Annotated in this window: 208 protein-coding genes, 3 tRNA genes and 2 pseudogenes (2 of these 213 cut by a window edge); 129 read left to right on the top strand and 84 right to left on the bottom strand. The window is 65.5% G+C overall.

What is annotated here, in order from left to right:
* The 4 genes from ACTIEY_RS11945 to ACTIEY_RS11930 form a co-directional block, all read left to right on the top strand.
* A protein-coding gene (locus tag ACTIEY_RS11945; RefSeq protein ID WP_439519318.1) for an MlaE family ABC transporter permease crosses the window boundary here: on the top strand, window positions 1-188 show its final stretch. It extends 874 nt beyond the left edge of the window; 188 of the gene's 1,062 nt are visible here — the last part of the coding sequence; its start codon lies beyond the left edge, outside the window; the stop codon is at window positions 186-188.
* A complete protein-coding gene (locus ACTIEY_RS11940; protein ID WP_439519317.1) occupies window positions 189-1,004 on the top strand; it encodes an ABC transporter ATP-binding protein in 816 nt (271 codons plus the stop codon). It begins immediately after the preceding gene.
* Window positions 1,001-2,026: an MlaD family protein gene (locus tag ACTIEY_RS11935; RefSeq protein WP_439519316.1), complete on the top strand. Its 1,026-nt coding sequence runs from the start codon at window positions 1,001-1,003 to the stop codon at window positions 2,024-2,026. Before ACTIEY_RS11940 ends, ACTIEY_RS11935 begins: the two co-directional genes overlap by 4 nt.
* A gap of 62 nt (window positions 2,027-2,088) precedes the next feature.
* A complete protein-coding gene (locus ACTIEY_RS11930; protein WP_439519315.1) occupies window positions 2,089-2,691 on the top strand; it encodes a PqiC family protein in 603 nt (200 codons plus the stop codon).
* Here ACTIEY_RS11930 and ACTIEY_RS11925 read toward each other — a convergent pair.
* The 8 genes from ACTIEY_RS11925 to ACTIEY_RS11890 form a co-directional block, all read right to left on the bottom strand.
* A complete protein-coding gene (locus ACTIEY_RS11925) occupies window positions 2,688-3,644 on the bottom strand; it encodes a substrate-binding domain-containing protein (RefSeq protein ID WP_439519314.1) in 957 nt (318 codons plus the stop codon). The genes ACTIEY_RS11930 and ACTIEY_RS11925 overlap by 4 nt on opposite strands.
* A gap of 68 nt (window positions 3,645-3,712) precedes the next feature.
* Window positions 3,713-4,750 (bottom strand): ABC transporter permease, encoded by a 1,038-nt coding sequence (locus ACTIEY_RS11920; protein WP_439519313.1) that lies wholly within the window; start codon window positions 4,748-4,750, stop codon window positions 3,713-3,715.
* Window position 4,751: 1 nt separating this feature from the next.
* Window positions 4,752-6,236: a sugar ABC transporter ATP-binding protein gene (locus tag ACTIEY_RS11915; RefSeq protein WP_439519312.1), complete on the bottom strand. Its 1,485-nt coding sequence runs from the start codon at window positions 6,234-6,236 to the stop codon at window positions 4,752-4,754.
* Window positions 6,233-7,411 carry a Gfo/Idh/MocA family protein gene (locus tag ACTIEY_RS11910; protein ID WP_439519311.1) on the bottom strand — a complete coding sequence of 393 codons (1,179 nt, stop codon included), beginning with the start codon at window positions 7,409-7,411 and terminating at the stop codon, window positions 6,233-6,235. Before ACTIEY_RS11910 ends, ACTIEY_RS11915 begins: the two co-directional genes overlap by 4 nt.
* The gene (locus ACTIEY_RS11905; protein WP_439519310.1) at window positions 7,408-8,478 is read right to left on the bottom strand and encodes a sugar phosphate isomerase/epimerase family protein; all 1,071 of its coding nucleotides are present in this window, start codon (window positions 8,476-8,478) and stop codon (window positions 7,408-7,410) included. Before ACTIEY_RS11905 ends, ACTIEY_RS11910 begins: the two co-directional genes overlap by 4 nt.
* 45 nt (window positions 8,479-8,523) lie before the next feature.
* Window positions 8,524-9,891 carry a xylose isomerase gene (gene xylA / locus ACTIEY_RS11900; RefSeq protein WP_439519309.1) on the bottom strand — a complete coding sequence of 456 codons (1,368 nt, stop codon included), beginning with the start codon at window positions 9,889-9,891 and terminating at the stop codon, window positions 8,524-8,526.
* 43 nt (window positions 9,892-9,934) lie between these two features.
* Window positions 9,935-11,416 carry a xylulokinase gene (gene xylB, locus ACTIEY_RS11895; RefSeq protein ID WP_439519308.1) on the bottom strand — a complete coding sequence of 494 codons (1,482 nt, stop codon included), beginning with the start codon at window positions 11,414-11,416 and terminating at the stop codon, window positions 9,935-9,937.
* Window positions 11,413-12,459 carry a LacI family DNA-binding transcriptional regulator gene (locus ACTIEY_RS11890; protein ID WP_439519307.1) on the bottom strand — a complete coding sequence of 349 codons (1,047 nt, stop codon included), beginning with the start codon at window positions 12,457-12,459 and terminating at the stop codon, window positions 11,413-11,415. Before ACTIEY_RS11890 ends, xylB begins: the two co-directional genes overlap by 4 nt.
* A gap of 275 nt (window positions 12,460-12,734) precedes the next feature.
* Between ACTIEY_RS11890 and ACTIEY_RS11885 the strand changes: the two genes are divergently transcribed.
* The gene (locus ACTIEY_RS11885) at window positions 12,735-13,190 is read left to right on the top strand and encodes a fasciclin domain-containing protein (protein ID WP_439519306.1); all 456 of its coding nucleotides are present in this window, start codon (window positions 12,735-12,737) and stop codon (window positions 13,188-13,190) included.
* A gap of 130 nt (window positions 13,191-13,320) precedes the next feature.
* On the opposite strand, the gene ACTIEY_RS11880 is transcribed toward ACTIEY_RS11885, so the two are convergent.
* Window positions 13,321-13,959, bottom strand: coding sequence for a TetR/AcrR family transcriptional regulator (locus ACTIEY_RS11880; RefSeq protein WP_439519305.1), 639 nt, complete (start codon window positions 13,957-13,959; stop codon window positions 13,321-13,323).
* A gap of 205 nt (window positions 13,960-14,164) precedes the next feature.
* Here ACTIEY_RS11880 and ACTIEY_RS11875 point away from each other — a divergent pair, with 205 nt between their 5' ends.
* The 4 genes from ACTIEY_RS11875 to ACTIEY_RS11860 all read left to right on the top strand — a co-directional run bounded on the left by ACTIEY_RS11875 (window position 14,165) and on the right by ACTIEY_RS11860 (window position 16,635).
* On the top strand, window positions 14,165-14,791 hold the full coding sequence (locus ACTIEY_RS11875; protein ID WP_439519304.1) for a DUF5701 family protein: 627 nt from the start codon (window positions 14,165-14,167) through the stop codon (window positions 14,789-14,791).
* 220 nt (window positions 14,792-15,011) lie between these two features.
* Window positions 15,012-15,683 (top strand): alpha/beta fold hydrolase, encoded by a 672-nt coding sequence (locus ACTIEY_RS11870; protein ID WP_439519447.1) that lies wholly within the window; start codon window positions 15,012-15,014, stop codon window positions 15,681-15,683.
* 53 nt (window positions 15,684-15,736) lie between these two features.
* Entirely contained in the window at window positions 15,737-16,168 is a 432-nt protein-coding gene (locus tag ACTIEY_RS11865; protein WP_439519303.1) for a VOC family protein, read from the top strand.
* A gap of 194 nt (window positions 16,169-16,362) precedes the next feature.
* Window positions 16,363-16,635, top strand: coding sequence for a 2Fe-2S iron-sulfur cluster-binding protein (locus ACTIEY_RS11860; protein ID WP_439519302.1), 273 nt, complete (start codon window positions 16,363-16,365; stop codon window positions 16,633-16,635).
* Between the two features lie 549 nt (window positions 16,636-17,184).
* Here ACTIEY_RS11860 and ACTIEY_RS11855 read toward each other — a convergent pair.
* Complete coding sequence (locus ACTIEY_RS11855; protein WP_086123204.1) at window positions 17,185-17,487, bottom strand: putative quinol monooxygenase; 303 nt, start codon at window positions 17,485-17,487, stop codon at window positions 17,185-17,187.
* Window positions 17,488-17,596: 109 nt separating this feature from the next.
* Between ACTIEY_RS11855 and ACTIEY_RS11850 the strand changes: the two genes are divergently transcribed.
* The gene (locus ACTIEY_RS11850) at window positions 17,597-18,559 is read left to right on the top strand and encodes a helix-turn-helix domain-containing protein (RefSeq protein WP_086123203.1); all 963 of its coding nucleotides are present in this window, start codon (window positions 17,597-17,599) and stop codon (window positions 18,557-18,559) included.
* A 163-nt stretch (window positions 18,560-18,722) separates the two neighbouring features.
* Here the strand turns inward: ACTIEY_RS11850 and ACTIEY_RS11845 are convergent, their stop codons facing one another.
* Together ACTIEY_RS11845 and ACTIEY_RS11840 are read right to left on the bottom strand one after the other, a co-directional pair.
* The gene (locus ACTIEY_RS11845) at window positions 18,723-19,334 is read right to left on the bottom strand and encodes a tyrosine-type recombinase/integrase (RefSeq protein WP_439519301.1); all 612 of its coding nucleotides are present in this window, start codon (window positions 19,332-19,334) and stop codon (window positions 18,723-18,725) included.
* Window positions 19,335-19,563: 229 nt separating this feature from the next.
* Window positions 19,564-20,547 (bottom strand): hypothetical protein, encoded by a 984-nt coding sequence (locus ACTIEY_RS11840; RefSeq protein WP_086123201.1) that lies wholly within the window; start codon window positions 20,545-20,547, stop codon window positions 19,564-19,566.
* Between the two features lie 182 nt (window positions 20,548-20,729).
* On the opposite strand from ACTIEY_RS11840, the gene ACTIEY_RS11835 reads away from it, so the two are divergent.
* The 3 genes from ACTIEY_RS11835 to ACTIEY_RS11825 all read left to right on the top strand — a co-directional run bounded on the left by ACTIEY_RS11835 (window position 20,730) and on the right by ACTIEY_RS11825 (window position 22,943).
* Window positions 20,730-21,713, top strand: a complete 984-nt coding sequence (locus ACTIEY_RS11835) for a DUF3644 domain-containing protein (RefSeq protein ID WP_439519300.1) — start codon at window positions 20,730-20,732, stop codon at window positions 21,711-21,713.
* A 561-nt stretch (window positions 21,714-22,274) separates the two neighbouring features.
* The gene (locus ACTIEY_RS11830; protein ID WP_439519299.1) at window positions 22,275-22,592 is read left to right on the top strand and encodes a hypothetical protein; all 318 of its coding nucleotides are present in this window, start codon (window positions 22,275-22,277) and stop codon (window positions 22,590-22,592) included.
* A 69-nt stretch (window positions 22,593-22,661) separates the two neighbouring features.
* Window positions 22,662-22,943, top strand: coding sequence for a hypothetical protein (locus tag ACTIEY_RS11825; RefSeq protein ID WP_439519298.1), 282 nt, complete (start codon window positions 22,662-22,664; stop codon window positions 22,941-22,943).
* A 12-nt stretch (window positions 22,944-22,955) separates the two neighbouring features.
* Here ACTIEY_RS11825 and ACTIEY_RS11820 read toward each other — a convergent pair whose 3' ends face one another.
* Window positions 22,956-23,840, bottom strand: coding sequence for a LysR substrate-binding domain-containing protein (locus tag ACTIEY_RS11820; RefSeq protein ID WP_439519297.1), 885 nt, complete (start codon window positions 23,838-23,840; stop codon window positions 22,956-22,958).
* Window positions 23,841-23,986: 146 nt separating this feature from the next.
* Between ACTIEY_RS11820 and ACTIEY_RS11815 the strand changes: the two genes are divergently transcribed.
* The 8 genes and pseudogenes from ACTIEY_RS11815 (at window position 23,987) to ACTIEY_RS11780 (ending at window position 31,387) form a co-directional block, all read left to right on the top strand.
* The gene (locus ACTIEY_RS11815; RefSeq protein WP_439519296.1) at window positions 23,987-25,162 is read left to right on the top strand and encodes a M24 family metallopeptidase; all 1,176 of its coding nucleotides are present in this window, start codon (window positions 23,987-23,989) and stop codon (window positions 25,160-25,162) included.
* Between the two features lie 16 nt (window positions 25,163-25,178).
* Window positions 25,179-26,138, top strand: coding sequence for a 3-hydroxyacyl-CoA dehydrogenase family protein (locus ACTIEY_RS11810; RefSeq protein ID WP_439519295.1), 960 nt, complete (start codon window positions 25,179-25,181; stop codon window positions 26,136-26,138).
* Window positions 26,128-27,111, top strand: a complete 984-nt coding sequence (locus tag ACTIEY_RS11805; RefSeq protein WP_439519294.1) for a threonine ammonia-lyase — start codon at window positions 26,128-26,130, stop codon at window positions 27,109-27,111. The genes ACTIEY_RS11810 and ACTIEY_RS11805 overlap by 11 nt, the downstream gene beginning before the upstream one ends.
* Window positions 27,104-28,600 (top strand): N-acyl-D-amino-acid deacylase family protein, encoded by a 1,497-nt coding sequence (locus ACTIEY_RS11800; RefSeq protein ID WP_439519293.1) that lies wholly within the window; start codon window positions 27,104-27,106, stop codon window positions 28,598-28,600. Before ACTIEY_RS11805 ends, ACTIEY_RS11800 begins: the two co-directional genes overlap by 8 nt.
* Window positions 28,590-29,078, top strand: coding sequence for a RidA family protein (locus ACTIEY_RS11795; protein WP_439519292.1), 489 nt, complete (start codon window positions 28,590-28,592; stop codon window positions 29,076-29,078). The genes ACTIEY_RS11800 and ACTIEY_RS11795 overlap by 11 nt, the downstream gene beginning before the upstream one ends.
* Window positions 29,079-29,108: 30 nt before the next feature.
* On the top strand, window positions 29,109-30,083 hold the full coding sequence (locus tag ACTIEY_RS11790) for a tripartite tricarboxylate transporter substrate-binding protein (RefSeq protein WP_439519291.1): 975 nt from the start codon (window positions 29,109-29,111) through the stop codon (window positions 30,081-30,083).
* Window positions 30,084-30,174: 91 nt separating this feature from the next.
* Window positions 30,175-30,846 (top strand): annotated as a pseudogene (locus tag ACTIEY_RS11785) (porin); the annotation flags it as partial.
* Window positions 30,746-31,387 (top strand): porin, encoded by a 642-nt coding sequence (locus ACTIEY_RS11780; protein ID WP_439519290.1) that lies wholly within the window; start codon window positions 30,746-30,748, stop codon window positions 31,385-31,387. The pseudogene ACTIEY_RS11785 and the gene ACTIEY_RS11780, both read left to right, overlap by 101 nt.
* A 6-nt stretch (window positions 31,388-31,393) precedes the next feature.
* On the opposite strand, the gene ACTIEY_RS11775 is transcribed toward ACTIEY_RS11780, so the two are convergent.
* Window positions 31,394-31,948, bottom strand: a complete 555-nt coding sequence (locus tag ACTIEY_RS11775) for a putative glycolipid-binding domain-containing protein (protein ID WP_439519289.1) — start codon at window positions 31,946-31,948, stop codon at window positions 31,394-31,396.
* 20 nt (window positions 31,949-31,968) lie between these two features.
* Window positions 31,969-33,132 carry a zinc-dependent alcohol dehydrogenase gene (locus ACTIEY_RS11770; RefSeq protein ID WP_439519288.1) on the bottom strand — a complete coding sequence of 388 codons (1,164 nt, stop codon included), beginning with the start codon at window positions 33,130-33,132 and terminating at the stop codon, window positions 31,969-31,971.
* Between the two features lie 306 nt (window positions 33,133-33,438).
* On the opposite strand from ACTIEY_RS11770, the gene ACTIEY_RS11765 reads away from it, so the two are divergent.
* The 5 genes from ACTIEY_RS11765 to ACTIEY_RS11745 all read left to right on the top strand — a co-directional run bounded on the left by ACTIEY_RS11765 (window position 33,439) and on the right by ACTIEY_RS11745 (window position 38,415).
* Window positions 33,439-33,870, top strand: a complete 432-nt coding sequence (locus tag ACTIEY_RS11765; protein WP_439519287.1) for a DUF4383 domain-containing protein — start codon at window positions 33,439-33,441, stop codon at window positions 33,868-33,870.
* A 724-nt stretch (window positions 33,871-34,594) separates the two neighbouring features.
* The gene (locus ACTIEY_RS11760; protein ID WP_439519286.1) at window positions 34,595-35,962 is read left to right on the top strand and encodes an NfeD family protein; all 1,368 of its coding nucleotides are present in this window, start codon (window positions 34,595-34,597) and stop codon (window positions 35,960-35,962) included.
* 12 nt (window positions 35,963-35,974) lie between these two features.
* Complete coding sequence (locus tag ACTIEY_RS11755) at window positions 35,975-36,742, top strand: slipin family protein (RefSeq protein WP_439519285.1); 768 nt, start codon at window positions 35,975-35,977, stop codon at window positions 36,740-36,742.
* A gap of 76 nt (window positions 36,743-36,818) precedes the next feature.
* Complete coding sequence (locus ACTIEY_RS11750; protein WP_439519284.1) at window positions 36,819-37,595, top strand: SDR family oxidoreductase; 777 nt, start codon at window positions 36,819-36,821, stop codon at window positions 37,593-37,595.
* A 181-nt stretch (window positions 37,596-37,776) separates the two neighbouring features.
* The gene (locus ACTIEY_RS11745) at window positions 37,777-38,415 is read left to right on the top strand and encodes a DUF2243 domain-containing protein (protein WP_439519283.1); all 639 of its coding nucleotides are present in this window, start codon (window positions 37,777-37,779) and stop codon (window positions 38,413-38,415) included.
* Between the two features lie 189 nt (window positions 38,416-38,604).
* On the opposite strand, the gene ACTIEY_RS11740 is transcribed toward ACTIEY_RS11745, so the two are convergent.
* Window positions 38,605-40,773, bottom strand: coding sequence for an ATP-binding protein (locus tag ACTIEY_RS11740; RefSeq protein ID WP_439519282.1), 2,169 nt, complete (start codon window positions 40,771-40,773; stop codon window positions 38,605-38,607).
* A gap of 163 nt (window positions 40,774-40,936) precedes the next feature.
* Here ACTIEY_RS11740 and ACTIEY_RS11735 point away from each other — a divergent pair, with 163 nt between their 5' ends.
* Window positions 40,937-41,584, top strand: coding sequence for a flavodoxin family protein (locus tag ACTIEY_RS11735; protein WP_439519281.1), 648 nt, complete (start codon window positions 40,937-40,939; stop codon window positions 41,582-41,584).
* Window positions 41,585-41,612: 28 nt separating this feature from the next.
* Window positions 41,613-42,146, top strand: a complete 534-nt coding sequence (locus tag ACTIEY_RS11730) for a response regulator (protein WP_439519280.1) — start codon at window positions 41,613-41,615, stop codon at window positions 42,144-42,146.
* Here the strand turns inward: ACTIEY_RS11730 and ACTIEY_RS11725 are convergent.
* The 3 genes from ACTIEY_RS11725 to ACTIEY_RS11715 form a co-directional block, all read right to left on the bottom strand.
* Window positions 42,143-42,661 carry a VOC family protein gene (locus ACTIEY_RS11725; RefSeq protein ID WP_439519279.1) on the bottom strand — a complete coding sequence of 173 codons (519 nt, stop codon included), beginning with the start codon at window positions 42,659-42,661 and terminating at the stop codon, window positions 42,143-42,145. The genes ACTIEY_RS11730 and ACTIEY_RS11725 overlap by 4 nt on opposite strands.
* Window positions 42,662-42,798: 137 nt before the next feature.
* Window positions 42,799-47,433, bottom strand: a complete 4,635-nt coding sequence (locus ACTIEY_RS11720) for a CheR family methyltransferase (protein ID WP_439519278.1) — start codon at window positions 47,431-47,433, stop codon at window positions 42,799-42,801.
* A complete protein-coding gene (locus ACTIEY_RS11715; protein WP_439519277.1) occupies window positions 47,430-48,479 on the bottom strand; it encodes a chemotaxis protein CheB in 1,050 nt (349 codons plus the stop codon). Before ACTIEY_RS11715 ends, ACTIEY_RS11720 begins: the two co-directional genes overlap by 4 nt.
* Window positions 48,480-48,645: 166 nt before the next feature.
* Here ACTIEY_RS11715 and ACTIEY_RS11710 point away from each other — a divergent pair, with 166 nt between their 5' ends.
* Complete coding sequence (locus ACTIEY_RS11710; RefSeq protein WP_439519276.1) at window positions 48,646-49,440, top strand: SDR family NAD(P)-dependent oxidoreductase; 795 nt, start codon at window positions 48,646-48,648, stop codon at window positions 49,438-49,440.
* 105 nt (window positions 49,441-49,545) lie between these two features.
* Here ACTIEY_RS11710 and ACTIEY_RS11705 read toward each other — a convergent pair whose 3' ends face one another.
* On the bottom strand, window positions 49,546-50,880 hold the full coding sequence (locus tag ACTIEY_RS11705) for a glucose-1-phosphate adenylyltransferase (protein WP_439519275.1): 1,335 nt from the start codon (window positions 50,878-50,880) through the stop codon (window positions 49,546-49,548).
* Between the two features lie 235 nt (window positions 50,881-51,115).
* On the opposite strand from ACTIEY_RS11705, the gene ACTIEY_RS11700 reads away from it, so the two are divergent.
* The gene (locus ACTIEY_RS11700) at window positions 51,116-52,093 is read left to right on the top strand and encodes a glycosyltransferase family 4 protein (protein ID WP_439519274.1); all 978 of its coding nucleotides are present in this window, start codon (window positions 51,116-51,118) and stop codon (window positions 52,091-52,093) included.
* Here ACTIEY_RS11700 and ACTIEY_RS11695 read toward each other — a convergent pair.
* On the bottom strand, window positions 52,080-52,334 hold the full coding sequence (locus ACTIEY_RS11695) for a DUF4142 domain-containing protein (protein WP_439519273.1): 255 nt from the start codon (window positions 52,332-52,334) through the stop codon (window positions 52,080-52,082). The two genes, ACTIEY_RS11700 and ACTIEY_RS11695, sit on opposite strands and share 14 nt — an antisense overlap.
* Here ACTIEY_RS11695 and ACTIEY_RS11690 point away from each other — a divergent pair.
* The 5 genes from ACTIEY_RS11690 to ACTIEY_RS11670 all read left to right on the top strand — a co-directional run bounded on the left by ACTIEY_RS11690 (window position 52,317) and on the right by ACTIEY_RS11670 (window position 56,268).
* The gene (locus tag ACTIEY_RS11690) at window positions 52,317-52,655 is read left to right on the top strand and encodes a four-helix bundle copper-binding protein (protein ID WP_439519272.1); all 339 of its coding nucleotides are present in this window, start codon (window positions 52,317-52,319) and stop codon (window positions 52,653-52,655) included. The two genes, ACTIEY_RS11695 and ACTIEY_RS11690, sit on opposite strands and share 18 nt — an antisense overlap.
* Before the next feature lie 73 nt (window positions 52,656-52,728).
* Window positions 52,729-54,012 carry a PQQ-dependent sugar dehydrogenase gene (locus tag ACTIEY_RS11685; protein WP_439519271.1) on the top strand — a complete coding sequence of 428 codons (1,284 nt, stop codon included), beginning with the start codon at window positions 52,729-52,731 and terminating at the stop codon, window positions 54,010-54,012.
* Between the two features lie 162 nt (window positions 54,013-54,174).
* Window positions 54,175-55,524, top strand: a complete 1,350-nt coding sequence (locus ACTIEY_RS11680) for a superoxide dismutase family protein (protein WP_439519270.1) — start codon at window positions 54,175-54,177, stop codon at window positions 55,522-55,524.
* A gap of 99 nt (window positions 55,525-55,623) precedes the next feature.
* Complete coding sequence (locus tag ACTIEY_RS11675; protein ID WP_439519269.1) at window positions 55,624-56,031, top strand: CBS domain-containing protein; 408 nt, start codon at window positions 55,624-55,626, stop codon at window positions 56,029-56,031.
* Window positions 56,032-56,079: 48 nt separating this feature from the next.
* Window positions 56,080-56,268, top strand: coding sequence for a DUF6496 domain-containing protein (locus tag ACTIEY_RS11670; protein ID WP_439519268.1), 189 nt, complete (start codon window positions 56,080-56,082; stop codon window positions 56,266-56,268).
* Window positions 56,269-56,300: 32 nt separating this feature from the next.
* On the opposite strand, the gene ACTIEY_RS11665 is transcribed toward ACTIEY_RS11670, so the two are convergent.
* The 20 genes from ACTIEY_RS11665 to ACTIEY_RS11570 form a co-directional block, all read right to left on the bottom strand.
* A complete protein-coding gene (locus tag ACTIEY_RS11665; protein WP_439519267.1) occupies window positions 56,301-56,876 on the bottom strand; it encodes a cysteine hydrolase family protein in 576 nt (191 codons plus the stop codon).
* A 10-nt stretch (window positions 56,877-56,886) separates the two neighbouring features.
* Complete coding sequence (locus ACTIEY_RS11660) at window positions 56,887-57,363, bottom strand: DUF421 domain-containing protein (protein ID WP_439519266.1); 477 nt, start codon at window positions 57,361-57,363, stop codon at window positions 56,887-56,889.
* A gap of 117 nt (window positions 57,364-57,480) precedes the next feature.
* Entirely contained in the window at window positions 57,481-58,059 is a 579-nt protein-coding gene (locus ACTIEY_RS11655) for an exopolysaccharide biosynthesis protein (protein WP_439519265.1), read from the bottom strand.
* Window positions 58,060-58,150: 91 nt separating this feature from the next.
* Window positions 58,151-59,056 (bottom strand): carotenoid 1,2-hydratase, encoded by a 906-nt coding sequence (locus ACTIEY_RS11650; RefSeq protein WP_439519264.1) that lies wholly within the window; start codon window positions 59,054-59,056, stop codon window positions 58,151-58,153.
* On the bottom strand, window positions 59,014-60,564 hold the full coding sequence (crtD, locus tag ACTIEY_RS11645) for a 1-hydroxycarotenoid 3,4-desaturase CrtD (RefSeq protein ID WP_439519263.1): 1,551 nt from the start codon (window positions 60,562-60,564) through the stop codon (window positions 59,014-59,016). Before crtD ends, ACTIEY_RS11650 begins: the two co-directional genes overlap by 43 nt.
* Window positions 60,557-61,360 carry a hypothetical protein gene (locus tag ACTIEY_RS11640; RefSeq protein WP_439519262.1) on the bottom strand — a complete coding sequence of 268 codons (804 nt, stop codon included), beginning with the start codon at window positions 61,358-61,360 and terminating at the stop codon, window positions 60,557-60,559. The genes crtD and ACTIEY_RS11640 overlap by 8 nt, the downstream gene beginning before the upstream one ends.
* On the bottom strand, window positions 61,357-62,292 hold the full coding sequence (gene ispH, locus ACTIEY_RS11635) for a 4-hydroxy-3-methylbut-2-enyl diphosphate reductase (RefSeq protein ID WP_439519261.1): 936 nt from the start codon (window positions 62,290-62,292) through the stop codon (window positions 61,357-61,359). Before ispH ends, ACTIEY_RS11640 begins: the two co-directional genes overlap by 4 nt.
* A 35-nt stretch (window positions 62,293-62,327) precedes the next feature.
* Entirely contained in the window at window positions 62,328-63,413 is a 1,086-nt protein-coding gene (gene pufC, locus ACTIEY_RS11630; protein ID WP_439519260.1) for a photosynthetic reaction center cytochrome PufC, read from the bottom strand.
* A complete protein-coding gene (pufM, locus tag ACTIEY_RS11625) occupies window positions 63,413-64,390 on the bottom strand; it encodes a photosynthetic reaction center subunit M (protein ID WP_439519259.1) in 978 nt (325 codons plus the stop codon). The genes pufC and pufM overlap by 1 nt, the downstream gene beginning before the upstream one ends.
* Before the next feature lie 10 nt (window positions 64,391-64,400).
* On the bottom strand, window positions 64,401-65,225 hold the full coding sequence (pufL, locus tag ACTIEY_RS11620) for a photosynthetic reaction center subunit L (RefSeq protein ID WP_439519258.1): 825 nt from the start codon (window positions 65,223-65,225) through the stop codon (window positions 64,401-64,403).
* 116 nt (window positions 65,226-65,341) lie between these two features.
* Entirely contained in the window at window positions 65,342-65,548 is a 207-nt protein-coding gene (gene pufA, locus ACTIEY_RS11615) for a light-harvesting antenna LH1, alpha subunit (protein WP_439519257.1), read from the bottom strand.
* A 13-nt stretch (window positions 65,549-65,561) separates the two neighbouring features.
* On the bottom strand, window positions 65,562-65,786 hold the full coding sequence (locus ACTIEY_RS11610; RefSeq protein WP_439519256.1) for a hypothetical protein: 225 nt from the start codon (window positions 65,784-65,786) through the stop codon (window positions 65,562-65,564).
* A gap of 32 nt (window positions 65,787-65,818) precedes the next feature.
* Window positions 65,819-65,962, bottom strand: a complete 144-nt coding sequence (gene pufB, locus ACTIEY_RS11605; RefSeq protein WP_439519255.1) for a light-harvesting antenna LH1, beta subunit — start codon at window positions 65,960-65,962, stop codon at window positions 65,819-65,821.
* 142 nt (window positions 65,963-66,104) lie between these two features.
* Complete coding sequence (bchZ, locus tag ACTIEY_RS11600; protein WP_439519254.1) at window positions 66,105-67,586, bottom strand: chlorophyllide a reductase subunit Z; 1,482 nt, start codon at window positions 67,584-67,586, stop codon at window positions 66,105-66,107.
* A 97-nt stretch (window positions 67,587-67,683) separates the two neighbouring features.
* Window positions 67,684-69,228 carry a chlorophyllide a reductase subunit Y gene (gene bchY, locus ACTIEY_RS11595; RefSeq protein ID WP_439519253.1) on the bottom strand — a complete coding sequence of 515 codons (1,545 nt, stop codon included), beginning with the start codon at window positions 69,226-69,228 and terminating at the stop codon, window positions 67,684-67,686.
* 5 nt (window positions 69,229-69,233) lie between these two features.
* Window positions 69,234-70,241, bottom strand: coding sequence for a chlorophyllide a reductase iron protein subunit X (locus ACTIEY_RS11590; protein WP_439519252.1), 1,008 nt, complete (start codon window positions 70,239-70,241; stop codon window positions 69,234-69,236).
* Window positions 70,241-71,188 (bottom strand): chlorophyll synthesis pathway protein BchC, encoded by a 948-nt coding sequence (gene bchC / locus ACTIEY_RS11585; protein ID WP_439519251.1) that lies wholly within the window; start codon window positions 71,186-71,188, stop codon window positions 70,241-70,243. The genes ACTIEY_RS11590 and bchC overlap by 1 nt, the downstream gene beginning before the upstream one ends.
* A gap of 32 nt (window positions 71,189-71,220) precedes the next feature.
* Window positions 71,221-72,417, bottom strand: coding sequence for a methyltransferase (locus ACTIEY_RS11580; protein WP_439519250.1), 1,197 nt, complete (start codon window positions 72,415-72,417; stop codon window positions 71,221-71,223).
* Window positions 72,418-72,420: 3 nt separating this feature from the next.
* Window positions 72,421-73,365, bottom strand: a complete 945-nt coding sequence (locus tag ACTIEY_RS11575; RefSeq protein WP_439519249.1) for a polyprenyl synthetase family protein — start codon at window positions 73,363-73,365, stop codon at window positions 72,421-72,423.
* Between the two features lie 93 nt (window positions 73,366-73,458).
* Window positions 73,459-74,724, bottom strand: a complete 1,266-nt coding sequence (locus tag ACTIEY_RS11570; RefSeq protein ID WP_439519248.1) for a Coenzyme F420 hydrogenase/dehydrogenase, beta subunit C-terminal domain — start codon at window positions 74,722-74,724, stop codon at window positions 73,459-73,461.
* A gap of 110 nt (window positions 74,725-74,834) precedes the next feature.
* Between ACTIEY_RS11570 and ccmA the strand changes: the two genes are divergently transcribed.
* The 8 genes from ccmA to ACTIEY_RS11530 are packed head-to-tail and all read left to right on the top strand — an operon-like array spanning window position 74,835 to window position 81,412.
* Entirely contained in the window at window positions 74,835-75,458 is a 624-nt protein-coding gene (ccmA, locus tag ACTIEY_RS11565; protein ID WP_439519247.1) for a cytochrome c biogenesis heme-transporting ATPase CcmA, read from the top strand.
* Window positions 75,455-76,174, top strand: a complete 720-nt coding sequence (gene ccmB / locus ACTIEY_RS11560) for a heme exporter protein CcmB (RefSeq protein WP_439519246.1) — start codon at window positions 75,455-75,457, stop codon at window positions 76,172-76,174. The genes ccmA and ccmB overlap by 4 nt, the downstream gene beginning before the upstream one ends.
* Window positions 76,175-76,181: 7 nt before the next feature.
* A complete protein-coding gene (locus tag ACTIEY_RS11555; protein WP_439519245.1) occupies window positions 76,182-76,934 on the top strand; it encodes a heme ABC transporter permease in 753 nt (250 codons plus the stop codon).
* Window positions 76,931-77,119, top strand: coding sequence for a heme exporter protein CcmD (gene ccmD, locus ACTIEY_RS11550; RefSeq protein WP_439519244.1), 189 nt, complete (start codon window positions 76,931-76,933; stop codon window positions 77,117-77,119). Before ACTIEY_RS11555 ends, ccmD begins: the two co-directional genes overlap by 4 nt.
* Window positions 77,116-77,574 (top strand): cytochrome c maturation protein CcmE, encoded by a 459-nt coding sequence (gene ccmE / locus ACTIEY_RS11545; protein ID WP_439519243.1) that lies wholly within the window; start codon window positions 77,116-77,118, stop codon window positions 77,572-77,574. Before ccmD ends, ccmE begins: the two co-directional genes overlap by 4 nt.
* Window positions 77,571-79,577, top strand: a complete 2,007-nt coding sequence (locus tag ACTIEY_RS11540; protein WP_439519242.1) for a heme lyase CcmF/NrfE family subunit — start codon at window positions 77,571-77,573, stop codon at window positions 79,575-79,577. The genes ccmE and ACTIEY_RS11540 overlap by 4 nt, the downstream gene beginning before the upstream one ends.
* Window positions 79,574-80,143 (top strand): DsbE family thiol:disulfide interchange protein, encoded by a 570-nt coding sequence (locus tag ACTIEY_RS11535; RefSeq protein ID WP_439519241.1) that lies wholly within the window; start codon window positions 79,574-79,576, stop codon window positions 80,141-80,143. The genes ACTIEY_RS11540 and ACTIEY_RS11535 overlap by 4 nt, the downstream gene beginning before the upstream one ends.
* A gap of 30 nt (window positions 80,144-80,173) precedes the next feature.
* Window positions 80,174-81,412: a cytochrome c-type biogenesis protein CcmH gene (locus tag ACTIEY_RS11530; protein ID WP_439519240.1), complete on the top strand. Its 1,239-nt coding sequence runs from the start codon at window positions 80,174-80,176 to the stop codon at window positions 81,410-81,412.
* Here the strand turns inward: ACTIEY_RS11530 and ACTIEY_RS11525 are convergent.
* The 6 genes from ACTIEY_RS11525 to hpnC form a co-directional block, all read right to left on the bottom strand.
* Window positions 81,409-82,530, bottom strand: coding sequence for a DUF2855 family protein (locus tag ACTIEY_RS11525; RefSeq protein WP_439519239.1), 1,122 nt, complete (start codon window positions 82,528-82,530; stop codon window positions 81,409-81,411). The two genes, ACTIEY_RS11530 and ACTIEY_RS11525, sit on opposite strands and share 4 nt — an antisense overlap.
* 73 nt (window positions 82,531-82,603) lie before the next feature.
* Window positions 82,604-83,686 (bottom strand): TRAP transporter substrate-binding protein, encoded by a 1,083-nt coding sequence (locus tag ACTIEY_RS11520; RefSeq protein WP_439519238.1) that lies wholly within the window; start codon window positions 83,684-83,686, stop codon window positions 82,604-82,606.
* Between the two features lie 110 nt (window positions 83,687-83,796).
* Window positions 83,797-84,678 carry an alpha/beta fold hydrolase BchO gene (gene bchO, locus ACTIEY_RS11515; RefSeq protein ID WP_439519237.1) on the bottom strand — a complete coding sequence of 294 codons (882 nt, stop codon included), beginning with the start codon at window positions 84,676-84,678 and terminating at the stop codon, window positions 83,797-83,799.
* 8 nt (window positions 84,679-84,686) lie between these two features.
* A complete protein-coding gene (locus tag ACTIEY_RS11510) occupies window positions 84,687-86,474 on the bottom strand; it encodes a magnesium chelatase subunit D (RefSeq protein ID WP_439519236.1) in 1,788 nt (595 codons plus the stop codon).
* Between the two features lie 67 nt (window positions 86,475-86,541).
* Window positions 86,542-87,558, bottom strand: a complete 1,017-nt coding sequence (gene bchI / locus ACTIEY_RS11505) for a magnesium chelatase ATPase subunit I (RefSeq protein ID WP_439519235.1) — start codon at window positions 87,556-87,558, stop codon at window positions 86,542-86,544.
* Window positions 87,559-87,653: 95 nt separating this feature from the next.
* Window positions 87,654-88,523 carry a squalene synthase HpnC gene (gene hpnC / locus ACTIEY_RS11500; protein WP_439519446.1) on the bottom strand — a complete coding sequence of 290 codons (870 nt, stop codon included), beginning with the start codon at window positions 88,521-88,523 and terminating at the stop codon, window positions 87,654-87,656.
* Between the two features lie 182 nt (window positions 88,524-88,705).
* Between hpnC and ACTIEY_RS11495 the strand changes: the two genes are divergently transcribed.
* From ACTIEY_RS11495 to ACTIEY_RS11485, 3 genes are all read left to right on the top strand, one after another.
* Complete coding sequence (locus ACTIEY_RS11495) at window positions 88,706-89,827, top strand: efflux RND transporter periplasmic adaptor subunit (protein WP_439519234.1); 1,122 nt, start codon at window positions 88,706-88,708, stop codon at window positions 89,825-89,827.
* A 7-nt stretch (window positions 89,828-89,834) separates the two neighbouring features.
* Window positions 89,835-92,996, top strand: a complete 3,162-nt coding sequence (locus ACTIEY_RS11490) for an efflux RND transporter permease subunit (protein WP_439519233.1) — start codon at window positions 89,835-89,837, stop codon at window positions 92,994-92,996.
* 303 nt (window positions 92,997-93,299) lie between these two features.
* Window positions 93,300-94,199, top strand: a complete 900-nt coding sequence (locus ACTIEY_RS11485; RefSeq protein WP_439519232.1) for a LysR family transcriptional regulator — start codon at window positions 93,300-93,302, stop codon at window positions 94,197-94,199.
* Here ACTIEY_RS11485 and ACTIEY_RS11480 read toward each other — a convergent pair.
* Complete coding sequence (locus ACTIEY_RS11480) at window positions 94,159-95,436, bottom strand: D-amino acid dehydrogenase (protein WP_439519231.1); 1,278 nt, start codon at window positions 95,434-95,436, stop codon at window positions 94,159-94,161. The genes ACTIEY_RS11485 and ACTIEY_RS11480 overlap by 41 nt on opposite strands.
* A gap of 192 nt (window positions 95,437-95,628) precedes the next feature.
* On the opposite strand from ACTIEY_RS11480, the gene ACTIEY_RS11475 reads away from it, so the two are divergent.
* From ACTIEY_RS11475 to ACTIEY_RS11425, 11 genes are all read left to right on the top strand, one after another.
* On the top strand, window positions 95,629-96,981 hold the full coding sequence (locus tag ACTIEY_RS11475; RefSeq protein ID WP_439519230.1) for an aspartate aminotransferase family protein: 1,353 nt from the start codon (window positions 95,629-95,631) through the stop codon (window positions 96,979-96,981).
* Window positions 96,982-97,128: 147 nt separating this feature from the next.
* Entirely contained in the window at window positions 97,129-98,106 is a 978-nt protein-coding gene (locus ACTIEY_RS11470; protein WP_439519229.1) for a TAXI family TRAP transporter solute-binding subunit, read from the top strand.
* A gap of 92 nt (window positions 98,107-98,198) precedes the next feature.
* A complete protein-coding gene (locus ACTIEY_RS11465; protein ID WP_439519228.1) occupies window positions 98,199-100,781 on the top strand; it encodes a TRAP transporter permease in 2,583 nt (860 codons plus the stop codon).
* Window position 100,782: 1 nt separating this feature from the next.
* Window positions 100,783-101,424, top strand: coding sequence for an aspartate/glutamate racemase family protein (locus ACTIEY_RS11460; RefSeq protein WP_439519227.1), 642 nt, complete (start codon window positions 100,783-100,785; stop codon window positions 101,422-101,424).
* 109 nt (window positions 101,425-101,533) lie between these two features.
* A tRNA-Leu gene (locus ACTIEY_RS11455) sits at window positions 101,534-101,620 on the top strand.
* A gap of 71 nt (window positions 101,621-101,691) precedes the next feature.
* Complete coding sequence (gene tig / locus ACTIEY_RS11450; RefSeq protein WP_439519226.1) at window positions 101,692-103,002, top strand: trigger factor; 1,311 nt, start codon at window positions 101,692-101,694, stop codon at window positions 103,000-103,002.
* A 179-nt stretch (window positions 103,003-103,181) separates the two neighbouring features.
* Window positions 103,182-103,799: an ATP-dependent Clp endopeptidase proteolytic subunit ClpP gene (gene clpP / locus ACTIEY_RS11445; RefSeq protein ID WP_439519225.1), complete on the top strand. Its 618-nt coding sequence runs from the start codon at window positions 103,182-103,184 to the stop codon at window positions 103,797-103,799.
* Between the two features lie 136 nt (window positions 103,800-103,935).
* Window positions 103,936-105,201: an ATP-dependent Clp protease ATP-binding subunit ClpX gene (gene clpX / locus ACTIEY_RS11440; protein ID WP_439519224.1), complete on the top strand. Its 1,266-nt coding sequence runs from the start codon at window positions 103,936-103,938 to the stop codon at window positions 105,199-105,201.
* 104 nt (window positions 105,202-105,305) lie between these two features.
* Window positions 105,306-107,738, top strand: coding sequence for an endopeptidase La (lon, locus tag ACTIEY_RS11435; RefSeq protein WP_439519223.1), 2,433 nt, complete (start codon window positions 105,306-105,308; stop codon window positions 107,736-107,738).
* A 98-nt stretch (window positions 107,739-107,836) separates the two neighbouring features.
* Window positions 107,837-107,912 (top strand) — tRNA-Gly (locus tag ACTIEY_RS11430).
* A 73-nt stretch (window positions 107,913-107,985) separates the two neighbouring features.
* Window positions 107,986-108,059: transfer RNA gene (locus ACTIEY_RS11425), tRNA-Cys, on the top strand.
* Window positions 108,060-108,066: 7 nt separating this feature from the next.
* On the opposite strand, the gene folD is transcribed toward ACTIEY_RS11425, so the two are convergent.
* From folD to ACTIEY_RS11410, 3 genes are all read right to left on the bottom strand, one after another.
* Window positions 108,067-108,918: a bifunctional methylenetetrahydrofolate dehydrogenase/methenyltetrahydrofolate cyclohydrolase FolD gene (gene folD, locus ACTIEY_RS11420; RefSeq protein WP_439519222.1), complete on the bottom strand. Its 852-nt coding sequence runs from the start codon at window positions 108,916-108,918 to the stop codon at window positions 108,067-108,069.
* An 82-nt stretch (window positions 108,919-109,000) separates the two neighbouring features.
* Complete coding sequence (locus ACTIEY_RS11415) at window positions 109,001-109,627, bottom strand: response regulator transcription factor (protein ID WP_086123488.1); 627 nt, start codon at window positions 109,625-109,627, stop codon at window positions 109,001-109,003.
* Window positions 109,624-112,179 (bottom strand): PAS domain-containing sensor histidine kinase, encoded by a 2,556-nt coding sequence (locus ACTIEY_RS11410; RefSeq protein WP_439519221.1) that lies wholly within the window; start codon window positions 112,177-112,179, stop codon window positions 109,624-109,626. The genes ACTIEY_RS11415 and ACTIEY_RS11410 overlap by 4 nt, the downstream gene beginning before the upstream one ends.
* Before the next feature lie 171 nt (window positions 112,180-112,350).
* On the opposite strand from ACTIEY_RS11410, the gene aceE reads away from it, so the two are divergent.
* The 3 genes from aceE to lpdA (ACTIEY_RS11395) are packed head-to-tail and all read left to right on the top strand — an operon-like array spanning window position 112,351 to window position 118,614.
* Entirely contained in the window at window positions 112,351-115,065 is a 2,715-nt protein-coding gene (gene aceE / locus ACTIEY_RS11405; protein WP_439519220.1) for a pyruvate dehydrogenase (acetyl-transferring), homodimeric type, read from the top strand.
* A 15-nt stretch (window positions 115,066-115,080) separates the two neighbouring features.
* Window positions 115,081-116,751 (top strand): dihydrolipoyllysine-residue acetyltransferase, encoded by a 1,671-nt coding sequence (aceF, locus tag ACTIEY_RS11400; RefSeq protein ID WP_439519219.1) that lies wholly within the window; start codon window positions 115,081-115,083, stop codon window positions 116,749-116,751.
* 9 nt (window positions 116,752-116,760) lie between these two features.
* Window positions 116,761-118,614 (top strand): dihydrolipoyl dehydrogenase, encoded by a 1,854-nt coding sequence (gene lpdA, locus ACTIEY_RS11395; protein ID WP_439519218.1) that lies wholly within the window; start codon window positions 116,761-116,763, stop codon window positions 118,612-118,614.
* A gap of 64 nt (window positions 118,615-118,678) precedes the next feature.
* Here the strand turns inward: lpdA (ACTIEY_RS11395) and ACTIEY_RS11390 are convergent, their stop codons facing one another.
* Entirely contained in the window at window positions 118,679-119,233 is a 555-nt protein-coding gene (locus tag ACTIEY_RS11390; protein WP_439519217.1) for a C40 family peptidase, read from the bottom strand.
* A gap of 183 nt (window positions 119,234-119,416) precedes the next feature.
* On the opposite strand from ACTIEY_RS11390, the gene ACTIEY_RS11385 reads away from it, so the two are divergent.
* The 7 genes from ACTIEY_RS11385 to zapE all read left to right on the top strand — a co-directional run bounded on the left by ACTIEY_RS11385 (window position 119,417) and on the right by zapE (window position 129,504).
* Entirely contained in the window at window positions 119,417-120,025 is a 609-nt protein-coding gene (locus tag ACTIEY_RS11385; protein ID WP_439519216.1) for an isochorismatase family protein, read from the top strand.
* Between the two features lie 109 nt (window positions 120,026-120,134).
* Entirely contained in the window at window positions 120,135-122,036 is a 1,902-nt protein-coding gene (locus ACTIEY_RS11380) for a propionate--CoA ligase (RefSeq protein ID WP_439519215.1), read from the top strand.
* A 93-nt stretch (window positions 122,037-122,129) separates the two neighbouring features.
* On the top strand, window positions 122,130-122,504 hold the full coding sequence (locus ACTIEY_RS11375) for an ArsR/SmtB family transcription factor (protein WP_439519214.1): 375 nt from the start codon (window positions 122,130-122,132) through the stop codon (window positions 122,502-122,504).
* A gap of 185 nt (window positions 122,505-122,689) precedes the next feature.
* Window positions 122,690-125,581, top strand: a complete 2,892-nt coding sequence (locus ACTIEY_RS11370; protein ID WP_439519213.1) for a 2-oxoglutarate dehydrogenase E1 component — start codon at window positions 122,690-122,692, stop codon at window positions 125,579-125,581.
* Between the two features lie 34 nt (window positions 125,582-125,615).
* Window positions 125,616-126,905, top strand: coding sequence for a 2-oxoglutarate dehydrogenase complex dihydrolipoyllysine-residue succinyltransferase (gene odhB / locus ACTIEY_RS11365; protein WP_439519212.1), 1,290 nt, complete (start codon window positions 125,616-125,618; stop codon window positions 126,903-126,905).
* A gap of 63 nt (window positions 126,906-126,968) precedes the next feature.
* Window positions 126,969-128,396 carry a dihydrolipoyl dehydrogenase gene (gene lpdA / locus ACTIEY_RS11360; protein ID WP_439519211.1) on the top strand — a complete coding sequence of 476 codons (1,428 nt, stop codon included), beginning with the start codon at window positions 126,969-126,971 and terminating at the stop codon, window positions 128,394-128,396.
* Window positions 128,397-128,406: 10 nt separating this feature from the next.
* Window positions 128,407-129,504 (top strand): cell division protein ZapE, encoded by a 1,098-nt coding sequence (gene zapE, locus ACTIEY_RS11355; RefSeq protein ID WP_439519210.1) that lies wholly within the window; start codon window positions 128,407-128,409, stop codon window positions 129,502-129,504.
* Window positions 129,505-129,515: 11 nt separating this feature from the next.
* Here the strand turns inward: zapE and ACTIEY_RS11350 are convergent, their stop codons facing one another.
* The gene (locus ACTIEY_RS11350) at window positions 129,516-130,274 is read right to left on the bottom strand and encodes a PP2C family protein-serine/threonine phosphatase (RefSeq protein ID WP_439519209.1); all 759 of its coding nucleotides are present in this window, start codon (window positions 130,272-130,274) and stop codon (window positions 129,516-129,518) included.
* A 152-nt stretch (window positions 130,275-130,426) separates the two neighbouring features.
* On the opposite strand from ACTIEY_RS11350, the gene ACTIEY_RS11345 reads away from it, so the two are divergent.
* Complete coding sequence (locus tag ACTIEY_RS11345) at window positions 130,427-132,478, top strand: ATP-dependent DNA helicase (protein ID WP_439519208.1); 2,052 nt, start codon at window positions 130,427-130,429, stop codon at window positions 132,476-132,478.
* On the opposite strand, the gene ACTIEY_RS11340 is transcribed toward ACTIEY_RS11345, so the two are convergent.
* The gene (locus tag ACTIEY_RS11340; protein ID WP_439519207.1) at window positions 132,441-133,244 is read right to left on the bottom strand and encodes an outer membrane protein assembly factor BamD; all 804 of its coding nucleotides are present in this window, start codon (window positions 133,242-133,244) and stop codon (window positions 132,441-132,443) included. The two genes, ACTIEY_RS11345 and ACTIEY_RS11340, sit on opposite strands and share 38 nt — an antisense overlap.
* Before the next feature lie 26 nt (window positions 133,245-133,270).
* Between ACTIEY_RS11340 and ACTIEY_RS11335 the strand changes: the two genes are divergently transcribed.
* The 22 genes from ACTIEY_RS11335 (at window position 133,271) to ACTIEY_RS11230 (ending at window position 154,554) form a co-directional block, all read left to right on the top strand.
* Window positions 133,271-134,323, top strand: a complete 1,053-nt coding sequence (locus tag ACTIEY_RS11335) for an RluA family pseudouridine synthase (RefSeq protein ID WP_439519206.1) — start codon at window positions 133,271-133,273, stop codon at window positions 134,321-134,323.
* Between the two features lie 133 nt (window positions 134,324-134,456).
* Entirely contained in the window at window positions 134,457-135,170 is a 714-nt protein-coding gene (gene scpB, locus ACTIEY_RS11330; RefSeq protein WP_439519205.1) for an SMC-Scp complex subunit ScpB, read from the top strand.
* Window positions 135,136-136,410, top strand: a complete 1,275-nt coding sequence (locus ACTIEY_RS11325) for a pseudouridine synthase (protein ID WP_439519204.1) — start codon at window positions 135,136-135,138, stop codon at window positions 136,408-136,410. Before scpB ends, ACTIEY_RS11325 begins: the two co-directional genes overlap by 35 nt.
* A 103-nt stretch (window positions 136,411-136,513) precedes the next feature.
* Window positions 136,514-136,939, top strand: coding sequence for a nucleoside-diphosphate kinase (gene ndk / locus ACTIEY_RS11320; protein ID WP_086123506.1), 426 nt, complete (start codon window positions 136,514-136,516; stop codon window positions 136,937-136,939).
* Between the two features lie 7 nt (window positions 136,940-136,946).
* On the top strand, window positions 136,947-138,092 hold the full coding sequence (gene rlmN / locus ACTIEY_RS11315) for a 23S rRNA (adenine(2503)-C(2))-methyltransferase RlmN (protein WP_439519203.1): 1,146 nt from the start codon (window positions 136,947-136,949) through the stop codon (window positions 138,090-138,092).
* Window positions 138,089-138,940, top strand: a complete 852-nt coding sequence (pilW, locus tag ACTIEY_RS11310; RefSeq protein WP_439519202.1) for a type IV pilus biogenesis/stability protein PilW — start codon at window positions 138,089-138,091, stop codon at window positions 138,938-138,940. Before rlmN ends, pilW begins: the two co-directional genes overlap by 4 nt.
* Window positions 138,933-139,811 (top strand): helix-turn-helix domain-containing protein, encoded by an 879-nt coding sequence (locus ACTIEY_RS11305; protein WP_439519201.1) that lies wholly within the window; start codon window positions 138,933-138,935, stop codon window positions 139,809-139,811. The genes pilW and ACTIEY_RS11305 overlap by 8 nt, the downstream gene beginning before the upstream one ends.
* Before the next feature lie 2 nt (window positions 139,812-139,813).
* Entirely contained in the window at window positions 139,814-141,094 is a 1,281-nt protein-coding gene (ispG, locus tag ACTIEY_RS11300; RefSeq protein ID WP_439519200.1) for a flavodoxin-dependent (E)-4-hydroxy-3-methylbut-2-enyl-diphosphate synthase, read from the top strand.
* A gap of 15 nt (window positions 141,095-141,109) precedes the next feature.
* A complete protein-coding gene (hisS, locus tag ACTIEY_RS11295; protein WP_439519199.1) occupies window positions 141,110-142,423 on the top strand; it encodes a histidine--tRNA ligase in 1,314 nt (437 codons plus the stop codon).
* 78 nt (window positions 142,424-142,501) lie between these two features.
* Complete coding sequence (locus ACTIEY_RS11290) at window positions 142,502-143,167, top strand: YfgM family protein (protein WP_439519198.1); 666 nt, start codon at window positions 142,502-142,504, stop codon at window positions 143,165-143,167.
* A 5-nt stretch (window positions 143,168-143,172) separates the two neighbouring features.
* Window positions 143,173-144,327 carry an outer membrane protein assembly factor BamB gene (gene bamB / locus ACTIEY_RS11285; RefSeq protein ID WP_439519197.1) on the top strand — a complete coding sequence of 385 codons (1,155 nt, stop codon included), beginning with the start codon at window positions 143,173-143,175 and terminating at the stop codon, window positions 144,325-144,327.
* Window positions 144,324-145,658, top strand: coding sequence for a ribosome biogenesis GTPase Der (gene der / locus ACTIEY_RS11280; protein WP_439519196.1), 1,335 nt, complete (start codon window positions 144,324-144,326; stop codon window positions 145,656-145,658). Before bamB ends, der begins: the two co-directional genes overlap by 4 nt.
* A gap of 65 nt (window positions 145,659-145,723) precedes the next feature.
* Window positions 145,724-145,990: an RNA chaperone Hfq gene (gene hfq, locus ACTIEY_RS11275; RefSeq protein ID WP_439519195.1), complete on the top strand. Its 267-nt coding sequence runs from the start codon at window positions 145,724-145,726 to the stop codon at window positions 145,988-145,990.
* A 79-nt stretch (window positions 145,991-146,069) separates the two neighbouring features.
* Complete coding sequence (gene hflX / locus ACTIEY_RS11270; protein WP_439519194.1) at window positions 146,070-147,254, top strand: GTPase HflX; 1,185 nt, start codon at window positions 146,070-146,072, stop codon at window positions 147,252-147,254.
* 139 nt (window positions 147,255-147,393) lie between these two features.
* Entirely contained in the window at window positions 147,394-148,713 is a 1,320-nt protein-coding gene (gene hflK, locus ACTIEY_RS11265) for an FtsH protease activity modulator HflK (RefSeq protein ID WP_439519445.1), read from the top strand.
* A gap of 29 nt (window positions 148,714-148,742) precedes the next feature.
* The gene (hflC, locus tag ACTIEY_RS11260) at window positions 148,743-149,639 is read left to right on the top strand and encodes a protease modulator HflC (protein WP_439519193.1); all 897 of its coding nucleotides are present in this window, start codon (window positions 148,743-148,745) and stop codon (window positions 149,637-149,639) included.
* A 60-nt stretch (window positions 149,640-149,699) separates the two neighbouring features.
* Complete coding sequence (locus ACTIEY_RS11255) at window positions 149,700-149,885, top strand: DUF2065 domain-containing protein (protein WP_439519192.1); 186 nt, start codon at window positions 149,700-149,702, stop codon at window positions 149,883-149,885.
* Between the two features lie 65 nt (window positions 149,886-149,950).
* Window positions 149,951-151,144 (top strand): ATP phosphoribosyltransferase regulatory subunit, encoded by a 1,194-nt coding sequence (locus ACTIEY_RS11250; RefSeq protein WP_439519191.1) that lies wholly within the window; start codon window positions 149,951-149,953, stop codon window positions 151,142-151,144.
* Window positions 151,141-152,529, top strand: coding sequence for an adenylosuccinate synthase (locus ACTIEY_RS11245; protein WP_439519190.1), 1,389 nt, complete (start codon window positions 151,141-151,143; stop codon window positions 152,527-152,529). The genes ACTIEY_RS11250 and ACTIEY_RS11245 overlap by 4 nt, the downstream gene beginning before the upstream one ends.
* A 70-nt stretch (window positions 152,530-152,599) precedes the next feature.
* Entirely contained in the window at window positions 152,600-153,124 is a 525-nt protein-coding gene (locus ACTIEY_RS11240; protein ID WP_439519189.1) for a phosphoribosyltransferase, read from the top strand.
* A gap of 5 nt (window positions 153,125-153,129) precedes the next feature.
* Window positions 153,130-154,323: a PLP-dependent transferase gene (locus ACTIEY_RS11235; protein WP_439519188.1), complete on the top strand. Its 1,194-nt coding sequence runs from the start codon at window positions 153,130-153,132 to the stop codon at window positions 154,321-154,323.
* Between the two features lie 33 nt (window positions 154,324-154,356).
* Window positions 154,357-154,554 (top strand): hypothetical protein, encoded by a 198-nt coding sequence (locus tag ACTIEY_RS11230; protein WP_439519187.1) that lies wholly within the window; start codon window positions 154,357-154,359, stop codon window positions 154,552-154,554.
* Window positions 154,555-154,563: 9 nt separating this feature from the next.
* Here ACTIEY_RS11230 and mnmH read toward each other — a convergent pair whose 3' ends face one another.
* Window positions 154,564-155,643, bottom strand: coding sequence for a tRNA 2-selenouridine(34) synthase MnmH (mnmH, locus tag ACTIEY_RS11225; protein WP_439519186.1), 1,080 nt, complete (start codon window positions 155,641-155,643; stop codon window positions 154,564-154,566).
* A gap of 10 nt (window positions 155,644-155,653) precedes the next feature.
* Entirely contained in the window at window positions 155,654-156,304 is a 651-nt protein-coding gene (locus tag ACTIEY_RS11220; protein ID WP_439519185.1) for an arylesterase, read from the bottom strand.
* On the opposite strand from ACTIEY_RS11220, the gene ACTIEY_RS11215 reads away from it, so the two are divergent.
* Entirely contained in the window at window positions 156,303-156,986 is a 684-nt protein-coding gene (locus ACTIEY_RS11215; protein ID WP_439519184.1) for an ABC transporter ATP-binding protein, read from the top strand. The genes ACTIEY_RS11220 and ACTIEY_RS11215 overlap by 2 nt on opposite strands.
* Before the next feature lie 7 nt (window positions 156,987-156,993).
* Here the strand turns inward: ACTIEY_RS11215 and ACTIEY_RS11210 are convergent, their stop codons facing one another.
* Window positions 156,994-158,268, bottom strand: coding sequence for a c-type cytochrome (locus ACTIEY_RS11210; RefSeq protein WP_439519183.1), 1,275 nt, complete (start codon window positions 158,266-158,268; stop codon window positions 156,994-156,996).
* On the bottom strand, window positions 158,265-158,990 hold the full coding sequence (locus ACTIEY_RS11205) for a c-type cytochrome (protein ID WP_439519182.1): 726 nt from the start codon (window positions 158,988-158,990) through the stop codon (window positions 158,265-158,267). Before ACTIEY_RS11205 ends, ACTIEY_RS11210 begins: the two co-directional genes overlap by 4 nt.
* Before the next feature lie 75 nt (window positions 158,991-159,065).
* Between ACTIEY_RS11205 and ACTIEY_RS11200 the strand changes: the two genes are divergently transcribed.
* The 3 genes from ACTIEY_RS11200 to ACTIEY_RS11190 are packed head-to-tail and all read left to right on the top strand — an operon-like array spanning window position 159,066 to window position 161,661.
* Window positions 159,066-160,490 (top strand): PLP-dependent aminotransferase family protein, encoded by a 1,425-nt coding sequence (locus ACTIEY_RS11200; protein WP_439519181.1) that lies wholly within the window; start codon window positions 159,066-159,068, stop codon window positions 160,488-160,490.
* A 17-nt stretch (window positions 160,491-160,507) separates the two neighbouring features.
* Window positions 160,508-161,251: a 23S rRNA (guanosine(2251)-2'-O)-methyltransferase RlmB gene (gene rlmB, locus ACTIEY_RS11195; protein WP_439519180.1), complete on the top strand. Its 744-nt coding sequence runs from the start codon at window positions 160,508-160,510 to the stop codon at window positions 161,249-161,251.
* Window positions 161,252-161,271: 20 nt separating this feature from the next.
* Complete coding sequence (locus ACTIEY_RS11190; protein ID WP_439519179.1) at window positions 161,272-161,661, top strand: nuclear transport factor 2 family protein; 390 nt, start codon at window positions 161,272-161,274, stop codon at window positions 161,659-161,661.
* A 3-nt stretch (window positions 161,662-161,664) separates the two neighbouring features.
* Here ACTIEY_RS11190 and ACTIEY_RS11185 read toward each other — a convergent pair whose 3' ends face one another.
* The 6 genes and pseudogenes from ACTIEY_RS11185 to ACTIEY_RS11160 form a co-directional block, all read right to left on the bottom strand.
* The gene (locus ACTIEY_RS11185; protein ID WP_439519178.1) at window positions 161,665-162,258 is read right to left on the bottom strand and encodes a chromate transporter; all 594 of its coding nucleotides are present in this window, start codon (window positions 162,256-162,258) and stop codon (window positions 161,665-161,667) included.
* Window positions 162,259-162,260: 2 nt separating this feature from the next.
* Window positions 162,261-162,869, bottom strand: a complete 609-nt coding sequence (locus tag ACTIEY_RS11180) for a chromate transporter (protein ID WP_439519177.1) — start codon at window positions 162,867-162,869, stop codon at window positions 162,261-162,263.
* A 41-nt stretch (window positions 162,870-162,910) separates the two neighbouring features.
* A pseudogene (locus tag ACTIEY_RS11175) lies at window positions 162,911-163,854 on the bottom strand (bifunctional helix-turn-helix transcriptional regulator/GNAT family N-acetyltransferase).
* A gap of 64 nt (window positions 163,855-163,918) precedes the next feature.
* The gene (fabG, locus tag ACTIEY_RS11170) at window positions 163,919-164,662 is read right to left on the bottom strand and encodes a 3-oxoacyl-ACP reductase FabG (RefSeq protein WP_439519176.1); all 744 of its coding nucleotides are present in this window, start codon (window positions 164,660-164,662) and stop codon (window positions 163,919-163,921) included.
* Between the two features lie 13 nt (window positions 164,663-164,675).
* Window positions 164,676-166,829, bottom strand: coding sequence for a 3-hydroxyacyl-CoA dehydrogenase NAD-binding domain-containing protein (locus ACTIEY_RS11165; RefSeq protein WP_439519175.1), 2,154 nt, complete (start codon window positions 166,827-166,829; stop codon window positions 164,676-164,678).
* 116 nt (window positions 166,830-166,945) lie between these two features.
* Window positions 166,946-168,151 (bottom strand): acetyl-CoA C-acetyltransferase, encoded by a 1,206-nt coding sequence (locus ACTIEY_RS11160; RefSeq protein WP_439519174.1) that lies wholly within the window; start codon window positions 168,149-168,151, stop codon window positions 166,946-166,948.
* A 102-nt stretch (window positions 168,152-168,253) separates the two neighbouring features.
* Between ACTIEY_RS11160 and ACTIEY_RS11155 the strand changes: the two genes are divergently transcribed.
* A complete protein-coding gene (locus tag ACTIEY_RS11155) occupies window positions 168,254-169,417 on the top strand; it encodes an acyl-CoA dehydrogenase family protein (protein ID WP_439519173.1) in 1,164 nt (387 codons plus the stop codon).
* Between the two features lie 5 nt (window positions 169,418-169,422).
* Window positions 169,423-169,782: a glyoxalase superfamily protein gene (locus ACTIEY_RS11150; RefSeq protein ID WP_439519172.1), complete on the top strand. Its 360-nt coding sequence runs from the start codon at window positions 169,423-169,425 to the stop codon at window positions 169,780-169,782.
* A 27-nt stretch (window positions 169,783-169,809) separates the two neighbouring features.
* On the opposite strand, the gene ACTIEY_RS11145 is transcribed toward ACTIEY_RS11150, so the two are convergent.
* From ACTIEY_RS11145 to ACTIEY_RS11120, 6 genes are all read right to left on the bottom strand, one after another.
* Window positions 169,810-170,817, bottom strand: a complete 1,008-nt coding sequence (locus tag ACTIEY_RS11145; protein ID WP_439519171.1) for a catalase family peroxidase — start codon at window positions 170,815-170,817, stop codon at window positions 169,810-169,812.
* A 96-nt stretch (window positions 170,818-170,913) separates the two neighbouring features.
* Entirely contained in the window at window positions 170,914-171,543 is a 630-nt protein-coding gene (locus ACTIEY_RS11140; protein WP_439519170.1) for an ABC transporter ATP-binding protein, read from the bottom strand.
* Between the two features lies 1 nt (window position 171,544).
* Window positions 171,545-172,207 (bottom strand): general secretion pathway protein GspB, encoded by a 663-nt coding sequence (locus ACTIEY_RS11135; protein WP_439519169.1) that lies wholly within the window; start codon window positions 172,205-172,207, stop codon window positions 171,545-171,547.
* 15 nt (window positions 172,208-172,222) lie between these two features.
* A complete protein-coding gene (locus tag ACTIEY_RS11130) occupies window positions 172,223-173,920 on the bottom strand; it encodes an ExeA family protein (protein WP_439519168.1) in 1,698 nt (565 codons plus the stop codon).
* Window positions 173,921-174,000: 80 nt separating this feature from the next.
* Window positions 174,001-174,567, bottom strand: a complete 567-nt coding sequence (locus ACTIEY_RS11125; RefSeq protein WP_439519167.1) for a bactofilin family protein — start codon at window positions 174,565-174,567, stop codon at window positions 174,001-174,003.
* 103 nt (window positions 174,568-174,670) lie between these two features.
* The gene (locus ACTIEY_RS11120; protein WP_439519166.1) at window positions 174,671-175,585 is read right to left on the bottom strand and encodes a crotonase/enoyl-CoA hydratase family protein; all 915 of its coding nucleotides are present in this window, start codon (window positions 175,583-175,585) and stop codon (window positions 174,671-174,673) included.
* A 73-nt stretch (window positions 175,586-175,658) separates the two neighbouring features.
* Between ACTIEY_RS11120 and ACTIEY_RS11115 the strand changes: the two genes are divergently transcribed.
* The 5 genes from ACTIEY_RS11115 to ACTIEY_RS11095 all read left to right on the top strand — a co-directional run bounded on the left by ACTIEY_RS11115 (window position 175,659) and on the right by ACTIEY_RS11095 (window position 180,898).
* The gene (locus tag ACTIEY_RS11115; protein WP_439519165.1) at window positions 175,659-177,224 is read left to right on the top strand and encodes an FAD-dependent monooxygenase; all 1,566 of its coding nucleotides are present in this window, start codon (window positions 175,659-175,661) and stop codon (window positions 177,222-177,224) included.
* Complete coding sequence (locus ACTIEY_RS11110) at window positions 177,221-177,409, top strand: hypothetical protein (RefSeq protein ID WP_439519164.1); 189 nt, start codon at window positions 177,221-177,223, stop codon at window positions 177,407-177,409. The genes ACTIEY_RS11115 and ACTIEY_RS11110 overlap by 4 nt, the downstream gene beginning before the upstream one ends.
* Window positions 177,406-177,858 carry a MarR family winged helix-turn-helix transcriptional regulator gene (locus ACTIEY_RS11105; RefSeq protein ID WP_439519163.1) on the top strand — a complete coding sequence of 151 codons (453 nt, stop codon included), beginning with the start codon at window positions 177,406-177,408 and terminating at the stop codon, window positions 177,856-177,858. The genes ACTIEY_RS11110 and ACTIEY_RS11105 overlap by 4 nt, the downstream gene beginning before the upstream one ends.
* 24 nt (window positions 177,859-177,882) lie before the next feature.
* Window positions 177,883-178,458, top strand: coding sequence for a GAF domain-containing protein (locus ACTIEY_RS11100; protein ID WP_439519162.1), 576 nt, complete (start codon window positions 177,883-177,885; stop codon window positions 178,456-178,458).
* Between the two features lie 103 nt (window positions 178,459-178,561).
* Entirely contained in the window at window positions 178,562-180,898 is a 2,337-nt protein-coding gene (locus ACTIEY_RS11095) for a YgiQ family radical SAM protein (protein ID WP_439519161.1), read from the top strand.
* Between the two features lie 10 nt (window positions 180,899-180,908).
* Here ACTIEY_RS11095 and ACTIEY_RS11090 read toward each other — a convergent pair whose 3' ends face one another.
* Complete coding sequence (locus ACTIEY_RS11090; RefSeq protein ID WP_439519160.1) at window positions 180,909-181,601, bottom strand: DUF1294 domain-containing protein; 693 nt, start codon at window positions 181,599-181,601, stop codon at window positions 180,909-180,911.
* Between the two features lie 86 nt (window positions 181,602-181,687).
* Complete coding sequence (locus ACTIEY_RS11085; protein WP_439519159.1) at window positions 181,688-181,831, bottom strand: hypothetical protein; 144 nt, start codon at window positions 181,829-181,831, stop codon at window positions 181,688-181,690.
* A 73-nt stretch (window positions 181,832-181,904) separates the two neighbouring features.
* On the opposite strand from ACTIEY_RS11085, the gene ACTIEY_RS11080 reads away from it, so the two are divergent.
* Window positions 181,905-182,225 (top strand): ATPase with chaperone activity, encoded by a 321-nt coding sequence (locus ACTIEY_RS11080; RefSeq protein WP_439519158.1) that lies wholly within the window; start codon window positions 181,905-181,907, stop codon window positions 182,223-182,225.
* Here ACTIEY_RS11080 and ACTIEY_RS11075 read toward each other — a convergent pair whose 3' ends face one another.
* The 7 genes from ACTIEY_RS11075 to ACTIEY_RS11045 all read right to left on the bottom strand — a co-directional run bounded on the left by ACTIEY_RS11075 (window position 182,226) and on the right by ACTIEY_RS11045 (window position 189,121).
* Window positions 182,226-183,404 carry an MFS transporter gene (locus ACTIEY_RS11075; RefSeq protein ID WP_439519157.1) on the bottom strand — a complete coding sequence of 393 codons (1,179 nt, stop codon included), beginning with the start codon at window positions 183,402-183,404 and terminating at the stop codon, window positions 182,226-182,228. It lies immediately after the preceding gene.
* Window positions 183,405-183,424: 20 nt separating this feature from the next.
* The gene (locus ACTIEY_RS11070; RefSeq protein ID WP_439519156.1) at window positions 183,425-183,979 is read right to left on the bottom strand and encodes an NUDIX hydrolase; all 555 of its coding nucleotides are present in this window, start codon (window positions 183,977-183,979) and stop codon (window positions 183,425-183,427) included.
* Between the two features lie 64 nt (window positions 183,980-184,043).
* Entirely contained in the window at window positions 184,044-185,090 is a 1,047-nt protein-coding gene (locus tag ACTIEY_RS11065) for a TRAP transporter substrate-binding protein (RefSeq protein ID WP_439519155.1), read from the bottom strand.
* A 101-nt stretch (window positions 185,091-185,191) separates the two neighbouring features.
* Entirely contained in the window at window positions 185,192-185,896 is a 705-nt protein-coding gene (locus ACTIEY_RS11060) for a fumarylacetoacetate hydrolase family protein (protein ID WP_439519154.1), read from the bottom strand.
* A 44-nt stretch (window positions 185,897-185,940) separates the two neighbouring features.
* A complete protein-coding gene (locus tag ACTIEY_RS11055; RefSeq protein ID WP_439519153.1) occupies window positions 185,941-186,264 on the bottom strand; it encodes a 2Fe-2S iron-sulfur cluster-binding protein in 324 nt (107 codons plus the stop codon).
* Window positions 186,265-186,275: 11 nt separating this feature from the next.
* The gene (locus tag ACTIEY_RS11050) at window positions 186,276-187,754 is read right to left on the bottom strand and encodes a glutamine synthetase family protein (RefSeq protein ID WP_439519152.1); all 1,479 of its coding nucleotides are present in this window, start codon (window positions 187,752-187,754) and stop codon (window positions 186,276-186,278) included.
* Window positions 187,751-189,121, bottom strand: coding sequence for a Rieske 2Fe-2S domain-containing protein (locus tag ACTIEY_RS11045; RefSeq protein WP_439519151.1), 1,371 nt, complete (start codon window positions 189,119-189,121; stop codon window positions 187,751-187,753). The genes ACTIEY_RS11050 and ACTIEY_RS11045 overlap by 4 nt, the downstream gene beginning before the upstream one ends.
* 66 nt (window positions 189,122-189,187) lie before the next feature.
* Here ACTIEY_RS11045 and ACTIEY_RS11040 point away from each other — a divergent pair, with 66 nt between their 5' ends.
* From ACTIEY_RS11040 to pgeF, 5 genes are read left to right on the top strand one after another with little or no spacing between them, the layout of a single operon-like run.
* Complete coding sequence (locus ACTIEY_RS11040; protein WP_439519150.1) at window positions 189,188-189,907, top strand: GntR family transcriptional regulator; 720 nt, start codon at window positions 189,188-189,190, stop codon at window positions 189,905-189,907.
* A gap of 27 nt (window positions 189,908-189,934) precedes the next feature.
* Complete coding sequence (locus ACTIEY_RS11035; protein ID WP_439519149.1) at window positions 189,935-190,843, top strand: ribose-phosphate diphosphokinase; 909 nt, start codon at window positions 189,935-189,937, stop codon at window positions 190,841-190,843.
* An 18-nt stretch (window positions 190,844-190,861) separates the two neighbouring features.
* On the top strand, window positions 190,862-191,968 hold the full coding sequence (locus ACTIEY_RS11030; RefSeq protein WP_439519148.1) for an alkene reductase: 1,107 nt from the start codon (window positions 190,862-190,864) through the stop codon (window positions 191,966-191,968).
* 34 nt (window positions 191,969-192,002) lie between these two features.
* A complete protein-coding gene (gene maiA, locus ACTIEY_RS11025) occupies window positions 192,003-192,644 on the top strand; it encodes a maleylacetoacetate isomerase (RefSeq protein ID WP_439519147.1) in 642 nt (213 codons plus the stop codon).
* Window positions 192,644-193,414, top strand: a complete 771-nt coding sequence (gene pgeF, locus ACTIEY_RS11020; RefSeq protein WP_439519146.1) for a peptidoglycan editing factor PgeF — start codon at window positions 192,644-192,646, stop codon at window positions 193,412-193,414. Before maiA ends, pgeF begins: the two co-directional genes overlap by 1 nt.
* Here pgeF and ACTIEY_RS11015 read toward each other — a convergent pair.
* Window positions 193,334-193,639 carry a hypothetical protein gene (locus ACTIEY_RS11015; protein ID WP_439519145.1) on the bottom strand — a complete coding sequence of 102 codons (306 nt, stop codon included), beginning with the start codon at window positions 193,637-193,639 and terminating at the stop codon, window positions 193,334-193,336. The two genes, pgeF and ACTIEY_RS11015, sit on opposite strands and share 81 nt — an antisense overlap.
* A gap of 123 nt (window positions 193,640-193,762) precedes the next feature.
* Between ACTIEY_RS11015 and ACTIEY_RS11010 the strand changes: the two genes are divergently transcribed.
* The 7 genes from ACTIEY_RS11010 (at window position 193,763) to ACTIEY_RS10980 (ending at window position 203,173) form a co-directional block, all read left to right on the top strand.
* Window positions 193,763-195,547: a PHA/PHB synthase family protein gene (locus ACTIEY_RS11010; protein ID WP_439519144.1), complete on the top strand. Its 1,785-nt coding sequence runs from the start codon at window positions 193,763-193,765 to the stop codon at window positions 195,545-195,547.
* 35 nt (window positions 195,548-195,582) lie between these two features.
* Window positions 195,583-196,761, top strand: a complete 1,179-nt coding sequence (locus ACTIEY_RS11005; RefSeq protein WP_439519143.1) for an acetyl-CoA C-acetyltransferase — start codon at window positions 195,583-195,585, stop codon at window positions 196,759-196,761.
* Window positions 196,762-196,822: 61 nt separating this feature from the next.
* Window positions 196,823-197,560, top strand: coding sequence for an acetoacetyl-CoA reductase (phbB, locus tag ACTIEY_RS11000; RefSeq protein WP_439519142.1), 738 nt, complete (start codon window positions 196,823-196,825; stop codon window positions 197,558-197,560).
* Window positions 197,561-197,747: 187 nt separating this feature from the next.
* A complete protein-coding gene (ybaL, locus tag ACTIEY_RS10995; RefSeq protein ID WP_439519141.1) occupies window positions 197,748-199,460 on the top strand; it encodes a YbaL family putative K(+) efflux transporter in 1,713 nt (570 codons plus the stop codon).
* A gap of 12 nt (window positions 199,461-199,472) precedes the next feature.
* On the top strand, window positions 199,473-200,477 hold the full coding sequence (gene dusA, locus ACTIEY_RS10990) for a tRNA dihydrouridine(20/20a) synthase DusA (RefSeq protein WP_439519140.1): 1,005 nt from the start codon (window positions 199,473-199,475) through the stop codon (window positions 200,475-200,477).
* Window positions 200,474-201,373 (top strand): alpha/beta fold hydrolase, encoded by a 900-nt coding sequence (locus tag ACTIEY_RS10985; RefSeq protein WP_439519139.1) that lies wholly within the window; start codon window positions 200,474-200,476, stop codon window positions 201,371-201,373. Before dusA ends, ACTIEY_RS10985 begins: the two co-directional genes overlap by 4 nt.
* Before the next feature lie 93 nt (window positions 201,374-201,466).
* Window positions 201,467-203,173, top strand: coding sequence for an alkaline phosphatase D family protein (locus tag ACTIEY_RS10980; protein ID WP_439519138.1), 1,707 nt, complete (start codon window positions 201,467-201,469; stop codon window positions 203,171-203,173).
* Window positions 203,174-203,188: 15 nt separating this feature from the next.
* On the opposite strand, the gene ACTIEY_RS10975 is transcribed toward ACTIEY_RS10980, so the two are convergent.
* Window positions 203,189-203,824, bottom strand: coding sequence for a GntR family transcriptional regulator (locus ACTIEY_RS10975; protein WP_439519137.1), 636 nt, complete (start codon window positions 203,822-203,824; stop codon window positions 203,189-203,191).
* A gap of 94 nt (window positions 203,825-203,918) precedes the next feature.
* Here ACTIEY_RS10975 and scpA point away from each other — a divergent pair, with 94 nt between their 5' ends.
* From scpA to ACTIEY_RS10935, 8 genes are all read left to right on the top strand, one after another.
* Window positions 203,919-206,087: a methylmalonyl-CoA mutase gene (gene scpA / locus ACTIEY_RS10970; protein ID WP_439519136.1), complete on the top strand. Its 2,169-nt coding sequence runs from the start codon at window positions 203,919-203,921 to the stop codon at window positions 206,085-206,087.
* Complete coding sequence (gene meaB / locus ACTIEY_RS10965) at window positions 206,084-207,088, top strand: methylmalonyl Co-A mutase-associated GTPase MeaB (protein WP_439519135.1); 1,005 nt, start codon at window positions 206,084-206,086, stop codon at window positions 207,086-207,088. The genes scpA and meaB overlap by 4 nt, the downstream gene beginning before the upstream one ends.
* 27 nt (window positions 207,089-207,115) lie before the next feature.
* Window positions 207,116-208,648 (top strand): acyl-CoA carboxylase subunit beta, encoded by a 1,533-nt coding sequence (locus tag ACTIEY_RS10960; protein ID WP_439519134.1) that lies wholly within the window; start codon window positions 207,116-207,118, stop codon window positions 208,646-208,648.
* Window positions 208,649-208,667: 19 nt separating this feature from the next.
* Window positions 208,668-210,716 carry an acetyl-CoA carboxylase biotin carboxylase subunit gene (locus ACTIEY_RS10955; RefSeq protein ID WP_439519133.1) on the top strand — a complete coding sequence of 683 codons (2,049 nt, stop codon included), beginning with the start codon at window positions 208,668-208,670 and terminating at the stop codon, window positions 210,714-210,716.
* Window positions 210,717-210,799: 83 nt separating this feature from the next.
* Window positions 210,800-211,387 (top strand): class I SAM-dependent methyltransferase, encoded by a 588-nt coding sequence (locus tag ACTIEY_RS10950; RefSeq protein WP_439519132.1) that lies wholly within the window; start codon window positions 210,800-210,802, stop codon window positions 211,385-211,387.
* Window positions 211,388-211,390: 3 nt separating this feature from the next.
* Complete coding sequence (locus ACTIEY_RS10945; RefSeq protein ID WP_439519131.1) at window positions 211,391-211,891, top strand: VOC family protein; 501 nt, start codon at window positions 211,391-211,393, stop codon at window positions 211,889-211,891.
* A 133-nt stretch (window positions 211,892-212,024) separates the two neighbouring features.
* Window positions 212,025-212,312, top strand: a complete 288-nt coding sequence (locus ACTIEY_RS10940; protein ID WP_439519130.1) for a hypothetical protein — start codon at window positions 212,025-212,027, stop codon at window positions 212,310-212,312.
* 28 nt (window positions 212,313-212,340) lie between these two features.
* Complete coding sequence (locus ACTIEY_RS10935) at window positions 212,341-213,855, top strand: methyl-accepting chemotaxis protein (protein WP_439519129.1); 1,515 nt, start codon at window positions 212,341-212,343, stop codon at window positions 213,853-213,855.
* Here ACTIEY_RS10935 and rsxB read toward each other — a convergent pair.
* A complete protein-coding gene (gene rsxB / locus ACTIEY_RS10930; RefSeq protein WP_439519128.1) occupies window positions 213,852-214,508 on the bottom strand; it encodes an electron transport complex subunit RsxB in 657 nt (218 codons plus the stop codon). The genes ACTIEY_RS10935 and rsxB overlap by 4 nt on opposite strands.
* A gap of 45 nt (window positions 214,509-214,553) precedes the next feature.
* Complete coding sequence (locus ACTIEY_RS10925; protein ID WP_439519127.1) at window positions 214,554-215,993, bottom strand: polyhydroxyalkanoate depolymerase; 1,440 nt, start codon at window positions 215,991-215,993, stop codon at window positions 214,554-214,556.
* A gap of 123 nt (window positions 215,994-216,116) precedes the next feature.
* Between ACTIEY_RS10925 and ygiD the strand changes: the two genes are divergently transcribed.
* The gene (ygiD, locus tag ACTIEY_RS10920; RefSeq protein ID WP_439519126.1) at window positions 216,117-216,947 is read left to right on the top strand and encodes a 4,5-DOPA dioxygenase extradiol; all 831 of its coding nucleotides are present in this window, start codon (window positions 216,117-216,119) and stop codon (window positions 216,945-216,947) included.
* A 3-nt stretch (window positions 216,948-216,950) separates the two neighbouring features.
* Here ygiD and ACTIEY_RS10915 read toward each other — a convergent pair whose 3' ends face one another.
* The gene (locus ACTIEY_RS10915) at window positions 216,951-218,147 is read right to left on the bottom strand and encodes an amino acid aminotransferase (protein WP_439519125.1); all 1,197 of its coding nucleotides are present in this window, start codon (window positions 218,145-218,147) and stop codon (window positions 216,951-216,953) included.
* 172 nt (window positions 218,148-218,319) lie between these two features.
* Here ACTIEY_RS10915 and wecB point away from each other — a divergent pair, with 172 nt between their 5' ends.
* The 6 genes from wecB to ACTIEY_RS10885 all read left to right on the top strand — a co-directional run.
* On the top strand, window positions 218,320-219,456 hold the full coding sequence (gene wecB, locus ACTIEY_RS10910) for a non-hydrolyzing UDP-N-acetylglucosamine 2-epimerase (protein ID WP_439519124.1): 1,137 nt from the start codon (window positions 218,320-218,322) through the stop codon (window positions 219,454-219,456).
* Between the two features lie 2 nt (window positions 219,457-219,458).
* The gene (gene wecC, locus ACTIEY_RS10905; RefSeq protein WP_439519123.1) at window positions 219,459-220,679 is read left to right on the top strand and encodes a UDP-N-acetyl-D-mannosamine dehydrogenase; all 1,221 of its coding nucleotides are present in this window, start codon (window positions 219,459-219,461) and stop codon (window positions 220,677-220,679) included.
* A gap of 313 nt (window positions 220,680-220,992) precedes the next feature.
* Entirely contained in the window at window positions 220,993-222,117 is a 1,125-nt protein-coding gene (locus ACTIEY_RS10900) for a Gfo/Idh/MocA family protein (RefSeq protein ID WP_439519122.1), read from the top strand.
* Window positions 222,105-223,073, top strand: coding sequence for an NAD-dependent epimerase/dehydratase family protein (locus tag ACTIEY_RS10895; protein ID WP_439519121.1), 969 nt, complete (start codon window positions 222,105-222,107; stop codon window positions 223,071-223,073). The genes ACTIEY_RS10900 and ACTIEY_RS10895 overlap by 13 nt, the downstream gene beginning before the upstream one ends.
* Window positions 223,066-224,304 carry a glycosyltransferase gene (locus ACTIEY_RS10890; RefSeq protein WP_439519120.1) on the top strand — a complete coding sequence of 413 codons (1,239 nt, stop codon included), beginning with the start codon at window positions 223,066-223,068 and terminating at the stop codon, window positions 224,302-224,304. Before ACTIEY_RS10895 ends, ACTIEY_RS10890 begins: the two co-directional genes overlap by 8 nt.
* Window positions 224,301-224,458, top strand: the 5' end (the start) of a protein-coding gene (locus ACTIEY_RS10885; RefSeq protein WP_439519119.1) for a glycosyltransferase. It continues 841 nt past the right edge of the window; 158 of the gene's 999 nt are visible here — the first part of the coding sequence; it begins with the start codon at window positions 224,301-224,303; its stop codon lies off the right edge, out of view. Before ACTIEY_RS10890 ends, ACTIEY_RS10885 begins: the two co-directional genes overlap by 4 nt.

Below are 224,458 nucleotides of genomic sequence, written 5' to 3'. Positions count from 1 at the left end.
TGGGGTTGATCAAGGGCACGGTGTATTCGGTGCTGGTGGCGCTCGCGGGCTGCCTGCAGGGCCTGTCTGCGGGGCGCAGCGCCCAGGCCGTGGGCGACGCGACCACCGCGTCGGTGGTACAAGCCATCGTCTGGATCGTGGTGGCCGCATCGGCGCTCACGGTCGTTTTTCAAAGGCTCGACTTCTAGATGGACACGCAGCAGGACGCATCGCTTGACGCGGCAGCACCACCCACGGCGGTGCAGCCGCTGGTGAGCGTGCGCAAGCTCACGATGGCGTTCGGCCCCAAGGTCATCCAGCGCGACCTGGACTTCGACATCCTGCCTGGCGAGGTGCTGGCCATCGCGGGCGGTAGCGGCTGTGGCAAGAGCACGCTGTTGCGTCACCTGATCGGTCTGCAGGCGCCTGCCGCAGGACAGGTGCTGTATGGCGATCGCGACCTGTACGCCGCCGAGGCGATGGAGCAGCGCAAGCTGCTGCAGACCTTCGGTGTCACCTTTCAGGCGGGGGCCTTGTGGAGCAGCATGACGGTGGGCGAAAACGTCATGCTGCCCATGCAGCTTTTCACCGACATGGACGCGGCGCAGTGCGAACACGAGGCGCGTTTCAAGCTCGCGCTGGTGGGCCTGGGCGGCAGCTTCGACGCCGAACCCGCCACGCTCAGCGGCGGCATGAAGAAGCGTGCGGCCATCGCCCGCGCGCTGGCACTGAATCCGCCGCTGGTGTTCCTGGACGAGCCTTCTGCGGGCCTCGATCCGCTGGCCTCGGCCAACCTCGACGAACTCATCCTGCACCTGCGCAACGACCTTCACACCACGGTGGTGATGGTGAGCCACGAACTCGAGAGCATCTTCACCGTGGCGGACCGCCTGCTGTTCCTCGACGCAGAGACCAAGACCATGACCGCACTCGGCCCCCCCAAAGAACTGCGGCGCAGCGGACCGGAAGGCGTTCAGACCTTCCTTCGCCGCGGCGCGCCTTCTCCCCAGGAGACCTCGACATGAAACGCAAGGCCAGCGCCACGCTGATCGGCACCTTCGTGGTGGCGGGCATCGCTTTGATCGCCATCGCCATCATCGCCCTCGCGGGCAACAACCTGTTCACCCGCAAGGAGCGCACCGTCATGTATTTCAGCGGGTCGGTGTACGGCCTTCAGGTGGGTGCCCCGGTGGTGTTCCGCGGCGTGCGCGTGGGCAGCGTGGAATCGATCGACATCTTCTACGACCGCAAGAACGACAACTACGCCATTCCGGTGGTGGCTGTGCTCGACAGCAACGCCGTGAGCGGGCTCGATGGCAAGCGCGGCTCGGAGCCGGCGCTGCCTGCGCTGGTGGAACGCGGCCTGAGCGCCCAGTTGTCCATGCAGAGCCTGCTCACCGGGCTTCTGTATGTGGACCTGGACCTGCGCCCTAAGCTCGATGGCCAGTTGCGTGGCAGCACCCGCCGCGCGGAGATCGAGATCCCCACGACGGCCACCGCCATCCAGAACCTGCGCGAGCAGTTCGACGGCATGGACTTCCGCCGCATCGCCGAAGACATCTCGGCCATCGCGTCGTCGGCGCGCGCGGTGGTGGGTGGCCCGCAGCTCAAGCAGGCCATGGACGACCTGGCGGCGATCACGGCCACCTTCAAGCGCATCTCCGAGCGGCTCGACAAACGCATCGATCCGCTGGCCAACGAGTTACAGCGGTCGCTGGAGTCCACGCGGAAGGCCATGGACGGCATGGGGCAGGCCGCCGCATCGGTGAACACCACCGCCGAGGGCCTGGGCAAGACGTCCAACCAGGTGTCGGAACTGCTGGCGCCCAACGCGCCGCTGGTGACCAACCTTCAGCGCGCGGCCGACGAGGTGGCACGCACCGCCACATCGCTGCGCGAAGCCACCTCGGGCGACTCGCGCCTGATGACCGGCGCCGACCAGGCGCTCACCGATCTCTCGCGCGCCGCGCGCGCCCTGCGCGACCTGGCCGAAGCGCTCGAACAACAACCTGATTCACTGCTGCGTGGCCGGAGGGTCCCCGAATGAGCGCCGCGCCGGGCCGCCCCAGGCAAGCTCGCACCGCAGTGCGCCGCACGGAGGTTCCTGACATGAAAAGAAGACTGATCCTGGGAGGCGCGTGCGCCTCGACCTTCCTGCTGGCGGCCTGCGCGGGCGACCCGGCTCCCGCCACGCGCTGGTACGAACTGCGCAGCGAACCACCCGGCCCACGGCCTGCGGCGCGTCCAGGCGACGGGGCGGTGTGGGAGGTGGCCAGTGTGGTGGACATGCCGGGCGCACTGGACCGCGACACGCTCATGGTGGCCAGCGGCGCGGCGGGCCTGCAGCCGCTCACCGGCCACCGCTGGGCCGAGCCCCTGCGCGACAGCATTCCCCGCCTGCTGGTGTCCGATCTGGCGCTGCTGCGCGGCGACGGACTGGTATGGCGCGCACCCGCGCCGTCGGGTGTGACGTTGGGCCGCCGGTTGCGCTTGGAGATCGTGACCTTGATGGCCGACGCCGCGCAGCGCACGCTGCGTCTGCAGGCGCGGTGGTGGCTGACGGGAATGGGGGCCGGCGCTGCCGCGCCCGTGCTGGGCGCTGCCGACTTTCAGGTGACGTTGAGCGATGCATCGCCCGATGCCCTGGCCGCCGCGCACCGGGTTGCGCTGTGGCAACTCGCGATGCGGGTGGCAGGGTCAGGGCCGACTTAGAAAGGCGAGTCCGGGAAGTAGTACTTCGACGCGTTTTCCTTGGTGATCAGCACCGAGGGGATCGTGGTGGTGGCGGGCATGGCAGTGCCCTTCACGCGCGACTCGGCCGTGAGCTTCATGGCGTCCGCGATCATGCTGGGCGAATACGTCACATCGGCGGTGACGACCTTGTCGCCGTCCATCACCTTCTTGATGTAGTCCTTGGAACCCGCGCCGCCCAGCACCAGCTTCACGTCGGTGCGCTTGGCCTGCTCAATCGCCTTCTGCACGCCCACGGCCATGTCGTCATCCGATGCCCACACGGCGTCGATCTGCTTGAAGCGCGTCAGGTAGTCCTGCATCACCTTGAAGGCGTCGTCGCGGTTCCAGTTGCCGTGCTTGGCGTCCAGCACCTTGATGTTCGGGTGGTTCTTCATCACCGCGTTGAAGGCGTCGACACGCTGGTTGTCGATCACGGTCGGGATGCCGCGCAGCACCACCACGTTGCCCTTGCCACCCATGGCCTTGGCCATGTACTCGCCGGCCACCTTGCCGAAGCCGGGGTTGTCACCGGCCACATACGCGTTCTGCGCGGTGGGATCGGTGAGGCCACGGTCCACCACCGTCACGAACACGCCCTTGCTCTTGACCTGGCCCACGGGCTTGGTCAGCGGTGCGGATTCGAACGGCAGGATCACCAGCGTGTCGATCTTGTTGACGGTCTGCAGATCCTGCACCTGGTTGGCCTGCTCGGCAGCGGAGCCGGCGGTCTTCACGATGACGGAAGAGCCGGGGTACTGCTTCTCGAGTTCGGCCTTGGTGCGGTTGGCCCAATAGACCACGCCGCCGGTCCAGCCGTGGGTGGCGGCGGGAATCGACACACCCATCACCATCTTGTTCTGGGCGAAGGTGGTCGGTGCCGTGACGAGGGTGGCGATGGCCAGTGAAATGGCAGAAAAAAGGCGTCTGTTCATGATGTCTCCTGGGTAGGTTCTCGAGGCTGAAATGGCTCGCCGGCCAAAGGGCTGCGCCGCCGGGGAATTCATCGTCGCCCTCTTTGGAGGAAGGCCACGACGATGATCACGAAACCCTGCACCGCCGCGTTGAGGTACACGCTGATGATGCTGGTGAGGTTGAGGATGTTGCCGATGACGGAGAGCAGCACGGCACCGACGACAGTGCCGACGATGCGACCCTGGCCGCCCTTGAGCGCCGTGCCACCGACGATGACGGCCGCAATGGCTTCGAGCTCCCAGAGCAGGCCGGTGGATGGCGAGGCCGAGCCCAGGCGCGGCACGTAGAGCAGGGTGGCAATGCCCACGCAAACGCCGAGCAGCACATAGGTGAGGATCTTGATGCGGTCCACCGCCACGGCGGCGTAGCGCGCCACCTGTTCGTTGGAGCCAATGGCCTGCACATAGCGGCCGTAGCGCGTGCGGTTCAGCAGCAGCGCACCGGCCAGCGCCACACCCAGGAACACCCAGATGGGAATGGGAATGCCCAGCCAGGCGCCGTAGTACACCGGGCCGTAGGCGTCGCCGAGATCGTTGTCGAGCGTGAGCGCGCCGCCGTTGGAGAAGTAGGTGAGGTAGGCGCGGAAGATGCCCAGCGTGCCCAGCGTGACGATGAAGGGTTCGATGCGGCCCTTGGTGATGAGCACGCCGTGCGCAAGACCAAAGGCAGCCCCAAGGATGATGGCAATCGCCATGCCGACCAGGACGGCGGCCACCGGGCTGCCCACGAGCGGCGCCACCCAGTTCATCACCATGATCATGCAGCCCGCAATCAGCGCGGCCATGGACCCGACCGAGAGGTCGATGCCGCCGGAGATGATCACGAAGCACATGCCCACGGCGATGATGCCGATGAAGGCCGTGCGCGTGAGCACGTTCATGGCGTTGTCCCAGGTGGCGAAGTCCGGGTTGAGCAGCGTGCCGACGATGCAGAGCAGCACCAGCCCGACGATGGGACCGGCGTTACGCAGGAACTGCCGCAAGGGTTGACGGCCCTGGGTGGGCGGGGCTTCGACAGGCTCAGCCCGAACGGGGGAGGGCTCAGCGTGAGCGGTGTTCTGGTTCATTTCAATGTGTTCCAGTGGCGTGAGCAATGAGCGCCTCTTCGGTCAGGTGGTCGGCGTCCAGCGTGGACTGCACGGCGCCCGCGCGCATCACCACCACGCGGTGGCACAGGCCGATCAGCTCCATCAGCTCGGAGGAGATCACCACCACGCCGCGGCCTTCCGCCGCGAGGCGCTGGACCAGGAAATAGATGTCGCGCTTGGCACCCACGTCCACGCCGCGCGTGGGTTCGTCGAGCACCACCACGCGGGGGTTGGGCTGCAGCACCTTGGCCATGGCCAGCTTCTGCTGGTTGCCGCCCGAGAGTGAGCCCGCGGGCGCATCCAGCGAGCCGGTGCGGATGCCGAAATCGGCCACCGCCTTCTCGAGGGCGCGGCGCTCGGAACTCGGGTCGAGCATCGGTCGGGCGTGCCGGTCCAGGTCCATGAGCGTCAGGTTCTCCTGCAGGGACATGCGGATGTGCAGGCCGCAGCCCTTGCGGTCTTCGCTCAGGTAGGTCAGGCCCTCGTGCGCGGCCTCGCGCGGGTTCTTGAAACGCACCACGCGGCCGGCCAGTTGCATCTCGCCGGCGCTCACGGGTCGCAGGCCCAGCAGGCCTTCAAAGAGCTCGGTGCGACCCGCGCCCACCAGCCCGGCAAAGCCCAGGATCTCACCGGGGCGAACGTCGAAGCTCACGTTCTTCGCCCAGCCGGGCACGGTCACGTTCTTCACCGACAGCAGCGGCTCGCCGGCAGGTGGTGCCACGCGCGGCGGGAACATGTCGGAGAGCTCGCGCCCCACCATCAGGTTGGCCATCTGGTGGCGGGTGTGTTCGGCCGTAGGCCCGCGCGCCACGAAGCGGCCGTCGCGCATCACCACGATCTCGTCCGTCACACGCTCCACTTCGTCGAGCTTGTGCGAGATGTAGATCACCGTCACCCCCTGGGCGCGCAACTGCGCAATGAGCGCGAAGAGGCGCTGCGTCTCCGACGGTGTGAGCGTGGCCGTGGGCTCGTCCATCACCAGCAGGCGCGCGTTGCGCGAGAGCGCCTTGGCAATCTCCACCAACTGCTTCTCGGCCACGATCAGATCGCGCGCCCGTGTATCGGGGTCGATGTCCAGCCCCACCTGCTGCAGCACATCGCGCGCGGCGCTGCGCATGCCCGACTCGTCCAGCAGCCAGCCCTTGCGCCGCTCGCGCCCCAGAAAGATGTTCTGCGCCACGGTCAGGTCGTCGGCCAGGTTGAACTCCTGGTGGATCAGCACGATGCCGGCTTCTTCCGCGTCGCGCGAGCTGGTGAAATGCCGCACCTGGCCGTCCACCTCCAGGCTGCCGCCGCTCAAGGTTTCGTAGCCCGAAAGGATCTTCATCAACGTGGACTTGCCCGCCCCGTTCTCGCCCAGCAGGCCGACCATGCGCCCGGGCGCGAGCTCGAAGCTCACGCCGTGCAGCACGCGCACCGGCCCGAAGTCCTTCACGACCTCGTTAAAGCGCACGCTGAGGCTCACGCAGGTACCTCCACCCATTGCCCACCCTGCTGCGACGAGCGCACGGCAGCTTCGATGAACGCCATGCCGTGCACGCCGTCCTCGATGGTGGGGAACACCACGTCGGGCGAGAGGGCAGACCCATCGCGCGCGGCGCGCAGGGCCTGCGCGATTTCGGCGTAGACCGTGGCAAAACCTTCCAGGTAGCCTTCCGGATGCCCCGAGGGCAGGCGTGAGACGCGTGCGGCGTCGGCATTGGCCGCGCCCGTGCCGCGCGAGACGATCTGCGTGGCCTGGCCGAACGGCGACCAGTGCAACTGGTTGGGGTGCTCCTGACGCCATTCGAGCCCGGCCTTGTCGCCGTAGATGCGCAGGCGCAGGCCGTTCTCATTGCCCGGTGCCACCTGGCTGGCCCAGAGCGCACCGCGTGCGCCACCGGCAAAGCGCAGCATGACCTGCACGTTGTCGTCCAGCGCGCGGCCGGGTACAAAGGCGCTGAGCTCCGCGCAGAGCGACTGCGTCTGCAGCCCGCTCACGAACGCAGCAAGCTGGTAGGCGTGCGTGCCGATGTCGCCAATGCAGCCACCCGCGCCAGCGCGCGCCGGGTCGGTGCGCCACGCGGCCTGCTTCTGCCCGCTGGATTCCAGCGGTTCGGTCAGCCAGTCTTGCGCGTACTCCACCTGCACCAGGCGGATCTTGCCCAGCGCGCCATCGCGCACCAGGCGGCGCGCGTGCCGCACCATGGGGTAACCGCTGTAGTTGTAGGTCACGGCCAGCAGCCGGCCTTTGGCCCTGGCCAGCTCGCGCAGGCGCTTCGCTTCGGCCAGGGTGGTGGTCACCGGCTTGTCGCAGATGACGTGGATGCCGGCTTCGAGAAACGCTTCGGCGGCCGGCGCGTGCTGGTCGTTGGGCGTGACGATGGACACCACCTCGATGCCATCCGCACCGCGCGCCGCTTCCCCGCGCGCCATGGTGCGGAAATCGGGGTACGCGCGCGCCAAGCCCAGCGCCTGCGCCGAACGCAGGGCCTTTTCAGGTGTGGACGAGAGTGCGCCGGCCACCAGCTCGTAATGGTCGTCCAGGCGCGCAGCGATGCGGTGCACCGCGCCGATGAAAGCGCCTTCACCGCCACCCACCATGCCCAGGCGGATGCGGCGGCCCGCACCTTCCGCTGTGGAACCGGCTTCGATCGTCATTTCGAGGCCTCCTGCAGGCCGAGCATGCGGCGCAGTTGCGCGGGGTCGGTGTCGCCACCGGCGAAATCATCAAACGCCTTTTCCGTGACGCGGATGATGTGCTTGCGGATGAACTCCGCGCCTTCGGCCGCACCGGCCTCGGGGTGCTTCAGGCAGCACTCCCACTCCAGCACGGCCCAGCTGTCGTAGTTGTACTGCGCCATCTTGGAGAAGATGGCGCCAAAGTCCACCTGCCCGTCGCCGAGGGACCGGAAGCGCCCGGCGCGTTCCACCCACGGCTGGTAGCCGGAATACACGCCCTGGCGGCCGGTGGGGCGGAACTCGGCGTCCTTGATGTGCAATGCCTTGATGCGGGAGTGGTAGATGTCGATGAACTCGAGGTAGTCCAGCTGCTGCAGCAGGAAGTGCGACGGGTCGTAGTTGATGCAGCAGCGCGGGTGGTTGTTCACGCGCTCCAGGAACATCTCGAACGTGGTGCCGTCGAACAGGTCTTCGCCGGGGTGCAATTCAAAGCACACATTGCAGTCGGCGTCTTCGAACGCGTCGAAGATCGGCTTCCAGCGCTTGGCCAGTTCGTCGAAAGCGGCGTCGATCAGACCCGCCGGGCGCTGCGGCCACGGATACAGGAACGGCCACGCCAGCGCACCGGGAAAACTCACGTTGCTCTTCAGGCCCAGGCGCTGCGAGGCCTTGGCCGAGAGCTTCATCTGTTCCACCGCCCACGCCTGGCGCGCCTTGGGATTCTTGCGAAACGCCTCCGGTGCAAAACCGTCGAAGGCTTCGTCGTAGGCTGGGTGCACGGCCACGAGCTGGCCCTGCAGATGCGTGCCGAGTTCCGTGATGGCCACGCCGTTCTCGCGCGCCACACCGGCAATCTCGTCGCAGTAGGTCTGCGATTCAGCGGCCTTGTCCATGTCGAAGATTCGCTTGTCCCACGACGGGATCTGCACGCCCTTGAAGCCCAGGCCGCCGGCCCATTTCGTGATCGATGCCCACGAGTCGAACGGTGCGGTGTCGCTGGCGAACTGCGCGAGGTAGATGCCGGGGCCCTTGATGTTGGTGGCCATGTGTGTCGTCTCCTTGTTCTGCGATGTCTTGGTGTGTGACGGTGTTCAGAGGTAGCTGTTGACCAGGTGCTCCAGCCGCTCCTGCTGGGCCGAGCGCGGCTGCGGCTCCAGGCCGTCGGCCTCCACCTCTCGCGCCAGCGCGTCCAGCGAGCGTTCGCCGTTCAGGATGGCGCGGCCACGGGGCGAATCCCAGCCCTGGTAACGGCTCTCCACGTGGCGCTGCAACGCGCCATCCTGGATCATCTTTTCGGCCACCAGCAGGGCGCGTGCGCACAGGTCCATGGCGGTGGCGTGGGCCCACACCAGGTCGTCGGCGTCGATGGACTGGCGGCGCAGCTTGGCGTCGAAGTTCAGGCCACCCTGTCCGATGCCGCCGGCCCGCAGCACTTCGTACAGGGTGCTGGCTACCTGGGGCAGGTTGTTGGGGAACTGGTCGGTGTCCCAGCCCAGCATTTCGTCGCCCCGGTTCATGTCGAGCGAACCAAAGATGCCGAGCGCGCCCGCCAAGGCAATTTCGTGTTCGAACGTGTGGCCGGCCAGCAGCGCGTGGTTCTGCTCCAGGTTCACCTTCACTTCGTTTTCCAGCCCGTGCGCCTTCAGGAAACCGTACACGGTGCCCACGTCGTAGTCGTACTGGTGCTTGGTGGGCTCGGCTGGCTTGGGTTCGATGAGGATCTGGCCGGTGAAGCCGATCTTGTGCTTGTGCTCCACCACCAGGTTCAGGAAGCGGCCGAGCTGCGCCAGCTCGCGCTTGAGGTCGGTGTTGAGGAGCGTCTCGTAGCCTTCGCGCCCGCCCCACAACACGTAGTTCTGGCCCTTGAGTCGGTGGGTCATTTCCATCACGTTCTTCACCTGCGCGGCGGCGTAGGCGAACACGTCCGGGTCGGGGTTGGTGGCGGCGCCGGCGAGGTAGCGCCGGTTGGAGAACAGGTTGGCGGTGCCCCAGAGCAGCTTCACGCCGGTCTCGTCCATCTTCTGTTCGAACACGCCTTCGATGCGCTTCAAGTGTTCGTTCGATTCACGCAGCGTGGCGCCTTCGGGGGCCACGTCGCGGTCGTGGAAGGTGAAGAAGGGCGAGTCGATCAGGCGGAACAGGTCGAAGGCGACATCGGCCTTGTGGATGGCCTGCGCCATGGGGTCGCCGGCGCCGTGCCAGGGGCGCTGGAACGTGGGCTCGCCAAAGGGGTCGGTGCCACCCCAGCCGAAGCTGTGCCAGTAGCAGGTGGCAAAGCGCAGCTGGTCTTCCATGCGTTTGCCCAGCACCAGGCGGTTCTTGTCGTAGTACTGGTAGGCCAGCGGTTCGGATGCCGTGGGCTTGAAGCCTTCGCCCCGGAATGCAATGGGCTGGCGGAAGCTGAAGTAGCCATGGCGCTGGGCGCTGGCCACGGGTTCGGGTGCGAGGGTCTGTGTCATGGTGAGGGCGCTGTGAGCGTGTTGGGCGGTGGAAAGGGAAGGCTCATGCGGGCATGGCCGAGGGAATGGTCTGCAGGGGCGTGGCCACCTGCCGTGCCAGGCCGTACAGCGCCTGCCAGCGGAGATGGGCCTCGTCGTAGAGGGCCGCACGTTCGCGGCCGGGTTCGAAGCTGCGCAGCCGGCGCGGCTTGTCAAAGGTGCTGCCGCCGCCGGCCGCCGCGCGCGCCAGCCGCGCTGCGCCCAGCGCACAGCCGTGTTCGCCGCCTTCGATCTGGTGCAGCGGCATGCCCAGCACGTCGGCCAGCACCTGGCTCCAGCGCGCCGATCGCGCGCCGCCGCCCAGCAGGTCGGCCTCAGCGAGCCGGGTGCCGGCGGTGGCCAGCGCATCGCGCGCATCGCGAAACGCGAACGCCACGCCTTCCAGCACGGCCTGTGTCATGTCATGGCGCTCGGTGTCGGCCGAGAGGTGCAGGAAACCGCCGCGCACCGCGCTGTCGTTGTGCGGGGTGCGGTCGCCGTTCAGGTAGGGCAGGAACCAGCAGGGCGCGGGCCCGGGGTCGGCGTGGTCCAGTTCATCCAGCAGTCGCGCTTCGTTCGCCCCGGCGGTGCGCGCCCACCACGCCAGCGACGCCGCGGCCGAAAGCTGCACGCCCATCTGGTGCCACAAGCCGGGCAGGGCGTGGCAGAACGCGTGCACCCCCTGGCTGGCGGCGGGCGCGAAGCCCGCGGTGGTGGCCCACAACACGCCCGATGTGCCGAGCGACACGAACGCATCGCCCGCATTCACCGCGCCCACGCCCACGGCACCGGCCGCGTTGTCGCCAGCGCCACCCGCAATCACCGGGGCCACATTAAAGCCCCAGCGCGCCACCCATTCCGGGCGCAACTGGCCGGCCGGTTCGGTGCCTTCCACCAAACGCGGCATCTGCGCTTCGGACAGGCCGCACGCCGCCAGCAGCAGCGGCGACCAGCGGCGCTGCGCCACGTCCAGCCACAGCGTTCCCGAAGCATCCGACATGTCTTCCACGAACTCACCGCTCAATTTCCAGCGCAGCCAGGCCTTGGGCAGCAGCACGCGCGCCACCCGCGAAAAAATCTCTGGCTCGTGCTCGCGCACCCACATCAGCTTGGGCGCGGTGAAGCCCGCCATGGCCGGGTTGCCGGTGAGGCGGCGCAGGTTGAGCGCAGGCGCTTCCAGCTCGGCGCACTGCGCGCCGCTGCGCGCATCGTTCCAGAGGATGCAGGGGCGCAGCACGGCATGACCCGCGTCGAGCAGCGTGGCGCCGTGCATCTGGCCCGACAGGCCAATGCCTTTCACCGCCGCCAGCGCGCGCGGGTGCGCGGCGGCGAGTTCGTCCAGACACCGCTCGGTGGCACGCCACCAGTCTTCCGGGTCTTGCTCGGACCAACCCGGCTGCGGCCGCTGCACCGTGAGCGGCGCCGTGGCCGTGGCCAGCGTCGTGTCGCCGTCCAGCAGCAAGGCTTTCACGCCGGAGGTGCCCAGGTCCAGGCCGAGGGTGATCACGGCAGGTTGTCCTTCAGGTAAATGTCGATGCGGATGCGTTCCTGGTCCGCCAGCACCGGCTCTTGCGACCATTGCGCCAGCGCCACGCGCAGGGCCGAGCGGATCTCGTGGCCCGCGTCCTGGTTGATCACCGCGTCCATCGTGCCGCTGAGCAGCTCCGCGCGCGACACGGCTGTGAGTTCATGGCCGACGAACACCGTGTTCTGGTCGCGCCCCGCGCCGCGCAGCGCCTGGCAGATGCCGGCATTGCCCGCGCCCACGCTGTAGATGGCGGCCAGCTCCGGGTGATCGGCGAGCAACTGCACAGCCAGCGACTGGTTGCGCCCCGCGTCGTCCTGCCCCTCGAGCGGCGGCAGCACCGTGAGGTGCGGGTGCTCCTGCGCCATCACCTGGTTGAAACCGAAGTAACGCTCGGCGTGGTCGCGCAGCGAAAGGCTGCCCAGGATGATGGCCACCTGCGCCTTGCGCGAGCCCACGAAACGCCCAATGAGCGTGGCCGCCGTGCGGCCCGCCGCTGTGTTGTCGATGCCCACATAGTGCTGGCGCGTGGAAGAGGGCACGTCCGACACCAGCGTGATCACCACCGTGCCCGCCTGCGTGAGCTGGTCGATGGCCGAGCGCACCACCGGGTGATCGAGCGCCATGACCACCACCGCATCGCGCTGGCCCACCTGTGCCAGCAGCGCCTTGGCCAGCTCGCCGGGGTTGAACACGTTGACCGACAGCACCTCGGAGTCGATGCGCTGGTCGCGCATCCATTCGGCATTGGCCTCGATCTGCTCACCCAGCTGATCCACGAACCGGTTGTTGCCCGCCGGCAGCAGAAACGCCACCCGGCGCAGGCGCGAGCGCGCCAGCTTGGCCGCAGAAGGATCGGGCCGGTAACCCAGCCGCCGCACCGCCGCATTCACCCGAGCCACGGTCGCTTCACGCACCCCGGGCCGCTTGTTCACCACCCGGTCCGCCGTGGCCAGGCTGACCTGCGCATCCAGCGCCACGTCTTCCAGCGTGGCTCGCGCTTTGAGGGGGTTCCGGGCTTCCATGCCGGCATTCTGAGGTACGTACCTCAGAAATTTGCTAGGTGTTTTTACCGAGCTGGTCATTGGTCTGAGGTCCGTTACTCGGGTTGTGGTGGTGGAGGGTGAAGGGCGCTCCTCGACCGAAAAACCGTACAGAAAAGTATCCTTACAGACTAATCAGTCTATTTGGAGAATTTGGCGTTTAGTATTCGACCGCGATGACTCGCTGAAGGCGAATTCGCCAGCAACGCAGACAGTGCAATCGACCTCTACCTCAACCCTCTTGCAAGGACTTACCCATGAAAAAGCTGATCATTTCTTCCCTCGTGGCGTTTGCCTCGCTGGGCTCCGCCCAGGCTGCAGACATCGTGGACACCGCCGTTGCAGCCGGCTCGTTCAAGACGCTCGTCACCGCCGTACAAGCTGCCGGCCTGGTTGACACGCTCAAGGGTCCTGGCCCGTTCACGGTGTTCGCCCCAACCGACGAGGCATTTGCCAAGATCCCCAAGGCCACGCTGGACGCGCTGCTGAAAGACAAGGCGGCTCTCACCAAAGTGCTCACCTACCACGTCGTGCCCGGCAAAGTGATGGCCAAGGACGTGAAGGCGGGCCCCGTGAAAACCGTTCAGGGCAGCTCCATGACCGTGTCGACCACCGGTGGCGTCAAGGTGGACGCTGCCAATGTGGTGAAGACCGACATCGCGGCAGACAACGGCGTCATCCACGTGATCGACACGGTGATCATGCCCAAGTAAGAAGGCAGAGCCTGAAGAGCGCCCCGCCCATGCGGGGCGTTTTTTTTTTCTCTGGTTCAGCTCTGCTGCTGTGATTGCATGGGCGCTTTCCTGGATGAGCTCATTCGGGCCCATCCTGGAGTTCTTTTGCTCAATGACTGGATCGAGACTCCAGCAAGGCCTGAAGTCCCTGGATCAGACGTTCCAGGCCGAAATCGAACGAAATCGCAGGATCGGTCGTCCCGCCGTACTCAGCTCCGGCCTTCGCGCCAATCCTCACCGCCAGCGGGAAAACTTTCGGATCGACGAGTTCTTCGACGAAGCTGGAATGAAGCTTCCACCATTCCTCATCAGAGTGGCCCGTCGCCTGGCGAGCGACCCGACCCTCGACCGCTCTGCTCGCGGCGCCCCGCACATAGTCGGACACGGCGGAGACCGTCAGATCCATCTCCAGGTCGGTGAGGCCTATGCCTGCTACCGCGTTCAACTCACGCTCGTACTTGGCGATCGAATAGGGTCCGAGTGACGCTCGATACATGGAGATCTCCAGCATCCACGGATGCCTCAGATACAGGTCCCATGTGTCGCGCGCCAACCGGCGAAGCCGGGTAGGCCAATCCCCTTCCGTCAGTTCCTGTGCGAGCTCTCCGTAGGCCAGTTCCAGTATCAGGTCGAGCAGCTCCGGCTTGCCAGGGACGTATCGATAAAGGGACATGGTCGACACGCCGAGCTCTTCTCCCAACGCGCGCATGGACAACGCTTCCAGTCCAGAGGCGTCTGCCAGGGACATCGCCGCAGCACCAATCATCTCGGGCGAAAGACTGGGCTTGCGACCTGGCTTCGGCGTCCTTGGCAAGCCCCAAAGCAGGGAGAGCGTCGCACGGGGGTCGCCCCTTCCGGAAAAGTGTGAAGACACGCGGACTCCTATCGGCCAGTTGACGAGCAGAAGCGAAAATGAGACCATCGCGTACATCGTACGCATACAAGGGAAGGCAATGAAATCATTCGATGAACAGGTCGATCAACTCGTGAAGTTGGGTTACCCGGAGATGCTGGATTGCACGGCCGAGGTGTTTCGCCAGCGCCTGTCCAGGTTGCGCGCACATCTGCCCGAAGGCGCTCCCGGCTTGAAAGTGCAGGAAGGGACGATCGGCTATGTCCTGATTATCAACAGTGCGGCTGCCCCCGTGGAGAAGACGCTCCCGCTCGTGGAGCGTGACGGGCGAACGGCCGTCGAGGGGCTGCGTCCTTGCACGCCAGCAGACTTCAGACCGATCGCCGATCTTCCGATTCCGGATGGGCAGGCGTATCTCCTGATGGACATTGATCGGGGCAACGAATCACTCAATGAAGTTCCCAACGCGGCCCACATGCAGATCAGGAGCGAAGGCCGATTTCCTCTGACCATTGAGGAAGGTGTCTCGGTGGTTACCCAGTACCCTGAGTTTCTTCAACCCAACCGCTGTTTCATGATGCTGGGCTCGCGAGGCTCTGACAAGCGTGTGCCCGCACTTTGGCTCAGTGCCAAGCGCCCGAAGCTGGGATGGTGTTGGGAAGGGAACCCGCATACCTGGCTGGGCTTCGCCTCGTGTCGGACTCGATCTCCCGCAGTGGAACTCTAGAAGTGCGCTTGCCGCAGCTTTCCGCCAGTACGTTGGAATCGAAATTCATGAATGTCCTCAACAGAAATGTGCACGCAGGTGGTGTAACCCTCGCCACACAGAGCTTCGGAACTGCTTCAAGCCCTGCAGTGGTGCTCGTCATGGGAGCGACGGCTTCCATGCTGGGTTGGCCAGACGAATTGTGTGTTGGCTTGGCTGAACATGACCATTTTGTCGTTCGATACGACCATCGCGATACCGGTCGTTCCACCACCTACCCACCCGGCGCCCCCCGTACGCTGTCGAGGACATGGTGGCGGATCTACTGACAGTGATGGATGCCTATGGCATCGAACACGCACACCTCGTCGGCATGTCGCTTGGCGGCCTCATTGCGCAGATCGCCGCCCGCACCACCCCCGATCGAGTGACCGGTTTGACGTTGATCGGCTCGGAGCCGCTGGGTTGGGACGGCGAAGCGCTGCCTCACATCGCACCGGTGTTTCTTGAACACTTTGCGACGCTTGCGAACCTGGACTGGTCCAAACCGCAGTTGGTCCGCGACTTCCTGATGAATGCGGAACGGTTGTGCGCGGGCTCGGGTCAGCCCTTCGATTTTGAGCGGGCGAACGCCCGGGTCGAGGCCGTCATGAGCCACTCCCCACAACTTGCCAGCGCCTACAACCATGGATGGGTGCAACTCCGCGACGACTGGACCGGGCAGTATCGCCAGATCACGAAGCCCACTCTCGTCATCCACGGCGAAGACGATCCCATCCTTCCAATAGAGAACGGCGAGGCTCTCGCTTCAGGCATTCCAGGCGCACGACTTCTGGTTCTGCCTGGCGTCGGGCACGAACTGCCGGTCAGGGTCATGCACACCCTCGTTGAGGAAATCTCGGCCCACGTCTAAGGGCCTGCTCAAGAGAACCTCAAGAGCTCCATTGCAACCCCGCGGACATACCCATGAACTTCAAGCCCCAGACTGCAAGCGTTGTCTACTACGTCAGCGACATCGAACGGACCGAGTCCTTCTACACCGACACCTTGGGCCTGAAACTTGAACGCATGGAAGGTGCCGAGCCTTTCTGGCTGCAAGGCAGGCTCGAAAACGGGCTGGAGATCGTCTTTTTCCAGCAAGAGGCCGTGCGCGGGAATACGCCAGCCCTCGTGTTCACGGTACCGGACGGCGGCATCGATGACGTGGTGGCAAACCTCGCGTCCAAGGGTGTCACGATCGTCACGCCAGTCACCGAGGCTCCAGGCGGCTGGAGCGCTGACTTTCTCGATCCGGACGGATTTGCGCTGGGCTTGTGGCAGTCACTAGAGTACCTACGGACGATTCAGCGCGCTTCTGCTGGGAGAAGCACAGGAGCTTCAGACACGTCGCCCTTCTGAGTGTCGTGTTGTCTTCGGTCAATTCAAGCCAGTTCGCCGGGGCATCTGGCAGTGTGACTCCAGGTCAAAGGTGCGCGCGGCTCAGTGCAGCGAGAGCACCAGGGCGCCGACGAAATCGTTGCCCGCGTCATACTTCCAATGCTCCAGCGTCATGCGCAAAAGCCCAAGCCCACTTCATTCCCTTATCCACGCGCATGACAAGCTTCCGCATCCGCATTGACGGCCAGACGGCAGACATCGAGGCCGACAGCGAGAGCAGCCTGTTTTCTGCGATGACGCGCGCAGGCATGGCATGGCCCGTGTCGTGTCGCAACGGCACTTGCCGCACGTGCCTGGCTCGGCTGCTGCAGGGCCAGGTGCGCTACGAGATGGCCTGGCCCGGCCTGAGCGCCGAGGAAAAAGCAGAGGGCTATTGCCTGCCTTGCGTTGCCCGGCCTGTGACGGATGTGGTGATCACCAAGGCTTGACTGGCGAGCCGAGCACGATTTCTCGACGTCGGCTTAAGACTGGACCCAGTCACTCGCGTTCGCGGCCCGAACGGCGGCTGCCGACACAACCGGTCGCTCGACCACTCCGGCCTTGATCGACTGCTCGAGGTTGACAGCCGTCATTCAAGGGTAGCCGAGTCAATCAAGCCCGCCGGTCGACGGGAGCCTTGATCGCGAGCGGCAGCTTTGACCAAGCGGGGAGGGCGGCCGACGACCCTGAACCGACATCCACGGCCCTGAATCCGGCGTCACGAAGCGGTCGGACCGGTACGCCGGCCGCCCCGTGGAGGGCACACACGGGTAGACGGTAGTCAGGGCGATAAAGGCGCAGCGCGCGGGTTGAGACCGTGCGGGCTAGCCGCCCGCTCCCACGGGCGGTTTGTGGCCGGGACTACTTCGACGCGGCCACCGCCGGCAAGAGCGGTTCAATTGGGATCGGTTTGAAGGAGCGGCCCACGAGGACAGGACCTCTTCATCCCGATCACTCAAGCCATACGGAGCTTCACATTTGCCGCCGTGGTCAGCTCGTCAGCCAGGCAATTTCGCCGCCAGCAGATCGATCCTCTCGATGTTCGGCGGTGTACTGAGCAAGGCGCCTGCGTTCGCCATCAACGCGGCGGCAATCGGGCCGTGCAGGTGAGCCTCGCGGCCGGCCTCGTCCGCAAAAGCGTCAAAGACGCCGAACGTCGATGGGCCGAACTTCAATGCGAACCAGGCGGTGGTGCCCGACTCGGCGTTGGCGAGCGGCAACGCGCCTCGCAGAAAGTCGGCAACGGCGGCTTCCTGGCCAGGCTTGGCTTCGAGGCGGACGAACAGGGCGAACTTGGTCATGGAGTGATCCTCTGGTTGAACGGGTGACAGCGTTGGCGCGTCCTAAGTCTCGGGCGCGGCGGCAGTTTCCGCGAGTGGCAGGAATGCCAACATTGATATCATTTCTGCCATGAATCTACACCTTCTTGTTCTCGATGGCGTGTTCGACCTGGGTCTTGCTGCACTCATGGACACACTGAGCACGGCCAATGAACTGGCGGGCTCGCTCGCACAGGCGCCGCCGCCCGTCGACGTCACGGTAGTCGGCGTTCGGCGTCGCGTGCGCACCGCGCACGGTCTGACGGTACCGGTCGTGCCAGTGCACCGCGTGCAGAACCCTGACGTTGTTCTGGTGCCCGCGCTCGGCGCCAAGATGCCAGACGCGCTCGCCGCGCGTCTCGCGCATGCGGACGTGGCCGACGCAGTCGTCGCGTTGCAGCAATGGTCAAGCGCCGGCGCGGCCACTGGCGCCGCCTGCACCGGCACCTTCTTGCTGGCGGAGAGCGCGCTGCTAGATGGCCAGCGCGCCACAACTTCGTGGTGGCTGGCGCCAATGTTTCGGCAGCGCTATCCGCACGTGGCGCTCGACGAGTCCCGCATGCTTGTGAGTTCGGCCGGCTTCACCACGGCCGGCGCCGCCTTGGCTCATCTCGACCTGGCATTGAGCGTCGTGCGCAGCCGTAGCCCGGCGCTGGCGGCTCTGGCGGCGCGATACCTGCTGGTAGAGGCCCGCGGCTCGCAAGCTGAGTTCGTGATCCCCGATCACCTAGCCCATGCCGACCCGGTGGTCGAGCGCTTTGAAGGCTGGGCCAGGCAGCAACTCGCGCACGGGTTCTCTCTCGCCGATGCGGCCGTCGCAGCGGGCGCCAGTGAACGCACCTTGGCGCGGCGCGTGCAAAGCGTGTTGGGCAAGACACCCCTCTCGTACTTCCAGGATCTGCGCGTCGAGCGTGCGGTGCATCTGCTGCGAACCGGCAGCCAGAGCGTCGACCAAATCGCCGCACAGATTGGCTACTCCGACGGTGTGACCCTTCGGGCCTTGTTGCGTCGCAAGCTGGGCCGCGGCGTGAGGGAGTTGCGCGCACGTGCATGATCGGCGCCGCGTGGTGCAGGTCGATGAAGTGCCGGAATGCTGCCGGTACTGAACGTCTGCAGATGGCCAAGACCTCTCGATCGGCCGCCCGCCACAAAGCTGGCATTCAGGGCGGACGCCCCGTCACGGCGACAGGTGCGGCCGCTCCGGTTCAAGGGCTGACTCAGATTTCCGTCTGCTCAGAAATTTCGAGCGCGTCATCGACCTCGATGCCGAGGTACTTGACGGTCGACTCGAGCTTGGAGTGCCCGAGCAGCAGCTGCACCGCTCGAAGGTTCTTGGTGCGCCGATAGATCAGCGTCGCCTTCGTCCGCCGCATCGAGTGGGTGCCGTACTCGGCTGGGTCCAGCCCGAGCTCCTCCACCCAACGCCCAAGAATGCGAGCGTACTGACGGGTGCCCAGGTGCGGCGAGCCGTGGATGCGGCTGGGGAACAGGTAGTCTTCCGGCTTCAGCCCTGCACGCTTGATCCAGGCCTGCACCGCCTCTCTGGTAGCCGGCGTGATCTCGAACTGAGCAGGACGCTCGGTCTTGTGCTGCATGACCAGTGCACGCGCCGCCACTTGATCGCCGTGGCAGACGTCGCGGACCCTCAGGCCGATAAGGTCGCAGCCCCGAAGCTTGCTGTCGATGCCAAGGTTGAAGAGCGCCAGCTCCCGCGCACGACCCTGCATCTGCAGCCTGACGCGAAGCGCCCATATGTCCTTGACCTTGAAGGGCGCCTTCTGTCCGACGATCTTGCCCTTGTTCCACGGCTCCCGATGAGTGGTTCCCATGACGGTCTCCACAAAGTTGAGGGCCGCTTAGGTTGCGCTCTCGGGCGTGCCGGGCCGCGGGGCGCAGGGTGAGGAACCTCTCGGATCGCTGCGGCGAAGGTCAGCTTTCGGATGCTGGGGCGGCCGAGCACTGTCGGCCAAGAAGAGTCATTCGCGAAGGACAGCTCTAGGGCACCCAGCTTAGCCCGAGCGCGCTGGATGGAGACGCCAGGGGGTAGTGATGCTCACGTCAGCGAGACGCAGCAGACAATGCAGGCTGAAGTCGAGACGCTGATGCGGCTGGTGCGGGGATCGTCGCGAACGAAGATGCCGAGGAGGTGGTACTGGGCGGCACCACCGCAGGGCGTGCCACGGACGGTTGAGGCGCAGCGGTGCTCGCCGCACTCGCCGCCTTACCACCGTTCGCCTTCTCCTTCTGCAGGTCGAGCACAGTGGGCAGCTTCAGAAAGTTCGCCTGCGCTGCGGCGAACACCAAAGCGGCTGCGGCGACGACCCACCCCGCGAATTGCATCCACCAGTTAGCGCCGTGCTTCCGAGAGGCGTCTCGCCGCTCATCTAGGGTCCGTACGCCCTGACCAGTCAGGCGAAAGCTGTAGTTGTCCGATGTCGACAGGTCGCCAGCCTCGGCGAGCAGCTGCAGTTGCCTGTCCAGGCGTTCCTGGAACGCCTGCCAGTTGGGGTGGCCTGCCCAACGGTCGCCATATCGATGGCTCATCACCTCGAGGGCGCCAATTCTGTCAACGCCCCGCGAGGTGAGCTCAGCAACGTCCTTCAGTATGGTCAGGCGGTCGCCGAGCATCATCTGACGGGCATTGAACAACTTCTGTAGAACCCAACGCTGCACGCGCAGCGCGTGGAGCCAAAGATACGGCCACTTGGTTCCTTGCCCGAGTACGAGATGGACAACGCCTTCGTATCGAACTTCATCGAGCCCGTAGTAGTGCGTCACCTGGAGCGCGGCGGCGTCAATCGCGTCCAGTTGGACGGTGACAGGGCGCCTATGACTATGGCCGTCGAACTCGAGCCCTTGGACGGTGGGGGCCGTGATGCCTACCAGCACCGTACGTGGACGCGCGCCCGTTTCGGGCATCACGACGTTGAAGCAGTTGATCTTCATGCCCTCGTCGCTGGAGCGGTGAACTGTGGCCGGGCAAGCTCGTGCCAGAAGCCGGGGGAGGAAGAAACGCAGCAGGACTTGGTGGATTCGTTGCATCGGCGCTCATTATCGGAGCGTCGAGGCCGGTCCTCCGCAACGTGCGCTGTCGCCTACCTCGCACTGCGCCAAACCCTCACGCCGAAGGACGATGCCCAAGATGCCCCAGACCGCGATCCCGAGATGTTGGGCGCGTTACGGCGCAGAATCGACGCAAAGTAGGCAGGGAAAGAGAGAGCCAAGTGCGCCCCCCACTGCATCAGAGGCTTGTCGACAAGGCGGTCGCTGCCATCACGGCGGCGGTGGAGGTCTACAACAAGCCGGCGTTCGCGTACCGAGCGGAGACCTTCGCCACCTTGGCGCTGAACGGCTGGGAACTCCTGCTCAAGGCCAAAGTGGTCAAGGATGAGGGGAATGACCTGAAGGCCATACGTGTCTATCAAGCGCGGCCGACGAAGTCGGGCAGGCCGAGCAAGAAGCTGTTCCTGAAGCTCAACCGTGCCGGAAACGCGCAGACGATCTCTCTCGGTGCCTGCATTGTCGAACTCGAAAAGTCACCGGCGAAGCTTCATGTCGAGGTGAAGAACAACCTCGAGGCCCTCACCGAGATTCGAGACAACTCAGTCCACTTCGTTACTGCGAACGCGCTGCTTGCGCGGCAGGCGCAGGAGCTGTCAGCCGCCGCGGTTCAGAACTTCGTCGTTCTGACGAAGCAGTGGTTCGCTCGAGACCTGTCTCGGTCACTGCATGTGATCCTTCCGTTGTCCTTCATCGCTCCAGCTTCGACTGCTGAAAGCGTCGTCGTTTCGGCAGACGAGAGCCGGCTGATCCGGCACCTTGAAAGTCTGGCGAAGGTGCCCGGCAATGCCGAGTCGCCGTTCGCGGTCGCTGTGCGCTTGCAGTTGAAGTTGGAGAAGTCGACGCTTTCCGCCGCCCCCAAGGTGCAAGTCACCAAGGACCCCGACGCGGTGAAGGTCACCTTGACTGAGGAGGACGTGAGAGCGCAGTACCCATGGGACTACCGGGAGCTGTGCAAGCGGATGGCTGCTCGGTATAGCGACTTCAAACAGGACGGCCGATTCCACGCTCTGCGTAAGCCACTGTTGACGGATGAGCGATACGCCAAAGCACGGTACCTCGATCCGGGGAACCCGAAGAGCCCCAAGAAGGACTTCTACAACCCAAACGTGTTGAGCGTCTTTGATGCCTCGTACAGACGGGTCTAGCGTGAGCGTGAACGACCGCTTGAACGAGCATGAATGTGAGGAGCAGATAGCCGGTTCGGGTCGGCACCGCCAGGTCAAACTGTAGGAAAGCGGTCACTGGCACGGCGCGACCCGACGTGCGGAAGTCGTCCGGCCGCTGTACCTCGGACAGCAGACGGTCGCACCCCGGGTCGGGCCTCTACCGAGCGACTGTTTGGTGCCCTTGAGCGTGAGTAGGAACGCGGCTCATGACGGGCAGCTCTCGCTGCATAGCGGACCCCAAAGCCCAAATTCTCCAACCGCCCCTCGCTATACTGCCGCGATCAAGTTCCAAAAAGGACTTGATCGGGATTAGCCTCCTGCCGAAGAACCTCCTGTGGCGAAAGCCGCAGGATCTCCTAACCGCAGACCCTGCGGCTTTTCGCTTGCGCCTCCATTTTTTGGCGGCTCGGGCGGAGAGCTCTCGGGCTCGCCGGTTCTCGCAGGAGGTTCCCGGTAAGGCTAATCCGTTCGGGCCGCCGCCACCGATGATCTTGGTGGCGGCGGTTGGTGATGAAAGCCGAAGCTTCAGGGAGACCCACCATGGTCATTTCTCCGACCCGCACCCCAGCGCAGAAACTCGCCATGCAGGCAGCGGACCAGGCCTATTGCCTTTCGCTCACGCTCAAGACGCACAACAAGCTGGAGCACATGATCCTGCCGCAGCGGGAGCCGCATCCGGATCACCCTTGTTGGATCCCGGTGCGGCCGCACTTTGCGGAACTGGTGCACACGTTCAATGAAGAGCTGGCGCGGCAGTTGGGTGCCTTGATGCAGACGCTGGACGCGATGCAGGCGTTGATGGCCGATGAGCCACAAGGCCCTGTTGGGACTACATTCCCGGAACGCGTTGCGGATTGACGCCGCACCCCGCACGGAATGGGTTGAAAACAGCGTCACTCGTCGCTGCACTTCTCGGCTGGAGGATCCATGGATCAGGACCTGGAAGGTTTGAGTCGCGAGGAACTCGTGACGGAACTGGTCAAGCTGCGCAACGCGGTGCGGGCGCATCGCGACACATCGATGCACGACCTTTGCTGGCATCACCCCGGCATGTGGGATCTCTTGCCCGAGAAGTCGGCCATCAATCCGGTGGTGCCAGAGTGGCCCGTTTTCCTGCGCGGTTGTCTCAGGTATCGGCAGTCGCTGGACGAGCAACTGCCGGATGCACCGCGATCGAAGGATGAGTATTCGGGTGGAGATGGTGGCTGACGCGCCTGAAGTTCACCCCTGCCGGATCTCCTTCAGCAGCCAGTCCCTGAACGCCACCGCCTTGGCTGGCATGCGCCTGCGTGGGGCCACAAAATAGTAGTTGTCGCCGCTCGGTATCTTGACTCCACTCAGGGCGACAAGGCTTCCCTTGGCCAGATCGTCTGCCACCAGGACATGCTGGGCCATGGCCACGCCAGCGCCGTCGATGGCGGCTTGATAGGCGAGGCTTCCGTTGTCGAACGTGATGCCGGTGCGGGCTCTGTCGGTCGGGGCGGACACGGCCTCGAGCCATTTTCGCCAGTCGTGGGGACGGGCTTTGGAGTGCAGCAGTGTCACGCGGGCCAGATCGCCCGGGAAGCGGTTCGACTTCAACGCGGCGCGCCGTCCTGGACTGCAGACCGGGACCAGCTCGATCGGCGCCAGCAGCACACAGTCCCAGGCGGGCCACTGTCCGTCTCCGCCCCGAATGGCCACATCGATGTCGGAACGCTCGAAGTCCACCACGTCCATGGATGAGTGAAGCTGGATATCGATGTGCGGATGCAGGTTGTGAAAGCGGTGCAACCGAGGAATGAGCCAACGCATGGTGAAGGTGGCGTACCCGCAGATCTTCAGCACAATGGCCGACCCTTCGCTCATGGATTCGGTCGCGCTTTGCAATTCATGAAACGAGCGGGTGACGGCGACGAAGAGCGTCTCACCCGCCTTGGTGAGGCGGATGCTGCGATGTTCCCGCACGAACAGGCTGACACGCATCGACGCTTCCAGCGCGGCGATCTGCCGGGTGATGGCCACCTGGGTGACGTTCAATTCGTCGCCGGCAGCGGTCATGGTGCCCAGGCGCGCGGCCGATTCGAACGCCTTCAGCGCGTTCAGGGGCGGGAGTTTCCAGCTCATCTTTGGATAACCATGGGTTATGGCAATCGCGAATGATCTCATTGGACGCACGGCGGGTCAATTCATAACATGGGCGCTCATTCATTCCATGAAGCGAGCAGATGACAACGAACGTGCGACCGGCCTGGGGGAGAGTCCCCTACGACATGCCGTCCAGAACCCCGTGGCTTCGGGTGCCCTTCACCCGGGAGGAGTACGCCGAACGCTGGCGGCGCGTGGGCGCGGCCATGGGCAAGGGCGGCCTGGGTGCTGTGGTGGTGCTGGGGGGTCCCGGCGACAGCGGGCTGCTTCGCTACCTCACCAATTACGACAGCAACGCAGGCTACACGGCTGCCGTGGTGACGCCGGACGGCCGCTGCGCGATGGCCACCAACTCTTTGCTGCGCGGCGAGCCCATGCACTCCGGCGTGTGGATGTCGTATGTGGAAGACGTGAGGCCCACCATGTCACGTCGCTACAACCCATCGGCGCCGACGCTGGAAGAAAAGGTGGCGGAAGTGCTGTCGGACTACGGCGCAGAGGGCAGTTCCATCGGCATCGCGGGCATGGCCAGCCACGACATGTGGACGGCCTTGAACCGCGTGTCGATGGGCTCGGTGGTGGACTTCTCTGCGCAGCTGAATGAAGCGATGACCATCAAATCGCCAGCGGAAATCGATCTTCTTCGCCGGGCCAACACGGTCTCCGAACAGGCCTATGCCGCCATTCGCGCCGAGATGAAGGCGGGCGTGACCGAGATGCACCTGGCGGGCGTGGCCTTCGAGGTGGCGATGGGGTCGGGTGCCGAAAACCTGTCGTTTCCCATGGCGCTGGTCGGTGGCCCTCGCGCCGGCCTCAAGCACGTGTTGCCGACCGACTATGTCCTGCGGGAGGGCGACATGGTGTTCATGGACTTTGGCCTTGTCTTCGACGGCTATGTGACCGACAACGCGAAGACGGCGGTGGTGGGGCGCGGCCCTGAGGAGGTTGTTCACTACGTCCGCACCGCGGACGAAATGACGAAGGCGTCTGTGGCTGCCATCAAGCCCGGTGTCGCGCAAAGTGTGATTGACGATGTGGCGTTCGAGGTGGCGTGCGAAGCGGGACTGTCAGATGACTACTACTTCAGGGCGCATGGCGTGGGCACCACGCTCTTCCAGTTCCCGCGCTTCTTCCCGGGCGACGGCACGCCGTTGCGCGAGGGGCAAGTGTTTTCCCTGGAGCCAATGGCGACCCGATTGGGATTTGGCGGTGCTTGCGTGGAAAGAACCATCCTGGTCACCAGCGATGGATGTGAGCTGTTGGGCGGAGAGACGGATGGAGTCTGGATTGAACATGAATGAGCGAGAAAACGAACCGATGAACCAGCGTCAAGCGGTGGCCGTGCCGCGCCATGTCACGGTGGTGGGGGCCGGCATCATGGGTTGCGACATTGCAGCCATCTTTGTGGCAGCGGGTGCGGATGTCACGGCCGTTGCCACCAGCTCCGCGCGGCAAGAGGAGCGTGTCGACCATGTGCGGCGCTCGGTGGGGCAGCTCGCCACGGGGAAGGCCGAGGGCAGGTTCTCGCTGGTCGAAGGCCTGGAGGCGGCGCCGCTTCGCGAGACGGACCTGATCATCGAGACGGTGCCGGAAGACCTGGCGCTGAAGAAGCGGGTCTTTGAGCACCTGGAAAGACTCGCGTCGGCGGACGTTCCCATCGCCTCCAATGCGTCCGGGTTCCCCATCTCGGCCATTGCGGGTCACCTGGACTCGGCATCGCGCACGGCAGGGCTTCATTTCTTTCTGCCGGCACACGTCGTTCCGGTGGTCGAGGTGGTCAAGGGGGAGCGCACGTCGGATGAAAAGATGGACTTTCTGGTCGACACGATGCGGGCAGTGGGTCGAGTGCCTGTTCGGGTCAAGCGGGATACGCCGGGTTTTCTGGCCAATCGAATCCAGCACGCCTTGATGCGGGAGGTCTTCTCCATCCTCGACGAGGACCTGGCGTCTCCCGAGGACGTCGACGCGGCGGTTCGATTCGGCTTTGGCTTCCGGTACGTGGCGGCCGGGCCGCTAATGCAGAAGGAGTTTGCTGGCCTGGACACGCAGCTGGCCGCCGCCACCAGCATCTATCCCGGTCTCTCGAAGTCGAGTGAGCCCAGTCGGACGCTCAAGGACCTGGTGGCCAGTGGGCGAACCGGCGCCAAATCGCTCCATGGCTTCTGGGACTGGGATCCCGCGTCGCTGCAAGCGGCCAGGGCGGCGTACGAGAAGACCTTGCTTCAGGCCTTGCACGTCCTGAAGAACTCATCCACCGGGAGCCCGAGTGGAACCTGACTTTCGAGCCATCAAGGCCGCGCACACGCGCCTGCAAGGCCTGGTGCTGCGCACCCCGCTGCTGGAATCGGAGCGGCTCAATCGAAGGGTGGGCGGTCGCTTGCTGCTCAAGGCGGAATGCCTTCAGACCACCGGCTCGTTCAAGTTCAGGGGCGCTACCCACGCGCTCCTTGAATTGAGCGAGGCGCAGCGCGTGTGCGGCATCGTGGCCTACTCGTCCGGCAATCACGCGCTTGCGGTGGCAACGGCTGCTAAGCGGCTGGGTGTTCACGCGGTGGTGGTGATGCCATCGGACGCGCCATCTCCCAAGATTCAAGGGGCGCGGCTGGCGGGCGCGGAAGTCGTGGTCTACGACCGCGACAAGGACGACCGTCTTGCCATCTGTGCGGAGCTGGTTGAAACGCGCGGGTTGACGCTGATTCCGCCGTTCGACAGCACCGCCGTCATCGCAGGGCAGGGGACCCTGGCCATCGAGGCCTTCGAGCAGGCTGAAAAGCTGGGGTACGAGATCAGCAACGTCTTTGCACCTTGCAGTGGCGGTGGCCTGGTGGCGGGCTGTGCGGTGGTCGCGCGGGTGCTCGCCGCCAACGCGCGCATCTTTGCGGTGGAGCCTGAAGGGTTCGACGACACAGCGAGATCTCTGGCATCTGGCGAGGTGCACCAGAACGCGTCGACGTCCGGCTCCATTTGCGATGCCCTGCTTGCGATCAGGCCGGGCAAGCTCACGCTGCCCATCCTGCGGCAGATGGCAGTGGAAGGCGCTCAGGTGTCGGACATCCAGGTGATGCAGGCCATGAAGTGCGCACTCGACGAGCTGGGACTGGTGGTGGAGCCCGGCGGCGCTGCGGCGATGGCCGCTGCGATGAACAGCCCACATTCGAAACAGCGCACCTCCCTGGTGGTGGTGTCGGGCTCGAACATCGACCCCGCGCTGGCTCGCCGGGTGGCCGGGCTGGAGATGCACGATGCATGACGGCCCGCTGGATCTGATCCTGTCGCGTGCGACCGTGGTCGACGGCACAGGCGCTGGGGCCTACGGCGCCGACATTGGCGTGGTCGACGACAGGATCGTGGCGATCGGGGAACTGGCGGGACGACGTGCAGGTCAGCGGGTGGACGTTGCCGGCCGAGTGGTGGCGCCTGGCTTCATTGACACGCACACCCACGACGACGGCGCCTTGCTCTCCTGGCCGGCGATGCCCATGAAGGCCAGCCAGGGTGTCACCACGGTGGTCGTTGGCAACTGTGGCGTGAGCCTGGCGCCTCTGAAGCTGGCGTCGGCTCCGCCCGCACCGCTCGATCAGGTGGGCGGCCAGGAGCACTACGCCTTCGGGAGTTTCCGGGAGTATTTCCTGCGGCTGGAGAGTGAACCGCCGACGGTGAATGTGGCGGCACTGGTGGGGCACATGACCCTGCGGGTGGCCACCATGGACCGCCTCGACAGAGCGGCCAATGCAGGGGAGGAGGCTGCCATGGCCGCTCTGCTCGAAGAGGGCTTGGAAGCGGGCGCTCTCGGATTCAGCACCGGACTGGCCTATGGGCCGTCGTCGGCCGCGCCGACGGCCGAGGTGTTCAACCTCGTGCAAAGGGTCGCCACGCACGGCGGCATCTACTGCACTCACCTGCGAGACGAAGGCAACCACGTCATGGATGGGCTGTGCGAAGCGTGCGAGGTGGCCGCACGCGCACGGCTTCCCCTGGTGGTGTCTCATCACAAGGTGCTGGGGCGAGAGAACTTCGGCAGGAGTGTTGACACGCTGGCCTATCTGGACAAGGTGGCCGCTGCGCAACCCATCGCCATCGATGCCTACCCTTATGCGGCGTCGTCGACGATGCTGAGGATGGACCGGGTCCGGCAATCCGAGCGTGTCCTCATCACGTGGTCCCGGGCGATACCGTCGGCGGCGGGGTCCACCCTGGCATTCGTCCAGGAGCTGCTGGGTGTGAGCACAGAGGAGGCCGTGGCGAGGCTCTCACCAGCGGGGGCCGTGTACTTCTCGATGTCGGAAGATGATGTGCGGCGAATTCTTTCGTGGCCACGCACCATGATCGGCTCCGATGGCATCGCACTGGATGCCTCTCCACATCCGCGCCTCTGGGGCACTTTTCCGCGAGTGCTGGGCCACTATGCGCGTGACCTCGGCTTGATGCCGTTCGAACAGGCGATCCACCGGATGACGGGCCTGGCCGCGGAGACTTTCGGGCTCAGGAACCGTGGGCAGATCCAGGAGGGCTACTTTGCCGACCTCGTGGTTCTGGACCGGGCCACGGTGGCGGATGTCGCCACCTTCGAATCACCGACGGTGCCGTCGGCCGGGATCGAACACGTCTACGTCAACGGGCGTCTGACCTGGTCGAAAGGGGCCACATGTGCCAACCGGCCCGGAAGAGTCCTGAAGCGGCAGCAGCAGCACCCGCCCATGAGGAATTTTCAGAGAAAGGAGGCCGCGCGTGGCCCTTGAGTTGCATGAGCGTCTGGTCGCTCTGGGTTTCAGCCTCCCCGCGTACGCACCACCCACGGCCAGCTACGAACCCTGGGTTGAAGTGTCAGGGCAGTTGCTGCTGTCGGGTCATGTGTCCATCCTGCCCGGAAGCGAATACCGCGGCCGGCTGGGAGAGAGCCTGTCCGTTGACGATGGGCAACGCGCCGCAGAAGTCTGCGCCCTGGGCCTTCTCTCGCGCATGAATGCCGCGCTTGGCGATTCGTGGGATGGCTTCGACCGGCTGGTGCGTTTGAACGTCTTTGTGGCAGGCACGAGCGACTTTTCTCAGCAAGCGGATGTGGCCAACGCTGCGTCGGACCTCTTCCTGAAGGTGTTGGGGGAATCGGGCCGGCATGTTCGAACGGCTGTGGGTGTTTCCGCCTTGCCCAGAGGTGCGGCCGTGGAGATCGACCTTCTCGCTCAACTTCGTCCGGTCGCGTCGAACCTTCGCGACTGATTCCATTCTTTCCTGAACCAAGGTGTTGCCATGCGCAGAATTTCCTTCGTAATCCCACTGCTTGCCGGGCTCGTGCTGACGGCGGCTGGACCTGCCAGTGCGCAGAGTGGCTGGCCAGACCGACCGGTGCGCATCGTGGTCGGGTTGGCGCCCGGCGGTGGGACGGACATGTTCACGCGCGTCGTGGCCAACGAACTGGCCAAACGGCTGGGTCAGCCGGTGGTGGTGGAGAACCGGCCTGGCGCAGGGGGCTCCATTGCAGCAGGCGCTGTCGCCAAGGCGGAGGCGGACGGCTACACGTTCTTCATGGCGTCCAGCAGCTATGCAACGACGTACGCCACTTATCCCAAGCTCAGCTTCGATCCTTTCAAGGATCTGAAGGCCGTCGCACAGATCCTTTCTGGCACCTTCAGCATCGTGGCGCATCCTCGCGTGGCCGCCAGCGATGTGCCGACGCTCGTGCAGCTTGCCAGGAGCAAACCGGGTGCGTTGACGTACGCCACGTCTGGCAACGGAGGAGCGGGACACCTCGGCGGCGAGCTGTTCCAGTCGCAAACGGGCGTGAAGCTCACCCACATTCCGTATCGGGGAAGTGCCCCCGCCATCACCGACGTTCTTGCCGGGCGCGTCGACCTCATGTTCGTGGAGCTTGCGTCGGTGGCGACGCGAATCGAGGCGGGTGAGCTCAAACTGATTGCGGTGACGGGCTCGAAGCGGGCTGCCTCGGCACCCCAGGTTCTCACCGTGACCGAAGCCGGCATTCCAGGCTACAGCTTTTCCGGCTGGGCGGGTCTGCTTGCACCCTCTGGCGTGTCGCCGGAGATCGTGGCCCGCATGAACCGCGAAGTCGCCCACGTGTTGAACATGCCGGAGATACGGCAGCGGTTCAGTGCCCAGGGTGTGGATCCCACCACCGGCCCTGCAGCCGAGTTCCAGAGTCTCGTCCACAGCGAACTCACGCTGTGGAAAGCCGTCGCGACGAAGTCGAACATCGTCGCCGAGTAAGCACCACGTCGCCTGAATGCGCGGGGTCCGTCGAGCGGACCTCGGGTAGCGGCGTGGAAATTTGTTGGTTCATCAATCTTGGGGGTAGTCCATGAAGCGGGTCCTTGTGGGTGTGGTTGTCACGTCGGTCTTTGGTGCAACGGCTGCGAGAGCGCAAATGCAGGTGCCGCAGCGAGCGCAGGCCGAACTCTCTGGAACGATCGACAACGCGTTGGCATGGGGCAGCGCCGGTGGTGTTGGCTCCAGAGACCAGAGGGCTTTGATCAACAGCGGTCTGGGAAGCAGTCACATCAAGTTCCGGGGGCGTGAAGACCTGGGCGGCGGGCTCTCCGCGTCGTACTGGCTGGAGATGGGCGTCAACACAGACACTGGCACGGGCACTGCGTCGAACGCCAACAATCAGGTCTCTGGCGGGAGTCCCCCCGGGGCGCTGACGTTCGGCAGAAGCTCCTGGGTGGATGTGGGGGGAAACTGGGGACGTGTTCGCCTCGGACGCGACTACACCACCACATTCTGGGGAATGGGCACCTACGTTCCCCTGGGCCCCAATGGCATCGGGTCTCCCCTGGTGCTGAGCGGGATTGGTGTGCAACGCACTGCAGCGTTCGGCCCTTTCCCCGCCGGGAACTCGGTGACCTTCCCGGGCGCCTACGTGATGACCCGTGTGCGTGCGTCGAACGCATTGGCCTACATCTCGCCTGAAATCGGTGGCTTCACAGGGTGGCTGCAGCACTACCTGGGTGAGAACGCCGGGAGTGCCGCTGCAGGTGCCAACGCACCAGGTACAGGCAGGGACGACGGGAACGGAACGGCGGCTCGCATCGGCCTACAAGAGTGGCCCCCTGGACGTGGACGTCGCCTACCAGAAGACGACCTACGCTCTGCTGGGGGACTACACGACCTGGAACGCTGGAGGGCAGTACGACTTCGGTGCATGGCGCGCCTACGCGCTGGTGAACCAGGACCGCAGTTCCGCCACTGCGTTGGTGGGCGGAGCACCGAACGCGACTCGGGCCAATTCGTGGTCCTTCGGCGTGACCATCCCGGTCTTTCAGACCGACCTGGTCCGCCTGGGTGTGTCTCGTTATTCGCTGGACCTTGGCCCTGGTGCGAATCCCACTTCTCAGAAGTACGCAGTCAGCTACGTGAAGAACCTGTCCAAACGCACGGCCATCTACACGACCTTTGCGCAGGTGGACAACTCACATGGTGCGAACACGGTGCTCAATGGCGCGCAGTTGGGTCCCGGAGTTTCAAACCAGACCTCTCGTGGTTTCGAAGTGGGCGTGCGGCACAACTTCTGATCGGGTTCAATTCGGAACCCGCTCGAAGAGTCCTGCGTACGTCGTTGGCAGTCCCTCGTCGTCCACCTCCAGGTCGGCAGTGAAGCCCTCGAAGAGTCCAAGGTCGACAAAGCGCAGGCGGCCGGCGCCCTGGCGTTCGTAGCGTTGCCGTGATCGTGTGACGGTGAGCGTTTCGCCGTCGATGAAAGCTGTGTCCAGGGTGAGGGATGAGCCAACGGCCTGCGGTACGCGGCGGATGGGAAACGTGTTGCAGAACGGCGTGACGGAAAGGTCAGGCTCTTCTGCGCCGTCCAGGTCGGGCCGAGCCGTGCCATTCACTGCCCACTCGGCAGGGCCCACGCGAGCCAGATGAAGCTGTTCGTGGCCTTGTGCATCCCACCGCTCGATCTCCACCGATTGGGCACGCCAGTCGGGCGTGAGCACCCATCGGTGGTCCAGGCGAAGGCCGCCGGCTTCCGTGCTGATCACGGTGGACACAGCAGTGACTCGATCCGACTTGATTTGAAGCGACAGACGCTCCAGCCCATCAAGATCGGTTCGACGCCAGAAGAGGATGGACATTCAGCGAGGCAGATGCCGTCTCATGGCGTCAGAACCACCTTTCGGCAGTTCTCTTCCTTCTTCTCGAAGATCTCGTAAGCACGGGCGGCGTCGGCCAGCTTCATGCGGTGGCTGATGATCACGTCGGGCTGGAGGCGTCCATTGCCGATTTCTTCCAGAAGTTGCGGCATGAATTCCTGCGCATGGGTCTGTCCCATCCGGAAAGTGAGGCCTTTCTCGAACGCATCGCCGAACAGGAAGGCATGGATGAAGCCGGCGTACACGCCCGGCACGCTCACCACGCCACCGCGTCGCGTGGCAGCCATGCACTGGCGCAGGGCCTTGCCGCTGGAGCCTTCCAGCTTGATGGCGGTGAGGGCGGTCTCGATGGCACTGCCCTTGGCCTCAAAGCCGACGGCATCGATGGTGGCGTCCACGCCGCGTCCGTTGGTGGCGTTCAATATCACGTCCGCCGGATCGTCGGTCTTGTCGAAGTCGATGGTGGTGACGCCATAGGTGTCCTTCGCGAAGTTGAGCCGATAGGCATGGTGGTCTACCATGAAAATCTGCTCGGCTCCCAGGAATCGCGCGCACGCTGCGCTCATCAACCCGACCGGTCCGGCACCGAAGATGGCCACGCTGGACCCGGGACCGATGCCGGCGTTTCGTGCCGCCTGGTAACCCGTTGGGAGAATGTCGGACAGGAACAGCACCTCTTCGTCGGTCAGCGCGTCGGGAATCTTCAACGGCCCGACGTTGGCCTTGGGCACCGTGACGAACTCCGCCTGCCCGCCGGGAATGCCGCCGTAGAGGTGGCTGTAGCCGAACAGTGCCGCGCCTGAGGTTGCGCTCTTCTTGTTCATGATGGCGCCGCGCCCGGGGTTGGTGGACTCGCAGGCGGCGAACAGCGAACGGTTGCAATAGAAGCACTGGCCGCAGGCGATGACGAAGGGAATCACCACGCGGTCGCCGGGCTGAACGTTCGTCACGGCGGGGCCCACCTCTTCAACGATGCCCATGAACTCGTGACCCAGGATGTCGCCATCTTTCATCATCGGGATCTTGCCCCGGTAGATGTGAAGGTCGGATCCGCAGATGGCCGTGGCGGTGACACGCAGGACGATGTCGTCCGCCTCTTCGAGGACCGGATCAGGCACGGTCTCGACTCGAACGTCATGGCTACCCTGGTAGGTGAGTGCTTTCATGGTGGTCCCTGAAAAGAACGGGTTGGGAAATGGCAGGACCTCCGCTGGGCAAGCGGCATGCCTCGGACGGACTCCTAGCGCTCCTGCTTCCAATGAAAAGAGGGCGCTCAGGCGGAAGCCCGAGCGCCCAACCACCCCGCTGGGAAACCGGGGTGCGTCCATGGACGGGACGCACGCGGGTGGGGGCAAGCTGTGTTCCCGTGGTCGGGCGCGATCGACAGGCTGCACAGGCACCCGGATTGCCAGTGTCGGGCGCGTCTGGCTGCGTCTGTGGCCAGGTTCATTCACCTCTTTTGGAGACACACCATGACCACGAAACGGTTTGCACTCATCTATGGCATCGTTTTTGTCATCATTGGCCTGGCCGGCTTTGTTCCCGGGCTTGCTATCGGGCACAGTCATCCAGACATGGAGATGACGACAGGACTCGGCCTCTTGTTCGGGTTGTTTCCAGTCAACATCCTTCACAACCTCGTGCACCTGGTGTTCGGTGTCTGGGGACTCGCTGCTGCGAAGTCTGTCGTCGGCGCCGTGACCTACGCGAAAGCCGTCGCAGTGATCTACGCGATCCTCGCCATCTTGGGCCTGATGCCAGTCCCCGGTCTGCAAACTACGTTCGGCCTCATCCCGCTGTATGGGCACGACATCTGGCTTCACATACTGTTGGCTGCAGGCGCCGCGTATTTCGGCTTTGTGCGCAGCCCCGCCGATAGCTCACGCGCAGTTCCCAGTCGATGAGCGACTCAGCCGAGCGGCTGTGAGTCGACAGGCGCTCGGTCTGCAATCCAGTTCAGTGGAGGCAAGAGCGGTGCGGTACCGATGCAGGTACCGCGCGTCTACCGGCCGTAGCCGTCACGGACGTTGTCCAGAGCGTCCTTGCTTTGCTCGGTCAGCCTCTTTGCCGATTCTTTTTCGGTTAGAGCGGGGTTGCGTTCGGCTTTCAGTCGTACGTCACCCTGGCCCGGGCGATCGGGCTGAAGCGGTTCCGCACGCCGCGGCCGCGGCTTGGTACCGGACGGCGGAGCCTTTGCGGCGGTCTCAGGAGCAGGGCGCCCGGGTGTTCTCGGCCTGGGACTCGTAGCCGGATCTTGCGCAGGCTCTGCGTCGCGGTAGGCGCCGCGCTCGTTCAGCTCACGGTTCACGTCGTCACTGCTGCCGAGCTGGGCGTGGTCGCTGCCTCGCCCGAAGTCACCTTGCGGTTGGCGAGGGCTCGCGTACACCCCTCTGCGGTACTTGATGTGGTCATGCGTCATGAGAGGCTCCTTTATCTGATCGGCGTTGGCGGCAAACCACGTGCCTGAGTTGCCCTTGGAACACTCCTTGCACCCCTTTCACGTGAGGCTGATCGGAGGCGGGCGCGCCGATTGCTGGCGCTTCCCTCCATGGACAACGCGCAACGGCACGATTCCACAATCTGCAAGAACGAGTCGGCATTCAGAAGGCGCCCGATCTTCTTTTTGCTGTGCGTGCTCATGAGCCTGTGGATGGCAGTTGCAGAGGGCCAGCCCCGGCGTCGGCCGCCCCTCATGCCTTGGTGGTTTCGATTGACACTGCGATCGGCCCTGCGACGTCGCGGCAGGTTGAGCTCGGCTTGCAGCAAGCCGGGCGTGAGGGGGCCCGTCTGATGGTTCTGCAACTGGACACGCCCGGCGGGCTCGATTCGTCCATGCGCGACATCGTGCGTGCCGTGCTCGCCTCACCCGTGCCGGTCGTGGGATTCGTGGGGCCGCCCGGTGCGAGGGCTGCCAGTGCAGGTACTTTCATTCTGTATGCCTCTCACCTGGCGGCGATGGCGCCCGGCACGAACCTGGGCGCGGCCACCCCCGTCCCACTTGGCGGCAGGGGCGGGATATCGCCTGCGCGCCCCGGTGCCAGCGCGCCCGCCACCGCCGCCGATGATGCTGGAGGCAGCAAGGCGGTGAATGACGCGGTGGCCTACATCCGCTCTCTGGCCGACCTGCGCCGCCGCAATGCCGACTGGGCCGAGGAGGCCGTGCGTTCGGCCGCGTCGCTGCCGGCTGACGCGGCCCTGTCGCAAGGGGTGGTCGACCTGGTCGCTGCCGATGTCCCCGCACTGGTGCGAGAAGTTCACGGCCGAGAGGTCCTGGTGGGCGGGCGGCTGCTGCGGTTGGACACGGCCGGCATTGAAGTGCGGGCCATGCAGGTGGACTGGCGCACCCGCCTGCTTTCGGTGATTGCGAATCCCAACCTGGCGTTGCTGCTGCTGATGATCGGGGTGTACGGCCTGCTGTTCGAGTTCCTCTCGCCGGGCGCTTTGGTCCCAGGGGTGGTGGGGGCCATTGCGCTGGTTCTCGGGCTCTATGCGCTCTCGGTGCTCGAGATCAGCCATGCGGGCTCCGCCTTGCTGCTGCTGGGCCTGTGCCTGCTGGTGGCGGAGGCCTTTGTGCCCTCGTTCGGTGTGCTGGGCCTGGGCGGTGTGCTGTCCCTCGTACTGGGCGCTGCCCTGCTGATGGACGAGCCCGATGGCGCCTGGCTGGCACCGTCTCTTCCCCTGGTGGCGGGCATGGGCCTGGCGGCGCTTGCAGCCAGCATCCTTGTACTTCGACTGGCGGTCCGCAATCGCAGGCTGCGCAGCCACAGCGGCCCCGAAGCCCTGGTGGGGCAAGCCGCCAGGGTGCTGGACTGGTCGGCTGACACGGCCAAAGGCCATGTGTTGCTGGCAGGAGAACGCTGGCAGGCCCAAGGGGCGGCCGATCTGCAGCCGGGCCAGGCCGTCAGGGTCGAAGCGGTGCGCGGCCTTCGTGTGGAGGTCAGTGGCATAGGTGACGCGCCGTCCATGGCCACAAATCTTCATTCTTCCAACCTCTGACAAGGAGATCCCATGAACACCGTGTTCTTTCTCGGTCCGCTGATTTTCTTTCTGCTCGTGTTGCTGGTCATGGCGTTGCGCATCCTGCGCGAATACGAACGCGGTGTGGTGTTCACGCTGGGTCGCTTCACCAGCGTCAAAGGGCCTGGGCTGATCCTCCTCATCCCCATGATCCAGCAGATGGTGCGGGTTGACCAGCGCACCCAGGTGCTGGACGTGCCCGGACAGGACGTGATCTCGCGCGACAACGTTTCGGTGCGCGTCAGCGCGGTGATCTACTTCCGCGTGGTGGGACCCGAGCCTTCGGTCATTCAGGTGGAAGACTACCGCCAGGCCACCAGCGAGCTCGCCCAGACCACACTGCGGTCGGTTCTGGGCCGACACGATCTGGATTCCATGCTGTCCGAGCGTGACCAGCTCAACAACGACATCCAGACCATCCTGGACGCGCAGACCGAAGCCTGGGGTGTGAAGGTGGCGAACGTCGAACTCAAGCACATCGACCTGGGCGAGAACATGGTGCGCGTGATGGCGCGCCAGGCGGAGGCTGAGCGCGAACGTCGAGCCAAGGTCATCAATGCGGAAGGTGAAGAGCAGCCCGCCCGCAAACTGCTCGAAGCAGCCCAGGTGCTGGCAGAGCAACCGGAAGCCATGCAGTTGCGCTACCTGAGCACGCTGGCCACCATCGGGCAACAAAACAACTCCACCATCGTCTTCCCGTTTCCGACCGACTTCGCTGCCTGGCTGCGGGGCATGAACCAAGTCACAGAGAAGCGCTAAGCCTGCGTTCCGTGGATGAAAATACCACTCACACCATTGCCCTGAGCGCCCTTGCGCGATGCATGAGGAGTTCGCCATGACAGATCTCATCCATGGTCTTGCAGTCGTTACGTGTGCTGAAGTGGAGCTGGGACGGGCCTTGGCGCTTGAGCTGGTCCGGCGGGGAATCCGCGTGGCCGGATTCGGAAGGGAACACGCCCTGGAAGAAACCGCCGATCTTGCTGGCCCGGGCTTTCGGCCCTGCCATGTGGACGTGAGCTCGGCGAAAGAGGTGAGCGGCATGATGGATCGCCTCGCTCATGAAATGGCGCCAGTGACCATTCTGATCAACAACGCGTCAGTCCACCCTCGACGCGATTTCCTGGATGAGACGCCAGAAACATTCATGCAGACGATGGCACTCAATCTTGGGAGCATCGTCAATTGCAGTCACGCCGCGCTACGGCAAATGGTGCACACGGGCCAGGGGCGAATCCTCAATGTATTTGCCGCAGCCGAAACATCACCCTTTCCGGCTCAAAGCGCGTATGTCGTGTCAGACGTCGCTGCACGGAGCTTCACCCGCGCGCTGCGTGCCGATATCGAAGATCGCTTCCCAGACATCATCATCAGCGACTGGATCACCGGGCCGTTGGCCTTGGAGCCCGACCATTCGGATGGCAGCACCAGCTTCCAGATTGCGGCGGCCTGGGGCGTCGAACTGGCCCTTTGGACAGACACCTCGCTGCGTGGCAGCGTATGGGAACGAGACCACGAACTGCTGCCTTCCAGATCGTTCAAGCGCCAGATCAAGGACACGCTGCTGATGCGTCCGACAAAAGCACGTTGTCTCGGCGGTGCTCGTCAGAACTGATCTCATCGCTTCCAGGCGTGTGACTGCCTTGTCTTCAGCGACTTCGGCAGCTCTGGCGCAGTAGTGTGACGCGATCCACAAAATGACGCGTGCGCGAAAAGCATGTGGAGGCACAGGCAGAGTGGACGCGCGCCTGGCTCAATTGGCGGCGCTTGGGCACGGAGATTGCCGGCACGTGGTCATGGCTGAGAACCTTTCGAATGCGCTACCTCCCGACGGAGCCGCAAGTGCCGCTCCGCTGCGCTGGCCCGGACTTTTACTGGGAGTTGCCTTCGGCGGCTTCTTCGACGGAATCGTGCTGCACCAGATCCTGCAGTGGCATCACCTGTTGTCAGGTCTGTCGGAAGGGCGCTGGAACGATCTTCGGATACTGATCCTGGCCGACGGCGTGTTTCACGCTCTGATGTATGCCCTGGCCGCGTTGTCAGGGCTGCTCCTGTTCAGGCGTCGCTTTCACCTGACATTGCCGGGTGCCCGCGACACCTTGCTGGTGGTATTCGTCACGGGGTTCGCTTCGTGGCACTTCCTGGACGCTGTGGTGTCCCATTGGCTGCTGGGAATCCACCGCATTCGCATGGACAGCGCGCAGCCGCTGGCGTGGGACCTTGGTTGGCTGGTCATCTTTGGTTTCCTGCCTTGCCTGTGGGCCCGTCGTCATGCCCGGCGAGCCTTGGTTCGCGCGCCCTCCTGCAAAGGTGGTAGTGCCCTGATGCTGCTCGTGGGCAGCACGGCGCTGGCAGGTGCCCTGTCGGCCCGGGCTCCGCAGATGCACCCAGCGTGGTGTTGTTGCAGAACCCCGGGGACGCCGGGGCACTGCTGATTTCGCTTCCGCCTGAGGCGCGGATCCTGGGTTCCAACGCCGGCGGCACCGTGTGGTTCTTTGAGGGAGCGCCTCCTCCCTCTCAGCGAGGTGCGTGGGTTCTGCGTGGCCCGTGGTGGCCGGCAGCATGCAGCAGCTGGACGCGTGTGTGATGCTGCTGGCAGCCCCACACCTCGGGACGCCAGGCAATCACAGGGACTCGGGTGTGCCCGCGGCGGAAGGCTGGACTGCTCGAAACAAGGTCTCAACAAGAACCTGTGGAGTACAAGGTTTCGGCAGCACGGTGAAACCACCATGGCGAGCGGTTGCCAGTTGTGCCGAGTAGCCCGTCATCAGCACCACGGGCAGATCGGGGTAAGCCCGTCGCAGCGCGTGCGCAAAATGGATGCCATCCAGGGCTCCCGGCATCACGATATCGCTGAGCACCACGTCGAACACGGGTCCGTCGGTGAGTGCTCTCAGTGCATCCTTGACGGACGTCGTGACATGGACGGTGCAGCCCACTGATTCGAGCATGGGGCGGATCGACTCGGCGAGGGACACGTTGTCATCCACCAGCAAAACCCTGCACTTCAACTCAACGGGTTTCTCTGCCGGGGTTTGAACGGCTTTCTCGGCTGCGCGTGACGATGCCGGCAGATACATGCGGATGGTGGTCCCTTTCCCCAACTCGCTGGAAATATGTGCAACGCCGTTTGCTCGCGCGCAGAACCCATGCACCTGGCTCAGTCCCAGGCCGGTGCCTTCGCCCACCGGCTTGGTCGTGAAGAAGGGCTCGAACACCCGCTCCATGAGCTCAGGATCAATGCCTTTCCCGTTATCAGAAAACTCGATGACGACAGCTTGCTCAGGCGCATCGGGTGCTTCCCCGGGGCCTGCATTCCGAGCGGTGATGGTGACGCGGCCTCCCGGAGAACTTGCGTCCTTTGCATTGACTGCCAGGTTCAACATGGCGAGTTCCATCTCGGCACGGTCCACTTCGATCGGCGCGGTATCCGGAGCAACGCTGACCACGCACTCGATGTTGCTGCCCAGCGCGGTGTGCAACATGTCCGCGAGCGCGGGCAAGCGTTCCTGCAATGACAGGATCTCGGGTCGCAGGGCCTGGCGCCGGGTGAATGACAGAAGTTGCCTTGTCAGTGAGGTTCCCGACGCCACGGCCCGTTCGATCCCTTCAAGTGCTTTGGTTCGGTGTTCCTCTGCGAGACCTTTCATCTTGAGGAGAAAGGTGTTGTTGCTCACCACCGCAAGCAGGTTGTTGAAGTCGTGCGCGACCCCTCCGGTCAGGCGCCCCATGGCCTCAAGCTTTTGGGCTTGTCGCAACGTTTCTTCTGCGCGCAATCGCTGGGCCGTTTCCTGCTCCAGGCGTTGAGCTGCCAGGAGTTGCTCTCGGGTTCTCTGCCTCGCCACCCATGCTATCCAGGCGAGCAGCAAAGAGACAGGCCCGACGAACGCGGCCAGCAGACCCATCTCCCGCCGCCACTCCGCCTCTACCTCCTCGCGCGGCACGCTCGCAAAGACGTATAGCGAATAGTCGCCGACTTTCTGAAACGCCCCCAGGCGCTCGGAGCCATCCAGGAGTGAAGGGGCGTCGTGCACGCCGAAGGTCTCGCCCTGCGCCCAGCGCGCAAGCAGGATGTTGTCGCTGGGAAGACGTGCTTCGGGAGGAGGCAGGGTGGGCCAGCGCGCCACATAGCGCCCATCGCTTCGAAAGAGCGCGACGCGGCCATCCTTTCGGTCCCCGATCATTTCCTTGTAGATGCTGCCAAAGTGTTCCGGACGCAGGCCCACCGAAATGAGGCCCGCAAAATCCCCATTGCTGTCCACGCGGCGCCTGCTGACGTCAAAGAAGCGGTCGCCGCCAAACCGGGCCACGAGTGCTTCCGTCACGTACGTCGGCCCGTGCCCCGCCAGATGCCATTGGAAGTACTCCCGATCCGACACATCGAACACCGGCGTCGGGAAGAAGCGATTGCTCACCAGTGGCGTGCCGCGATTGCTGTAAACCCAAAGCGACTGGACATGGGGCAGCGATGCCGTGATGCGTTTGAGCTCTCTGTGCAGTTCTTGCTCCCGAGCACGTATGGAGGTTTCATCGCTGTTCCCGATGAGATCAAAGGCTCTCTCAAGCAACACGTCGGTGGTGTCAAAGACGCGCAGTGCATGCTGAGCTGCAACTTCCACGTCGCTGCTCAAGCGGACTCGGGCACGGTTGATGGCGTCCGTGTGGCTTCTCCACGCTTCAAGGGCGAGAAGCATGGCTGGCAGGGCGACGGCCAACACCACCGTCGCTTCAAGGTAACGCAACGCGCTGTTGCGGGGGGTGCTGTCGGCGGGGCGCGCCGATCGGTGGTTCAACTGAGTGGTCCTCCAAACGTTCTCACTTCAGGAAATGTGTCAAATCTTAGCTCGGAGATGCAGATCCAATGGTGCCTGCGCGGAGATCTTTCCTTGCCGCCGCTGTTCCCGGGAACGCGGTTTGCCGGACATCGCGACGTGAATGCGCGATTCGAGGATCGCGATGTTCGGCCGATGGATGTTTTCAAGGACGGAGCTCAGCGCACTGACCATCAATTGCACCCTCAAGCGCAGCAAGCCCGGCGAACCGTCTTCCACGGCTCGCATGCTGGGCGAGGTGGAGAACGAGTTCCGGAAACTGGGCGTCAAGGTGGAATCCATCCGTGCAGCCGATCTGAACTTGCTGCCGGGGGTCAGCTCCGACGAAGGGGCTGGTGACGACTGGCCGGCGGTGCGGCGGCGAATCATGGCGGCCGACATCCTCGTGATTGGGACACCCATCTGGCTTGGCCAGCCTTCCAGCGTGTGCAAGCGGGTGCTTGAGCTCATGGATGCATTCCTGAGCGAGGCGGATGATTCGAACGGACACATGCCCAGCTTTGGCAAAGTCGCGGGGGTGGCGGTGGTGGGAAACGAGGACGGTGCGCATCACGTGTGCGCAGAAGTGTTCCAGGCGCTCGTCGATGTCGGTTTCACGATTCCGGCCAGTGCCTCCACTTATTGGGTCGGCGAAGCCATGGGAGATACCAACTACGTGGACCTCGACGCCACTCCTGAAAAGACCGCCGGGACCACCCGCACGCTAGCGCGGTTGACTGCCCACCTGGCGGGCGTCTTGAAGGCGTCCAGCTACCCATCCATCAAGAAGTGAACTCACTTCTCAGCCAGGTTGATGCGTGGTGAATCTCAGACAGCTTCTCGGAAATGAATCGAACCGGGTGCGCAACGACGAGCGCCCGAGCATTGATTTTTTCTGCGTGGACCAACAAGACCATCAGTTCGGGAGAATCAGGGAAATGAGCAGGGCGGAAAGAGGCCGCATTCAGGTCCTCGTCGTTGACGACAATGAAGACGCGGCGAACATGCTGGCCATGGCCATGCAGTTCTACGGTTATCAGACTGTGGTGGCTTTCAGCGGTGCCGAGGCGCTCGGCGCTGTTCGCGACGCCATGCCCCAGGTCGCCATTCTTGATCTGGGCATGCCAGTGATGTCGGGGATGGAACTTGCCCGGCACCTGCGTCTAAAGGCTTCAGGGAGCGACTTGCTGTTGATCGCGTTGACGGGCTGGGGGCAGGAACAAGCGGGGGAAGCGGCGAAGGCGGCAGGTTTTGATTGCCATTTCGTCAAACCGGCGGACCCTGCGGCCCTGAGTGCGGCGATCGAAGAGGAGACTTTTCGGCAACGCGTCGCCGGCAAGACTGAGCGTGGCTAGGATTTGCGCGGTTGGTTGAGAGCGGCGTCGCGTTGTGATGGATGCGACCGAACCGTTACCTGCGATGCATCGGGGGCACTGGCGAGAAGCGGAGGTGTCCGGGAAAGCGCCTTGAACCCCCGACACACAGCAGCAAGCTTGTTGCCATCCGGGTCGCGGACATAGGCGACATAGAAATCTTTGCCATAGTGCGGGCGCAGGCCCGGCGCTCCTTCCGATGTACCACCATGAGCCAGTGCGGCCGCGTGAAAAGTCTGCACCTCGAGCCAGGTGCGCGCCTTCAACGCCACCATCACGCCGTTGCCCGAAGTCGCCCTGCGGTGGTCGAACGGCGCACAGACCCAGAGTGCGAGTTCGGTCAGGCCGCCATGCTCGTAGATGCCCCAACCGACCCAGTTCTCCCAGTTTGCATCTTCGGCCGTGCAGCGCGTGATGCCCAGCACCCCCAGCGTGGCGTCGTAGAACGAGGTGGATCGTTCAAGATTGTTCGAACCAAGACAGACGTACGAAAACATGCGGACCCTCCAGGTTCGTCCGCTCATTCCGGTGTGGGATCTCAATGCGCCGGGCAGCTCCACCCATCGTGTGCTGCCGATCGTATGGGCCATTGCTCCCGCGGACGGTAGCCCGAGCGGGCAACCGGCGTACCCGCTCACTCTGTTGAAGTGCGGTGGCCGCGTCCTGCGAGCTGCTCTTCGAGCATGCGAACCAACTGTGAAAAGTTGATGGGTTTGGTGAGATGGGCGTCGAATCCCGCTTCCAAGGAGTGGCGCACATCGGCTTCTTGTCCCCATCCTGTGGCGGCAATGAGAACAATGTCGGCACCCAGCTTTCGTCGAACAAGTCGGGCCACTTCGTGACCATGCTTGTCGGGCAACCCGAGGTCGAGAAGCATGGCGTGGGGCTTCCAGGCATCAGCCACCTCGAGCGCTTCGTTGCCCGACGATGCTGTGCGGATCTCGTAGCCGCCGAGTTCCAGCAGCCTTGCCACACTCCAGGCGGCATCCAGGTTGTCGTCAGTGACGAGAACGCGCATCGCTGGATGCGCGCCCGCGACATCGGATTGCACGCTGGGGCCTGTCGCCTCCGAGTGTCCCAGCAGGGCAGGTACCTTGGTGGTTCTGAGGACCGGCAGCAAGACCCTGAAGCTGCTCCCTTTGCCCACGCCGGCAGAAATGGCTTCCACTCGCCCTTCATGAAGCTGGACAATTTCCCTCACCAGCGCCAGGCCGATACCCAGACCGCTGCCGTTGTGCTTGAGGGCACTGGAGACTTGCGTGAACATGTCGAAGACATTCGCGATCTCTTCGAGCGCAATGCCGATGCCATTGTCAACGACGCTCAGTGCAACATCTTCTCCCGCCAGTTCCATGGATACCGTGATCTTTCCATTCGAAGGGGTGTACTTGATGGCGTTGGTCAACAGGTTCGTCACGACTTGAGTCAGCCGCAGGGGATCGCCGTGCACCTCGATCTCGTGCGCGGGTAGCGCCAATGACAATTGATGACCTGCAGCGTCGAGCAGTGGCCGGGTCATTTCCACCGCGCTCATGGTGATTTCGGTGAACCCCACGGGCCGTCGTTCCATGATCAGTCGGCCCAGGCGCAGACGGGAAATATCGAGCAGATCGTCCAGCAATGTGCGCATCGCTTGCGACTGCCGCACGATGACCTCTCCTGCCTTGCTCCGATCCCTCTCCGAAGCGCCTTTGAGGCTCAGCAGATCGGCTGCGCTGGCAATGGAGGCGAGCGGATTGCGCAACTCGTGAGACAGCACCGCAAGAAATCGGTCCTTGGCCCTGTCAGCCGCTTCGAGTTCCTGTCGCGCCAGTTCGGTGCTCGCAAGGGCGTGCAAGGACTCCTCACGGCTTTTCTGCAAGGCTTCCTGAATATCCCGGGCGGCGGTCTGATCGCGAAGGATTTTCACGAAGCCAGCAGCTTCGCCATGTTCGTCGCGCATGAGCATCAGTGCGCCGCTGGCCCAGAAACGCGAACCATCCTTGCGCAGATGGAAACGATCGTCTGCGGAGCGGCCTTCGCTCAGCGCCGTCGTCGCTTCCTTCTCCGCTTCACCGCGCTCCCGGTCTTCCGGTATGAAGATGATGTCCGCCGGCTGACCGAGCACTTCCCGTTCGGAATAGCCCAGAATGCGTTGGGCGCCGGAATTCCAGATGGTGATCCGTCGCTGCAGATCGGTGGAAAAAATCGCGTACTCGGTGGCGTTCTCGACCACCATGCGCAAGAGTTCTTCTCCGCTGCGCAGGGCCTCGGCGGCTTCCAGCGATGACGAGATGTCCCGCGCCAGCGCCGTGCCGGCCATGACCTTGCCGCCGTCGTCGCGTATGGGGGAGATCGTGATCGCTACGTGGATCTCCCGCCCATCCTTGCGCCGCCGCATCACATCCTTGTGCTCGACAGTGATGCCCTTGCGCAGCGCTTCGACATCGGCGTCATCCTGCAGATCGCCATCCAGCGTGAGGAAGGTCAATGGTTTTCCGATGGCCTCGCCGGGCGAGTAGCCGAAGATGCGTTCGGCGCCGCCATTCCAGCTTAGGATGGTGTGATCAAGAGAAAAGCTGATGATCGCGTCACTCGATGCCGTGACCACCGCCGACAACCACAAACGCATTTCTTCGGCGCGTTTGCGTTCGGTGATGTTCACGAAAGTCAGCACGATGCCAGCAATGCGATCGTCAATCGTCCGATACGGCAGTAGTCGAGCAAGGAACCAGCTCCCATCGGCCTGACCCACTTCACGCTCCAGCGGGGCGAGGTTTTCGAGCACCAGGCGAGCGTCGTTTTCCAGTTGGGCGTACTGAAGGTGGGAAGTCAGGTCCGTGAGCGGTCGCCCCACGTCGGTGGGAATGAGCTTGAAAATCGAAACAGCCGTGGGCGTGAACCGCGTGACACGAAGTTCGCGATCCAGAAACACGGTGGCAATCGCCGTGGCATCCATCAGGTTGTGCAGGTCGCTGTTCGTGTTCCCGAGTTCGTCCACCTTGGACTTGAGCTCCAGGTTGACCGTGCTCAGTTCCTCGTTGATGGATTGCAGTTCTTCCCGGCTGGTCTCGAGTTCCTCGGTGGCGGAGCGCAACTCCTCATTCATCGCCTGCAGTTCTTCGTTGCTGGCTTTCAACTCCTCGGTGGACGCTTCGTACTGCTCCACCGTGTCGCGCAAATGGGCCTTGAGCCGTTCCAGTTCGCGGTCGAGCTGGCGAGCCACCGGATCTCGCTCGGTGTCCGTTGAATCCGTCCGGATCAATGCGGCATCGCTGTCTTTCGATGCGGTGTCGAAGACCACCAGGAACATGCCGTCGCCCAAGTCGTTCGCAGGTGCGACCCGCGTGGCCACATGCGAGGTCTCGTCACCGAGCTTCACCGGAATGACGGGCATGTGGGCCGGCAACTGACTTTGGGCGGCCTGATAGAGCCCTGCCCGCAATTCGATGCGCAGATCCGGGTGGACCATGCGCAGAAGGTTTCGGCTGGGCTCTCCCCCGCTGTACTGCAGGAAACGACCTGCGCTGGGCGACAGGTGGACGATGTCGTGCTCTGCATCGACGAGCACCGAGGGCGGTGAGAGCTCCTCCAGCAACCGCAAATGGAGTTCACCCCAGGTCTGATGACGACCCTCCATGCCTTTTGGAAGTCGGGTTGTCTGCAAGGGTGGATTGACAAATGCGGGACTCGCGGCCAGTGAAGTTCCTGCGTTCCTGGTCTGGGCGTTGACGCCCAGCGCCAGCGTGCTCAGACCTGCTGGCACGTGCCGCGGCGGCCTGGGCGAAGGGCGCTGTGCATACAAGCGATGCTTCTTGTCAATCACGGAAAACAACTGACTCCCCTCGTCCACGGATTCCGACGAACCGAGGAACAATCGACCTCCGGGCAGCAGCGCAAAGTGGAAAGTTTCCAGGACCCGTTCCTGCGCCTCAAGCGTCAGGTAGATCAGAAAATTGCGGCAGGTGATGAGGTCCACCCGTGAGAACGGCGAATCCCTGAGCACGTCATGATGCGCAAACAGCACCATCTCTCGAAGCTCGCGGCGCACGCGATAACCTCTGCCCTCTCTGGTGAAAAAGCGGCGTAAACGGTCTTCAGATACATCCGCATCGATGGTGAATGGATAAAGACCCTCGCGGGCCGCCTGAATCGCCTGCTCATCGAGATCGGTGGCAAACACCTGGATCGCGGGCGGCGCCTCCATGGAGCGGCAATGCTCGGCCAACAGCATCGCGACCGAATAGGCCTCCTCGCCCGTCGCGCACGCTGCAATCCACACCCTGACGGGTTCGTTGGGTCTCTTGGGCACGAACAGCAGCGGGACCTGTGCCGCCAGGGCTGAGAAGCTCTCTTCGTCTCGAAAAAAGTTCGTGACGCTGATGAGCAAATCTTGCAGCAGGGCGCCGGCTTCGCCGGGCCGCATGCGCAGGCAGGTGAGGTAAGCGGCGAGGTCGTCGAGTCCATTCACCTGCATGCGGCGGCCGATGCGTCGCAGGACGGTCGCGCGCTTGTAGCAGGAGAAGTCCCGTCCTGTCCGATGCCGCAGAAAATTCAGGATGCCTCGCAACGCTTCTTCGTGGGGATCGGCAGCCACCAGTCCGCCTGGGCCGGACGGGGGGATTTCGGGCGGGAGCCTGAGTCTGGCCTCCATCTGGTAGTAACCCAGCAGGCGCGGCGCCATCTCGTCGATCGGCAGCACCCAGTCCACCATGCCTGTGGCGATGGAGGACTGAGGCATGTCGCTCTGCTCGGCTTCCTGGGGATCCTGGGCGATGGTGAGACCGCCGCGCTCCTTGATGCGCTTGATGCCGATGGCGCCGTCGCCATCGGCACCAGAGAGCACGATGGCCGCAGAGTGGGGACCATGGGTGTCGGCGAGCGACCGAAAGAAAAAATCCACGGCCACGTGGCGCCCGCGCGGCTGCGTCATCTCCTCCAGGTTCAGGAACCCGTCTGCCGCGCGCAGCCACTTTCGCGGCGGAATCACATACACCGTGGAGGGCTCCACCTTGGTGCGTTCCGTGACCTGGACCACGCGCATCCGGGTGCAACGCTGCAGCAACTTGTGCAGGTTGCTTTCGTGTTCGGGAGAGAGGTGGAGGATGACGACGAATGCCAGGCCGCTGTCGTCTGGAACCGCCTTGAAGAACTTCTGAAGCGCCGGGATGGCCCCCGCCGAACCCCCCATGCCAACCAGCGGCACCATGCGGTATCCCCGGGTGGGAATGGCATCGTCGAAGTGCTGAGGCTGCTGCTCTTCGATCAAGTCGGGCGAGGGAGCGGTCATCCGGTTCTCGTTTCTCGAAGCGGACGATTATGCGCGTTTGCGGCGTCGGGCTCCCCTTCCAGAAGTCGCCTGAGTCGCTCCGCTTGTTCCAGCAAGAGATCTGCCTGGCTCTCGCCGGCCTGAGCCTGGGTCAGGTCCCCTTGACTCCGAGACACCTGCGCCAGACGACGCAGCAGGATTTCGCGTTCTCGCAGGGCCCGGATGCTGGCGCGCAGTGACCCTTCGGCGGTCTCCTCCTGGCAATGGGCGAGGCTGAGGCCACTGTAGGCGTGACCCGTGTGACATCGGTATCGCAACAGCGTCTGGTCCTTGATTTCCCACAGACTTCCCCCGCAATCGGGGCATGAAAGACCGGATGGCGATCCGATCGCATTGACGTTTGCCATGGTTGCCTCTCCGCGGTTGATGTGAACCTCGCGGGCCAGATGCTCCGGCAATGCCTCCGTCTCCACTCCTTGACCCGCGTGCTTTGCGGTCACGATACGCACCAGCTCCTGCGCAATCGCCTCGATGTTGCCGCAGAAATCCACTTTCACGCACGCCAGTGCGGCGTCGGGCATGCTGCGGTGCAAGGCGGTGGCAGGGTCCTGCACCAACGATCTGCCTCCGCATGCCTTGATGGCTGCCAAGCCCGCTGCACCGTCATCCAGATTGCCGGTGAGGACCACCCCGATGGCCCGTTCACGCCAGTGGAACGCTGCGGACCGAAACAAAGGGTCAATCGCCGGGCGCGAGTGGTTTTCTTTGGGGCCACGGGTCAAGCGGATCTGCCGAGGTTCCAGCAGCATGTGATGGTCGGGGGGCGCCACATAAATGTGGCCGGGTTCAGGCCTTTCGCCTTCGGAGGCGTGCCGGGCGGGGTTGGGCCCACTTCGGGTCAGCAGTTCGGGGAGGACGCTGGGCAGAGCGCCCACGTGCTGTACCACCAGCACCGGCGCCTCGAAACGGGGAGGCAGCGCCGAAGCCAGCTGCATCAGGGCATGAATGCCACCGGTCGATGCGCCGACGGTGACCGCATAGGTTGGGGATTCCGCATTGCTGTTCACAGAATGTCGGGAGCAATCGACGTGCCCCTGCTACGCTGTGCGCACACCGGATTTGCGTAAATACTGCGGCAAAGGTTGGGTGACGGCGTCTGTGGTCAGGCCGCCGGGAAGGCACGGGATCTGCCTCGGCGGATGCTTGTGTTTTTGCATCACAAAGGAGTTGGTCATGAAATCTACCGATCTGCGACCCCTTGCCGTTGTTACTGGCGCGTCTTCGGGGATTGGGCTGCATCTGGCGCGCTGTTGTGCCGAGAGCGGATTCGACCTCGTCATTGCAGCTGACACCGCTGATCTTGACCACGCTGCGCAGTCCCTTTCGGGTCTCGGTGCTCAGGTCGACCTGGTGCGAGTGGACCTCGCTGGCCGCGAAGGTGTGGATCACCTTTGCACCGCCATAGCGGATCGCCCAGTGTCCGCCCTCCTGGCCAATGCCGGGCATGGTCTCGGCGGAGCATTTCTGGATCAGAACTTCGAGGACATCGAGCATGTCATCGACACCAACGTGACGGGGACGCTGTACCTGATCTGGCGTCTGGCACAAGAGATGCGTTCCCGGCGCGACGGTCGCATTCTGATCACCGGGTCCATAGCGGGCTTCCAGCCCGGCAGTTTCCAGGCCGTCTACAACGGTTCGAAGGCTTTCATCGACTCTTTCGCGGCTGCGTTGCGCAACGAGATGAAGGACAGCGGGGTGACGGTGACCTGCCTGATGCCGGGCGTCACTGACACGGATTTTTTCGAACGCGCTGGCATGCTGGACACCAAGGTGGGCGCGTCCGACAACAAGGCCGATCCCGCCGACGTTGCCCGAACGGGTTTCGACGCGATGATGCGGGGCGAAGCCGATGTGGTCGCAGGGCTCAAGAACAAATTGGCCGTGGTGGTGGCGAAAGTGACTCCCTCGCAACTGGCCGCTGAACAACACAGGAAGATGGCTGAGCCGGGCTCGGCCAATCACTGATGCGCCGAGGGCCACGCGCGAAGTTTCATCGGGTGCCGGCCCTTGTGCTCCTTGAGGGCTGCGACGTGGGCGCGGACGGAAGCGGCGGGGCACTCGCCCCGACCTTCATGCCATCGCTCCCAGCCGGGGTTCGCCCGTCAGTTGCTCAATGGGTTCGGCAGGCGTGCTTGACTCGTCTGTCTCCGGGTCTGAGTTCGGCGGTGGTTTTGGTTCGAAGTAGCGGGCCGGCACGACCACGATACCGTTGGCGGTCACATGGAAACGCCGGCGGTCTTCGTCCGCATTGAAGCCGATGCATTCTCCCGCGGGGATGTCGTTGTCCTGATCAATGATGGCTCGCCGGATGCGGGCTCCTCGGCCGACCCGCGACCTCTCCATGATGATGCAGTGTTCGATCTCTGCACCGGGGTCCACCAGCACCGAGCGGCGCAGCATGGCGTGGTCAAGTCTGGCGTGATCCACGATGCTCCCGGAGCCGACGATGGAGCGATTGAGAAAACCGTTCTCGATCTGTGCTGACTCCGCCTGATCGGGACTGGCATAGATGGGCCACTGGCGGTTCGTCATGCGGAATTTCGGCCGCGCACCCAGCGTGTCGAAATGGGCGTCGTAGTACGCATCAATCGTGCCCACGTCGCGCCAGTATCCCGTTTCCTCATAGGGTTCGGTGCCGGGGATGCTGTTGGTGGTGAAGTCGTAGGCCATGAGTTTGTGCGTCTTCAGCATCGATGGAAGGATGTGTTTGCCGAAATCGCTGTGGCCAGTCGTGTGGGCACGTTTCAAAACGTGCAGTAGAACGTCAGCGCTGAAGAGGTAGTTGCCCATCGAAGCAAGGGCGTGCGTGCCGCTGCCGGGCATGGGCTTGGCCGATCGAGGCTTCTCAATGAACCCGGTGATGCGATGTTGGTCGTCTGTTTCAACGATGCCGAACTGGTCGCATTGCTGGAGCGGGACAGGGAGGGTGGCCACGCTCACCGGGGCGTCATTGGCGATATGGAAATCCATCATCTGCCGTATGTCCATGCGGTAGATGTGATCTGCGCCGAAAACCGCCACGATGTCCGGGCGAAAGCTCTCAATCAGATGGATGTTTTGAAACACCGAGTCGGCGGTGCCCTGAAACCACTCAGGTCCATTGCGCATCTGCGGGGGGACCACAGTCACGAAGTGCTGCGATATGAACCGCGTCATCGTCCAGGACTGACGGATGTGTTCGATCAAGGACTGTGACTTGTACTGGACAAGCAGGTAAATCGAATAAATCTCCGAATTCACCATGTTGGAAAGAACGAAGTCGACGATGCGATGCTTGCCGTTAAACGGCACGGCGGGTTTGCACCTTTCCGCAGTCAGCGGGTGCAACCGCGAACCCTCCCCACCGGCCAGGACGAAGGCGAGGACGTTTTTGCGGCGAGAGGAGATGGCGAAACTTGACCCCATAGTCCCACGACTGGGCAAAACGCGTGCCCGCGACTGTTACTGGAACGCCGGACCAGCGTGCTGCAATTTCTTCCCGTGCGTGGTCTCCCCGCACCCCATTCCAAGGCGGAGTGGAAGTCGGCAGCGGTGACCGTCCCCTGTAGGCATGTGTCTTGCCGGACGGTCGGGAGCTGTAGTGTGGCGAAGGTGCACAGGCGGTGCAGGCAGCCTCAGCCTTCCCGGAAAGGAAAACTGCATGCACGCACTTCCCCTCTGTAACGCCCCACGTCGTCGCTTGCGCGTGCTGACCTGGCACGTGCATGGCAATTACCTTTACAACCTGACTCAGGTTCCACACGATTTCTGGCTCGCTACCGATCCTGCCCGAATGGTGCACCGCACAGGTTGCAGCGGCACGCTCCCATGGGGCAGCAACGTCCATGAGGCTCCATTGCATCAGTTGGCCCAAATGGAGTTTGATGTCGTGCTTTATCAGTGTCGCGACAACTGGGAGGTTGACCGCCTTCGGTGGCTGTCGTCTGCGCAGCGCAAGCTTCCCAGAATTGTTCTGGAGCACGATCCTCCACAGCAACACCCCACCGACACGCCCCACTGGTGCAATGACCCGGGTGCCCTGCTCGTGCATGTAACGGCGTTCAATGCGCTCATGTGGGACAACGGCCCAATGACGGTGAGATTGGTGGAGCACGGTGTGCTGCCCCTGGCAAGCCGGCCCTGGACGGGTGAAATTCCAGAGGGGCTGGTGGTCGTCAACAACATGTGGCGCCGTGGCCGTCGACTGGGTCTGGATTTGTGGCAGCAGGCGTCGACGCAGGTTCCGCTATGCCTGGTGGGCATGGGAAGTGAGGTCCTGGGCGGCGTAGGCAACGTGTCCCAACAGGAACTTCCGTTGGTCATGTCCCAGCACCGATTCTTCTTTCATCCTGTGCGGCACACCAGCCTTGGCCTCGCGGTCATCGAAGCGATGCATGCCGGGATACCCGTGGTTGGGCTCGCTACCACAGAACTGGTGACGGTGATTCAAAGCGGTCACAGCGGTTATGTCGACACGCGGCTCGACAGGTTGGTGGACGTGATGCACTGCCTCTTGCGTGACCGGCGAATGGCCGCGGAATGGGGGGAGGCGGGCAAAAAGATCGCTCAGGAGCGGTTCTCCATCCACCGTTTCGTCAAGGACTGGTTGGGGGTGCTGAACGAGGTCACAGCGGCCTGAATTGAAGTCGACGCGTCGCTCTTTGAAGAAGCGATGGTTCCCCGGGCACCTCGACCCCCTTGGAGGTGGCCATTGCCTCGAGCTCTTCACCAGATTTCTGATGGTCCTCGACCATCGTATGAGCAAAGCGTTTGACGCGAGCCCCGTGGGCCCCTCGTCGGAAGTTCGCTGTCGGGAATGCGCATTGCCCGGACGGAAGTTCGTCCACCTGAATGGAGCTGCCATGAACTCGAGAACCCATGCTTCCTGTATAGATGCCTGTACGCGCTGTGCCCTTGCCTGTCATCAATGTTCTGCCGCCTGCCTTGCGGAGAAGCGTGTTGAGCCTCTGGTCCGCTGTATTGCACTTGACATTGACTGTGCGGCGCTGTGCGAGGTTGCTGCCGAGGCGATGGCCAGGAACAGCAAGAACGCCGGACCTATTTGCCGTCTTTGTGCGCAACTGTGTGATATGTGCGCGGAAGAATGCGGAAAACACGACTCCGAACACTGCCAGGCCTGTGCGCAGGCTTGCCGCGCGTGTGCGGCCGAATGCCAACGGATGCAAGCGCTCTCGACTTGAAGCACTTTGCGGCAGCGGAGATCGGGTATGCGACTTGCCGTTCCATGTCTTGCATGAATTCCTGGAGACCCTCATGAAGAATTGCCGCCTCACGGACGCCCGTATTCATTGCGCTAGCGCCTTGTTGGTGCTTTTTCTTGGGCCTGGATCCGTGCATGCTCAGTTGCCGCCGGGTGACGGACCTGTGAGCCAGACCGTGACGGTTTTAGAACCTACACCCGTCAAGTTCCGCGACGATCTGCTGACGCATCTGAAAGTGCCACCTGGGTTCCGCATAGCGGTGTTCGCCAGGGATCTGGAAAACGTTCGTTGGCTTGCGCCCATGCCCAATGGCGACGTTTATGTCAGCCGGCGAGAGCAGGGAGACGTGCTGTTGCTGCGCGATGGCAACCAGGATGGCGTTGCTGAACAACGGGTAGTGGTGGTTCAGAACCTCAAGGGCGTGCATGGCCTTGCCACCCGGGGAACGCAGCTCTATATGACCGCAGACAAAAAGGTGCTGTTGTCGGACATTCAGCGAGATGGAACGCTCTCCAACCCTCGAGTAATCATCGATGACCTTCCTGACGCTGGGCAACACCCGAACCGCACCATGGGGTTTGGGCCCGACGGCTTGCTCTACATCACGGTGGGGTCAACGTGCAACGACTGTCGCGATGCGAATCCCGAAAACGCCACCCTGCTGCGGGTGCAGCCGGACGGGCAGGCGAGAGGTGTCTTTGCCAAAGGGCTGCGCAACACCATCGGTTTTGGCTGGCACCCTGTCAGTGGTCAGCTGTATGGCTTTGACCACGGCTCGGACTACCACGGAGATGACACGCCCCCTGAAGAATTGAACCACCTTCGGGCCAATCAGCACTATGGCTGGCCGTTCTGCTTCGGGAGCCGTCAGCCGGACCCGATGGTCTTCAATGATCCGCCTGGATCGACCAAGGCGGATTTCTGTCCCACGACCCAGCCGCCGGCGCTCGCCTACATCGCTCACGCGGCGCCCATCGGCTTCACCTTTTACAGCGGGCAGCAGTTTCCGGCCGAGTTTCGGAACGACGCGTTTGTTGCATTTCGAGGCTCTTGGAACCGTGCTCAACCCAGCGGCTACCGTGTCGCCCGAGTGCGCTTCGACGGCGGCGGTCGCCCGGTCGGCGTCGAGGACTTTGCCACCGGGTGGCTGTTGAACACCCCTCCAGACCCTCTCAACCAGGCGGGTGTCCAGGCTTCGGCCTCGGAACAACAACAAGCCCGTCGACCGGCTCAGTTCGGGCGACTGGCGGGGCTTGCGATTGCTGCGGATGGCTCGTTGCTCGTCGCTGAGGATCAGAACGGCGTGATTTACCGCATCAGTTACGCCGGGCGTTGAATTTTTTTCATCAGGAGGCTCTCGATGAAGCTGTGCACCTTTCTTCCTTTCAGATGGGCCGGCCTGGCCGTACTCGTTGCTGGGTTGACGGCCTGCCAAAGCCCACAGACTCACGATGGTTCGAGGGGGCCACCTGGCGATTCAAAGGCTCGAGGCCCTGCCGTGGCACAACTTGTGGACGCGAAAGGTGATGTGAAGGGCAGAGCGGTGCTGACCGAATCACCGGGAGGGGTGGACATTGCCATTTCCGTTCGCGGCCTGCCGCCGGGACGTCATGGCTTCCACATACATGAAAAGGGCCTGTGTGCGCCAGGGCCCGATGCTTCCACCGGCGAGACTGTGGCGTTTGGTGCTGCCGGGGGTCATTTCGATCCCGGTCACTCGCGCAATCATGGTCAGCCGGGACAGCCCCTTCATCTGGCCCATGCAGGTGAACTGCCCAACATCGAGGTGGGAGCAGACGGGAACGGATCGCTGCGGTACCTTAATCCGAACGTTTCCTTGTCGCGCGAGCCATCGTCGGTATTCGGACGTTCACTGGTGGTGCACGACCAGCCGGATGACTATGTCACCGATCCGGCAGGGGGCTCCGGACCTCGTTTGTTGTGCGGCGTGATAAGCGCCGACAGACCTTCGTCGTCGATCAGTGGACGGGCCACGATTGAGGGGACCGCAGTGTATCCAGAGGGTATCGCGGTCGACACGCGCACTGAAACTGCCTACGTGGGTTCAACCAGGGACGGGTCTATCTGGCGTCTGCCCTCGGGGGCGGACAAAGCCGAGTTGCTCCAGGCCGGTGGTGCGGCGGGCAGGCAGGCTGCATTCGGCATGAAGGTCGATCCAGCCGGGCGGCTGTGGGTGGCCGGTGGGCCGCAAGGGAATGTCGCTGTGCTGGATGTGGCCACCGGCATGACTGTGGCAAACCTGCAAGCCCCGAAGGGCTCTCACACGTTCCTGAACGATCTGGTGATTGCACCCGACAACCGGGTGTATGTGACCGATTCGTTTCGGCCCATGCTGTACCGGGCGCGCCTTGCACTGGACGGCGGAACATCCTTGGAGCCTTGGCTGGACCTGAGTGGCACGTCGATCAGATACCAGCCGAATCAGATCAATCTCAACGGCATCGTCGCGTCGCCGGATGGCCGCTGGCTGATGGCCATTCAGCTCGTGACAGGGCAACTCTGGCGCATTGGTCTCGCGGACGGGATGGTGACCGAAGTGGCGGTTCAAGGGGGCGATCTTCGGCGTGGCGACGGGCTCGCCCTTCGTGCCGGCAACGAGCTGTACGTCGTGCGCAACCAGGACAACGAAGTGGCGCGTCTGGATTTGAATTCTGACTGGTCCAGCGCGCGCGTGACGCGACGCTGGAACGAGCCGGAGTTCAATTTTCCTACGACGGCAGCAGTGGGCCGAAGTGGATTGATGGTGGTCAACGCTCAACTGGACAAGATGAAGCAGCCGCCACCTCTCTTGCCGTTTGATGTGGTCACCCTGGACGTTGCGCCATGACCGCCGTTGCTCAAAACGGAGTCCATCGTGGGCACGCCCATTGCCCGCCATATTGATCATCCATGAAAGGAGCATTTCCATGACACAAGTTCAGACATCATGACGAGAGGGGTACGCACCCTCCGTTCCACGGAGTCCATCGTTGCCGCGGCAGAGGCCATGCGCGAAATGGATGTCGGATCGGTTCCTGTGTGCGACGACCGGACCTTGGTCGGCATCGTCACGGACCGAGACCTCGTCGTGCGCGCCCTGGCGGAGGCGCGCTCTGGTGATACCCCCATCTCCGACGTCATGAGTTCGTCCCCGTGCTGGTGTTTTGAGGATCAGTCGGTCGACGAGGTTGCGCAGGAGCTCTCCGACCAACAGATACGCCGCGTACCTGTGCTCAACCGTGACAAGCAGTTGGTAGGCATCTTGTCGTTGGGCGATCTTGCCTCGAAGGGCGCCGAGTTGCCGGCGGGTCGAGCCCTGGAAGGTATTTCCGAACCAACCGGAAGCAAGAGCTGAGCGCTATCCGATTCAAGTCACCCTGAACGCAGCAGAAGGGAACTTCATATGAGCAAATATGGCCCCAAGGCGTCTGAGAAAGTCGAAGAAGCCGTGCACGAGATGAAGCAGGGCAAACTCAAGACGGGCACTGGCAAGAAGGTCACGAGCCGCAAACAGGCAGTCGCCATCGGGCTTTCCGAGGCGCGAGAGGAGGGTGGAAAAGTCCCCACGAAATCGTCCCGCAAGTCCGCCTGATCAGGGAGTGCGCTGCTCGCATTCGCGAACGGTCACTCCTTTTTGAGCCAGCGAGCTTTCCGCCATGGGCGGGTCTCGCATTTGAGAATATCGGCCATGTACGCGAGCGCCCTTGATTTCTTATCCGGCGTTTCGGCTGCGGTGCAGTCCTCGGGCGCGTGAACATCCAGGCCCCGGAGAAATGCATCGGCAGCGGTGAGCTGTATGCAGATATCGGTCGCGAGCCCCGCGATGATCAGTGATCGGGCGCCGATCTGGCTCAGAAGAATGTCTAGCGGCGTGCCGTAAAAGGCCGAGTGCATGGGTTTGAGAACAGCCAGGTCGCCGGATTTCGGGCGTATCAGTCGCGTCATGGTGGCGGTGGGGCTCCTTCCCTTGCCCAGTTCCTTCACCATGCTTTTGAAGTCGGATTCCCAACGCCCAAAGTTGTCGTTGGCAAATATGACCGGGATCTGATGCGCGCGGGCGGCATCTGCAAGTTCCCGGGCGCTCGCTGCGGCCTCCAGCGCGGGCCCGGCCAGTTGCGCAGCTTCAGGAAAATTCAAGGGATTGATGAAGTCCACCAACAGCAACGCGCGGCGGCTCTTCGGCAAGCTGGTTTTTATCAAGATCGTCTTTCTAGCCCTCTTTGCTTGATGAGGTTTTCAAGATGCTGGTGACGCCATCTGCTTCCAGAAAGGCGAATTTCATGTCTTTCAGGTCGCAGTCGGCTTCTCTCAAGGCTCGCTCCAGATCCACGACGGGTACATGCTCTCGTTTGAGCACCTCTTTGAAAATCTTCCCATCGCGACCGATCAGGACCGCTTCGCCCTCGGTCATGGTCTGCACCCAGGCACTTCGGCTGGCTGCTGCGGCAACGCACACATTGAGTCCAATCAGCGTGGAGACGGACAGCAGGCTTCCGGTGATTGAAGTGTCGTCGCCCTTGAGAGCGGCGCCCGCCGCTTCGGCCAGCAAGAGGACTACCAAAAGATCAAAGGGGGTAAATTGCCCGACCGTGCGCTTGCCGGATAGCCGCATCATTACCACCAGGGCTACATAGATGAACAGGGCACGAAGCGGCAGTTCCCACCAGGGGACGGACAAACTCCACATCCAGACGACTCCTCAACCGGCACCGCCGGTTCCTGAGCCGTCGGGGGCAATCGGCGCTCCTGTGGGCTCGCTTTCAAAAAGAGAAGTCGGAAGAGAAGTGAAATCGCCTGCCGCTCTTCAGCCGTTGGTGGCCACCTGCCAGAACAGCATGGGCAACACCGACAGCAGCAGCAGCGAGACCAGAACCACCGCGCCATCCCTCGTCAACAGCCCTGCGGCAAAGAGCGCAATGATGGCCGAGGCGATGGAGCCCGAGGTCGGTATGAGCTCCATGAACGGCATGAACATGGAGAGCAACAGGATCAGGCAGAGAGGCACATACAGCCAGGGCCGATGTACCAGGAAGGTCAGGCGGCTTTTCAAACCGCGCTCGACGAAAGCGACGGGCTTGCGCAGCCACCCAGTGCCCTTGCGCAATGCCGCGCTGGAGATGCACCGGCGGCGGACGAACGAAGGCAGCCACACGTATTTCCGTCCAAGGATCATCTGGCCCACCAGCAGGAACACGATGACCGCCACCCCGGCCGTGACACCGGGAACGGCGCTGGCGGGAGAGACCGCGATCAGTGGGAAGATCAACAGCAAGGACGCAAAGGACCGCTCGCCCAGCGCCTCCAGGATCTGCTCCACGCTTACCGAGTCGCCGTCGATGGAGCGATCGAGTTGGTCGAGGACTTCGCTCAGGACGTGGCTCATCGGGCGCAGGAGAAGGAACGCATCTCCTAACGTTGCCATGAAAACGGCTCAATGCATGTCAGACGCTGCCCACACCTGTGTCAGCACACGCCTACCCCCGCCTCGGCATCCTCCAAGGCAGCATCGCCTGCACCACCGGCGACACCAGCCTGGGCACGTGCAGCGTCTCGTGAAAGCTCGTCACCGTCTCGCCCATCAGCCGGCTGGACAGCATGGACCGTTGGTAGAACGGCGTGTCTTCCAGTTGCTGGATCACCTGCACAGGCGCCTCGCTGCACATGCGCCGCGCCAGTCGCCAGGCGGTGCGCGGGAGTTCGTGGCGCGGTGGGGCTTCGAACGGTGTCACGCTGCCGTGGCGGCCGAAACGCAGGGCGAGCAGGCGGCCGTTGGCGCGGCCGGGTTCCACGTCGTAGAGCACGGCGGTGCTGCCGTCTTTCATGGCGCTGCGTGACCAGTCCCATTCGGTGAAGCCGCGTTCGATGGGTTCGTCGCCTTCGTTGCTGTCCAGGTAGGCGTGACCGCGCCAGCGCTGCGCGGGGTGGCGCAGGTCCACCTCCACGCGCGAGCGGGGCGCCAGCGGCCCCCAGCGGTGGCGGCCGGCAGCGTCCAGCGGGGTGCTGAAGTTGAAGAGCTGTTGCGGGTGCAGCGTCACCGTGCCGCGAATGCGGCGAGGCAGGGGCACGCCGACTTCGTCGATCTCGATGCAGAGCGACTGGCCGTTCCAGTGGAGCTGGCTGGGGCCGATGACGAAGCGGGTGCGGTCGCGGTGGTTGTGGGCGGCGCCGCGCTCGGTCATGCTCCAGCGCCTTGCCTGGCGGCTGTAGAGCGCGACGTTGAGTGCGCAGAAGTGATCGGGGTTGGTGGGGTTGCCGCGCCTTCGCGCCCACGCGTAGTAGGGCGAGAACACGCTGCCCACGAAGGCGATGATGGACAGGCCGTGCTGGCCGTCGTCGCTCAGGGCGTCGATGTACCACCAGAGGTAGCCACCGGAGGGCACCACCTGGTCAAAGCGGGGCTCGCCATCAGCGCCTCGGCCGCCCGCAGGCCCGAGAGGGCCGCCATGGGAACCCCCGGACCCGGGTGCACGCTCCCCCCCGCCAGGAAAAGTCCCGCCACCGGCGTGCTGGCGCCAGGTCGCGAGAAAGCCGCCGTCCAGCCGTGGGTGGCCTGGCCGTACAGCGCTCCCCCCGTGGCCGGGAACAGCCGATGGAAATCCGCCGGTGTGGTGCGGATGGCCTGCCGCTGCGGATTCGAGGCGGTGATGTCCAGGCCACAGCGGCGCAGCAGGGAAAAGCTGGTGGTTTCGCATTGTTCGATGGCCTCCGGGGTGAGCTCCTGCGAGTGGGGGGTGTCGCCGGCAGCGGGTGCGTTCACCAGGCAGAGCAGGCGTTCGCTGCCCACGCGCACCGGCTCGCCCGCGCCCCGGTCCTGAGCGCACACGTACACCGTGGGCGATTGCGGCAGGCGGCCGCGCTGGAAGATGTCGGTGAACTCGCTGGCGTAGTCGGCGCGGAAGAACACGTTGTGCCGGTCCAGTGCCAGGCCTCGCGTGGGCGCGTGGATGGACCAGGTGATGGCCGAGAGCGAGCGCGGTGGCGCGCGGCGTGGCACGGCGCGGCGCGCGCCATCGCCCAGCAGGCCCTGGCGCAGCGCGGCGGCGTCGCCGTTGAAGATGACGCTGCCGGCTTGCAGCGTTTCGCCGCTGGCCAGCGTCACGCCGCGCACACAGCCGGCGTGCACATCGATGCGTGCGCAGGCGCTGCGGTAGCGGAAGGTGGCACCGCGCTCGCGCGCCAGCCGCTCCAGGCAGCGCGCCAGGGCGTGCATGCCGCCGTCGATGCTCCACACGCCGTCCAGCTCCACCTGCGCGATCAGCATCAACGTGGCCGGTGCCTGCCACGGCGACGAGCCGGTGTAGGTGGCGTAGCGCGCAAACAGCTGGCGCAGGCGCGGGTCGGTGAAGTGGCGGCCCAGGCTGCGCCACAGGCTGTTGAGCGGGCCAATCGATGCCAGCACGCCCATGCCCCGCAGGCCCAACCCCATGGAAAGGCCTGTCATGCTGGGCGCAGCGGCGCGCATGTAGGGGCGCTCCAGCGTGCGGTAGAGCGCTTGTGCCTGCGCACAGAAGCCCTGGAAGCGACGAGCCTCTGCGGAGCCGGCGAAGTTCGCCACGGCGTCCACCGAGCGCGCCGGGTCGGCAGACAGGTCCAGCGTGCCGCCGTCTTCCCACCAGTGCCTGGCCAGTACCGGCAGCTGGCGGATGCGCAGCTCGGCTTCGAGGCTGGTGCCCACCGAAGCCAGCAGTTCGTCGAACACCCAGCGCAGCGTGAACACGGTGGGGCCGCTGTCGATGGGCGCGCCGTCCACCACCAGTTGGCGCAGCTTGCCGCCCGGGCCATCGGCGGCTTCCACCACGGTGACGTCCAGCCCCTGGTGGGCCAGGCGCAAGGCGCTCACCAGCCCGCCGATGCCGGCGCCCACCACGATGGCCTGGTGTTCAGCCATGCACGCGCTGCTCCGTGCGGTCGGGAGGCGGTGGATCCTCGGCCACCTCGGGCGGCGCCATGGGTGCGGGCCAGTGGCCGTGGTGCGCCAGCAGGCGCATGCGCACGAAGAGCGATTCGGAAAAGTAGCCATGCCGGTAGGCCGCTTCGATGGCCTGCTGGTGCGCACCCTGGTGCGCATAGGCCAGCATGGACGGCGTGTCCTTCCAGAGGCTGAAGGTGCACTGGCGCACCAGCGGCGCTTCCCCTAGGCCCATGGCCAGGGTGCAACCGGGCGCGGTGTGCAGCGCGTTCTGCGCGGCCGGTGCGTTGCGCCAGAAGGCCATGGCCTTGGCGGGGCGGATGCTGGCGCGCGTGAGGGCGGCCAGCGGGCGCGGCGATTCCTCGTCGTTCGCCGCGCGCACCCAGGTGCCCAGCTGCGTGCCGGGCGTGGCGCCCCAGGCCTGGCCGTCCCACTGGCCGCGTGCCGACAGCACCTCCAGCATGCCGCTCCAGAAATCGCCGGCGCGCTGGTGCATGGCTTTCACGTGCGCCCCGTTGAGGAACGCGTGGGCCTGCTCGGCATGGGCGAACATGGCAATCAGGCCCTGGTGGCTGGCGCTCGGGCGCAGCCCGAAGCCACCGCCGTGCCCGCTGCCCATCACCTTGGCAAAGCACAGGCCGGGTGTGTCTTTCAATGCAGACGGTCCCTGCACCATGCGCATCCAGCCCCAGGCCTGGTGTTCGCGAAGGTAGTTGACCAGCACCACCACCACCACGCCCGAGAGCGTGATGACGTCGGGTGGGGTGTCTGTCATGGCAAGGCCAACTCGGCGGGCAGCCGGAAGCTCACTTCTTCGCGCACGCCCGGCAGTTGCACCACCGGCGTGAGGGGATCGGGGTGCAGCGCAGCCAGCGCGGCCACCACGCGCTGCACCAGCAGTTCGGGCGTGGAGGCGCCCGACGTGACGCCCACGCGCGGCGCACCGCGCAGCCAGGCGGGGTCGATCTCGTGCTCGTCCTGCACCAGGCGGGCCGGCACGCCCGAACGCTCGGCCACTTCGCGCAGGCGGTTCGAGTTGGAGCTGTTGCGCGCGCCGACCACCAGCACCAGGTCGACCCGCGCGGCCAGTGCGCGCACCGCCACCTGCCGGTTCTGCGTGGCGTAGCAGATGCCATCCACCTCGGGCCCGACGATGCCGGGAAAACGCGCGTGCAGCGCGGCGATGATCTCGCGCGTGTCGTCCAGGCTCAGCGTGGTCTGGGTCACGTAGGCCACGGGTGCGTCGCCGGGCAGGTCCAGGGTGTCCACGTCGGCCGTGTGGCTCACCAGGTGCACCGGCGCATCCACCTGGCCCACGGTCCCCACCACTTCCTCGTGCCCCGCGTGGCCGATCATCAGCAGCGTGCGGCCCTGGCGCACAAAGCGCTGCGCCTGCTGGTGCACCTTGCTCACCAGCGGGCAGGTGGCGTCGATGGCGTGCAGGCCGCGGGCCTTTGCGTGCGCCACCACCTGCCGCGAAACGCCGTGGGCGCTGAACACCACCACGGCGTTGGCGGGCACGTCGTCGAGTGCGTCCACGAACACCGCGCCGCGCGTGCGCAGGTCGTCCACCACCCACTGGTTGTGAACGATCTCGTGGAACACGTGCACCGGCGCGCCATGAATGGCGAGCGCGCGGTCGACGATGTCGATCGCGCGCGTAACCCCGGCACAGAAGCCGCGCGGCTGGGCCAGGATCACTTGCATGGTGTTCGCCGGCAGGCCGCGGATTGAAGGGTTCCTTACTGCGACGGGCCCGGCGCCGTGGCGGGTGCCGGTGCCGCTACCGGCGCGGGCGCCGTGTACGGCCGGAAAGCCGCCAGCTCGGGGTGATCCTTGAGCATGGGCACGCCAGCCAGCGGCTTGTTCACGCCCTGGTGGCAGGTGGCGCAGTTGGCCTTGGCCACATCGCCCAGCTCGCCCTTGCGGTTGGCCGGGAACACGGTGGCCAGCGGCTCCATGTAGGCCAGGTTCAGGTCACGCGTCATCTGGATGCCATGCCACGCGGTCACGCGCTGCGGCGGTGTGCCTTCCCACTTGTTGAAGTTCTGCGTGTTGTGGCAGAAGGTGCAGTTCTGTCCCAGCGCGCTCGACATGTGCGTCATGAGCGCGTAGGTCTTCTCGGTCTGCTGGATGCTCGCGCCCGGCCCCGTGGGCAGGGCGGTGGTGCCGCCCACGCGAATGGCCTGCGGTGTGCCGGCCAGGTAGCCACTGAGCGGGTCGTAAGGCAGCGACCCGAGCTTGACGTCCACGGTGGGGGAGTTCTGCCCCGCCTTGTCGCCCATGAAGTTCGAGCCGTACGGTTGCGCATCGGCGGTGAACCACACGTTTTTCGGCACAGGCAGGCCGCGGTGGCAGGTGTAGCAGGTCACGCCGGTTTCGGCCACGTGGGCTTTCCAGTCCGTGTTGATGTGCTGCGTCATCTGAATCATGCGGCGCGCCACCACCTTGGTGTAGATGCCGTCGTCGGCCAGGTTGGCCGGGTTGTGGCAGTAGTTGCAGCCCTGTTCGGGCGACACCCAGGCCGTCATGTTGACCATGAGCCGCGTGAACTCGCCCACGCTCAGGTCGCCGAGCACCTTCACGTTCTGGTAGACCTGCCCGGCCTTGGGGCCGTCGGGGCTGGCCGGCGGGATCGACACCGGAATCTGGTTGGCCGCCGCCACGTCGCCCTGCAGGCGCGGGTTGACGATCTGGACCATGCCGGTGCCGCGGTAGCCCTGCTGCGTCGTTTCCATGGGCGGGCGCTCGCAGGCGGCCAGCAGCACGAGCGAACCGAGCGCGATCAGGCGCAGCCAGGGGCGTGTGGTTGAGGTGGTGTGGTTCATCACTTGGCTCCTGGGGTGAGCGCCGGATCCATCACGGCGGGGAACACGTCGGGGTAGGGCGGTGCCACGCCATGCTTGATGGCCCAGAGGTACCAGTTGTCGACCACCGTGCCCGTGAGCAGGATGCCGATGCCGCCCACCAGCGGGCACAGCACGGCGAACCACCAGGCCCAGCGGTGGATGGATTCCATGGTGGCGTTGAACCCCATGGTCCAGCGCCAGAACAGCGCGGCGCGTTCGCTGGCCGTGCCACGGTCCACGATCTGCTCGATCTCGCGTTCACCACCGAAGCGGCTCACGGCGAGGATGGTGGCCCCGTGCATGGCGAACAGCAGCGTGGCGCCGTACAGGAACGCGATGGAGAGCGCGTGGAACGGGTTGTAGAACAGGTTGCCGTAGCGCAGCGAGAAGGCGGCCGTCCAGTCCAGGTGGGGGAAGATGCCGAAGGGCACGGCCTCGCTCCACGAACCCATGAGCACCGGGCGGATCACGCCGAGCACCAGCATGAGCCAGATGGCGGCGGCAAACGCCCAGGCCACGTGCGTGCCCATGCCGAGCACCCGCGCCCGGCGGTAGGTGCGCGCCCACCACAGCAACACGGAGATGGTGAGGAACAGGCCGGCGATCTGCCACCAGCCACCCTGGTTGAGCGGCGCCAGGCCCAGGCCGTGCTGCGGTCCGGGTGGCTCCAGCGCCAGCCAGAAGAGCTGCCGCATGAACTGCACCGGGTCGTAGTTGACCGAGGCCAGCATGTTCAGGCCCATGATGTTGATCGACAGGATGCCGAAGATCAGCGAGGCCAGGCCAAGCCCGCCCAGGTAGATCGGGCCGATCTGCGCGTTGCCCAGCCGGCCGAGCCAGTGCCAGGAAGCGGGGACCTTGCCGGTGCGCGGGCTGTCGCCGTGGGGAAGGGGCACGCCGTGGTGCAGCGGGCCGACGGCCTGGACGGTGGTGAAGAGGTTCTGGTATTGCGACATGGTGTTCTCCTCAGCTCCAGATGGGCATGTTCAGCCACCAGCCCCACCATTCGGGCCAGCCACGGCTCCAGAACGGTCCGCTGATCACGATGCACAGGGCACTGAACAGCACGGCGGCCAGCGCCAGGAACAGGCCCAGGCGGTGGATGCCCAGGGTGCCGATCGAGTAGCCGATGGTGTCGCGGAAGAAGGTGTCTTCGTGTTCGGGTGTCTTCACCGTTTCGCCTGCCTTCGGGTTGGTGGCCGAGAGGATCAGCGAGCCGTGCAGCGAGAGCGCGAAAGTGGTGGCGAAGAAGAAACTCACCGCGATCATGTGCGCGGGGTTGTAGTGGAAGTGCAGGTACTGGTAGCCCACGTTGGACACCCAGTCGAGGTGGCTGAAGATGCCGTAGGGAAAGCCGTGTCCCCAGGCGCCCAGCAGCACGGGCCGGATCACGACCAGCGTGACGTAGGCCAGGATGGCCACGCCGAAGGCCGCGGGCACGTGGTAGCCCATGCCGAGTTTTCGGCAGATCTCCACTTCGCGCAGCATCCAGGAGACGAACGAACCGATCGCACACACGGTGATGAGCTGCCACAGGCCGCCTTCCATCAGCGGCGCGAAGCGCAGGCCGTAGGAGAGGTCGGGGGGCGCGATGCTGATCTGCCAGAGGTTCCAGGTCGGCCCTTGCGAGGCACCCCACAGGATCATGGCGGTGCCGAGGAAGGCGAAGAAGATGGTGGTGACACCGAAGAATCCGACGTAGAACGGACCCACCCAGAAGTCGAACAGGTCGCCGCCGACCAGTGTCCCGCCCCGGACCCGGTACTTCTTTTCAAAATTGAGCATGGCCATGGATCGGCCCTCCTGTCTCAGGTGGATGAAATGCTTTTTCTACTGTCGGGAAATGGGGGGAGCAGATGCTGCGCTGGCCCATGCAAGGAACAGCATCTGCACACCTGGGGTGAAGTTCAGGACTTCACTGACAGCGTGGCGGTCGGCACAGTGGCCGGAACCGTCAACGCGGTTTTTGCTGGTGCGGCCTTGGGGCCGTCGAGCCAGTTGAACTTGTTGGTGCTGAGCAGGATGAGGTGAATCATCACGGCCACGGCGAACAGAAAAACGCCTTGCACCACCATGACCCTGACCGGGTCGAACAATCGCCAAATTCTCCACATGATGTGAATTCCTTTAAATGATGTGAGACATGAGGGTGTAGACGGCGGCATGGACGCCCGAGAAGATGCTGGCCTTGTGCTCCGCGCCTGGCAGCCAGAGTTGCCAATGCAGGCCGACCAGCTGGCCGAGCAATGCAAGCGACAACAACAGCACGAAGCAGGGAGCAAAGATCAGCACGAACGACAACTTGTCGCCTCGGCTGGATGGCTTATGAGCCTCATAAGACATATCGTTCATGGCAGTCTTCCTTTCATGACAAGGGGTCGGACTTAAAGCCAGGGCCGCCAGAACCAGACCAGGAGGTGGGCGACCACGGCGATGGCCGTGAACCCGATGAACCCCTGGATGTAGTACTGGTGGAACTCCTGAGCCTCTTCGTCCGTCAGGCCGGATATGGATGTCCGTGTTGACATGCGATGCTCCTTCTTGATAAGGCCTCTCGGCCTGCGATGCGCCCGACCCGCGCAACCTGGGCAGCCGTGGCGGAATGCCACAACGTGGGGGAGACCCGGCCTGTCGGCGCGAATCGAATGGGGTGGTTCATGGGGGAGCTGCTCATGCTGTCTCTCCCAGGCCGAGTTCTTGCCCGGCGGTGTTCACGTGGCTCTCGGTCACGGCCGCGTCGCCACTTTCGCGAGCGCGGCGTTCCGCTTCGTCGCGCAGGCGCTTGGCCGCCGAGATCTGCACCAGCACCGGCTGGTTGGACACCAGTGCGTGCAGCCGGGCCTGGGCCTGGTCGTTCCAGGGTGTGGAGAGACCCGCCACTTCGCCGCGTGCGAGCGTGGGGTCGACCTTGTCCATGTCGGTGCCCAGTGGAAGGATGTGGAACAGCGCATCGAACAGCGCGTTGCACACCTCCTGGATGAGGTAGGTGGCGCCGCTGTAGCCCATGAACGGGGTGCCGGTGTGGCGGCGGATGATGGCGCCGGGGAACGAGGCCGGAATGAAGGCTGCGCGCATCGGGCCGCTGGCGCCGGCTTCGGCCAGGTACATGCGTTCGTTGAAGCTGCCGAAGAGGATCAGCGGTGTTTTGGTTCGCACCAGTTCGCGCACGGCGGCGTTGTCGGTCTTGGCGCCGGCGATGCGCGGCACGGCGAAGCGGCAGGGCAGCCCCATTTCCGTTTCCAGGAAGTGCTGCAGGCCGCGCGTGTAGGTCTCGTTGGCCACCACGGCAAAGCTCGCGGTGGCGAAGAAGTCCTGTGTGACCGAGCGCCAGAGGTCCCACACCGGTTTGATGGTGGTGTGCTTCTCGCGCTGGATGAAGGGCTCAGGGTCCAGCCCTAGAAGTTCACCGAGCTTGCGCAGGAACTTGGTGGTGCTGTGCAGGCCGATGGGCGCCTGCAGGTAGGGGCGCTCGAGCGCCTCGCACAACATGCGGCCGAACTCGCGGTACATGCAGATGTTCACGTCGGCCTCGACCAGGCGCGAGACCTCCGAGAGGTGGCTGCCCAGCGGGAACACCAGGTTGATCTCGGCGCCGATGCCTTGCACCAGGCGGCGGATCTCGGCGAGGTCGCTGGCGCTGTTGAAGGTGCCGTAGCAGGGGCCGATGATGTTGACGCGCGGCTTCTCGCCGGCCGGGCGTTCGCTGAAGGGCTTGCGCTCTGGCACCTTCTTCATGCCGTATTCGCTCCAGAGCCAGAACATGGCGCGGTTGGCGCACTGCCACTGATCTTCGTCGATGGTGCGCGGCAGGAAGCGCATGAGGTTGGTGCCTTCGGGCGTCACGCCGCCACCGATCATCTCGGCAATCGACCCGGTGACCACCACGGCCGGCAGCTCGGGGTCGAGCACCGCGTGGGCGCGCTTCATGGAACCTTCGGTGCCTTCGCGGCCAAGCTGTTCTTCGGCCAGACCCGTCACCACGATGGGCAGTTCGTGCGGCGGCAGCGCGTCGGTGTAGTGCAGCACCGAAGTCACCGGCAAGTTCTCGCAACCCACGGGACCATCGATCACCACCTGCAGGCCCTTGATGGCGGTGAAGACGTACACCGCCCCCCAGTAGCCTCCTGCGCGATCGTGGTCGAGAACTAGCACTTCTGCATCTCCTTCCAGCACGCGCCGCGGAACTGGCTTTGCCAGGCCGCTGGCGTGGCCCCCTGTAGGGGGTGACGACCGAAGGTCGGCGCGGGGGTCATACGTTTTCCTCGGCTTTTCTTTTCTTCGCCTGCTTCTCGTTCTGGCGCCGGTTCTCCTTGCGGAAATCCGGGAACGGGCGTGGCACTTCTTCCCACACACCGGCTTCGTCGCCCTGGCCCACGCCGCTGAAGAAGGCCTTCATGTCGTCGAAACGGGCCTGGTTGCCCATGGCCGCATTCACCACCTGGATGAGCGAGCCCGCACCGGCCACACCCATGAGCGGGCGGGCAGAGATGAGGTTGGTGAAGTAGAGCGAAGGCACGCAGGCTTCCTTGGCCGCCTGCACCACCGGGGTGGTGCCAATGGCCAGCTGCGGCTGGTATTCGTGCAGCGCGTCGAGGTCGTTTTCCAGCGAGGCGCGGAACTGCACCTGCACACCTTTGGACTTGAGCCACTCGGCGTCGTGGGCATTCCACGGCGTGGCCGGGCAGGCCGAGCCCACGTAGCGCAGGTCGGCACCGCATTCCACCAGCAGGCGGCCCACCAGCAGCTCGGAGCCTTCGTAGCCGCTCAGCGTGATGCGGCCCTTGATCTTCTGTTGCGACAGCACGCCGCGAATGGCGCCCAGCGACTGGTTGCGCGCGGCATCGACCAGCGCTGGCGAGATGCCCATCGCCTGGCCCACGGCGCCGAGCCAGTCGTGCGTGCCGTCCACACCGACCGGTGCGGAACCGACGATCGGCCGGCCGGCGGCTTCGAACTCGCGGATGCTGGCGGTGTAGAACGGGTGGATGGCAGCGACCGCGGCGCCGTCAAGCGCTGCGTACAGCTCGCGCCATTCGCGCGTGGGGGCCACGGTGCCGACCGCGATGCCCATGGGCGCGATCATCTGGGCGATGCCCATGGGGTCGGCGGGGAACATCTCGCCCAGCAGGGTCAGCGTGGGCAGCGCCTGGCGACCCTGGCGCGGTGCCGCCACCGGGCCGGCCATGATCTCGTCGCGTGCGTAGCGCAACATGGCGCCGGTCAGCACGTCCTTGGCTTCGGCATGGGTCGGCACGCCGAAGCCCGGCACGTCGATGCCGATGATGCGCACGCCATTGATGGCCTTGGGCAGGATCTGCAGCGGCACGCCGCTGGCCGTGGGCACGCACAGGTTGATGATGACGATGGCGTCGAGCCTGGCCGGATCGGCCTGGGCGTGCACCGCGTCGCGGATGTCTTCGAACAACTTGCCGGTGACCAGCGATTCGCTGTTGAACGGCACGTAGCCCACGCTGCGGCGCGCACCGTAGAAGTGGCTGGTGAAGGTGAGGCCGTACACGCAGCAGGCCGAGCCGCTGAGGATGGTGGCGGTGCGGCGCATGCGCAGGCCCACGCGCAGCGAGCCAAAGGCCGGGCACATGCTCTGCGGCTGGTCGTGCGGGCCGCTGTTCTCGCGCTTCGGATAGTCCTTGGCGTACTGCGCCAGCACCTCGTTCTTGCCGGCCGACTTCGCGGCGGCGAGCAGGGTGTCGCCACCGGCGTGGCAGCCCATGCCATCGCCCTCGATGGCGGTGGTGGCCTTCAGCGGAACGATGGGAATGACGGGCTGGCTCATGGTGCTCAGACTTCGTCGTAGACCACTTCGAGCGTGGGACGGATGGTCTCTTTCTTGCCGCACATGTCGAACTGCGTGGCAGGCTCCAGCACCACATCGCGTCCCACCGAAGCGGCGGAGAAAAGGCCGAGCAGGCCGTCTTGAGACATGGGTTTTGGCCGCATGGGCGTGGAGGTCCCCACGTTCTCGGCCAGCTCGGCAAACAGGGGGCCCCACACGGATTCCGGGCGGCCGATGATTTCGTAGCTCGCGCTCTTGCGGCGGATGTCGTCGTCGGCCGGTATCACCGAGAGCACCGGGATGCCGACCTGCTCGGCAAAGGCCATCGCCTCGCCGGTGCCGTCGTCGCGGTTGATCACCATGCCGGCCACGCCGACGTTGCCGCCGAGCTTGCGGAAGTACTCCACGGCGCTGCAGACGTTGTTGGCCACGTAGAGCGACTGCAGGTCGTTGGAGGCGACGACGATGACCTTCTGGCACATGTCGCGCGCAATCGGCAGGCCGAAGCCGCCGCAGACCACGTCGCCCAGGAAGTCGAGCAGCACGTAGTCGAAGCCCCAGTCGTGAAAGCCCAGCTTCTCCAGCAGCTCGAAGCCGTGGATGATGCCTCGCCCGCCGCAGCCGCGACCCACTTCAGGGCCGCCGAGCTCCATGGCGTAGACGCCGTCGCGCTTGAAGCACACGTCGCCGATCTGCACCGCTTCGCCGGCCAGCTTCTTCTTTGACGAGGTCTCGATGATGGTGGGGCAGGCCCGGCCACCGAACAGCAGACTGGTGGTGTCGCTCTTCGGATCGCAGCCGATCAGCAGCACCTTCTTGCCCTGCTGGGCCATCATGTAGGAGAGGTTCGCCAGCGTGAAGCTCTTGCCGATGCCGCCCTTACCGTAGATCGCGATGATCTGCGTTTCCTTCTTCACCTCACCGGTGTGCACCGGTTCGGGCTCGATGGCGGCTTCCTGTCGCAGTGTTTCCATGAAGCGTGCCGGTTGCACGTTGACAGGCAGTGAATTCATCAGTGTCTCCAGTCCAGGACCATCTTCAAACATTGCGGGTCGCCGAAGGCGGTCGCATAAGCCGCGCTGGCGTGCGCCGGCGTTTCGGTGTGGGTGAGCAGGCCGTCCAGCGAGAGGCGGCCGGTCTGCACCAGCTCGGTGACGGCGAGCAGGTCGGCGCGCTTCCATTCGGCGGCCACGCGGATCTGTGCTTCGCGCATGAAGGCCGGCGCGTACGCAAAGGAAATGTTCTGCTTGTAGAAGCCGGCCAGCACCACCTCGCCGCCCTTGTCCAGGCGGGGGATCACGCGGTGCAGGATCTCGGCGTCGCCGCTCACGTCGTAGATGGCGCGGTAGTTCTTGCGGTCGTCTTCATCGGGGTGCACCACGCTGTAGCCTTCGGCACCTTCGCGGCGCTGCGCCTGCGTTTCCCACACCACCGGAGCGGCGGCGCCTGCGGCCACCGTGAGGCGCGCGAGCAGGCGGCCCATCACGCCGTGGCCCACGATCAGGTCGGGCGGGGTGTCGGGGGCGCGAGTGCCGCCGTAGCTCACCGTGTGGTACGCGGTGGCGGCCAGGGCCAGCAGCACCATGTCGGCGGTGGGCGCTGCGTCAAGCCGCACGGCGCGGCTGGCCTGGACCACCAGGCGCGAACCGGCGCCGCCGAAAAGGTTGTGCACGCCTTCGAAGCTGTAGGAGCCGGGCACGAACACGTGGTCGCCGACGGCCAGGCCGCAGTCGCCCTGGGTTCGAACCACGCGGCCCACCGTTTCATATCCGGGGACCAGCGGGTAGCCCATGCCGGGGAAGGGGGGCATGCTGCCGTCCCACAGCAGCCGCTCGGTGCCGGTGCTGATGCCGCTGTACGAAACTTCCACTTCGACATCGCCTTCTGCCAGGCTGCGAAGCTCCAGCGAACGCACCGACAGGTTGCATGGACTCTGGAAAACGATGGCGTCGGCTGTCATGTGATGTATTTAATGAGTGACAGTTAAAAGTGTCAATCTGAATTGACGCTATCGGCGTCAAGTGCGGGTAAACACCTAGCTTTGCGGGCCAGCAGCAGCTGTGCGTGCAGGGGTTGGCGGTTGGGCACGCGTTCGATGTGCGAAAAGCCGGCTTCGCGCATCAGGGCCATGAGCTGCTCTGGTGTGCGCAGCCGCCCCGCGCCCATGGCCAGCAGGTAGAAGTGGAAATACGGGTCGCTGGGCTGCGGCGATCCGCCTGCTTCGGCCATCGGTTCGGCCAGCAGCAGCGCGCCGCCCAGGGGCAGGGCGCCAAAGATGGCGCGCAGCACTTGGAGCACCGTGGCATCGGCGTGGTCGTGTGCCACCCGCACCAGCGTGACCAGATCTGCCCCGCGCGGCAGCGGGTCGTGGACGAAGCTGCCGCCGTGCGTGCTGATGCGCTCGGCCAGCCCCTGCCGCTGCACGTGCTGCTGTGCCAGCGCGGCCACGGGCGGCAGGTCGAAAAGTTGCAAACGCAGGGCGGGGTGCGCCTGTGCGAGCGCGCTCACCCAGCCGCCCATGCCGCCGCCCACGTCGAGCACCACGCGGTGGTCATGGAACGGGTAGGCCGCGAGCAGCTCGTCGATCACGAAACGTTGCGAACTGGCCATCAGCGCCGAGTAACGCGCGCACTGCTCCTGCGGTGCGGGCATGGCGCCTTCTTCGGTGTAGGGCCAGTAGCGGTGCATGCGCGCCTGGGCCGGGTCGCGCAGCAGGGCCAGTGGGTCGCGCAGGTCCTCGAACAGCACGGCGTTGTGTTCGATCATGTCGCGGATGCCCGCATGGGCCAGCACCGGCGCACCCAGGCTGCCCAGGCCGTAGCGCGCCTGGCCGCGGCGTTCGAGCAGGCGCAGGGCCACGGCGGAATCGAGCAGTCGCAAGAGCGAGGCGGCGGGCGTGCGCGTCAAGCGGGCGAGCTCGTCCGCCGTGCGCGGCGCTTCGAGGACGTGATCGAGCACGCGCAGCCGGACGCAGCCCAGCAGCACCTGCGTGTGCACGAAGCCGGCCATGAGCCCGAAGAGCTGGGCCGAGCGCCAGCGCACCAGCCAGCGTGTGAGCACGCTGGCGCTGGCCCAGCGGTTGAGCGCGGGGCTGGTCATCCAGCGGTCGGCGCGCGCGGCGAGGCGATCGCGCCAGGACGGCGGTGGCTCCTGGGAGAGCGGCGGTTCGGTGGCGTTCAGCGTGGCCATGGCTCAGAGGCTCGCCAGGGTGCTGACGTGGTGTTCGCGCTCGATGCGCTCGCAGGTGCTCTGCGGAATCAGGCGTTCGGACTCCTGGAGCACCAGGTGGCGCATGGCGCCGCGGCTCGGGCAGTCGGGCAGCGAGTCGACGGCGGCCTTCATGAGGCCCCGGAAATGGTCGATGGCGCCCAGCAGGCCCAGGTCGGCCGCGGCGCTGGGCCGGCCATGGGCCGCATCCTGGCCCGAAGGCTTGCCAAGTTGTTCGGCCTGCAGCATCACGTCGCGGATGTCGTCGGCGACCTGGTAGGCCTCGCCCAGGCATTCACCCAAAGCCCGCCAGCCGTCGGGATCGGCACCCGCCGCCTGCGCGCCGGCGCAGGTGGAGGCCACGAACAGCGCGCCGGTCTTGGCGCGCTGGTACTGGCCCAGGTCCACGCGGTTCTCGCATTCCCAGGCCTGGCCCGCGACGATGCCGTCGGGCGCACCGGTGCCATCGCACACGGTCTGCAGCAGCCCGGCCAGGCGCGCCGGGTGCTGCACGCCCGCGCGCGCCAGCGCCTGGTAGGCCATCACGATCAGGGCGTCACCCGTGAGCAGGGCCAGAGGTTCGCCATACACCTTGTGAACGGTGGGCTGGCCACGACGGGTGTCGGCGTCGTCGAAGCACGGCATGTCGTCGTGCACCAGCGACGCGCAGTGAAGCAGTTCGATGGCCACCGCGGCCGCGTCGGTCAGTTCGGGGGCGTCTTCCCCGCAGGCGCGCGCCACCGCCAGGCAGAGCTGCGGGCGGATGCGGGCACCGCCCGGAAACACCGCATGCCGCATTGCGGCCATCAGACGGGGTGGGGCGCTGGGACTGCAAGCCTGGGTCAGTTGACTGTCCAGTGCTTGCTGGATGCGTGACATCATGTCCATGGGCGCCTCGTCCGGTGACTTGCTGTCATCAAGATGTGACATCAAGTAGTGTCAATCTAACATGACACATCGGATTGTCAAAGGCTCTTTGGTTGTGCACTGCAACCAGAAACCCGGCCAGAGGGTCGGGGGTGATCAGGGCTTGGGAGGCACGGGTTCTCGCGCCAGCCCGTAAGGCCGCACCAGATGCACCACGTGCTCAGGCACCATGGTCTTGATGCGGGCCGGGGCTTCGCGCTGCAGGTGCAGCAGGGTCTCGATGGCTTTCATTTCCACCCGCGCCCGTGCGAATTCCAGGCCGCGCGGGCCGATGCGTGGCATCAGCCAGCCCACGATGGGGCGCAGCCAGTCCGGCATGCGGCGCAGCGGCAGGCCGCCGGCGGCCAGCTCGACGTTCTTCAGGAAGCCGCGCACCGCGCCGGCGCGCTTGCCCGCGCTGCCCGGCGCCTGCGTCACCACCTCGTCGCCCAGCAATTCCAGCAGGGCCTGGCCGCGATCGTTGCGCACCAGCAGCCACTGTTCACCCTGGCCACCCATGTAGCCCACGGTGATGTCCGAAAGCGCGTTGGTGTAGTCCACACACGTGCGGCAGGTGGTGGGGAAAAAGTCCGGCGGCAGGGTGGACAGCGGGAGCTGCAGGAAGGGAATGGTGCGCACCTCGCCGCCCTTCATGCGGATCTCCACGTGGTAGTCGGCGCGGAACTCGAGGTAGGTGATGTCCTCGGGGTGTGGCGAGATCAGAGACAGAAAATGGTGGAAGCGTTCGGTGGTGGTGTTGTCGGAGCAGGGCGTGCCGATCACGAACAGCTTTTCCAGCCCGAGATCGCGTTCCAGTTCGGGCTGGATGGCGCGCAGCGCATACACCTGGCAAGGAATGCCAATGACCGCCAGGCGCTTGAAGCCCTGGCGCAGCGCGGGTTCCACCAGCGCGATCAGCGGGGCATACCCCATGCGCATGCCGCGGCAGCGCGCCATGTCGTCGGGGTTCGTCACCAGCACCGGCATCGGCCGCCAGGCGTCGTCCGGGTGCGGCGCCATGGCAATCACCGCGTCCACCTCGCCCGCACGCAGCAGCTTCTCGGCGATGCGGGTGGTGATGCCGGTCCATTGCGCACCGGCCAGGGGCTTCGCCAGCCGCGCCTGCAGCATCTGGCGGTGCGGGCCGAAGAACAGTTCGTCGCTGCCCAATTCGCCCGGCGCTGGCAGCGCGCGGGTGCGGCCATGGATGCGCGTCTCAAGCGCCGGGTAGTCGGGCTGGATGAACTGGCAGGCCTGGCCGCAACGGCGCGGGTTGTCGGTGCGGGAGAGGCCACAGTCGGTGCAGAAGTGCCGGGCTGGCGCATCGGGCAGAGGGGGTGCGCGCCAGGTCCGGGTCGGGGTTTCTGCGTTTGTGTCAATCATCGACCGATGATATAAGTGTCACATTAAGTTGACAACGACATTCGAGACGAGCCGGTGAACACCCCTACCAACCGCGACAGCCATCTGCTGCGCATCGACGGGATGGCGAGATGAGCGCCGGCCTGGCGCTGGACCGGGTGGCCTGCGTGCGCGGTGGGCGCACCTTGTTCAGCGGTCTCAACGTGCAGCTCGGCGCCGGCCAGCTGCTGCGGGTGGCCGGGGCCAATGGCGCCGGCAAGACCAGCCTGCTGCGCCTGATGTGCGGGCTGCTGCTCCCGACCGAGGGCGAAGTGCGGTGGCGCGGCCAGTCGCTGGCGGCGCAGCGCGAGAGCTGGGGCCGCGACCTGGTTTATCTGGGGCATGCCGCCGCGCTCAAGGACGACCTGTCCCCACTGGACAACCTGCAGACCGCCTGCACCCTGGGCGGGCAGGACGTGACGCGCGCCGAGGCAAGGCAGGCCCTGGCCGATGCCGGCCTGCGCGGATTCGAGCGCACACCGGTGCGCCACCTCTCGCAGGGCCAGCGCAGGCGCTGTGGTCTGGCGCGGCTGGTGCTGGCGCGCGCGGCGCCGCTCTGGGTGCTGGACGAACCCTTCAACGCGCTCGATACCGCCGCCACCGCCTGGCTCGAAGGCCTGGTGCGCGCGCAGTTGCGTCGCGGTGGCTCGGTGGTGCTCACCAGCCACCAGGGCGTCGCGCTGGACGACGTGGCGCACCAGGAGCTGGCGCTGTGAACACCGCTGTGGTCGCCACCCCTTCGGCGCCGGCGACCGCGCCCGGCTGGCTGGCCGGCCTGCGCTGCATCTTCCTGCGCGACCTGCGCATCGCCGCGCGCCGGCGCACCGACGCGCTCGGCGCCCTGCTGTTCTTCGTGATGGTGGTGAGCCTGTTCCCCCTGGGTGTGGGCCCCGAGCCTGCGCTGCTGCGCACCATGGCACCCGGCGTCGTGTGGGTGGCGGCGCTACTGGCCTGCACGCTGCCGCTGGCGCGCCTGTTTGCCGACGACCACCAGGACGGCACGCTCGAACAACTGCTGATCGGCGCTCACCCCTTGCCCCTGCTGGTGCTGGGCAAGGTGGCCGCGCACTGGTGCAGCTCGGTGCTGCCGCTGGTGCTGGTCTCGCCGCTGCTCGCCATTCAGTTCGACCTCTCGGCCTCGGCCACCGGCGTGCTGGTGCTCTCGCTGTTGCTCGGCACGCCGGTGCTGAGCCTGGTGGGCGCCATTGGCGCGGCTCTCACGCTTGGCTTGCGCGGTGCGGGCGTGCTCATGTCATTGCTGGTGCTGCCGCTGCTCATGCCGGTGCTGATCTTCGGCGCGGGCGCGGTGCAGGCGCACAGCGCGGGGCTGGACGTGGGCGGCCATTTCTCCTTGCTCGGCGCCATGCTGCTGCTCTCGCTGCTGGCCGCGCCACTGGTGACCAGCGCGGCCTTGCGCATTTCGATGGAGTGAACACACCATGAACACGACACGACGCATCGACTGGTTCCACTACGCAGCGCCGCAGCGCTTCTACCCGCTCGCGGGCAAGCTCATTCCGTGGTTCGGCGCGCTGGCGCTGGTGCTTGCGGCCATTGGCCTGTACATCGGCTTCTGGCTCGCGCCCACCGACGCGCAACAGGGCGAGGCCTACCGCATCATCTTCGTGCACGTGCCCACGGCGTGGATGTCGATGGTGGTGTACCTGGCCATGGCGGTGTGGGCCGCCATCGGCCTCATCTTCAACTCGCGCCTCTCCAGCATGATGGCCTGCGCGCTCGCGCCCACCGGCGCGCTCATGACCTTTCTGGCGCTGTGGACCGGCGCCCTCTGGGGCAAGCCCACCTGGGGCACCTGGTGGGTGTGGGACGCGCGGCTCACGTCCGAGCTGGTGCTGCTGTTCCTCTACATCGGCTTCATGGCGCTGCACAACGCCATCGACGACACGCGCCGCGCCGACCGCGCGGCCGGCCTGCTGGCCATCGTGGGCGTGGTGAACCTGCCCATCATCTATTTCTCGGTGCAGTGGTGGAACACGCTGCACCAGGGCGCGTCGGTGAGCCTGTCCAAGGCGCCCAGCATGGCCACGCCCATGTTGCTGGGCATGCTGGTGATGGCGCTGGCGTGCTGGATGTACTGCATCGCCGTGGCACTGGCCCGGGTGCGCGTGATCATGCTCGAGCGCGAACGCCACACCGGCTGGGCGCACCAGACCCTGGAGGCCGCACGATGAACTGGACCGACCTGCGCGATTTTCTGGACATGGGCGGCTACGGCCTTTACGTGTGGGGCTCGATGGGCATGACCGCCGCCGTGGTGGTGGCCGAACTCGCGATGCTGCGCCTGCGCCGCCGCTTGCTGGTGCGCGAGGCTGAGGACGCAGACAGTGCCGACGCTGTTCGGGAGCGCATCGCATGAAGGCGCGCACACGCCGCGCCGTGGCGCTGGCCGTGGGCCTGCTCACGGTGGGTGCGGCCAGCGCCCTGGTGCTCAACGCGTTTCGCAGCAACCTGGTGTTCTTCTACAGCCCCACGCAGGTGCAGGCGAAGGAAGCGCCGCGCGACCGCGCGTTCCGCATCGGCGGGCTGGTGGAAGAGGGCAGCGTGAAGCGCGACGCCAAGGGCCTGACCATCCATTTCCAGGTGACCGACACCGCGCGCGCCATCCCGGTGACCTACACCGGCCTGCTGCCCGATCTGTTCCAGGAGGGCAAGGGCGTGGTGGCGCAAGGACGCCTGGGGGCCGACGGCATCTTCCGCGCCGACCAGGTGCTAGCCAAGCACGACGAGAACTACATGGCGCCGGAGGCGGCAGACGCGCTCGCGCGGGCCCGCGCGGGGCAAGGCAGTGTGGTGGAAGGCAGCGCGCGATGATCGCCGAGCTGGGTCACTTCGCTCTGGTGATGGCGCTGTGCGTGGCGCTGGTGCAGGGGGTGATGCCGATCTGGGGCGCGCAGCGTGGCCGCGTGGCCTGGATGGCGCTGGCGGTGCCCGCAGCGCGCCTGCAGTTCGGTCTTCTGCTGGTGTCCTACGTGTGCCTCACGCACGCCTTCGTCACGCACGACTTCACCGTGCTGCTCGCGGCCAACCATTCGCACAGCGCACTGCCGCTCATCTACCGGCTCAGCGCGGTGTGGGGCAACCACGAAGGTTCCATCCTGCTGTGGGCATTGATCCTGGGCGGCTGGACGCTGGCCGTCACGGTGTTCTCGCGCGGCATCGACCTGCCCATGAAGGCGCGCGTGCTGGGTGTGATGGGGCTCATCAGCGTGGGTTTTCTGCTCTTCACGCTGTTCACCTCCAACCCCTTCGAACGCGTGTTCCCGGCGCCGCCCGATGGGAACGACCTGAACCCCCTGCTGCAGGACCCGGGCATGGCGATCCATCCGCCCATGCTCTACATGGGCTATGTGGGTTTCGTGGTGGCCTTCGCGTTTGCGGTGGCGGCCTTGCTCGGTGGCCGGCTCGACGATGCGTGGGCGCGGGCCTCGCGCCCCTGGACGCTGGCGGCCTGGAGTTTTCTCACCGTGGGCATTGCGCTCGGCAGCTTCTGGGCCTACTACGAACTCGGCTGGGGCGGCTGGTGGTTCTGGGACCCCGTGGAGAACGCGTCCTTCATGCCGTGGCTGGTGGGCACGGCGCTGATCCATTCCCTCATGGTGACGGAGAAACGCGGCGCGTTCCGGCGCTGGACCGTGCTGCTCGCCATCCTGGCGTTCTCGCTGTCGCTCCTGGGCACCTTCATCGTGCGCTCGGGCGTGCTGAGTTCGGTGCACGCCTTTGCCACCGACCCGGCACGCGGCGTTTTCATCCTGGCGTTCCTGGTGCTGGTGGTCGGTGGGTCGCTGGCGCTGTATGCGTGGCGTGCGCCCAGCGTGGGCGAAGGCGAGCGCTTCGGCGTGCTCTCTCGCGAGAGCTTCCTGCTGGCCAACAACCTGCTGCTGTTGGTGGCCACGGCGGCCGTGATGCTGGGCACGCTGTATCCGCTGGTGATCGACGCGTTCGGCATGGGCAAGCTCTCCGTGGGGCCGCCGTATTTCAACGCCGTGTTCGTGCCGCTGATGGCGCCCGCGCTGTTCCTCATGGGTGTGGGGCCGCTGGCGAAGTGGCGTCAGGCGCAGGTGGGTGATCTCGTGAAGCGCCTGCGGTGGGCCGCTGCGGTGAGCGCGGCGGCTGCCTTGCTGGCTGCGCTGGTGTGGCAGGCCACCGCACCTCTCACCGGCCTGGGCCTGCTGCTGGCTGCGTGGGTGGCGGTGACCACGTTCACCGGAGCATGGCAACGGCTGCGCGCGCACCCGGCCGGCTTTTCTGGTGGCCTCGCCGCGCAGCCGGGTGCCTGGCTGGGCATGTTGCTCGCGCACCTGGGCGTGGCCGTGTTCGTGGCCGGCGTGAGCGTGGTGAGCAGCTTCAGCACCGAAAGCGACGTGCGCATGGAAGCCGGCCAGCACGCCGAAGTGGGGGGCTACCGCTTCACGCTGGAAAGCATGGGCGTGGTACAGGGACCGAACTACACGTCCGCCCAGGCGCAGATGCGCGTGACGACGCTTGACGGCGAACCCGTGGCGCTGCTGCGGCCCGAGCGGCGCCTCTACACCGTGAGCCGCATGCCCATGACTGAAGTCGCGATCGACCGCAGCGTGATGCGCGACCTGTACGTGGCGCTGGGTGAGCCGGTGAGCGAGACCGCCTGGAGCGTGCGCCTGCACCACAAGCCGCTGGTGAACTGGATCTGGGGCGGCTGTCTGATGATGGCGATCGGCGGGTTCCTTGCGATGGCGGACCGGCGCTACCGCGTGGCGCGCAGCCGCCGCGAGGAACGGGCTGCAGCATCGATGCCCGTGCCCGCGCTGGTGGTGGCCCGCCAGGTGCAGCCATGAACGAGCCAATCAAGAATCCGGTCGACAGGCCCGCGCCGCGCGGCCTGCGTTTCCTCTGGCCGCTGGTGGCCTTCGTTGCGCTGGTGGGCGTGCTGGGCGCGGGCCTGCAGCTCAACCCGCGCGACGTGCCTTCGCCGCTCATTGGCCAGCCCGTGCCCTCGTTTGCCTTGCCCACGCTGGCGGCGCCCGAGCGCACGCTGGGTCCTGAGCAACTGCGCGGCCAGGTGTGGGTGCTCAACGTGTGGGCCTCGTGGTGCGTGGCCTGCCAGGCCGAGCACCCGCTGCTGGTGGAGATGGCGAAGACCGGGCAGGTGACGTTGATCGGCCTGAACTACAAGGACAAGCGCGATCTGGCGCTGGGGTGGCTGGCGCGCCACGGCAACCCGTACCAGGCCACGTTGTCCGACACGCAGGGCCGCGTGGGGCTGGACTTCGGCGTGTACGGCGTGCCCGAGACGTATGTGATCGACCGCGACGGAGTGATCCGCCACAAGCACACGGGCGAGCTCACGCGCGACGTGATCAACAGGCAACTGCTGCCACTGCTGCGGCAACTGGAGGGCTGAACCATGCGATGGCGCCATGTATTTTTTGGGATGGCTTGTGTCCTGAGCCTGCACGTGGGCGCGCAGGATCGGGGCACGGCATCACCGGCGGTGGCCGACCCCGCACTGGAGGCGCGCGTGATGGCGATCGGTGCGGAGTTGCGCTGCCTGGTGTGCCAGAACGAAACCGTGGCCGCCTCGCACGCCGAGCTGGCGGTGGACCTGCGAGGCCAGATCCGCGAACAGTTGCGCGCGGGCCGCGACGAGGCCGAGATCCTGGCGTTCATGTCGCAACGCTACGGCGACTTCGTGCTGTACCGGCCGCCGCTCAAGACCAGCACGGTGCTGCTCTGGCTCGGACCGTTCGCGCTGCTGCTGCTCGGCGGTGCGGTGCTGGTCCGCCATCTGCGCCGCCGCGCCGCCGGTGCTTTCGATCCGGGCGAGCGCAACGACTCGCCCGCCGGGGTTGCCACCGCACCGGCTGGGGGTGCCTACACCGCGCGCCAGCTCACGGTGGGCGCGTTGTTGCTCTCGGTGCCTGCGCTCGGGCTCTACAGCGTGCTCGGCCAGCCGGCCTCCCTGCTGCAGCCGGCCAACGCAGCGCCCACCATGGCCGATGTGGACGGCCTGGTGCGCCAGATGGAGCAGGCCCTTCGCGCCCGGCCAGCCGGCAACGCCGCCGACGCACCCGCGTGGGACATGCTGGCCCGCGCGCAGGCGAGCCTGCAACGCTACGCGCAAGCCGCAGAGAGCTACGCCCGCGCGATCGAGCTCGATCCCAACGATGCGCAACGGCTGGCCGACCGCGCCGATCTGCTGCGGCTGATCAACGGCCCGGGCGGCATGCAGGAAGCCGAGCGGCTGGTTCAGCGGGCCCTGAAGATCGACCCGCGCCATCCGAAAGCGCTGGCGCTGGCGGCCGCGCAGGCACCCGCTGCTGCATCGAGTGCCGGCATCAGCGGGCGTGTGGAGATGGCACCAGAGTTGCGCGCGCGACTTCAGCCCGGCGACACGCTCTACATCACCGCGCGCACCTTGCAGGGACCGCGGCTTCCGCTGGCGGTGCTGCGCTTGAGCGCGTCTGCCGAACCCGTGCCCTTCAGCCTGAACGACGACCAGGCCATGGCGCCCGACCACCGCATCTCCGACCACGCGCAGGTGGTGGTGGAAGCGCGCATCAGCCGTTCGGGCGACGCCATGCCCCAGGCGGGCGACCTGGTGGGTCGCACCGGCGCCATCGCCAACACCCAACAGGGCCTGCGCGTGCTGGTGGCGGGCGTGGTGCCCTAGCGGTCCTGCAACGACAGCATGTGGCCCAGGCGCGGGTCGCTGCGCCCACCCAGCACCAGCGCATGCGCTGCGGCCACCGCATCGGGTCCCTGGTGGCGCTGGACCTTCACCCACGGGGCATCGGGCTGGCTCACCTGGGCGATGAAGGAGTGCCATGCGCGGGCCATGCGCTGGTTGAATTCGGCCGCGCCCCAGTCGCCATGGCGCTTCTTCGCCTGCGCGGGTGCGAAGAACAGCACCGGTCGCGGCCCGGGCAGATCGCGCGCGCCCGACAACTGGTCCACATGCGTGCCGCCGATGGAACAGCTGTAGGCCAGGTTTGCAAAGCGGCTGTGGATGGCCTTGCGCAGGCCCCCGTTGCCCGCGAAGTCCACGTACACGCAGGGCGCGTCGCTGGCCAGCACCTCGAGCTGGTCGTAGGTGAGCACGCGGCTGTAGACGCCCAGGCTCTCGCTGAACGCCACGTTGGCGGCCGAGGTCAGGCCCACCACCTCCACTTGGGGCCGCTTCGCGAGTTGCGCGGCCGTGGCGAAGGCGGTCTTGCTGCTGGCGGAAGACAGCAGCATCACACCACGCTGGCCACTTTCGCAGGTGCCGAAGAAGGCGTTGTCGGCCAGGAAATCGTCGATCAGCCAGGCCGTGAGGAACAGCGGGCGCAGCAAGGCCTGCAAGGCTTCGGTGGCCGGGTCGTGCAGGGGATCGGCCGCGCACCGCAGGTACTGGTTGTAGATGGTGTGCAGCGCAGCGCGGTGCGCGGCACCGTCCAGGAAGCCTTCGGGTGTCATGCGCACCGGTTGCAGCACCGCGTGCGTGGCCATGGGCCAGTAGCCATAGAGACGCTCGCCCACCGCCACGCCCTCGCAGCGCGATTGCTCCACCACGCCAAAGCCCCACACCGGCACGATGCCCCAGGCGCCGTCCGCGTCGTCCGGGACCGGAAAGAACTGCCAGTAGTTCATGGCGTCGCCGAACGCGGCGTAGGTGATGTTGTTGGCCGTGTAGGCGAACTGCTCGACACGCAAGCGGACCTCGCCCGCGGCGAGCGGCTCTTCGGGCAGGCTCACCAGGCGCGAGGTGGGCAGCTGGTTCTTGCGGATCTGGAACTGGGCGGTGTGCATGGAACGGCTCCAAAAAAAAGAGCCCGTCACTTTCGTGGCGGGCTCCCGGATCAAGGGGTCATGTCGACAGGTGTCAGAGCTTGACGCCGGTGATGTAGCTGTCGTAGCGCCATTCGGAGAAGCGGCTCCACAGGATCTGGTCGCGCTGGAAGGCGCGCATGTCCTGGTGGATCTTCTTGAACTCGGGCGACTTGGCTTCGTGTGCGGCAAACACTTCTTGCGAAGCCTTGAAACCGGCGTCCATCAGGGCCTTGGAGAACGGCATGAGCTTGGTGCCGGCGGCCACCAGACGCTTGAGGGCGATCGGGTTCTGGGCGTCGTACTTCGCGGTCATGTCGCGCGCGGCCACGGCACCCGCGGCGCGCACGATGGCCTTGTTCTCGGCCGACAGCGCATCGAAGGCCTTCTTGTTGATGAAGAACTCCAGCTCGGCGCCACCTTCCCACCAGCCGGGGTAGTAGTAGAACGGTGCGACCTTCTGGAAGCCCAGGCGCTCGTCGTCGAACGGGCCGACGAATTCGGTGGCGTCCAGAGAGCCTTTTTCCAGGGCCTGGTAGACCTCGCCTGCGGGCATGTTCTGCGCCACCACGCCGAGCTTGGCCATGGTCTCGCCGAACAGGCCGCCGCCCAGGCGCATCTTCAGGCCCTTGAGGTCGGCCACGGTCTTGATTTCCTTGCGGTACCAGCCACCCATCTGGGTGCCCGTGTTGCCCGAGCTCATCGAGACGATGTTGAACTTGCCGTAGAACTCGTCCATGTACTTGCGGCCGTTGCCGTGTTCCATCCAGGCGTCCATGTGGCGCGCGGTCAGGCCGAAGGGCACAGCGCAGCCGAAGGCGAAGATCGGGTCCTTGCCGGTGAAGTAGTAGGAGGCGGTCTGCGCCATCTCGATGGTGCTGTCCTGGATCGCATCGACCACGCCGAACGCGGGGACCAGGTCACCCGCGGCGTGCACGGACACTTCGAATTTGCCACCCGAGAGGGCCTTGACGGTCTCGGAGAATTTCTCGGCCGAGCCGAAGATGGTGGGCAGCGACTTGGGGAAGCTGCTGGCCAGGCGCCAGCGAACAGCGGCCTGGGCATGCACGGCGGGCGCGATGCCAGCGGCGAGAACACCGGCGATGCCAGCGTTCTTGATGACGGAACGACGATCCATGGAAACAGTCTCCTGAGGGAAATGGTCTGGGTTGCGGAAAATTGGGGCGTTGCACCCCGCGTAGCCGGACGATTATGCCCGTACCCCCCAGGGCTTGCCTCGGGCCGGGGCTAGGGGAACATCTGCGCCACGACCCGCGCGGGCGCTTCCTCGTGGGCCAGATGGCCGAGGCCCGCGAGGCGCACCAGCCTGCCGCGCGCCGCTGGCGCAAGTCGCTCCAGAATCTGCGCGCCGTGCTCGGGCGGCACGGTGCGGTCGTTGTCACCCACCAGCAGGTCCAGCGCGGTGGACAGGCGTGGGAGATCGCGCGCCAGTTGAGGCAGGTTCCAGTTGGCCATCATGGCCAGCGCGCCGGCGGCGTGCGCCGCGTCGCTGACCAGGCGGTGGTAGAGCGCGCGGCCGGTGGCATCGAGCCTGGAACCCGTGCCGCCGAGCAGGCGTTCGAGCACCGCCGGGTCGCGGGCACGCCATGCGAACAGCCTCGGTACCAGCGGTGCAGCCGCCATGATCTTGGCCACGGGCGAAAACAGCGGCCCGGCCAGACCGCCCAGCGGCAGCACGGCGGCATTGATGCCGACGATGCGCTGCGGCGCGTGCAAGCCGTCGAGCGACATGCGGATGGCGATGGCCGCACCCGCCGAGTGGCCCACCACCAGCGCGGGTTGCGCATGAAGCACCTGCAGCAGCGCATGCAGCGCACGCGCCATGCCGTTCAGGCCGAGTTGCGGCGCGCCCACGCCGCCCGGCGGCATGCCGGTGAACGCGTGGCCCGGCAGGTCGGGCGCGATCACGGTGTGGCCCCGGGCCACCAGCAATGGAGCGACGTCGCGCCAGGAGTGGGTGGACGCGCCGGTGCCATGCAGCAGGAGGACCACCGGGGCGTCCGCGTCGGTGTTCTCGAACACCTGCACATGCCAGGTGAGGCCACCGGCCTGCAGGAAACGGCTGCGCTCGCGGTGGGGCCAGTCTTCGCTGTCGCGCTGCCAGTCCATGAACAGGCTCAGCGGGCGGGTTGGGCCAGCAACACCGCCTGCGTGAGGCCGGCAGCGCCCGCGTAAGGCAGCGGGATGTAGGTCGCGCCCATGGCCAGTGCCAGCTCACGCGCGGCATCCGCCGGTTGCGGCGAGGTGTCGATGAGCAGCGCGTTCAGCCCGGTTGCGGCAAACGCCTGGGCGGCGGCCGTCGCGTCCTGCGTGGCCTGCGCCCGGCCAGGCATGCCGTGGCGGTCGATGTTGGCGCGCCCGTCGGTGAGAAACACCGTGACCGGCGTGTCGCCGGCGCGCGCGATCTGCTGCGCCAGTTCGAGTGCGCCGGTGATGCCGCCGGCCAGGGGCGTGCCGCCGCCGCCGGGCAGTGCGGCCAGCGCGCGCTTGGCGCGGGCCAGCGAGCGGGTGGGCGGCAGCAGGAGTTCGGCACCCGCGCCGCGAAACGCGAGCACGGCCACCTTATCGCGTCGCACGTAACACTCCGCCAGCAGCAGCTCCACCGCGCCCTTGGCCTCGGCCAGGCGGTGCAGTGCCGCAGAGCCCGAGGCATCCACCACGAACACGGTGGTGGTGGGCCGATGCTGGCGGTGGCGCACCACGTGGAAGTCTTCGCGCCGCACTTCGATGCGCTTTCGCGCGTGCGGCGCGGCGTCTCGCTGGCGCAGGCGCTGCCAGGGCGCGGCCGCGCGCAGGGTGTCGAGCACGTGCAGGCGAGCGCCTGCGCGCGGCTCGCCCCGGCGCGTGCCGACCGGGCGGCCGCGGTGCGCATGCTTCTGCAGCGCGCCCGACGTGCCCGCCGTGCGCGCCTGCGCCTGGCGTTGCTGGCCCGCCTGCAAAGCGGCGAGCAGGCCCGGCGGCAAGGCGGCCTGCATGGCTTCGATGAGCTGGTCCTCCAGCGCCTGCGGATCGGTGGGCGGGTCCTCGTGATCCTCGTCCTGCCGGGTTTCTTCCGCGCGGTCCTTGCTGGGCGGAGGGGGTTCCTCGGCTTCGGCTTCCTGCGGCTCGGGCGGCGCGGGCGGCGCGGGCAGGCGCGTGGCGCGCGGCGCCAGCACGAGGCGTGCAGCCAGTGAAGCATGCGATTCGTCGGCCTCGGGCAGGCCGGCCAGTGCGGCCGCAGCCCGCGCCGCGCGCAAGGCCATGAGCGGGGCACGCATCGAGTTCACCCCCCAGGCCAGCGCAGCGCCGCACAGGGCCTGCACCAGTTCGTCGGGCACGTGCACGGCGGGCAGCGCGGTTCGCGCGGCGGCGATGTCTTGTGCGGTGAACGTCGTTGCGTCGTGGGCGTCTTGCGCGGGCTCGAGCACCAGTAGAAAGGCGAGCCGGTCGAGCAGGGTGGCGGGCAGGCGCTCGTCGTCGCCCTGTCCCTCGTCCAGCGCCACCAGGCCGAACCGCGCCGGCGCGGTGTGGGCCAAGCCTTCGCGCTGCACACGCACCTCGCCCATGTCCAGCACAGCGCCCAGGTGCGCGGCCACGTTCGCGCCGCAGCGTTCGGCCATGGCCAGCATCAGCCAGCCGCCATCGGCGCGCGCGAGCAGGCCGCGCTGTGCCACGGGGCGCCCGGCGTGCAGCGTGGCGGCCAGGTCCAGGCCGCCCAGCAAGGCGGCGTCGGTGGCGTGGTGCGGCAGGCGCAACCAGGGTGTGCCATAGGGCAGCAGCGACCTGAGCAGCTGCAGCCAGGCTTCGCGCATCGGGCCAGCATCCGCGCGCAAGGCCACACCGCCGAGGCCGACCGGGTCCACCGCGCAGAGGGCAGCGGCCAGGGTCGCGTCGGCGGGGAGCGGGGGGGATGCAACTTCGAACATGGGTGGCGATGTGAGCTTGGCTTTGACAGGCTCAGCCCGAACAGTGCATGTGTGGGGCCCGAACGCCCTACACGAGCAGCTCGGCCACGGCGCGTTCCACGCGCGCGCTGGAACCCGAGTTGTCCAGCGGATTGCGGCGCAGGCGGTGGCGCAGCGCGGGCGCCGCCACACGGCGGATGTGCGCATCCCCCACGATCCTGTCGCCGTCCAGCGCGGCCAGCGCGCGCGCCGCGCGCAGCAGCGTGAGGTCGCCGCGCAGACCGTCGGTGCCCAGCGCCGCGCACAACGCGCTGATGCGTTCGCGCACGGCGTCGGTGATGGTCACTTCCGCCAGGCGTTTGCGGGCAGCGGTGATCTGCTTGCGGATGCGCTCGTCGTCCTTCTGCCAGCGTTCGATGAAAGCGGCGCGATCCTGCTCGAAAGCATCGCGACGACGCACGACTTCCACGCGGTCAGCCAGCGCCTCGGGCGTGCGGACTTCCACGGAGAGGCCGAAGCGGTCCAGCAACTGCGGACGCAGTTCGCCTTCTTCCGGGTTGCCACTGCCCACCAGCACGAAGCGCGCAGGGTGTCGCACCGACAGTCCTTCGCGTTCCACCACGTTCTCGCCCGAGGCGGCCACGTCGATCAGCAGGTCCACCAGGTGGTCTTCGAGCAGGTTGACCTCGTCGATGTAGAGGAAGCCACGGTGCGCCTGCGCCAGCAGCCCGGGCTCGAACGCTTTCACGCCCTGCGAGAGGGCGCGCTCCAGATCGAGCGCGCCGACCACGCGGTCTTCGGTCGCGCCCAGGGGAAGATCGACGACGGGCACCGGAATGAGATGGGATTTGCCCGAGCCGCGAAGCGCTGCACAGGCTTCGCAATGGCTCGCTGTTTCGGCGGGATCGCAGCCGTAGCGGCAGCCCACCACGGCGCGCATTTTCGGCAGCAGGGCGGCCAGCGCACGAACGGCGGTGGACTTGCCCGTGCCCCGGTCCCCGAGCACCAGCACACCACCAATGCCGGGATCGATGGCGGCGATCAGGATCGCCGTCTTCATCTCATCCTGCCCCACGATCGCCGAGAAAGGGAATGCCTGTGCCATATGGGAAATCAGTATGGCATGGCACTCTGCTTTCGCCCCGAGGGCTTGTACTGAAACCCGTGTCTTTTCGGCGACTCAGCGCAGCCGCGCGGTCTTCACATCCACAATGCGCGCCACGCCAGGCCCGGCACTGTGCCGCGGTCGAGCTTCACACGGGTCTGCCAGCTGCGGTGTTCGATGGCGGCAATGCGATCGAGCACGGCCAGGCCGCCTTGAACCACCAGCCGCAGTTCCCACCCCGCGCGACCCGGCACCCGGTGCACCAGGGGAGCGCCCTGCTGCATGAGGCCGCGAGCGTAACCACACAGCTCGGCCACGACGGCCTGCTGCCGCGTGATGGAAGCCCCGGATCCGGCGTCGGCAGCGGGCAGGAAATCGGCGACCCGTGCGCCATGGCGCTGCAACACATCGGCGGGCAGGTAGCAACGGCGACGAGGCAGGTCGACGCTCAGGTCCTGCCAGAAGTTGATGAGCTGGAGCGCGCTGCAGATCTGGTCGCTCTGGGCCAGCGCTACCGGGTCGCGCACGCCGTACAGGTGCAGCAGCAGACGCCCCACCGGATTCGCGGAAAGGCGGCAATAGGCCAGCAGCTCGGCCATGTCGGCGTAGGGATGCGCCGTTTCGGTGTGGCGCACGTCCTGCTCGAACGCACTGATCAGGTCGTGCAGGTGCCCGGCGGGAATGGCATGCCGGCGGATCGCCAGCGCGAGGGGACCGAAGACCCTGGGCCAACGTGCCGCCGGCACCTCTGCCGTGACCACGCCTGGCAGGCACTGCACCAGTTCAGCCCGGTAGGCGGCCAGTTCGGCCAGGCGCTCCCCGGAAGTGGCGTCGCCTTCGTCCGCAATGTCGTCCGCCGTGCGGGCGAAGTGATAGATGGCCGCCACGGCCGGGCGCAGGGCGGCCGGGCACAACCAGGACGCGACAGGGAAGTTCTCGTAGTGCCCGACCGACCGGCCCAGCATCGCCGCGTGGGAAGGCGCGGCGTCGGCTCGGGTGGGTGACGTTTCGGGGGAGGGCGACATGAAGGAATTCCTGTGGAAGGGGGTCGAATTTACACTACAATTTTGATTACTAACCGGTCAGTCATTAATGATCTGACCAATTTTCACCCCGTCCCGCCCCTTTGGCGCAAGCCCGCACCGCCATGAGAACACCCCGCTTCCTCCTCCTCGTTGTTGCCGCTGTCGCGTTGACCGCCTGTTCCCGGCCCGAGGCGCCGCAGGAGCCGATCCGCTCGGTGAAGCTGCTCACCGTCGGCACGGGCAACGTGAATGCGCGGGCCGAATACGCCGGCGAGGTGCGCGCGCGCACCGAATCGCGCCTGGGCTTCCGGGTGGGCGGCAAGCTGGTGCAGCGGCCGGCCGAGGTGGGGCAGCGCGTGAAGCCGGGCCAGTTGCTGGCGCAGCTGGATGCACAGGACCTGGCGCTGTCCAGCCAGGCCGCGCAAGCCCAGGTGAGTGCGGCACAGACCCAGCGCGACCTGGCCGCGGCCGACCTCAAGCGCTACCAGGACCTGCTCTCGCGTGGGTTCGTGAGTGGCGCGGAAATCGAGCGCCGGCAGGCCACGCTGCAATCGGCCGAGGCCACCTTGCGCCAGGCCAGGGCGCAGGGCGCGGTGCAGGGCAACCAGGCGGCCTACGCGCGGCTGGTGGCCGATGGCGCCGGCGTGGTGCTGGCGGTGGAGGCCGAGGTGGGGCAGGTGGTGGCGGCAGGCACGCCGGTGGTGAGGCTGGCGCGCGACGGTGCGCGCGACGTGGTGATCGCCGTGCCCGAGGACCGTGTGCGCCAGATGCAGGTGGGTGCCAGTGCGCAGGTGCGCCTGTGGGCCGGCGCTGCGGGCGCGGGCGCGAACGTGGCGCCGCTGAATGCGGTGGTGCGTGAGGTGGCGGCCAGTGCCGATGCGGCCACGCGCACCTACCAGGTCAAGCTCTCATTGCCCGAAGACGCCGCTGCGCCGCTGGGCGCCACCGCCTACGTGACGCTGGCGCCATCGAGCGGCCAGCTGGCAGCGGGTCCGGTCATCAAGCTGCCCACCAGTGCGCTGATGCGCTCCACCGAAGGCGACCGTTCGGGCACATCGGTGTGGGTGTTCGACCCTGCGGCCGGCACGGTGCAACCGCGCCCGGTGGTGGTGGCCGGCGCCGACGGCAACGACATGGTGATTGCCTCGGGCCTGAAGCCAGGCGATGAGGTGGTGGCCACCGGCGTGCACGTGCTCGCGCCCGGGCAGAAGGTCACGCGCTTCGTGGCCACTTCCACGCAGTGAGCGCCGAATGAGCGACGCCGTCAACGCCACAGCGCCAGCCACTTCCTGGGTCTCGCGCTTCAACCTTTCCCAATGGGCGCTGGACCACCAGGCCTTCACCCGCTACCTGATGATCGTGCTGATGCTGCTCGGCGTGGCGGCGTATTTCCAGCTCGGTCAGGACGAAGACCCGCCGTTCACCTTTCGCGCCATGGTGGTCAGCGTGGCCTGGCCGGGGGCCACCGCCGAGCAGGTGGCCGAACAGGTGTCGGACCGCATCGAGAAGACCCTGCAGGAAGTGCCCTACGCGGACAAGATCCGCAGCTACGCCAAGCCCGGCGAAGCGCTCATCATCTTCCAGCTCAAGGACTCCGCGCCGCCGGGTGAGGTGCCTCAGGTCTGGTATGCCGTTCGCAAGAAGGTGGGCGACATGCGCGGCACGCTGCCGCAAGGGGTGGTGGGCCCGTTCTTCAACGACGAGTTCGGCGATGTGTATGGCGTGATCTACGCGCTGCAGGGCGAAGGCTTCTCTGCGGCCGAACGCAAGACCGTGGCCGACGACGTGCGCCAGCAACTGCTGCGCGTGCGCGATGTGAGCAAGGTCGAACTCTTCGGTGTGCAGGACGAGAAGCTCTACATCGAGATCTCGCAGAAGCGCCTGGCGGTGCTCGGCCTGAACCTGCAACAGGTGCTGGACGCGCTGGGCCAGCAGAACGCGGTGGTCTCGGCGGGCGCGGTGCAGTCGCCGCAGGACGTGGTGCAGGTCCGTGTGGCCGGCGCTTTCAATTCGGTGGAGCAACTTCGCGCCATGCCGATCCGCGCGGCCAGCGGCGCGCAGATCCGCCTGGGCGACATCGCCGAGATCGGCCTGGGTTATGTGGACCCGCCGGCCGTGCTGGTGCGCCACAACGGCCAGGACAGCATCGCCCTGGGCATTTCCATGGCCAAGGGTGGGGACATCATTTCGCTCGGCAAGGCGCTCAAGACCACGGTGGCCGGCATCGAGGCGCGCCTGCCCGCCGGCATGACGCTCGCGCAGGTGCAGGACCAGCCTTCAGCGGTGACGAGCTCGGTCAACGAGTTCGTGAAGGTGCTGATCGAGGCGGTGGTGATCGTGCTGGCGGTCAGTTTTCTCGCACTGGGCCTGCACCGCCGCGAGGGCGGCAAGGGCCTGCGCCGGTACACGCTCGATATTCGTCCCGGCCTGGTGGTGTTCATTACCATTCCGCTGGTGCTGGCCATCACGTTCCTGGCCATGAACTATTGGGGCATCGGCCTGCACAAGATCTCGCTCGGCTCGCTCATCATCGCGCTCGGGCTGCTGGTGGACGACGCCATCATTGCGGTGGAGATGATGGTGCGCAAGCTGGAAGAGGGCTACAGCATGGTGCGCGCCGCCACCTTCACCTGGGAGGCCACGGCCATGCCCATGCTCACCGGCACGCTGATCACCGCCGCCGGTTTCCTGCCCATTGGCCTGGCGAACTCCACCACGGGCGAGTACACGTTTGCGATATTCGCCGTGACCGTGCTGGCGCTGGTGATCTCCTGGGTGGTGGCGGTCATGTTCGTGCCCTACCTGGGTGTGAAACTGCTCAAGGTCAAGCCGCACGTGGGCGAAGTGCACGAGGTCTTCGACGGCCCGTTCTACGTGCGCTTCCGCTCCCTGGTGGACTGGTGCGTGCACCACCGATGGATCACCATCGGCGCGACCATCCTCACCTTTGTGCTGGGCGTGGTGGGCATGGGCTCGGTGCAGCAGCAGTTCTTCCCCGATTCGAGCCGCCCCGAAATCCTGGTGGATGTGTGGCTGCCCGAAGGCAGCAGCATGCAGGCCATGGACGAGGTGACGAAGCGGGTGGAAAAGCGCCTGGCGGCAGAGCCGGGCGTGCGCAGCGTGAGCACCTGGGTGGGCACGGGCGTGCCGCGCTTCTACCTCCCGCTGGACCAGATCTTTCCGCAGACGAACGTGGCGCAGATGATCGTGCTGCCGCAGGACCTGAAGACGCGCGAACAGATGCGCAAGGCCTTGCCGGCCTTGCTGGCCACCGAATTCCCCGAGGTGCGTGGCCGCGTGAAGCTGCTGCCCAACGGACCACCGGTGCCGTATCCGGTGCAGTTCCGCGTGGTGGGCACGGATCCGGCCGTGCTGCGGGGCCTGGCCGACGAAGTGACTGCCGCCATGCGTGCGAACCCGAACACGCGTGGCGTGAACGACAACTGGAATGAATCGGTGAAGCGCCTTCGGCTGGAGGTGGACCAGGCCAAGGCGCGTGCACTGGGCGTGTCGAGCCAGTCGATTGCGCAGGCTTCGCGCACCTTGCTCAGTGGCACCACGGTGGGACAGTACCGCGAAGGCGACAAGCTGATCGACATCGTGCTGCGCCAGCCGATCGAGGAGCGCGATGCCATCAGCAGCCTGGCGAACGCCTACCTGCCCACGGCCAGTGGTCAGGCGATTCCCCTGTTGCAGATCGCCAGGCCGGTGTTCGACTGGGAGCCTGGCGTGATGTGGCGTGAGAACCGGGAGTACGCGATCACGGTGCAGAGCGATGTGGTGGAGGGCCTTCAGGGCGCCACCGTGACGGCCGAACTGCAGCCGGCGCTGAAGAAGATCAGCGATGGCTGGGCCGAGCGCGGGCTCAATGCCTACCGCATCGAGGTGGCGGGCGCGGTGGAGGAGAGCAGCAAGGGCTCGGCGTCGATCGTCGCGGGTGTGCCGCTGATGCTGTTCATCGTCTTCACGCTGCTGATGCTGCAGTTGCAGAGTTTCAGCCGGTCGATGTTGGTGTTCCTGACCGGGCCGCTGGGCATGGCAGGCGTGGCGGGCGCGCTGCTGCTCCTGAACCGGCCGTTCGGCTTCGTGGCGTTGCTGGGGGTGATTGCGCTGATGGGCATGATCCAGCGCAACTCGGTGATCCTGATCGACCAGATCGAGCAGGACCGTGCGCGCGGCGTGCCAGCCTGGGACGCGATCGTGGAAGCCGCGGTGCGGCGGATGCGGCCCATCGTATTGACCGCGGCGGCTGCGGTGCTGGCGATGATTCCTTTGTCGCGCAGTGTCTTCTGGGGGCCGATGGCGGTGGCGATCATGGGGGGGCTTGTGGTGGCCACCGTGTTGACCTTGCTGGCTTTGCCGGCGATGTATGCAGCCTGGTTCCGCGTGAAGCGGGAGCCTGCGCCCGCTTGAGTTTTCTTGCCTGCGCTGTTGCGGGCTCGTGAAGCTCAGGCGCTCTGTTCCGCGAATGTCCCCCGGCGGCGGGAGGCCGCCTCCACCTTTATTTCGCTCCACAGAGCGCCTGAGCTTCACGAGCTGCAGACCTGTTGGCGCTCCACCTTTCGCGGGCAAGGAGGTCATCGGCAACCGGGGTGATCGGCGCAGCGAAATAAAGGAGGAGGGGCGGCGAAGCCGACCCGGGGGACATTCGCGGAGCCGATCACCCCGGTTGCCGATGACCGTACCAGCCGAAGAAAAAGAGAAACAATACCGAGCATGCGCCTACGCCACATCGAAGTCTTCAACGCCGTCATGCTCACCGGCAGCGTGAGTGCCGCCGCCCGCATGATCAACGTGACGCAGCCCGCCGTGAGCCGCACGCTGCAGCACGCCGAACTGCAACTTGGCTTCCAGCTGTTCCAGCGCGTGGGCGGCAGGCTCAAACCCACGGTGGAAGCCCAGGTGCTCTACCCGCACATCGAACGCCTGTTCTCGCAGCTCGATGAAGTGCAGCGCCTCTCCGCCAGCCTCAAGGCCGGTCGCGGCAAAGGCGAACTCCGCGTGCTCACGGTGCTGGCCCTGAGCTATGAAGTCTTTCCGCGCGCCATGCGCCTCTTTCGGGAAAAACATCCATCGGTGGTCGTGCACCATGAAGCGCTGCACTCACCGCAGATCGTGTCATCACTGGTGCTGCAGGAGGCCGATGTCGGCTACGTGTTCAGTGCGGTCACACACCCGGCGCTGGCGCAGGAGCAACTGGCCAAGCGGCGAGTGGTCTGTGTTGTGCCCAAAGGCCTGTTGCCGGCGAAACAGGTCAAGGCCGGCACCATCACGCTCGCGCAGCTCTCCAGACTGCCCGTGATCGCGCTGGACGGGCAGGACCCGTTGGGCACGCTGCTGGCTCACGCCGTGCGCGACAGCGGCGCCGGCCTGCAGGAAGTGATGACCGTGCAGACCTACCACGTGGCGCTGGCGCTCGCCCACCATGGTGTCGGCGTGGCCATGGTGGAAGGTTGCACGGCGGCGTCTGCCGACCTCGAGCGTGTCGACGTGCTTGCGCTCGAACCCGAACTGGCCACCACCGTGCGCATGCTGCGGCCCACGGCACGACCCAACTCGCTCACCACGCGCGCGTTCACGCGCTGCATGCAGCAAGCCCTGCAGCAACTGGCCTGAGGCTGGTGTTCAGGGCGCGCGCCACGCGTTGCGCGCTGCCGAAAGCCAGCGTGAAACCCAGCGCGCCGTGGCCGGTGTTGAACAGCAGGTTGTCGGGCGAGCCGCGCAGACGGCCCAGCACCGGCAGACCTGTGGGCGTGGCCGGGCGCAGGCCCGCCCACGGATTGACTTCTGCGAAATCTCCGCACCGTGGAAAGACCTCGCGCGTGCTCGTCACCAGCGATTCGATGCGCTCGGCAGGAATGGCCCGGTCGTGCCCCACCAGTTCTGCCATGCCGGCCACCCGCAACCGGTTGCCGATGCGCGCGAACACCACCTTGCGAGCGGCGTCGGTCACGTTCACCGTGGGCGCTGCGCCCACCGCGTCGTTGGCTTGCAGCGTGATGCTGTAGCCCTTGATGGGATAGACGGGCACATCGAGTCCCAGCGGTGCGGCCAGTCGGCGCGAACCGGTGCCCAGCGACACCACGAAGGCATCCGCCTCGATGCGGCCTTCGCGCGTGTCGGCCGCCACGATGCGATCCCCCTGGCGGATGAGGCCCGTCACCTCGGTCTGGAAGCGAAAGCGCACGCCGCGTGCGGCCAGCCGTTGCTGCAGCGCCTGGCAGACCTTGAAGCAGTCGGCCGCGCATTCGCTGGGTGTGTGGATGGCGCCGGCGAACCGGGACGCATGGTGGGCAAGGGCAGGTTCGATCGCCACGGCCTCTGACGGCGAGACCGCATGCTGCACCGTTCCCAGCCTGCGCTGGAGTTCCATCTGCTGGCGCGCCGCGGCGAACGACGCTGCGTCCGGATACAGCACCAGCTTGCCGGTCGCCGAGAAGTCGCAGTCGATGGCTTCCTCGGCCATCAGCTGCTCGAACCCAGCGCGGCTCTCTGCAGCCAATGCCAGCAGGCTGGCGGTGGTGCTGCGCGAGACGCTGGCGCGGCAGGCCGCCAGGAAGCGCAAGCCCCAGGACCACTGGTGGGGATCGAACTGCAGGCGGAACTTCAGCGGGGAGTCGGTCGCCAGCAGCAGCTTGGGCAGCTGCAGCCACAGCGACGGGTCGGCCAACGGCTGCACATACGAATAGCTGAGCTGCGCGCCATTGGCGCCGCTGGCGCCGGCACCCGTGTGCGCGCTGTCCACCACTGTGACCTGGTGCCCGTCGCGCAGCAGTTGCCATGCGGTGGCCAGGCCGACGATGCCGGCGCCGAGCACGCAGACGTGGCGGGGTGAGGTGGATTCGAAGCTCATGAACCGCACTGTAGGCAGCCGCCGCTGTTCTGCAAAATGCCGTTCACGCCATCGCCCATGCCGTGAAGTCATGGCCTGGCCGCCGTCGCCGGTCCATAAACCACGGGCATGGATGGGCGACAAAAAAGCATCCACCCCTGGCGGATGGGCTCCTTACACTGCGACTTTCCCACCACCACCCTGCGCATCCGAATGAATCCCACGCGAGTCTTTCACCGCCAGCTTCGCCACGACCTGCCCGTGGCGGTGAGCGGACAGGGCATCACCCTGACCGACGCCCAGGGCAAGAGCTACCTCGACGCCTCCGGTGGCGCTGCCGTCTCCTGCCTGGGTCATGGCCATCCCGACGTCCTGGCCGCCATGCACGCCCAGATCGACCGTCTGGCCTACGCCCACACCAGCTTCTTCACCACCGAAGTGGCCGAGGAACTCGCCAGTGTGCTGATCGACAGCGCTCCAGCGGGCATGAGCCACGCGTACTTCGTCAGCGGCGGTTCGGAGGCGGTGGAGGCGGCGCTCAAGATGGCGCGCCAGTATTTCGTGGAGATCGGCCAGCCGCAGCGGCGCCACTTCATAGCGCGGCGTCAGAGCTACCACGGCAACACACTGGGTGCGCTGGCCGTGGGCGGCAACGCGTGGCGTCGCGAGCAGTTCAAGCCGCTGCTGATCGATGTGACGCACGTGTCGCCCTGCTACGAGTACCGCGACCAGCGGGACGACGAAACGCCCGAGCAATACGGCCAGAGGCTGGTCGCCGAACTCGAGGAAGCCATCGAACGGCTGGGCCCGGAATCGGTGATGGCCTTCGTCGCAGAGACCGTGGGCGGCGCCACGGCCGGCGTGCTCGTGCCCGTGCCCGGTTACTTCAAGGGTGTGCGAGAACTCTGCGACCGCCACGGCATCCTGCTGATCCTGGACGAAGTGATGTGCGGCATGGGCCGCACCGGCACGCTGCACGCCTGCGAGCAGGACGGCGTGGTGCCCGATCTGCTCACCATCGCCAAAGGCCTGGGCGGCGGCTACCAGCCGATTGGCGCCGTGCTGGCGCAGGGAAAACTGGTGGAGGCATTCCGCCGCGGCAGCGGTCTCTTCCAGCACGGCCACACGTACCTCGGCCACGCGGTGGCCTGCGCTGCGGCGCTGGCGGTTCAGCGTGTCATCGAGCGTGACGGTCTGCTGGCCCAGGTGCGCGTACGTGGTGCACAGCTGCACGGTTTGCTGCAGCAGGCCTTTGGCGATCACCCACACGTGGGCGACATCCGGGGGCGGGGCCTGTTCTGGGGCATTGAACTGGTCGCCGACCGGCACAGCAAGCAACCTTTCGATTCGAAGCACAAACTGCACGCCAGCATCAAGAGCAAGGCCATGGCCAACGGCGTGCTGGTGTATCCCATGGGCGGCACGGTGGACGGCCGCTGCGGCGATCACGTGCTGCTGGCGCCGCCCTTCATCAGCACGCCGGGCGAGCTGGCGCAGATCGTGGAGCGCCTTTCGGGCGCCATCGATCTGGCGATCGCGCAGGCCGACGTTCAACGGACCTCATGACGCATTTGCATACCCCCTTGGGGTAAATACCATGCCCGGAGCCCAAGGTCGGCACGATGCTTGCCTTAGGATTCGAAGCATCGAGGAAGCGCTCTTCAGGGGCACCACGATTGTTCAACCAAGCAGAAAACTGCAGGAGCTACCACCATGAAAAAAATCCAACTCTGTCTCAGCGCCATGGCCGCCGCCGCGGCCCTGATGGTTCCCACCGCTCCCGCCCAGGCCCAGCAGAAGTTCATGACCATCGGCACCGGGGGTGTCACGGGCGTGTACTACGCCGCTGGCGGCGCGATCTGCCGCCTGGTCAACAAGGACCGCGCCAAGCACGGCATTCGCTGCTCGGTGGAATCCACCGGTGGCTCGGTGTTCAACGTCAACACCATCAAGGCGGGTGAGCTCGACCTGGGCTTCACCCAGTCCGACGTGCAGTTCAATTCGCTCAAGGGCGTGGGGCAGTTCAAGGACGCTGGCGCCTATGGCGACCTGCGCGCTGTGTTCGCCGTGCACCCCGAGCCCTTCACCGTGCTGGCCCGCAAGGAAGCCGGCGTGACCAAGTTCGAGGACTTCAAGGGCAAGCGCTTCAACGTGGGCAACCCCGGCTCCGGCACGCGTTCTTCGATGGAAGAAATGCTGGGTGCCATGGGCTGGAAGCTCAGCGACTTCTCGCTGGCCTCCGAACTCAAGGCCGATGAACACGGCCCGGCACTGTGCGACGGCAAGATCGACGGCTTCTATTACGCCGTGGGTCACCCCAGCGCCAACATCCAGGATCCCACCACCTCCTGTGGCGCCAAGCTGGTGTCCATCACCGGCCCTGCCATCGACAAGCTGGTGGCCGAGAAGCCCTACTACGCCAAGGTCACATTGCCTGGTGGCCTGTACCCCAACAACCCGCAGCCGACCAGCACCTACGGCGTGATCGCCACGGTGGTGGCCTCCAGCAAGACGCCTGCCGACACCGTGTACGCCGTGGTGAAGTCGGTGTTCGACAACTTCGACGAGTTCAAGAAGCTGCACCCCGCGCTGGCCAACCTGAACCCGGAGAACATGGTCAAGGACGGCCTGAGCGCGCCGCTGCACGAAGGTGCGGTGAAGTACTACAAGGAAAAGGGCTGGATCAAGTGATCCCCGTGGGCTTGCGTGCAGGCCCGATGTGACCCTCCATGGCGAAGTGATCTTCGCCATTTTTTTTCGTCTCCTTCAGCAGATCCGAAGCCATGACCACCGATCTTGAAAAAGCGCCTGAAGCCTTGCAGCAACTCGTGGCCGACAGTGACACCGGCGGCCGAAAACCCACAGGCATCACCGCTGGCGTGGTGTTCGCCGTCGCCATGCTGTGGGCTTTGTTCCAGTACTGGTATGCCTCGCCGCTGCCGTTCGCACTCGGGTTCGGCATCCTCAACGACACCGAGGCGCGCGCCATCCACCTGGGATTTGCGTTGTTCCTGGCTTTCCTGGCGTGGCCGGCCTTCAAGCGCTCGCCTCGCAACCGGGTGCCGGTGGTCGACTGGCTGCTGGCGCTGGTGGCCGCCTTCTGCGGTGCCTACATCATGCTGTTCTATGCAGAGCTCGCCATGCGGCCGGGCCAGCCCAACACCATGGACATCGTGGTGGGTTCCGCGGGCGTGCTGCTTCTGCTGGAGGCCACGCGCCGCGCCGTGGGCTGGCCGATGGCCGCTCTGGCCTTGATCTTCCTGGCCTACTGCCTGCTGGGCCCCCATCTGCCCGATGTCCTGTCTCACAAGGGTGCGTCGGTCAACCGCCTGATTTCGCACATGTGGCTCACCACCGAAGGCGTCTACGGCATCGCGCTGGGTGTCTCGGCCGGCACCATCTTTGTGTATGTGCTGTTCGGCGCCCTGCTGGACCGCGCAGGTGGCGGCAACTACATGATGCAGGTAAGCTTCGCAGCGCTTGGCCACCTGCGTGGCGGCCCTGCCAAGGTGGCTGTGGTGTCGTCTGCCCTCAACGGCATGATCTCCGGCTCGTCGGTGTCCAACGTGGTTTCCGGCGGCATCTTCACCATCCCGCTCATGAAGAAGGCAGGCTATGGCGGCGTCAAGGCGGGCGCCATTGAAACCATGGCCTCGGTCAATGGCCAGATCATGCCGCCGGTGATGGGCGCTGCCGCCTTCCTGATGGTGGAGTACGTCGGCATCCCTTACGCCGACATCGTCAAGCACGCCTTCCTGCCCGCCACGCTGTCCTACATCGGCTTGCTGTACATCGTGCACCTGGAAGCGCTGAAGATGGGCATGCAGCCGATCATCAAGACCACGCCCAAGCCCTGGCGCATCCGCGTGCTGCGAAACGCCATCGGCATCGCCGGGACGATTGCCGTGGTGTGCGCCATCTATTACCTGCTGCAAGCCATCAAGGCGGTGATGGGCCCGGTGGCACCGTATGCCGTGTCCGCCGTGGTGCTGGCGCTGTACCTTTTCTCGGTGAAGCAGGCAGCGGGCTGCCCCGATCTGCCGGACGACATCGACATCGAGCATCCCAAAGCACTGGAAACCTGGCCCACGGTGCGCGCTGGCCTGCACTATCTGATGCCGATCGCCATGCTGATCTGGTGCCTGATGGTGGAAGAAATGTCGCCTTCGCTCTCGGCGTTCTGGGCAGTGACCACGCTCGTCGTGCTCATGCTCACCCAGCGTCCGCTCATCGCGCTGTTCCGCCGCGCCAGCACCGCAGGCACGTGGCTGGCGGGCTGGAACTCGGTGGTGGGCGGCTTCAACGACGGCTCACGCAACATGATCGGCATCGGCGTGGCCACCGCCACGGCAGGCGTCATCGTCGGCGCCATCACGCTCACCGGCCTGGGACTGCGCATGACCGAGTTCGTCGAGTTCGTGGCGCAGGGCAACGTCATGGTGATGCTGCTGTTCATCGCCTTTGTGTGCCTGGTGCTCGGCCTTGGCGTGCCGACGACGGCCAACTATGTGCTGGTGGCCACGCTGATGGCACCCGTGGTCGTCGAACTGGGTGCGCAGTCCGGGCTGATCATCCCGCTGATCGCCGTTCACTTGTTTGTCTTCTATTACGGGATCATGGGTGACATCACACCCCCTGTGGGGCTGGCGACCTTTGCCGCTGCGGCCATTTCTGGCGAGGATGCCATCGAGACAGGCGTACAGGGTGCGGTGTACGCGCTGCGCACCGTCATCCTGCCCTTCATCTGGATCTTCAATCCACAGCTGCTCCTGATCAACGTGCACGGCTGGGGCGAGCTGATTCGCCTCGTGCTGGCCTGCACGCTCGCCACACTTCTTTTCGCAGCGGTCACCATGAACTGGTTCCGCGTTAAGAGCCGCTGGTGGGAGACGGTGTTGCTCTCCGTGGCGGTGGTGCTCCTGTTTCGCCCGGACTTCTTCATGGATCGCATCGCGCCGGAGTACCGTCTGGTGCCCGCGTCGCAGGTGTACGACGTGGCGCGCGATGTACCCACCGATGACCGCGTGGTGATGGTCATCCAGGGACTCACCATCGAAGGCGATGAAGTCAAGAAGACCGTGGCCGTTCAGCTCGGCGACCTGGGGCCTGACGGTCGCAAGCGGCTGTCCGATGCCGGACTCCAGCTCATGCCGCTCGGTGACGCTGTACAGATCGGCCAGGTGAAGTTCGGCACCCGCGCGGCCAAGTCCGGCTTTGAACAAGGCTGGGATGTGACCGGTATTCAGGTGCCGACCGACCGGCCCACACCCCACTGGTTCTACCTTCCAGCCCTGGTGCTGGTGCTGTTGGTCTGGTGGAACCAGGGTCGCCGCTTGCGTCTCACGCCCCTGGCTCAGCCGGCCTGACATGCGCATCGCCCTCATCCACGCGCTGTCGCACTCGGTCGCGCCCATCAACGAAGAGATGGAGCGCGCCTGGCCCGAGGCGCTGCGCATGAACCTCCAGGACGACAGCCTCTCCGCCGACCTGGCGCGCAGCGGTCAAGGACTGGATGAGGCCATGCACCGCCGTTTCGAGGCCCTGGCTGCCTACGCCGAGGGCACGGGCGCGCAAGCCATCCTGTTCACCTGCTCGGCCTTCGGTCCGTGCATCGAGGCGGTGGCCGCCCGCCGGCCGCACATGCCGGTGCTCAAGCCCAACGAGGCCATGGTGGCTGAGGCGGTGGCGCGTGGAGGACGCATCGGACTGGTGGCGTCATTCGCGCCCACCTTGGTGTCCATGCCGCCGGAGTTCCCGCCTGGGACCGAGCTCGTCACCTGCCTTGCCGAAGGCGCCATGGACGCCCTGAATCGCGGCGACGACGCCGGCCACGACGAGCGCGTGGTGGAGGCCGCTCACTGGCTCGCTGGGCAGGGCTGCGACCTGATCGCCCTGGCGCAGTTCAGCATGGCGCGGGCCCAGCGAGCCGTGCACAAGGCCAGCGGCCTGCCGGTGCTGACCACGCCGGGCAGCGCCGTGCGGGTGCTGCGACAGCGACTGGGTGCCTGAACAGACCAGGTGCGGACCAGCGCAGCGGCTACAATCTAAGGTTGCCGTGAAGTGGACAACCGGCCGCTCAGCGAACCCTTTGCGCTGCGTCGGAAACCCCCTACGAGGCGCGCGGGTGGCGAAATTGGTAGACGCACCAGGTTTAGGTCCTGACGCCAGCAATGGTGTGGGGGTTCGAGTCCCCCCCCGCGCACCACACCACAGACAAAGCATTTCACCCGGGTCGGCCAGGCAGGCTGGTTGACCGACACCCTTTTGGAGAAAACCATGACCGTGACCGTTGAAACCCTGGAGAAGCTGGAGCGCAAGATCACGCTGACGCTGCCGGCCGATGTGATCCAGAACGAAGTGTCCAATCGACTCAAGCGCATTGCCCGCGACGTGAAGATGGACGGTTTCCGTCCGGGCAAGGTGCCGATGAACGTCGTGGCCCAGCGCTATGGTTACTCGGTGCATTACGAGGTCATGAACGACAAGGTCGGCGAGGCCTTTGCCAGCGCCGCCAACGAAGCGCAGCTGCGCGTGGCAGGCCAGCCCAAGATCACCGAGAAGGAAGGCGCGCCTGAAGGCCAGTTGACCTTTGACGCCGTGTTCGAGGTCTATCCCGAAGTGAAGATCGCCGACCTGTCCACCGCCACGGTGGAAAAGGTGGCCGCCGAGGTGGACAACGCTGCCATCGACCGCACGCTCGACATCCTGCGCAAGCAGCGCCGCACTTTCACGCAGCGCGCGCAGGATCAGGCCGCGCAGGACGGCGACCGCGCCACCATCGACTTCAGCGGCAAGATCGACGGCGAACCCTTCGAAGGCGGCAAGGCCGAAGCCTTCCAGTTCATCGTGGGCGATGGCCAGATGCTCAAGGAGTTCGAAGACGCCGTGCGCGGCATGAAGATCGGCGAATCCAAGACCTTCCCGCTGGCCTTCCCGGCCGACTACCACGGCAAGGATGTGGCCGGAAAGACCGCCGACTTCCTGGTGACGATCAACAAGCTTGAAGCCGCGCACCTGCCCGAAGTGGACGAAGCGCTGGCCAAGTCGCTCGGCATCGCCGAAGGCACGGTGGAGGGCTTGCGCGCCGACATCCGCAAGAACCTGGAGCGCGAAGTCAAGTTCCGTCTCCAGGCCCGCAACAAGCAGGCCGTGATGGACGCCCTGATCGCCAAGGCCGAACTGGACCTGCCCAAGTCGGTGGTTCAGGCCGAACTGGATCGTCTCGTGGAGGGCGCCCGCGCCGATCTCAAGCAGCGCGGCGTGAAGGATGCCGAGAAGGCACCGATCCCTGAAGAACTGTTCCGCCCACAGGCTGAACGCCGAGTGCGTCTGGGTCTGGTCGTGGCCGAGCTGGTGCGCGCCAACGAACTGCACGCCAAGCCCGAGCAGATCAAGGCCCACATCGAGGAGCTGTCGGCCTCCTACGAAAAGCCCGCCGACGTCGTGCGCTGGTACCAGAGCGACAACCGCCGCATGGCCGAGGTCGAAGCCATCGTGATCGAGAACAACGTCACGGAATTCGTGCTGGGCAAGGCCCAGGTGACCGAAAAGGCGGTCAGCTTCGACGAATTGATGGCCCAGTCCTGAGCAAGTCTGCCTGCCAACGGAGAAGGGCGGAGCGATCCGCCCTTTCTTTTTCCGGATCGTCCCCCATCTGCGCATCTCCGCGGCCCTGCGGTCGTTCCGGTCTTGGTCCGGCGCGGATGGCGGGCTCGGCGGGTTGGTTACAGTAGTGACATGGCTAGCATCAACACATGGAGAAACGCATGAGCGCAATGGACATTCAAGGTTTGGGCATGGTGCCCATGGTCATCGAACAATCGGGCCGCGGCGAGCGCTCCTACGACATCTACTCGCGCCTGCTCAAGGAGCGCGTGATCTTCCTGGTGGGTGAAGTGAACGACCAGACCGCCAACCTCGTGGTGGCGCAGTTGCTGTTCCTGGAAAGCGAGAACCCCGACAAGGACATCTCGTTCTACATCAACTCCCCGGGCGGTAGCGTGACGGCCGGCATGGCGATCTACGACACCATGAATTTCATCAAGCCGGACGTGTCCACGCTGTGCTGCGGGTTTGCCGCCAGCATGGGCGCGTTCCTGCTGGCCGCGGGCGCCAAGGGCAAACGGTTCTCGCTGCCGAACTCCAAGGTCATGATTCACCAGGTGCTGGGCGGCGCGCGCGGCCAGGCCACCGACATCGAGATTCACGCCCGCGACATCCTGCGCACCAAGGACCAGATGAACCGGATCCTGGCGGAGCGCACCGGCCAGCCGCTGGAGAAGATCAAGCACGACACGGAGCGCGACTACTTCCTCACGGCCAACGAAGCCCAGGAATACGGGCTCATCGACAAGGTCATCGAGAAGCGGCCTGGCACGACTTGATCCGCTGTCGCAGCTCGGTCGGCCCTTCGAGGGGGCTAAATGGGGGACATGGTGCCAATTCCGGCGCTTTTCTCCCGTTTGTTGACCCGCGCCCTTGAACTATCATTGTTGAATCGCTTTACCCGAGCCCCAATCTATGGCCGACAAAAAAGCCGCCTCCAGTGAAAAAGCGCTCTACTGCTCGTTTTGTGGCAAGAGCCAGCACGAGGTCAAGAAGCTGATCGCCGGCCCATCGGTGTTCATCTGTGACGAGTGCATCGAACTTTGCAACGACATCATCCGCGATGAGTTGCCAGGCCTCGAGTCCGTCAAGGCCTCGGGCGATGATGTGCCCACGCCAGCCCAGATCAAGGCCAACCTGGACAACTACGTCATTGGCCAGCAGCCCGCCAAGCGCGCTTTGGCCGTGGCGGTCTACAACCACTACAAGCGCCTGCGCCACAAGCAGACGGCTCGCAAGGACGATGTCGAACTCGCCAAGAGCAACATCCTGCTGATTGGCCCCACCGGTTCGGGCAAGACCTTGTTGGCCCAGACCATGGCTCGCATGCTCAACGTGCCCTTCGTGATGGCCGATGCCACCACCCTGACCGAAGCGGGTTATGTGGGCGAAGACGTGGAGAACATCGTGGCCAAGCTGCTCCAGAGCTGCAACTACGACGTCGAGCGCGCCCAGCAGGGCATCGTCTACATCGACGAGATCGACAAGATCACCCGCAAGTCCGACAACCCGTCCATCACCCGCGACGTGTCGGGAGAGGGTGTCCAGCAGGCCTTGCTCAAGCTCATCGAGGGCACCATGGCCTCCGTGCCGCCGCAAGGGGGTCGCAAGCACCCCAACCAGGACTTCCTGCAGGTGGACACCACCAACATCCTGTTCATCTGCGGTGGGGCGTTCGCCGGCCTGGAGAAGATCATCGACAACCGGACCGAAGCCTCCGGCATCGGGTTTGGCGCCACCGTGAAGAGCAAGCAGCAGCGCAGCCTGACCGAGGCGTTCAAGGAAATCGAGCCGGAAGATCTCATCAAGTTCGGCCTGATTCCCGAGCTCGTGGGTCGGGTGCCGGTGATTGCCGCACTCTCGGAACTCAGCGAGGATGCGCTGGTCGAAATCCTCACGGAACCCAAGAACGCGGTGGTCAAGCAGTTCTCCCGCTTGCTGGCGATGGAAGGTGCTGAACTGGAAGTGCGCCCCACGGCCTTGAAAGCGATCGCTCGCAAGGCTCTGGCTCGCAAGACGGGCGCGCGGGGATTGCGTTCGATCCTGGAAAACGCGCTGATCGACACCATGTTCGATCTGCCCGGCATGAGCAATGTCGAGAAGGTGGTGGTCGACGAGTCCACCATTGATGAAAACAAGCCGCCCCTGCTGGTGTACCGCGAAGCGGCCAGGCAGGCCTGAATGGTCCACCGGCGCGTGCCCTGAAGGCGCGCGCCGACGTGTTCGATGCGTCCGGTTGAGATCGCCCGCACCAACCCCATTTACCCGTTTTAGTCGAGGTTGAAATGTCCGGACAAACCCCTTTGCCCACTTCGCCGGTTGAACTCCCGCTGCTCCCCTTGCGAGACGTGGTGGTGTTCCCGCACATGGTGATTCCCCTGTTTGTGGGGCGCCCCAAGAGCATCAAGGCCCTGGAAGCCGCGATGGAATCCGAGCGCCGCATCATGCTCGTGGCGCAGAAGGCCGCCGCCAAGGACGAACCGTCGACCGACGACATGTTCGAGATGGGCTGCGTCGCCACGATTCTGCAAATGCTCAAGTTGCCCGATGGCACGGTCAAGGTGCTCGTGGAGGGCGTGCAGCGCGCCAAGGTGCTCGACATCCGCGATGGCGAAACGCACTTCATGGCCAGTGTCAGCCCCGTCAGTCCGGGCGCAGACAAGCCGGAGACGCCGTCCAATGAACTCGAAGCCCTGCGTCGCGCGGTGATGCAGCAGTTCGACCAGTACGTCAAGCTCAACAAGAAGATCCCTTCGGAGATCCTCACGTCGATCTCCAGCATCGACGATCCAGGCCGGCTGGCCGACACCATTGCCGCCCATCTTCCCCTCAAGCTGGAGTCCAAGCAGGTCGTGCTCGATCTCGATCCGGTCAACAAGCGGCTCGAGAACCTCTTCGAACAACTGGAGCGCGAGGTCGACATCCTCAATGTCGACAAGAAGATTCGCGGTCGCGTGAAGCGCCAGATGGAGAAGAACCAGCGCGACTTCTATCTCAACGAGCAAGTCAAGGCGATCCAGAAGGAACTCGGTGAAGGCGAAGAGGGCGCCGACATCGAGGAGATCGAAAAGAAGATCAAGGCCGCCAAGATGCCGGCAGAGGCGCGCAAGAAGGCCGATGCCGAGTTCAAGAAGCTCAAGCTGATGTCGCCCATGTCGGCCGAAGCCACCGTGGTGCGCAACTACATCGACGCGCTCGTCGCCTTGCCCTGGAGCAAGAAGACCAAGATCAAGCACGACCTGGCGCATGCCGAGGCCGTGCTGAATGAGGACCACTACGGGCTTGAGAAGGTCAAGGACCGCATTCTTGAATACCTCGCGGTGCAGCAGCGCGTGGACAAGGTCAAGGCGCCCATCCTGTGCCTGGTCGGCCCGCCCGGTGTGGGCAAGACGTCGCTGGGCCAGTCGGTGGCCAAGGCCACCGGCCGCAAGTACGTTCGCATGGCACTGGGCGGCATGCGTGACGAGGCCGAGATCCGTGGCCACCGCCGCACCTACATCGGCGCCATGCCTGGCAAGGTGCTGCAGAGCCTGTCCAAGGTGGGCACGCGCAACCCGCTGTTCCTGCTGGATGAGATCGACAAGCTGGGTACCGATTTCCGGGGTGATCCTTCCAGCGCTTTGCTGGAGGTGCTGGACCCGGAACAGAACCACACCTTCGGCGACCACTACGTCGAGGTCGACTTCGATCTCTCCGATGTGATGTTCGTGGCGACCTCCAACTCCATGAACATCCCGCCGGCCTTGTTGGACCGCATGGAAGTGATCCGGCTTTCGGGTTACACCGAGGACGAGAAGGTCAATATCGCCATGCGCTACCTGCTGCCCAAGCAGCTCAAGAACAACGGCTTGAAGGAGGGTGAGCTGGAGGTGCGCGAGGAAGCGGTGCGCGACGTGGTCCGCTACTACACACGCGAAGCTGGCGTCCGGTCGCTTGAACGCGATCTCTCCAAGATCTGCCGCAAGGTCGTCAAGGGCCTGCTGCTGAAGAAGTACACGCCCACGGTGGTGGTGAACGCCGAGAACCTCAGCGAATTCCTGGGTGTGCGCAAGTACAACTACGGTCGCGCAGAAGCGCAGAACCAGGTCGGGCAGGTGGTGGGTCTCGCCTGGACCGAAGTCGGTGGCGATCTGCTGACCATCGAGGTCGCCATCATGCCGGGCAAGGGTGTCATCACGCGCACGGGTTCGCTGGGCGATGTGATGAAGGAATCCGTGGAAGCCGCACGCACCGTGGTTCGCAGCCGTGCTCACATGCTGGGCATCAAGGACGAGCAGTTCGACAAGCGCGACATCCACATCCATGTGCCCGATGGCGCGACGCCGAAGGATGGTCCGAGTGCGGGCGCAGCGATGACCACCGCCCTGGTGTCGGCCATCACCGGTATTCCCGTGCGAGCCGACGTGGCCATGACGGGTGAGATCACGCTGAGGGGTGAGGTCACGGCAATTGGCGGTCTGAAGGAAAAGCTGCTGGCGGCACTGCGCGGTGGCATCAAGACGGTGATCATTCCGGAAGAGAACGTGAAGGACCTGGCCGAGATTCCCGACAACGTCAAGCAGGGGCTTGAGATCGTGCCGGTGAAATGGATCGACAAGGTGCTCGCGATTGCGCTGGAGCGACTGCCTGTGCCGCTGACGGAGGAAGAGGTCGCTGCGCAGATCGCAGCGGCGTCCGTGCGCACGCCAGCGCCGCCGCCCGATGCGGTGAAGCACTGATCCAAAAAATGAATCGGGCTTGAAAGAGCCCGATTTTTTGCGCTATAATTTTGGTTTTCGGCGAGCACTGAAGCAACGCAGTCAACACCGAAAAGAATGCGGGAATAGCTCAGTTGGTAGAGCGCAACCTTGCCAAGGTTGAGGTCGCGAGTTCGAGTCTCGTTTCCCGCTCCAGATTCAAAAAGGGAAGCTCTGCTTCCCTTTTTTGTCAGAGTTCCAGATCGGCGCTTCCTGTGCCGATCTTGATGGCGCGATAGCAAAGCGGTTATGCCCCGGATTGCAAATCCGGTTAGTCCGGTTCGACTCCGGATCGCGCCTCCAGAATTCCCTAAGCTGCCTGTCGCTCCGCCGCTTTCAGCGTGTTGACGAGCAACATCGCGCGGGTCATGGGCCCCACGCCGCCCGGCACGGGCGTGATCCAGCCTGCGACCTGCTTCACCCCCTCGAAGTCCACATCCCCGCAAAGCTTGCCGTCGTCGTTGCGGTTCATGCCGACATCGATCACCACCGCGCCCGGCTTCACCATGTCCGCCGTCAGCACGTTGCGTTTGCCCACGGCAGCCACCAACACGTCGGCCTGCAGCGTCAGGGACTTCAGGTCATGAGTCGAGCTGTGGCATATGGTCACGGTGGCGTTTTTCTGCAGGAGCATCAGCGCCATCGGCTTGCCCACGATGTTGCTGCGCCCGATGACCACCGCGTGCTTGCCCTTGAGCTCGTACCCGATGTCCTCGAGCATCTTCATGCACCCGTAGGGCGTGCATGGCCAGAAGCCTGGCTGCCCCACCATCAACGCGCCGGCGCTCGAGATGTGAAACCCGTCCACATCCTTGGCAGGCGAGATGGTTTCGATCACCTTGTTCGCGTCCATGTGGCGCGGCAAAGGCAACTGCACAAGGATGCCGTGCACCATAGGGTCTCGGTTGAGCGCTTCTATCCGGGCGAGCAGCTCCGCTTCGGTCATGCTGGCGGGGTAGCGCTCCAGGGTGGCCTGCAGGCCAGTCTCTGTGCTGTCGTTGACCTTGTGCTTCGTGTAAACCTGGCTGGCCGGGTCCTCTCCCACGAGGATGATGGACAGCGCGGGCACGACACCCCGGGCTCTCAGCGCAGCGGTGCGGCCGGCGACTTCGGCGCGGATCTTTTTCGAAAGGGCGTTGCCGTCGATCAGTTGGGCGGTCATGTCGAGGAGAGGCGAAAGGTTTGAAACGGAAACGCCCGCCGGGATGAGGGCGGGCGTTGCGAAGCGGGCGTGTGAACGGTGGTCAGGCCTTGGCGGGTGTTTGTCCCAGTGCGATCTTGAGCAGGTCGGCCACGGTGTTGGCGCCCAGCTTTTCCATGATGTTGGCGCGGTGGGCTTCCACCGTCTTGATGCTGATGCCCAGGTCGTCGGCAATCTGCTTGTTCAGCCGGCCCGCAACGATGCGCTCGAGCACCTGGGCTTCGCGGCTCGTGAGCTTGGAGAGCAGGGCGTCACGGCTGACGGCCTGCTGGTGTGTGGCAAACGCTTCGCGCGCGTGTTCGAGCATGCGCTCGACGAGGGCCACGAGCTGGTCTTCCTTGAACGGTTTCTGGATGAAGTCGAGCGCGCCCTTCTTCATGGACTCCACAGCCATGGGCACGTCGCCGTGGCCGGTGATGAAGACGATGGGAAGGGGGGACTGGCGCTCAATCAGCCGGTCCTGCAATTCCATCCCGGTCATGCCGCCCATACGGATGTCGGCAATGAGGCAGGCCACTTCACGGGCATCGTAGCGGCTGAGGAACGCTTCGGCCGATTCGAAACAGCGAACCCGGAAGTCCTTGCCCTCCAGCAGCCATTGCAGTGAGTCTCGCACCGCCTCGTCGTCATCGACCACGTAGACGCTGCCTTTTTTGGGGATCAAACTCATCTCGCTCTTTCTGTGTCCGTCAGCGGCTCTGTGGCAGGCCCGGCCGCGGCGCTGTGGATCTGCAGCCGCGAGACCACGGGGATCCAGAAGCTGAAGCAGCAGCCCACCACCTCTTCACCATTGTAGATGTTCTGCACCTGCATCCTTCCATGATGCGATTCGACGATGCTGCGGCACAGCTTGAGCCCGATGCCCATGCCCTCGCTCTTGGTGGTGTAGAAGGCTTCATAGATGCGCTCGATCATTTCATCGGGCACGCCGTTGCCCGAATCACGCACCGAGAACTCGACCACATCCTGGTCATCGAGACGCCGAGGCCCGACGCGAAGTTCCACGTACCGTTCGCCGGGCAGACGACCGGCCTGCGCGATCGCTTCGCCGGCGTTCTTGAGCAGGTTGATCAGCACCTGTTCGATCAGGATGGGATCCACCATGAGGTTGGGGAGTCTCGCGGCCACATAGGGCGAAAGGCGCACCTGGTGGCGGCGCAGTTCGATGTCCGCGAGCTCAATGGCGTTGTTGACCATCTGCGCCACGTCCGACAACGTGGGATTGGGTTCACTGCGCTTCACGAAGGCGCGAATGCGCTGGATGATCTGCCCGGCGCGTTGTGCCTGCCGTGAGGTTTTTTCCAGTGCGCCCAGCAGTTCGTCCGGGCTGATTCGCTGTTCCTGCAGGCGCGAGATCATGCCATTGCAGTAGTTGGTGATGGCGGTGAGCGGCTGGTTGAGCTCGTGCGCCACGCTGGAGGCCATCTCTCCCATGGTGATGAGGCGGCTTGCGGTCTGGGCACGCTCGGCCTGACGGGACGCCTGCTCCTCGGCAAACCGGCGCGGCGTGATGTCGCTGGCGATCACCATTTGTGCGAGACGTCCGTCGACCCAGGTCAGGTAACGTGTGCGCACCTCCAGCCAGCGGTCCAACTCCTCCACGAACACTTCGGCGTTCTCCGCGCCCGCATCGGTCAGCGTCTCCGTCGGCATGCCGGCAAAGGCGTCGACGGCGTCACCGTCGTCCGGGCTGGGCGACGGCTGGTTGCCAGCGAGGTCGACAAGGTGCCGGTGACCGAGGCCACGGGTGCCAAACCACAGGCGGTACATCTTGTTGGCAAAGAGCATTTCGTCACTGCCCAGTGGTGCCACCGACACGGCGGAGTCCAGAGACTCCAGCACGGTGGTGAAACGTTCATACGAAGCGGAGAGCTCTTCGCGGATGCGCTTGGGTTCGGTGATGTCGGTCATGGACGTCATCCAGCCCGTTTGATGTCCTTTGGGATCGATCAGCGGTGAGACGTACATGCGCGCATCGAAGATGCTGCCATCGCGGCGGCGCACACGAACCTCGAAGCCGCCCGGCGTGGAGCGACCACGAAGTTCGTCTTCGAGCCGTGCGGCCAGTTGGTCGTGATCTTCTTCTGGCCAGTAGGGAAATGGCGCCGTCCGCCCCACCAGTTCGCCCTCGGTCCACCCCGTCATGGAGCAGAAGGCCGGATTCACGTAGGTGATTCGGCCCTGCATGTCCAGGGCACGCATGCCGGTGAGCATGGAGTTTTCCATGGCGCGGCGGAAATTGGTCTCAGCCATCAGGGCCTGTTGTGCCTGCACGCGGCGGCGCGTGTGGCGCCAGGTGCCCAGGAGCATCCACACGGTCAAAGCGCTCAAGGCGCCGATCACCCAGAAGAAGCCGCTGCCCACGATGTCCTGGGAAGTGCGGTAGCCCTGCGCCTTCAGGATCAGACCGTTGCCCACAGGGGACACGGGAACTTCGTGTTCAAGCGGCGGGTTGGACCATGGCAGCAGACGCAGCACCGAATCCGGCGCCTGCAGGCTGCCGGCCAGTACGCGCTCGCGATCATCCACCAGGGCCACGGCATAGCGCGCCATGATCTCCGGCGGAATCCCGAACCGCATCAATCCATCAATGGAGTACTCGCCCATGATGGTGCCGGAGAAGCGCCCCTGCTCGCTCAAGGGGACGTGAAGCATCAAGGTGGCGTTTCGGGCGTCGTCGCCCAGAGGGCGCGAATAGACCGGCTGGCGCAGGTCGCGCGCGAGTTCGAAGGTGCCATCGGTCTCTCCCGGCGACAGGGTGCTGCCCACGGCGCGCGTGAGCGCCACCGGTGCGCTGGGCGAGGCATAGGTGGCCTGCACATTGCGCCGACCGTCGACCCAGCTGATGGCCAGCATCTCGGGAAATTGGCTCACCAGCGATTCCACCTGGAATTCGAACTCTTCGCTCTCGATCTCCTTGTTGCTCACTTCGCGGGCCAGGCGCATCAGTTGCTCCTGCCGTTCCAGCAGCCGCAACCGCAATCGCTGCTGGGCGTATTCCACGTCCCGGGTCACGGCCTCCTGTTCGCGTTCGAGTTCCTCGTAACGGAGGTAGGTGATCGCCACCACGATGGCGGACAGGAACAGGAGCACGGCCAGCAGGGGGCCGAGTGTGGCGAACCTGTCCTGACGTGAAGGGGGCAGGCGCCGCCACCAGCGTTTCCACCAGGCCGCCTGTGTGGCTGGCCGGTTCGGGTTGGAGGCAGGCGGCAGCGGAATCATGAGGGTCTTGAGTCTACGTGAGACCCTGTGGAAGAAGGCGATGCATCTCGCCTTGAATATCACATTATAAAAACTTCAAGCACATATTGAAATTGAAAACCTTTTGTGGAAAAATCCGTGACACTGCGGAAAGACCTCCGTAAGCTCGATTCAAACCAACAGGAGACAAGCATGTCAGCGAACGACGCTCGCAACGGCCCCGGTGCCGCCGGGGATGTGGACGCCCAGGAAACCCGCGAATGGATGCAGGCCCTGGCCGCCGTGATCGAGCGTGAGGGGCCCGAACGGGCGCACTTCCTGCTTGAGCAGCTCCTGGAGGAAGCGCGTCAACACAGCATCGACCTGCCGTTTTCCGCCACCACGGGCTACGTCAACACCATTGAGCCCGACCAGGAAGAGCGCTGCCCGGGCAACATCGAGATCGAGGAACGGCTGCGCGCCTACATGCGCTGGAACGCCATGGCGATGGTGGTCAAGGCCAACCGACACAACCCGGACGACGGCGGCGACCTCGGTGGGCACATCGGTTCCTTTGCTTCGCTGGCCCACATGTTCGGTGCCGGCTTCAACCATTTCTGGCATGCCGAGAGCGAAAACCACGGGGGAGACTGCCTCTACATCCAGGGCCACGTGTCGCCCGGCGTTTATGCACGCGCCTATCTGGAAGGCCGCCTGACCGAGGAGCAGTTGCTCAATTTCCGGCAGGAAGTCGACGGCAAGGGGCTCTCCAGCTACCCGCACCCGAAACTCATGCCGGAGTTCTGGCAGTTTCCCACCGTTTCCATGGGTCTGGGCCCGCTGATGGCGATCTACCAGGCCCGCTTCCTGAAGTACCTGCATGCGCGCGGCATTGCCAATACGGAGAACCGCAAGGTCTGGGTGTTCTGTGGCGATGGCGAAATGGACGAAGTGGAATCGCTGGGTGCCATCAGCCTGGCCGCGCGCGAGAACCTGGACAACCTGATCTTCGTGGTGAACTGCAACCTGCAGCGCCTGGACGGTCCGGTGCGTGGCAACGGCAAGATCATCCAGGAACTGGAAGGTGAATTCCGGGGTTCCGGCTGGAACGTGATCAAGCTGCTGTGGGGCAGCGAATGGGACAACCTGCTGGCGCGCGACAAGGACGGCGCGCTGCGCAAGATCATGATGGACACGGTCGATGGCGACTACCAGGCATTCAAGGCCAACGACGGTGCCTACGTGCGCAAGCATTTCTTTGGCCGCGATCCCAAGACGCTGGAGATGGTGGCCCACCTCAGCGACAACGACATCTGGAACCTCAAGCGCGGTGGTCATGATCCGCAGAAGGTCTACGCGGCGTACCACAAGGCGGTCAACCACAAGGGTCAGCCCACGGTGTTGCTGATCAAGACCGTCAAGGGCTTCGGCATGGGCAAGTCGGGCGAGGGCAAGAACACGGTTCACCAGACCAAGAAGCTCACCGACGAAGACATCAAGATCTTCCGCGACCGCTTCAACCTCCCCATACCCGATAGTGAACTGGCCAAGATCCCGTTCTACAAGCCGGCCGATGACACGCCGGAGATGAAGTACCTGCACGAGCGCCGCCAAGCGCTGGGCGGCTACCTGCCCAAACGCCGCGTTAAGGCCGACGAAAGCTTCACCGTGCCGTCGCTGGAGACCTTCAAGGCTGTGCTGGAGCCCACGGCCGAGGGGCGCGAGATTTCGACCACGCAGGCCTACGTTCGCTTCCTGACTCAGTTGCTGCGCGACCAGGCGCTGGGTCCGCGCGTGGTGCCCATCCTGGTGGACGAAGCCCGCACCTTCGGTATGGAAGGGCTGTTCCGTCAGGTGGGCATCTACAACCCGGCGGGTCAGCAGTACACCCCGGTCGATAAAGACCAGGTGATGTACTACAAGGAAGACAAGGCCGGTCAGATCCTGCAGGAAGGCATCAACGAAGCCGGCGGCATGAGCAGCTGGATCGCGGCAGCCACCAGCTACAGCACCAGCAACCGCATCATGGTGCCGTTCTACGTGTACTACTCCATGTTTGGCTTCCAGCGCATCGGCGACCTCGCCTGGGCGGCGGGCGACATGCAGGCGCGTGGCTTCCTGCTGGGTGGCACCTCGGGCCGCACCACGCTCAACGGCGAAGGTTTGCAGCACGAGGACGGCCACAGCCACATCCTGGCCGGCACCATTCCGAACTGCATCAGCTACGACCCGACGTTCGCGCACGAGGTCGGTGTGATCCTTCACCATGGCCTCAAGCGCATGGTCGAGAAACAGGACAACGTCTACTTCTACCTGACACTGCTCAACGAGAACTACGCCATGCCAGGCCTGCAGCCCGGCACGGAAGAGCAGATCATCAAGGGCATGTATTACTGCAAGCAGGCGCCGGCACTCAAGAAGACCTCGCCGAGCGTGCAGTTGCTGGGCAGCGGCACCATCCTGCGCGAAAGCATCGCCGCCCAGGAGCTGCTGGAGAAAGACTGGAGCGTGAGTGCGGGCGTGTGGAGCTGCCCCAGCTTCAACGAACTCGCGCGAGATGGCCAGGAGGCCGATCGCTGGAATTTGCTCCACCCCACCGAGACGCCTCGCGTGCCTTTCGTGGCGCAGCAGCTGGGCTCGACCACCGGCCCTGTGGTGGCCTCCACGGACTACATGAAGAACTACGCTGAGCAGATTCGACCCTTCATTCCCAAGGACCGCACCTACAAAGTGCTGGGCACCGATGGTTTCGGCCGGAGCGATTTCCGCAGCAAGCTGCGTGAGCACTTCGAGGTCAACCGCCACTACATCGTGGTGGCGGCGCTCAAGGCGTTGAGCGAAGAGGGCAAGGTGCCAGCGGCCAAGGTGGCCGAAGCCATCAAGAAGTACGGCATCCAGGCCGACAAAGTGAACCCGCTCCACGCCTAACCCGGAGACAAGAACATGGCACTGATTGAAGTGAAGGTCCCGGACATTGGGGATTTCGATGAAGTGGCGGTGATCGAGCTGCTGGTCAAGGTGGGTGACACGGTCAAGGCCGAGCAGTCGCTGATCACCGTGGAATCCGACAAGGCCTCGATGGAGATTCCGTCGAGCACGGCCGGCGTGGTCAAGGAGCTCAAGGTCGCGGTAGGCGACAAGGTGAAGCAAGGTTCCGTGGTGCTGGTGCTGGAGGCGCAGGGTGAGGCGGCTGCCCCGGCGGCTCCCGCTGCTGCACCGGCGCCTGCTGCCGCGCCCGCGCCGGCTGCCCCAGCGGCGGCCCCGGCGGCCGCGCCGGCTTCCAGCGGCCCTGTCGAAGTGCACGTACCCGACATCGGCGATTTCAAGGACGTGGCTGTCATCGAAGTGCTGGTCAAGCCCGGCGACAAGATCGCCGTGGAGCAAAGCCTGATCACGGTGGAATCCGACAAGGCCTCGATGGAGATTCCCTCGTCCGCCGCAGGTGTGCTGAAGGAACTCAAGGTCAAGGTCGGTGACACGGTCAACATCGGAGATCTGCTGGCGGTGCTCGAGGGCGCCGTGGCCGCTGCTCCACAGGCTGCTCCCGCATCCGTTCGGGCTGAGCCTGCCGAAGCCCCTGTCCCGGCGCAGGCTCAGGCAAGCCCCTCGACAAGCTCAGGGCGAACGGAAGTGGTTGCCGCGCCAGCGGCGCACAACCCGACGGCGACGACCCTTGTGGGGCTGCCCCACGCTTCGCCATCCGTGCGCAAGTTCGCTCGCGAACTCGGCGTGCCGCTCGAAGAGGTCAAGGGCAGCGGACCCAAGGGCCGCATCACGCAGGAAGACGTCCAGGGTTTCACCAAGGCGGTCATGTCCGGTGCGGCGCAGACCAAAGTCCAGTCTGCCAAGGCACCGGCGGGCGGCGGCGGCGATGGCGCCGGCCTGGGGCTGATTCCCTGGCCCAAGGTGGACTTCGCCAAGTTCGGCCCGATCGAGCGCAAGGAGATGGGCCGCATCAAGAAGATCAGCGGCGCGAACCTGTTGCGCAACGCGGTCATGATCCCGGCGGTCACCAACCACGACGACGCCGACATCACCGATCTCGAAGCCTTCCGCGTCTCCACCAACAAGGAAAACGAGAAGAGCGGCATCAAGGTGACCATGCTGGCCTTCCTGATCAAGGCCTGCATGGCCTCGTTGAAGAAATTCCCGGAGTTCAACAGTTCCATCGACGGCGACGCACTCATCTACAAACAGTACTGGCACATCGGCTTCGCGGCCGACACGCCCAACGGTCTGATGGTCCCGGTGATCAAGGATGCCGACAAGAAGGGCGTTCTGCAGATCAGCCAGGAAATGGGTGAGCTGGCGAAGAAGGCGCGGGAAGGCAAGCTGAGCCCGGCCGAAATGAGCGGCGCCACGTTCACCATTTCCAGCCTGGGCGGCATTGGCGGGCGTTACTTCACGCCCATCATCAATGCGCCCGAGGTGGCCATTCTGGGCGTCTGCAAGAGTCAGATGGAACCGGTGTGGGACGGCAAAGCCTTCCAGCCGCGCCTGATGCTGCCGCTCTCGCTGACCTGGGACCACCGCGTGATCGACGGTGCCGCAGCCGCGCGGTTCAACGCCTACCTCGGCCAGATCCTCGGCGACTTCCGTCGCGTTCTTCTCTAAGGCACGGCGATGGCACTGATTGAAATTCAAGTTCCGGACATCGGCGACTTCGATGAAGTGGCGGTCATCGAGCTGCTCGTCAAACCGGGCGACGCGGTGAAGGCCGAGCAATCGCTCATCACGGTCGAGTCCGACAAGGCATCGATGGAGATTCCTTCTTCGCAGGCAGGCGTGGTCAAGGAACTCAAGGTGAAGCTGGGCGACAAGGTGAAGCAGGGGAGCGTGGTGCTGACGCTGGAGGCGGCGGCTGCTGCACCAGTCGCACCTACGCCGACTTCCGTTCGTCCTGAGCCTGTCGAAGGCCTCGCCAAAACCTCGGCCAGGGCTTCGACTGGCTCAGCCCGAACGGAGGTGGATGCCGCTTCCAGTTATGCGGGCTCGGCCGATCTCGATTGCGACGTGCTCGTGCTCGGTGGTGGGCCCGGCGGCTACAGCGCGGCGTTCCGCGCCGCCGATCTCGGTCTCAAGGTCGTGCTGGTGGAGCGCTATGCCACGCTGGGCGGCGTCTGCCTGAACGTGGGCTGCATCCCGTCCAAGGCCTTGCTGCACGTCGCCTCGGTGATGGACGAGGTGAGCCACATGGCCGCGCTCGGCGTGTCTTTCGGCGATCCCGTGCTCGACATCGACAAGCTGCGTGGTCACAAGGAAAATGTCATCGGCAAGCTCACGGGTGGCCTGGCCGCCATGGCCAAGATGCGCAAGGTCACCACCGTGCGCGGCTACGGGGCCTTCGTGGGCGCCAACCACCTGGAGGTGGAGGAAACCACGGGCGCTGCGCAGGAGAAGACCGGCAAGAAGCAGGTGGTCGCCTTCAAGAAGGCGATCATCGCCGCGGGCAGCCAGGCTGTGCGCCTGCCCTTCATGCCCGACGATCCACGCGTGGTCGACAGCACGGGCGCTCTGGCGCTCAAGGAAGTGCCCAAGCGCATGCTGATCCTGGGCGGCGGCATCATCGGCCTGGAGATGGGCACGGTCTACAGCACGCTCGGCGCGCGCCTGGACGTGGTGGAGATGCTCGATGGCCTTATGCAGGGTGCCGACCGGGATCTGGTGAAGATCTGGCAGAAGATGAACGCCAAGCGCTTTGACAACATCATGTTGAAGACCAAGACGGTGTCGGCCAGGGCCACGCCTGAAGGGATCGAGGTGACCTTCGCTGCTGCGGAAGAGGGCGGCAAGGCGCCCGAGCCACAGACCTACGATCTGGTGCTGCAGGCCGTGGGCCGCAGTCCTAATGGCAAGAAGATCGCGGCCGACAAGGCCGGCGTGGCGGTGACCGATCGCGGCTTCATCAACGTCGACATCCAGATGCGGACCAACGTGCCGCACATCTTCGCCATCGGCGACATCGTGGGTCAGCCCATGCTGGCGCACAAGGCAGTGCACGAAGGACACGTGGCGGCCGAGGTGATCGCTGGTGAGTTGCAAGGCAACCAGGAGCTCGCCAGTGCCGCGTTCAATGCGCGTGTGATTCCCAGCGTGGCCTACACCGACCCCGAGGTGGCCTGGGTGGGCCTCACCGAAGACCAGGCCAAGGCGCAAGGCATCAAGGTGAAAAAGGGCCTGTTCCCCTGGAATGCTTCTGGCCGCGCCATTGCCAACGGGCGCGACGAAGGTGTCACCAAACTGCTGTTCGACGATTCGCCCGAGGCCCACGGCCACGGCAAGATCCTGGGCGGCGGCATGGTGGGCACGCACGCGGGCGACATGATCGGCGAGATCGCTCTGGCCATCGAGATGGGAGCAGACGCCGTGGACATCGGCAAGACGATCCATCCACACCCCACGCTGGGCGAGAGCATCGGCATGGCAGCGGAGATTGCACACGGGTCGTGCACCGACGTGCCGCCGCAGCGCAAGTAGGGCCCTGAGCTCCCCAGAAGAAACCCGGCAAAGGCCGGGTTTTTTTCTGGGTGCAGCAGGCGGATCAGCGTGACTCTTGCGCGCCCAGTGGCACACGGCGCGCGCCGTTGAATCGCTTGTGCCAGTAAGCGACCCGCATGTCTTCCACCCTCACCTGTGCCCCGGCCCTGGGTGAGTGGATGAACTTGCCTTCGCCCATGTAGATGCCCACATGGCTGAACGCACGCCTCATGGTGTTGAAGAACACGAGGTCGCCGGGCTTGAGATCGTTTCGGTCGATTTCCTGGGTGGCAGCGGCCTGCTCGTCGGAGCGGCGCGGCAGCACCTTGCCGACCGACTGCTCATACACCGCACGGACGAAACCGCTGCAATCAAACCCGGTCTGGGTGTTGTTGCCACCGTAGCGATACGGAATGTCGAGAAAGGCCAGGGCGTTGATCACGAGACTGGACGCCTGCTCGCCCACCGTGTCGCGCGTCTGTTGGATCTGTTCGCCCATGCGCGTCATGAGGCCTTTTTCCACCAGCAGGCCGTCGATGTCGTTGAAGCTGGTTCCCCCCGGCGTGGCGTGTGCCACGGCCGAGCAACTCAGGATCAGGATGGGGAGCCAGCGGAACATGGGGCGCAGCGTAACGGGCGCAGCGTTCGAAGTCAAGTTATGAATTTCCCGCAAGCCTTTGATTTGCCTTGTGATTTCCTCCGTCGGCCTGCCGTGGCCAGCCCGGTGGTTGAACCCGACCGACGAAGGGCGCGCCCCACGCTGCGAGAATGCCGCACGAACCCGATCCGAAAGAAACACACGATGCTGCTGGATGCCTCTGAATCCCAACTGGTGCTGGTGGACTACCAGGCCCGCCTGATGCCCGCGATCTTCGAAGGCCCCGCGGTGCTCGCGAACGCCCGGCGCCTGGCGCGCATGGCAAACTTGTTCGATGTCCCGGTCTTCGGCACCGAGCAGAACCCCGACCGGCTGGGCCCCAACGACCCCGAGCTGCGCGAGCTCTGCCGCAAGACGCTGGCCAAGATGAGTTTTGGCGCCGTGGGCGAAGGCCTGGCCGACTGGCTTCGTCCACCGGTGCGCCAGGGTGGAGGCAACGCGCGCAGCTTGCCCAGGCACCTTCAAAAACCTGCCCCGGCCGCGCCTGCGGCCGAACGCGCCGTGATTGTGATGGCGGGCTGCGAAGCCCATGTGTGCCTGTTGCAGACCGCGCTGGAACTCATTGAACAGGAGTTCGACCTGTGGGTGGTGACGGATGCCTGCAGTTCGCGCACCGAACGCAACCGCGATGCCGCCTTTGACCGCCTCGCCGGGGCGGGCGCTGAGCTGGTCACCACGGAAATGGTGGCTTTCGAATGGTTGCGCACCGCTGAACACCCTGCGTTCAAAGAAGTGCAGGCGTTGATCAAGTGAGTCGGGCCACTGGCGCTGCCCCTTTCGGGCCGTCAGCCTCTCGAAAGGCTGGCTCTCATAATTATGAATTCAGTTTGATTTCATCCGCATTCCAACGCAGGAGACAACCATGAATCACCACCGGGGCTACGCCGAGTTCTACCGCCGTTCCATGGAGGACCGCGATGCGTTCTGGACGGAGCAGGCGGCCCTGGTGGACTGGGAGAAGCCATTCGACCGCGTCTGCAATCACGACAACCCGCCGTTTGCCCGTTGGTTCGAAGGCGGCCAGATCAACCTCTGTCACAACGCGGTGGACCGCCACCTGAAGGACCGGGCTGAGCAGAACGCGTTGATCTTCGTGTCCACCGAGATTGACGCCGAACGCACCTACAGCTTCCGGGAGCTGCACGCCGAGGTGCAGCACATGGCCGCCGTCCTGCTGGATCAGGGCGTCAAGAAGGGCGACCGGGTGCTCATCTACATGCCGATGATTCCCGAAGCGGCCTTCGCCATGCTCGCCTGCGCGCGCATTGGCGCCATCCACTCGGTGGTCTTCGGCGGTTTTGCGAGCCACTCACTGGCCAACCGCATCGAGGACGCCTCGCCGGTGGCCGTCGTCAGCGCCGATGCCGGTTCCCGGGGCGGCAAGGTGGTGGAGTACAAGCCCCTGCTTGACGAAGCCATCCGCCTCTCCAGCCACAAGCCGACCTCCGTCATCATGGTCAACCGGGGACTTGCCGCCATGAATCTGGTGCCCGGGCGCGATCACGACTACGCAGCCTTGCGCGAACAACGCCTGGGTGCGCAGGTGCCATGTGAGTGGCTGGACGCCACCGACATCAGCTACACCATATACACCAGTGGAACCACCGGCAAGCCCAAGGGCGTGCAGCGCGACACGGGCGGCTACGCGGTGGCGCTGGCGGCCAGCATGAAGCACATCTTCATGGGTGAACCGGGCGACACCTATTTCTCGACCAGCGATATCGGCTGGGTGGTCGGGCACAGCTACATCGTTTACGGGCCCCTGATCGCCGGGATGGCCACGATCATGTACGAGGGCCTGCCGATCCGCCCGGACGGCGGCATCTGGTGGAGCCTGATCGAGAAGTACAAAGTCTCGATGATGTTCAGCGCGCCCACGGCCGTGCGCGTGCTCAAGAAGCAGGACCCGGCCTACCTGAAAAAGTACGACCTCTCCAGCCTGAAGGCGCTGTTCCTGGCCGGCGAGCCGCTGGACGAGCCGACCGCTCGCTGGATCAGCGATGGGCTGGGCGTGCCCATCATCGACAACTACTGGCAGACCGAGAGCGGATGGCCGATCCTGACGATCGCCAATGGTGTGGAAAGGAAAGACAGCAAATTCGGCAGCCCAGGCGTGGCCATGTACGGTTACGGGGTGAAACTGCTGCATGAGAGCAGCGGCGAGGAACTCACCGCTGCAGACGAAAAGGGTGTGGTCGTGATCGAGGGACCCACGCCGCCGGGTTTCATGCAGACGGTCTGGCGCGATGACGCGAGATTCGTCAACACGTACTGGAAGAGTATTCCCGGCAAGCTGGTCTACAGCACCTTCGACTGGGGCGTTCGCGACAAGGACGGCTATTTCTACATCCTGGGACGCACCGACGACGTCATCAACGTGGCAGGTCATCGGCTGGGCACGCGGGAGATCGAGGAAAGCATCTCCAGCCACCCCAACGTGGCCGAAGTGGCGGTGGTGGGCGTGGCCGATCAGCTCAAGGGGCAGGTGGCCATGGCGTTTGTGGTGGCCAAGGACGCGTCCGCGCTGACCACGGATGCCGCCCGCCTCCAGCTGGAGGGCGAGATCATGAAGGTGGTGGACGAGCAACTCGGTGCCGTGGCCCGGCCCGCGCGAGTTCGCTTTGTGAGCCTTCTGCCCAAGACCCGCAGCGGAAAGCTCCTGCGACGGGCCATCCAGGCGGTCTGTGAAGGCAGGGACGCAGGCGACCTCACCACCATGGACGATCCGTCCGCCCTGCAGCAGATCAAGGACCTTCTCGCCTGAATGTGCCCGAGCGGCGCTCCGGGGGCTTCAGGTGGCCTAGCGAGGCCTTTATAAGTATGATTCATGCTTATATTGCCACTACCGAAGATCGCCATGGACCAAATGATCGAAACCCCCGGGCAGGTGGAGAAGGTGCGCGTGTTCGAACTGGCGGCGGAGTTGTTCGGCGTGCTGGCCACCCCGATGCGACTTCGAATCCTCAGTGCGCTGTGCGACAAGGAGAAATCGGTCTCCCAACTGTTGCAGGAGATCGACACCACCCAGCCCAATCTGTCTCAGCACCTGAACCTGCTGTACCGGGCCGGCGTTCTGGCCAAGCGCAAGGAAGGCACGCAGGTCATTTACAGGGTGCAGAGCGAGAAGGCCGTCACGCTCTGCCGCACCGTCTGTACCCAGATCGCCATTGAGATGGACGAGCCCAGTTCCGTGCCCGCATCCGAGCGGCTTTCGCCTCGCGTTGCATCCTGACGCACTTCTGAAACACGGCAGGCGCATTCTTCTGCCACCTGCATAGCCCAAGGTGGCACAATCCAGGGCTGCAGTCAGGTCCTTCCACAGTCACTGTCGCATCCGCCAAACGGTTCAGCCGTGCCGCGGGAGGTTTTACTTAACCAGCTAATGTTTCCCCAAGGGAAACGGAGGTCAGCGGATTCATGAGCGATACCCCATCGAACGGGGGCAACGTCTACGTTGCCTACAAGGGCAACTCGTACCTCTTCGGCGGCAATGCGCCGTACGTGGAAGAGATGTACGAGAACTACCTCGAAAACCCGGGCAGCGTGCCCGACAACTGGCGCGGCTACTTTGACGCCCTCCAGCACGTTCCGGCACTTGACGGCTCCGACGCCCGCGACGTGCCCCACCAGCCCGTCATCAACGCGTTTGCCGAACGCGCCAAACAAGGTGGCACCAAGGTCGTCGTGGCCACCGGTGCTGATTCCGAACTTGGCCGCAAGCGCGTCGCCGTCCAGCAGTTGATCGCCGCCTACCGCAACGTGGGTGCCCGCTGGGCCGACCTCGATCCCCTGAAGCGCGCCGAGCGCGACCACATTCCCGAACTCGAACTCTCGTTCTACGGCTTCTCCGATGCCGATCTCGAGACCGTGTTCAACACCAGCAACACGTTCTTCGGCAAGGAAACCATGTCCTTGCGCGAGTTGCTCAATGCCCTGCGTGAGACTTACTGCGGCTCCATCGGCGCCGAGTACATGTACATCACCGACCAGGGCCAGAAGCGCTGGTGGCAGGAGCGGCTGGAAGGCAGCCGCACCAAGCCCGCGTTCAATGCCGAGAAGAAAAAGCACATCCTCGACCGCCTGACCGCGGCTGAAGGCCTTGAGCGATTCCTGCACACCAAGTACGTGGGTCAGAAGCGTTTCTCGCTGGAAGGCGGCGAGAGCTTCATTGCGTCCATGGACGAACTCATCCGCCAGGCGGGTCAGGTCGGCATCCAGGAAATCGTGATCGGCATGGCGCACCGGGGTCGCCTCAACGTGCTGGTCAATACCCTGGGCAAGATGCCCAAGGACCTGTTCGCCGAGTTCGATCACACCGCACCTGAAGACCTGCCTTCCGGCGACGTGAAGTACCACCAGGGCTTCAGCTCGGACGTGACCACCCCCGGTGGTCCGGTGCATCTTTCGCTCGCATTCAACCCTTCGCACCTGGAGATCGTGAATCCGGTGGTGGAGGGCTCGGTGCGCGCCCGCATGGACCGCCGTGGCGATCCGCTGGGCAAGCAGGTGCTGCCGGTGCTGGTGCACGGTGACGCGGCGTTTGCCGGGCAGGGCGTGGTCATGGAAACCCTGGCGCTGGCCGAGACGCGTGGTTATTCCACGGGCGGCACGGTGCATCTGGTCATCAACAACCAGATCGGTTTCACCACCTCCGACCCGCGAGACAGCCGTTCCACGCTGTACTGCTCGGACGTGGTGAAGATGATCGAGGCGCCGGTGCTGCACGTGAACGGGGACGACCCCGAAGCGGTCGTGTTCGCCACCCAGCTGGCACTCGATTTCCGCATGGCCTTCCAGAAGGACGTGGTGGTCGACATCGTTTGTTTCCGCAAGCTGGGTCACAACGAGCAGGACACACCCAGCCTCACCCAGCCGCTGATGTACAAGAAGATCGCGGCCCACCCGGGCACGCGCAAGTTGTACGCCGACAAGCTGGCCGCACAAGGCCTGGGCGACACGCTGGGCGACGACATGGTCAAGTCCTACCGTGCAGCGCTCGACGCCGGCCGGCACACGGTGGACCCGGTGCTGACCAACTTCAAGAGCAAGTTCGCCGTTGACTGGAGCCCGTACCTGGGCAAGAAGTGGACCGACAACGCCGATTCCGCCATCCCCATGGCCGAATGGAAGCGCCTGTCGGACCGCCTCACCACGATCCCGGAGAACGTGACACCCCATCAACTGGTGAAGAAGGTGTACGCCGATCGCGCGGCCATGGGTCGCGGCGAGATCCCCGTCGACTGGGGCATGGGCGAACACATGGCTTTCGCCTCGCTGGTGGCCAGCGGTTTTCCGGTGCGCCTGTCGGGTGAAGATTGCGGGCGTGGCACGTTCACGCACCGCCACGCTGTCATCCACGACCAGAACCGCGAGAAGTACGACGAGGGCACGTACGTGCCGCTGCAGAACGTCGCCGACAACCAGGCGCCGTTCGTGGTGATCGATTCCATCCTCTCCGAGGAAGCGGTGCTGGGTTTCGAGTACGGCTACGCGTCGAATGATCCGAACACGCTGGTGATCTGGGAAGCCCAGTTTGGCGACTTCGTCAATGGCGCACAGGTCGTGATCGACCAGTTCATCGCGTCGGGTGAGGTGAAGTGGGGTCGCGTCAACGGCATCACGATGATGCTGCCGCACGGCTACGAAGGCCAGGGCCCCGAACACAGTTCGGCGCGCCTGGAGCGCTTCATGCAGCTGGCCGCAGACACCAACATGCAAGTGGTGCAGCCGACCACCGCCAGCCAGATCTTCCACGTGCTGCGGCGCCAGATGATTCGCGGGCTGCGCAAGCCGCTGATCATCTTCACGCCCAAGTCGCTGTTGCGCAACAAGGACGCGACGTCACCGCTGTCGGAGTTCACCAAGGGCGGTTTCCAGACCGTCATTCCAGAGCACGACGCCGATGTGGTGAAGAAGGCCGAGAAGGTCAAGCGCGTGATCTGCTGTTCGGGCAAGGTGTACTACGACCTGGTGAAAAAGCGCGAGGAGCGTGGCTCGGACGACGTGGCCATCCTGCGTGTGGAGCAGCTCTATCCGTTCCCGCACAAGGTGTTCGGTGCGGAAATGCGCAAGTACCCCAACGCCACCGACGTGGTCTGGTGTCAGGACGAACCACAGAACCAGGGTGCCTGGTTCTTCGTTCAGCACTACATCCACGAGAACATGCTGGAAGGCCAGAAGCTCGGCTATGCCGGGCGTGCGGCGTCCGCTTCTCCGGCAGTGGGTTACGCCCACCTGCACCAGGAGCAGCAGAAGACGCTGATCGAAGCCGCTTTCGGCAAGCTCAAGGGCTTCATCCTCACCAAGTGATGCACAACGCACAACGCATAGCGCAGGAAAAACAATGGCAATCGTAGAAGTCAAAGTCCCGCAACTCTCTGAATCGGTGGCCGAGGCCACCCTGTTGACCTGGAAGAAGAAGGCGGGCGATGCCGTCGCGGTCGACGAGATCCTGATCGAGATCGAAACCGACAAGGTGGTGCTGGAGGTGCCAGCCCCATCTGCCGGCGTGCTGGTGGAACTGGTTCAGGCCGACGGCGCCACGGTGGCTGCAGAGCAGCTGATCGCGCGCATCGACACCGAGGCGGTGGCCGGGGCGGCCGCGCCAGCCGCTGCACCCGCGTCGTCAGCCCCCGTGGCGGCTCCTGCCGCAGCGGCTGCGCCGGCGGCATCGGCGTCGCAGTCCAAGGCCGGTGTGGCCATGCCGGCTGCCGCCAAGCTCATGGCGGACAACAACCTGGCATCCGGCTCGGTGTCGGGCACGGGCAAGGATGGCCGAGTGACCAAAGGCGACGTGCTCTCGGCGGTGGCCGGCGGCGCAACGGCACCGGCTGCTTCCGCACCCAAGGCCGTGGCCGCTCCCGTCTCGATTCCGACCGGGGCTCCCGCCAAGGTGCTCCCGCAGGTCCCGGTGGTCGCACCCGACCTGGGCGACCGCCCGGAAGAGCGGGTGGCCATGACCCGCCTGCGCGCACGCGTGGCCGAGCGCCTGTTGCAGTCGCAGTCGACCAACGCCATCCTGACCACGTTCAACGAAGTGAACATGGCGCCTGTGATGGAGATGCGCAAGAAGTTCCAGGAAAAGTTCGAGAAGGAACACGGCGTCAAGCTCGGCTTCATGAGCTTTTTCGTCAAGGCGGCGGTGCACGCGCTCAAGAAGTACCCGATCATCAACGCCTCTGTGGATGGCAACGACATCGTCTACCACGGCTATTTCGACATCGGCATTGCGGTGGGCTCACCACGCGGCCTGGTGGTGCCCATCCTGCGCAATGCCGACCAGATGAGCTTTGCCGACATCGAGAAAAAGATCGCCGAATTCGGACAGAAGGCCAAGGACGGGAAGATCGGCCTGGATGACCTCACGGGCGGCACCTTTTCCATCTCCAACGGCGGCACCTTCGGTTCGATGTTGTCCACGCCCATCATCAACCCGCCGCAATCGGCGATCCTCGGCGTGCACGCCACCAAGGATCGGCCGGTGGTCGAGAACGGACAGATCGTGATCCGTCCCATCAACTACCTGGCCATGTCGTACGACCACCGCATCATCGACGGACGTGAGGCGGTGCTGGGCCTGGTGGCGATGAAGGAAGCGCTGGAAGACCCGGCCCGCATCCTGTTCGACATCTGATCCGCAGCCTCTCCCGCCAACGCCCCGCCAGGGGCGTTGGCCCTTTGACCTCAGGAAAACAACATGTCCCAAGCATTTGACGTCGTCGTGATCGGCGGCGGCCCCGGCGGTTACATCGCCGCCATCCGTGCCGCCCAGCTCGGCTACAAGGTGGCCTGCATCGACGAGTGGAAGAACGCCACGGGCGGCCCTGCACCGGGCGGCACCTGCACCAACGTGGGCTGCATCCCCAGCAAGGCGCTGCTGCAGTCGTCCGAGCATTTCGACCACGCCAACCACCACTTTGCCGAACACGGCATCAGCGCCAGCAACGTCAAGATCGACGTCGCGAAGATGCTCGCCCGCAAGGATGCCGTCGTCAAACAGAACAACGACGGCATCCTCTACCTGTTCAAGAAAAACAAGATCACGTTCTTCCACGGCCGGGGGTCCTTCGTGAAAGCGGTGGAAGCGGGCTACGAGATCCAGGTCGCCGGCGCCAGCGAAGAAGTCATCACGGGCCAGCAGATCATCGTGGCCACGGGCTCCAACGCGCGTGCCCTGCCGGGCGTGCCGTTCGACGAAGAAACCGTGCTGTCCAATGACGGCGCGCTGCGCGTCGGCGCTGTTCCGAAAAAGCTGGTGCTGATCGGCTCGGGCGTGATTGGCCTCGAAATGGGTTCGGTGTGGCGCCGCCTGGGCGCTGACGTCACCATCCTCGAAGGCCTGCCCACCTTCCTGGGCGCGGTGGACCAGCAGATCGCCAAGGAAGCCAAGAAGGCGTTCGACAAGCAGGGTCTGAAGATCGAGCTGGGCGTGAAGGTCGGCGAGGTCAAGACCAGCAAGAAGGGTGTGAGCGTGGCTTACACCAATGCCAAAGGGGAAGAGCAGAGCCTCGATGCCGACAAGCTCATTGTCTCGATCGGCCGCGTGCCCAACACCATTGGCCTCAACGCCGAGGCCGTGGGCCTGAAGCTCGACGAGCGTGGCGCGATCGTGGTGGACGACGAGTGCCGCACGAGCCTGAAGGGTGTGTGGGCGGTGGGCGACGTGGTGCGGGGTCCAATGCTGGCACACAAGGCGGAAGAAGAAGGCGTGGCGGTGGCCGAACGCATTGCCGGCCAGCACGGGCATGTCAACTTCAACACCGTTCCCTGGGTGATCTACACCAGCCCCGAGATTGCCTGGGTGGGGCGGACGGAACAGCAGCTCAAGGCCGATGGTGTCGCCTACAAGGCCGGCACCTTCCCGTTCCTGGCCAATGGCAGGGCGCGCGCATTGGGCGACACCACCGGCATGGTCAAGTTCCTGGCGGACGCGACCACCGACGAAATCCTCGGCGTGCACATCGTGGGCCCCATGGCTTCCGAACTGATCGCCGAAGCCGTGGTGGCGATGGAATTCAAGGCCAGCGCTGAAGACATCGCGCGCATCTGCCACGCCCATCCCTCGCTCTCGGAGGCGACCAAGGAAGCCGCTCTGGCGGTGGACAAGCGCACGCTGAACTTCTGACGCTGCGATCTTGAGCGTCCGCAGCACCTACGAGGCCGCGCTCAAGGAGCGTGGCTACACGTCCGACCCGGCGCAGGAGCGCGCAGTGGACGCGCTGGAACGCTGCGCGAGCGAATGGGCGGCCTACAAGCAGAAGCGGTCCAACTCGCTCAAGAAGCTCTTCGTCAACCCGGAGATTCCGCGCGGTGTGTACATGCACGGCGGGGTCGGGCGCGGCAAGAGTTTCCTGATGGAGTGCTTCTTCGAGGCGGTGCCGCTCAAACGCAAGACGCGCCTGCATTTCCACGAATTCATGCGCGAAGTGCACCGGGAACTGCGCGAACTCCAGGGGACCGTGAACCCGCTCGAAGAGCTCGGCGCGCGCATCGCCAAACGGTACAAGCTGATCTGCTTCGACGAATTCCACGTTGCCGACGTCACCGATGCCATGATCCTGCACCGGTTGCTGGATGCCTTGTTCAAGGCTGGCGTGGGTTTGGTCACCACTTCCAACTTCCACCCCGACGCGTTGTACCCGGACGGTCTGCACCGGGATCGGATCCTCCCTGCTATAGCGCTGCTCAAGGAACGGCTTGAGGTCCTCAGCGTGGACAACGGGACCGACTACCGGCAGCGCACGCTCACGCACATCCAGCTCTACCACTGTCCATTGGGGCCAAAAGCCGATGCGGCCATGGAAGCCACCTTCGAGCAACTGGCCGAGGTGGGCGATCAGGATCCGGTCATGCACATCGAGGCGCGCCAGATCCATGCGCTGCGGCGTGCGGGCGGCGTGATCTGGTTCGACTTCCGCACCCTGTGCGGCGGGCCGCGTTCGCAGAACGACTACCTGGAAATCGCCACCCAGTTCCACACGCTGATGCTGTCCAACGTGCCCCAGATGTCGGTGCGCCAGGCCTCGGAGGCGCGTCGCTTCACCTGGCTGGTGGACGTGCTCTACGACCGCAGGGTCAAGTTCGTGATGTCGGCCGCGGTAGTGCCCGAGGAGCTGTACCTGGAGGGGCCGATGTCGCACGAATTCCCGCGCACCGTGTCGCGCCTGAGCGAGATGCAATCGGCGGAATTCCTGGCGCTGGAGCACCGGCTGGTCGATACCGGCCTGACCTGAATCGGCGCTGTTCAGCCGAGAGGCTCGAGCTTGACGATCGTCAGGGACAGGTTGTCGCCCATGCCCTTGGCGCGCGTGCGCGCCTTCTGGATCAGGAATTCGCAGGCCTCGCGCGGCGAGAGCATGGCAATGGTGCTGGAGAGCTCTTCGGGGGTGAAGTAATGCCACACGCCATCGCTGCAGGCCATCAGTGCATCGCCAGGGTGCAACTGCGGCACGACGTGGATGTCGACCGGTGGATCGTTCTCGGTGCCCAGGCAACCCATGAGAATGTTGGCGTGTGGATGGTCCAGCGCTTCTTCCTCGCTGATCTCGCCCTGGTTCACCAGCGTCTGCACGTAGGAGTGGTCCATGGTTCGGAAGACCATCTTGCCGTTGCGGAAGTGGTAGATGCGCGAGTCACCTGCGTGCACCCAGTGGCTGTCGCCACCCGGGTTGATCAGGAACGCGGCGATGGTGCTGTGCGGTTCCTGCTCCGCCGACACCGCCGTGAGCTTGATCACAAGGTGCGATTCCTCGACGATCTGGCGCAGCAGCGAGCCTGCGTCGTCGGTATCGGGATCGTAACGGTCGAACAGTTGCCGCGCGGTGAGCATGACCTGATCAGAAGCCTTGCGGCCCCCACTGCGACCACCCATGCCGTCGGCCAGCACGGCCAGCATGCAGCTGCCATGTCGGGGATGGTGCAGCAGGCACACCTGATCCTGCTGGTAGTCGCGGTCCCCCCGGTGAATGCCGGTGGATGCCTGTATGCGGTAGCCTTTGGACATGTTGGGGTCGAAACTCGCGAGGGCGTTGTGCGGATGATTGCAATGGTAGCCACGGATCGGGCAAGGCGCGTCCAGCCTATCATCAAACGCGACACAACTGGCGCCGCTGGACGGCGCCAAAGCGCCGCCTGTGACTTTGTCCGCCGTGGACGATGCACGGCGCCGACGGAGGCACTCTGAGCACACTGGAATCCGAGGTCGAGGCGGCATTTGCTGCCGACGGACCGCTGTCGCGCGCCCGGCCCGGCCTGCGCGAGCGTCGTGGCCAGCGCGCCATGGCGCAGGCCGTGGCACGCGCACTTGAGGCAGGCGAAAGCCTGGCGGTGGAGGCGGGCACCGGCGTGGGCAAGACCTTTGCCTATTTGGTCCCCTTGCTCCTGAGCGGTCAACGCGCACTGCTCTCCACGGCCACGCAGGCGCTGCAGGACCAGCTCTTCAACCGCGACATTCCCGCCGTGGTCAACGCGCTGGGCATGCCGGTGCGCGTGGCGCTTCTCAAGGGACGTGGCAGTTACGTGTGTCTGCAGCGGCTCGATCAGGCGCTGAACGGCCCGGCGTCCACAGGCCTTCGCGATCCCGCGATCGCGTCGGGGCTGTCCCGCGTGATGCAGTGGGCTCAACGATCAAGCCGGGGAGATCTCGCCGAACTCGACGGCCTGGACGAACGATCGCCCCTGCGGCCTTTGATCACCTCGACGCGTGACAACTGCCTTGGCGGATCCTGTCCCCAACATGCCGCCTGCCATGTCCACCGTGCGCGCGCAGATGCCCTGGGAGCCGACTGGGTGGTGATCAACCACCACCTCTTCTTCTCCGACCAGTTGCTGCGGGAAACCGGCGTCGCGGCCATGCTGCCTGCGGCTGGCGTGGTCGTCTTCGACGAAGCCCATCAGCTCAACGACACAGGCATCGGATTTCTGGGCCAGTCCATCGGATCTGCTGCGCTGCGCGAACTGGGGCAAGACCTTGCCTTGCACGGACCCCGATGGGCGCGCGGCCAGCGGCCCTGGGCGCACCTGGCCCTGCATCTCGAGCAGGCCGGCAAGGCACTGCTGGCGGTGCCGCGGGCAGGCCCGCAGCGCAGCCGCTGGACCGACGTCGCTCCGCAGGGCGCCGACCCGACGCTTTGGGCCCACGCCGTAGCCGGACTGGAGCGAGCCCTGGGCCATGTGGTGCAGTCGTTGCAGGGCACCGCGCAGGCTTCCGCGGATCTGGAGCGTCTTCTTGTGCGCGCCGAGGGCATGCACGCGTTGTGGCGCGATCTCAGCGAAAGTCAGTCGGAGGACGGTCGCATTCGTTGGGTGGAATGGGGGGAGGGCCGGTCGTGGCGGGTGGTGCGCTCGCCCGCTGACAGTTCCAGCCTGTTTCGCGAGTTGCTGAGGCCCGACCCGCAGCGAAGTCGAAGCTGGATCTTCTCCTCCGCGACCCTGGGCCATGAAGCGACGCTGGGATGGTTCACCCGTGGCCTGGGCCTGACCGATCATCCTGCGCTGCGTTCACTTCAGGTGCCGAGCCCGTTTGACCATTTGTCCCAGGCCGCACTGTATGTGCCCGAGGACCTGCCCGAGCCCGCCGACGAGGCTCACACGCCAGCCCTGGCCGATTCGGTCGCCCGCTGGGCTTCCCGACTGGGGGGGCGCACCCTGGTGCTCACCACCACCTTGCGCGCCGCGGACCGCCTGGCGCAGCGGCTGATGGAGTTGATCGGGCAAGGCCGTTGCAGGCCGCTGCAGGTGCTGGCGCAGGGGCGCGGTTCCCGCCGCGCCTTGCTGGATCGGTTCCGTGCGACCACCGAAGCCTCGGTGCTGGTGGCTTCGGCGTCGTTCTGGGAGGGTGTGGATGTGCCGGGAGATGCCTTGCAACTCCTGGTGATCGACAAGTTGCCGTTTCCACCCCCCGACGATCCCTTGATGGAAGCAAGGGCGCGTCTGCTGGAGGCCGATGGCCGCAACGCGTTCACCGATGGTTTTCTGCCGGAGGCTGCCATGGCCCTCAAGCAAGGGGCCGGACGCCTGATCCGCTCGGAGTCGGACCGGGGGGTGCTCGTGATCGGGGACCGCCGGCTGCTCAGCCGTTCTTACGGCAACCGACTGCTGGCGGCCTTGCCCGCCATGCGGCGGCTGGAAGACGAGGCCGAGATGACCGAAGCCCTTGATGCGCTGGTGCTTACCAGAGCTTCCACCAGGGACTGTCGACCGACTTGAAGCCCTTGCTCAGGTACTCGCTCTGTGGGTAAGTGGCCTGCATCACGCGCTGCGCGTCGTCACGCAACTGCGTCATGCCCAGGGCATCGTACGACTTCACGATGATGAACAGGGCTTCTTCCAGTGCAGGCGCGTCGGTGTAGTCGGTCAGCGCGGATTGCGCGCGGTTGATGGCGGCCACGTAGGCGCCCCGGCTGTGGTAGTAGCGTGCCACGTGCACCTCGTACTGCGCCAGTGAGTTGACGATGTACGTCATGCGCAGGCGCGCATCGGGTGTATAGCGCGAGTCCGGGAAGCGGCCGACAAGCTCGCGGAAGGCCTCGAAAGACTCCTTGGCCGCCTTCTGGTCCCGCTCGGACAGATCCTGCCGGGCCAGCGAACCGAACAGCCCGAGGTTGTCGTTGAAGTTGACCAGACCCTTGAGGTAGAGCGCGTAGTCCATCGCCGGGCTGGCCGGGTGCAGCTTCTGGAAGCGGTCGATGGCGGCCAGCGCCTGTGCCTGTTCACCCGCCTTGTAGTGCGTGTAAGCCTTGTCGAGCTGGGCCTGCTGGGCCAGCGGCGTACCGGCGGCACGCCCTTCGAGTTTTTCCAGCAGGGTCACCGACTTTTCGAAATTGCCAGCAGAGCGCTCTTCGGTGGCTTCGGTGTAAATGCGATTGGGACTCCAGCCGACCGTCTCATCCACGGGCTTGGTGCTGCACGCGCCCAACACCAGTGCCGTTGCCAACACACAGGGGGACACCACCGATAATCTGAAACTAAGCATCAAGGATGCACCTTTACAACGGGACAATGGGTTTGGCATCGCAAATTATATCGACGGGGGATGTCACAGAAGGTTCATCGCCAGGGCTGGTCGACGAGCTCGGGCCGGATGTCGAAACCCGTGACTGCGAAGTGCCCGCGCAGATGCACGGCTGGCGCATCGACCGCGCGCTGGCGGCCCTGATCCCTGAATTCTCCCGTTCGTATCTGCAGCAACTCATGGCCGATGGGGCCGTCGTGCTTCGCGGCAGCCCGCTTCGCAAGCCGGCTGCACGCATCGCCGCCGGCGATCGGTTGACGGTGGAGTTGCGACCCACGTTGCAGGCTCAGGCCTTCGTGCCCGAACCGATGGCGCTGGATGTGGTTCACGAAGACGCCGACCTGCTGGTGATCCAGAAGCCGGCTGGGCTGGTGGTGCACCCGGCCGCCGGCAACTGGAACGGCACACTCCTCAATGGGCTGCTGGCTCACCACGCGGGCGCCGCGAGCCTGCCACGCGCGGGCATCGTGCATCGGCTGGACAAGGACACCTCGGGCCTCATGCTGGTGGCGAAGAGCCGGCAGGCCATGGAAGCGCTGGTGCGTGCCATTGCCGCTCGCGACGTGAGCCGTCAGTACCTTGCCCTGGCACAGGGTCGCTGGCAGGGCGCTTCCGAGCAGAAAGTCGACCAGCCGATTGGACGCGATGTGCACCACCGCCTCCGCATGGCGGTGGTGCGCCCGGAAGGCGGTATCGGCAAGGTGGCGCAGACCACCATCCGCCTGATCGAAGGGTCCGACCAGGCTTCACTGGTGGCCTGCAGGCTCCACACCGGACGAACGCACCAGATCCGCGTGCACATGGCGTGGCTGGGCCATCCCCTGGTAGGCGACGCGCTGTATGGCGGGCGGGTGCAGTGGGGCATGGCGCGGCAGGCGCTGCATGCTGCGAGGCTGTGCCTTCGACATCCCACCACGGGCAAGGACCTGGTGTTCGAGAGCGCCCCGCCAGCGGACATGCAGTCCGCCATGGAAGAAAGCGGCCTCCGTTACAATCGCGACCGTGTGGCCAGCGCCTTCCTGGACCCACAGACCCCTTGAAGTTGCCCCGCCACGGCAACCGGTTGCACCCCTCCGATCCCTTTCCCGCTCCAGGCGGTCGACAGCGTGGCGGTGTTCCCGATGCCCTACCGAGAGTCCCGGCTGCCAGCCGGCATTTGGACCGACCGACACCATGAACACCACGGATGCCAAGCGCGTCCTCGAGACAGCCTTGATCTGCGCACCCCAGCCGCTGTCGGTGCGGGAGCTCGGCACGTTGTTCGACGACGAAGTATCTGCCGATACGCTGAAATCGCTGCTGGCCGACCTGCAGCTTGAATGGACCGGGCGCGGGGTCGAGCTGGTCAAGGTGGCCACCGGGTGGCGGTTTCAAAGCCGGCCGGAGTTGCGCCCCTTTCTGGATCGGCTGCACCCGGAGAAGCCGCCCCGCTACAGCCGTGCGACCATGGAAACGCTGGCCATCATTGCCTACCGCCAGCCTGTCACGCGGGGGGATATGGAAGACATCCGCGGCGTGACCATCAATTCGCTGATCATCAAGCAGCTCGAGGATCGAGGCTGGATCGAGGTGATCGGGCATCGCGAGACCGTGGGCCGCCCCGCGCTGTTCGCCACCACACGCCAGTTTCTGGACGATCTCGGCCTCTCTTCACTCGACCAGTTGCCTCCACTGGAGGGCAGCGACGTGCAGGAATCCGCCCTGTACCGGCTGGATTTCGATTCGCTGTCGGCCAGTTTGCAACCTGAGCCCGGTGACACCGTTGAACCCGCCGAATCGGTGGACCTGCTGTCCACAGCCGACACCCTTCCAGGCGACCCCCAGGCGCTGGAAACCTCCTCACAGGAAACCCATGAATCCGGCGAACCACCCTCCCACAGCGGCTGAACCATCGGAGTCCGAAGCGCTGCGCTTCGACGACGTCGTCAGTGGTGCCTTTGACGCCGAGCAGGAACAGGACCTGCCGCTGCCGACCAAGCGGGTGCTCAGCGCCCAACCCGAGTCGCCGAAACTGCACAAGGTGCTGGCGCAGGCCGGCATGGGTTCGCGGCTGGAGATGGAGCAGCTCATTCTGGAAGGCCGCATCTCCGTCAACGGCGAGCCGGCCCACATTGGTCAGCGCATCCAGTTTGGCGACACGATCAAGGTCAACGGCAAGCCGGTGCGCGTGCGCATGACGCCACCGCCTCCGCGGGTGCTGGCGTACCACAAGCCGGCGGGCGAGGTGGTCTCCCACGACGACCCGCAGAACCGCCCCACAGTTTTCAGGCGGCTTCCCCGGCTGATGCAGGGCAAGTGGCAGTCGGTCGGGCGATTGGATCTCAACACCGAGGGCCTGCTGCTTCTCACGAGTTCGGGTGAGTTGGCCAACCGGCTGATGCATCCCCGCTTCGGATTGCAGCGTGAGTACGCCGTGCGCGTGCTCGGCGCCCTGTCCAACGAAGAGAAGCAGCGGCTTCTCGATGGGGTGCGCCTCGACGACGGCATGGCCCAGTTCGCCTCCATCGAGGATGGCGGCGGTGAGGGCGCCAACTGCTGGTACCGCGTCACCATCGGCGAAGGCCGCAACCGCGAGGTGCGCCGCATGTTCGAGGCGGTCGGTCACGCGGTCAGCCGTCTCATCCGCATCCGCTACGGCGCCATGATGCTGCCACGTGGACTCAAACGTGGCGCCTGGGTGGAACTGGACGACCGGGACATCGGGCGCTTGACGGCTGCCGCAGGCATGCAGGACGGCGACGAAAGTTCAGCGGGCCGGCCACCGCGTGCACCGGGACGTCATCCGACCCAGCAACCCGTGCGCCGGGGTCAGGGCGGCCGTGGGCAGGGCAAACCCCCGGGCAGCCGCGCCGAAGGGCCGGGCTTCGACGACCGGCGTTCGGGTGGCTACGGCATGGGGGGTGCGTCGCCTGCTGGCCCGGGAGGCAAGGGCAGGGGCCGGGGGGGCAAAGGCGCAGGCAAGCCGCCGGGAACTGGCCAGAGCCAACCCGATCCCATGAAGACCTCCTTTGGCTACATCGGACAGGACGCCCTGCAGCGCCGCCGCGAACAGGACTCCGCCCGCGGGGGTCCGGCAGCGGGGGGGCGCCGCCGTGGGGGCGGTGGTGGTCGTTCGGGTGGCCGCTGAGCGCCCGATCAAGCCAGCCTCCATGGCTCGACCGATGTAGAATCATGGGCTTTGCGAGGTGTCTCATACCTCGGTTGACTGACCCAACAACTTCAGGATTTCCATGGCCATCGAACGCACCCTCTCGATCATCAAGCCCGACGCCGTCGCCAAGAACGTCATCGGCCAGATTTATGCCCGTTTCGAAGCCGCCGGCCTGAAGGTCGTGGCCGCCCGCATGGCCCATCTCTCGCGCGGCGAAGCCGAGGCTTTCTACGCCGTGCACAAGGCCCGTCCCTTCTTCAAGGACCTGGTCGACTTCATGATTTCCGGCCCGGTGATGATCCAGGCGCTGGAAGGTGAGGGCGCCATTGCCAAGAACCGCGACCTGATGGGCGCCACCGATCCCAAGAAGGCTGCCGCTGGCACCATTCGCGCCGACTTCGCCGACAGCATCGACGCCAACGCCGTGCACGGGTCCGACGCGCCCGAGACCGCTGCTGCCGAAGTGGCCTTCTTCTTCGCCGGCCTCAACGTCTACTCGCGTTGATCATGTCATGACGGCCAACCTGCTCGACTTCGATCTCGAGGGTTTGGCCGCCTTTTGCGAGCAGCTGGGCGAGAAGCGCTTTCGCGCAGTGCAGCTGTTTCGCTGGATTCATCAAAAGGGTGCGGCGGACTTCGCCGACATGACGGATCTCGCCCGCAGCCTGCGTGAAAAGCTGCCCGGTGTCTGCACCATCGCCGACCTTCCCGTCCTCTCCCGCCAGGACTCCACCGATGGCACCATCAAGTGGCTGTTCGACGTGGGCGACGGCAACGCGGTCGAGACCGTGTTCATTCCCGAGGACGATCGCGGCACGCTGTGCATCTCCTCCCAGGCTGGTTGCGCGGTGGGCTGCCGCTTCTGCTCCACCGGTCACCAGGGTTTCTCGCGCAACCTCACCACCGCCGAGATCGTCGCGCAACTCTGGCATGCCGAGCATTTCCTTCGTCGCCACCTGAAGTCGACCGAACGCGTGATCACCAACGTGGTCATGATGGGCATGGGTGAGCCCTTGCAGAACTACAGCGCCCTGGTGCCCGCGCTTCGCGTGATGCTTGACGACCACGGCTATGGCCTTTCGCGGCGGAGGGTCACGGTGTCCACGTCCGGCGTGGTGCCGATGATCGAGCGGCTGGCGCTGGATTGCCCGGTGGCGCTGGCGGTCTCGCTGCACGCTCCCAACGACGCGCTGCGCGATGACCTCGTTCCGCTCAACCGGAAGTACCCCATTGCCGAGTTGCTGGACGCCTGCCTGCACTACCTGCCGGCCGCGCCGCGTGACTTCATCACCTTCGAGTACTGCATGCTCGACGGCGTCAACGACCAGCCCGAACATGCGCGGGAGTTGCTTGCGCTTCTCAAGGGACACGGCGAGCGTGGTGTTCCGTGCAAAATCAACCTGATCCCCTTCAACCCGTTCCCCGATTCGGGTCTGACCTGCTCGCCGCGCCCCGTCGTGCTGCGTTTCGGACAGATCCTCAACGAGGGCGGGGTGGTGACCACCGTGCGCAAGACCCGGGGCGACGACATTGACGCCGCGTGCGGGCAACTGGCGGGCGACGTGCTGGACCGCACCAACGCGGCCAGCCGGCTGGCTCAACGTCGCGAGACCACCGCAAGACCGATTCGCATCGTCCGCAAGGAAAGGCAGGCATGACCCCAGCGCTCCGCATCTCCGGTTCGACTTCCAGGCCCTGGCCTCTTGCATGGCTGTTGGTGCTCGCCACCCTTGTGCTGTTCGCAGGCTGCGCACAGAACCCCGGTGCGGCTCCGGGCGCTGCACCGAGCGCGGGCCGCACGGTCGAACCGCTCACGGAATCGGATGAGCCCGAGGCACGCAAGCGCGCGCGAATCCGCTTGGAGCTTGCTGCCGGCTACTTCGGGCAGGGCCAGACCACGGTTGCACTGGACGAGATCAAGCTCTCCCTGGCTGCCGATCCGACCTATGCCTCTGCGTACATGCTGCGCGGCCTGGTGTATTCGCGCATGAACGAGCTGCCGCTCGCGGAAGAAAGCTTCCGCCGTGCGCAGCAACTCAGTCCGCGCGATCCGGACGTGCTCCATCACTACGGGCTCTTTGCCTGCCAGCAAGGTCGCTACGCCCAGGCCATCGATCTGTTCCAGCAGGCGATGGCCAGTCCTGTCTATGGCGGACAGGCCAAGACCCTGATGGCCAAAGGCGTGTGCCAGGTTCGCGCGGGCCAGTTCGCCGAGGCAGAGGGCAGCCTGGCGCGCTCCTACGAACTTGATGCGAGCAATCCCATCACCGCCTACAACCTCGCCGCCCTGCAGTTCCGGCGCGGTGAGAACGAAAAGGCTCAGTTCACGATCCGCCGCCTCAACAATTCCGACTTGGCCAACGCAGAGACGCTCTGGCTCGGCATCAAGGTCGAGCGCAGGGTCGGCAACGTCGAAGCCATGCGGCAGCTCGCCCAGCAACTGGGTCGCCGATACGCCGATTCGCGGGAGTGGGCGTCCTACCAGCGGGGGGCCTTCGATGAGTGAGGTGCAGAACGCGATGGAGGCGGGCAGTCGTCCGGTGCTCCTGCGTGCCGCGCGCGAGTCGGCGGGCCTGCATATTGCAGCCCTCGCGGCCGCACTCAAGGTGCCGGTGCGCAAGCTGGAGGCGCTGGAAGCCGGGCGCTACGACGAACTGCCCGACCTCACGTTCGCGCGCGCACTGGCGTCCAGTGCTTGCCGTCATTTGAAGGTCGACCCCGCACCCATCCTCGGCCAGATTCCCCAGGGCGTGGCGCCGGAGCTCGGCGATTCCCGCCATGCCATCAACGCACCGTTCAAGCCCGCGAGCGATCCCGCGCCCGTCAATCCGCTCTCCTGGCTGTCTCGCCCGGCCTTGCTGGCGGCCATCGCGCTGTTGCTCGGTGCCCTGGTGATCGTGTTCCTGCCGCGCGCTCAGGAGCCATCCCCGGCGGGCGTCGTGGGCGATTCGGTGGTGACCCCGGTGGAGCCGGTGGCCGCTGTGGAGCCCGGAGCCAGCCCCGTGCCCATGGAGCCCGCTGGCGCGCCCGGCACTGGCGAGGCGGCTGTAGTTGCGCCAGATGTCCCCGCGGCCGAGCCTGCACCCGCAGCCCCCACCACTCCGCCCACCTCAGCGGTTCCGAATGCGGCCCCCACGCCTGGCACCCTGCTCACGATCGCTGCGACCGGCGAATCCTGGGTGGAGGTCACCAATGGCAACGGCAGCGTGGTCATCCAGCGAATGCTCAAACCCGGCGACGCCGTCGATTTTTCCAGTTCGCCGCCGTATTCCGTGGTGCTGGGACGCGCCGAGTCGGCCCAGGTCACCGTGCGCGGTCGGCCTTTCGATGTGAATGCGATCGCCCGCAACAACGTGGCGCGGTTCGAGGTGAAGTGACGATGGACGACGTTGTTCGAATGGCCAGTTCCTGCGAACCGATTCCGCTTTCTTTGGCGCAGCCGCGACGCACGCGCCAGGGCGTGGTGGCCTGGGGCAGCCACCGTGTGACGGTGGGCGGCGACGCTCCGGTGCGCGTGCAGTCCATGACCAATACCGACACGGCCGACGCGGTGGGCACGGCCATCCAGGTCAAGGAGCTCGCACTGGCCGGGTCCGAGCTGGTCCGCATCACCGTCAACAACGACGAAGCCGCCAAAGCCGTCCCCTACATCCGCGAACAGCTGGACCGCATGGGGGTGAACGTGCCGCTCATCGGCGACTTCCACTACAACGGTCACCGGCTTCTGACCGACCACCCAGCCTGCGCCGAGGCGTTGTCGAAGTACCGCATCAACCCCGGCAATGTGGGCCGCGGGGACAAGGGCGATCGCCAGTTTGCCCAGATGGTCGAGATTGCAGCCCGACACGACAAGGCGGTTCGCATCGGCGTGAACTGGGGCAGCCTGGATCAGGATCTGCTTGCCCGCTTGATGGACGAAAACGCCGGTCGCACCGATCCCTGGGATGCACGCCAGGTGATGTACGAGGCATTGATCACGTCCGCTGTTGAATCTGCGAAGCGCGCCGAGGCCATCGGCCTCAATGGCAACAACGTTTTCCTCTCCTGCAAGGTGAGTGCGGTGCAGGACCTGATCGCCGTGTACCAGGCGCTTGCTCAGCGTTGCGACTACGCGCTGCACCTGGGCCTGACCGAGGCGGGCATGGGCACCAAGGGTGCGGTGGCCTCGGCGGCTGCGCTTTCCGTGCTGTTGCAACAAGGCATTGGCGACACCATCCGCGTCTCACTCACCCCGCAGCCGGGCGAGGCGCGCACCCAGGAAGTCGTGATCGCCCTGGAGATCCTCCAGGCGCTCGGGATGCGCGCCTTCGTGCCGTCGGTCACCGCCTGCCCCGGATGTGGTCGCACCACCAGCACGACCTTTCAGGAACTGGCCAAGCAGATCGACGACTACCTGCGCGCCTCCATGCCGGCGTGGCGCGCGCGCTATCCGGGCGTCGAAGGCCTGAAGGTGGCGGTGATGGGCTGCATCGTCAACGGTCCGGGTGAGAGCAAGCATGCCGACATCGGCATCAGTCTGCCGGGAACCGGTGAAGCGCCAGCCGCACCGATCTTCATCGACGGGCAAAAGGCCATGACGCTGCGCGGTGCAGGCATCGCGCAGGAATTCCAGACGATCGTCGAAAACTACATCGAGAAGCGGTTCGGCACGCCGGCCTGAACCGTCCCACCGCACATGGCAGACAAACTGACCGCCGTCAAAGGCATGAACGACATCGCCCCTCCTGCGTCAGCGCACTGGGAGTGGCTGGAAGACAAGCTGCGCGGCCTCATGCGCCGATATGGCTACCGCAACCTGCGCACACCCATCGTCGAGCCGACGGCGCTCTTCGTGCGCGGCCTGGGCGAGGTGACCGACATCGTCGAGAAGGAGATGTATTCCTTCGAAGACCGGCTCAATGGCGAACACCTCACGCTTCGTCCGGAGAACACCGCGGGTGTGGTGCGCGCGGCTCTCGAGCATTCGATGCTGTACGACGGGCCCAAGCGGCTCTACTACATGGGACCCATGTTTCGCCATGAACGGCCTCAGCGCGGCCGCTATCGCCAGTTCCACCAGTTTGGTGCCGAGGCCCTGGGTTTCGCTGGCCCGGATGTGGACGCTGAGCTCATCGTGCTGGCCTTCGACCTGTGGGCCGAGCTGGGGCTCGAAGCCATCGAGCTCGAAATCAACAGCCTGGGCCAGCCACCGGAGCGCCTGGCCCATCGGCGCGCACTGATCGCCTACCTCGAGGCTCACGCTGACCAGCTCGACGAGGAGGCCAGGCGTCGCCTGCACAGCAATCCGCTGCGCATCCTCGACACCAAGAACCCTTCGATGCAGTCGCTGGTGAATGCCGCGCCTCGCCTGATGGATCATCTGGGCGACGAGTCGCTGGACCACTTCAACCGTCTGCGTGGCCTTCTGGACGCGCACGGCATTGCCTACCGCGTCAATCCTCGCCTGGTGCGCGGTATGGATTACTACAACCTCTCCGTGTTCGAGTTCGTGACCCTGCAACTGGGTTCACAGGGCACGGTGTGCGCAGGTGGTCGGTACGACGGGCTCTTCGAACAGATGGGCGGCAAGGCTGCGCCTGCCGTGGGCTGGGCCTTGGGAATGGAACGCATCCTCGAGCTGCTCAAGGAGCAGGGCAAGCTGCCGCAACAGCCGGTGCCCGACGCCTACGCGGTGGTGCCTGAGGCTGCCCGTGTGCCCGAGGTGATGCCGGTGCTGCGTGCTCTGCGGCGCGAGGGGGTGAGTGTGCAGATGCACGCCGGCGGCCCCGAAGGCATGGGCAGCATGAAATCGCAGTTCAAGAAGGCCGACGCCAGCGGAGCGCGTCATGCGCTCATCTTCGGCGAGCAGGAAATGCAACAAGGCAACGTGGCCATCAAACCCTTGCGGGGACCGCGCACGTCGGGGGTGGGCGATTCCACCGAAGCGGCGCAAACCCTGATGCCTCTGACCGCGGTGGCCGAATGGGCCGCCCGCCTTCGCCAGCACTGAGCGTGTGCGAAGCGGCGCAACCACCCGCCTACAATCCCCTGTTGCGCACACAGCGCACGACCGCAGTTCACAACGACCATGGCCAAACACCTCGACCTCGAAGAGCAGGAACAGCTCGACCAGATCAAACACTTCTGGACCCGCTACGGCAACCTCATCAGCTGGGTGTTGATCGTCGTCTTCGGTGCGTTCGCGGCCTGGAATGGCTGGAACTGGTGGCAGCGGAACCAGGCCGTCAAGGCCGCAGCGCTCTACGACGAAGTTGACCGTGCTGCAGTCGCCAAGGATGCCCAGCGCATGGAGCGCGCCCTGGCCGACATGCAGGCCAACTTCGGCAACACGACCTTCGCGAGCCAGGCGGCCTTGCTGGCCAGCAAGACCCTCTTCGATGCCGGGCAGGCCGACAAGGCCCGTGCAGCGCTGAGCTGGGCAGCGGACAAATCGGACGACGCCTCCTACAAGGCCGTGGCGCGCCTGCGCCTGGCCGCTCTCGATCTCGAGGCAAAAGCCTTCGACCAGGCGCTCAAGACCCTGGAACCACCGGTGCCCAAATCCTTTGAACCGCTGGTGGCAGACCGGCGTGGCGACATCTTCATGGCCCAAGGCAAGCCCGACGAGGCTCGGGCGCAATACCAGAATGCCTGGAAAGCCCTGGGCCCGCGCACCGAATACCGTCGTCTGGTCGAAGTGAAGCTCGCCGCCCTGGGCGTGAACGTCTCCAGCCTGACCTCTACTGCGCCCTGAACGCCATGCCGAACCGCACCATCTCCCGATTCCCACTGCCGGCACGCCACACGCTGGCCGCCCTCGGCCTTGCGCTCACCGTTTTGGTGACGGCGTGTTCTTCGGGCCCCGACAAGCCCAAACCCACCGAGCTCGGTCCAGTGGCGGCCCTCATGGGCACCCAGGTCGCCTGGACGGCTCAGGTCGGCGCTGGTCACGCTTCGCTCGCGCCCCAGGTGGCGTCCGGACGGGTGTTCGTGGCCAGCGAGGCCGGTACGTTGGCTGCACTGGATGCCGGCACTGGAAAAGATGTCTGGCGCATCGACCTCAAAGCCCGCATTGCGGCGGGCGTGGGAGCGGACGGACAGACGGCAGCTGTCGTCACCCGTGAGAACGAACTGGTTGCAGTCGCCGACGGGCGAGAACTCTGGCGCGTTCGCCTTCCAGCGCGCGCGTTCACGGCGCCTCTGGTTGCCGGCAAGCGGGTTTTTGTGCTGACGGCCGACCGCACCGTGATCGCTTTCGACGGTTCCAATGGCGCGCGGCTGTGGAGCCAGACGCGTCCGGCGGAACCGCTGGTGCTGAGTCAGAGCGGTGTGCTGCTGGCTGTGGGTGACATGCTGGTGGCGGGCCTGTCGGGTCGACTCGTCGGCCTGAACCCGTCAAACGGCGTGGTCCGCTGGGAGGCACCTGTGGCCACGTCCCGCGGCACCAATGAAGTCGAACGCCTGGTCGATATCGTCGGCCCGGCCAGTCGCATCGGGGGCAGCGTCTGCGTGCGCGCCTATGGCGCCGCAGTCGGTTGCGTAGACACGACCCGCGGCACGCTGGTGTGGACCAGGCCAGCGCAGGGAACCACCGGCGTGCACGGGGACGACCGGCTGGTCTTCGGCGCTGAATCCGACGGCAAGTTCCAGGCCTGGCAGCGCGGCACCGGTGAGCCCGCGTGGAGCGTTGACCGCCTCAAGTACCGCGATCTGAGTGCCCCGCTGGCGCTGGGTCGTGTGGTCGCCGTGGGCGATGCTTCGGGACAGGTGCACCTGATCTCACGCGAAGACGGCAGCGAGATGACGCGCCTGTCGACCGACGGTTCGCCGATCCTGTCCGCTCCGGCGCTGGCCGGTGATGCGCTGGTGGTGCAGACGCGCAATGGCGGCGTCTACGCCTGGCGCCCCCAGTGAAGCCTGTCATTGCTCTGGTGGGCCGGCCCAATGTGGGCAAGTCCACCCTGTTCAACCGGCTGACCGGGACGCGCGACGCCATCGTGGCCGACTTCGCCGGACTGACCCGCGACCGCCACTACGGCAACGGCAAGCTGGGACGTCGCGAGTACATCGTCATCGATACGGGCGGCTTCGAGCCAGAAGCCAGCGAAGGCATCTACAAGGAAATGGCCAAGCAGACCCGCCAGGCCGTGGCGGAGTCCGATGTGGTGATCTTCGTCGTGGATGCGCGCGCGGGCATCAGTGCGCAGGACCACGAGATCGCGCAATACCTCCGTCGCCTGGGCAAGCCCACCGTGCTCGTGGCCAACAAGGCCGAGGGCATGACGCAGGGTCTCCAGTTGGTGGAATTCTTCGAGCTGGGTCTGGGCGAAGTGTTGCCGGCTTCCAGCGCTCACGGCCAGGGCATCCGGTCCATGCTCGAAACCGCACTGGAGAGCATTCCCGGACTGCCGCCTGAGGACGAGGAAGAACCTGAGGCCGAGACGGGCGTGATCCGCCTCGCGGTGGCCGGACGACCCAACGTGGGGAAGTCCACACTGATCAATGCCTGGCTGGGCGAGGAACGCCTGGTGGCTTTCGACCTCCCGGGCACCACGCGCGACGCGATCTCGGTGCCATTCGAGCGTGGCGGACAGAAGTTCGAACTCATCGATACGGCCGGCATTCGCCGCAAGGGCAAGGTGTTCGAGGCCATCGAGAAGTTCTCGGTGGTCAAGACCCTCCAGGCAATCGAGAACGCGCACGTGGTTTTGTTGCTGCTTGATGCAACCCAGGGCGTGACCGACCAGGATGCGCACATTGCCGGCTACATCCTGGAGAGTGGCCGAGCGGTCGTCCTGGCCATCAACAAGTGGGACGCGGTCGACGCCTACCAGCGCGAGCAGATCGAACGGCAGGTGGAAACCCGTCTGGCGTTCCTCAAGTTCGCATCGATGCACCTGATCTCGGCCAAGAAGCGCCAGGGCCTGGGACCCGTCTGGAAATCCATTGGTCAGGCCCACGCTTCGGCCATGCGCAAGATGACCACCCCGGTGCTCACCCGCCTTTTGCTAGAGGCTGTTGCTTTCCAGGCCCCGACGCGCAGCGGCATGTTCCGCCCCAAGATGCGCTACGCCCACCAGGGCGGGATGAATCCTCCGGTAATCGTCATCCACGGGAATTCACTGGAGCACGTGCCGGACGCCTACCGACGCTTCCTGGAAGGGCGGTTCCGCAAGGCCTTCGAACTCGTGGGAACGCCCTTGCGGATCGAGTTCAAGACGTCGGCCAATCCCTTCAAGGAATAGGAATTTCGGGTTACCGGTTGTGCACCACGGGTGCTGTGGTATGGTCCATTCTTCATTAACTTTCGTTGAACACGGAGCATATCGTGAGCAATAACAAAGGCCAGCTCTTGCAAGACCCTTTCCTGAACCAGCTTCGCCGGGAGCATGTGCCCGTGTCGATTTATCTGGTCAACGGCATCAAGCTGCAGGGTCAGATCGAATCTTTCGACCAGTACGTCGTGCTCCTGCGCAACACGGTCACGCAGATGGTCTACAAGCACGCCATTTCCACCATCGTTCCCGGCCGCCCCGTGCAGTTCTCGGCGGTTGGTGCGGACGAACCCACACCCTGATCCTGATACCGAATCACCTTGAGTCCGTGCAGCGAGCCTGCCGGACTTGCAGCGCCTTGCGCGTTGCCGCCCACACCATTTGAACGCGCCTGTCCCCTCCTCATCCTCCACGCCATCGGTCATCCTGGTGGGTGTGGATTTTGGTGTTCCCCATTTCGACGGCGGTCTCGAAGAACTTGGTTTGCTGGCACAAACGGCCGGCTACTCGGTGGCCGAGCGCGTGACCTGCAAGCGCCGCGCCCCGGATCCTGCGCTTTTTGTGGGATCCGGCAAAGCCGATGAAATCAAGATGCTGGCCCAGTCCACGGGCGCGGCCGAAATCCTGTTCGACCAGTCGCTGAGTCCGGCACAACAACGCAACCTGGAGCGGCACCTGGGCTTGCCGGTCAATGACCGCACCTTGCTGATCCTGGAGATCTTCGCGCAAAGGGCGCGCAGCCATGAAGGCAAACTGCAGGTCGAACTCGCGCGGCTGCAATACCTCTCGACCCGTCTGGTTCGGCGCTGGTCGCACCTGGAGCGTCAGAGTGGCGGCATCGGCATGCGCGGCGGGCCTGGAGAGACGCAGATCGAACTCGACCGCCGAATGATCGGTGAGGCCATCAAGCGCACCAAGGATCGGCTCGAGAAAGTCAAGAAGCAGCGCGCGACCCAGCGGCGTCAGCGTGAACGGCGCGACACGTTCTCGATCTCGCTCGTGGGCTACACCAACGCCGGCAAGTCTTCTCTGTTCAACAGCCTGGTGAAGGCTCGCGCGTACGCGGCCGATCAGCTCTTCGCCACCCTGGATACCACCACGCGACAACTCTACCTGGGCGAAGCGGGGCGTGCGGTCTCGCTCTCGGACACGGTCGGATTCATTCGCGACCTGCCGCACGGGCTGGTGGACGCTTTTGCTGCCACGCTGCAGGAGGCGGCTGATGCCGACCTGCTGCTGCATGTGGTGGATGCCTCCAATCCGGCATACCCCGAGCAGATCGCTTCCGTGATGGGGGTGCTCAAGGACATCGGGGCGGATCAGGTGCCCCAGATCCTGGTCTTCAACAAGCTCGATGCGGTGGATCCCGACCATCTGCCGCGCGTCCTCAGTGACGTGATGGAACTGGAAGGGCAATCGGTCCCTCGAATCCATGTCAGCGCCCACACGGGCGAGGGCGTGCCATCCCTCCGAGCCTTGCTGGCCGAGCGTGTGCTGGCGCAAAAGGGCGACCCGGAGTCCATGTCCCCCGGTCCAGCACCTGAATTAGGCAACCCGGTCTCCTGATTGGGCACAATGTGACTGTTTTGTACCTTGCACCGAAAAGAGTTGGCAACACATGGATGTGAATCTGCAAACCCCCGCACGCGGCGCCCAGGCTTCTGCGCAGTCCTCCCGCCGTCGGGGCTGGCGGCGCTGGCTGGGCATGTTCAATCTGAACGATCCCCGCTGGGGTCGCGGTGACGACGCATCCCGCAATGAAGGCTCGAAAGATGGTCAGGAGCCGGGTCGCGACGAGGATTCGCGTCCTCCTCAACGTCCCCCGCGGGGCCAGGGGCCCAACCAAGGTCCGCCCGACCTCGACGAGCTCTGGCGCGACTTCAATCGCAAACTCGGCGGCCTGCTGGGCAACAAGGGTGGCCGCGGCGGTGGGAGCGGTGGCAATGGTTCGGGCGGTGGCATGCCCGGTTTCAACCCCAGCCCGAAGACCACCGGCATTGGCGCTGGCCTGATCGTCGGTGTCGCCGTCCTGATCTGGCTGGGCACTGGTTTCTTCATCGTCCAGGAAGGCCAGCAAGCCGTCATCACCCAGTTCGGCAAGTACCACAGCTCCGTGGGTGCCGGTTTCAACTGGCGTCTGCCATACCCCATCCAGCGCCATGAGACCGTCTTCGTGACGCAGATCCGGTCGGTTGACGTGGGCCGGGACAACGTGGTGCCCGCCACCGGCCTGCGCGAGTCGGCCATGCTCACCGAAGACGAGAACATCGTCGAGATCAAGTTTGCGGTTCAGTACCGCCTGAACGACGCGCGCGCCTTCCTGTTCGAGAGCCGAGACCCCGACGCTTCGGTCGTCAAGGTGGCTGAAACCGCGGTGCGCGAGGTGGTGGGCAAGATGAAGATGGATGCAGCGCTGGCCGAGGAGCGTGATCAGATTGCTCCGCGTGTGCGTGCATTGATGCAGAACATCCTGGACCGCTACAAGGTCGGCATTGAAGTGGTGGGCATCAACCTGCAGCAGGGCGGCGTGCGACCGCCCGAGCAGGTGCAGGCCTCTTTCGACGATGTGCTCAAGGCCGGCCAGGAACGTGAGCGGGCGAAGAACGAGGCACAGGCGTATGCCAACGATGTGGTGCCCCGCGCCCGTGGTGCCGCATCGCGGTTGACCGAGGAAGCGGAAGGTTACCGGGCCCGTATCGTGGCGCAGGCCGAGGGTGACTCGCAGCGCTTCAGCTCCGTGCTCACCGAATACCAGAAGGCGCCCCAGGTGACGCGCGAGCGCATGTACACGGATGCCATGCAGGAGATCTACTCCAACGTGACCAAGGTGTTGGTCGACTCCAAATCCGGTTCCAACCTGCTGTACCTGCCGCTGGACAAGATCATGCAGATGACCGCCCAGACCGGTGCGGCCGCCGCATCGACCGCCCCGAGCGTGCCTGCGCCGAGTGCGGGCACGACCTCGACGCCCGCCAGCCGCAGCATGGACAACGCCGCGCGTTCGCGCGAGCGCGAAGTCCGCTGAGCCGCCCCACGCGACCCGAGAGCACTCACATGAACAAACTGGGTTTCATCCTTACATCGCTCATCGTGGCCCTGGCGATCGCCAGTTCCATGCTGTTTGTGGTCGACCAGCGTCAGTTTGGCGTGGTCTTCCAGCTTGGTCAGATCAAACAGGTGGTCACCGAGCCAGGCCTGAACTTCAAGCTGCCGCCACCGTTCCAGAACGTGTCTTACATCGACAAACGGCTGCTCACGCTGGAGAGCACCGATACCGAGCCCACGCTGACCGCCGAGAAGCAGCGCGTGGTCATCGACTGGTATGTGCGCTGGCGCATCAGCGAGCCGCAGGAGTACATCCGCAATGTCGGCATCACTGAGCGCGCGGGTGCGTTGCAGCTCAACCGGGTGGTGCGCAACTCTTTCCAGCAGGAAGTGAACAAGCGCACCGTGAACGAACTGCTCTCTACCCGTCGCGAACAGCTCATGGAGGACGTCAAGCGCGAGGTGCTTGCTGCCGTGCGCGGCGCCGACAAGCCCTGGGGCATGGACGTGGTGGATGTGCGCATCACCCGCGTGGACTATGCCGAGAGCATCACCGCGTCGGTCTACCAGCGAATGGAAGCCGAGCGCAAGCGCGTGGCCAATGAGTTGCGCTCCACGGGCTTCGCCGAAGGTGAAAAGATTCGCGCCGATGCGGATCGCCAACGCGAAGTGATCGTGTCAGAAGCGTACCGCGCAGCCCAGCTCATCAAGGGCGAGGGCGATGCCAAGGCCGCCGCCGCATTCAACGATGCGTTCGGACGCGACCCTGCATTCGCGCAGTTCTACCGCAGCCTGGATGCCTACAAGGCCAGCTTCGCCAGCAAGGGCGATGTGCTGGTGATGGATCCCTCGTCCGACTTCTTCAAGGCCTTGCGCAGCAGCAACCTCGCACCCGCCAGCCGCTGAGGCGCGAGCGGGGCCGGGGCGCCGCTCACATGCTGCGCCCCAGATTCACGAGGACTTGTCGTGTCTGAACTTTTCTGGCCCGTGCTCGCCCTCGTGCTGATCGTCGAAGGCCTGCTGCCCTTGCTGGCGCCTGGCCTGTGGCGCCGGATGTTCTCGGAAATGCTGCGCCTGCGCGACGGGCAACTCAGGTTCTTCGGCCTCACCAGCATCATCGGCGGCGCGCTGCTCTGGTGGTTGCTCGGCTGATTCCGCCCGGGACCCCGGTACCGGGGCCGGTAAAATCGCGTTTTTAACAGCTCCTGAAAATGCCCATGTCAGCCTGGGTCCTCCCGGATCACATCGCCGATGTCCTGCCCTCCGAGGCGCGCCACATCGAAGAACTACGCAGGAGCTTGCTCGACACCGCCCGAGGCTACGGCTACGAGCTGGTGATGCCGCCGCTGCTGGAACACCTCGAGTCGCTGCTCACCGGCACCGGTGAGGCGCTCGATCTTCAGACCTTCAAACTCGTGGACCAGCTCTCCGGGCGCACCCTGGGCCTGCGTGCAGACAGCACCCCGCAGGTGGCTCGCATCGACGCGCACCTGCTCAACCGCCAGGGCGTGGCGCGACTGTGCTACTGCGGTCCGGTGGTGCACACGCGCACCGATCGTCCTTTCGCCAGCCGCGAACCGCTGCAGTTCGGTGCCGAGATCTATGGCCATGCGGGTCAGGAGGCGGACCTCGAGGCGATAGAGCTCGCCCGGGCCTGCCTGCACAGCGCGGGCGTGAAAAGTCTGCAGCTCGACATGGCCGATGTCCGCGTGATCGATGCCGTTCTCGCGCCCGTGGTGCTGAATGCGGGCGAGGAAGCGCGCATCCACGCTGCCCTCAATGCCAAGGATGTGGCAGCGCTTGAAGTACTGGCGCGCAGTCTGCCCGAACGCGTGCGCCACGATCTGTGCGCGTTGCCGCGACTCTTCGGGGGTGTGGAGGTGCTCGACGAGGCGCAGCGCATCCTGCAGCCGTCGGAAGGTCTTCATGCCGCGCTGCAGGGACTGCGCTGGCTGGCATCGCACGCGAACGGTCTGCAGGTCTCGATCGACCTGGCCGATCTTCGCGGTTACGCCTACTACACGGGCATGCGCTTCGCCTTGTTTGCCCACGAAGCGGGGAGCGGGGCAGGGCAGTCGCTCGAGCTCGCACGCGGTGGTCGTTACGACGAAGTGGGCGCGGTGTTTGGCCGCAATCGTCCTGCGGTCGGCTTCAGCCTGGACCTGAAGGAGCTGGTGGCCGCCGTCGCACCACGCCCGCTCAAGGCGGCCATTCGCGCGCCGTGGGGCATGGATGTCGGTCTGCGCGAGGCCATTGCAAAGCTGCGCAGCGAAGGCCACACCGTGGTGTGCGTGCTGCCCGGCCATGAACACGAAGTCGACGAATTCCATTGCGACCGCGAGCTGGTCGCGCCTGCGCGCCAGGGCGGGCAGTGGACAGTGAAACCCATTGAAACGGAAACCAGCAAATGACGAACAGCAACAGCGCCGTGACCCCAGGGCGCAACGTGGTGGTGGTGGGCACCCAGTGGGGTGACGAAGGCAAAGGCAAGCTGGTCGACTGGCTCACCGAAACCGCCACCGGTGTGGTGCGCTTCCAGGGCGGACACAACGCCGGTCACACACTGGTGATCAACGGGGTGAAGACCGCGTTGCACCTCATCCCCAGCGGCATCATGCGCGAGGGTGTGAAGTGCTACATCGGCAACGGCGTGGTGCTCTCCGTGGGCAAGCTGTTCGAGGAAATCGCCGGGCTTGAGAAGGCGGGTGTCGAGGTGCGTTCGCGACTTCGCGTGAGCGAAGGTTGTCCGCTCATCCTGCCCTTTCACGCCGCCATCGACATTGCGCGCGAAGCCGCCAAGGTCAAGGCCGGCACCGAGAAGATCGGCACCACCGGTCGCGGCATCGGCCCGGCCTACGAGGACAAGATCGCGCGCCGTGCGCTGCGCGTGCAGGATTTGAAGTACCCCGATCGTTTTGCCGCCAAGCTGCGCGAGCTGCTCGCGCTGCACAACCACCTGCTCACCACCTGGCTGCATTCGGCCGATCTGCAGTGGGATGAGAAGATCGCTGCCTACATGAAGGACGGCGCGATCCAGTTCGAGCCGGTTTACAACGAAGCCATGCAGCAGGCCGAGCTTCTCAAGCCCATGATCGCCGATGTCTCGCGCGAACTCAACGAAGCCCACCGCGCAGGCGCCAACCTGCTGTTTGAAGGCGCCCAAGGCACGTTGCTCGACATCGACCACGGCACCTATCCCTTCGTCACCTCCAGCAACTGCGTGGCAGGCAATGCGGCCGCCGGGTCCGGTGTCGGTCCCGGTCTGCTGCACTACGTGCTGGGCATCACCAAGGCATACTGCACGCGCGTCGGTGGGGGCCCTTTCCCGACCGAACTTGAATGGGAAAAGGAAGGGACGCCGGGCTGGCACATGGCCACCGTGGGCGCCGAAAAGGGTGTGACAACCGGTCGCAGCCGTCGTTGCGGCTGGTTCGACGCGGCGCTGCTCAAGCGCTCGGCGCAGGTCAATGGCCTGACGGGCCTGTGCATCACCAAGCTCGACGTGCTGGATGGCCTGGACGAACTGAAGCTGTGCACGGGCTACCGGCTGGACGGCGAGGTGATCGACATCCTGCCGATGGGCGCCGAGGACATTGCCCGCTGCGAACCCATCTATGAAACCTTGCCGGGCTGGAGCGAAACGTCGGTGGGCGTGACGCGCCACGAAGACCTGCCTTTGAACGCGCAGCGCTACCTCAAGCGCATCGAGGAAACCACGGGTGTGCCGATCCACGTGGTGTCCACCAGCCCGGACCGCGACCACACCATCCTGCTCGTCAACCCCTACCATGACTGAGTGTTCCGCTGCCTGTGCGGGGCTCAGCCTTCGTGCAAAATCCGTCCCACGTCCCCCACCCGGAGTCCGCATGCTGACCGAAGACGGCAAACACCTGTACGTTTCCTACGACGAGTACCACAACCTGATCGAGAAGCTCGCGCTCAAGGTCTACCAGTCGGGCTGGGAGTTCGACACCATCCTGTGCCTGGCACGCGGCGGCATGCGCCCCGGTGACATCCTCTCTCGCATCTTCGACAAGCCGCTGGCGATCATGTCCACCAGCTCTTACCGCGCTGCCGCTGGCACGCAGCAGGGCAATCTGGATATTGCGCGTTACATCACCACGCCCAAGGGTGAGATTGCTGGCCGGGTTCTGCTGGTCGACGATCTGGCGGATTCCGGTCACACCCTCAAGGCGGTGATCGATCTTCTGCGCAACAACTACAAGCCCATCACCGAAATGCGCAGTGCGGTGATCTGGACCAAGCAGCTTTCGGCGTTCACCCCGGACTACTCGGTCGAATTTCTCCCCACGAACCCCTGGATCCATCAGCCCTTCGAAGGCTACGACAGCCTGCGCCCGGCGCAACTCCTTGAAAAGTGGAAACTCTGAACTGAATGAGCGACGACCTCTCCACCCGGCTGATCCACCATCCCTACAAGCCCCCCGAGGGCTTCGATGCTGTGGCGCCTGGCGTGCACAAGGCGTCCACGGTGCTGTTCCCAAACGTCCAGGCTCTGCGAACCTACGACTGGAAAGACAAGACCGGCTACACCTACGGCTTGCACGGCACACCGACCACCTTCACGCTGGAAGAACGACTGGCCACGATCGAAGGGGGCGCCCATTGCATGCTCGCGCCCAGCGGGTTGGCCGCCATGACGCTGGTCGACATGGCGTTGCTGCGCAGCGGCGACGAATTGCTCATTCCCGACAACGCCTACGGACCCGGCAAGGTGTTCGCCGGTGCCGAGCTGGCGGCCTGGGGCATCACCCACCGGTACTACGACGCCATGGATCCGGACGATCTGGAGCGTCAGATCACGCCGGCCACGCGTGTGGTGTGGCTGGAGGCGCCAGGGTCGATCACACTGGAATTCCCCGACCTGCCAGCGCTCGTCAAGCGGGTGCAACAGGCCAACGCGACGCGTGAGTCGACGCAGGCCATCGTCACCGCGATCGACAACACCTGGGGTGCAGGCATTGCGTTCAACGCCTTCGATCTCGGAGCGGATGTGTCGATCCAGGCGCTCACCAAGTACCCCAGCGGTGGGGCCGACGTGCTCATGGGATCGGTGATCACACGCGATCTGGCCCTGCACCGCAAGATGTTGCTGACCCGCATGCGCCTGGGCCTTGGCGTGGGTGCCAACGACGCCGAGCTGGTGCTGCGCGGTCTGCCCAGCATGGCGCTGCGGTACCACGCGCAGGACGCCACCACGCGCGATCTGGCCACGTGGATGGAGCAGCAGCCGGGCGTGGTGAAGGTGCTCCACCCCGCCCTGGCCGGATCGCCCGGCCATGAGGCCTGGCGACGCGACGCCACCGCGGCGGCCTGCCTGTTCAGTGCGGTGTTCGATCCCGACATCCCGCAGGCGCGCATCGACGCCTTCTGCGACCGGCTGCGACTGTTCCGACTGGGCTGGAGCTGGGCGGGCCCGATCAGCCTTTGCGCGCCTTACGACATGGCAGCTTCGCGCACCCGGCCCTGGCCCCATGCGGGCGGTCTGGTACGCTTTGCCGTGGGGCTGGAATCCGTGCACGACCTTCGGGCCGACCTGACGCAGGCGCTCGAGGTTTTGCAGGCCTGACCCCTTTCCCCACCACCGACCCGAAAGATCGATTTGGCTACTCCCAATTACGGATACGAAAAACGCCAGCGCGAGCTCGCCAAGAAGAAAAAGAAAGAGGAGAAGCTCAAGGCCAAGGCAGCGGGTCGTCGACCCGAAGACGGCGAAGGACCGCAAGGCGATGACGCTGACGCGCCCGACGCTTCGGGCGATGCGCCTGCCGCTGGCGAGGGCGCTGGCGGTACGAACTGAAGCAGTGCTTCAGCCGTGCGCCACGGCCGGTGTTTCGCTGGCAATGATGTCGCGGGCCACTTCGCCCAGCGCTTGCGCAGACCGATTGGCCAGCTCGCACGGCAGGGCCCTCGGGAATTCGCTGAAGTTTCGCGCCATCGACTGGCTGTAGGTGGGGTCGTAGTGCTGACGGAGCAATTCCAGCACCACATCGGGCGTCTGCCCTGATTGCACTTTTCCGATCCATCCCGTCACTGTTTCCTTGCCACGCAGCTCGGTCAGCGCCCTCAGGCGTTCACAAAAGGCCGATGGGTCGGCGACGAAGAACGCATAGTCCTCCAGCAGCAAGGCCACGCGCTCTTCGTCGCGCAGCCGCAGGTCGATGCAGGGGCTCGCGCGCATCTTCTCCATCAGCGCATCGGGCACGCGCACATTGCCCACCTTCTTGCTCTCGCTCTCCACATACACCACACGCGCCGGGTCGAAGCCCCGCAGGGCGTTCCACACGAGTGAGTCAAAGCGCTTCTGGCTGGGCTGTGGCTGGCCGGGAATGTGGCCCAGCACCGAACTGCGATGGCTCGCCAGGGCTTCCAGATCCAGCACCTGGGCGCCTTGCGAAGCCAGTGCATGCAGCAGTCGCGTCTTGCCGCTGCCGGTGGGACCGCACACCACGCGGTAGTGGAGGCTCTGAGCCAGCGCGGGGAGTGCGGCCACCAGCGCGGCGCGCCACGCCTTGTAACCCCCTTCGATGAGGGTCACGTGGAATCCGATCGCACTCAGGATGGTGGCCAGGGCGCCGCTGCGGTTGCCGCCGCGCCAGCAATAGACCAGCGGCTTCCAGTCGCGCGGTTTGTCGAGCACGTCGCGTTCGATGTGAGCGGCGATGTTGCGCGCCGACAGTGCCGCGCCGCGCTTTCGGGCTTCGAAAGGGTTCACCTGCTTGTACATCGTGCCGATGACGATGCGCTCGGCGTTGTTCAGCGTGGGCCAGTTGACCGCGCCGGGCACGTGGTCGAGCGCGTGTTCGTCCTCCGTGCGGGCGTCGATGACCGTGTGAAATTCGGCGAGGCGGCCAATCGCCAGCTCGGCGCTCAGGGTGTGGACGGGCATGGTGCCGCGATTATCCGCGCGGCAGCAGTTTGCGAAGCTCGGGCCAGACGTTGTCGAGCATCAGCGCCTGGGCGCTTTCATTGGGATGGATGCGGTCGGACTGGAACATGGCGGTGGGATCCTTGATGTCGGCCACGTTCTTCAGGAAGAACGGCACCAGTGCGGTCTTCTCGGACTTGGCCACCGTCGTGTACATCTCGCGAAACTCCTGCGCGTACTTCGCACCGTAGTTGGGTGGCATCTCCATCCCCAACAGAAGCACCCGCGCCCCGGCTTCGCTGGAAAGCCGGGCCATGGTGGCCAGGTTCTCGCGGGTCATGTTGTTCGGCAAGCCGCGCAGGGCGTCGTTGCCGCCCAGTTCGATCACCACCACGGCGGGTTTGTGCTGCTTGAGCAAGGCCCCGATGCGCGAGCGCCCGCCTGAAGTGGTGTCGCCGCTGATGCTGGCGTTGACGATGCGCGCCTGAACTTTCTCCTTCTTCAGGCGCTCTTCCAGCAGGGCCACCCAGCCCGTGCCGCGCCGCAGGCCGTATTCGGCGCTCAGGGAGTCACCCACCACCAGAATCAGGGGTGGTTGGGCCTGGGCCAGGACGGGGGCCGCCAGCCCCGCCAGGGCCAGCACGTTAAAGTGACGACGTTTCAACTTGAGATTTCCTTCCATGTCCGATTCGATGATTGCGGTGCAGCACGTGTTCAAGACGGTGACCGATTCCACCGGTTCCCTGACCATTCTGCGCGATATCGATTTCACCCTGAACAAGGGGGAAACCGCTGCCATCGTGGGCGCATCGGGCTCGGGCAAGAGCACCCTTTTGTCGATCATTGCGGGATTGGATACGCCCACGCAGGGGACGGTTCACATCGATGGTGTCGATTTGTTCGCGATCGACGAAGACCAGCGCGCCGCGCTGCGTTCGCAGAAGGTTGGTTTCGTATTCCAGAGCTTCCAGTTGCTGGGCAACCTCACGGCACTGGAGAACGTCATGCTGCCGCTGGAGCTGGCCGGGCGTCGGGATGCGCGCGCCACGGCCACGCAGATGCTGCAGCGGGTGGGGCTGGGCGAGCGCCTGTCCAGCTATCCCAAGGTGCTCTCGGGCGGTGAGCAGCAGCGCGTGGCGCTGGCCCGGGCGTTTGTCGTGCAGCCGGCGGTGCTGCTGGCCGACGAACCCACCGGCAGCCTGGACTTCGCCACCGGCGGGAAGATCATGGAACTGATGTTCGATCTCAACCGCGAGCAGGGCACCACGCTGGTGCTGGTCACGCACGACCGCGGGATTGCCCAGAGATGCGAGCGTCGCATCACGATCGAGGCGGGCCAGGTGGTGGCCGAAGCGCTGGTCTGAGGCGAATTCAGCGCGACCCGCGCAGTTGCCGCACGTCCAGGGCGCTCACGGGCGCGGCCTGGTTGCCCCACTGGGTGCGCACATGGGTCAACACATCGGCAATGTCCTGTTCGCTGAGTTCCAGCACAAACGGCGGCATGCCGAAGGGACGCGGGTGGCCAGCGGTTGACGGACCGAATCCGCCGTTGAGCACGGTCTGCAGTGCATTGGCGGGCGAGTCCATGAGCACCGCGCGGTTGCCCGCCAGGGCCGGGTAGACCGCCACACCTTCGCCCTGCTTGCCGTGGCACTGCGCGCAATGCTGCTCGTAGCGTTCGCCGCCCATGCGCAGGGCCCGATCGTCCGGTGCTCGCGCCGCGGCGGCTTGTGTCACCCCTGCCTGCGGGAGTTGACGCAGATACGTGGCCATGGCGCGCAGGTCTTCGGGCCTCCAGTACTGCGTGCTGTGCTGCACCACCTCGGCCATCGGCCCGCTCACCGTTGCGCTGCGCGAGCGGCCATCGCGGAACAACGCCACGATCTCCTCGATCGACCACTCCTGCACGCCGGCCTCTGCGGGATCGAGCAGCGAAGGCGCGTACCAGTTCTGCAAGGGGATCAATCCACCGGCCAGATCCAGCATGTCGCGGTTGCCGCTGAGCGCATTCCGGGTCACGTGGCAGGCGCTGCAGTGGCCCAGGCCATTGACGAGGTAGGCACCGCGGCGAACCTCATCCACCGCAACCGCCTCGCTGGCGGATGCCGTCGCGTCGCCCTGGACGAAATAGAGCGCGCGCCAGACCTTCAAGGCGCCCTGCGTGCTGTAAGGCCAGCGCAGGTCGTGCGGCGGCACGGGCGCATCCGACGGTGGCAGACTGCGAAGAAACGCGAAGAGGGCGTCACTGTCGCTGCGGGCGATCCGCGTGGTGTTGTTGAACGGGAAGACCGGGTTGAGCCAGCGCCCGTCGCGCGACTGGCCATGGTGCAGGGCGCGCCAGAAGTCGTCGGCGCTCCAGGCGCCCAGGCCCGTGTCGCTGGGTGTCAGATTGGTGCCAAAGACGGTGCCAAAGGGCGTGCCGATGGCGCGGCCGCCGGCAAACGGGCTGCCGCCGCGCACGGTGTGGCAGCCCTGGCAGTTGCCCTGCAAGGCGAGGTAGCGCCCGCGTTCGATGGTGCCTGCGTCCGCACTCCCGGATGCCGTGGGCGCGATGGCAATGGGTGTGGCGGGCCAGGCCATCCACGCCACAACGGCCATCAGGACCAGCGCACACACGCCGAGGATCTTCAACGCGCGAGCACTCATGGCGTCGTCCCCGGTGGCGTGGCGCTGCCACAGCGCATGGGAAGGGCCACGCTGGCCGCTTTGACGGCGTGCGCCTGCGCCGGTACCGGCTGCGACGCCAGCCACGCGCTCACGGCGGCGATGTCCTCGGGCGCCAGCCGCTGAGCGACATCGGCCATGCAGTCGGGCGCGTGCGCCTTGCGCAGACCAGTGCGCCACGCGCCCAACTGGGCATTGAGGTAGTCGCGCGGCAGTCCGAGCAGGCCGGGCGTGGCGGGCAACACGCCGGTGAGCGCTGCGCCGTGGCAGGTGGCGCACGCCGGCAACTGGCGCGCCGCATCGCCGCGCATCGCGAGCTGTTCGCCTCGCCGACGCTGTTCGGCCGTGGCCTGCAGGGGCGCGGGAGCCGGGTAAGGCACCTCCATGGCGGCGAAGTGTTCCGCAATCTCCAGCAGGTACGCCTCGCTCAGCGGCTCGACCATCTGCGCCATCAGGCGGTACTGGCGCTGACCATCCCGGAAATTCAGCAACTGGTTGTAGAGGTAACCGGCGGGCTTGCCGGCCAGGCGCGGGTAGTAGCCGTCGGGTGCGGCGCGCCCTTGCGGTCCGTGGCACGCGGTGCAGGCCAGCAGGCGCTGGGCCATGGTGTCCTCAAAGGGTGCAGGGATCGCGAGCGGGGTCATGAGCCAGCCGACGGCCAGTACGACCACGCGCCACGGCTTGGGCAGGCAGCGGGTTTTCATCGTGGCTCGATCATGGCAAAGACCTATCTGATGCGCAATGTTCAGATATATTGAAAAACAACCGGATCAGATGGCATGAAGCACGCACAGATCACCCGCTACCAGCACCTCGCTGAAGAACTGGCCGAAGGCATCCGTACCGGCGCGTTGCGCCCGGGCGAGCGGCTGCCCTCGGTGCGCCAGACCTGCGTGCAGCGCGGCATGAGCCCTTCCACGGTGTTCCAGGCCTATGGGCAGCTGGAGTCCCTGGGTCTGGTGGAGGCGCGAGCACGCTCCGGGTTTTTTGTGCGCGCGGGGCGCCGCCCACCGCGCGCGGTGCCACAGGCTGCCCAGCCCCGCCCGGGCGCCACCCCCGTGGCGGTGAGCGAGCTGGTGTACGACTTGCTGGAATCCACGCGCGACGCCGATGTGGTCCCGCTGGGGTCGGCGTTTCCGGCATCGCACCTTTTTCCGTTCGATGCGCTCGCGCGCAGCGGAGCGCGCGCCATGCGCCGCCTGCCTTCGGCGCGCATCACCGGCGCCCTGACTGCGGGTGACGAAGGCCTGCGCCAGGCGGTGCGGCGGCGCTATGCGATGCATGGCGTGCCGCTGAGTGAGCGCGAGCCCATCATCACCAACGGCGCCATGGAGGCGCTCAACCTGTGCCTGCAGGCGGTGACAAAACCTGGCGATCTGGTGGTGGTGGAATCGCCGACTTTCTACGCTGCGCTGCATGCGCTGGAGCGGCTGCACCTGAACGCGGTGGAGGTGGCCACGGATCCGCGCGATGGCGTCGATGTGGACGCGCTGGCCGCGCTGCTGGCGCGCCAGAAGGTGGCGGCCTGCTGGTTCATGCCGAGTTTTCAGAACCCGCTGGGCGCCTTGATGCCGCCCGCGCGCAAACAGGCTCTGGTGGAGCTGCTGACGCAGCACCGCGTGCCGTTGATCGAGGACGACGTGTATGGCGAACTGCACGCCGGGGCGCGCCGCCCGCCGCCGGCCAAGGCCTTCGACCGCGAAGGCTGGGTGCTGCACTGCTCGTCGTTCTCCAAATGCCTGGCTCCGGGCTACCGGGTGGGTTGGGCCGCTGCCGGGCGCTTCGCCGCAACGGTGGAGCGGCTGAAGATGATGAGCTCGCTGGCCACCGCTTTGCCGCCGCAACTGGCCCTGGCCGAATACCTCGCCCAGGGCGGTTACGACCGCCACCTGCGCGGCCTGCGCGAGGCGCTGGCCGCGCAACAACAGCGCGCGCAGCGTCTGGTCGAGCGCCACTTCCCCACCGGCACACGCGTCACGCGACCACTCGGTGGCTATTTCCTCTGGCTCGAACTGCCACCTTTCGTGGACGCGCTGTCCCTGCACCACCGCGCCAGGGAAAACGGCATCAGCACGGCACCAGGTGTGCTGTTCTCTGCAGACCACCGATTCACGCACCACCTGCGTCTGAACGTCGGGCATCCTGGCGATGGGCGCTTCGACGGCGCCGTGCGCCGTCTCGGCGAACTGGCTCACACCGCGTGAACATCGATAATCCCCGGATGTCATCCCCCAAAGTGCTGTTCGGCTTTCACGCCGTGGGCGTGCGCCTGAAGACCGCGCCGCAATCCATCATCGAGATCTACTTCGAGCCCACGCGGCGCGACGCGCGCATGCGCCAATTCCTGGACAAGGTGCGCGAAGCCAATGTTCGCCTGATCGAGGCCGACGGCCTGCGCATCGCCAAGCTCGCCGGCAGCCATGGCCACCAGGGTGTGGCCGCCCGGGTGGAGCCGGTGGCCCAGGCCCGCTCGCTCGACGACCTGCTGGAGCAGCTCGAACCCACCGGCGTCCCGCCGCTGCTGCTGGTGCTTGACGGCATCACCGACCCGCACAACCTCGGCGCCTGCCTGCGCGTTGCCGACGGGGCTGGTGCGCACGCGGTCATCGCGCCCAAGGACCATGCAGCCGGCATCAACGCCACCGTGGCCAAGGTGGCCAGCGGCGCGGCCGAGACCATGCCGTACTTCATGGTCACGAACCTGGCGCGCACGCTCGGTGAACTCAAGGAACGCAACATCTGGATCATCGGCACCAGCGACGACGCGCCGAAAACGCTGTACCAGGTCGACCTCAAAGGCCCCGTAGCGCTGGTGCTCGGGGCCGAAGGCGCGGGCATGCGCCAGCTCACGCGCAAGACCTGCGACGAACTGGTGAGTATTCCCATGGCCGGCGCGGTGGAAAGCCTGAACGTGTCGGTGGCCAGCGGTGTGTGCCTCTATGAGGCGCTGCGGCAAAGAACCTGACACCCCAAACGGGAGACGACATGACACTGGACACCCTGGCGACCTGGCACGACGTGGTCAACACCCGCAACGTCCGCGGCCTGCGCGATCTGCTGGCCGAGGACGTGGTCTTTCACTCGCCGGTGGTGCACACGCCGCAGGCCGGCCGGGCGGTGACCACGCAGTACCTGGCGGCGGCCTTCCAGGTGTTCTTCAATTCGTCGTTCCGGTATGCGCGCGAGGTCGTTGGCCCGCGCGACGCCGTGCTCGAGTTCCAGGTGGAGATCGACGGCATCGCCGTCAATGGAGTCGACATGATCCGCTGGAACGACGAGGGTCGCATCGTCGAGTTCAAGGTGATGGTCCGTCCGCTCAAGGCGATCAATCTGATCCACCAGAAGATGGCGGCCATGCTGCAGGCCAACCAGTAGGCCCTAGACCAGGCCAAAGGCGCCGAGCAGTGCGCCCGCGCCGATCATCCACAGCAGGTGCAGCTTCGTGCGCCACACCAGCACGGTGGCCACACCGGTGAGCAGCCACAGGGGCCAGTCGCGCGCGGGATGATCGTGCGAACCGGTGAGCAGCCAGCCGGTGGCGATCAGCAGGGCGATCACGATGGGCGCCATGCCGGTCTTGAAGGCGCGCACGGCGCGCAGTTCGCGGTTGCGGTGCGCCCAGCGCGTGGCGCTGTAGGTGAGCACCGAGGACGGCAGCAGGATGGCCACCATGGTGACCAGCACCCCCAGGAAAGCCAGGGCCCAGGCGAGCCAGCCGGCAGAGGGGCCACCGCCGGCGTTGAGCCCCACGTTCCAGCCGAGCAGGGCGACGAAGAGCACATTGGGACCCGGTGCGGCTTGCGACAACGCGATGGAAGACGTGAACTGCGATTCGCTGAGCCAGCCGTTCTGGTAGACGAGGTAGCGGTGCATGTCGGGCGCGGTGGTGATGGCGCCGCCCACACCCAGCAGCGAGAGCGAGGCAAAGTGGGTGAACAGGTCGAGCCAGTTCTCTGGCGTGGGGGCCATCATGGTCAGGTGTCCTTGCGGCGATCCGCATCGACATCGGAGAGCACCCGGTAAGCCCACAGGCAGGCGCATCCGCCAATGCCCAGCAGCACCCAGAGCAATGGCCACCGCAGCAGTGCAATGGCGACGAAGGTGAGGGCGGCCAGCGCGATGCACACTCCCAGGCCCATGGCGTTCTTGTCCAGCGCGCCGATGAGCTTGATGCCGGTGGCGGTGATGAGCCCGGCGGCCACCGCGCCCATGCCGCGCAGGGCGTTCTGCGCCATGGGTTGGTCTGCCACGTTGCCGTAGAGCACGGCGAGCAGAAGCACCACCACCATGGGTGCGCACAGCATGCCGGCCAGTGCCGCGAGCGCACCTGGCAGACCGAAGTAGCGTCCGCCAATCATCATGGAGAGGTTGACCACGTTGGGTCCCGGCATGATCTGCGCGACGGCCCAGTCTTCCACGAACTGCTCGCGCGTCATCCAGCGCTTTTTCTCCACCAGCTCGCGCTGCACCACCGCCAGCACACCGCCGAAACCCTGCAGGGCGAGCCAGGTGAAGGACACAAAGAGGTCGGTCTTCGACGTGGGGTGGCTGTGTTCCGGGGTGGGGGGCAGAGGCTCGGGCATGGTGGCGACGATTATCGGTTCGGCGCCATTGCCTCGATGCGTCAAAGGTTGAGGGCCCAGGTTTCCCCCACCAGTTCCTGGCCGTAGCCTCGGTACGGTTCGCTGTGCTCCAGCACGAAGCCGCGCCGTGCGTAGATGGCGCGCGCGGCGGTGAGGTTGCTGTTGGTCCAGAGCACCATGCGGCGGTAGCCTCTGGCGCGGGCGAAGGCCAGGCACTCGTCGGTGAGGCGACCGCCCAGTCCCAGACCGCGCGCAGCCGGGCTGAGGATGAGCAGGCGAAGCTGCGCCTCGGTCTCGCTCTTGCGCACGACGAACACAGAGCCCACCCGCTCGCCATTGAGTTCGGCGATCCAGCCCCGTTCCTGCGCGGGATCGTGCTGGCGGATCATGCCGGCCACGATGTCGGCCACCAGCGCCTCGAACTCGCTGTTCCAGCCGTACTCGCGCGCATAGAGCTCTCCGTGCTGCTGCACCACCCAGCCCATGTCGCCGGGACGCGGGTCGCGCAGCACCGCGGTGTGCGAGGTGGGCGCGCCGGGCGATTCCAGCAGGCCTTGCGCCCGGGTCAGCGCGGCCACCAGCGTGTCGCGCTGCGCCGCTGGCAAGGGTGCCAGCAGCCGGGCCGCTTCCTCGCGCGAACGCTGCTGCAGTGGTTCGAACACCGCACGTCCCGCGGGCGTGAGGCTCAGCGTGAGCTGGCGCGCATCGACCTGGGAGCGCGATCGTGCCACCCAGCCTGCCGAGCCAAAACGCCGCAGGATGCGGCTGAGGTATCCCGCATCCAGCATCAGCCGGCGCTTGAGTTCGCTGGCGGTGCAGGGCGCGTGGTGCGCGAGCTCGTAGAGCACCCGCACCTCAGTGAGTGAAAAATCGCTGCCAGGTACGGATCGAGCAAGCCCGTGCGCTGGGTGTAGAAGCGGTTGAAGGCGCGCAGTGCGCGAACCTGCAGTGGGTCGACGGCGGAAACGGCTTCGGGCAGGTTCATGCCCGGATTGTGCGGCGTTTAGTTGACCATGGCAACTTGTTTAGGGCTTTCGGCAACCAACGACTCAGACCGACATGCCGCCGGACACCTCGATGACGGCGCCATTGACATAGCTGGCCTCGTCGCTGGCCAGAAAGGCATACACATTTGCAATTTCTTCCGGACGGCCCAACCGGCGCAACGGCACGCGGTGCTCCATCTCGCTGATCACCTTGTCCGGAATCGTCGAAAGGATGGGCGTGGTGATGAATCCCGGCGCCACGGCGTTCACGCGCACGCCCTTGGGTCCGAGTTCACGGCTCCAGGTCTTGGTGAAACCGATGACGCCAAACTTGCTGGCCGCGTAGTTGGTCTGGCCGAAGTTGCCGTAGATGCCGACCACCGAGGAGGCGTTGAGAATCACGCCGCTGCCTTGCGCCGTCATGCCGTCGGCCACTGCCTGCGCGCAATGAAAGACCCCGCGCAGGTTCACGTCGATCACACGATCGAATTGCTCCAGGCTCATCTTCTGCAGCCGCGCGTCCTGCGTGATGCCGGCGTTGTTCACCAGCACGTCGATGCGGCCGAAGCGCTCCATCACCTTCGCCACCACGTCGTCCACCATGTCCCGCTGTGTCACATCCATCACGAAGCCCAGGCACTGAACGCCGAGGGCCTCGCACTGTGTCACCGCCTCGTCCACGCCGGCCTGTTTCACGTCGCAGACGATGACGGTGGCCCCTTCCTGCGCAAACTTGATCGCGGTGGCCAGGCCGATGCCCTGAGCCGCGCCGGTGATGAGGCTGATCTTTCCTTCGAGTCGTTTCATGGCGGGGTGCTTCTCAATACGCGGGCTGGTGCATGCGGATGGCGTCCTTGTCGGCCTGGGTGAGCTCGAAACCCTTGCCATACGTGGCGGCCAGACTGGCGCAGCGCTGTTCGAACGCCTCGATGCCGGTGCCGTAGATGAACTGCATGGCACCGCCCGTCCACGCGGGGAAACCGATGCCGAAGAGCGATCCGATGTTGGCGTCGTGCACGCTGGTGAGCACACCTTCTGCCAGGCAGCGCGCGGTCTCCACCGATTGGCGGTAGAGGAGCCGGTCCTTGATGTCCTGGAGGTTCCAGACCAGCGTCGGTTTCTCGAAGCGCGACTTGAGTTCGGGCCACAGGTGCTTTTTCTGACCGCTGGGATAGTCGTAGAAACCGCCGCCGCCCGCGCGGCCCGGGCGCTTGAACTCCTTGACCATGCGTTCCACGAGCCGCTCGCCGGGCGAGGCCTCGTAGGTCTGGCCTTCACGTGCAAAGTCGGAGCGCGTCTGGTCCAGCACATGCACCGAGAGCGAGAGGGCCGTCTCGTCGAGCACGGCCAGCGGCCCCACGGGCATGCCGACCTGCATGGCGGCGTTCTCGATCACCGGGGCCGGGATGCCTTCGCCCAGCATGGCCGCGCCCTCCATGACGAAGGTGCCGAAGGTGCGGCTGGTGTAGAACCCGCGCGAGTCGTTCACCACGATCGGCAGCTTGCCCAGGGCCTGCACGTAGTCGTAGGCGCGCGCCACGGTTTCGTCGTCGGTCTGTTTGCCGCGGATGATCTCCACGAGCTTCATCTTGTCGACAGGACTGAAGAAATGGATGCCCACGAAGCGCTGCGGCTTGTTGCTCGCCTTGGCCAGACCCGAGATCGGCAGTGTGGACGTGTTGCTGGCGAAAAATCCGCCCGCGGCCAGCATGGGTTCGGCTTCGCGCGTGACCGCAGCCTTGAGCTCACGGTTCTCGAAGACGGCCTCGATGATGAGGTCGCAGCCCTTGAGATCGACGGGAAACTCGGTGGCCGTGATGCGGTCCAGCAGCGCCTTCTGGTCGAAGGGGCTCATCTGCCCTTTTTCCACGCGCGGATCGGTGACCTTGAGGCTGTAGGCCTTGCCGCGCTGGGCGTTCTCCAGGCTCACGTCTTCGAGCACCGTGGCAATGCCCCGGCTCGCCTGGACATAGGCAATGCCCGCACCCATCATGCCCGCCCCCAGGATGCCGACGCGGCGGGGAATGTAGCGCTGGATGCCCTTGGGGCGCGAATGCCCGCTGCGGATCGCGTTCATGTTGAAGAAGAACGTGTTGATCATGTTCTTCGCCACCGGACTCACGATGAGGCGCGCCAGATAACGGCTCTCGATGCGCAACGCGGTGTCGTAGTCCACCAGGGCGCCCTCTACCATGGCCGCCAGCGCGGCTTCCGGCGCGGGGTACAGGCCGCGCGTCTTCTGCTTGAGCATGGCAGGCGCCACGGCCAGCATGCCGGCGATCTTCGGATGGGACGGGGTACCGCCCGGCATCTTGTAGTCCTTGGCGTCCCAGGGGTGCCGCGGTCGCGGGTTGGCCGCGATCCACGCCAGCGCGGCGTGGCGCAGCGCGGCGGGCACATCGCCCTCGGCAGAGACGAGCTCGTGCACCAGTCCCAGGTCCAGGGCCTCGCGCGGATTGAACAGCTTGCTCTCCAGGATGTAGGGCTGCGCACCCAGGATGCCGAGCAACCGCGTCATCTTGGTGATGCCGGTGGCGCCTGGAATGAGGCCGAGCGTGATCTCGGGCAGGCCGAGCTGGATCTTCGGGTTGTCCACCGACACGCGGTAGTGCCCCACCAGCGCCACTTCCCAGCCGCCACCCAGCGCGGCGCCGTTGATGCAGCTCACCACCGGCACGCCCAGGGTCTCCAGCGTGCGGAAGTTCTTCTTGGTCTGCTCGACTTCGGTGAACACGCGCGGCGCATCACTCGACTTCAGGCGCATCGTGCCCTTGAGGTCGGCGCCGGCAAAGAAGGTGGACTTGGCCGACGCCAGGATGATGCCCTTGATGTCGGCGGCGTCGCGCATCACCTGCGCGGTGGCTTCGGTCAGGTCCTGCTGCCAGTCCGCGCACATGGTGTTGACCGGCGAGCCCGGCTCGTCGAACGTGAGGGTGGCGATGCCGTCGGCGAGTTCGTAGCGGATGGTTTTCATCGTTGCGCTTTCAAGTATTCCTGTCCAGAAACACCGCGGAACCGGCTTTGCCGGGCCGCTGGTGTTGCCCCCTTTCAGGGGGTGACGCGCCGATGGCGCGGCGCGGGGGTGGGTCGTCAGACCCTTTCGACAATCGTTGCAATGCCCATGCCGCCGCCGACGCACAGGGTGGCCAGGCCGTAGCGCAACTGGCGGCGGTGCAACTCGTCCACCAGAGTGCCCAGGATCATCGCGCCGGTGGCACCCAGCGGATGGCCGAGCGCAATGGCCCCGCCATTCACGTTCACTTTTTCGTGGGGCACACCGAGCTCTTTCATGAACTTCATGGGCACCGCCGCAAAGGCCTCGTTGACTTCGAACAGGTCGATCTGGTCGATGGTGAGGCCCGCCTTGGCGAGTGCCTTGCGCGCAGCCGGCATGGGTCCGGTGAGCATGATGGTCGGATCGGCGCCTGACAGAGCGACAGAGACGATGCGCGCACGCGGCGTGAGGTTGTGCGTCTGGCCAGCGGCCTCGCTGCCGATGAGCATGGCGGTGGCGCCGTCCACGATGCCGGAGGAGTTGCCCGCGTGGTGCACATGGTGGATGCGCTCCACCTGTGGGTAGCGCTGCATGGCCACGGCATCGAATCCCATGCCGCCGAGCTGATCGAACGCCGGCTTGAGCGAGGCCAGGCCTTCCAGCGTTGTGTGGGGCTTGATGAACTCGTCCTCTTCCAGGATGGTCTGGCCGAGGAAGTCGGTGACCGGCACGACTGAGCCTTTGAAGTGGCCCGCAGCGCGCGCAGCCGCGGCGCGCTTCTGCGATTCGAGGGCGAAGGCGTCCACGTCCTCGCGGCTGAAACCCTCCAGCGTGGCGATCAGGTCTGCGCCGATGCCTTGTGGCACAAACAGGGTGTCGCTGTTGGTCTGCGGGTCCTGTGCCCAGGCGCCGCCATCCGAGCCGATGGGCACGCGGCTCATGCTCTCCACGCCCCCAGCAACCACCAGGTCTTCCCAGCCGCTCTTCACCTTCATGGCAGCCAGGTTCACAGCTTCCAGGCCGGACGCGCAGAAACGGTTGAGCTGCACGCCGGAGCAGCGCCAGTCCCAGCCGGCCTTGAGCGCGGCCACCTTGGCGATCACCGAGCCCTGTTCGCCAATGGGGGAGACCACGCCCATGACGACATCGTCCACGGCGCCGGTGTCGAATCCGTTGCGTTGCTGCAGTCGGGTCAGCACGCCGGCCAGCAGGTCGACCGGCTTCACCTCATGCAGGCTGCCGTCTTTCTTGCCCTTGCCGCGCGGCGTGCGCACGGCATCGAAAACGAAGGCTTCGTTCATGGTGTCTCCTCGGGGAATGCGGATGCCGCGAACCAGTATAGACTTTTGCCAAGCATCTGCTTTCTGTAATTCCCTGCACCCAGTCTGATAGGTGACACCGCCATGATCGAACGCACGCTTTTCAACGCCGACCACGAAGCCTTCCGCGACAGCTTCCGCAAATTCGTGGAGAAGGAAATCGCACCCCATCACGAGGCCTGGGAGGAGCAGGGCTATGTGGACCGGGCCGTGTGGGACAAGGCGGGCGAGAACGGATTCCTCTGCATGACGCTGCCGGAGACCTACGGCGGATCCGGTGCGGACAAGTTGTATTCGGTGGTGCAGATGGAAGAGATTGCGCGCACCGGCTTCACCGGCATCGGCTTTGGCCTGCACAGCGAGATCGTGGCGCCCTACATCCTTCACTACGGCACTGAAGCACAAAAGAAGAAGTACCTGCCCCTGCTGGCCACCGGCGAGATGGTGGGCGCCATTGCCATGAGCGAGCCTGCTGCCGGCAGCGACCTGCAGGGCGTGAAGTCCACCGCCATTCGCCAGGCCGACGGCAGCTACCTGCTCAACGGCAGCAAGACCTTCATCACCAACGGCTGGCACGCGGACCTGGTGATCGTGGTGGCCAAGACCGATCCCGCCGCCGGCGCCAAGGGCACCAGCCTGCTGCTGGTGGAGCGCGGCATGCCAGGGTTCGAGAAAGGCAAGCGACTGAAGAAACTGGGCATGAAGGCCCAGGACACCTCCGAACTCTTCTTCGACAACGTGAAGGTGCCGGCAGAGAACCTGCTGGGCGGCGCGGCCATGGAGGGGCGCGGCTTCATCTGTCTCATGGAGCAATTGCCCTGGGAACGTTTGCAGATCGCGATCGGCGCGGTGGCGGCGGCGCAGGCGGCGATCGACTGGACGGTGCAATACACGAAGGACCGAAAGGTGTTCGGGCAGGCTGTGGCGGCGTACCAGAACACGCGTTACACGCTGGCCGAACTGCAGACCGAGGTGCAGGTGGCGCGCGTCTTCGTCGACAAATGCTGCGAACTGATCGGCGACGAGAAACTCGACACCGCCACCGCCAGCATGGCCAAGTACTGGTGCTCGGACCTGCAGTGCAAGGTGATGGACGAATGCCTGCAACTCCACGGTGGCTACGGCTACATGTGGGAATACCCCATCACGCGGGCCTATGCCGACGCGCGCGTGCAGCGCATCTACGGCGGCACCAACGAGATCATGAAAGAGGTGATCTCACGGGGCATGGGCCTGGGTGCCAGGTGAGCACCATGGGGTTCGGAAAGATCATCCCCATCCTGCGCAGCTTCGACGAAGCCCGCGCGCGAGATTTCTACGTCGACTTCCTCGGCTTCAAGATCGACTGGGAGCACCGCTTCGCGCCCGACCTGCCTCTGTACATGCAGGTCTCCATGGGCGAGTGCACGCTGCACCTGTCGGAACACCACGGCGACGCCACGCCGGGCAGCGCCGTGCGCATCCACACCGACGAACTCGATGCGCTGCATGGGCGTCTCACGGCCGCTCGCTACAAGCATGCCCGACCGGGCATCGAGCAGATGCCCTGGGGGACGCGTGAGATGGCGGTGGCCGATCCGTTCGGCAACCGCCTGGTGTTCGTCGGTGACTGAGCGCGCGCTCTGGGTGGCGCGCTCACTTCATTTCTTCGCCGCTTCGGAAAGCCGGCGTCCCAGCGACAGCGCATAGGGCGCGGCACGCGCGTTGAGCACCGGGTCTGCGGATGGCTTGATGCCCGCTGGCAGGACCACCGGGTTGAAGGTCATGGCATCGCAGGCACCGCCCATTCCGTCGGCCACCTTGTCGATCACCAGCTTGCCGGCGGAGACCACCTGGCGTGCATCGGGCCAGGTCAGGGTGGGGTCGAGCAGGTTGTCGCCCGCTTCCGCGAGTTGCAGGCGGAAGTCGAAACTCACTGGTGCCTTCGCGACGCGCTCGCGCAGTTCACCGGCCAGGAATTCGTCGCCCATGCTCTTGAGCTGTTCTTCGGTGAGGCCAAGCGCACCAGCCTCCGGCACGAACTGCCAGCGCACAAAGCGGCTCTTGCCGGGCGCAGCCTCGAATTCGAACGCGTTGACGCCCCAGTAGTTGACCGTCCCGTAGCTGGCGGGTACCGGCGCCTGCGCGAGATAGGCGCCTTGTCGCAAGGTATCGGGGTTGGCGGCATTGAAGGCCTTGAGTTTTTCCGGGTCGGGCTTGCCCGTGGCGGGATCGGCCGTGCGCGCCTGGACGAAGGGCGCGAACTGCTCGGGCTTGCTCACGAAGAACACCGGCGCAGAAATGTTGGCCATCTGCCATTGCTCGCCGCCCGGCAACTGGAACTGCAGCGCCAGTCCGCGCACCGATCTGCTCCTGTCGCTCGCCTTGGGGCTGCCTCCGCCCACCGAGAAGCGCGCCACCACGGGCACTTTCTCGCCCTTGAACACGGTTGCGCGGGAGAGTTCGCGTCCGGCCGCGTTGCCCACGAAATGGCCGCTGGCACAGATGCCCTTGGCGCCGGAACGCCGGGAACCCGGCTGGGGGCCGGCCAAGGCCTCCAGGGCATTGACCTGGGCTTCAGCGGGCGAAGTCTGGGCCTGAGCGAGCGGGGCAAGGAAGGAACTGCCCATGGCGGCGGAGGCGGCGGCAGCGAGAAGCAAGGGTTTCATCGTGGACGACCTTTTCGAGTGGGTTGTTGCGGTGGAGCAGGGCGCGACCACCTGTGCAGTGGTCGTGGCCGGTCGCAACTTCTTACAGAAAAGTCGTCAGATTTCGAGGGTTCTGGCCAGTACCACGCCTTGCGGAGCTTCGTGATCCGCCAGCAACCAGGCGCGGCTGGGGTGGGTGCTGGCGTCCTGGAGCAGTTCGCGCAGGAATCGCGTGGAGGGCGCGTCCAGCGCCGCAAACGGCTGGTCGATCAGGGTGAGCGGCGTGCCTGCCGAAAAAGCCGCCGCGAGCCAGACCTTGCGCCGGCTTCCGGTGGACAGCATGTACATGGGCTTGCCCAGGTGCGGGCGCAGGCCGAAGCCGTCCAGCAGTTCCTGCAGGGTGTCGTTGTCGAAACGCGGGTAGTGGCGGCTGAGGCTCTCCAGGTAGCCGCCTGCGGCCAGCGCGTCGTGCGCCTCGGTCTGGGGGTCGACCCAGAACACGCGATGGCGGTAGGCATCGTGTTGGGCGAGCGAGTCGATTCCCTGGACGGCCAGCGTGCCAGCCTCCGGGTTCAGCGCGCCTGCCAGCAGAGCCAGCAGAGTGCTCTTGCCACTGCCGTCGTCGCCCCGCACCAGGCTCACGCCGGGCGGCAACTCGAACGAGACGTCGTGGAACAGGGGCCGACCAGACCAGCCGAAATTCAGGCCTCGCACCTGAAGCACCGGGTCGACGGGATCGACGTTCATGTCAGTAGCCGATGGAGTAGCGCAGGCCCTGGTGGTTGAGCACGGCGCTGCGCTGGCCGATGGTCTCCAGCTTGAGGCCGGGCGCGATCTCCTGGCCTTCCTGCACCACCTTGCCGTTGACGATGAGCATGCGCACGGCGGCGTCCTTGGAATAGGTGGCTCCGCTCACGCTGACCGCCGGCAACTGTGCACGCGCCTCGGGAGGAAGGTCTGCAAAGCTGCGCACGGCGGACTCTGGTTGAGCTGGCGCCGCGGCTGCGGGCGCCGCCACGGGAGCAGGCGCACTGGCGGCAGTAGCTGGGTCTTTCGGGCTCGCCGCCGCCGATCGCGGTGGAGTCACAGGTTCAGGGCGGGGCGGGGCGAGGATCGGCAGCACCGGTTCCGGCGGTGCGGCGGCCTGAACGGGCGCCGGTGCTTCGGCCACAGGTGCTGGTGACGCCGGCGCGTCGGGCGTGGCCTCGATGGAGGGAGGCTGCCACCACCACAACGCGAGCACCACGACCAGACCGACGGCCACCGCCAACACCACATGCCAGGTGCGCAGTCGGCGCGGCTGCACGGGTTTGCGGCTGGCGGGAGGCACCCGCTGGCTGTTGAGGCCCGGCACATGGCCGCGCTCGCGTTCGGCATCGGCGCGCTGGAGGGCATCGAGGATGTAGGACATGGCGGTCGGGTGGAGTCAGGAGCCGGGCGAGGACAGGCGAGGTTCATCGACGCCACTGGCCAGGTTCACCTGCATGAACGTGATGGGGCCGGCCAGCCCGGCGGGGTCGATACCGTTGACGCGCTGGAAGGCCTGGATGCGGGCGGTGAGGTTGTTGGCCGTGGGCGGAACCTTGCCGATGGCCTGGAGGCCGGCGATGCGGCTGCCCAGCCATTCGCTGGCGGGGCCGGTGCGCCCGTCCACCAGGCGACCTTTCTGGCCCGGCGGCGTGCGCCACAGCGTGGTGAAGTCACCGCGCCACACATCGGCCAGCGCGGTCAGTGGCATCTGCCAGCGCTGCCCCCCGGCCTGCAGGGTCACGCTGTCGCCCTGCAGCGCCGTGACGAGGGCGAGGCCCGATCCGCCGGGCAGGCGCAGGTTCACGATGCCCGGTCGATCCAGCTGGCGCATGCCGCTGAGCGTGAGGCGGTCGGTGCGGTAGCACTGCAACTCGGCACCTTGCGCGACCGCACACGGATCGCCGCCGTCCAACGGCTGGCCCCAGAGGGGACCCAGCTCACGCAACGCCAGGGCTTCACTGGTGAGCAGATCGGCCACCGGCGGGGGGCCGCTGGGCAGCGCGGGCGCTGGCGATGCGGTGTTTGCGGATGGGTCGGATGGCGCCTGACCCGCAGCGGGCTGGCTGGCCGGGGTGGCCGCTGGCGTCGTCTCGGCGGCGGCCATGTTCTCACTTGAAGCAGCCGCAGTGGGAAGGGCCTGCCTGTGGTTCCAGAACCAGAACGCCGCGCCAGCGAGCACCGCGCCACCCAGCAGGCCGGCGCCGAGCATGCCGAGCGAGGCCGTGCGAGCCTGGGCGCGCGCCGCGCGACGCCGGGCTGTCGGTGCGGGAGCCGTCGACTCGAAAACTTCGCGGGCGGCCTTGTCCACCACCGCGCGGTCCACACGCGGCTGGTTGGTCGCGTACGCGCCGAGCAGGGCGCGGTCGCAGATGAGGTTGATGCGGCGGGGCACTCCGCGCGCAATCTCGTGGATGCGCTGGATGGCCTGACTGGAAAAAGGCAGCGGGCCGCGCAGACCGGCCACGTGCATGCGGTGCTGGATGTACTGACGCGTCTCGGCTTCGTTGAGGGCGCCCAAGTGAAAGCGGGCGATCACGCGCTGCGCGAGTTGTTCGAGTTCGGGCCTTGCCAGCACCGTGCGCAGTTCGGGCTGGCCGATCAGGATGATCTGCAGCAGCTTGCGCTCGCTGGTCTCCAGGTTGGTCAGCAGCCGAAGTTGCTCCAGCACATGCGGCGTGAGGTTCTGCGCCTCGTCGATGATGAGCACATTGCGCTCACCTTGCGCATGGCTCTTGAGAAGATACTCGTTGAGCGGATCGAGGTAATCCTTGATCGTGGCCGGCCCGATGCCCTCGTGCTTCACCTCGAGATTGAATTCGTGGCAGATCGTCTTGAGCAGATCGCCCACGGTGAGCTTGGGATTGAAGATGTACGCCACCCGGCAGCCCTCGGGGATCTGCTCCAGGAAGCATCGGCAGATGGTGGTCTTGCCGGCGCCGATCTCACCGCTCAGCAGCACGAATCCGCCACCGCCGCGAATGCCGTACAGCAGATGCGCCAGCGCTTCCCGGTGACGCTCGCTCATGAAGAGGTAGCGCGGGTCGGGCGCGATGGAGAACGGGTCGTGCTTCAACCCGAAGAATTCGGCGTACATGCCCCAGAGCATAACGTCGCGCTCTGAGGCGGGCAACGCGGCACGGCCCGCGGGCCGCGTGGACGTGCCCGGGGTGAAGATCAGGCGGCCAGCGCCATGGCTTGCTGCTTGTTGCCCTGCGCCTTGCCAGACGATGCCACGGAGCACTCGATGTCGCCGGACAGCTGCCCACCTTCCTCGATCACCACCTTGCCGTAACGGATCTTGCCGGTGACCTTGCCGGTGGCGTAGATCACGAGCTTCTGGCGCACCGTCAGGTTGCCTTCGAAGGTGCCGCGAATCTCGGCAATGTCGATCTCAACAGATCCTTTGAATGCACCCTGCTCGGCGATCTGGATCACGCGCGAATCCATGGTCGCTTCGACCAGGCCTTCCACCACCAGCGTGTCGCAGTCCGTGATCTCCACGCCCTTGAGCTTGATGTTGGGGCCGACGGTGAGCTTGCTGCCGCCTTCGGGCGACTTCGTGGATTCCGGAGCCGACAGGGGCAGGTCGACGTCCGTGGTGGCCGTCGCGCTGGACTGCACGGCGTTCTGTGCGTGCGCGCTCGCCGCGCCAGACGAAGGCTGGCCATAACGCTGCGTGGCCATGCCGGTGTTGAGGGTCTTGGGTTGTTCGGTTTCGCGCTTGCCAAAATGCAGTGCCATTGCCAGCTCCTTCAAAAAGTGAAGCGGCCATGCTATGCGGGGCGCCGTTTACATTCGGACAGGTCCGGTAAGAGGGGTAACAAGATGAACCGTACATGCGGTTTCATTTCTGGGCAATGTTCCTCTTGCGCTTTTCCATTTCCCGCACCAGTTCCCGCGCTTCATCGCCTTCGGGAATCGGCCGTCCACTGTCGCGCCATTGCACCGCGTCCTTGAATCCGGCCTCCTGCGCGTGGCGCCTGAACCAGAGGCCTTCGGGGTTGTGGCGCGTGATGCCGTCGAACACCGTGGCCATCGTCTGCGCTTGCTCCAGGCCCATGGTGAGCATCACCTGGTTCACCACCAGCTTGTGCATGGCCAGGTGCGAACTCGGCACGCCGGCAATGCGGTTGGCCAGTGTCATCACGGCGTCGTCCAGCTGTGCTGCCGGCACGGCTTCATTGGCCAGACCCCAGGCGGCGGCGGTGCGGCCGTCGATCACGTTGCCGGTGAACATCATCTGCTTGGCGCGCGCGGCGCCCAGCCGGTATGTCCACATGGCGGTGGTCGGGCAGCCCCAGACGCGCGTGGGCATGTAGCCGATGCGCGCGTCGTCTGCCATCACCAGCAGGTCGCAACACAGGGCGATGTCACTGCCACCCGCCACCGCCGCGCCATGGACCTTGGCAATGGTCGGCTTCGCGCTGCGCCACAACGCCATGAAATCCTCGGTGTTGCGCTTCATGAACGCGTAGTCGTCCATCGGATCCCAGGGGTGGCGCTCCTGCTGGCAGGGGTGGTCGATCTCGCCCTCGCCGAACATGGAAAGGTCGTATCCACCGCAGAAGCCCTTGCCGGCGCCCTCCACCACGATCACGTGCACCTCGCGCTGGGCATTGGCCCATTCCACCGCCGCGCGGATCTCGCGCGGCATCTCGTCGTTGATCGCGTTCAGGCGCTCGGGTCGGTTGAGAAGCAGTCGGGCGACGCGTGGGTGATCGGCGTCCTGCTCGATGCGAAGGGTGGTGAAGTGGGGCATGGAAGTCTCCTTGGATGGCGTGGCGAGACTCCACTATAGTTGCGCACGCAACAAAAATGCAGAAATGCCCGCCATGAAGAATTCCATCCCCGAATCCGTTCCCGTGCTCATCGCGGGGGGAGGGCCTGTGGGCCTCACCCTGTCTGCGCTGTTGTCCAGCCAGGGAATCGCCAACCTCGTCATCGAGGCCGACGAGGGCTATTGCAGTGGCAGTCGCGCCATCTGCATGTCGCGCCGTTCACAGGAGATCCTGGGCTGGGTGGGCGCCGACCGGCCACTGGTGGACAAGGGCTTGAGCTGGGTGGGTGGTCGCAGCCACTGGCGCAGCACCGAGGTGTTGCACTTCCAGATGCCCAGCGAACCGACCCAGCGTTTTTCTCCGATGGTGAACATCCAGCAGTTCTACCTGGAGGAGTTCGCCCACCGGGCCGCGCAAGCCGCAGGCGCCCAGGCCCGGGTGGCGTGGGCGAGCCGTGTGAGCGCCGTGCGGCCGCGCGACGAGGGCGTGGCGGTGGACGTGCAGACGCCTGCAGGCATGCAGACGGTCAGCGCCGACTGGCTGGTGGCGTGCGATGGCGGGCGCAGCACCGTGCGCGAGCAGCTCGGCCTTCAACTGGAAGGCACGCAGTACGAAGGCCGCTATGTGATCGTCGACATCGTGCAGAAAACGCGCAGAGCGGTGGAACGCCTGGCCTGGTTCGACCCGCCGTCCAACCCCGGGTCCACCATCCTCATGCACCGCCAGCCCGACGACGTCTGGCGCATCGACTACCAGATCCGGGACGATGAGGACCCACTGGAAGCGGTGAAACCAGAGAACGTGTTGCCGCGCGTCCAGAGCCACCTGGACATGATCGGTGAGACCGAGCCCTGGGAGCCGCTCTGGATTTCGATCTACAACGCGAAGTGCCTGACCTTGCCGGACTACCGCCATGGCCGCGTGTGTTTCGCGGGCGATGCGGCCCACCTCGTGCCCATCTTCGGCGTTCGTGGTCTCAACTCCGGGCTGGACGACGCGGGCAACCTGGCCTGGAAGCTCGCCCGTGTGATCCGGGGCCGCTCGCCCGAGCGCCTGCTCGACTCGTACTCCGTCGAGCGCGTGCACGCTGCGCGGGAAAACATTGCCTACGGTGCCAAGAGCACCGAGTTCATGGCACCGCCCAACTTCGCCTACCGCCTCATGCGCGAGGCCACCCTGCGCCTGGCGGTGAGCGATGTGCAGGTCCGTTCGCTCATCAATCCGCGACAGTCCTCGCCCATCACTTACCGTGACTCGCCGCTGAACGCCGGTCAGACCGGCCACTGGACCAGCGAACTGGCCGCACCCGGTGCCCCCGCGCCGGAGGCACTGCTCCAGGGCCCGCACGGCCCCTTCCACCTCAGCAGCCGATTCGGCCACCGCTTTCTGGCGCTGGCCTGGGGTGGCGATCCCTTGCTGGCGTGGCCCGATCTGGAGGTGCTGCCCATTTCAACATCGATGGACGTGCAGGGCCAGGCCTGGCAACGGTATGGCCTGCAGCATGCCGAAGAGCCCGCACTGGTGCTGGTGCGACCCGATGGCTATGTGATGGGTCGCTGGCACGGCCTGGACCCCGCGCCCCTGTGCGCAGCCTTGAATGAACTGGAGGTGCCCGCATGACCGATGCCGATCTTGACCAGAGCTACAGCGCCGTGTGCGAGGCACTGACCCGCGTGGGAGAAGCCGGTGCGCCCATGTTCCTTTCCATGCTGTGCCTTTCGCTCATGAGCCGGTTCGAGCGCGCAGACCAGGTGCTGCCCCTGATCGAGAACGCGCTGGCGCAGAGCGACGCGGGACAGGCATGAGCGCGGAGCCTCTGTCGCTGCAGGGCTTCCTGACCTATCGCCTGCACAAGCTCAACAAGCTTACCGACCGGCACAGCAGCGAAGCCTACGCCGAACTCGGGCTCGGTGTGGGGGAAGCTCGGTGCCTCGCGGCCATCGGGCAGTTCGCGCCGCTCTCGGTGAACGACCTCGCCACCCGGGCCAACCTCGACAAGGCGCAGGCCAGCCGCGCGGCGCAGATGCTGGTGGAGCGCGAACTGGTGCGAAAGTCGGCGAGCGAGACCGATGCGCGCGGCGTGGTGCTGACGCCCACGCGCAGCGGCAAGCTGCTCTGGAAGCGTGTGATGCGCCTCATTGCGCAACGCAATCACGACATCTTCGGTTGCCTCTCGGCAGCGGAGCTGCGACAGCTTGAAACATTTTTTGACCGCCTGATCGCCCATTCCGAGCGCCAAGGGGTCGATGGATGAGTGCGATGCGCTTATAAAACGGGCATGAACCCATTGAACGACCTGGGCTACAAGCCCGAAGACCTCTCCGTGCAGGTGACCGAACTCCTGGTGGCCACCGCCGACAGTTCCGATGAACTCGTCGACCAGTCGGTTTCGCAGGTGCTGAAACTTTTGCGCGAACGCATGAAGATGGACGTGGTGTTCGTCTCCGAGTTCACCGATGGTCAGCGTGTGATGAGGCAGGTGGCCGCAGGCGATGAGCCCGTCGTCCGGCCTGGGGACTCAGCGCCTCTGGAGCTGAGCTGGTGCCAGCGGGTGGTGGACGGGCGTCTGCCGCGCTTCATCGCCGATGCGAAGGCACTGCCGGCTTCGGCTTCGCTGCTGAAGGAGCTGCCCTTTGCCATCGGAACCCACATCAGCACGCCCATCGTGCTGCAGAACGGCGACGTGTACGGCACCCTGTGCTGCTTCAGCTTCCACCCGCAGGACAAGCCCGATCCGGAAGACCTGAAGAAGCTTGAATTCACGGCGCGGCTGGCGGCCCAGAAGCTCGACCAGCGCCGCGTGGTGCGCAAGGCACCGGAAAACGTGCCCGACTGGCAGCTCAAGCCCAAATGAAGCCGGGCCGCGCCTCAGTACCCCTGCCGGGTGCTGAAGCGGGGGTGGAACGGTAAAATCGCGGGTTTTCCACCCACCCGCGCTCCGGGTCTGTGCCAGCCCCATGAACGCTCCCCTTGACGTCTCCTTTTTTGCTCGTGCGGCCAAGCCGATCACGAGCTACCGGCCGTACTGGGCCAGGCGGTTCGGCGTGGCGCCCTTCCTGCCGATGAGCCGCGCCGAAATGGAGCAGCTGGGCTGGGACAGTTGCGACATTGTTCTGGTGACCGGCGACGCCTATGTGGACCACCCGAGCTTCGGCATGGCGGTGGTGGGGCGGGTGCTGGAGGCGCAGGGATTTCGCGTGGGCATCATTGCCCAGCCCGACTGGACCAGCGCGGAGGCCTTCAAGGCCCTGGGCAAGCCCAACCTGTTCTGGGGCGTGACGGCGGGGAACATGGATTCCATGATCAACCGCTACACGGCGGACCGCAAGATCCGCAGCGACGACGCCTACACCCCTGGCGATGTGGGCGGCAAGCGACCCGATCGCGCCGCGATCGTCTACAGCCAGCGCTGCCGCGAAGCCTTCAAGGACGTGCCGATCGTGCTGGGCGGTATCGAAGGCAGCCTGCGCCGCATTGCCCATTACGACTACTGGAGTGACAAGGTTCGCCGCAGCGTGGTGGTAGACAGCAAGTGCGACCTTCTGCTGTACGGCAATGCCGAGCGCGCGCTGGTCGAGGTCGCGCACCGCATTGCAGCGCGCGAGCCCATCGAGCAGATCACGGACGTTCGCGGCACGGCTTTCGTGCGCCGGCCGGGCGATCCCACGGCGGCAGGATGGATCGAGATCGACTCCAGCGAGGTGGACGCGCCCGGGCGCGTGGAGAGTCACATCAACCCCTACCTCACCACGAGCGAACAGGCGCAGGCGCAGGGACAGAGTTGCTCCAAAGAAGAGGGGGATGGCCCCACGGTCGAGGCCAACCCCGCGATCCAGCCGCTGAAGTTCATGCCCAACCCGGCCCTTCAGAGCAAACGAAAGCCGCCGCCGCGCGACCGCTCCGTGATCCGCCTGCCCAGCTACGAGCAGGTTCGCAGCGACGCGGTGCTCTATGCCCACGCGAACCGCGTGCTTCACGTCGAAGCCAATCCCGGCAATGCCCGTGCATTGGTGCAGGCTCACGGAGAGGGCGCAACCGCCCGCGACGTGTGGATCAACCCCCCGCCGATTCCGCTCACCACGGCGGAGATGGATCACGTCTTCGATCTGCCTTACGCGCGCAGCCCGCATCCCACATACGCTGACAAACACGGCAGGCACGATGGCGCGACGAAGATCCCCGCGTGGGAAATGATCCGCTTCAGCGTGAACATCATGCGCGGCTGCTTCGGCGGCTGCACTTTCTGTTCGATCACCGAGCACGAAGGTCGCATCATCCAGAGCCGTTCGGAAGAATCCATCATCAAGGAAGTGGAAGACATCCGCGACAAGGTGGAGGGCTTCACCGGCGTGGTGTCCGATCTCGGTGGCCCCACGGCCAACATGTACCGCCTGGGCTGCAAGACGCCCGAGATCGAGGCCGCCTGCCGCAAGCCGAGCTGTGTCTACCCCGGCATCTGCTCCAACCTGCACACGGACCACGGCCCGCTCATCAAGATCTACAAGCGCGCGCGCGAACTGCGCGGCATCAAGAAGGTGCTGATCGGCTCCGGCCTGCGCTACGACCTGGCGATCCAGAGTCCCGAGTACGTCAAGGAGCTGGTGCAGCACCACGTGGGTGGCTACCTGAAGATCGCGCCCGAGCACACCGAAGGCGGGCCGCTGTCCAAGATGATGAAGCCCGGCATCGGCAGCTACGACAAGTTCAAGCAGCTGTTCGAGAAGTTCAGCGAAGAGGCGGGCAAGAAGCAGTACCTCATTCCTTACTTCATCGCCGCCCATCCAGGCACCAGCGACGAGGACATGATGAACCTGGCGGTGTGGTTGAAGAAGAACGGATTTCGCGCCGACCAGGTTCAGACCTTCTACCCCAGCCCCATGGCGACCGCCACGGCCATGTACCACACCAACCTGAACCCGCTCAAGGGCATTCACCGCGACGAACGCGCCGAGCGCGTGGACATCGTGCGGGGCGACAAGCGCCGCCGCCTGCACAAGGCCTTCCTGCGCTACCACGATCCGAACAACTGGCCCCTGCTGCGCGAGGCGCTCAAGACCCTGGGACGTGCCGACCTCATCGGCAATGGCAAGCACCACCTCATTCCCACCTTCCAGCCCATGACCGACGGCGGCTACCAGAGCGCGCGGCGCAAGAACAGCACGCCGGTGGCCAAGGGGGTTGTGGCGCCCGCCAAAGGGCGCCTGCTCACGCAGCACACCGGTCTGCCGCCGCGCGTGACCGGTGCGGCCCGAGCGGGTTCGCCGGTGGGTGCCGGCAAACGCAAACCGCGCTGAAGGCGGCTTTTCAGGCTTCCGGCGGCCCCATGAACAAGGGCCAGCAGATCCACGCCAGCAGAGCGGCGAAGTTCAGTGCCACGGTGGCCCAGAACATCATCTGAAAACGCATCTTGGCGGTCTTGTGCCTCAGGATGTGCTGGGCAAACCACCCGCCGGGCCATCCGCCCGCCAGGTCCAGTCCATGCAGCCAGTCTTCGGGCACGCGCGGGCTTTCGGTGATGGCCGCATCCTTGTCGCGCCAGTACATGTAGAACGTGGCCAGGTTGACGATGATCACCGCGGTCATGATCACCCACGGGAAGCGGCCGAACCCGATGCCGATCAACCACAGCAGCAGCCAGGTTGCGATCAGCCCCAGGCCGATCCACAACGGCAGTTCCTCGCGGCGTTTTTCGCGCGGCGTGCGGGAACGCTGTGCGGGTCGTGCCTTGGGCAGGATCTCCGCCTCCGCCGCGATGGGCAGGGGCGTGGCATCCAGCGGGGAGGCCAGGGCATTGCGCAGCGGCTCCACGGACAGCGCCCGCGGCCCCTTGCCGCCGACGTGGATCTCCTCGAACGTCACTTCCATGCCTTCGCCCGGCGGGTTGTGTCCGCTGAAATCCCGGGTGTGGAAAAAGATGTCGGCGGCCGTGTCCGGGCTTCGGATGAAGCCGAATGCACGTTCACGGTCCCAGCGCACCACGGTTCCCTGTTTTCTCATGGCGATCAATTTCGTTTGGCGCAGGTGTGAGCGTGGTTCGCCGTCTGGCCTCATTCTTGGCAATATCGGACGACGGCCTGAAATCTTCAGTCGGGGGTGTCGCTGGCTGAGTTCCGGGCCACGTTTTCACGAGCCAGGCGCTCGGCCTTGGCCTTCTTCACGTCCCACAACTGCCAGACACCAAAGGCCAGCACGACGATGAAGATGCCGAGTTCCATCCAGATGGCCATGGGGTGTGCCTTGTGTGTGGGGTGAAGCGCCGCATGGTGCCCGAAGCGGTGCGCCGGTGCAATACAGTGCGGCATGTCCGACGAATCCCAGATCGAAATTCCAGCTTCCTTTCTGGAGCTCTACCTCGCGCCCGGGCGGCAGAAGCCGTCGTTGCCGCGCGCCGAGCTGGCGGCGCGCTACGAGCTTTGCGAGGACATGGCGCAGATGCTGACGGAGACCGCGCGGCAGATGGAGTTCAGCCTGGGCATCGCTGAAAGCGATGTGCTCACCCGCTGCCTGCTGGGGCTGCGGGTGGAGCCGGCGGTGGTGACCGAGGCTGAAGCCACCTGGGTGGTCACGCGCCTGGCGGAGCTGCTGAACTGGCCCGCACCCCTGCAGGCCGACGCCGGCTGATCAGCGCCTGGCGCCGGTGCGCAGCCACAGCAAGGCCGCCACCGCGCTCAGGCCCAGCGCACTGGAAATCCACAGGGCGCCTGCGCCCCAGCGCTCGATGCAGGCGCCGAACACCAGCGGAGCGAACGCCTGGGCGACGCGCGAGGGTGCCGTGATCAGGCCTTGTCGCTGGCCGTAGCCACGGGGCCCGAAAAGCACCAGTGGCAGGGTGCCCTTGGCGATGGTGAGGATGCCGTTGCCCGCTCCGTGGAGCACGGCAAACACCGGGCCTGCCACCGGACCGAAGAGCATCCAGCAGGCCACGCCCAGGGGATGACCCAATGCGGCGGCCCGCGCCGCCAGCAATGGATTAAGGCGTCGAAGGAGCCCGAACTCCAGCAGCCGGCCCGCCACCTGGGCCGGGCCGACCAGCGCGCCGATGGCCACCGCGCCCGCCATCGTGGCGCCGCTGGCCACGAGCAGTTGGGGCAGGTGGGTGGCCATGGCGGTGCTCACGAACCATGTGACGGCGAACACGTAGGCCAGGACCCAGGCCGCGTGACGGGGCGCAGGTTCCGAGGGGTGGTCAAACGCGGGATCACCATCCTGCCGGATGGCTTGCGGCGTGGGCAGTGCGGCGGCACGCGGGATGCTTGCATTGAGCGGCAGGCCCACCAACAGATGCAGACCTGCCCACAGGAGGCAGGCGGTGCGCCAGCCCCACTCGGCCTCCCACCAGCCGCTCAGCGGCCATCCCACCGTGCTGGCGAAACCGGCCAGCAGCGTGATGCCGGTGATGGACGCCCGTGCCTGGGTGCCGCGCAGGCGCACCAGCGCTGCGAACGCGGCCTCGTAGAGGCCGCCACCCATGGCCACGCCGATCAGCATCCACGCCAGCAGCAGGCTGGCGAAGCCCTGCGCCTGGGACAGGCCGGCCAGGCCCGCTGCAAACAGCAGGCTGGTCCCCATCAGCACCGGGCGTCCGCCCCAACGGTCGATGGCGCGTCCTGTGAACGGGCCGAGCGCTGCGGAGAGCAGCAAGGCCACACTGAAGGCCGTCCATACCTGCGTGACGGGTATGCCCAACGCCTGCGCCATGGGGCGGGCGAGCAACGCAGGCAGGTAGTAGGAAGAAGCCCATGCCAGCGTTTGCGCGCTGCCCAGCCGAAGCACCAGGGGCCAGTGGCGCGAAGGGCTCATGGGCGCCTTGCTCGCGGCCTTCAGGCGATGTCGAAGGCGTGGAAGCCGAAGGCGCCCCGGCGCCGGTCAGCGAAGTAATGTTCCAGCGTCTCCTTCACGGTCCGAAAGGCTATCTCGTCCCAGGGGATCTGGTCTTCGGTGAACAGGCGCGCCTCGATGGTTTCGTGACCCGGATCGAACTCTGCGCTGAGCAGGCGCGCACGGTAGTAGATGTGCAACTGGCCCACCCGGGCCACGTTCATGAGGGTGAAGATGTCGCCCAGCTCGAACTGCGCGCCGGCTTCCTCGTCGGTTTCGCGCGCAGCCCCCTCGGCGGTGGTTTCGCCCAGCTCCATGAAGCCCGCTGGCAGTGTCCACTTGCCACGGCGTGGCTCGATGTTGCGTTTGCACAGCAGCACGTACTCCCCGGCCTCGCCCCATACCGGCACGGTGCCCACCACATTGAGCGGGTTGTCGTAGTGCACGGTCAGGCAGGCCGGACACACGGCGCGCGCGCGCGTGTCGCCGTCATCGGGCAGCCGGAGTTGCACAGCGGTGCCGCAATTGCGGCAGTGTTTGGCGGGAGTGCGGAGCATCGGGGCAGTTTACGGGCTCAGAAAAAAGCCGGGCTCAGGGCCCGGCTTTTCAAGGGAGAGGGCCTTACGCCTTTTTCCCGTGCTTGGCGATCAGTGCCTTGGCCGTGTCCAGCAGTTCCTTGCCGTTGAAGCCACGCTTGTCCATGTCCTGCACCCACTCCACTTCCACCAGGCGTGCCTTGCGGCGGAATTCCTGCGCTTCGGCGGCGGGGATGGTGTAGATGGTGTTACCTTGCTTGACGGCCTGCTCGCGACCCGGGCCATCGCCGGCCTGCTGCACCTTGCCCAGCCAGCCCGAGGTCTCCAGGCCGGAGTTCTTGTCGATGACGGCCTTGAGGTCAGCCGGCAGCGAGGCGTACTTGTTGCGGTTCATCGCCATCACGAAGGTGGTGGTGTAGAGCGCGCCGCCGGCGGGGTCGAATTCGCTGTGGAACTTGGTGAGCTCGTGCACCTTCACCGAAGGCACCACCTCCCAGGGGATCACGCAGCCGTCGATCACGCCCTTGGACAGCGCGTCTGGAATCTGCGGCAGTGGCATGCCCACGGGTGTGGCGCCCAGGTAGCCCAGCATCTTGGTGATCTGGCGGGTCGGGCCACGGACCTTGGAGCCGCGGAGGTCTTCAGCGGTCTTCACCTGTTTACTGCGCATGTGGAACATGCCGGGGCCGTGCACCTGCAGGGCGATGGGGTGGGTGTCCTTGAACTCGTCCTTGGCGACCGTCTGGACGTACTCCCAGTAGGCCTTGGAGGTGGCTTCGGCGTTGTTCATCATGAACGGCAGCTCGAAGGCTTCGATGCGCGGGAAGCGACCCGGGGTGTTGCCCGGCAGCGTCCAGACGATATCGACCACGCCATCGCGGGCCTGGTCGTACAGCTGGGCCGGCGAACCGCCGAGCTGCATGGCGGGATAGCCTTCGAACTTGATGCGCCCGCCGGAATCCTTCTCGACCTTGTCCATCCAGGCCTTGTGCATGTTGAGCCACACATTGGATTGCGGGGCCATGAAGGTGTGGAACTTGAGCGTGACGCTTTGCTGCGCCAAGCTGGCGAAGGCCGGCGCGCCAAGGGCCACGGCGGCGCCGGACTGGAGCAGGGTTCTGCGTTGGATCATGGTGGAGTTCTCCTGGGTGCTGTGAAAAAAAGTGGAGCAAGGATACGCGGGGGCGTCGTGGATGCCGAGAGGTCTAACCCTCGGTGTGGCCGTGCCGGGGGTCAGGCGACCTTGACCGAGATGGGTGTCAGGCCGTCCACGCCGCCGGTCATGGCGTCGCCGCTCACCACCGCGGCCACACCTTCGGGCGTGCCTGTGTAGATGAGGTCGCCGGGCTTCAGTTCCCAGGCGGCCGACAGATGCTCGATGGTTTCGGCAATGTTCCAGATCAGCTTGGCCACGTTGCTGCGCTGGCGGTCGGTGCCATTCACCTGCACCCAGATGGCGGCATGGTTGACGTCGCCCGCCTGCGCCGCGAGGGTGATCGGCCCGATGGGGGCGGACTGGTCGTAGGCCTTGCCGATGCACCAAGGGCGACCCTGCTTCTTCATGTCGGTCTGCAGGTCACGGCGCGTCATGTCCAGGCCCACGGCGTAGCCATAGATGTGCCGGGCCGCGTCGGCGGCCTTGATGTCTTTCCCGCCCACACCGATGGCGACCACGAGTTCGATCTCGTGGTGGAGGTTGGAGGTCTGGGTGGGATATGGAATGGTGGCAGTCTGGCCCGGTTCAGCCACCACGATCGCGTCGGCCGGCTTGAGGAAGAAGAAAGGCGGCTCGCGGCCGGTGAAGCCCATCTCTTTGGCGTGTTCTTCGTAGTTGCGGCCCACGCAGTAGATGCGGTGCACGGCGAAACGCTCGGCGCGGCCCAGAACGGGCACGCTGACGACAGCGGGAGGGGCGAAGGCGTAGGTGGTTTCGGTCATGGTGTGTGGAATGTCGGGCAGACGATGCGGTTCAATCAGTGTACTCAGTGTTGGGTGGCGGGCAGCCGGACCACCAGGCCATCCAGCTCGGGCAGGAGTCGAATCTGGCACGAAAGCCGGCTCTCTTTTTCCACCGGGCTCGCGGCGAAGTCCAGCATGTCGACCTCATCGGTTACCGGGGGCGGCAGGCGGCTGGCCCATTCGGGCGCCACGATGACGTGGCAGGTGGCGCACGTGAGCGAGCCGCCGCAGTCGGCTTCGATGCCGGCCACGTTGGCGTCCACGGCGGCCTTCATGAGGCTCTGGCCGGGTTCGGTCTGGATGTCCTGCACGCGCTGGTCGGCGTGGATGAAGCGGATCGTGATCATGGGTGTGTGGGTCAGGTTCGGCTGAAATATTCGCGGCGCTCGAAATCGGTCTTGTCCTCGGCCTGCGCGTGGCGATCGATCTCGCTCTGCTTGATGCGGCTGTAGTAACCGACGAAATCTTCGCCGAGGCCGTCGCGCAGCGCGGCATCTTCCTGAAGTGCAGCCAGGCCGTCTGCGAGCGACGTGGGGATCTTCTCGCCACCGTCCGCATACGGCGCTTCGCATGCGGGTGGCGGGGTCAGGCCGCGCTCGATGCCGTCGAGCCCGGCATGGACCTGCGCGGCCATGTAGAGGTAGGGATTGGCCGCCGGCTCGCCCACGCGGTTCTCGATGCGGGTGGCACCGTCGCCAGCCGCACCCACCACGCGCAGCATGGCGCCCCGGTTGTCCTGGCCCCAGAGCACTGCCTGTGGCGCGAGCGCGTTGGGCCGGAAGCGGGCAAAGCCATTGATGGTGGGCGTGCACAAAACTGTCATGCCGCGGGCGTGCGCCAGCAGGCCAGCGAGCCAGTGGGCGCCGGTCTTCGAGAGGGTGTGGGTGGCGTCCGACGGGGTGGTGCCAGGCGCGGGCGCGTCGCGCACAAAGGCGTTGCCACCCTGGTGCAGGTCGACCAGCGACTGGTGCAGGTGCCAGCCGCTGGACATGATGTTCGTGAACGGCGGTCGGCACATGAAGGTGGCGTGGAAACCCGCGCGGCGAAGGGCCTGGCGCACCCCGTTGCGGAACAACACCATCTGGTCGGCGGCCGTGAGCGCGTCGGTGGCGTCGAACACGGCTTCCACCTGGCTCGGGCCCAGTTCGATCTCCAGCGATTGCAGCGGCAGGCCCAGTGCCTGTGCCGTGCGCTGCACGATGCGCAGCGGCTCGTCGGCCAGGTCCGCCATGGCCTCCGCCTGCAAGTTGTAGCCGGGATGGATCATCTCCACCGTCGGTGGCAAACCGGGCCATGCGGCCATGTCGGGGTCGAGCTGTGGTCGGGTGTCGGTGATCCGGTAGATATGGAATTCGACCTCCAGTCCGGTCTTCAGGCCGTAGCCCGCCCGGGCCAGTCGAGCCAGCGCGTTCTGCAGCACGCGCCGGGTGTCCAGCGGCACCGGCGTGCCATCGCCGAACCAGGGCTGGCAGCGCAGCCAGCCGGTGCGCTCCAGCCAAGGCAGGGTGGTGTAGCTCTCCGGCTCCGGCAGCAACATCAGATTGGCCGCGCCGGCAAAACCCGGCAATCCGTCGGTGGCGCCAGGTTCGAACACTTTCCAGGCCGTGCGGTCGGCCGTGTCCTTGAGCATGAGCGTGCCCACCATGCCCACGCCATCACGCAGCGCCCGCACGGCGGCGGCGGCGGTGAGCGTCTTGCCGCGCAACATGCCGTGGGTGTCGCACCAGCCGAAGCGCACCAGCTCGATGCCACTGGCCTCGATCACTCGTGCGGTGCGCAGGCACGCTTCCTCGCGCGCGGCGGGGTGAATGCCGCAGCGTTCGGCAAAGTGCGTCATTTCGATTCCGCCATCACGTCGCGCCCGACCCAGGGCGCGTTCTCACGCTTGGCTCGCACGCCTTCCTGCCACCATGCCTGCCAGTCTTTGGCGGGCGCTATGCCGTCCACCGTGTCCGGGCCACTGATCGCACTGTGGAGCGCGGCGTCGGCAATGCCGGGGGGCGTGCCGCCTTGCTCCACCGTGTCGATCGCCTGTTGCAGCATTCGCCGGTTGGCCATGATCACGCGGTCGGTGGTCCCCAGGTGTTCGCGCGTGCGGTCCTGGATGGCGCCCATGCTCTCGCACGCCCACTGGTCGTGCACATTGATGTCGTCTTCGCCCATGCCCAGGTACGTGCGGGTCTGTTGTTCCTCGGGGTTGAAGCCCCAATGGTTCTGCCGGCCGGACTTCGGGATGTAGTCGGGCAGGGTGACGGCGGGCAGGCGCTGGTTGCGCATGGCCTCCTTGTCCACCGGGCCGTCAAAACTGGTGAAGAACGCGTACCAGTAGTTGTGCGTGTCGTCCACCGGCACGTGCATCTGCGTGATGGTCATGGTCTCGGACAGCGGGATCACGAAGGTCTGCGGGAACACGGCGTTGGTGATCCGCACGTGCGTGAGCTCCTCCGTCATGGGGCGCAGTGCAGTGAGCTGCAAGCCGTAAGGTGTGGCCTCGAAGGAAATCTGCGGCTGCCCGAACTCGCGCATCACGCGGGTCATGGGCCAGCGCTCGCCGCCCACGTCGCCCGCGCTTGCGCCGCGGAACTGCTTGCCATAGCTGTCTTCCAGCGACGCGTCGTTGAAGAAGCGGTGCAGGTACGACGCGTGTGCGGGGTCGATGCCCACCTCAAACGACTGCAGCCAGTTGCAGTGCCACAGGCCCTTGAAGGCGAATGTGTGCGAAGCCGGCGCGGCAAAGCAGTCCAGCGCCGGGAGCGGAGGCGGTGTCTGGCCTTCGGGCCCGAGCCAGGCGAACAGCACCCCGCTGGCCGTCTGCAGCGGGTAGCTGCGCTGTCGAATGCGCGTGCACAGCGTGCTGCCCGCTGGCTCTGCCGGCGTTTCGATGCACTGGCCCGAGGTGTCGAACTTCCAGCCGTGAAAGGGGCAGCGCAGGCCGTCCCCTTCGTTGCGGCCGAAGGCCAGATCGGCGCCCCGGTGCGGGCAGTCGCGGTCGAGCAGACCGAATTGTCCTTGCGCATCGCGGAACAGCACGAGGTTCTGTCCCAGCAGGCGCACCGGTTTCACCGGGCGCACCGCCATGCGCGGGTCCAGCGTGGGATCGAATTCGTCAAGCAGGGCCACCGGCTGCCAGTAGCGTCGAAGCAGTTCACCTCCGGGTGTGCCAGGGCCCACCTGGGTGAGACGTTGATTGAGTTCGGCTTTCATGGGCGGGCTCCAGGCGGGGTGTTCAAACGGTATACCGTTTCCTAAATTCAGTGTACAGTTTGCGGCATGAGCTTGCAAGACACCGTGTTGATGCAATTGCGCGACCTGATCCTCAATGGGGGGTTCGAACCCGGTCAGCGCCTGGCCGAGCAGCAACTCGCCGAGCGCCTGGGCGCCTCGCGCACGCCGGTGCGTGCTGCGCTGGTCACGCTGGAGCAGGAGGGCCTGGTGGAGGCCAACGACACCGGCAAGTACCTGGTGCGGCAGTTCACCGCGCAGGAAGTGCGCGACGCCATTGCCGTGCGCGGGCATCTCGAAGGCATGGCGGCGCGGCTGGTGGCCGAGCACGGCGTCTCGCGCCAGTTGCAGGGTCAGTTGCAGGGTTGTCTGGAAGAGGGCGACCGTCTGCTCGCCGACAACCCGCTCACGATCGAAAGCTACGCGGCCTATTCGGTGATGAACGACCGCTTTCATGCCCTGCTGCTGGAAGCCTGCGGCAACCGCGCCCTGCAACGAGCGGTGGCGCTGAACGACAAGCTGCCGTTCGCACCCGCGTCCGCCATGCTGCCCATGCAGGGCACGCTCGCCATGGACCGCGACTGGATGCTCTATGCCCACCGCCAGCACCACATGCTGTTCGATGCGCTGGTGCGGGGCGAGAGCGCCCGCGCGCAGGCCCTGGCGGTGGAACACACCGAAGTCGCGCAGATGAACATGCGCCTGGCGCTGGAGCGTCGCGTCGATTCCGAGCGCGTGCTGCCCGCCATCCGCCTCGTGGTGGGTTGAACACGCGCCCGGTGTATCGTGCCGGGCATGAACCAAGGAACCGGGCAGGGCGTCCTGCTGTGCTTTGACGACGAAGAGGGCATTGCGCGCGCCACCGCCGGGGCGGCCGGGCTTGCGCTGGCATTGATCGAGCGGCACCGGTTCCCCGATGGGGAGTGGCGCCTGCGCCTGCCAGATGCACTGCCCGAGCGGGTGGTGATCTGGCGCAGTCTTCACCAGCCCAACGAAAAACTGGTCGAGTTGCTGATCGCCGCCCGCGCGGCCCGCGAACTCGGCGCCGTCCACCTGACACTTGTGGCCCCGTACCTGGCCTACATGCGCCAGGACATGGCTTTCCATCCCGGTGAAGCGGTGAGCCAGCGCATCGTGGGCGGTTTCCTGGCCGATCTGTTCGACGCGGTCATCACCGTGGACCCGCACCTGCACCGCATTGCCACGTTGGACGAGGCGATTCCGCTCAAGGATGCGATCGCGCTCAGCGGCGCGCCGCTGCTGGCCGAGCACGTTGCCTCCCAGCGACGCGACGTGTTGCTGATCGGACCCGACGAAGAAGCCCTGCAATGGGTGGCGCTAGCGGCGCAAACCCAGGGCTGGGACCACGCCGTGTGCCACAAGACGAGGCACGGGGACCAGGAGGTTGACATCGAGCTGCCTGAGCTGCCGGTGGCCGGCCGTGCCGTGGTGCTCATCGACGACGTGGCCAGCTCCGGCCAGACCCTGGCGCGCGCTGCGGCCATGTTGCTCGCGGCAGGCGCTGCCTCGGTGGACGTGGCGGTGACGCATGCGCTGTTCGCGCCTGGCTCGGTGCAACGCGTGCGGAGCGCCGGTGTGCGCGAGATCTGGAGCACCGACTGCATTGCGCACGCGAGCAATGCCGTGAGCATCGTCCCTGTGGTGGCGGGGACATTGGGCGCCTTGTATGCGGGCAAACCCTGAGCTGCGCACAATGCGCGCATGACCACTCTCTTCGAACCCATTTCCGCTGGCCGACTTCAACTCGCCAACCGCATCGTCATGGCCCCTCTCACGCGCAACCGCGCGCCCGGCGCCGTGCCCACGCCTTTGATGGCCACCTATTACGCGCAGCGTGCCAGTGCCGGCCTGCTCATCACCGAAGCCACGGCCATCAGCCATCAGGGCCAGGGTTATTCGGATGTGCCGGGCCTCTACGCGCCCGAGCAGATCGAAGGCTGGAAACGGGTGACGCAGGCGGTGCATCAGGCTGGCGGCAAGATCGTCGTGCAGCTGTGGCACGTGGGGCGCGTCTCGCACACCGAGCTTCAGCCCGACGGCGGGGCTCCCGTGGCGCCCTCGGCGATCCGCGCCAAGACCAAGACCGTGCTCATCAAGGAAGGCGTGCCCACCTTCGTGGAAACCTCCGAGCCCCGCGCGCTGGCGCTTGACGAGATGCCCGGCATCGTCGATGACTACCGTCGTGCGGCCCTGGCCGCCATCGAGGCGGGCTTCGACGGCGTGGAGATCCACGCGGCCAACGGCTACCTGATCGACCAGTTCCTCAAGACCGGCAGCAATCAGCGCACAGACGCCTACGGTGGCTCCATCGAGAACCGTGCACGGCTGCTGCAGGAAGTGACGCAAGCCGTCACGGACGCCATCGGTGGCGATCGCACCGGCATCCGCCTTTCGCCCGTGACCCCGGCCAACGATGCCCTCGACACCGATCCCCAGCCGCTGTTTGAACACGTGATGCGCCTGCTCGCGCCCATGGGCCTGGCGTATGTGCATTTCATCGAAGGCGCGACGGGTGGGCCGCGGGAGATCGCCGATCGTCCGTTCGACTACCTGGCCTTGCGGGAGACCTTCCGCACCGCAGGGGGCCGCGCTGCCTGGATGGTCAACAACGGCTACGACCTGGCTCTGGCGGAGAAGTCGCTTGAGCAGGGCGCCGATCTGATCGCCTTCGGCAAGCTCTACATCGCCAACCCCGATCTGGTGCAGCGCTTGAAGCAATCTGGCCCCTTCAACGAACCCGACCGCGCGACCTTCTACGGCGGCGGCGAAAAAGGCTACACCGACTACCCGGCGCTGGCGGCGGCTTGAACGCGCGGGGGAGCGCAGGTTTATCCTTGGGCCCATGAAGCTCTACAACTACTTCCGCTCCTCGGCCTCTTTTCGCGTGCGCATCGCGCTGGCGCTCAAGGGCATCCCCTACGACTACGTGCCGGTGCACATCGCGCGCGGCGACCACAAGCTCCCTGCGTTCGGCCACATCTCGGTCGAAGGCCTGGTGCCGGTGCTCGAGCTTGACGACGGGACGCGGCTGACCCAGAGCATGGCGATCATCGAGTACCTCGACGAAGTGCATCCCACGCCGTCGCTGGTGCCGGCCAACCTGATCGACCGTGCACGCGTGCGCGCGCTGGCACAGATCGTGGCCTGCGAGATCCATCCGGTGAACAACCTGCGCATCCTCAAGTACCTCACGCGCGAGTTGAAGGTGGAGGAGGAACCCAAGAACGTGTGGTACCGCCACTGGGTTCGCGCCGGGCTCGAGGCCTACGAGGGCCAGCTCGCGCAGCTGCCGCCGTCCACCTACAGTTTGGGTGACACACCGACGCTGGCCGACTGCTGCCTGGTGCCGCAGATCTTCAACGGGCAGCGCTTCAACACGGACTTCAGTGGCCTGCCGCGCACCATGGCGGCCTTCGAGGCCTGCATGAAGCTCGAGGCGTTCCAGAAGAGCCAGCCGTCGGCCTGCCCCGACGCCGAAGCCTGATGCTGCTGGCGGCCGACGGCCTGGTGCCGGACTGGCCGGCGCCGCCTGGGGTGAGGGCGGTGTTCACGACGCGGGAGGGTGGCGTTTCGGTGGCGCCCTTCGACAGTTTCAACCTCGGTGATCACGTTCGCGACGAGCCCTTGGCCGTGGCAGCCAATCGCGATCGGCTGGCCGCGTTCACTGCGCCCGCGCGTCCTGTGTTCCTGCAGCAGGTTCACGGCACGCAGGTCGTGCACCTCAACCCGTCAACATCCAACGGAACCGAGGCCGATGGCTGCGTGGTCCAGGGTCCTGGAGTGGCCGCCACCATCATGGTGGCGGACTGCCTGCCGGTGCTGTTCGCGCACGCCTCGGGTACCACGGTGGCGGCCGCTCACGCCGGCTGGCGAGGCCTGGCAGCCGGCGTGCTGCAGGCCACGGTTCAGGCGCTTCGTGAGGCCGCGGGGGAGGGCGAGGTGATGGCCTGGCTGGGACCCTGCATCGGGCCCAAAGCGTTCGAGGTGGGCGCCGAGGTTTGCGAGCTGTTCGTGAGCGCCGATCCCGCTGCCGTGGCGCACTTCTGGCCCAGTGGCGATGGCAGGTTCATCGCCGACCTGCCCGCGCTGGCACGCCTTGCGCTGGGGTCGGTCGGTGTCATCGATGTGCATGGCAACGACGGCAGCGATGCGTGGTGCACCGTGGCCGATGCCTCAAGGTTCTTTTCGCACCGGCGTGATGCCGCTCGCCTCGGCAGCACCGGACGCATGGCCGCCTGCGTCTGGATCGCTTGAGGCGGCCGTTGTCGCCTCACGCTGCTCGGCCGCTTCGCGGGCCTTCAGCGCCTTGCGCCGCTGGGGCGTGCGCATCAGGTAAACCACCAGTGCCACCGGCAGCACTCCATAGAGAAAAAAGGTCACAATGGCCCCAAGCACCGTCCCTGTGGTGTTGGTGGCCTCGGCCACCGACATCATGAGCACCACGTACATCCACCCGATCACCACCAGATACACGGCCATCCTTGAAGCCCGGGGATCTCGCGTCAGCTTGCTGGAAGCCGAGACGCCGACACTAGGGAAAACCCGGAACACCTTCCCCAGACGAGCCATCATAGGCCGCAGGCAACACCCACGGAGACCAGCATGACATCGGGCAAGAATTCCCCTCCCAACTGGCTGGAGTCCGCCCAGCAGTTCCAGCAGAACCTCATCAGCCAATGGACCCAGCTGGCGCAGACGATGCCGGGGGCTGCGGCGGGATCATCCAACCCTTTCGCCATGCCGGTGCCCACGGCCATGCCAACCATGCCGGGCATGGCCGGCATGGGGGACCTGTTCACGCAGGCCGCCGGTCAGGGTGTGAGCTTCGATCCTGCCAAGCTGCTCGAAATCCAGAACGCGTACCTGAAGGATGTCACGGGCCTCTGGAACCAGGGTCCCCACGTCAAGCCGGCGGGTGATCGGCGATTCGCGTCAGATGCCTGGGCCGGCAACCCGGTGGCCGCTTTCGCGGCGGCTTCATACCTGCTGAACGCGCGCACGCTCATGGCCATGGCCGATGCCGTGCAGGGCGACGCCAAGACGCGCAGCCGCGTGCGCTTCGCCGTGCAGCAGTGGATCGACGCCAGCGCACCGAGCAACTTTCTCGCGTTCAATGCCGAGGCGCAGAAGAAGGCCATCGACACGCAGGGCGAAAGCATCGCCAAGGGCGTGGCGAACCTGCTGCACGACATGAAGCAGGGCCATGTGTCCATGACCGACGAGAGCGTGTTCGAGGTCGGCAAGAACGTGGCCACCACCGAAGGCGCCGTGGTGTTCGAGAACGAGCTGTTCCAGCTCATCGAATACAAGCCGCTCACCGCCAAGGTGTACGAGCGACCTTTCCTGCTGGTGCCACCCTGCATCAACAAGTTCTACATCCTCGATCTGCAGCCCGAGAACTCCCTGATCCGCTATTGCGTGGAACAGGGGCACCGCACCTTCGTGGTGAGCTGGCGCAACCCGGACGAATCGCTGGCGCAAAAGACCTGGGACGAGTACATCGAGGAAGCGGTGATCAAGGCCATCGGGGTCACGCAGGACATCACGGGCGCCAAGACCATCAACGCACTGGGCTTCTGCGTGGGCGGCACCATGCTGGGCACGGCGCTGGCCGTGCTTGCGGCGCGTGGCGAAGAGCCCGTGAACTGCGCCACTTTCCTCACCACGCTGCTGGACTTCACCGACACCGGCATCCTCGACGTGTTCATCGACGAGAACTTCGTGAAGTACCGCGAGATGCAGTTCAAGGACGGCGGCCTCATGCCCGGGCGCGACCTGGCCACGACCTTCAGCTTCCTTCGCCCGAACGACCTGGTGTGGAACTACGTGGTGGGCAACTACCTCAAGGGGGAAACCCCGCCGCCTTTCGACCTGCTGTACTGGAATTCCGACAGCACCAACCTGCCTGGGCCGTACTACGCCTGGTACCTGCGCCAGATGTACCTGGAGAACAACCTGGTCAAGCCGGGCAAGGTCAAGGTCTGCGGCGAGAAGATCGACTTCCGCCAGGTGAAGCTGCCGGTCTACATCTATGGCTCACGTGAGGACCACATCGTGCCCATCGGCGGTGCCTATGGCAGCACGCAGCTGTTTCCCGGCAAGAAGCGCTTTGTAATGGGTGCCTCGGGCCACATCGCCGGCGTGATCAACCCGGCAGCCAAGAACAAGCGCAGCCACTGGATCGGGCCTGCGGGCAAGTTCCCGAAGGACGTGAAGGACTGGATCGACAGCGCCACCGAACACCCCGGCAGCTGGTGGACCGACTGGTCCGCATGGCTCAAGCCGCAAGCGGGCAAGCAGATCGCAGCGCCACGGACCTATGGCAAGGGCAAGACCTACGCCGCCATCGAGCCTGCACCGGGTCGCTACGTCAAGGCCAAGTCCTGATATCTGATTTTTTTGAGCACAACAAGGAGAGAACCATGGAAGACATCGTCATCGTCGCCGCCACCCGCACCGCCGTGGGCAAGTTCGGCGGCTCGCTTGCCAAGACGCCCGCCACCGAACTCGGCAGCATCGTCATCAAGGAACTGCTCGCGCGCACCGGCCTGCCGGTGGACGCCATTGGTGAGGTCATCATGGGTCAGGTGCTGGCCGCCGGTGTGGGCCAGAACCCAGCCCGGCAAGCCATGATGAAGGCGGGCGTGGCCAAGGAGACGCCGGCGCTCACCATCAATGCCGTGTGCGGCTCGGGCCTGAAGGCGGTGATGCTGGCGGCGCAGGCGGTGGCCTGGGGCGACAGCGAGATCGTGATCGCGGGTGGCCAGGAGAACATGAGCGCGTCGCCGCATGTGCTCAATGGCAGCCGGGACGGCCAGCGCATGGGCGACTGGAAGATGACCGACACGATGATCGTCGATGGCCTGTGGGACGTCTACAACCAGTACCACATGGGCATCACCGCCGAGAACGTGGCCAAGGAGCACGGCATCAGCCGCGACGCGCAGGACGCGCTGGCCTTGGGCAGCCAGCAAAAGGCCAGCGCCGCGCAGGATGCCGGCAAGTTCAAGGAGGAGATCGTGGGCGTGAGCATTCCGCAGCGCAAGGGCGATCCCATCGTTTTCGATGCCGACGAGTTCATCAACAAGAAGACCAATGCCGAAGCGCTGGCGGGCCTTCGCCCCGCGTTCGACAAGGCCGGTTCGGTCACCGCAGGCAATGCCTCGGGCATCAACGACGGCGCTGCCGGCGTGGTCGTGATGAGCGCGAAGAAGGCCGCGTCGCTGGGCTTGAAGCCGCTCGCTCGCATTGCCGCCTTCGGCACGAGCGGCCTGGACCCCGCCACCATGGGCATGGGGCCGGTGCCGGCGTCGAAGAAGGCGCTGGCGCGCGCCGGCTGGAAGGCCGCCGATGTGGACCTGTTCGAACTCAACGAAGCCTTCGCTGCCCAGGCCTGCGCGGTCAACAAGGCGCTGGACATCGACCCCGCCCGCGTGAACGTGAACGGCGGAGCCATTGCCATCGGGCACCCCATCGGTGCGTCCGGCTGCCGCATCCTGGTGACGCTGCTGCACGAGATGCAGCGACGCGACGCGAAGAAGGGCCTGGCCGCACTGTGCATTGGTGGCGGCATGGGGGTTTCCCTCGCGGTCGAACGCTGAATCTTGGGTCTAATCGTCCCGTGCACTGCATTTCGCAAAACACCTCAGAGGAGCACACACAATGAGTCAAAAAGTTGCCTACGTCACGGGCGGCATGGGTGGCATCGGAACCGCCATCTGCCAGCGCCTGCACAAGGAAGGTTTCACGGTCATCGCAGGCTGCGGCCCCACGCGCGATTTCAAGAAGTGGCTGGACGAGCAGAAGGCGCAGGGCTACACCTTCCACGCTTCGGTCGGCAACGTCGGAGACTGGGATTCCACCGTGGAAGCCTTCACCAAGACCAAGGCCGAGCACGGCACCATCGACGTGCTGGTGAACAACGCCGGCATCACGCGCGACCGCATGTTCCTGAAGATGTCGCGCGAAGACTGGGACGCCGTCATCGAGACCAATCTCAACTCCATGTTCAACGTGACCAAGCAGGTCGTGGCCGACATGGTTGAAAAGGGCTGGGGCCGCATCGTCAACATCTCCTCGGTCAACGGCGAGAAGGGCCAGGCCGGTCAGACGAACTACTCGGCCGCCAAGGCCGGCATGCACGGCTTCTCGATGGCGCTGGCGCAGGAACTCGCCACCAAGGGCGTCACGGTCAACACCGTGAGCCCGGGCTACATCGGCACCGACATGGTCAAGGCCATCCGCCCCGATGTGCTGGAGAAGATCGTCGCCACCGTCCCGGTCAAGCGCCTGGGCGAGCCGAGCGAGATCGCCTCCATCATTGCCTGGCTGGCCAGCGAAGAAGGCGGTTACGCCACAGGCGCGGACTTCTCCGTCAACGGCGGCCTGCACATGGGCTAGATGGACCACCCCTGCGACGGACTCGCGAGGCGAGCCCGTCACCCCCTCAAGGGGGCGGTGCCCGCCGACCGGCGAAGCCGGACCGGCGGCACCCTCGAACGGGGTCCTTCTCTTCGCACCAAACCCGCTTCGGCGGGTTTTTTGTTGCCTGGGCTTCGGCGCCAGGGGGGTGGTGTAAATTCGACCGATGCCCCACAGCATTTCATTGATCAACACCATTGCCGCCGGCCTGGGCCTGGCGTTGGTGCTCGGCTTCCTGGCGGCCAAGCTGCGCCTCCCGGCGCTGGTGGGCTACCTTCTGGCGGGCGTGATCATCGGTCCCTTCACGCCGGGATTCGTGGCGGACGCTGGCATTGCTGCACAGCTCGCCGAGATCGGCGTGATGCTGCTGATGTTCGGTGTGGGCCTGCATTTTTCGCTGGACGATCTCCTCTCCGTGCGCAAGATCGCGTTGCCAGGGGCGGTGGTGCAGATGGCCGTGGCCACGCTCATGGGCATGGGCCTGGCACTGTGGTGGGGCTGGACGCCTGGCGCTGCGCTGGTGTTCGGCATTTCGCTGTCGGTAGCGAGCACGGTGGTCCTGCTGCGCGCGCTGGAGAGTCTGGGCTTGCTGGATTCGTTCACCGGGCGCATTGCGGTGGGCTGGCTGGTGGTGGAAGACCTGGCCATGGTGCTGGTGCTGGTGTTGCTGCCGCCGCTGGCGGGATTCCTGGGCGGCCGAGGTTCCGACGGCGACCTGGATTCGATCTGGCGCACCCTCGGCTTCACCTTGATGCAGGTGGGTGGATTCGTGGCGCTCATGCTCATCGTGGGGCGGCGCCTGTTCCCCTGGCTGCTCTGGCAGGTCACGCGCACGGGTTCCCGCGAGCTGTTCACGCTGTGCGTCGTGGCCGCCGCCGTGAGCATCGCTTTCGCTTCGGCCGCGCTGTTTGGCGTGTCCTTCGCCCTCGGAGCATTCTTTGCGGGCATGGTGTTGCGCGAGTCCGAGTTCAGCCACCGCGCGGCCGAAGAATCGCTTCCCCTGCGCGATGCCTTCGCCGTGCTGTTCTTCGTCTCGGTGGGGATGCTGTTCAACCCGGCGGTGCTGGTGGAGCGACCGCTGCAGGTGCTCGGCGTGGTGGCCATCATCATCGTCGGCAAGTCCCTCGCGGCGGCCGCGCTGGTGGTGGCCATGCGTTACCCGCTCAACACGGCGCTGACGGTCTCGGCGAGTCTGGCGCAGATCGGCGAGTTTTCGTTCATCCTTGTCGGCCTGGGCGCTTCGCTGGGTCTGTTGCCGCCGGAGGGCACGAGCCTGGTGCTCGCTGGCGCGCTCATTTCCATCGCCATCAATCCGCTTTTGTTCAAGGCCATCAACCCCTTGCAGGAATGGCTGCGCAAGAACTCCGCATTCGCACGCCAACTGGAAGCGCGCGACGACCCGCTGGCCGAACTGCCCGTGACCACGCATGAGAAATACCTCTCGCGGCAGGTCGTGCTGGTGGGCTATGGGCGGGTGGGGCGTCGCATTGCAGAAGCGCTCGAAGCGCAGCGCCTGCCCTACGTGGTGGCCGAGCAGAACCGCGACATCGTGGAGCGGCTGCGGGCACAAGGCATACCGGCTGTGTTCGGCGACGCGGCCGATCCGGCGGTGCTCATCCAGGCCCACATTGCGCGAGCCGGCATGCTCGTGATCGCCACGCCCGACACGCTGGACGTGCGCCAGATGATCGGCATCGCCCGCACCCTGAACCCGGAAATCCAGACCGTGATTCGCACCCACAGCGAGGAAGAGGCAGGCCTGCTGGAAAAGGAAATCGCCGGCAAGATCTTCATCGGCGAAGAAGAGCTGGCGCAGTCGATGACGCGCTATGTGCTGGAACATTCCCAGGCAGCAGGCGTCGCCCGCGCGCCCGCTTGAGGAAGCCGTCCGATGGATACCCGAGACTTGTCACCCTGGCGCGTGTCCGTCGCGCCGATGATGGACTGGACCGATCGCCATTGCCGGTACCTGCATCGCCTGCTGTCCCGGCGCACGTTGCTGTACACCGAGATGGTGACCACCGGTGCGCTGATGCACGGCAGCGTGCAGCGGCACCTGCGTTTCAACGCGGAAGAGCATCCTGTCGCGCTGCAGCTCGGCGGCAGCGAGCCGGCTGACCTGGCCCATGCGGCGCGCCTGGGCGAGCAGTGGGGCTACGACGAGATCAACCTCAACTGCGGTTGCCCGAGCGAACGCGTGCAGCGCGGCGCCTTTGGCGCCTGCCTCATGGCCGAGCCGCAGACGGTGGCCGATGGGGTGAAGGCCATGCGCGATGCGGTGTCGATTCCCGTCACCGTCAAGCACCGCATCGGCATCGACCGGGTGGAGAGCTACGACTTCGTGCGCGACTTCGTGGGCAGGGTGAGCGAGGCCGGTTGTTCGGTGTTTCTGGTGCACGCGCGCAACGCCTGGCTGGAAGGGCTCTCACCCAAGGAGAACCGGGAGATTCCGCCGCTGCGCTATCCATTGGCCTACCAGCTCAAGCGCGACTTTCCGTCGCTCACCATTGCGGTGAACGGTGGCATCACCACCAACGACCAGATCGCCGAACACCTGCAGCATGTCGATGGCGCCATGGTGGGCCGCGAGGCGTACCACAACCCCTGGCTGCTCACCACCTGGGACGAGGCCTTCTTTGGCGCCGCACCGTCCACTTTGACGCGGGAGGCCGTGGAGGAGCAGATGGTGGCCTACATGGAGCGGGCGTTCCTGGAAGACGGCTGTCCGTGGTACGCGATCGCGAGGCACATGCTGGGGCTGCGCCATGGCCTGCGCGGCGCGCGCAAGTGGCGGCAGGTGTGGAGCGATCACCGGTTGAAGCCGCTGCCGCCGCGCGAGGTGTGGGCCATGGCGCGCGCGCAGGTGCACGAAGAGGCCGAGGTGACGTCGGCATGAGCGTGCCCACGCTGCCGCCTGGCCTGACCGCGCCCATGCAGATCCTGCGCACGGCGGCGGGCCGCGTGGCGGTGTACCACAACGAAGCCCCGGCCCGAGGCGACGGTTTGCCGCCGCTGCTGCTGGTGCACAGCGTCAATGCAGCCGCATCCGTGGCCGAAGTGGCACCGCTTTTCGATCACTACCGCGCCAAGCGGCTCGTGGTTGCACTCGATCTGCCGGGCTACGGGCACTCCGAACGCAGCGACCGCGCCTACACGCCGCGCCTCATGACCGATGCGGTGCTGGCCGTGGCGCAGTGGATGCGCACGGACCTCGGTGCCGAGCAGGTGGATGTCCTGGGTGTGTCGCTTGGGTGCGAGTTCGTGGCGCGCGCGCAGATCGAGGCTGCCGGGCACATCCGGCGCATCGCGCTGGTGACGCCGACCGGCTTCTCCCGGAGCAAGCGCCGCCACGGCCCACCGGGCACCACGCTGGTCAAGCCATGGCTGCTGAAGCTGCTGGCCCGCCCGGGCTGGGGCGATCGCATCTTTCGGCAGCTCACCCGCCCTGGGGTGGTGCGCTATTTCCTCAAGCGCACCTTCGGCAGCAGCCAAATCGACGAGACGCTCTGGCGCCAGGCGGTGTTGACGGCGCAACAGCCCGGTGCGCACCATGCGCCGCTGCATTTCCTCTCGGGTGCGCTGTTCAGCGCCGACATCAACACCCTGTACGAATCGCTCACAGAGCCGGTGTGGGTCAGCATGGCCACCCGGGGTGACTTCACCGACTTTCAAGGCCGCGACACGGTGCAATCGCGCCCCAACTGGACGTTCCACACCATTGAGGGTGGCGCTCTCCCTTACTTCGAAGACCTGCCGGCCTTCACCAGCGCGCTCGATCCTTTCTGGCTCTGATCGCCAGGCCAGACGGTGCGATGTCGCACCGACGTCCACCGATCACGCGGGTAACTTGCACGGGCGGAATGTTGACCGCCCTCAAGGACTCCCATGACCACCTCCAGCCGCCGCACCTTCATCGTGCGCCTCGTCTCCGTGTCTGCGGCCGTGTCGGCCGGTGGCGTGCTCTCGGCCTGTGGTGGCGGTGGCGACGACGGCAACGAGACGCCCACGCCACTGGCGCCTGTGCGGTTCGACTTCGGTGTGGCCAGCGGTGATCCACTGGCCGACCGGGTGATCCTCTGGACCCACGCCACGCGCGGCGACGCGGATCCGGTGGCCTTGTCCTGGGAAGTGGCGGCGGACGCTGGCTTCACCCAGATGGTGTCCACCGGTCAGGCGCAGGCGTCGCCCGATGCAGGCCACACGGTGAAGGTGGATGCGACGGGCCTGGCGGCCGGCCAGAGCTATTTCTTTCGCTTCCGTTCGGGTGACGACATCTCGCCCGTGGGCCGCACACGCACCTTGCCGGCCTTGAACGCCACCAGCGTGAAGCTGGCAGTGTTCAGTTGTTCCAACTATCCCGCGGGCTTCTTCCAAGCGTACAGCGGTGCCTTGTCGGTGGGGGCCGAGTACGCCGTCCACCTGGGCGACTACATCTATGAATACGAGGCGACCGGCTACGCATCCGAAGACGCGGTGACGCTGGGCCGGGTTTCGGTGCCCGCCAACGAATGCCTGACACTGGCCGACTACCGGGCGCGTTACGCGCAGTACCGAAGCGATCCCGACCTGAAGCAATTGCACGCCACCATGCCGATGATCGCCATCTGGGACGATCACGAGATTGCGGACAACGCCAACGCCAACGGCTCGGTCAACCACACCGAAGGCGCGGAAGGCAGCTTCAGTGCCCGGGCGGCAGCGGCGGCGCAGGCCTATCACGAGTGGCTGCCGATCCGCACGCCCGACACCACCAACCTGCGCCGGGCCTACCGCAGTTTCGACTTTGGAAGCCTGCTTTCACTGCACATGCTGGAGACGCGCCTGCTGGCGCGCGAACCCGCGCTGACGATTGCCGAGCTGACCGACCCCGCGACCTCGGCCGCCGCCCTGGCCGTGCTGAACTCGCCCTCCCGACAGATGCTGGGTGCCGAGCAGACGGGCTGGCTCACCCAGCAGATGACAGCCTCCAGCGCCACCTGGCAGGTGCTGGGCCAGCAGGTGCTGATGGCGAGAATGATGTTTCCCGCCTCGGTGCTGCAGGCGATCGACCCGGCCACCGACCCCGTGGCCGGCGCCGCCGCGGTGGCGGCCTACCTGCTGGCCAGGGAGCTGGAAGTTTCGGCACCGCAGCTGATGACCCCCGAGCAACTGGCACTGGTCGACCCGGTCCAGAACCCGAAGATCGGCTACAACCTCGACGCCTGGGACGGCTACCCGGCGGCCCGCGAAACGGTGCTGTCCTCCGCAGCAACCCTGGGCAAACGCCTGGTCTCGCTGGCCGGGGACACCCACAACGCCTGGCAGAGCGACCTGAGCCTGGCCGACGGCACCGTGGTCGGCCAGGAGTTTGCCGCGCCCAGCGTGACCTCACCAGGTTTCGAGGCCTACCTGGGTTCGCTCTCGCCAACCGTGGTGGCCGACATCTTCACCGACGTGCTGGACATGCTGAACTTCGCCAACACGGAGCAGCGCGGTTTCCTGTTGATGAGTTTCACGGCACAGGCGGTCCAGGGCGACTGGTACTTCATCGACACGGTCAAAGCGTCGGCCCACACCGTCACGCTCGGCCACACGGCGGTGGTCAGCGCCTGACGCCAGGCGGTCTGCTCAGGCAGCGGCTTCCAGGCCGTTCTGGAAATGCTCGCGCATCCGTTGCACCGTCAGTGCGGGGTCGCGCCGGGCGAGGGCAGCCACGATGGCGCGGTGCTCGGCCAACGACTCTTCGATGCGCCCGGTCTTCAGCAGCGAGTTGTGGCGGTTGAGCTTCATCACCTTGCGCAGGTCGGCCACCATCTGCTCGCGCCAGCGGTTGCGCGCCAGTTCGAGCAGCCGCATGTGGAACTGTTCATTGATGGCAAAAAACCGGTCTCGCTCGCCCACTGCGGCTTCCAGCTCGGCGTGCAGCGATTGCAGCGACGCGATTTCTTCGTCACTCGCCCGCTCGGCGACCACGCCGCCGGCATCCGACTCCAGCAGCGACAACAGGTGGTACACGTCGGCGAGGTCTTTTTCCGATACCTCGGTGACGTAGGCACCGCGCCTGACTTTCATGGTGACCAGCCCCTCGGCGGCGAGCACCTTGAGTGCTTCGCGCAACGGGGTGCGGCTGATGCCGTATTCCTCGGCGATCTTCAGCTCGTCGATCCAGCTGCCCGGCTCGAGCTCGCGGCTGAAGATGCGCTGGCGCAGCAGCTCGGCCACTTCTTCATAGAGGGCGCGGGGGGAGAGCGATAGGGCGGACATGGACGAGATTGTAGGCCAGGCGCCATATTCTGCATCAATAATTATGAATGATGTAAACTCGCCACCGTTCCGAACACCCAGATTGCCATCCGCCATGAGCCCGTCCAAGCCCGATTCCGTGCCCGAATTTGCCCCTGCCACCCTGAAAGCCTGGGCCCAGGCCGCCCGCAAATCCGCGCCGGGTGGGGATGTGGGCGCACTGGACTGGGTGACCCCGGACGGTATTCGAGTCAAGCCGCTCTACACCGCTGAAGACACGGCGAACCTGCCGCACACGCACACGCTGCCCGGTTTCGAACCTTTCATCCGGGGCCCCCAGGCCACCATGTACGCCGTGCGCCCCTGGACGATCCGTCAGTACGCCGGGTTCTCCACCGCCGAGGAAAGCAATGCCTTCTACCGCAAGGCGCTGGCTGCGGGCGGTCAGGGCGTGAGCGTGGCTTTCGACCTGGCGACCCACCGAGGCTACGACAGCGACCACCCGCGTGTGACCGGCGATGTGGGCAAGGCCGGCGTGGCCATCGACAGCGTGGAGGACATGAAGATCCTGTTCGACCAGATCCCGCTGGACAAGGTGAGCGTGTCCATGACCATGAACGGTGCCGTTCTGCCCGTGCTGGCCGGCTACGTGGTGGCGGCGGAAGAACAGGGCGTCTCGCAGGACAAGCTCAGCGGCACCATCCAGAACGACATCCTCAAGGAGTTCATGGTCCGCAACACCTACATCTTCCCGCCCGAGCCGAGCATGAAGATCATCGGCGACATCATCGAGTACACGGCAAGGCACATGCCGAAGTTCAACTCGATCAGCATCAGCGGCTACCACATGCAGGAGGCGGGGGCCAACCAGGCGCTGGAGCTCGCCTTCACGCTGGCCGACGGCAAGGAGTACGTGAAGACGGCCACCGCCAAGGGCATGGACGTGGACGACTTCGCCGGGCGCCTGAGCTTCTTCTGGGCGATCGGCATGAACTTCTACCTGGAGATCGCCAAGATGCGCGCGGCCCGTCTGCTGTGGACGCGCATCATGAAAGGCTTCAACGCGAAGAACCCCAAGAGCCTGATGCTGCGCACCCACTGCCAGACCTCGGGCTGGTCGCTCACCGAGCAGGATCCCTACAACAACGTCGTGCGCACCGCCATCGAAGCCATGGCGGCCGTGTTTGGCGGCACGCAGAGCCTGCACACGAATTCGTTTGACGAAGCCATCGCGCTGCCCACCGAGTTCAGCTCACGCATTGCGCGAAACACCCAGCTCATCATCCAGGAAGAAACGCACATCACCAGCGTGGTCGATCCGTGGGCCGGCAGCTACATGATGGAGAGCCTGACCCAGGAAATGGCCGACAAGGCCTGGGCCATCATCGAAGAAGTCGAGGCGATGGGTGGCATGACCAAGGCGGTGGACAGCGGCTGGGCCAAGCTGAAGATCGAGGCAGCGGCCGCCGAGAAGCAGGCGCGCATCGATTCGGGCAAGGACGTGATCGTGGGCGTCAACAAGTACAGGCTGGCCAAGGAAGACCCGATCGAGGCGCGCGACATCGACAATGTGGCGGTGCGCGAAGGCCAGATAGCACGCCTGCAGAAGATCAAGGCCACGCGCGACGCTGCCCGTGTGCAGGCGGCACTGGATGCGCTGACGGCAGCGGCCGACAGTGGCGAAGGGAATCTGCTCGACTTGAGCATCCAGGCCATCCGCCTGCGCGCCACGGTGGGCGAGGTGAGCGATGCGCTGGAGAAGGTTTACGGGCGCCACCGCGCCGATACGCAAAAGGTGACCGGTGTGTACGCTGCTGCCTACGATTCCGCCGAGGGCTGGGACGCCCTCAAGACCGAGATCAACGCCTTCGCCGAAGCCCAGGGTCGTCGCCCTCGCGTGATGATCAGCAAGCTCGGCCAGGACGGCCACGACCGCGGCGCCAAAGTGGTGGCCACGGCGTTCGCCGACCTGGGCTTCGACGTCGACATGGGCCCGCTGTTCCAGACACCGGAAGAATGCGCGCGCCAGGCGATTGAAAACGATGTGCACGCCGTCGGCGTGAGCACGCTGGCCGCTGGCCACAAGACGCTGGTGCCGGCCATCATTGCCGAGCTGAAGAAGCAGGGAGCCGACGACATCATCGTGTTCGTGGGCGGCGTGATTCCACGGCAGGACTACGACATGCTCTTCGAGGCCGGTGTCAAAGGCATCTACGGCCCGGGAACGCCCATTCCGGCCAGCGCCAAGGACGTGCTGGAGCAGATCAAGAAAGCGATCGGGTGATTCCTTCGGCGTTGCAGGACGGCATCTTGCACGGCGAGCCTGCCGCGCAGCGCCGCGCCATGGCCAAGGCCATCACGCTGCTGGAGTCCACCCGTGCGGATCACCGCGCGCAGGGCGATCAGTTGCTCACCGCCTTGCTGCCTCGCACCGGCAACGCGTTTCGCCTGGGCATCAGCGGCGTGCCGGGCGTGGGCAAGAGCACCTTCATCGAGGCGCTGGGGCTTTACCTGATCGAGCGCGGTCACCGGGTGGCCGTGCTCACCGTCGATCCTTCCAGCACGGTCTCGGGCGGATCCATCCTGGGCGACAAGACGCGCATGGAGAAGCTCTCGGTGCACGAGCGGGCTTACATCCGCCCCAGCCCGAGCAGTGGCACGCTGGGCGGCGTCGCTGAGAAGACGCGTGAGGCGATGCTGGTGTGCGAGGCCGCAGGCTACGACATCGTGATCGTCGAGACGGTGGGTGTGGGGCAGAGCGAGACAGCCGTGAGCGGCATGACCGACATGTTCGTGCTGATGCAGCTGCCCAACGCCGGCGACGACCTGCAGGCGATCAAGAAGGGTGTGATGGAACTGGCGGACCTGGTGGTCATCAACAAGGCGGATCTCGATCCCGATGCCGCCACGCGCGCCCGGGCGCAGATCACCTCGTCGCTGCGCCTGCTGGGCTTGCAGGGTCACCCCGAACACGCCCACCACAACGAAGCGCTCTGGCACCCGCAGGTGATCCAGCTCAGCGCGTTGCTCGGTCGGGGCGTGGATGCCTTCTGGGCCGAGGTCTCCCGGTTCCGCACACTGCAGACCGGCAACGGCCGGCTCGAATCGCGCCGCCAGCAGCAGGCCCGCGCATGGATGTGGGAGCGCATCGACGCTGGCCTCAAACAACGCTTTCGCGCACACCCCCAGGTGCGCGCCGAGCTCGATGGCGTCACGCAGCAGGTGCTGGCCGGGCAGTTGCCCGCTTCCACCGCGGCACGCCGCCTGCTCGATCTTTTCGACTGACACCCTTTTTTTCTGGAGCACACGACCATGCAGGACATCCTGGAACAACTGGAGAAAAAGCGCGCCGCAGCCCGCCAGGGTGGCGGCGAGAAACGCATCGCCGCACAGCACGCCAAGGGCAAGCTGAGTGCGCGCGAACGGCTGGAGGTGCTGCTGGACGAAGGCACTTTCGAAGAGTGGGACATGTTCGTCGAGCACCGTTGTACCGACTTCGGCATGCAGGACAACAAGATTCCTGGCGATGGCGTCGTCACCGGCTACGGCATGATCAACGGCCGCCTGGTGTTCGTGTTCAGCCAGGATTTCACCGTGTTCGGCGGGGCGCTGTCTGAAGCGCATGCGGAGAAGATCTGCAAGGTGATGGACCAGGCCATGAAGGTCGGCGCACCGGTGATCGGGCTCAACGACTCGGGTGGCGCCCGGATTCAGGAAGGCGTGGCTTCGCTCGGCGGTTATGCCGACGTCTTCCAGCGCAACGTGATGGCCAGCGGCGTGGTGCCGCAGATCAGCATGATCATGGGCCCCTCCGCTGGAGGTGCCGTGTACTCCCCGGCCATGACGGACTTCATCTTCATGGTGAAGGACTCGGCCTACATGTTTGTGACCGGCCCCGAGGTGGTGAAGACCGTGACCCACGAAGAGGTGACGGCCGAGGAACTGGGCGGCGCCATCACGCACACCACGCGCAGCGGCGTGGCAGACCTCGCCTTCGAGAACGATGTGGAGGCCTTGCTGATGCTGCGCCGCCTCTACAACTACCTGCCGCTCAACAACCGCGAGAAGGCACCTGTGCGCCCCAGCGGTGACCCGATCGATCGCATGGACATCAGCCTGGACACGCTGGTGCCGGAGAACCCCAACAAGCCCTACGACATGCGCGAGCTGATCGTCAAGACGGTGGACGATGGCGACTTCTTCGAGCTGCAGCCGGAGTACGCCAAGAACATCCTGATCGGGTTTGCGCGCATGAACGGCCAGACGGTCGGCATCGTGGCCAACCAGCCGCTGGTGCTCGCGGGTTGCCTTGACATCAAGAGCTCCATCAAGGCGGCGCGCTTCGTGCGCTTCTGCGATGCCTTCAACATCCCGGTGGTCACGTTCGTCGATGTGCCAGGCTTCATGCCCGGCACTTCCCAGGAGTACGGCGGCATCATCAAGCACGGCGCCAAGCTGCTTTACGCGTATGCCGAGTGCACCGTACCCAAGATCACCGTGATCACGCGCAAGGCTTACGGCGGCGCCTACGACGTGATGAGTTCCAAGCACCTGCGGGGCGATGTGAACTTCGCCTGGCCCAACGCCGAAATTGCGGTGATGGGGGCCAAAGGCGCTGTGGAGATCATCTTCCGCGAGGAAAAGAAGGACCCCGCCAAGCTGGCGCAGCGCGAGGCCGAGTACAAGGCGCGCTTTGCCAATCCCTTCGTGGCCGGTGCGCGTGGCTTCATCGACGACGTCATCCTGCCGCACGAGACGCGCAAGCGCATCTGCCGCAGCCTCGTGATGCTGAAAGACAAGAAGCTCGAGAACCCGTGGCGCAAGCACGGAAACATCCCGCTGTGAGCCTGAGGAGAAGAACAAGATGTTTACCAAGATCCTGATTGCCAACCGCGGCGAAATCGCCTGCCGCGTGATTGCCACCGCCAAGAAGATGGGCATCGCCACGGTGGCGGTGTATTCCGAGGCTGACAAGGAAGCGCGACATGTGCAACTGGCCGATGAGGCCGTTCTGCTGGGCCCGGCGCCTTCGCGCGAGTCCTACCTGGTCGCCGACAAGATCATCGAGGCCGCGAAGAAAACGGGCGCGCAGGCGATCCACCCCGGCTATGGCTTCCTGTCGGAAAACGAGGCCTTTGCCAGGCGCGTGGAAGAGGAGGGCATGGCCTTCATCGGGCCCAAGCACTTCAGCATTGCCGCCATGGGCGACAAGATCGCCTCGAAGAAGCTCGCCAATGCGGCCAAGGTCAACACCATTCCTGGCTGGAACGACGCCATCGAATCGGCGGAGCGCGCTGTGGAGATCGCCAGGGACATTGGCTATCCCGTCATGATCAAGGCCAGTGCCGGCGGTGGCGGCAAGGGCCTGCGTGTGGCCTTCAACGACAAGGATGCGCTCGACGGCTTCAAGGCTTGCCAGAACGAAGCGCGCAACAGCTTCGGCGACGACCGCATCTTCATCGAGAAGTTCGTGCAGGAGCCGCGCCACATCGAGATTCAGGTGCTGGGCGATTCGCATGGCAACGTGATCTACCTGAACGAGCGCGAGTGCTCCATCCAGCGTCGTCACCAGAAGGTGATTGAAGAGGCGCCGTCGCCCTTCATCAGCGACGCCACCCGAAAGGCCATGGGCGAGCAGGCTGTGGCGCTGGCCAGGGCCGTGAAATACCAGAGCGCCGGCACGGTGGAATTTGTGGTCGGCAAGGACCAGGACTTCTACTTCCTGGAGATGAACACGCGCCTGCAGGTGGAGCATCCGGTGACCGAGTGCATCACCGGGCTGGACCTGGTGGAGCTGATGATCCGTGTGGCGGCTGGTGAGAAGTTGCCACTGACGCAGGCCGACGTGAAGCGCGAAGGCTGGGCCATCGAATGCCGCATCAACGCCGAAGATCCGTTCCGCAACTTCCTGCCCAGCACCGGGCGGCTGGTTCGCTTCGCGCCGCCCACCCAGACCATGTTCCAGTCGAACACCGACGCGCTGTACGGCGTGCGTGTGGACACCGGTGTGCAGGACGGTGGCGAGATCCCGATGTTCTACGACTCGATGATCGCCAAGCTCATCGTGCACGGCAAAGACCGCACGGAAGCCATCGCGCGGATGCAGGAGGCGCTCAATGGCTTCGTGATTCGTGGCATCAGCAGCAACATTCCGTTCCAGGCGGCGTTGCTGGCGCACCCGAAGTTCATCGCCGGCGATTTCAACACCGGCTTCATCGCCGAACATTACGCGCACGGCTTCCGCGCTGAAGATGTGCCGCACAGCGACCCGGACTTCCTGGTGGCGCTGGCCGCTTTCGTGCGGCGCAAGTCGCGTGAGCGCGCTGCCGGTCTCTCGGGCCAGTTGCCGGGCTACGGCGTGAAGGTCGGGCACGACTACTGCGTGATCGTTCTCGATTCGAATGGGCAGCACACCTACCGCGCCGTGCACGTGGACGAAGTGGTGGGCCAGATCGGTTCGGCGGTGGTGACGGTCGACGGCAAACGCTATGCGCTCACCAGTCCTTCGCGACTGAACGACATCTGCGTGACCGGGATCTGCAACGCAGAACCTTTCTCTGTGCAGATCGAGCGCGGCACGCCCCGCAACCCGCTGGCGCTGGTGGTTCAGCACAACGGCACCCGCATTGAGACCATGGTGGTGTCGCCCCGCATGGGCGAGCTGCATGCCCTGATGCCTTTCAAGGCGCCGGCCGACATGAGCCGATACGTGCTCTCGCCCATGCCCGGACTGCTGGTGGATGTGGCCGTTCAGCCCGGCCAGAAGGTTCAGGCCGGTGAACGCGTGGCGGTGATCGAAGCCATGAAGATGGAGAACGTGCTCTTTGCCGCGGCCGATGGCGTGGTCGCCAAGGTGCTGGCCGCCAAGGGCGATTCTCTGGTGGTGGATCAACCCATCGTCGAATTCGCGTGAGGCCCTTGCAGCGCACAACCCGAAACGGACGCTGTCAGGCAAATCGGATACCCTTCGGCCCATTGCGGCTTCGAAGGGTTTCCATGCGCCACGGTCTGGCTTTTGCCCTGGGTTGTCTGCGCGATCCGCGCCGCATGGGTGCGATTGCACCCGCGTCAAAGGCACTGGCCCGCGCCATCGCTGAAGAAGTTCAGCGCGACCAGCCTTCGGTGCTGATCGAGGTGGGTGCTGGCACGGGCGCCATCACCCGGGCGCTTGCCGCCTCGCACATCACTCCAGAGCGGTTCATGGTGATCGAGCGCGATCCCGATTTCGCCCGCCTGCTGCGTCTGGCCTTTCCTGCGCTGGAGGTGTTCAACCACTGCGCCTCCAACCTGCGCTCCCTGCCGATCGAGGCGCTGTCGCCGGTGACGCTGGTCTCTTCGTTGCCGCTGTTGTCGATGCCGCGGGAAGAAGCCAGGCAGTGCATCGAAGCCATGTTCTCCCTCATTGCACGCCAGCCGGGTTCGCGCCTCATCCAGTACACGTACGCAGCGCCGCACCTGCGGCCCTTCAACCACATTCCCCCGGGCTGGCACTGGCGGCGCGCGGCGTCGGTCTGGGCCAACCTGCCGCCGGCCACCGTGTGGTCGCTGGAACGCACGCCCGGGTTCGTTCACGGAATCCACTGAATCATGCCAACTTCGCCCACTGCCCCACGCCCCTTCAAAGTCCTCGGCATCCAGCAGATCGCCATCGGCGGGCCCGACAAGCAACGCCTGAAACAGCTCTGGGTGGACATGCTGGGGCTGGAAGTCACAGGCACCTTCCGCAGCGAGCGCGAGAACGTGGACGAAGACATCTGCGCCATGGGCGCCGGGCCGTTCAAGGTCGAGGTGGACCTCATGCAGCCGCTGGATCCAGAGAAGAAGCCCGCGGTGCACACCACGCCGCTGAACCACGTGGGCCTATGGATCGACCGGCTTCCCGAGGCGGTGGAATGGCTGAGCGCGCGGGGCGTGCGTTTTGCCCCGGGTGGCATCCGAAAGGGTGCCGCCGGCTTCGACATCTGCTTCCTTCACCCCAAGTCGAACGACGAGTTCCCCATTGCGGGCGAAGGCGTGCTGGTGGAGCTGGTGCAGGCGCCGGCCGAGGTGGTGACGGCCTTCGCCGGCCTGGAAATCCAGCCCGCCTGATCCCGCAAGCCCTGAGCAGCGCGGCTTTTCCCGCCTTTTTTGCGGCATTGCGCCCGAAAGGCCCCATTTACGCTTGTGGCTCCAGGGGCCATGCCGTGCGCAGGGCTCCGCCACCCTGCCGCAGGAGCGTGCCATGGAAACGTCCGCCAAGACACTGACCACCGACCAGACCGCCGTGAACCGCTGGCGCGGCATGTCGCACGCCGAGCCCTGGCCCGACGAGTTGCTGGAGCGGTTCTGCCTGCGCATGTCCAGCCAGGGCATGTGCGTGAGCCGGGCGCTGATGCTGTGCGACCGGCGCTACGCACTGGAACAGCTTTCGCACGGCCACAACATGGCCGACGACACGCTGCGCGCCATGGCCGTCGAACTCTTCCGACACTTCCTGAACCAGCGATCCGGCATCGTCGGCGTCCACTGAAAGACCCTTCCTCAAGGAGCTGCTCCGCATGTCCGCGTTTCATTTCCTGTTTTCGCCCGGCATCTGGCTGATGCGCCGGCTGCGCCTGGGCAGCAAGCTGCTGGTGCTCGCGGTCGCCGCGGCGTGGCCGCTCAAGGCGGTTCTGCTGGTCGATCCGCAAGGCATCGCGGTGATGCTGATCTCCGGCGCGGGGCTGGCGCTGCTCGCCTACCTCATGCTGGCGTTTCACATCAGCTTCATGGCCGATTTTCGCCGCGTTCGGCACGCGATGGAGCAGACCGCCAGCGGCAACCTGCGCTCCTCGGTGCAGATTCAGGGCCGAGACGAACTGACCGACCTGGGCCAGCTCGTGGAGCGCGTGGCCACCAATCTTTCTGCCATGGTGGCCGAGGTGCGCAGCAATTCCGCGCTGGTGGCGCATGCGGGCCGCAGCCTGGCGGCAGGCAACCGGGACCTGGCCGACCGCACCGAACAGCAGGCTGCCAACCTGGAGCAGACCGCGGCCAGCGTGCAACAGCTCTCCAGCACCGTGCAGCAGAACGCGCAGACGGCCGGGGAGTCCGACCAGCAGGCTGCGCAGGTGCGCGACGTCGCCGAGACCGGCGCGCAGTCCATGGGTCGCGCAGTGGACTCCGTGGAAGGCATCCAGAAGGGTGCGCAGCAGATGAACGAGATCATCGGCGTGATTGACAGCATCGCTTTCCAGACCAACATCCTGGCCCTGAACGCGGCCGTGGAAGCCGCTCGCGCCGGCGAGCAGGGGCGAGGCTTTGCGGTCGTGGCCAACGAGGTGCGAACCCTCGCGCAGCGCTCGTCGTCCTCGGCGCGCGAAATCCGCGAACTCATCGAAGCCTCGCGCATGCAGGTGGAAACCAGTGTGGCTCGAATGCGCACGGCAGGCAGCAGCATGGGGCAGATCGTCACGGGCGTACGCGGCGTGGCCGCCAACATGTCGCTCATCTCGGCGTCGAGCGCGGAGCAGAGTTCGGGCCTGAGTGAGATCTCATCGGCCGTGACGCAGCTTGATGCCATCACCCAGCGCAACGCGCAGATGGTGGAACGGGCGGTCGCGCAGGCCGACCAGCTCGAGCAGCGGGCGGCGCACCTCTCGCGCGCGGTGTCGTCGTTCATGTTGCAGCAGGGCACGGCCGAGGAGGCCATGGCCTTGGTGGACCGCGCCCAGGCGATGCGCCTGCAGCGCGGTCGCGAAGCGTTCGTGCGCGAGATCACGGAACCGGCTTCCGGTTTCCACGACCGCGACATGTACGTGTTTGCGCTCGACCGCGAGGGCGTGTACCGCGCGTTTGGCGGCAAGCCGGAGAAAGTGGGCAGCCGCGTGCAGGACATTCCGGGTGTCGATGGCGTGGCCCTGCTGAACGCCATCGTCGATCAGGCCGAATCGGCCGCTGGCTGGGTGGAATACGACATCGCCAACCCCGTGACCGGCGCCATCCAGGGCAAGATGTCCTATGTGGTGAAGGTTGATGACCTTTACGTCGGCTGCGGCGTGTACAAGACCGTGGCCGCCCGCCAGCAGGCTTAGGTCGGGTCGCGCTGCGCGCGTGCCCGGGCCAGCGCGGCTTCGATCACTGCGCGTTTCCTGTCCAGCTGAGCCGGGTCGGTGATCTGCGAGTGCTCCGCCAAGTGGGCCAGCTTCTCGTGGGCCCTGGCCTCCAGCCTTGCGCCGCGTTCCTGCTTTTCACGCGCCAGGCGCGCCTGCCGGCTGGCATAGCGCTCGCGCCCCAGGCGCGCCTGTTCGGGCGACCACGCCTGCCAGCCGGTGCGTTCGCCGCTCACCACCTCCAGGGAGATGCAGTCCACCGGGCACACGGGCAGGCAGAGTTCGCAGCCGGTGCAGTAGGGCTCGACCACGGTGTGCATGCGCTTGTGCGTGCCCAGGATCGCATCGGTGGGACATGCCTCGATGCACAGCGTGCAGCCAATGCACCAGGCTTCGTCGATCACGGCCACCGTTACCGGGCCCTCAATGCCGAACTTTGGATCGAGTGGCAGCGGTGTCTTGCCCGTCAGGGCGGCGAGGCGTTCGATGCCTTCGGTGCCGCCCGGCGGGCACTGGTTGATACCCGCTTCGTCCGCGGCAATCGCTTGGGCATAACTTGCGCAATCGGGGTAACCGCAGCGGGTGCACTGCGTCTGCGGCAAGGCGGCGTCGATGCGCCGGGCCAGTTCGTTCATGGGCGCGAATATACCGGTGGCGCGGCCAAACCGGCCGCGCAGGGCTCAGGCCTTGACGGTCTTGCGGACCCGGGTGGCGGGCCTGGCCACCGGCTTGGCCTTGGCCTTGGCGCTTGCCGGTTTTGCCATGGCCATCTTTTTCGCCGGCGCCGGTTTGCCGGTGGACCGAGCCGGTGTCTTTGCAGCGGGGCGGGCGGTGGCGGGCTTGGTCGTCGTGGTGGCAGGTTGGTGCGCCAGGATGAAGTTCTTCACGACAGGGTGCACCATGTCGCGCCATCGCCGGCCGCTGAAGATGCCGTAATGCCCGGCACCGGGCGCCTCGAAATGCATGCGGTGCGCTTTTGCGATTCCGGTGCACAGGTCGTGCGCTGCGGCCGTCTGGCCGGAGCCTGAAATGTCGTCGAGCTCGCCTTCGATGGTGAGCAGGGCGGTGCGCGTGATGTCCTGGGGGCGAACGCGTTCGAGTTCACCAGCTTCGTTCTTCACGTCCCAGGTGCCGTTGACGAGCTTGAAGTCCTGGAACACGGTCTCGATGGTTTCGAGGTAATAGTCGGCGTCCATGTCGAGCACGGCGTTGTACTCGTCGTAGAACTTGCGGTGCGTCTCCACGCTCTCGTTGTCGCCCTTGACCAGGTCCTTGAAGTAGTCGTAATGACTGGTGGCGTGGCGATCCGGGTTCATGGCGACGAAACCCGTGTGCTGCAGAAAGCCGGGATAGACGCGTCGACCCACACCGGGGAAGTTGTCGGGCACTCGGTAGATCACGTTGTTCGCGAACCAGTCGTGGCTGCGCTGCGTGGCCAGGTTGTTCACCGCGGTGGGCGACTTGCGGGCGTCGATCGGGCCACCCATCATGGTCATGGACCAGGGCGTCGTTTCACCGCGGCTCGCCATGAGCGACACCGCCGCCAGCACCGGCACCGTGGGCTGGCAGACGCTGATCACGTGGCAATTGCCGTAGCCCTTCTGCAGGTAACGGATGAACTCCTGCACGTAGTTCACGTAGTCGTCGAGATGGAACTCGCCTTCGGAGAGGGGTACCAGGCGCGCGTTCTTCCAGTCGGTGATGTAGACCTTGTGGTCCTTGAGCATGGTGCGAACGGTGTCGCGTAGCAGGGTGGCGTAGTGGCCGGATAGCGGTGCCACGATCAGCACCACCGGCTGACCCTTGAGCTTGGAGAGGGTGTCGGTGTCGTCCGAGAAACGCTTGAAGCGGCGCAATTCGCAGAAGGGCTTGTCGATCTCGATGCGCTCGTGGATGGCCACATCCACGCCATCCACGTTCACGGTGTGGATGCCGAACACCGGCTTCTCGTAGTCCTTGCCCAGCCGGTGCATGAGGTCGTAACCGGCGGAGATGCGCTGCGCGCCGGGCAACTGCGCGAGCGGCAGCATGGGATTGCTGTACAGCTTGGCGGCCACTTCGGCCAGATCCGCAAACGGCTCCATGATGGAGCGTTGGGTTTCGTAAATCTGATACAGCATGACGGGCAGACAAGGTTATGTTGCAGTGCAATATAGCAGCATGTCAAAGGCCTTGTCAGGGTGAAAACACCTAATCTTCGGGCCTACTTGTCACCTTCGTGAAAGAATGCGAACGGAGCTTCCATGACCCAGATCGACCCACCCCAGGCCACCTCCCGCCAGCCCGTGCTGTTCGTCGGGCACGGCAGCCCGATGAACGCCATCGAAGACAACGCCTGGCGACGGCAGTGGCAGGACCTGGGCCGCCAACTCCGCTCGCGCCCGGCGAAACCCCGTCTGATCCTCTGCATTTCGGCCCATTGGCTGACGAACGGCTGGGCGCTCACGGCCATGGACGTTCCCCGCACCATCCACGATTTCGGCGGTTTTCCCCAGGCGCTGTTCGATCAGCGGTACCCCGCACCCGGCGCGCCCGCCCTGGCCCGGTCCATCAGCGAGCAGGTGCGCCAGCCGGGCATCCAGGAACCTCTCTGGCTGGACGATGGCGAGTGGGGGCTGGACCATGGCGCCTGGTCGGTGCTCAAGCCCATGTTTCCCGAAGCGGACATCCCGGTGATCCAGCTCAGCATGGACTACCGGCGCCCACCCGCCGAACATCTGGCGGTGGGGCGCCAACTGGCGGCGTTGCGAGACCAGGGCGTGCTCATCGTGGGCAGTGGCAACGTGGTGCATAACCTGCGCACCATGCGCCGCGACGCCGCCGACCACCAGGCCTACGAGTGGGCCATCGAATTCGATCGCGTGACGGCTGGGCATCTGGCGGCCGGACGGACCGACGCACTGGCGGACTTCCAGCAGATGGGTGCGGTTGCCCAGATGGCCCATCCGACGTGGGAGCACTACCTGCCTCTGCTCTACGCTGCCGGCGCGGTGGGCGACGACGAGACGCCCACCTTCTTCAACGAGGGGTTTCAGGGCGCATCGATTTCCATGCGCTCGGCGATCTGGGGCTGATCGTCAGACCACCTTGGCGATGGACTGGCAGACGTAGTCGATGTTCTTGCTGTTGAGCGCAGCCACGCACATGCGGCCGGTGTCGGTGCCGTAAACGCCGAACTCGCTGCGCAGGCGCACCATCTGGTCCTTGGTGAGGCCAGAGTAGCTGAACATGCCGATCTGGCTGGTGATGAAGCCCATGTCCTGCTTCACACCCGCCGCCTTGAGGCCATCCACCAGCTTCTGGCGCATGGCCTTGATGCGCACACGCATGTCGGCCAGTTCCTTTTCCCACTGCGCGCGCAGTTCGGGGTTGTTCAGCACGGCAGCCACCACCGCGCCGCCGTGGATGGGCGGGTTGGAATAGTTGGTGCGGATCACGATCTTGAGCTGCGACAGCACGCGGGAGGCTTCCTGGGCGTTCTCGCACAGCACCGAGAGGGCGCCGACGCGCTCGCCGTAGAGGCTGAAGCTCTTGGAGAACGAGGTGGAGACAAAGAAGGTGAGGCCAGCAGCCACGAACTTGCCGATGACAGCGCCATCTTCGGCAATGCCGTGGCCAAAGCCCTGGTACGCCATGTCCAGGAAGGTCGTGAGTTGCCGCGCCTTGACCACCGCGATCACATCGTCCCACTGGGTGGGTGTGATGTCGTAACCGGTGGGGTTGTGGCAGCAGGCGTGCAGCACGGCAATGGTGCCGGGGGCGGCCGCCTGCAGACTGGCCAGCATGCCTTCAAAGTTCACGCCACGCCGGGCTGCGTCGTAGTACGCGTAGGTGTCGACCTTGAAGCCGGCATTCGTGAACAGGGCGCGGTGGTTTTCCCAGCTGGGGTCGCTGATCAGGACGGTGGCGCCGGGGTTGAGGCGCTTGAGGAAATCGGCGCCAATCTTGAGGCCGCCCGTGCCGCCGATGGCCTGGACCGTGGCCACCCGGCCGGATTTCACCGGCTCGGAATCGGCCCCGAACACCAGGCTCTTGACGGCGGCATCGTAGGCCGCAATGCCGTCGATGGGCAGGTAGCCGCGGGCGGTGGGCTTGTCCATCATGGTCTTCTCGGCCGCCTGCACGCATTGCAGCAAGGGCAACTTGCCGTTGTCGTCGAAGTACACGCCGACGCCAAGGTTCACTTTGTTGGGGTTCGTGTCGGCGGCAAACTGTTCGTTCAGACCCAGAATCGGGTCGCGGGGCGCCATCTCGACGGCGGAGAAGAGGGACATGCTGAATTTCCTGGGGAGGTTGAGTCGGAAGCAGGCGGCATTTTACCGGCTGGCTTCACGCCACATGCGGTGACCGGTTCGCCATGTATGCTCTCGGGCTCCCGTTTTCGCCGGCCACAGGGGCCAACCTGTCGCGGCGCGAATGCGGTGCAAAACGCCCAGAAAGATCGGTATGAGAGTCATGTTTGTGTTCGGGACGCGGCCCGAGGCCATCAAGATGGCACCGGTGGTCAAGGCCTTCCAGGCGGCCGCCCCCGTCATCGAAACCCGGGTCTGCGTGACGGCGCAGCATCGTGAGATGCTGGACCAGGTCCTGCAGTTGTTCGAGATCGTGCCGGACCACGACCTGAACATCATGAAGCCGGGCCAGGACCTGTTCGACATCACCTGCAACATCCTGGCAGGGCTCAAGCCGGTCCTTGCGAGCGAGAAGCCCGATCTGGTGCTCGTGCATGGCGACACCACCACCACGCTGGCGGCCAGCCTCGCCGCCTACTATTCGCGCATTGCAGTGGGGCACGTGGAAGCTGGCTTGCGCACGGGCAACAAGCAGGCGCCGTTTCCGGAAGAAATCAACCGCAGGCTCACCGGCGCGGTGGCAGACCTTCATTTCGCCCCCACGGAAGCGGCGCGTGCCAACCTGCTGCGCGAAGGGGTGGACCCCGCCACCATCCACGTGACCGGGAACACCGTCATCGACGCGCTGGTCGCGGTCGCCCAGCGCCTCAAGGAGCAGGCGACCCTGCGGGAAGAACTCGACCGTCGCTTCGACTTTCTCAACGCCTCCAAACGGCTGATCCTCGTGACAGGACACCGGCGCGAAAACTTTGGCGAAGGTTTCCAGAACATCTGTCAGGCGCTGGCCGACATCGCGGAGGCCGAGCCGGATGTGGAGGTTCTCTACCCGGTGCACCTCAACCCCAACGTGCGAAAACCGGTGGCGGACATCCTGGCTTCGCGCCAGCTCACCAACGTCCACCTGATCGATCCGGTCGACTACCTGCCTTTCGTGTACCTGATGACCCGCGCCCACCTGATCATCACCGACAGCGGGGGCGTGCAGGAAGAGGCACCATCACTCGGCAAGCCCGTGTTGGTGATGCGCGAAACCACCGAGCGTCCCGAGGCCGTGGCCGCCGGCACGGTGATGCTGGTGGGCACCTCGAGGGACCGCATCGTCAAGGAGACCCTTCATCTGCTTCACAATCCTGCCGCCTACGCCACCATGTCGCAGGCTCACAATCCTTATGGTGATGGCCATGCCTGCGGACGCATCGTCCAGGCGGTGCTGTCCATGAAAGCGAGTTGAACGTGCAACGCATCAGTCAGAAAATCGTCGTGATGGGCTTGGGCTACATCGGCCTGCCCACTGCATCCATGCTGGCCACCAAGGGGCATCAGGTTCTGGGCGTGGACGTGAACCAGAACGCGGTGGACACCATCAATTCCGGTCGCATCCACATCATCGAGCCCGACCTTGACATCCTGGTGCGCTCGGCCGTGAACAGCGGCAATCTCAAGGCATCCACCGAGCCGGAAGAGGGCGACACCTTCATCATCGCCGTGCCCACGCCCTTCATGGAGATCGATGGCAACCCCAAGGCGCCTGATCTCTCGTATGTCGAAGCCGCCACGCGCGCCATCGTGCCTTACCTCAAGCCCGGGAACCTGGTCATCCTGGAGTCCACTTCGCCTGTGGGCACCACCGAACTGATCCATCGCATCATCGTGCAGGCCCGCCCCGAGCTGGACGGCCAGGTTCACGCCGCGCACTGCCCCGAGCGTGTGCTGCCTGGACACATCCTGCGCGAACTGGTCGACAACGACCGCATCATTGGTGGCCTGACCAAGGCGGCCAGCGAAAAGGCCTGTGAACTCTACAAGAGCTTCTGCCACGGAGCGATCCTGCTCACCGACAGCAAGACCGCAGAACTCTCCAAGCTGGTGGAAAACTCGTTTCGCGATGTCAACATCGCCTTTGCCAACGAACTGTCCGTCATCTGCGACCACCTGGACATCAACGTCTGGGAGACGATTGCCCTGGCCAACCGGCATCCGCGCGTCAACATCCTGCAGCCCGGGCCCGGCGTGGGCGGTCACTGCATTGCGGTCGATCCCTGGTTCATCGTGTCGTCAGCGCCAGAGCAGGCGCGGTTGATCCGCACGGCGCGGCAGGTCAACGACGCCAAGCCCCATTGGGTCATCGACAAGGTCAAGGCCAAGGCCGAGCGGTTCAAGGATCCTGTCATCGGTTGCCTGGGCATCACCTTCAAGGCCAACATCGACGACATGCGCGAATCGCCAGCGCTGGACATCGTGCACGAATTGAGGCGCGATCGCGTGGGCTCGCTGCTGGTGTGCGATCCGAACGTGAGCCCCGACAAGGTGGACTTCCCGCTCACACCGCTCAAGCAGGTGCTCAAGGAGGCCGACATCCTGCTGCTGCTGGTGGACCACACCGAGTTCAAGGACATCGCATTGGACAGCCTGCGCGACAAGGTCGTGATCGACACCCGCGGGGTGCTGCGCTGACCCGATGGCGGCAAGGCCGCCGTTGCTGATGCGCCCGCGTGGTGATTGGGCCTCAGCCCGGTGAGCCTGACGCGGGATCGAGAACCGCTGGCCCGACACTTGCTAGATGCCTCCGTTGACGTCGCGCGACCATTGTGTGGAATAAGGCGCGAGATCACGGGAAATCAGACCCGTTGCTTTCCTTTCGCCGCCTTTTGAGGCGGATCTTTGATGGGATACTTGGGATCATGCGCTTGAATCTTCTTCTCCTGGTGTATGGGCGCAGGCAAGGCGCCGTGCACGCAAGGTCAGATCGAGACGCGGGAGGGAAGCAATGAGCGCGGTCACGCTGGTGGGCTGTGGGTTCGTGGCCGATCTCTACGCGCGCTCGCTGGCCAGCTTTCCCCATGTGCAAGTGCTTGGTGCCCATGACCGCGATCCCGTCCGCATGGCGGCTTTTTGCGCGCACTGGAAGTACCGTGAACTGCCCACGATGGCGTCGCTGTTCGAGGCCATGCCGAAGGATGGCGTGATCCTGAACCTCACCAATCCGTCCGAGCATCACGCGGTCAATCGCGCCTGCCTGGAGGCGGGCTTCCATGTGTGGTCCGAAAAGCCGCTTGCTGTGACGATGGATGAGGCGCGCGACCTGCATGAAATAGCCGCTGCCAGGGGGCTTCAGCTGGCTTCTGCGCCCTGTTCGGTGTTGAGCGAGGCAGCGCAGACCCTGGCCCACGCGGTGCGGACCGGCGTGGCCGGCGCAGCGCAACTGGTCTATGCCGAACTGGACGACGGCTACATTCCCCAGGCTCCTCTGGAATCCTGGGTCAGTGAAAGCGGCGCGCCCTGGCCCTACGAGGATGAATTCCGCACCGGTTGCACGCTGGAGCATGCGGGCTATTACCTGAGCTGGCTGATCGCCATGTTCGGACCGGTTCGCACCGTGGTGGCGGCCTCGGCGGGCGTGATTCCGGACAAGCGCGGCGTGACCGGGTCAGCACCCGATTTTTCGGTGGCGACGCTGTTCTTCCACGGCGGCATGGTGGCGCGGCTGACCTGTTCCATCGTGGCGCCCCACGATCACCGGATCCGGGTGGTCGGTGAGAAAGGCGTGCTGGAGATGGCCCGCGCCTGGGACAATGCCGCCCCTCTGAAGTACCGCCGGCGTCTGCGCATTCGCCGCCGGCTGCTGGAACATCCCATCGGGCAGCGCATCCGGCTGGCGGGACCGACCCACCCGATGCTTGGGAGGTGGGGTGCCGCCTCGATGAACTTCGCCCTCGGGCCGGTGGAGATGCTCGAGGCCATTGCCCAGGGACGTCCCTGCCGGTTGGGGGGCAACTACGCGCTGCACCTCAATGAAGTGACGCTGGCGATCCAGAACGCCGGGGAAACCTCCGGCGCACAGCTCATGCAGACGACCTGTGACCCCATGGAGCCCATGCCGTGGGCGCGCTGAACCTGGCCATCACGGGCGCGACCGGCTACCTTGGCCGCGCAGTGGTATCCGAAGCGCGGGCTCGGGGGCACCGCGTGCGAGCGCTGCTGCGCGATGCGCGGCAGGCGCCCCACGAGTGGGCAAGCGATGCCGGCATCGTCGCCCAGCCGGGCGGGTTGGAGCGGCTCACCGCCACGGATCTGGCGGGCGTTGATGCAGTGCTCCATCTGGCGGCCGCGATGTCGGGCGATGACGCCGCGCAGGAGCACGACACGCTGGCGCCGATGCGGGCGTTGCTTGCGGCCATGGCGGGCTGTCATCCGGTGCCGCGACTGGTGCTGGCCAGTTCGATGGCGGTTCACGGCGGCATGCGCCAGGGCGACACCGTGACGGAAACCACGCCGCTCGAAGATCAACCGCAGCACCGCGACGCCTATGCACGCGCCAAGCTCGCGCAGGAGTCGCTGGCCCGCGGCCATGGGGCCGCCACGTGCGCCGCTGTGGCCATCCTTCGGATCGGGGCCATCTGGGGGCCGGGCCGACTTTGGAATGGTCATCTGGGCGTCGGTGTGGGGCCCGTGCTGATCCGCATGGGCAGTGACGGACAGATTCCGCTGGCGCACCGCGACCGCGCAGCCGGCATGGTGGTTCGCGCTGCCGAAGTGCCGCTGCAGGGCGTGCAGATTGCCCAGGTGCTGGATACCGATCTCCCCGGCCGTGCGCGCTATGTCGCCGCATTGCGGCGCGGCGGCTGGCCACGCGTGGTGCTGCCCGTGGGATGGCCCGTCATGCGCGCGCTGTCGTTGCTCGGCCCTTTGCCAGGCATGCCGGGGTTGCTGCGCGCGCCCGTGCAGCGGGCGCGCATCATGCCACTGACCTATGTCAGCCAGGCGGATTGGCTGGGCGATCTGCCCACACAGACGTTCGAAACTGCCATGAGCGCGGCTTTGGCCGCCGAGAGAAAAACGCATGGTTGAACCCGTTGCCGTTGCCGGGCCGGTGGCCTACCTGACCGGGGAGTATCCCCGTGCCACCGACACCTTCATCCAGCGCGAGGTGGCCGCGCTGCGCGGCCATGGGCTGAAGATCGAGACCTGCTCCATTCGTCGCACCGGGGCGGAACACCACGTGGGCGAGCAGCAGCGCAGCGAGGCGGCCCGAACCTTTCATGTGCTGGAGGCCGCTGCCCGCCCGCTCACCAGCCTCAAGGCGCACCTGGCTGCGCTGCGCGATCCGGGGCGCTACTTCCGAGGGTTGCGACTGGCCTGGCGCACATCGCCGGATGGCATCAAAGGCCATGTCTACAACCTGATCTACTTCGCTGAGGCCGTCGTTCTGGCGCGCCACATGCGTTCGCGCGGCGTGGTGCATTTGCACAACCACATTGCCAAGTCGTCCTGCACGGTGGCCATGCTGGCCAGCGAAGTGAGCGGCATTCCCTTCAGCTTCACGATGCATGGGCCGGACATCTTCTTCGAGCCGTACCACTGGCGCCTCGATGAAAAGATCGCGCGAGCGGCCTTTGTGGCCTGCATCAGCCACTTCTGCCGCTCGCAAGGCATGTTGTTCTCTTCTGCCGTGCACTGGCCGCGGCTGCACATCGTGCACTGCGGTGTGGATCCGGCGCTTTACGACGCGCCGCGTGGCGCTGGCGCCAAGCGGCTGCTGTTCGTGGGGCGGCTGGCAGCGGTCAAGGGCGTGCCTGTGCTCTTCAAGGCTCTGAAACGTGTGGCCGTGGACCACCCGGACCTGCGCCTGACCCTGGTCGGCGATGGCCCGGAGCGTGCAGCGCTGGAAGCAGAATGCCGCGCGATGGGCCTTTCTGACGTCGTGGAATTCGCTGGCTACAGAGGGCAGGCCGAGGTGGCGCAAGCCTTGCTTGAAACCGACGTGCTGGTCCTGCCCAGTTTTGCCGAGGGCCTGCCGGTGGTGCTGATGGAAGCGCTGGCGGCGCGCGTACCGGTGATCGCCACCCGCATTGCCGGGGTGAGTGAACTGGTCGAGGACGGTGTGAGCGGCAGACTCGTCGCCCCGGGCGATCCGCTGGCACTGGAGCAGGCCTTGCGCGCTCTTCTGGAAGCGCCCACCGAGGCCCGCAACGCCATGGGTACCGCAGGCCGCGAGCGCGTGGTGGCGGAGTTCGACAGCGTGGTGGAGGCGGGCAAGCTTGCACATCTCATCGCCGCTTCGGCAAAGGGTGCGGCATGACGGCAGAGATCGCCGTCGTGGTCATTGGCCGCAATGAGGGCGAGCGCCTGAAGCGCTGCCTGGCCAGCGTGCTGGCCGAGGTGCAGCGCATCGTCTACGTGGACAGCGGCTCCAGCGATGGCAGCGTCGCCCATGCCCGCGACCTGGGTATCCA

The sequence above is a fragment of the Hydrogenophaga sp. genome, from assembly GCF_051858985.1.
Taxonomy (GTDB): domain Bacteria; phylum Pseudomonadota; class Gammaproteobacteria; order Burkholderiales; family Burkholderiaceae_C; genus Hydrogenophaga.
Note: the sequence above shows the minus strand (reverse complement) of the source record. Positions and strands in the feature narration are given on the sequence as shown.

What these genes read in the sequence shown, in the direction of transcription:
- bchO (WP_439519237.1), bottom strand. Translation starts at nt 84,678, where the DNA reads ATGGACTGGCAGCGCGACAGCGAAGACTGGCCCCACCGCGAGCGCAGC.
- ACTIEY_RS11305 (WP_439519201.1), top strand. Translation starts at nt 138,933, where the DNA reads ATGAGTGAGGTGCAGAACGCGATGGAGGCGGGCAGTCGTCCGGTGCTC.
- ACTIEY_RS11475 (WP_439519230.1), top strand. Translation starts at nt 95,629, where the DNA reads ATGAATCCCACGCGAGTCTTTCACCGCCAGCTTCGCCACGACCTGCCC.
- ACTIEY_RS11480 (WP_439519231.1), bottom strand. Translation starts at nt 95,436, where the DNA reads ATGAGCTTCGAATCCACCTCACCCCGCCACGTCTGCGTGCTCGGCGCC.
- hflK (WP_439519445.1), top strand. Translation starts at nt 147,394, where the DNA reads ATGTTCAATCTGAACGATCCCCGCTGGGGTCGCGGTGACGACGCATCC.
- ACTIEY_RS11130 (WP_439519168.1), bottom strand. Translation starts at nt 173,920, where the DNA reads ATGTACGCCGAATTCTTCGGGTTGAAGCACGACCCGTTCTCCATCGCG.
- ACTIEY_RS11770 (WP_439519288.1), bottom strand. Translation starts at nt 33,132, where the DNA reads ATGAAAGCACTCACCTACCAGGGTAGCCATGACGTTCGAGTCGAGACC.
- scpB (WP_439519205.1), top strand. Translation starts at nt 134,457, where the DNA reads ATGAACACCACGGATGCCAAGCGCGTCCTCGAGACAGCCTTGATCTGC.
- ACTIEY_RS11010 (WP_439519144.1), top strand. Translation starts at nt 193,763, where the DNA reads ATGACATCGGGCAAGAATTCCCCTCCCAACTGGCTGGAGTCCGCCCAG.
- ACTIEY_RS11070 (WP_439519156.1), bottom strand. Translation starts at nt 183,979, where the DNA reads ATGCTCCGCACTCCCGCCAAACACTGCCGCAATTGCGGCACCGCTGTG.
- ACTIEY_RS11775 (WP_439519289.1), bottom strand. Translation starts at nt 31,948, where the DNA reads ATGTCCATCCTCTTCTGGCGTCGAACCGATCTTGATGGGCTGGAGCGT.
- ACTIEY_RS11140 (WP_439519170.1), bottom strand. Translation starts at nt 171,543, where the DNA reads ATGAACGTCGATCCCGTCGACCCGGTGCTTCAGGTGCGAGGCCTGAAT.
- lpdA (WP_439519211.1), top strand. Translation starts at nt 126,969, where the DNA reads ATGTCCCAAGCATTTGACGTCGTCGTGATCGGCGGCGGCCCCGGCGGT.
- hflC (WP_439519193.1), top strand. Translation starts at nt 148,743, where the DNA reads ATGAACAAACTGGGTTTCATCCTTACATCGCTCATCGTGGCCCTGGCG.
- ygiD (WP_439519126.1), top strand. Translation starts at nt 216,117, where the DNA reads ATGACCCAGATCGACCCACCCCAGGCCACCTCCCGCCAGCCCGTGCTG.
- ACTIEY_RS10935 (WP_439519129.1), top strand. Translation starts at nt 212,341, where the DNA reads ATGTCCGCGTTTCATTTCCTGTTTTCGCCCGGCATCTGGCTGATGCGC.
- ACTIEY_RS11575 (WP_439519249.1), bottom strand. Translation starts at nt 73,365, where the DNA reads ATGTCACATCTTGATGACAGCAAGTCACCGGACGAGGCGCCCATGGAC.
- ACTIEY_RS11155 (WP_439519173.1), top strand. Translation starts at nt 168,254, where the DNA reads ATGATCGAACGCACGCTTTTCAACGCCGACCACGAAGCCTTCCGCGAC.
- ACTIEY_RS11105 (WP_439519163.1), top strand. Translation starts at nt 177,406, where the DNA reads ATGAGCGCGGAGCCTCTGTCGCTGCAGGGCTTCCTGACCTATCGCCTG.
- ACTIEY_RS10950 (WP_439519132.1), top strand. Translation starts at nt 210,800, where the DNA reads ATGCGCCACGGTCTGGCTTTTGCCCTGGGTTGTCTGCGCGATCCGCGC.
- ccmA (WP_439519247.1), top strand. Translation starts at nt 74,835, where the DNA reads ATGAGCGCCGGCCTGGCGCTGGACCGGGTGGCCTGCGTGCGCGGTGGG.
- pufM (WP_439519259.1), bottom strand. Translation starts at nt 64,390, where the DNA reads ATGTCGCAATACCAGAACCTCTTCACCACCGTCCAGGCCGTCGGCCCG.
- mnmH (WP_439519186.1), bottom strand. Translation starts at nt 155,643, where the DNA reads ATGCCCGTCCACACCCTGAGCGCCGAGCTGGCGATTGGCCGCCTCGCC.
- ACTIEY_RS11205 (WP_439519182.1), bottom strand. Translation starts at nt 158,990, where the DNA reads ATGAAAACCCGCTGCCTGCCCAAGCCGTGGCGCGTGGTCGTACTGGCC.
- ACTIEY_RS10925 (WP_439519127.1), bottom strand. Translation starts at nt 215,993, where the DNA reads ATGCTGTATCAGATTTACGAAACCCAACGCTCCATCATGGAGCCGTTT.
- ACTIEY_RS11800 (WP_439519293.1), top strand. Translation starts at nt 27,104, where the DNA reads ATGCATGACGGCCCGCTGGATCTGATCCTGTCGCGTGCGACCGTGGTC.
- ACTIEY_RS11590 (WP_439519252.1), bottom strand. Translation starts at nt 70,241, where the DNA reads ATGAATTCACTGCCTGTCAACGTGCAACCGGCACGCTTCATGGAAACA.
- ACTIEY_RS10980 (WP_439519138.1), top strand. Translation starts at nt 201,467, where the DNA reads ATGACCACCTCCAGCCGCCGCACCTTCATCGTGCGCCTCGTCTCCGTG.
- ccmD (WP_439519244.1), top strand. Translation starts at nt 76,931, where the DNA reads ATGAACTGGACCGACCTGCGCGATTTTCTGGACATGGGCGGCTACGGC.
- ybaL (WP_439519141.1), top strand. Translation starts at nt 197,748, where the DNA reads ATGCCCCACAGCATTTCATTGATCAACACCATTGCCGCCGGCCTGGGC.
- ACTIEY_RS11885 (WP_439519306.1), top strand. Translation starts at nt 12,735, where the DNA reads ATGAAAAAGCTGATCATTTCTTCCCTCGTGGCGTTTGCCTCGCTGGGC.
- ACTIEY_RS11685 (WP_439519271.1), top strand. Translation starts at nt 52,729, where the DNA reads ATGAAGAATTGCCGCCTCACGGACGCCCGTATTCATTGCGCTAGCGCC.
- ACTIEY_RS11725 (WP_439519279.1), bottom strand. Translation starts at nt 42,661, where the DNA reads ATGTTTTCGTACGTCTGTCTTGGTTCGAACAATCTTGAACGATCCACC.
- ACTIEY_RS11555 (WP_439519245.1), top strand. Translation starts at nt 76,182, where the DNA reads ATGAACACGACACGACGCATCGACTGGTTCCACTACGCAGCGCCGCAG.
- fabG (WP_439519176.1), bottom strand. Translation starts at nt 164,662, where the DNA reads ATGAAACGACTCGAAGGAAAGATCAGCCTCATCACCGGCGCGGCTCAG.
- ACTIEY_RS11610 (WP_439519256.1), bottom strand. Translation starts at nt 65,786, where the DNA reads ATGAACGATATGTCTTATGAGGCTCATAAGCCATCCAGCCGAGGCGAC.
- ACTIEY_RS11055 (WP_439519153.1), bottom strand. Translation starts at nt 186,264, where the DNA reads ATGATCACGATCCGCTTCATCCACGCCGACCAGCGCGTGCAGGACATC.
- ACTIEY_RS11065 (WP_439519155.1), bottom strand. Translation starts at nt 185,090, where the DNA reads ATGATCCAACGCAGAACCCTGCTCCAGTCCGGCGCCGCCGTGGCCCTT.
- ACTIEY_RS11905 (WP_439519310.1), bottom strand. Translation starts at nt 8,478, where the DNA reads ATGGCCACCAACATCAAGGGCCCCGGCATCTACCTCGCGCAGTTCGCC.
- ACTIEY_RS11910 (WP_439519311.1), bottom strand. Translation starts at nt 7,411, where the DNA reads ATGACGATCGAAGCCGGTTCCACAGCGGAAGGTGCGGGCCGCCGCATC.
- ACTIEY_RS11160 (WP_439519174.1), bottom strand. Translation starts at nt 168,151, where the DNA reads ATGAACGAAGCCTTCGTTTTCGATGCCGTGCGCACGCCGCGCGGCAAG.
- ACTIEY_RS11045 (WP_439519151.1), bottom strand. Translation starts at nt 189,121, where the DNA reads ATGAAAGCCGAACTCAATCAACGTCTCACCCAGGTGGGCCCTGGCACA.
- rlmB (WP_439519180.1), top strand. Translation starts at nt 160,508, where the DNA reads ATGTCATCCCCCAAAGTGCTGTTCGGCTTTCACGCCGTGGGCGTGCGC.
- ACTIEY_RS11385 (WP_439519216.1), top strand. Translation starts at nt 119,417, where the DNA reads ATGCTGCTGGATGCCTCTGAATCCCAACTGGTGCTGGTGGACTACCAG.
- pufL (WP_439519258.1), bottom strand. Translation starts at nt 65,225, where the DNA reads ATGGCCATGCTCAATTTTGAAAAGAAGTACCGGGTCCGGGGCGGGACA.
- ACTIEY_RS11670 (WP_439519268.1), top strand. Translation starts at nt 56,080, where the DNA reads ATGAGCAAATATGGCCCCAAGGCGTCTGAGAAAGTCGAAGAAGCCGTG.
- ACTIEY_RS11655 (WP_439519265.1), bottom strand. Translation starts at nt 58,059, where the DNA reads ATGAGCCACGTCCTGAGCGAAGTCCTCGACCAACTCGATCGCTCCATC.
- ACTIEY_RS11720 (WP_439519278.1), bottom strand. Translation starts at nt 47,433, where the DNA reads ATGACCGCTCCCTCGCCCGACTTGATCGAAGAGCAGCAGCCTCAGCAC.
- wecB (WP_439519124.1), top strand. Translation starts at nt 218,320, where the DNA reads ATGAGAGTCATGTTTGTGTTCGGGACGCGGCCCGAGGCCATCAAGATG.
- lpdA (WP_439519218.1), top strand. Translation starts at nt 116,761, where the DNA reads ATGGCACTGATTGAAATTCAAGTTCCGGACATCGGCGACTTCGATGAA.
- ACTIEY_RS11240 (WP_439519189.1), top strand. Translation starts at nt 152,600, where the DNA reads ATGCTGACCGAAGACGGCAAACACCTGTACGTTTCCTACGACGAGTAC.
- ACTIEY_RS11135 (WP_439519169.1), bottom strand. Translation starts at nt 172,207, where the DNA reads ATGTCCTACATCCTCGATGCCCTCCAGCGCGCCGATGCCGAACGCGAG.
- folD (WP_439519222.1), bottom strand. Translation starts at nt 108,918, where the DNA reads ATGACCGCCCAACTGATCGACGGCAACGCCCTTTCGAAAAAGATCCGC.
- ACTIEY_RS10915 (WP_439519125.1), bottom strand. Translation starts at nt 218,147, where the DNA reads ATGTCCCTCTTCTCCGCCGTCGAGATGGCGCCCCGCGACCCGATTCTG.
- ACTIEY_RS11510 (WP_439519236.1), bottom strand. Translation starts at nt 86,474, where the DNA reads ATGTTCGAAGTTGCATCCCCCCCGCTCCCCGCCGACGCGACCCTGGCC.
- ndk (WP_086123506.1), top strand. Translation starts at nt 136,514, where the DNA reads ATGGCCATCGAACGCACCCTCTCGATCATCAAGCCCGACGCCGTCGCC.
- ACTIEY_RS11755 (WP_439519285.1), top strand. Translation starts at nt 35,975, where the DNA reads ATGAACACCGTGTTCTTTCTCGGTCCGCTGATTTTCTTTCTGCTCGTG.
- ACTIEY_RS11490 (WP_439519233.1), top strand. Translation starts at nt 89,835, where the DNA reads ATGAGCGACGCCGTCAACGCCACAGCGCCAGCCACTTCCTGGGTCTCG.
- ACTIEY_RS11110 (WP_439519164.1), top strand. Translation starts at nt 177,221, where the DNA reads ATGACCGATGCCGATCTTGACCAGAGCTACAGCGCCGTGTGCGAGGCA.
- ACTIEY_RS10955 (WP_439519133.1), top strand. Translation starts at nt 208,668, where the DNA reads ATGTTTACCAAGATCCTGATTGCCAACCGCGGCGAAATCGCCTGCCGC.
- scpA (WP_439519136.1), top strand. Translation starts at nt 203,919, where the DNA reads ATGAGCCCGTCCAAGCCCGATTCCGTGCCCGAATTTGCCCCTGCCACC.
- ACTIEY_RS11235 (WP_439519188.1), top strand. Translation starts at nt 153,130, where the DNA reads ATGAGCGACGACCTCTCCACCCGGCTGATCCACCATCCCTACAAGCCC.
- ACTIEY_RS11705 (WP_439519275.1), bottom strand. Translation starts at nt 50,880, where the DNA reads ATGGGGTCAAGTTTCGCCATCTCCTCTCGCCGCAAAAACGTCCTCGCC.
- clpX (WP_439519224.1), top strand. Translation starts at nt 103,936, where the DNA reads ATGGCCGACAAAAAAGCCGCCTCCAGTGAAAAAGCGCTCTACTGCTCG.
- ACTIEY_RS11005 (WP_439519143.1), top strand. Translation starts at nt 195,583, where the DNA reads ATGGAAGACATCGTCATCGTCGCCGCCACCCGCACCGCCGTGGGCAAG.
- ACTIEY_RS11095 (WP_439519161.1), top strand. Translation starts at nt 178,562, where the DNA reads ATGAACGCTCCCCTTGACGTCTCCTTTTTTGCTCGTGCGGCCAAGCCG.
- ACTIEY_RS11935 (WP_439519316.1), top strand. Translation starts at nt 1,001, where the DNA reads ATGAAACGCAAGGCCAGCGCCACGCTGATCGGCACCTTCGTGGTGGCG.
- ACTIEY_RS10945 (WP_439519131.1), top strand. Translation starts at nt 211,391, where the DNA reads ATGCCAACTTCGCCCACTGCCCCACGCCCCTTCAAAGTCCTCGGCATC.
- ACTIEY_RS11125 (WP_439519167.1), bottom strand. Translation starts at nt 174,567, where the DNA reads ATGGCACTGCATTTTGGCAAGCGCGAAACCGAACAACCCAAGACCCTC.
- bchI (WP_439519235.1), bottom strand. Translation starts at nt 87,558, where the DNA reads ATGGCACAGGCATTCCCTTTCTCGGCGATCGTGGGGCAGGATGAGATG.
- ACTIEY_RS11530 (WP_439519240.1), top strand. Translation starts at nt 80,174, where the DNA reads ATGGCTTGTGTCCTGAGCCTGCACGTGGGCGCGCAGGATCGGGGCACG.
- rsxB (WP_439519128.1), bottom strand. Translation starts at nt 214,508, where the DNA reads ATGAACGAACTGGCCCGGCGCATCGACGCCGCCTTGCCGCAGACGCAG.
- crtD (WP_439519263.1), bottom strand. Translation starts at nt 60,564, where the DNA reads ATGGCTGAACACCAGGCCATCGTGGTGGGCGCCGGCATCGGCGGGCTG.
- ACTIEY_RS11335 (WP_439519206.1), top strand. Translation starts at nt 133,271, where the DNA reads ATGGGTTTGGCATCGCAAATTATATCGACGGGGGATGTCACAGAAGGT.
- ACTIEY_RS11340 (WP_439519207.1), bottom strand. Translation starts at nt 133,244, where the DNA reads ATGCTTAGTTTCAGATTATCGGTGGTGTCCCCCTGTGTGTTGGCAACG.
- ACTIEY_RS11695 (WP_439519273.1), bottom strand. Translation starts at nt 52,334, where the DNA reads ATGGGTTCTCGAGTTCATGGCAGCTCCATTCAGGTGGACGAACTTCCG.
- ACTIEY_RS11180 (WP_439519177.1), bottom strand. Translation starts at nt 162,869, where the DNA reads ATGCCCGAGCCTCTGCCCCCCACCCCGGAACACAGCCACCCCACGTCG.
- ACTIEY_RS11165 (WP_439519175.1), bottom strand. Translation starts at nt 166,829, where the DNA reads ATGAAAACCATCCGCTACGAACTCGCCGACGGCATCGCCACCCTCACG.
- ACTIEY_RS11660 (WP_439519266.1), bottom strand. Translation starts at nt 57,363, where the DNA reads ATGTGGAGTTTGTCCGTCCCCTGGTGGGAACTGCCGCTTCGTGCCCTG.
- ACTIEY_RS11570 (WP_439519248.1), bottom strand. Translation starts at nt 74,724, where the DNA reads ATGATTGACACAAACGCAGAAACCCCGACCCGGACCTGGCGCGCACCC.
- ACTIEY_RS11030 (WP_439519148.1), top strand. Translation starts at nt 190,862, where the DNA reads ATGACCACTCTCTTCGAACCCATTTCCGCTGGCCGACTTCAACTCGCC.
- xylA (WP_439519309.1), bottom strand. Translation starts at nt 9,891, where the DNA reads ATGACACAGACCCTCGCACCCGAACCCGTGGCCAGCGCCCAGCGCCAT.
- ACTIEY_RS11850 (WP_086123203.1), top strand. Translation starts at nt 17,597, where the DNA reads ATGAATCTACACCTTCTTGTTCTCGATGGCGTGTTCGACCTGGGTCTT.
- ACTIEY_RS11880 (WP_439519305.1), bottom strand. Translation starts at nt 13,959, where the DNA reads ATGTCCCTGGCAGACGCCTCTGGACTGGAAGCGTTGTCCATGCGCGCG.
- ACTIEY_RS11810 (WP_439519295.1), top strand. Translation starts at nt 25,179, where the DNA reads ATGAACCAGCGTCAAGCGGTGGCCGTGCCGCGCCATGTCACGGTGGTG.
- ACTIEY_RS11750 (WP_439519284.1), top strand. Translation starts at nt 36,819, where the DNA reads ATGACAGATCTCATCCATGGTCTTGCAGTCGTTACGTGTGCTGAAGTG.
- hisS (WP_439519199.1), top strand. Translation starts at nt 141,110, where the DNA reads ATGGCAGACAAACTGACCGCCGTCAAAGGCATGAACGACATCGCCCCT.
- pilW (WP_439519202.1), top strand. Translation starts at nt 138,089, where the DNA reads ATGACCCCAGCGCTCCGCATCTCCGGTTCGACTTCCAGGCCCTGGCCT.
- ACTIEY_RS11080 (WP_439519158.1), top strand. Translation starts at nt 181,905, where the DNA reads ATGTCCGACGAATCCCAGATCGAAATTCCAGCTTCCTTTCTGGAGCTC.
- ACTIEY_RS11050 (WP_439519152.1), bottom strand. Translation starts at nt 187,754, where the DNA reads ATGACGCACTTTGCCGAACGCTGCGGCATTCACCCCGCCGCGCGCGAG.
- ACTIEY_RS11035 (WP_439519149.1), top strand. Translation starts at nt 189,935, where the DNA reads ATGAACCAAGGAACCGGGCAGGGCGTCCTGCTGTGCTTTGACGACGAA.
- ACTIEY_RS11190 (WP_439519179.1), top strand. Translation starts at nt 161,272, where the DNA reads ATGACACTGGACACCCTGGCGACCTGGCACGACGTGGTCAACACCCGC.
- ACTIEY_RS11465 (WP_439519228.1), top strand. Translation starts at nt 98,199, where the DNA reads ATGACCACCGATCTTGAAAAAGCGCCTGAAGCCTTGCAGCAACTCGTG.
- ACTIEY_RS11925 (WP_439519314.1), bottom strand. Translation starts at nt 3,644, where the DNA reads ATGAACAGACGCCTTTTTTCTGCCATTTCACTGGCCATCGCCACCCTC.
- ACTIEY_RS11215 (WP_439519184.1), top strand. Translation starts at nt 156,303, where the DNA reads ATGTCCGATTCGATGATTGCGGTGCAGCACGTGTTCAAGACGGTGACC.
- ACTIEY_RS11250 (WP_439519191.1), top strand. Translation starts at nt 149,951, where the DNA reads ATGTCAGCCTGGGTCCTCCCGGATCACATCGCCGATGTCCTGCCCTCC.
- ACTIEY_RS11040 (WP_439519150.1), top strand. Translation starts at nt 189,188, where the DNA reads ATGAGCTTGCAAGACACCGTGTTGATGCAATTGCGCGACCTGATCCTC.
- ACTIEY_RS11370 (WP_439519213.1), top strand. Translation starts at nt 122,690, where the DNA reads ATGAGCGATACCCCATCGAACGGGGGCAACGTCTACGTTGCCTACAAG.
- odhB (WP_439519212.1), top strand. Translation starts at nt 125,616, where the DNA reads ATGGCAATCGTAGAAGTCAAAGTCCCGCAACTCTCTGAATCGGTGGCC.
- pufB (WP_439519255.1), bottom strand. Translation starts at nt 65,962, where the DNA reads ATGTCAACACGGACATCCATATCCGGCCTGACGGACGAAGAGGCTCAG.
- ACTIEY_RS11245 (WP_439519190.1), top strand. Translation starts at nt 151,141, where the DNA reads ATGACGAACAGCAACAGCGCCGTGACCCCAGGGCGCAACGTGGTGGTG.
- ACTIEY_RS10890 (WP_439519120.1), top strand. Translation starts at nt 223,066, where the DNA reads ATGGTTGAACCCGTTGCCGTTGCCGGGCCGGTGGCCTACCTGACCGGG.
- ACTIEY_RS11745 (WP_439519283.1), top strand. Translation starts at nt 37,777, where the DNA reads ATGGCTGAGAACCTTTCGAATGCGCTACCTCCCGACGGAGCCGCAAGT.
- ACTIEY_RS11525 (WP_439519239.1), bottom strand. Translation starts at nt 82,530, where the DNA reads ATGCACACCGCCCAGTTCCAGATCCGCAAGAACCAGCTGCCCACCTCG.
- ACTIEY_RS11060 (WP_439519154.1), bottom strand. Translation starts at nt 185,896, where the DNA reads ATGACCGAAACCACCTACGCCTTCGCCCCTCCCGCTGTCGTCAGCGTG.
- ACTIEY_RS11115 (WP_439519165.1), top strand. Translation starts at nt 175,659, where the DNA reads ATGAAGAATTCCATCCCCGAATCCGTTCCCGTGCTCATCGCGGGGGGA.
- ACTIEY_RS11120 (WP_439519166.1), bottom strand. Translation starts at nt 175,585, where the DNA reads ATGCCCCACTTCACCACCCTTCGCATCGAGCAGGACGCCGATCACCCA.
- ACTIEY_RS11085 (WP_439519159.1), bottom strand. Translation starts at nt 181,831, where the DNA reads ATGGCCATCTGGATGGAACTCGGCATCTTCATCGTCGTGCTGGCCTTT.
- ACTIEY_RS11710 (WP_439519276.1), top strand. Translation starts at nt 48,646, where the DNA reads ATGAAATCTACCGATCTGCGACCCCTTGCCGTTGTTACTGGCGCGTCT.
- aceF (WP_439519219.1), top strand. Translation starts at nt 115,081, where the DNA reads ATGGCACTGATTGAAGTGAAGGTCCCGGACATTGGGGATTTCGATGAA.
- ACTIEY_RS11540 (WP_439519242.1), top strand. Translation starts at nt 77,571, where the DNA reads ATGATCGCCGAGCTGGGTCACTTCGCTCTGGTGATGGCGCTGTGCGTG.
- ACTIEY_RS11185 (WP_439519178.1), bottom strand. Translation starts at nt 162,258, where the DNA reads ATGATGGCCCCCACGCCAGAGAACTGGCTCGACCTGTTCACCCACTTT.
- ACTIEY_RS11535 (WP_439519241.1), top strand. Translation starts at nt 79,574, where the DNA reads ATGAACGAGCCAATCAAGAATCCGGTCGACAGGCCCGCGCCGCGCGGC.
- ACTIEY_RS11690 (WP_439519272.1), top strand. Translation starts at nt 52,317, where the DNA reads ATGAACTCGAGAACCCATGCTTCCTGTATAGATGCCTGTACGCGCTGT.
- ACTIEY_RS11345 (WP_439519208.1), top strand. Translation starts at nt 130,427, where the DNA reads ATGCACGGCGCCGACGGAGGCACTCTGAGCACACTGGAATCCGAGGTC.
- ACTIEY_RS11200 (WP_439519181.1), top strand. Translation starts at nt 159,066, where the DNA reads ATGAAGCACGCACAGATCACCCGCTACCAGCACCTCGCTGAAGAACTG.
- ACTIEY_RS11700 (WP_439519274.1), top strand. Translation starts at nt 51,116, where the DNA reads ATGCACGCACTTCCCCTCTGTAACGCCCCACGTCGTCGCTTGCGCGTG.
- ACTIEY_RS11640 (WP_439519262.1), bottom strand. Translation starts at nt 61,360, where the DNA reads ATGACAGACACCCCACCCGACGTCATCACGCTCTCGGGCGTGGTGGTG.
- ACTIEY_RS11350 (WP_439519209.1), bottom strand. Translation starts at nt 130,274, where the DNA reads ATGTCCAAAGGCTACCGCATACAGGCATCCACCGGCATTCACCGGGGG.
- ACTIEY_RS11290 (WP_439519198.1), top strand. Translation starts at nt 142,502, where the DNA reads ATGGCCAAACACCTCGACCTCGAAGAGCAGGAACAGCTCGACCAGATC.
- ACTIEY_RS11790 (WP_439519291.1), top strand. Translation starts at nt 29,109, where the DNA reads ATGCGCAGAATTTCCTTCGTAATCCCACTGCTTGCCGGGCTCGTGCTG.
- lon (WP_439519223.1), top strand. Translation starts at nt 105,306, where the DNA reads ATGTCCGGACAAACCCCTTTGCCCACTTCGCCGGTTGAACTCCCGCTG.
- ACTIEY_RS11765 (WP_439519287.1), top strand. Translation starts at nt 33,439, where the DNA reads ATGACCACGAAACGGTTTGCACTCATCTATGGCATCGTTTTTGTCATC.
- ACTIEY_RS11520 (WP_439519238.1), bottom strand. Translation starts at nt 83,686, where the DNA reads ATGGATCGTCGTTCCGTCATCAAGAACGCTGGCATCGCCGGTGTTCTC.
- ispH (WP_439519261.1), bottom strand. Translation starts at nt 62,292, where the DNA reads ATGCAAGTGATCCTGGCCCAGCCGCGCGGCTTCTGTGCCGGGGTTACG.
- ACTIEY_RS11840 (WP_086123201.1), bottom strand. Translation starts at nt 20,547, where the DNA reads ATGCAACGAATCCACCAAGTCCTGCTGCGTTTCTTCCTCCCCCGGCTT.
- ACTIEY_RS11380 (WP_439519215.1), top strand. Translation starts at nt 120,135, where the DNA reads ATGAATCACCACCGGGGCTACGCCGAGTTCTACCGCCGTTCCATGGAG.
- ACTIEY_RS11735 (WP_439519281.1), top strand. Translation starts at nt 40,937, where the DNA reads ATGTTCGGCCGATGGATGTTTTCAAGGACGGAGCTCAGCGCACTGACC.
- ccmE (WP_439519243.1), top strand. Translation starts at nt 77,116, where the DNA reads ATGAAGGCGCGCACACGCCGCGCCGTGGCGCTGGCCGTGGGCCTGCTC.
- ACTIEY_RS10960 (WP_439519134.1), top strand. Translation starts at nt 207,116, where the DNA reads ATGCAGGACATCCTGGAACAACTGGAGAAAAAGCGCGCCGCAGCCCGC.
- ACTIEY_RS11075 (WP_439519157.1), bottom strand. Translation starts at nt 183,404, where the DNA reads ATGAGCCCTTCGCGCCACTGGCCCCTGGTGCTTCGGCTGGGCAGCGCG.
- ACTIEY_RS11820 (WP_439519297.1), bottom strand. Translation starts at nt 23,840, where the DNA reads ATGAGCTGGAAACTCCCGCCCCTGAACGCGCTGAAGGCGTTCGAATCG.
- ACTIEY_RS11675 (WP_439519269.1), top strand. Translation starts at nt 55,624, where the DNA reads ATGACGAGAGGGGTACGCACCCTCCGTTCCACGGAGTCCATCGTTGCC.
- ACTIEY_RS11485 (WP_439519232.1), top strand. Translation starts at nt 93,300, where the DNA reads ATGCGCCTACGCCACATCGAAGTCTTCAACGCCGTCATGCTCACCGGC.
- ACTIEY_RS11220 (WP_439519185.1), bottom strand. Translation starts at nt 156,304, where the DNA reads ATGGAAGGAAATCTCAAGTTGAAACGTCGTCACTTTAACGTGCTGGCC.
- ACTIEY_RS11015 (WP_439519145.1), bottom strand. Translation starts at nt 193,639, where the DNA reads ATGGCCGTGTATCTGGTGGTGATCGGGTGGATGTACGTGGTGCTCATG.
- ACTIEY_RS11145 (WP_439519171.1), bottom strand. Translation starts at nt 170,817, where the DNA reads ATGAAACCCTTGCTTCTCGCTGCCGCCGCCTCCGCCGCCATGGGCAGT.
- ACTIEY_RS11830 (WP_439519299.1), top strand. Translation starts at nt 22,275, where the DNA reads ATGGTCATTTCTCCGACCCGCACCCCAGCGCAGAAACTCGCCATGCAG.
- ACTIEY_RS11090 (WP_439519160.1), bottom strand. Translation starts at nt 181,601, where the DNA reads ATGAGAAAACAGGGAACCGTGGTGCGCTGGGACCGTGAACGTGCATTC.
- clpP (WP_439519225.1), top strand. Translation starts at nt 103,182, where the DNA reads ATGAGCGCAATGGACATTCAAGGTTTGGGCATGGTGCCCATGGTCATC.
- phbB (WP_439519142.1), top strand. Translation starts at nt 196,823, where the DNA reads ATGAGTCAAAAAGTTGCCTACGTCACGGGCGGCATGGGTGGCATCGGA.
- bchY (WP_439519253.1), bottom strand. Translation starts at nt 69,228, where the DNA reads ATGAGCCAGCCCGTCATTCCCATCGTTCCGCTGAAGGCCACCACCGCC.
- ACTIEY_RS11860 (WP_439519302.1), top strand. Translation starts at nt 16,363, where the DNA reads ATGACAAGCTTCCGCATCCGCATTGACGGCCAGACGGCAGACATCGAG.
- ACTIEY_RS11930 (WP_439519315.1), top strand. Translation starts at nt 2,089, where the DNA reads ATGAAAAGAAGACTGATCCTGGGAGGCGCGTGCGCCTCGACCTTCCTG.
- ACTIEY_RS11410 (WP_439519221.1), bottom strand. Translation starts at nt 112,179, where the DNA reads ATGATTCCGCTGCCGCCTGCCTCCAACCCGAACCGGCCAGCCACACAG.
- ACTIEY_RS11845 (WP_439519301.1), bottom strand. Translation starts at nt 19,334, where the DNA reads ATGGGAACCACTCATCGGGAGCCGTGGAACAAGGGCAAGATCGTCGGA.
- aceE (WP_439519220.1), top strand. Translation starts at nt 112,351, where the DNA reads ATGTCAGCGAACGACGCTCGCAACGGCCCCGGTGCCGCCGGGGATGTG.
- ACTIEY_RS10940 (WP_439519130.1), top strand. Translation starts at nt 212,025, where the DNA reads ATGGAAACGTCCGCCAAGACACTGACCACCGACCAGACCGCCGTGAAC.
- ACTIEY_RS11495 (WP_439519234.1), top strand. Translation starts at nt 88,706, where the DNA reads ATGAGAACACCCCGCTTCCTCCTCCTCGTTGTTGCCGCTGTCGCGTTG.
- pufC (WP_439519260.1), bottom strand. Translation starts at nt 63,413, where the DNA reads ATGAACCACACCACCTCAACCACACGCCCCTGGCTGCGCCTGATCGCG.
- bamB (WP_439519197.1), top strand. Translation starts at nt 143,173, where the DNA reads ATGCCGAACCGCACCATCTCCCGATTCCCACTGCCGGCACGCCACACG.
- ACTIEY_RS11390 (WP_439519217.1), bottom strand. Translation starts at nt 119,233, where the DNA reads ATGTTCCGCTGGCTCCCCATCCTGATCCTGAGTTGCTCGGCCGTGGCA.
- ACTIEY_RS11890 (WP_439519307.1), bottom strand. Translation starts at nt 12,459, where the DNA reads ATGGAAGCCCGGAACCCCCTCAAAGCGCGAGCCACGCTGGAAGACGTG.
- pufA (WP_439519257.1), bottom strand. Translation starts at nt 65,548, where the DNA reads ATGTGGAGAATTTGGCGATTGTTCGACCCGGTCAGGGTCATGGTGGTG.
- bchC (WP_439519251.1), bottom strand. Translation starts at nt 71,188, where the DNA reads ATGACAGCCGACGCCATCGTTTTCCAGAGTCCATGCAACCTGTCGGTG.
- ACTIEY_RS11375 (WP_439519214.1), top strand. Translation starts at nt 122,130, where the DNA reads ATGGACCAAATGATCGAAACCCCCGGGCAGGTGGAGAAGGTGCGCGTG.
- ACTIEY_RS11415 (WP_086123488.1), bottom strand. Translation starts at nt 109,627, where the DNA reads ATGAGTTTGATCCCCAAAAAAGGCAGCGTCTACGTGGTCGATGACGAC.
- dusA (WP_439519140.1), top strand. Translation starts at nt 199,473, where the DNA reads ATGGATACCCGAGACTTGTCACCCTGGCGCGTGTCCGTCGCGCCGATG.
- ACTIEY_RS11815 (WP_439519296.1), top strand. Translation starts at nt 23,987, where the DNA reads ATGCCGTCCAGAACCCCGTGGCTTCGGGTGCCCTTCACCCGGGAGGAG.
- ACTIEY_RS11875 (WP_439519304.1), top strand. Translation starts at nt 14,165, where the DNA reads ATGAAATCATTCGATGAACAGGTCGATCAACTCGTGAAGTTGGGTTAC.
- ACTIEY_RS11150 (WP_439519172.1), top strand. Translation starts at nt 169,423, where the DNA reads ATGGGGTTCGGAAAGATCATCCCCATCCTGCGCAGCTTCGACGAAGCC.
- maiA (WP_439519147.1), top strand. Translation starts at nt 192,003, where the DNA reads ATGAAGCTCTACAACTACTTCCGCTCCTCGGCCTCTTTTCGCGTGCGC.
- ACTIEY_RS10975 (WP_439519137.1), bottom strand. Translation starts at nt 203,824, where the DNA reads ATGTCCGCCCTATCGCTCTCCCCCCGCGCCCTCTATGAAGAAGTGGCC.
- ACTIEY_RS10900 (WP_439519122.1), top strand. Translation starts at nt 220,993, where the DNA reads ATGAGCGCGGTCACGCTGGTGGGCTGTGGGTTCGTGGCCGATCTCTAC.
- ACTIEY_RS11920 (WP_439519313.1), bottom strand. Translation starts at nt 4,750, where the DNA reads ATGAACCAGAACACCGCTCACGCTGAGCCCTCCCCCGTTCGGGCTGAG.
- rlmN (WP_439519203.1), top strand. Translation starts at nt 136,947, where the DNA reads ATGACGGCCAACCTGCTCGACTTCGATCTCGAGGGTTTGGCCGCCTTT.
- ACTIEY_RS11825 (WP_439519298.1), top strand. Translation starts at nt 22,662, where the DNA reads ATGGATCAGGACCTGGAAGGTTTGAGTCGCGAGGAACTCGTGACGGAA.
- ACTIEY_RS11470 (WP_439519229.1), top strand. Translation starts at nt 97,129, where the DNA reads ATGAAAAAAATCCAACTCTGTCTCAGCGCCATGGCCGCCGCCGCGGCC.
- ACTIEY_RS11940 (WP_439519317.1), top strand. Translation starts at nt 189, where the DNA reads ATGGACACGCAGCAGGACGCATCGCTTGACGCGGCAGCACCACCCACG.
- ACTIEY_RS11100 (WP_439519162.1), top strand. Translation starts at nt 177,883, where the DNA reads ATGAACCCATTGAACGACCTGGGCTACAAGCCCGAAGACCTCTCCGTG.
- ACTIEY_RS11325 (WP_439519204.1), top strand. Translation starts at nt 135,136, where the DNA reads ATGAATCCGGCGAACCACCCTCCCACAGCGGCTGAACCATCGGAGTCC.
- ACTIEY_RS11210 (WP_439519183.1), bottom strand. Translation starts at nt 158,268, where the DNA reads ATGAGTGCTCGCGCGTTGAAGATCCTCGGCGTGTGTGCGCTGGTCCTG.
- ACTIEY_RS11865 (WP_439519303.1), top strand. Translation starts at nt 15,737, where the DNA reads ATGAACTTCAAGCCCCAGACTGCAAGCGTTGTCTACTACGTCAGCGAC.
- pgeF (WP_439519146.1), top strand. Translation starts at nt 192,644, where the DNA reads ATGCTGCTGGCGGCCGACGGCCTGGTGCCGGACTGGCCGGCGCCGCCT.
- ispG (WP_439519200.1), top strand. Translation starts at nt 139,814, where the DNA reads ATGGACGACGTTGTTCGAATGGCCAGTTCCTGCGAACCGATTCCGCTT.
- ACTIEY_RS11460 (WP_439519227.1), top strand. Translation starts at nt 100,783, where the DNA reads ATGCGCATCGCCCTCATCCACGCGCTGTCGCACTCGGTCGCGCCCATC.
- ACTIEY_RS11855 (WP_086123204.1), bottom strand. Translation starts at nt 17,487, where the DNA reads ATGACCAAGTTCGCCCTGTTCGTCCGCCTCGAAGCCAAGCCTGGCCAG.
- ACTIEY_RS10985 (WP_439519139.1), top strand. Translation starts at nt 200,474, where the DNA reads ATGAGCGTGCCCACGCTGCCGCCTGGCCTGACCGCGCCCATGCAGATC.
- ACTIEY_RS11580 (WP_439519250.1), bottom strand. Translation starts at nt 72,417, where the DNA reads ATGGCCACGCTGAACGCCACCGAACCGCCGCTCTCCCAGGAGCCACCG.
- tig (WP_439519226.1), top strand. Translation starts at nt 101,692, where the DNA reads ATGACCGTGACCGTTGAAACCCTGGAGAAGCTGGAGCGCAAGATCACG.
- hpnC (WP_439519446.1), bottom strand. Translation starts at nt 88,523, where the DNA reads ATGCTGGGCCGGTCGGTCGGGCACTACGAGAACTTCCCTGTCGCGTCC.